The 227349-nt window shown below is 69.5% G+C and carries 222 protein-coding genes and 1 pseudogene (1 of these 223 cut by a window edge); 116 read left to right on the top strand and 107 right to left on the bottom strand.

The window, feature by feature from the left end; genetic code table 11:
• Positions 1 to 535 precede the first annotated feature (535 nt).
• From BLU81_RS15575 to BLU81_RS15600, 6 genes are all read left to right on the top strand, one after another.
• The gene (locus BLU81_RS15575) at positions 536 to 1039 is read left to right on the top strand and encodes a Panacea domain-containing protein (RefSeq protein WP_157751597.1); all 504 of its coding nucleotides are present in this window, start codon (positions 536 to 538) and stop codon (positions 1037 to 1039) included.
• Positions 1040 to 1047: 8 nt separating this feature from the next.
• Positions 1048 to 1401 carry a hypothetical protein gene (locus tag BLU81_RS15580; RefSeq protein ID WP_092545338.1) on the top strand — a complete coding sequence of 118 codons (354 nt, stop codon included), beginning with the start codon at positions 1048 to 1050 and terminating at the stop codon, positions 1399 to 1401.
• A gap of 35 nt (positions 1402 to 1436) precedes the next feature.
• Positions 1437 to 1622, top strand: coding sequence for a hypothetical protein (locus BLU81_RS15585; protein ID WP_092545339.1), 186 nt, complete (start codon positions 1437 to 1439; stop codon positions 1620 to 1622).
• A gap of 31 nt (positions 1623 to 1653) precedes the next feature.
• Positions 1654 to 1992, top strand: a complete 339-nt coding sequence (locus BLU81_RS15590; protein WP_157751598.1) for a hypothetical protein — start codon at positions 1654 to 1656, stop codon at positions 1990 to 1992.
• A gap of 102 nt (positions 1993 to 2094) precedes the next feature.
• Positions 2095 to 2598: a hypothetical protein gene (locus BLU81_RS15595; RefSeq protein ID WP_157751599.1), complete on the top strand. Its 504-nt coding sequence runs from the start codon at positions 2095 to 2097 to the stop codon at positions 2596 to 2598.
• A gap of 133 nt (positions 2599 to 2731) precedes the next feature.
• Complete coding sequence (locus BLU81_RS15600) at positions 2732 to 2953, top strand: hypothetical protein (protein WP_197686234.1); 222 nt, start codon at positions 2732 to 2734, stop codon at positions 2951 to 2953.
• A 22-nt stretch (positions 2954 to 2975) separates the two neighbouring features.
• On the opposite strand, the gene BLU81_RS48300 is transcribed toward BLU81_RS15600, so the two are convergent.
• Entirely contained in the window at positions 2976 to 3119 is a 144-nt protein-coding gene (locus BLU81_RS48300; RefSeq protein ID WP_157751600.1) for a hypothetical protein, read from the bottom strand.
• A 146-nt stretch (positions 3120 to 3265) separates the two neighbouring features.
• Here BLU81_RS48300 and BLU81_RS15605 point away from each other — a divergent pair, with 146 nt between their 5' ends.
• A complete protein-coding gene (locus tag BLU81_RS15605) occupies positions 3266 to 3538 on the top strand; it encodes a hypothetical protein (protein WP_157751601.1) in 273 nt (90 codons plus the stop codon).
• A gap of 51 nt (positions 3539 to 3589) precedes the next feature.
• On the opposite strand, the gene BLU81_RS49850 is transcribed toward BLU81_RS15605, so the two are convergent.
• The 4 genes and pseudogenes from BLU81_RS49850 to BLU81_RS15625 form a co-directional block, all read right to left on the bottom strand.
• Positions 3590 to 4354: an SMI1/KNR4 family protein gene (locus tag BLU81_RS49850; protein ID WP_197686235.1), complete on the bottom strand. Its 765-nt coding sequence runs from the start codon at positions 4352 to 4354 to the stop codon at positions 3590 to 3592.
• Between the two features lie 50 nt (positions 4355 to 4404).
• Complete coding sequence (locus BLU81_RS15615) at positions 4405 to 5400, bottom strand: alpha/beta fold hydrolase (protein WP_373873246.1); 996 nt, start codon at positions 5398 to 5400, stop codon at positions 4405 to 4407.
• Positions 5319 to 6062, bottom strand: a pseudogene (locus BLU81_RS15620) (alpha/beta hydrolase); the annotation flags it as partial. The pseudogene BLU81_RS15620 and the gene BLU81_RS15615, both read right to left, overlap by 82 nt.
• A gap of 19 nt (positions 6063 to 6081) precedes the next feature.
• Entirely contained in the window at positions 6082 to 7002 is a 921-nt protein-coding gene (locus tag BLU81_RS15625; RefSeq protein ID WP_197686236.1) for a Rossmann-fold NAD(P)-binding domain-containing protein, read from the bottom strand.
• On the opposite strand from BLU81_RS15625, the gene BLU81_RS48305 reads away from it, so the two are divergent.
• Genes BLU81_RS48305 through BLU81_RS15635 form a run of 3 tightly spaced genes read left to right on the top strand, consistent with a single transcriptional unit; the run spans position 7001 to position 8517 of the window.
• The gene (locus BLU81_RS48305) at positions 7001 to 7183 is read left to right on the top strand and encodes a hypothetical protein (RefSeq protein ID WP_172890469.1); all 183 of its coding nucleotides are present in this window, start codon (positions 7001 to 7003) and stop codon (positions 7181 to 7183) included. The genes BLU81_RS15625 and BLU81_RS48305 overlap by 2 nt on opposite strands.
• A gap of 33 nt (positions 7184 to 7216) precedes the next feature.
• A complete protein-coding gene (locus tag BLU81_RS15630; protein ID WP_092545346.1) occupies positions 7217 to 7879 on the top strand; it encodes a PKD domain-containing protein in 663 nt (220 codons plus the stop codon).
• A complete protein-coding gene (locus tag BLU81_RS15635; RefSeq protein ID WP_231954567.1) occupies positions 7876 to 8517 on the top strand; it encodes an HAD family hydrolase in 642 nt (213 codons plus the stop codon). The genes BLU81_RS15630 and BLU81_RS15635 overlap by 4 nt, the downstream gene beginning before the upstream one ends.
• On the opposite strand, the gene BLU81_RS15640 is transcribed toward BLU81_RS15635, so the two are convergent.
• Positions 8488 to 9702, bottom strand: coding sequence for an MFS transporter (locus BLU81_RS15640; protein ID WP_092545347.1), 1215 nt, complete (start codon positions 9700 to 9702; stop codon positions 8488 to 8490). The two genes, BLU81_RS15635 and BLU81_RS15640, sit on opposite strands and share 30 nt — an antisense overlap.
• 123 nt (positions 9703 to 9825) lie before the next feature.
• Entirely contained in the window at positions 9826 to 10470 is a 645-nt protein-coding gene (locus tag BLU81_RS15645) for a class I SAM-dependent methyltransferase (protein ID WP_231954568.1), read from the bottom strand.
• A gap of 97 nt (positions 10471 to 10567) precedes the next feature.
• On the opposite strand from BLU81_RS15645, the gene BLU81_RS15650 reads away from it, so the two are divergent.
• Positions 10568 to 11371 (top strand): TrmH family RNA methyltransferase, encoded by an 804-nt coding sequence (locus BLU81_RS15650; RefSeq protein ID WP_373873247.1) that lies wholly within the window; start codon positions 10568 to 10570, stop codon positions 11369 to 11371.
• 16 nt (positions 11372 to 11387) lie between these two features.
• Here BLU81_RS15650 and BLU81_RS15655 read toward each other — a convergent pair whose 3' ends face one another.
• Together BLU81_RS15655 and BLU81_RS15660 are read right to left on the bottom strand one after the other, a co-directional pair.
• On the bottom strand, positions 11388 to 12191 hold the full coding sequence (locus BLU81_RS15655) for an ArsR/SmtB family transcription factor (protein ID WP_231954569.1): 804 nt from the start codon (positions 12189 to 12191) through the stop codon (positions 11388 to 11390).
• 33 nt (positions 12192 to 12224) lie between these two features.
• Positions 12225 to 12683, bottom strand: coding sequence for a transposase (locus BLU81_RS15660; protein WP_092545350.1), 459 nt, complete (start codon positions 12681 to 12683; stop codon positions 12225 to 12227).
• A gap of 176 nt (positions 12684 to 12859) precedes the next feature.
• Between BLU81_RS15660 and BLU81_RS15665 the strand changes: the two genes are divergently transcribed.
• Positions 12860 to 13528, top strand: coding sequence for an HAD family hydrolase (locus BLU81_RS15665; RefSeq protein ID WP_092545351.1), 669 nt, complete (start codon positions 12860 to 12862; stop codon positions 13526 to 13528).
• Positions 13529 to 13568: 40 nt separating this feature from the next.
• Here the strand turns inward: BLU81_RS15665 and BLU81_RS15670 are convergent, their stop codons facing one another.
• From BLU81_RS15670 to BLU81_RS15680, 3 genes are all read right to left on the bottom strand, one after another.
• Complete coding sequence (locus BLU81_RS15670; protein WP_092545352.1) at positions 13569 to 14849, bottom strand: alpha/beta hydrolase; 1281 nt, start codon at positions 14847 to 14849, stop codon at positions 13569 to 13571.
• Between the two features lie 63 nt (positions 14850 to 14912).
• Positions 14913 to 15554: a DUF998 domain-containing protein gene (locus BLU81_RS15675; RefSeq protein WP_157751603.1), complete on the bottom strand. Its 642-nt coding sequence runs from the start codon at positions 15552 to 15554 to the stop codon at positions 14913 to 14915.
• Between the two features lie 41 nt (positions 15555 to 15595).
• Positions 15596 to 16468, bottom strand: a complete 873-nt coding sequence (locus tag BLU81_RS15680) for a hypothetical protein (protein ID WP_092545354.1) — start codon at positions 16466 to 16468, stop codon at positions 15596 to 15598.
• Between the two features lie 78 nt (positions 16469 to 16546).
• Here BLU81_RS15680 and BLU81_RS15685 point away from each other — a divergent pair, with 78 nt between their 5' ends.
• The gene (locus BLU81_RS15685; RefSeq protein WP_092545355.1) at positions 16547 to 17023 is read left to right on the top strand and encodes a DinB family protein; all 477 of its coding nucleotides are present in this window, start codon (positions 16547 to 16549) and stop codon (positions 17021 to 17023) included.
• 181 nt (positions 17024 to 17204) lie between these two features.
• Here the strand turns inward: BLU81_RS15685 and BLU81_RS15690 are convergent, their stop codons facing one another.
• Positions 17205 to 18206 (bottom strand): NAD(P)/FAD-dependent oxidoreductase, encoded by a 1002-nt coding sequence (locus BLU81_RS15690; protein ID WP_092545356.1) that lies wholly within the window; start codon positions 18204 to 18206, stop codon positions 17205 to 17207.
• Positions 18207 to 18321: 115 nt separating this feature from the next.
• Here BLU81_RS15690 and BLU81_RS15695 point away from each other — a divergent pair, with 115 nt between their 5' ends.
• Positions 18322 to 18918, top strand: a complete 597-nt coding sequence (locus BLU81_RS15695; protein WP_231954570.1) for a helix-turn-helix domain-containing protein — start codon at positions 18322 to 18324, stop codon at positions 18916 to 18918.
• Here the strand turns inward: BLU81_RS15695 and BLU81_RS15700 are convergent.
• The 5 genes from BLU81_RS15700 to BLU81_RS15720 all read right to left on the bottom strand — a co-directional run bounded on the left by BLU81_RS15700 (position 18915) and on the right by BLU81_RS15720 (position 24405).
• Positions 18915 to 20216, bottom strand: coding sequence for a M20/M25/M40 family metallo-hydrolase (locus tag BLU81_RS15700; protein WP_092545358.1), 1302 nt, complete (start codon positions 20214 to 20216; stop codon positions 18915 to 18917). The genes BLU81_RS15695 and BLU81_RS15700 overlap by 4 nt on opposite strands.
• A complete protein-coding gene (locus tag BLU81_RS15705; RefSeq protein WP_092545359.1) occupies positions 20213 to 21520 on the bottom strand; it encodes a radical SAM protein in 1308 nt (435 codons plus the stop codon). Before BLU81_RS15705 ends, BLU81_RS15700 begins: the two co-directional genes overlap by 4 nt.
• 208 nt (positions 21521 to 21728) lie before the next feature.
• Positions 21729 to 22445 carry a hypothetical protein gene (locus BLU81_RS15710; RefSeq protein WP_092545360.1) on the bottom strand — a complete coding sequence of 239 codons (717 nt, stop codon included), beginning with the start codon at positions 22443 to 22445 and terminating at the stop codon, positions 21729 to 21731.
• Between the two features lie 126 nt (positions 22446 to 22571).
• Entirely contained in the window at positions 22572 to 23432 is an 861-nt protein-coding gene (locus tag BLU81_RS15715; RefSeq protein ID WP_231954571.1) for a serine hydrolase, read from the bottom strand.
• The gene (locus BLU81_RS15720; RefSeq protein ID WP_092545362.1) at positions 23419 to 24405 is read right to left on the bottom strand and encodes a LysR family transcriptional regulator; all 987 of its coding nucleotides are present in this window, start codon (positions 24403 to 24405) and stop codon (positions 23419 to 23421) included. Before BLU81_RS15720 ends, BLU81_RS15715 begins: the two co-directional genes overlap by 14 nt.
• An 83-nt stretch (positions 24406 to 24488) precedes the next feature.
• Between BLU81_RS15720 and BLU81_RS15725 the strand changes: the two genes are divergently transcribed.
• Positions 24489 to 25757, top strand: coding sequence for an MFS transporter (locus tag BLU81_RS15725; protein ID WP_092545363.1), 1269 nt, complete (start codon positions 24489 to 24491; stop codon positions 25755 to 25757).
• 282 nt (positions 25758 to 26039) lie between these two features.
• Here BLU81_RS15725 and BLU81_RS48310 read toward each other — a convergent pair whose 3' ends face one another.
• Positions 26040 to 26177, bottom strand: coding sequence for a hypothetical protein (locus BLU81_RS48310; protein ID WP_157751604.1), 138 nt, complete (start codon positions 26175 to 26177; stop codon positions 26040 to 26042).
• A gap of 123 nt (positions 26178 to 26300) precedes the next feature.
• Positions 26301 to 26735 (bottom strand): NUDIX domain-containing protein, encoded by a 435-nt coding sequence (locus BLU81_RS15730; RefSeq protein WP_092545364.1) that lies wholly within the window; start codon positions 26733 to 26735, stop codon positions 26301 to 26303.
• Between the two features lie 68 nt (positions 26736 to 26803).
• Between BLU81_RS15730 and BLU81_RS15735 the strand changes: the two genes are divergently transcribed.
• On the top strand, positions 26804 to 29779 hold the full coding sequence (locus BLU81_RS15735) for a WD40 repeat domain-containing serine/threonine protein kinase (protein ID WP_157751605.1): 2976 nt from the start codon (positions 26804 to 26806) through the stop codon (positions 29777 to 29779).
• A 15-nt stretch (positions 29780 to 29794) separates the two neighbouring features.
• Here BLU81_RS15735 and BLU81_RS15740 read toward each other — a convergent pair whose 3' ends face one another.
• Complete coding sequence (locus BLU81_RS15740; RefSeq protein ID WP_092545365.1) at positions 29795 to 30520, bottom strand: SDR family NAD(P)-dependent oxidoreductase; 726 nt, start codon at positions 30518 to 30520, stop codon at positions 29795 to 29797.
• Between the two features lie 95 nt (positions 30521 to 30615).
• On the opposite strand from BLU81_RS15740, the gene BLU81_RS15745 reads away from it, so the two are divergent.
• Both BLU81_RS15745 and BLU81_RS15750 read left to right on the top strand, forming a co-directional pair.
• Positions 30616 to 31455 (top strand): LysR family transcriptional regulator, encoded by an 840-nt coding sequence (locus BLU81_RS15745; RefSeq protein WP_092545366.1) that lies wholly within the window; start codon positions 30616 to 30618, stop codon positions 31453 to 31455.
• 85 nt (positions 31456 to 31540) lie between these two features.
• Positions 31541 to 32524, top strand: coding sequence for a hypothetical protein (locus BLU81_RS15750; protein WP_092545367.1), 984 nt, complete (start codon positions 31541 to 31543; stop codon positions 32522 to 32524).
• 26 nt (positions 32525 to 32550) lie between these two features.
• On the opposite strand, the gene purU is transcribed toward BLU81_RS15750, so the two are convergent.
• From purU to BLU81_RS15770, 4 genes are all read right to left on the bottom strand, one after another.
• Positions 32551 to 33453, bottom strand: a complete 903-nt coding sequence (gene purU, locus BLU81_RS15755; RefSeq protein WP_092545368.1) for a formyltetrahydrofolate deformylase — start codon at positions 33451 to 33453, stop codon at positions 32551 to 32553.
• A 366-nt stretch (positions 33454 to 33819) separates the two neighbouring features.
• The gene (locus BLU81_RS15760; protein WP_092557134.1) at positions 33820 to 34347 is read right to left on the bottom strand and encodes an SUKH-4 family immunity protein; all 528 of its coding nucleotides are present in this window, start codon (positions 34345 to 34347) and stop codon (positions 33820 to 33822) included.
• 36 nt (positions 34348 to 34383) lie between these two features.
• Positions 34384 to 38625 carry a polymorphic toxin-type HINT domain-containing protein gene (locus BLU81_RS50665; RefSeq protein ID WP_092545369.1) on the bottom strand — a complete coding sequence of 1414 codons (4242 nt, stop codon included), beginning with the start codon at positions 38623 to 38625 and terminating at the stop codon, positions 34384 to 34386.
• A 151-nt stretch (positions 38626 to 38776) separates the two neighbouring features.
• On the bottom strand, positions 38777 to 38974 hold the full coding sequence (locus BLU81_RS15770) for a hypothetical protein (RefSeq protein WP_092545370.1): 198 nt from the start codon (positions 38972 to 38974) through the stop codon (positions 38777 to 38779).
• 621 nt (positions 38975 to 39595) lie between these two features.
• Between BLU81_RS15770 and BLU81_RS15775 the strand changes: the two genes are divergently transcribed.
• A complete protein-coding gene (locus BLU81_RS15775; RefSeq protein WP_157751606.1) occupies positions 39596 to 40243 on the top strand; it encodes a pentapeptide repeat-containing protein in 648 nt (215 codons plus the stop codon).
• 3 nt (positions 40244 to 40246) lie between these two features.
• On the opposite strand, the gene BLU81_RS15780 is transcribed toward BLU81_RS15775, so the two are convergent.
• Together BLU81_RS15780 and BLU81_RS15785 are read right to left on the bottom strand one after the other, a co-directional pair.
• Positions 40247 to 40885 carry a response regulator gene (locus BLU81_RS15780; RefSeq protein WP_092545371.1) on the bottom strand — a complete coding sequence of 213 codons (639 nt, stop codon included), beginning with the start codon at positions 40883 to 40885 and terminating at the stop codon, positions 40247 to 40249.
• Positions 40882 to 42036 carry a sensor histidine kinase gene (locus BLU81_RS15785; RefSeq protein WP_092545372.1) on the bottom strand — a complete coding sequence of 385 codons (1155 nt, stop codon included), beginning with the start codon at positions 42034 to 42036 and terminating at the stop codon, positions 40882 to 40884. The genes BLU81_RS15780 and BLU81_RS15785 overlap by 4 nt, the downstream gene beginning before the upstream one ends.
• A 118-nt stretch (positions 42037 to 42154) precedes the next feature.
• On the opposite strand from BLU81_RS15785, the gene BLU81_RS15790 reads away from it, so the two are divergent.
• The 3 genes from BLU81_RS15790 to BLU81_RS15800 all read left to right on the top strand — a co-directional run bounded on the left by BLU81_RS15790 (position 42155) and on the right by BLU81_RS15800 (position 44741).
• Positions 42155 to 42850 carry a GAP family protein gene (locus tag BLU81_RS15790; protein WP_092545373.1) on the top strand — a complete coding sequence of 232 codons (696 nt, stop codon included), beginning with the start codon at positions 42155 to 42157 and terminating at the stop codon, positions 42848 to 42850.
• A 209-nt stretch (positions 42851 to 43059) separates the two neighbouring features.
• A complete protein-coding gene (locus BLU81_RS52070; protein WP_157751607.1) occupies positions 43060 to 43971 on the top strand; it encodes a helix-hairpin-helix domain-containing protein in 912 nt (303 codons plus the stop codon).
• Positions 43968 to 44741 carry an OmpA family protein gene (locus BLU81_RS15800; RefSeq protein ID WP_092545375.1) on the top strand — a complete coding sequence of 258 codons (774 nt, stop codon included), beginning with the start codon at positions 43968 to 43970 and terminating at the stop codon, positions 44739 to 44741. The genes BLU81_RS52070 and BLU81_RS15800 overlap by 4 nt, the downstream gene beginning before the upstream one ends.
• 58 nt (positions 44742 to 44799) lie before the next feature.
• Here BLU81_RS15800 and BLU81_RS15805 read toward each other — a convergent pair whose 3' ends face one another.
• Positions 44800 to 46545, bottom strand: a complete 1746-nt coding sequence (locus BLU81_RS15805; RefSeq protein WP_231954572.1) for an ABC transporter ATP-binding protein — start codon at positions 46543 to 46545, stop codon at positions 44800 to 44802.
• A 69-nt stretch (positions 46546 to 46614) separates the two neighbouring features.
• Positions 46615 to 47415 carry an enoyl-CoA hydratase/isomerase family protein gene (locus BLU81_RS15810; RefSeq protein WP_231954574.1) on the bottom strand — a complete coding sequence of 267 codons (801 nt, stop codon included), beginning with the start codon at positions 47413 to 47415 and terminating at the stop codon, positions 46615 to 46617.
• Between the two features lie 121 nt (positions 47416 to 47536).
• Between BLU81_RS15810 and BLU81_RS51525 the strand changes: the two genes are divergently transcribed.
• Entirely contained in the window at positions 47537 to 48013 is a 477-nt protein-coding gene (locus BLU81_RS51525; RefSeq protein WP_092545376.1) for a sugar O-acetyltransferase, read from the top strand.
• Here BLU81_RS51525 and BLU81_RS15820 read toward each other — a convergent pair.
• From BLU81_RS15820 to BLU81_RS15830, 3 genes are read right to left on the bottom strand one after another with little or no spacing between them, the layout of a single operon-like run.
• Positions 48007 to 48603, bottom strand: coding sequence for a YdeI/OmpD-associated family protein (locus BLU81_RS15820; RefSeq protein ID WP_092545377.1), 597 nt, complete (start codon positions 48601 to 48603; stop codon positions 48007 to 48009). The genes BLU81_RS51525 and BLU81_RS15820 overlap by 7 nt on opposite strands.
• Before the next feature lie 6 nt (positions 48604 to 48609).
• Positions 48610 to 49866, bottom strand: coding sequence for an SUKH-3 domain-containing protein (locus BLU81_RS15825; protein ID WP_092545378.1), 1257 nt, complete (start codon positions 49864 to 49866; stop codon positions 48610 to 48612).
• On the bottom strand, positions 49863 to 51116 hold the full coding sequence (locus BLU81_RS15830) for an SUKH-3 domain-containing protein (protein ID WP_092545379.1): 1254 nt from the start codon (positions 51114 to 51116) through the stop codon (positions 49863 to 49865). Before BLU81_RS15830 ends, BLU81_RS15825 begins: the two co-directional genes overlap by 4 nt.
• 128 nt (positions 51117 to 51244) lie before the next feature.
• On the opposite strand from BLU81_RS15830, the gene BLU81_RS15835 reads away from it, so the two are divergent.
• The 6 genes from BLU81_RS15835 to BLU81_RS15860 all read left to right on the top strand — a co-directional run bounded on the left by BLU81_RS15835 (position 51245) and on the right by BLU81_RS15860 (position 59216).
• Positions 51245 to 51673, top strand: coding sequence for a YbaB/EbfC family nucleoid-associated protein (locus BLU81_RS15835; protein WP_092545380.1), 429 nt, complete (start codon positions 51245 to 51247; stop codon positions 51671 to 51673).
• Entirely contained in the window at positions 51663 to 52001 is a 339-nt protein-coding gene (locus BLU81_RS15840; RefSeq protein ID WP_092545381.1) for a hypothetical protein, read from the top strand. Before BLU81_RS15835 ends, BLU81_RS15840 begins: the two co-directional genes overlap by 11 nt.
• Complete coding sequence (locus tag BLU81_RS15845) at positions 51998 to 57433, top strand: toxin glutamine deamidase domain-containing protein (RefSeq protein WP_092545382.1); 5436 nt, start codon at positions 51998 to 52000, stop codon at positions 57431 to 57433. The genes BLU81_RS15840 and BLU81_RS15845 overlap by 4 nt, the downstream gene beginning before the upstream one ends.
• Positions 57430 to 58284, top strand: coding sequence for a hypothetical protein (locus BLU81_RS15850; protein WP_092545383.1), 855 nt, complete (start codon positions 57430 to 57432; stop codon positions 58282 to 58284). The genes BLU81_RS15845 and BLU81_RS15850 overlap by 4 nt, the downstream gene beginning before the upstream one ends.
• A 2-nt stretch (positions 58285 to 58286) precedes the next feature.
• A complete protein-coding gene (locus BLU81_RS15855; RefSeq protein WP_092545384.1) occupies positions 58287 to 58742 on the top strand; it encodes a hypothetical protein in 456 nt (151 codons plus the stop codon).
• A gap of 168 nt (positions 58743 to 58910) precedes the next feature.
• Positions 58911 to 59216 (top strand): hypothetical protein, encoded by a 306-nt coding sequence (locus BLU81_RS15860; RefSeq protein WP_157751608.1) that lies wholly within the window; start codon positions 58911 to 58913, stop codon positions 59214 to 59216.
• 85 nt (positions 59217 to 59301) lie between these two features.
• Here the strand turns inward: BLU81_RS15860 and BLU81_RS15865 are convergent, their stop codons facing one another.
• From BLU81_RS15865 to map, 7 genes are all read right to left on the bottom strand, one after another.
• Positions 59302 to 60360 (bottom strand): ABC transporter ATP-binding protein, encoded by a 1059-nt coding sequence (locus BLU81_RS15865; protein WP_092545386.1) that lies wholly within the window; start codon positions 60358 to 60360, stop codon positions 59302 to 59304.
• On the bottom strand, positions 60342 to 61130 hold the full coding sequence (locus BLU81_RS15870; protein ID WP_092545387.1) for an ABC transporter permease: 789 nt from the start codon (positions 61128 to 61130) through the stop codon (positions 60342 to 60344). Before BLU81_RS15870 ends, BLU81_RS15865 begins: the two co-directional genes overlap by 19 nt.
• 2 nt (positions 61131 to 61132) lie before the next feature.
• Positions 61133 to 61879, bottom strand: coding sequence for a molybdate ABC transporter substrate-binding protein (gene modA / locus BLU81_RS15875; protein WP_092557140.1), 747 nt, complete (start codon positions 61877 to 61879; stop codon positions 61133 to 61135).
• On the bottom strand, positions 61870 to 62292 hold the full coding sequence (locus BLU81_RS15880) for a TOBE domain-containing protein (protein WP_092545388.1): 423 nt from the start codon (positions 62290 to 62292) through the stop codon (positions 61870 to 61872). The genes modA and BLU81_RS15880 overlap by 10 nt, the downstream gene beginning before the upstream one ends.
• Before the next feature lie 138 nt (positions 62293 to 62430).
• Positions 62431 to 63789 (bottom strand): FAD/NAD(P)-binding protein, encoded by a 1359-nt coding sequence (locus BLU81_RS15885; RefSeq protein ID WP_231954575.1) that lies wholly within the window; start codon positions 63787 to 63789, stop codon positions 62431 to 62433.
• Positions 63790 to 63989: 200 nt separating this feature from the next.
• A complete protein-coding gene (locus BLU81_RS15890) occupies positions 63990 to 64643 on the bottom strand; it encodes a pyridoxine/pyridoxamine 5'-phosphate oxidase (RefSeq protein WP_092545390.1) in 654 nt (217 codons plus the stop codon).
• Between the two features lie 326 nt (positions 64644 to 64969).
• Positions 64970 to 65788, bottom strand: a complete 819-nt coding sequence (gene map / locus BLU81_RS15895; RefSeq protein WP_092545391.1) for a type I methionyl aminopeptidase — start codon at positions 65786 to 65788, stop codon at positions 64970 to 64972.
• Positions 65789 to 65854: 66 nt separating this feature from the next.
• Here map and BLU81_RS15900 point away from each other — a divergent pair, with 66 nt between their 5' ends.
• Positions 65855 to 66121, top strand: a complete 267-nt coding sequence (locus BLU81_RS15900) for a helix-turn-helix domain-containing protein (protein ID WP_092545392.1) — start codon at positions 65855 to 65857, stop codon at positions 66119 to 66121.
• A gap of 1 nt (position 66122) precedes the next feature.
• Here the strand turns inward: BLU81_RS15900 and BLU81_RS15905 are convergent, their stop codons facing one another.
• Positions 66123 to 67193: an alkene reductase gene (locus BLU81_RS15905; RefSeq protein ID WP_092545393.1), complete on the bottom strand. Its 1071-nt coding sequence runs from the start codon at positions 67191 to 67193 to the stop codon at positions 66123 to 66125.
• Between the two features lie 105 nt (positions 67194 to 67298).
• Here BLU81_RS15905 and BLU81_RS15910 point away from each other — a divergent pair, with 105 nt between their 5' ends.
• Positions 67299 to 67697, top strand: coding sequence for a MerR family transcriptional regulator (locus BLU81_RS15910; RefSeq protein ID WP_092545394.1), 399 nt, complete (start codon positions 67299 to 67301; stop codon positions 67695 to 67697).
• A gap of 272 nt (positions 67698 to 67969) precedes the next feature.
• Here BLU81_RS15910 and BLU81_RS15915 read toward each other — a convergent pair whose 3' ends face one another.
• The 3 genes from BLU81_RS15915 to BLU81_RS15925 all read right to left on the bottom strand — a co-directional run bounded on the left by BLU81_RS15915 (position 67970) and on the right by BLU81_RS15925 (position 74101).
• Complete coding sequence (locus BLU81_RS15915) at positions 67970 to 71911, bottom strand: PAS domain S-box protein (protein ID WP_092545395.1); 3942 nt, start codon at positions 71909 to 71911, stop codon at positions 67970 to 67972.
• Between the two features lie 35 nt (positions 71912 to 71946).
• The gene (locus BLU81_RS15920) at positions 71947 to 72333 is read right to left on the bottom strand and encodes a PLD nuclease N-terminal domain-containing protein (RefSeq protein WP_092545396.1); all 387 of its coding nucleotides are present in this window, start codon (positions 72331 to 72333) and stop codon (positions 71947 to 71949) included.
• A 148-nt stretch (positions 72334 to 72481) separates the two neighbouring features.
• On the bottom strand, positions 72482 to 74101 hold the full coding sequence (locus BLU81_RS15925) for an ATP-binding cassette domain-containing protein (RefSeq protein ID WP_092545397.1): 1620 nt from the start codon (positions 74099 to 74101) through the stop codon (positions 72482 to 72484).
• A gap of 233 nt (positions 74102 to 74334) precedes the next feature.
• On the opposite strand from BLU81_RS15925, the gene BLU81_RS15930 reads away from it, so the two are divergent.
• The 7 genes from BLU81_RS15930 to BLU81_RS15960 all read left to right on the top strand — a co-directional run bounded on the left by BLU81_RS15930 (position 74335) and on the right by BLU81_RS15960 (position 80222).
• Positions 74335 to 75375 carry a TetR/AcrR family transcriptional regulator gene (locus tag BLU81_RS15930; RefSeq protein WP_092545398.1) on the top strand — a complete coding sequence of 347 codons (1041 nt, stop codon included), beginning with the start codon at positions 74335 to 74337 and terminating at the stop codon, positions 75373 to 75375.
• Positions 75372 to 75971, top strand: a complete 600-nt coding sequence (locus BLU81_RS15935) for a transcriptional regulator (RefSeq protein ID WP_092545399.1) — start codon at positions 75372 to 75374, stop codon at positions 75969 to 75971. Before BLU81_RS15930 ends, BLU81_RS15935 begins: the two co-directional genes overlap by 4 nt.
• Before the next feature lie 218 nt (positions 75972 to 76189).
• Complete coding sequence (locus tag BLU81_RS15940) at positions 76190 to 77674, top strand: PEP/pyruvate-binding domain-containing protein (RefSeq protein WP_231954779.1); 1485 nt, start codon at positions 76190 to 76192, stop codon at positions 77672 to 77674.
• Between the two features lie 291 nt (positions 77675 to 77965).
• A complete protein-coding gene (locus BLU81_RS15945) occupies positions 77966 to 78355 on the top strand; it encodes a VOC family protein (RefSeq protein ID WP_092545401.1) in 390 nt (129 codons plus the stop codon).
• A gap of 79 nt (positions 78356 to 78434) precedes the next feature.
• Positions 78435 to 79154 carry a tRNA(His) guanylyltransferase Thg1 family protein gene (locus BLU81_RS15950; protein ID WP_092545402.1) on the top strand — a complete coding sequence of 240 codons (720 nt, stop codon included), beginning with the start codon at positions 78435 to 78437 and terminating at the stop codon, positions 79152 to 79154.
• Positions 79151 to 79525 carry a PH domain-containing protein gene (locus tag BLU81_RS15955; RefSeq protein ID WP_092545403.1) on the top strand — a complete coding sequence of 125 codons (375 nt, stop codon included), beginning with the start codon at positions 79151 to 79153 and terminating at the stop codon, positions 79523 to 79525. The genes BLU81_RS15950 and BLU81_RS15955 overlap by 4 nt, the downstream gene beginning before the upstream one ends.
• Positions 79526 to 79529: 4 nt before the next feature.
• Positions 79530 to 80222, top strand: coding sequence for an aspartate/glutamate racemase family protein (locus tag BLU81_RS15960; RefSeq protein ID WP_092545404.1), 693 nt, complete (start codon positions 79530 to 79532; stop codon positions 80220 to 80222).
• Here the strand turns inward: BLU81_RS15960 and BLU81_RS15965 are convergent.
• On the bottom strand, positions 80212 to 80958 hold the full coding sequence (locus BLU81_RS15965; protein ID WP_157751610.1) for a GGDEF domain-containing protein: 747 nt from the start codon (positions 80956 to 80958) through the stop codon (positions 80212 to 80214). The genes BLU81_RS15960 and BLU81_RS15965 overlap by 11 nt on opposite strands.
• Positions 80959 to 81457: 499 nt before the next feature.
• On the opposite strand from BLU81_RS15965, the gene BLU81_RS15970 reads away from it, so the two are divergent.
• Complete coding sequence (locus tag BLU81_RS15970) at positions 81458 to 82582, top strand: IPT/TIG domain-containing protein (protein ID WP_157751611.1); 1125 nt, start codon at positions 81458 to 81460, stop codon at positions 82580 to 82582.
• Positions 82583 to 82651: 69 nt separating this feature from the next.
• Here BLU81_RS15970 and BLU81_RS15975 read toward each other — a convergent pair whose 3' ends face one another.
• Positions 82652 to 85906 (bottom strand): PAS domain S-box protein, encoded by a 3255-nt coding sequence (locus BLU81_RS15975; protein WP_092545407.1) that lies wholly within the window; start codon positions 85904 to 85906, stop codon positions 82652 to 82654.
• A gap of 105 nt (positions 85907 to 86011) precedes the next feature.
• Here BLU81_RS15975 and BLU81_RS15980 point away from each other — a divergent pair, with 105 nt between their 5' ends.
• Both BLU81_RS15980 and BLU81_RS15985 read left to right on the top strand, forming a co-directional pair.
• Positions 86012 to 86506, top strand: coding sequence for a MarR family winged helix-turn-helix transcriptional regulator (locus BLU81_RS15980; protein ID WP_092545408.1), 495 nt, complete (start codon positions 86012 to 86014; stop codon positions 86504 to 86506).
• 96 nt (positions 86507 to 86602) lie between these two features.
• Positions 86603 to 87046: a DoxX family protein gene (locus tag BLU81_RS15985; protein ID WP_092545409.1), complete on the top strand. Its 444-nt coding sequence runs from the start codon at positions 86603 to 86605 to the stop codon at positions 87044 to 87046.
• Between the two features lie 160 nt (positions 87047 to 87206).
• Here the strand turns inward: BLU81_RS15985 and BLU81_RS15990 are convergent, their stop codons facing one another.
• From BLU81_RS15990 to BLU81_RS16000, 3 genes are all read right to left on the bottom strand, one after another.
• A complete protein-coding gene (locus BLU81_RS15990; protein WP_231954576.1) occupies positions 87207 to 87953 on the bottom strand; it encodes a polysaccharide deacetylase family protein in 747 nt (248 codons plus the stop codon).
• Positions 87954 to 88173: 220 nt separating this feature from the next.
• Complete coding sequence (locus BLU81_RS15995; protein WP_092545410.1) at positions 88174 to 89352, bottom strand: delta-60 repeat domain-containing protein; 1179 nt, start codon at positions 89350 to 89352, stop codon at positions 88174 to 88176.
• Between the two features lie 60 nt (positions 89353 to 89412).
• On the bottom strand, positions 89413 to 89916 hold the full coding sequence (locus tag BLU81_RS16000) for a MarR family winged helix-turn-helix transcriptional regulator (RefSeq protein WP_231954577.1): 504 nt from the start codon (positions 89914 to 89916) through the stop codon (positions 89413 to 89415).
• An 86-nt stretch (positions 89917 to 90002) separates the two neighbouring features.
• Here BLU81_RS16000 and BLU81_RS16005 point away from each other — a divergent pair, with 86 nt between their 5' ends.
• The 3 genes from BLU81_RS16005 (at position 90003) to BLU81_RS16015 (ending at position 94075) form a co-directional block, all read left to right on the top strand.
• The gene (locus tag BLU81_RS16005) at positions 90003 to 91520 is read left to right on the top strand and encodes an LLM class flavin-dependent oxidoreductase (protein ID WP_092545412.1); all 1518 of its coding nucleotides are present in this window, start codon (positions 90003 to 90005) and stop codon (positions 91518 to 91520) included.
• 135 nt (positions 91521 to 91655) lie between these two features.
• Positions 91656 to 92429, top strand: coding sequence for a cyclase family protein (locus BLU81_RS16010; RefSeq protein WP_092545413.1), 774 nt, complete (start codon positions 91656 to 91658; stop codon positions 92427 to 92429).
• A 5-nt stretch (positions 92430 to 92434) separates the two neighbouring features.
• Positions 92435 to 94075, top strand: a complete 1641-nt coding sequence (locus tag BLU81_RS16015; RefSeq protein WP_092545414.1) for a thiamine pyrophosphate-binding protein — start codon at positions 92435 to 92437, stop codon at positions 94073 to 94075.
• Here the strand turns inward: BLU81_RS16015 and BLU81_RS16020 are convergent.
• Complete coding sequence (locus BLU81_RS16020) at positions 94069 to 94629, bottom strand: TetR/AcrR family transcriptional regulator (RefSeq protein ID WP_092557144.1); 561 nt, start codon at positions 94627 to 94629, stop codon at positions 94069 to 94071. The genes BLU81_RS16015 and BLU81_RS16020 overlap by 7 nt on opposite strands.
• Before the next feature lie 82 nt (positions 94630 to 94711).
• On the opposite strand from BLU81_RS16020, the gene BLU81_RS16025 reads away from it, so the two are divergent.
• Positions 94712 to 95602 carry an SDR family oxidoreductase gene (locus tag BLU81_RS16025; RefSeq protein ID WP_092545415.1) on the top strand — a complete coding sequence of 297 codons (891 nt, stop codon included), beginning with the start codon at positions 94712 to 94714 and terminating at the stop codon, positions 95600 to 95602.
• Between the two features lie 7 nt (positions 95603 to 95609).
• Here the strand turns inward: BLU81_RS16025 and BLU81_RS16030 are convergent, their stop codons facing one another.
• Both BLU81_RS16030 and BLU81_RS48315 read right to left on the bottom strand, forming a co-directional pair.
• Entirely contained in the window at positions 95610 to 96215 is a 606-nt protein-coding gene (locus BLU81_RS16030; RefSeq protein WP_092545416.1) for a DJ-1/PfpI family protein, read from the bottom strand.
• Positions 96216 to 96288: 73 nt separating this feature from the next.
• Positions 96289 to 97008, bottom strand: coding sequence for a GNAT family N-acetyltransferase (locus BLU81_RS48315; protein WP_157751612.1), 720 nt, complete (start codon positions 97006 to 97008; stop codon positions 96289 to 96291).
• Between the two features lie 33 nt (positions 97009 to 97041).
• On the opposite strand from BLU81_RS48315, the gene BLU81_RS48320 reads away from it, so the two are divergent.
• From BLU81_RS48320 to BLU81_RS16045, 3 genes are read left to right on the top strand one after another with little or no spacing between them, the layout of a single operon-like run.
• Positions 97042 to 97713, top strand: a complete 672-nt coding sequence (locus tag BLU81_RS48320) for a hypothetical protein (protein ID WP_157751613.1) — start codon at positions 97042 to 97044, stop codon at positions 97711 to 97713.
• A 45-nt stretch (positions 97714 to 97758) separates the two neighbouring features.
• Positions 97759 to 99546 (top strand): substrate-binding and GGDEF domain-containing protein, encoded by a 1788-nt coding sequence (locus tag BLU81_RS16040; RefSeq protein ID WP_172890561.1) that lies wholly within the window; start codon positions 97759 to 97761, stop codon positions 99544 to 99546.
• 23 nt (positions 99547 to 99569) lie between these two features.
• Positions 99570 to 100238: a GTP pyrophosphokinase gene (locus tag BLU81_RS16045; RefSeq protein WP_231954578.1), complete on the top strand. Its 669-nt coding sequence runs from the start codon at positions 99570 to 99572 to the stop codon at positions 100236 to 100238.
• Here BLU81_RS16045 and BLU81_RS16050 read toward each other — a convergent pair.
• Both BLU81_RS16050 and BLU81_RS16055 read right to left on the bottom strand, forming a co-directional pair.
• Entirely contained in the window at positions 100155 to 101480 is a 1326-nt protein-coding gene (locus tag BLU81_RS16050; RefSeq protein WP_092545419.1) for a sensor domain-containing phosphodiesterase, read from the bottom strand. The two genes, BLU81_RS16045 and BLU81_RS16050, sit on opposite strands and share 84 nt — an antisense overlap.
• A 66-nt stretch (positions 101481 to 101546) precedes the next feature.
• Entirely contained in the window at positions 101547 to 102563 is a 1017-nt protein-coding gene (locus tag BLU81_RS16055; protein WP_092545420.1) for a DUF6183 family protein, read from the bottom strand.
• A 53-nt stretch (positions 102564 to 102616) separates the two neighbouring features.
• On the opposite strand from BLU81_RS16055, the gene BLU81_RS16060 reads away from it, so the two are divergent.
• From BLU81_RS16060 to BLU81_RS16100, 9 genes are all read left to right on the top strand, one after another.
• Positions 102617 to 103402: a GNAT family N-acetyltransferase gene (locus BLU81_RS16060; protein WP_092545421.1), complete on the top strand. Its 786-nt coding sequence runs from the start codon at positions 102617 to 102619 to the stop codon at positions 103400 to 103402.
• 157 nt (positions 103403 to 103559) lie between these two features.
• Complete coding sequence (locus tag BLU81_RS16065) at positions 103560 to 104381, top strand: HARBI1 family protein (RefSeq protein ID WP_092545422.1); 822 nt, start codon at positions 103560 to 103562, stop codon at positions 104379 to 104381.
• Positions 104382 to 104873: 492 nt separating this feature from the next.
• Positions 104874 to 106496 (top strand): hypothetical protein, encoded by a 1623-nt coding sequence (locus BLU81_RS16070; protein ID WP_092545423.1) that lies wholly within the window; start codon positions 104874 to 104876, stop codon positions 106494 to 106496.
• Positions 106496 to 107440 carry an endonuclease domain-containing protein gene (locus BLU81_RS16075; protein WP_092545424.1) on the top strand — a complete coding sequence of 315 codons (945 nt, stop codon included), beginning with the start codon at positions 106496 to 106498 and terminating at the stop codon, positions 107438 to 107440. The genes BLU81_RS16070 and BLU81_RS16075 overlap by 1 nt, the downstream gene beginning before the upstream one ends.
• Positions 107433 to 108083: a hypothetical protein gene (locus BLU81_RS16080; RefSeq protein ID WP_092545425.1), complete on the top strand. Its 651-nt coding sequence runs from the start codon at positions 107433 to 107435 to the stop codon at positions 108081 to 108083. Before BLU81_RS16075 ends, BLU81_RS16080 begins: the two co-directional genes overlap by 8 nt.
• Complete coding sequence (locus BLU81_RS16085; protein ID WP_092545426.1) at positions 108080 to 111256, top strand: ATP-binding protein; 3177 nt, start codon at positions 108080 to 108082, stop codon at positions 111254 to 111256. The genes BLU81_RS16080 and BLU81_RS16085 overlap by 4 nt, the downstream gene beginning before the upstream one ends.
• Positions 111257 to 111621: 365 nt before the next feature.
• Positions 111622 to 117030 (top strand): ATP-binding protein, encoded by a 5409-nt coding sequence (locus BLU81_RS16090; RefSeq protein ID WP_092545427.1) that lies wholly within the window; start codon positions 111622 to 111624, stop codon positions 117028 to 117030.
• A 22-nt stretch (positions 117031 to 117052) separates the two neighbouring features.
• Positions 117053 to 117472, top strand: coding sequence for a hypothetical protein (locus BLU81_RS16095; protein ID WP_157751615.1), 420 nt, complete (start codon positions 117053 to 117055; stop codon positions 117470 to 117472).
• Positions 117473 to 117528: 56 nt separating this feature from the next.
• Positions 117529 to 119286 carry a hypothetical protein gene (locus BLU81_RS16100; protein WP_092545429.1) on the top strand — a complete coding sequence of 586 codons (1758 nt, stop codon included), beginning with the start codon at positions 117529 to 117531 and terminating at the stop codon, positions 119284 to 119286.
• A gap of 30 nt (positions 119287 to 119316) precedes the next feature.
• On the opposite strand, the gene BLU81_RS16105 is transcribed toward BLU81_RS16100, so the two are convergent.
• On the bottom strand, positions 119317 to 119559 hold the full coding sequence (locus tag BLU81_RS16105; protein WP_092545430.1) for a hypothetical protein: 243 nt from the start codon (positions 119557 to 119559) through the stop codon (positions 119317 to 119319).
• A gap of 87 nt (positions 119560 to 119646) precedes the next feature.
• Entirely contained in the window at positions 119647 to 121629 is a 1983-nt protein-coding gene (gene ligA, locus BLU81_RS16110; protein ID WP_092545431.1) for an NAD-dependent DNA ligase LigA, read from the bottom strand.
• A 293-nt stretch (positions 121630 to 121922) separates the two neighbouring features.
• Here ligA and BLU81_RS16115 point away from each other — a divergent pair, with 293 nt between their 5' ends.
• From BLU81_RS16115 to BLU81_RS16145, 7 genes are all read left to right on the top strand, one after another.
• Positions 121923 to 124151, top strand: coding sequence for a rhamnogalacturonan lyase (locus BLU81_RS16115; RefSeq protein WP_092545432.1), 2229 nt, complete (start codon positions 121923 to 121925; stop codon positions 124149 to 124151).
• A gap of 29 nt (positions 124152 to 124180) precedes the next feature.
• Positions 124181 to 124327 (top strand): GXWXG domain-containing protein, encoded by a 147-nt coding sequence (locus BLU81_RS16120; protein WP_092545433.1) that lies wholly within the window; start codon positions 124181 to 124183, stop codon positions 124325 to 124327.
• A gap of 334 nt (positions 124328 to 124661) precedes the next feature.
• Complete coding sequence (locus BLU81_RS49855; RefSeq protein ID WP_197686237.1) at positions 124662 to 125099, top strand: zinc-binding dehydrogenase; 438 nt, start codon at positions 124662 to 124664, stop codon at positions 125097 to 125099.
• Between the two features lie 9 nt (positions 125100 to 125108).
• Entirely contained in the window at positions 125109 to 125588 is a 480-nt protein-coding gene (locus BLU81_RS16130; protein WP_092545434.1) for a cupin domain-containing protein, read from the top strand.
• Positions 125539 to 126051, top strand: a complete 513-nt coding sequence (locus BLU81_RS16135) for an NUDIX domain-containing protein (protein ID WP_307833783.1) — start codon at positions 125539 to 125541, stop codon at positions 126049 to 126051. The genes BLU81_RS16130 and BLU81_RS16135 overlap by 50 nt, the downstream gene beginning before the upstream one ends.
• 125 nt (positions 126052 to 126176) lie before the next feature.
• Positions 126177 to 126518, top strand: coding sequence for a YciI family protein (locus BLU81_RS16140; protein ID WP_092557148.1), 342 nt, complete (start codon positions 126177 to 126179; stop codon positions 126516 to 126518).
• 45 nt (positions 126519 to 126563) lie between these two features.
• Positions 126564 to 127853: an RNA polymerase sigma factor gene (locus tag BLU81_RS16145; RefSeq protein WP_331717481.1), complete on the top strand. Its 1290-nt coding sequence runs from the start codon at positions 126564 to 126566 to the stop codon at positions 127851 to 127853.
• Here the strand turns inward: BLU81_RS16145 and BLU81_RS16150 are convergent.
• The 5 genes from BLU81_RS16150 to BLU81_RS16165 form a co-directional block, all read right to left on the bottom strand.
• Positions 127765 to 128373, bottom strand: a complete 609-nt coding sequence (locus BLU81_RS16150; RefSeq protein WP_092545436.1) for a sensor domain-containing protein — start codon at positions 128371 to 128373, stop codon at positions 127765 to 127767. The two genes, BLU81_RS16145 and BLU81_RS16150, sit on opposite strands and share 89 nt — an antisense overlap.
• Positions 128374 to 128455: 82 nt before the next feature.
• The gene (locus tag BLU81_RS51530) at positions 128456 to 129898 is read right to left on the bottom strand and encodes an SMI1/KNR4 family protein (RefSeq protein WP_157751616.1); all 1443 of its coding nucleotides are present in this window, start codon (positions 129896 to 129898) and stop codon (positions 128456 to 128458) included.
• Between the two features lie 103 nt (positions 129899 to 130001).
• Positions 130002 to 130319, bottom strand: coding sequence for a helix-turn-helix domain-containing protein (locus BLU81_RS16160; RefSeq protein ID WP_092545438.1), 318 nt, complete (start codon positions 130317 to 130319; stop codon positions 130002 to 130004).
• Between the two features lie 136 nt (positions 130320 to 130455).
• Positions 130456 to 130653: a type II toxin-antitoxin system RelE/ParE family toxin gene (locus BLU81_RS48325; RefSeq protein ID WP_157751617.1), complete on the bottom strand. Its 198-nt coding sequence runs from the start codon at positions 130651 to 130653 to the stop codon at positions 130456 to 130458.
• Between the two features lie 95 nt (positions 130654 to 130748).
• The gene (locus BLU81_RS16165) at positions 130749 to 131705 is read right to left on the bottom strand and encodes an EamA family transporter (protein WP_092545439.1); all 957 of its coding nucleotides are present in this window, start codon (positions 131703 to 131705) and stop codon (positions 130749 to 130751) included.
• Positions 131706 to 131775: 70 nt separating this feature from the next.
• Between BLU81_RS16165 and BLU81_RS16170 the strand changes: the two genes are divergently transcribed.
• Genes BLU81_RS16170 through cpt form a run of 3 tightly spaced genes read left to right on the top strand, consistent with a single transcriptional unit; the run spans position 131776 to position 134276 of the window.
• On the top strand, positions 131776 to 132336 hold the full coding sequence (locus BLU81_RS16170) for a CGNR zinc finger domain-containing protein (RefSeq protein ID WP_092545440.1): 561 nt from the start codon (positions 131776 to 131778) through the stop codon (positions 132334 to 132336).
• 33 nt (positions 132337 to 132369) lie between these two features.
• Positions 132370 to 133743, top strand: a complete 1374-nt coding sequence (locus BLU81_RS16175) for an MFS transporter (RefSeq protein WP_092545441.1) — start codon at positions 132370 to 132372, stop codon at positions 133741 to 133743.
• A gap of 5 nt (positions 133744 to 133748) precedes the next feature.
• Complete coding sequence (gene cpt / locus BLU81_RS16180) at positions 133749 to 134276, top strand: chloramphenicol phosphotransferase CPT (protein WP_092557152.1); 528 nt, start codon at positions 133749 to 133751, stop codon at positions 134274 to 134276.
• Here cpt and BLU81_RS16185 read toward each other — a convergent pair.
• Positions 134263 to 135615 (bottom strand): serine/threonine-protein kinase, encoded by a 1353-nt coding sequence (locus BLU81_RS16185; protein ID WP_092545442.1) that lies wholly within the window; start codon positions 135613 to 135615, stop codon positions 134263 to 134265. The two genes, cpt and BLU81_RS16185, sit on opposite strands and share 14 nt — an antisense overlap.
• A gap of 95 nt (positions 135616 to 135710) precedes the next feature.
• Here BLU81_RS16185 and BLU81_RS16190 point away from each other — a divergent pair, with 95 nt between their 5' ends.
• Positions 135711 to 136100 carry a hypothetical protein gene (locus BLU81_RS16190; protein ID WP_092545443.1) on the top strand — a complete coding sequence of 130 codons (390 nt, stop codon included), beginning with the start codon at positions 135711 to 135713 and terminating at the stop codon, positions 136098 to 136100.
• Positions 136101 to 136174: 74 nt separating this feature from the next.
• Here BLU81_RS16190 and BLU81_RS16195 read toward each other — a convergent pair whose 3' ends face one another.
• Positions 136175 to 136972, bottom strand: a complete 798-nt coding sequence (locus BLU81_RS16195) for an isocitrate lyase/PEP mutase family protein (protein ID WP_092545444.1) — start codon at positions 136970 to 136972, stop codon at positions 136175 to 136177.
• A gap of 267 nt (positions 136973 to 137239) precedes the next feature.
• Between BLU81_RS16195 and BLU81_RS16200 the strand changes: the two genes are divergently transcribed.
• Entirely contained in the window at positions 137240 to 137866 is a 627-nt protein-coding gene (locus BLU81_RS16200; protein ID WP_092545445.1) for a hypothetical protein, read from the top strand.
• A gap of 105 nt (positions 137867 to 137971) precedes the next feature.
• Here BLU81_RS16200 and BLU81_RS16205 read toward each other — a convergent pair whose 3' ends face one another.
• From BLU81_RS16205 to BLU81_RS16215, 3 genes are read right to left on the bottom strand one after another with little or no spacing between them, the layout of a single operon-like run.
• Positions 137972 to 138841, bottom strand: a complete 870-nt coding sequence (locus BLU81_RS16205) for a hypothetical protein (protein WP_092545446.1) — start codon at positions 138839 to 138841, stop codon at positions 137972 to 137974.
• Positions 138838 to 140169: a hypothetical protein gene (locus tag BLU81_RS16210; protein ID WP_092557154.1), complete on the bottom strand. Its 1332-nt coding sequence runs from the start codon at positions 140167 to 140169 to the stop codon at positions 138838 to 138840. Before BLU81_RS16210 ends, BLU81_RS16205 begins: the two co-directional genes overlap by 4 nt.
• Positions 140166 to 140459, bottom strand: a complete 294-nt coding sequence (locus BLU81_RS16215; RefSeq protein WP_231954579.1) for a DUF6403 family protein — start codon at positions 140457 to 140459, stop codon at positions 140166 to 140168. The genes BLU81_RS16210 and BLU81_RS16215 overlap by 4 nt, the downstream gene beginning before the upstream one ends.
• Before the next feature lie 148 nt (positions 140460 to 140607).
• Between BLU81_RS16215 and BLU81_RS16220 the strand changes: the two genes are divergently transcribed.
• The gene (locus tag BLU81_RS16220) at positions 140608 to 141516 is read left to right on the top strand and encodes a polyprenyl synthetase family protein (RefSeq protein WP_157751618.1); all 909 of its coding nucleotides are present in this window, start codon (positions 140608 to 140610) and stop codon (positions 141514 to 141516) included.
• On the opposite strand, the gene BLU81_RS16225 is transcribed toward BLU81_RS16220, so the two are convergent.
• On the bottom strand, positions 141473 to 142210 hold the full coding sequence (locus BLU81_RS16225) for a phosphatidate cytidylyltransferase (protein ID WP_092545448.1): 738 nt from the start codon (positions 142208 to 142210) through the stop codon (positions 141473 to 141475). The two genes, BLU81_RS16220 and BLU81_RS16225, sit on opposite strands and share 44 nt — an antisense overlap.
• A 150-nt stretch (positions 142211 to 142360) precedes the next feature.
• On the opposite strand from BLU81_RS16225, the gene BLU81_RS48330 reads away from it, so the two are divergent.
• Positions 142361 to 143080: a transmembrane-type terpene cyclase gene (locus tag BLU81_RS48330; RefSeq protein ID WP_157751619.1), complete on the top strand. Its 720-nt coding sequence runs from the start codon at positions 142361 to 142363 to the stop codon at positions 143078 to 143080.
• Positions 143077 to 143808, top strand: a complete 732-nt coding sequence (locus BLU81_RS48335) for a glycosyltransferase (protein WP_157751620.1) — start codon at positions 143077 to 143079, stop codon at positions 143806 to 143808. The genes BLU81_RS48330 and BLU81_RS48335 overlap by 4 nt, the downstream gene beginning before the upstream one ends.
• On the opposite strand, the gene BLU81_RS16235 is transcribed toward BLU81_RS48335, so the two are convergent.
• From BLU81_RS16235 to BLU81_RS16245, 3 genes are all read right to left on the bottom strand, one after another.
• Positions 143770 to 144600 (bottom strand): hypothetical protein, encoded by an 831-nt coding sequence (locus tag BLU81_RS16235; RefSeq protein ID WP_092545449.1) that lies wholly within the window; start codon positions 144598 to 144600, stop codon positions 143770 to 143772. The genes BLU81_RS48335 and BLU81_RS16235 overlap by 39 nt on opposite strands.
• A 144-nt stretch (positions 144601 to 144744) precedes the next feature.
• Positions 144745 to 144966: a hypothetical protein gene (locus BLU81_RS16240; protein ID WP_092545450.1), complete on the bottom strand. Its 222-nt coding sequence runs from the start codon at positions 144964 to 144966 to the stop codon at positions 144745 to 144747.
• 90 nt (positions 144967 to 145056) lie between these two features.
• A complete protein-coding gene (locus BLU81_RS16245; protein ID WP_172890562.1) occupies positions 145057 to 146211 on the bottom strand; it encodes an NAD(P)/FAD-dependent oxidoreductase in 1155 nt (384 codons plus the stop codon).
• 74 nt (positions 146212 to 146285) lie between these two features.
• Here BLU81_RS16245 and BLU81_RS16250 point away from each other — a divergent pair, with 74 nt between their 5' ends.
• Positions 146286 to 146978: a hypothetical protein gene (locus tag BLU81_RS16250; protein ID WP_092545451.1), complete on the top strand. Its 693-nt coding sequence runs from the start codon at positions 146286 to 146288 to the stop codon at positions 146976 to 146978.
• On the opposite strand, the gene BLU81_RS16255 is transcribed toward BLU81_RS16250, so the two are convergent.
• The 10 genes from BLU81_RS16255 to BLU81_RS16300 form a co-directional block, all read right to left on the bottom strand.
• Positions 146968 to 147606, bottom strand: a complete 639-nt coding sequence (locus BLU81_RS16255; protein ID WP_231954581.1) for a lysophospholipid acyltransferase family protein — start codon at positions 147604 to 147606, stop codon at positions 146968 to 146970. The genes BLU81_RS16250 and BLU81_RS16255 overlap by 11 nt on opposite strands.
• A gap of 67 nt (positions 147607 to 147673) precedes the next feature.
• Positions 147674 to 148198, bottom strand: coding sequence for an AAA family ATPase (locus BLU81_RS16260; protein WP_157751621.1), 525 nt, complete (start codon positions 148196 to 148198; stop codon positions 147674 to 147676).
• A 40-nt stretch (positions 148199 to 148238) separates the two neighbouring features.
• Positions 148239 to 149516, bottom strand: coding sequence for a histidine decarboxylase (locus BLU81_RS16265; protein WP_231954582.1), 1278 nt, complete (start codon positions 149514 to 149516; stop codon positions 148239 to 148241).
• Positions 149517 to 149520: 4 nt separating this feature from the next.
• Complete coding sequence (locus BLU81_RS16270; protein WP_092545453.1) at positions 149521 to 150522, bottom strand: hypothetical protein; 1002 nt, start codon at positions 150520 to 150522, stop codon at positions 149521 to 149523.
• 28 nt (positions 150523 to 150550) lie between these two features.
• Positions 150551 to 152017 carry an APC family permease gene (locus BLU81_RS16275; protein ID WP_157751622.1) on the bottom strand — a complete coding sequence of 489 codons (1467 nt, stop codon included), beginning with the start codon at positions 152015 to 152017 and terminating at the stop codon, positions 150551 to 150553.
• Between the two features lie 583 nt (positions 152018 to 152600).
• On the bottom strand, positions 152601 to 153875 hold the full coding sequence (locus BLU81_RS16280; protein WP_092545455.1) for a hypothetical protein: 1275 nt from the start codon (positions 153873 to 153875) through the stop codon (positions 152601 to 152603).
• A 187-nt stretch (positions 153876 to 154062) separates the two neighbouring features.
• Positions 154063 to 156405, bottom strand: coding sequence for an ATP-binding cassette domain-containing protein (locus tag BLU81_RS16285; RefSeq protein WP_092545456.1), 2343 nt, complete (start codon positions 156403 to 156405; stop codon positions 154063 to 154065).
• Between the two features lie 11 nt (positions 156406 to 156416).
• On the bottom strand, positions 156417 to 156830 hold the full coding sequence (locus BLU81_RS16290) for a VOC family protein (protein ID WP_092545457.1): 414 nt from the start codon (positions 156828 to 156830) through the stop codon (positions 156417 to 156419).
• Positions 156827 to 157237, bottom strand: a complete 411-nt coding sequence (locus tag BLU81_RS16295) for a helix-turn-helix transcriptional regulator (RefSeq protein WP_092557164.1) — start codon at positions 157235 to 157237, stop codon at positions 156827 to 156829. The genes BLU81_RS16290 and BLU81_RS16295 overlap by 4 nt, the downstream gene beginning before the upstream one ends.
• Before the next feature lie 29 nt (positions 157238 to 157266).
• Positions 157267 to 157809: a GNAT family N-acetyltransferase gene (locus BLU81_RS16300; RefSeq protein ID WP_092545458.1), complete on the bottom strand. Its 543-nt coding sequence runs from the start codon at positions 157807 to 157809 to the stop codon at positions 157267 to 157269.
• A gap of 95 nt (positions 157810 to 157904) precedes the next feature.
• Here BLU81_RS16300 and BLU81_RS16305 point away from each other — a divergent pair, with 95 nt between their 5' ends.
• Positions 157905 to 158921, top strand: a complete 1017-nt coding sequence (locus tag BLU81_RS16305) for a hypothetical protein (protein ID WP_231954583.1) — start codon at positions 157905 to 157907, stop codon at positions 158919 to 158921.
• A 46-nt stretch (positions 158922 to 158967) separates the two neighbouring features.
• Here the strand turns inward: BLU81_RS16305 and BLU81_RS16310 are convergent, their stop codons facing one another.
• From BLU81_RS16310 to BLU81_RS16320, 3 genes are read right to left on the bottom strand one after another with little or no spacing between them, the layout of a single operon-like run.
• Positions 158968 to 162027 (bottom strand): DUF4132 domain-containing protein, encoded by a 3060-nt coding sequence (locus tag BLU81_RS16310; protein WP_157751623.1) that lies wholly within the window; start codon positions 162025 to 162027, stop codon positions 158968 to 158970.
• Between the two features lie 55 nt (positions 162028 to 162082).
• On the bottom strand, positions 162083 to 162388 hold the full coding sequence (locus tag BLU81_RS16315; RefSeq protein WP_092545460.1) for a winged helix-turn-helix domain-containing protein: 306 nt from the start codon (positions 162386 to 162388) through the stop codon (positions 162083 to 162085).
• Complete coding sequence (locus tag BLU81_RS16320; protein ID WP_231954584.1) at positions 162385 to 162855, bottom strand: hypothetical protein; 471 nt, start codon at positions 162853 to 162855, stop codon at positions 162385 to 162387. The genes BLU81_RS16315 and BLU81_RS16320 overlap by 4 nt, the downstream gene beginning before the upstream one ends.
• A gap of 190 nt (positions 162856 to 163045) precedes the next feature.
• On the opposite strand from BLU81_RS16320, the gene BLU81_RS16325 reads away from it, so the two are divergent.
• From BLU81_RS16325 to BLU81_RS16340, 4 genes are read left to right on the top strand one after another with little or no spacing between them, the layout of a single operon-like run.
• On the top strand, positions 163046 to 164365 hold the full coding sequence (locus BLU81_RS16325) for an aromatic ring-hydroxylating dioxygenase subunit alpha (RefSeq protein ID WP_092545461.1): 1320 nt from the start codon (positions 163046 to 163048) through the stop codon (positions 164363 to 164365).
• Positions 164352 to 165782: a glutamine synthetase family protein gene (locus tag BLU81_RS16330; protein WP_197686238.1), complete on the top strand. Its 1431-nt coding sequence runs from the start codon at positions 164352 to 164354 to the stop codon at positions 165780 to 165782. Before BLU81_RS16325 ends, BLU81_RS16330 begins: the two co-directional genes overlap by 14 nt.
• A gap of 15 nt (positions 165783 to 165797) precedes the next feature.
• The gene (locus BLU81_RS16335; RefSeq protein ID WP_092545462.1) at positions 165798 to 167222 is read left to right on the top strand and encodes an aldehyde dehydrogenase family protein; all 1425 of its coding nucleotides are present in this window, start codon (positions 165798 to 165800) and stop codon (positions 167220 to 167222) included.
• A gap of 56 nt (positions 167223 to 167278) precedes the next feature.
• On the top strand, positions 167279 to 169543 hold the full coding sequence (locus BLU81_RS16340; RefSeq protein WP_197686239.1) for an aminotransferase class V-fold PLP-dependent enzyme: 2265 nt from the start codon (positions 167279 to 167281) through the stop codon (positions 169541 to 169543).
• 22 nt (positions 169544 to 169565) lie between these two features.
• Here BLU81_RS16340 and BLU81_RS16345 read toward each other — a convergent pair whose 3' ends face one another.
• Positions 169566 to 170270: a GntR family transcriptional regulator gene (locus BLU81_RS16345; protein ID WP_092545464.1), complete on the bottom strand. Its 705-nt coding sequence runs from the start codon at positions 170268 to 170270 to the stop codon at positions 169566 to 169568.
• Positions 170271 to 170424: 154 nt separating this feature from the next.
• On the opposite strand from BLU81_RS16345, the gene BLU81_RS16350 reads away from it, so the two are divergent.
• The 15 genes from BLU81_RS16350 to BLU81_RS16420 all read left to right on the top strand — a co-directional run bounded on the left by BLU81_RS16350 (position 170425) and on the right by BLU81_RS16420 (position 186526).
• Positions 170425 to 172344 (top strand): primary-amine oxidase, encoded by a 1920-nt coding sequence (locus BLU81_RS16350; protein ID WP_092545465.1) that lies wholly within the window; start codon positions 170425 to 170427, stop codon positions 172342 to 172344.
• A 117-nt stretch (positions 172345 to 172461) separates the two neighbouring features.
• The gene (locus BLU81_RS16355) at positions 172462 to 174090 is read left to right on the top strand and encodes an ABC transporter substrate-binding protein (protein WP_092545466.1); all 1629 of its coding nucleotides are present in this window, start codon (positions 172462 to 172464) and stop codon (positions 174088 to 174090) included.
• Positions 174083 to 174946 carry an ABC transporter permease gene (locus tag BLU81_RS16360; protein ID WP_197686240.1) on the top strand — a complete coding sequence of 288 codons (864 nt, stop codon included), beginning with the start codon at positions 174083 to 174085 and terminating at the stop codon, positions 174944 to 174946. The genes BLU81_RS16355 and BLU81_RS16360 overlap by 8 nt, the downstream gene beginning before the upstream one ends.
• Positions 174943 to 176010 (top strand): ABC transporter permease, encoded by a 1068-nt coding sequence (locus BLU81_RS16365; RefSeq protein WP_172890563.1) that lies wholly within the window; start codon positions 174943 to 174945, stop codon positions 176008 to 176010. The genes BLU81_RS16360 and BLU81_RS16365 overlap by 4 nt, the downstream gene beginning before the upstream one ends.
• A 1-nt stretch (position 176011) precedes the next feature.
• Positions 176012 to 176683 (top strand): alpha/beta fold hydrolase, encoded by a 672-nt coding sequence (locus tag BLU81_RS16370; RefSeq protein ID WP_092545467.1) that lies wholly within the window; start codon positions 176012 to 176014, stop codon positions 176681 to 176683.
• Positions 176680 to 177696, top strand: coding sequence for an ABC transporter ATP-binding protein (locus tag BLU81_RS16375; RefSeq protein ID WP_092545468.1), 1017 nt, complete (start codon positions 176680 to 176682; stop codon positions 177694 to 177696). Before BLU81_RS16370 ends, BLU81_RS16375 begins: the two co-directional genes overlap by 4 nt.
• The gene (locus BLU81_RS16380; protein WP_231954586.1) at positions 177693 to 178670 is read left to right on the top strand and encodes an ABC transporter ATP-binding protein; all 978 of its coding nucleotides are present in this window, start codon (positions 177693 to 177695) and stop codon (positions 178668 to 178670) included. Before BLU81_RS16375 ends, BLU81_RS16380 begins: the two co-directional genes overlap by 4 nt.
• Positions 178667 to 179425 carry an amidohydrolase family protein gene (locus BLU81_RS16385; protein ID WP_092545470.1) on the top strand — a complete coding sequence of 253 codons (759 nt, stop codon included), beginning with the start codon at positions 178667 to 178669 and terminating at the stop codon, positions 179423 to 179425. Before BLU81_RS16380 ends, BLU81_RS16385 begins: the two co-directional genes overlap by 4 nt.
• The gene (locus BLU81_RS16390; RefSeq protein WP_197686241.1) at positions 179422 to 179880 is read left to right on the top strand and encodes a cytidine/deoxycytidylate deaminase family protein; all 459 of its coding nucleotides are present in this window, start codon (positions 179422 to 179424) and stop codon (positions 179878 to 179880) included. The genes BLU81_RS16385 and BLU81_RS16390 overlap by 4 nt, the downstream gene beginning before the upstream one ends.
• 17 nt (positions 179881 to 179897) lie before the next feature.
• The gene (locus BLU81_RS16395) at positions 179898 to 180653 is read left to right on the top strand and encodes a creatininase family protein (protein WP_092545471.1); all 756 of its coding nucleotides are present in this window, start codon (positions 179898 to 179900) and stop codon (positions 180651 to 180653) included.
• 15 nt (positions 180654 to 180668) lie between these two features.
• Positions 180669 to 181304 carry a cyclase family protein gene (locus BLU81_RS16400; protein WP_197686242.1) on the top strand — a complete coding sequence of 212 codons (636 nt, stop codon included), beginning with the start codon at positions 180669 to 180671 and terminating at the stop codon, positions 181302 to 181304.
• Positions 181304 to 182770, top strand: coding sequence for a gamma-glutamyltransferase (locus tag BLU81_RS16405; RefSeq protein ID WP_092545472.1), 1467 nt, complete (start codon positions 181304 to 181306; stop codon positions 182768 to 182770). Before BLU81_RS16400 ends, BLU81_RS16405 begins: the two co-directional genes overlap by 1 nt.
• 139 nt (positions 182771 to 182909) lie before the next feature.
• A complete protein-coding gene (locus BLU81_RS16410) occupies positions 182910 to 185036 on the top strand; it encodes an amidohydrolase (RefSeq protein ID WP_092545473.1) in 2127 nt (708 codons plus the stop codon).
• 63 nt (positions 185037 to 185099) lie between these two features.
• On the top strand, positions 185100 to 185867 hold the full coding sequence (locus BLU81_RS16415; protein WP_092557180.1) for a sulfite exporter TauE/SafE family protein: 768 nt from the start codon (positions 185100 to 185102) through the stop codon (positions 185865 to 185867).
• 287 nt (positions 185868 to 186154) lie between these two features.
• Positions 186155 to 186526: a YybH family protein gene (locus tag BLU81_RS16420; protein ID WP_197686243.1), complete on the top strand. Its 372-nt coding sequence runs from the start codon at positions 186155 to 186157 to the stop codon at positions 186524 to 186526.
• Between the two features lie 2 nt (positions 186527 to 186528).
• Here BLU81_RS16420 and BLU81_RS16425 read toward each other — a convergent pair whose 3' ends face one another.
• The 4 genes from BLU81_RS16425 to BLU81_RS16440 all read right to left on the bottom strand — a co-directional run bounded on the left by BLU81_RS16425 (position 186529) and on the right by BLU81_RS16440 (position 189581).
• Positions 186529 to 187083 (bottom strand): GNAT family N-acetyltransferase, encoded by a 555-nt coding sequence (locus BLU81_RS16425; RefSeq protein ID WP_092545474.1) that lies wholly within the window; start codon positions 187081 to 187083, stop codon positions 186529 to 186531.
• 317 nt (positions 187084 to 187400) lie between these two features.
• Positions 187401 to 188333: a PDR/VanB family oxidoreductase gene (locus BLU81_RS16430; RefSeq protein ID WP_092545475.1), complete on the bottom strand. Its 933-nt coding sequence runs from the start codon at positions 188331 to 188333 to the stop codon at positions 187401 to 187403.
• Positions 188334 to 188347: 14 nt separating this feature from the next.
• A complete protein-coding gene (locus BLU81_RS16435; RefSeq protein WP_092545476.1) occupies positions 188348 to 188704 on the bottom strand; it encodes a cupin domain-containing protein in 357 nt (118 codons plus the stop codon).
• Positions 188705 to 188783: 79 nt separating this feature from the next.
• Positions 188784 to 189581 carry an N-acyl homoserine lactonase family protein gene (locus tag BLU81_RS16440; RefSeq protein WP_197686244.1) on the bottom strand — a complete coding sequence of 266 codons (798 nt, stop codon included), beginning with the start codon at positions 189579 to 189581 and terminating at the stop codon, positions 188784 to 188786.
• A gap of 68 nt (positions 189582 to 189649) precedes the next feature.
• Between BLU81_RS16440 and BLU81_RS16445 the strand changes: the two genes are divergently transcribed.
• Positions 189650 to 189952 carry a hypothetical protein gene (locus BLU81_RS16445; RefSeq protein ID WP_157751624.1) on the top strand — a complete coding sequence of 101 codons (303 nt, stop codon included), beginning with the start codon at positions 189650 to 189652 and terminating at the stop codon, positions 189950 to 189952.
• Here the strand turns inward: BLU81_RS16445 and BLU81_RS16450 are convergent.
• Positions 189949 to 191292: an SMI1/KNR4 family protein gene (locus BLU81_RS16450; protein WP_092545477.1), complete on the bottom strand. Its 1344-nt coding sequence runs from the start codon at positions 191290 to 191292 to the stop codon at positions 189949 to 189951. The two genes, BLU81_RS16445 and BLU81_RS16450, sit on opposite strands and share 4 nt — an antisense overlap.
• A gap of 108 nt (positions 191293 to 191400) precedes the next feature.
• Between BLU81_RS16450 and BLU81_RS16455 the strand changes: the two genes are divergently transcribed.
• Both BLU81_RS16455 and BLU81_RS16460 read left to right on the top strand, forming a co-directional pair.
• A complete protein-coding gene (locus tag BLU81_RS16455) occupies positions 191401 to 192795 on the top strand; it encodes an FAD-binding oxidoreductase (RefSeq protein WP_157751625.1) in 1395 nt (464 codons plus the stop codon).
• Between the two features lie 8 nt (positions 192796 to 192803).
• Positions 192804 to 193220, top strand: a complete 417-nt coding sequence (locus BLU81_RS16460; protein ID WP_092557186.1) for a cupin domain-containing protein — start codon at positions 192804 to 192806, stop codon at positions 193218 to 193220.
• 147 nt (positions 193221 to 193367) lie between these two features.
• Here the strand turns inward: BLU81_RS16460 and BLU81_RS16465 are convergent, their stop codons facing one another.
• Positions 193368 to 193748, bottom strand: coding sequence for a PNPOx family protein (locus tag BLU81_RS16465; RefSeq protein ID WP_092545479.1), 381 nt, complete (start codon positions 193746 to 193748; stop codon positions 193368 to 193370).
• 7 nt (positions 193749 to 193755) lie between these two features.
• Positions 193756 to 194844 carry an alpha/beta fold hydrolase gene (locus BLU81_RS51535; RefSeq protein WP_269461053.1) on the bottom strand — a complete coding sequence of 363 codons (1089 nt, stop codon included), beginning with the start codon at positions 194842 to 194844 and terminating at the stop codon, positions 193756 to 193758.
• Positions 194845 to 194944: 100 nt separating this feature from the next.
• On the opposite strand from BLU81_RS51535, the gene BLU81_RS16475 reads away from it, so the two are divergent.
• The gene (locus BLU81_RS16475) at positions 194945 to 198211 is read left to right on the top strand and encodes an ATP-binding protein (protein WP_231954587.1); all 3267 of its coding nucleotides are present in this window, start codon (positions 194945 to 194947) and stop codon (positions 198209 to 198211) included.
• Positions 198198 to 198392 carry a hypothetical protein gene (locus BLU81_RS16480; protein ID WP_197686245.1) on the top strand — a complete coding sequence of 65 codons (195 nt, stop codon included), beginning with the start codon at positions 198198 to 198200 and terminating at the stop codon, positions 198390 to 198392. Before BLU81_RS16475 ends, BLU81_RS16480 begins: the two co-directional genes overlap by 14 nt.
• A gap of 60 nt (positions 198393 to 198452) precedes the next feature.
• Here the strand turns inward: BLU81_RS16480 and BLU81_RS16485 are convergent, their stop codons facing one another.
• The gene (locus BLU81_RS16485; protein ID WP_092545480.1) at positions 198453 to 199067 is read right to left on the bottom strand and encodes an FMN reductase; all 615 of its coding nucleotides are present in this window, start codon (positions 199065 to 199067) and stop codon (positions 198453 to 198455) included.
• Positions 199064 to 200170: an LLM class flavin-dependent oxidoreductase gene (locus BLU81_RS16490; RefSeq protein WP_092545481.1), complete on the bottom strand. Its 1107-nt coding sequence runs from the start codon at positions 200168 to 200170 to the stop codon at positions 199064 to 199066. Before BLU81_RS16490 ends, BLU81_RS16485 begins: the two co-directional genes overlap by 4 nt.
• A 186-nt stretch (positions 200171 to 200356) precedes the next feature.
• Between BLU81_RS16490 and BLU81_RS16495 the strand changes: the two genes are divergently transcribed.
• The gene (locus tag BLU81_RS16495) at positions 200357 to 201124 is read left to right on the top strand and encodes an RNA ligase family protein (protein WP_092557192.1); all 768 of its coding nucleotides are present in this window, start codon (positions 200357 to 200359) and stop codon (positions 201122 to 201124) included.
• 45 nt (positions 201125 to 201169) lie between these two features.
• Complete coding sequence (locus BLU81_RS16500) at positions 201170 to 201616, top strand: lamin tail domain-containing protein (RefSeq protein WP_092545482.1); 447 nt, start codon at positions 201170 to 201172, stop codon at positions 201614 to 201616.
• Positions 201617 to 201619: 3 nt separating this feature from the next.
• On the opposite strand, the gene BLU81_RS16505 is transcribed toward BLU81_RS16500, so the two are convergent.
• Both BLU81_RS16505 and BLU81_RS16510 read right to left on the bottom strand, forming a co-directional pair.
• Positions 201620 to 202111 (bottom strand): transcriptional regulator, encoded by a 492-nt coding sequence (locus BLU81_RS16505; RefSeq protein ID WP_157751626.1) that lies wholly within the window; start codon positions 202109 to 202111, stop codon positions 201620 to 201622.
• A gap of 102 nt (positions 202112 to 202213) precedes the next feature.
• On the bottom strand, positions 202214 to 202948 hold the full coding sequence (locus BLU81_RS16510) for a glycoside hydrolase family 16 protein (protein WP_092545484.1): 735 nt from the start codon (positions 202946 to 202948) through the stop codon (positions 202214 to 202216).
• Positions 202949 to 203076: 128 nt separating this feature from the next.
• Here BLU81_RS16510 and BLU81_RS16515 point away from each other — a divergent pair, with 128 nt between their 5' ends.
• Positions 203077 to 203529: a hypothetical protein gene (locus tag BLU81_RS16515; protein WP_092545485.1), complete on the top strand. Its 453-nt coding sequence runs from the start codon at positions 203077 to 203079 to the stop codon at positions 203527 to 203529.
• 137 nt (positions 203530 to 203666) lie between these two features.
• Positions 203667 to 203996: a hypothetical protein gene (locus tag BLU81_RS16520; RefSeq protein WP_092545486.1), complete on the top strand. Its 330-nt coding sequence runs from the start codon at positions 203667 to 203669 to the stop codon at positions 203994 to 203996.
• Between the two features lie 196 nt (positions 203997 to 204192).
• Here the strand turns inward: BLU81_RS16520 and BLU81_RS16525 are convergent, their stop codons facing one another.
• Positions 204193 to 204729 (bottom strand): DUF6529 family protein, encoded by a 537-nt coding sequence (locus BLU81_RS16525; protein ID WP_092545487.1) that lies wholly within the window; start codon positions 204727 to 204729, stop codon positions 204193 to 204195.
• A 1-nt stretch (position 204730) separates the two neighbouring features.
• Positions 204731 to 206584 carry a protein kinase domain-containing protein gene (locus BLU81_RS51540; RefSeq protein WP_092545488.1) on the bottom strand — a complete coding sequence of 618 codons (1854 nt, stop codon included), beginning with the start codon at positions 206582 to 206584 and terminating at the stop codon, positions 204731 to 204733.
• A gap of 189 nt (positions 206585 to 206773) precedes the next feature.
• Here BLU81_RS51540 and BLU81_RS16535 point away from each other — a divergent pair, with 189 nt between their 5' ends.
• Positions 206774 to 207286: a DUF1990 family protein gene (locus tag BLU81_RS16535; RefSeq protein WP_092545489.1), complete on the top strand. Its 513-nt coding sequence runs from the start codon at positions 206774 to 206776 to the stop codon at positions 207284 to 207286.
• A gap of 13 nt (positions 207287 to 207299) precedes the next feature.
• On the opposite strand, the gene BLU81_RS16540 is transcribed toward BLU81_RS16535, so the two are convergent.
• A complete protein-coding gene (locus tag BLU81_RS16540) occupies positions 207300 to 208244 on the bottom strand; it encodes a serine hydrolase domain-containing protein (protein WP_157751627.1) in 945 nt (314 codons plus the stop codon).
• Between the two features lie 103 nt (positions 208245 to 208347).
• Here BLU81_RS16540 and BLU81_RS16545 point away from each other — a divergent pair, with 103 nt between their 5' ends.
• From BLU81_RS16545 to BLU81_RS16575, 7 genes are all read left to right on the top strand, one after another.
• On the top strand, positions 208348 to 208788 hold the full coding sequence (locus tag BLU81_RS16545) for a deaminase (RefSeq protein WP_092545491.1): 441 nt from the start codon (positions 208348 to 208350) through the stop codon (positions 208786 to 208788).
• Between the two features lie 324 nt (positions 208789 to 209112).
• Positions 209113 to 209388 carry a hypothetical protein gene (locus BLU81_RS16550; RefSeq protein WP_092545492.1) on the top strand — a complete coding sequence of 92 codons (276 nt, stop codon included), beginning with the start codon at positions 209113 to 209115 and terminating at the stop codon, positions 209386 to 209388.
• Positions 209389 to 209476: 88 nt separating this feature from the next.
• Positions 209477 to 210028, top strand: coding sequence for an RNA polymerase sigma factor (locus BLU81_RS16555; protein ID WP_092545493.1), 552 nt, complete (start codon positions 209477 to 209479; stop codon positions 210026 to 210028).
• The gene (locus BLU81_RS16560) at positions 210025 to 210828 is read left to right on the top strand and encodes a zf-HC2 domain-containing protein (protein WP_092545494.1); all 804 of its coding nucleotides are present in this window, start codon (positions 210025 to 210027) and stop codon (positions 210826 to 210828) included. Before BLU81_RS16555 ends, BLU81_RS16560 begins: the two co-directional genes overlap by 4 nt.
• A 43-nt stretch (positions 210829 to 210871) precedes the next feature.
• A complete protein-coding gene (locus tag BLU81_RS16565) occupies positions 210872 to 211669 on the top strand; it encodes an ATP-binding cassette domain-containing protein (RefSeq protein ID WP_092545495.1) in 798 nt (265 codons plus the stop codon).
• Positions 211666 to 212991: a hypothetical protein gene (locus BLU81_RS16570; RefSeq protein WP_092545496.1), complete on the top strand. Its 1326-nt coding sequence runs from the start codon at positions 211666 to 211668 to the stop codon at positions 212989 to 212991. The genes BLU81_RS16565 and BLU81_RS16570 overlap by 4 nt, the downstream gene beginning before the upstream one ends.
• Positions 212988 to 213590, top strand: coding sequence for a hypothetical protein (locus tag BLU81_RS16575; protein WP_092545497.1), 603 nt, complete (start codon positions 212988 to 212990; stop codon positions 213588 to 213590). Before BLU81_RS16570 ends, BLU81_RS16575 begins: the two co-directional genes overlap by 4 nt.
• A gap of 106 nt (positions 213591 to 213696) precedes the next feature.
• Here BLU81_RS16575 and BLU81_RS16580 read toward each other — a convergent pair whose 3' ends face one another.
• Both BLU81_RS16580 and BLU81_RS16585 read right to left on the bottom strand, forming a co-directional pair.
• The gene (locus BLU81_RS16580) at positions 213697 to 214578 is read right to left on the bottom strand and encodes a S1C family serine protease (RefSeq protein ID WP_092545498.1); all 882 of its coding nucleotides are present in this window, start codon (positions 214576 to 214578) and stop codon (positions 213697 to 213699) included.
• A 415-nt stretch (positions 214579 to 214993) separates the two neighbouring features.
• Positions 214994 to 215176, bottom strand: coding sequence for a hypothetical protein (locus BLU81_RS16585; RefSeq protein ID WP_092545499.1), 183 nt, complete (start codon positions 215174 to 215176; stop codon positions 214994 to 214996).
• Positions 215177 to 215387: 211 nt separating this feature from the next.
• Here BLU81_RS16585 and BLU81_RS16590 point away from each other — a divergent pair, with 211 nt between their 5' ends.
• The 4 genes from BLU81_RS16590 (at position 215388) to BLU81_RS16605 (ending at position 217987) form a co-directional block, all read left to right on the top strand.
• Positions 215388 to 215861, top strand: coding sequence for a hypothetical protein (locus tag BLU81_RS16590; RefSeq protein WP_157751628.1), 474 nt, complete (start codon positions 215388 to 215390; stop codon positions 215859 to 215861).
• Positions 215862 to 216158: 297 nt separating this feature from the next.
• Positions 216159 to 216440, top strand: coding sequence for a peptidoglycan-binding protein (locus BLU81_RS16595; protein ID WP_092557194.1), 282 nt, complete (start codon positions 216159 to 216161; stop codon positions 216438 to 216440).
• 55 nt (positions 216441 to 216495) lie between these two features.
• Positions 216496 to 217200 carry a TIGR03089 family protein gene (locus tag BLU81_RS16600; protein WP_092545501.1) on the top strand — a complete coding sequence of 235 codons (705 nt, stop codon included), beginning with the start codon at positions 216496 to 216498 and terminating at the stop codon, positions 217198 to 217200.
• 295 nt (positions 217201 to 217495) lie between these two features.
• On the top strand, positions 217496 to 217987 hold the full coding sequence (locus BLU81_RS16605) for a hypothetical protein (protein ID WP_157751629.1): 492 nt from the start codon (positions 217496 to 217498) through the stop codon (positions 217985 to 217987).
• A 3-nt stretch (positions 217988 to 217990) separates the two neighbouring features.
• Here BLU81_RS16605 and BLU81_RS16610 read toward each other — a convergent pair whose 3' ends face one another.
• From BLU81_RS16610 to paaN, 8 genes are all read right to left on the bottom strand, one after another.
• Positions 217991 to 218863 (bottom strand): hypothetical protein, encoded by an 873-nt coding sequence (locus BLU81_RS16610; RefSeq protein WP_157751630.1) that lies wholly within the window; start codon positions 218861 to 218863, stop codon positions 217991 to 217993.
• Positions 218864 to 218962: 99 nt separating this feature from the next.
• On the bottom strand, positions 218963 to 219565 hold the full coding sequence (locus tag BLU81_RS16615; RefSeq protein WP_092557196.1) for a GNAT family N-acetyltransferase: 603 nt from the start codon (positions 219563 to 219565) through the stop codon (positions 218963 to 218965).
• A gap of 52 nt (positions 219566 to 219617) precedes the next feature.
• Positions 219618 to 220661 (bottom strand): 1,2-phenylacetyl-CoA epoxidase subunit PaaE, encoded by a 1044-nt coding sequence (gene paaE / locus BLU81_RS16620; protein ID WP_092545504.1) that lies wholly within the window; start codon positions 220659 to 220661, stop codon positions 219618 to 219620.
• Position 220662: 1 nt separating this feature from the next.
• Positions 220663 to 221154 carry a 1,2-phenylacetyl-CoA epoxidase subunit PaaD gene (gene paaD, locus BLU81_RS16625; RefSeq protein WP_092545505.1) on the bottom strand — a complete coding sequence of 164 codons (492 nt, stop codon included), beginning with the start codon at positions 221152 to 221154 and terminating at the stop codon, positions 220663 to 220665.
• The gene (paaC, locus tag BLU81_RS16630; RefSeq protein ID WP_092545506.1) at positions 221148 to 222032 is read right to left on the bottom strand and encodes a 1,2-phenylacetyl-CoA epoxidase subunit PaaC; all 885 of its coding nucleotides are present in this window, start codon (positions 222030 to 222032) and stop codon (positions 221148 to 221150) included. Before paaC ends, paaD begins: the two co-directional genes overlap by 7 nt.
• Positions 222033 to 222041: 9 nt before the next feature.
• Entirely contained in the window at positions 222042 to 222329 is a 288-nt protein-coding gene (gene paaB / locus BLU81_RS16635; protein WP_092545507.1) for a 1,2-phenylacetyl-CoA epoxidase subunit PaaB, read from the bottom strand.
• A complete protein-coding gene (gene paaA / locus BLU81_RS16640) occupies positions 222329 to 223240 on the bottom strand; it encodes a 1,2-phenylacetyl-CoA epoxidase subunit PaaA (RefSeq protein ID WP_092545508.1) in 912 nt (303 codons plus the stop codon). Before paaA ends, paaB begins: the two co-directional genes overlap by 1 nt.
• Positions 223237 to 224901 (bottom strand): phenylacetic acid degradation protein PaaN, encoded by a 1665-nt coding sequence (paaN, locus tag BLU81_RS16645; protein ID WP_092545509.1) that lies wholly within the window; start codon positions 224899 to 224901, stop codon positions 223237 to 223239. The genes paaA and paaN overlap by 4 nt, the downstream gene beginning before the upstream one ends.
• Positions 224902 to 224953: 52 nt before the next feature.
• Here paaN and BLU81_RS16650 point away from each other — a divergent pair, with 52 nt between their 5' ends.
• Both BLU81_RS16650 and BLU81_RS16655 read left to right on the top strand, forming a co-directional pair.
• Complete coding sequence (locus BLU81_RS16650) at positions 224954 to 225544, top strand: TetR/AcrR family transcriptional regulator (RefSeq protein WP_092545510.1); 591 nt, start codon at positions 224954 to 224956, stop codon at positions 225542 to 225544.
• Between the two features lie 57 nt (positions 225545 to 225601).
• Positions 225602 to 227349, top strand: partial view of a LysM peptidoglycan-binding domain-containing protein gene (locus BLU81_RS16655; RefSeq protein WP_157751631.1) — the 5' portion only. 268 nt of this gene lie beyond the right edge of the window; only the first 1748 of its 2016 coding nucleotides appear in the window; the start codon lies at positions 225602 to 225604; the stop codon falls past the right edge of the window.

The following is a 227349-nucleotide window of genomic DNA, read 5'->3' on the forward strand; positions in this document are numbered from 1 at the left end:
GCATCTCTAGACCCCGGAGGTGTCCCCAACGGGTGCCGGATGGTCCGGGTCGCCACTCGGGTAGGCGCCTCATGTCCCAGTGCAGCCGGGCCACGCGGGCACAACGCGTCGATGATCCCCGCGATGTCGAGCCGCCGGGAGAAGTCCGCGATCACCAGCAATGATCCCAGCCGTTCCTCAAGTGTTGTGACCTGCACCAACTCGGCACGAGGCCGCACCGCACCCGCTACCGCCATACCCGCAACCAAAACATCGATCATGCTGGAAGTAACGGACACTCGCTCCAAAGCATGTGCGAAACACGGGCCCGGACGACAGCGGCACCTTTGATCACAACCCCACCGAGTTCGCACATGGAGGAATGATGACCAACTCCGACAAGTCAGTGATCCGACACACGTTGAGTATGCCCATCGATACGTTCGGTGTAGCACCGATGCCGGGAGTGGAGGACTGTGTGACAACTACAGCCGTCACCACCCGGACGACGGATGATCAACACCTACGGGTCGGGCTCCGGCGCTACGGTGCTCCGATGACCGTCGACACCATCGCCGCTGCACTCCGCGAACAGGTCATGCAGCGGATCACATACCTGCCCGACCGGAAACTCCACGCCCTGCTGTACCTCACCCAAGGCCTCGCCTACGCCTCCGGTGACAAGCCGCTGTTCGATGCCGACATCACCGCCACACCTATCGGTGTTCACGTCTCCAGCATCACCCCCGGCGCTGTCCCTGAACCCGCCCCGGAGGCGCTCCTGGCTGTCTCTCGGTACGGGCAGCTCAGCGCCATGGACCTGGAGGCGCTCATCCGCGGCCAGCAACCGTGGCAGCAGACCGTCACCGGCCAGGTCATCGACCCTGAACTCATCCGCCACTGGTTCCGGGCGCAGGAAGAGATCCCCGAGGGCACCGTGAGCGGCTACCCCCGTTCCGTCCGCGCCGGACTCCACACGGCTGACAGCACATCCCCCGCCACGCCCGACTCCCCCGAAGAGATCGCGGCCTTCATCGCCGACACGAAGGCGAGAATGTGAGGCATTGAGTGGCCACCAACTGGCAGCTGCTGGGGTTCATGGACTCGATCCGGGCGTGGCTGCAACACGACCCGCCGCCTGGGCCGCTGTTGGTAAAAGTCGCCGAGTTCGGTGCCGTTCTCGAACATGACCCGTTCAGTGGTGATGCTGAGCAAGAGCATTCGAGCCAGTTCTTCCGAACCATTCCGGGCACGGAGCACGACAACCACATCGTCGCGATCTCTTACGAACTGGAGGGCCGGACGTCGTCGCCGAACGGCAGGGAGGTGCGGTGCCAACGCATCGGCTGCGTGCCACACCCCCAGCAGGTCCTGTTCTTTCACGAGTTCCTCAACGAGAAGACACCTGCGCACCACCGGTAGACGCTTCTGTACGGCATAGCGGTTATACGGTTGCCGTGGAAGGCCTGGAACAGGACACGAGCACCCGTCATGACGGCGTCTTTGATCCGTCGGTCGGCATGGTCGTCACCGAGTCCGGGAAAGCCCGCTGGCGTGAGCGTCTGCAACGGCAGCGTGAGCTGTTGACGCCGGAGAATCGCGCCGCGATGCGGGCCCAGGTCGGTTTCGCGCCGCCCGCGTGAGCTACAGGCAGATTTGCTGGACGCGTCGGCGGTGGTCGAGTTGACCCGAGGGCCAATGCATGACGGTGGGCCGATCGCCGAATTAGATGAGGATGACACCGTAGTCGGGATTCCGTTCCTGTGCCTGTCGGACGCCATGCGGGCTGTCGCGGAGCTGGACCGGTTGCATATGCTGGTGACCCATCGTGCGGTGCGAGTCCTGTCGGATGGGCCGTGGTCGTGGCGGGCACATGCGGCGACCCGCGATGTGGTCGGGCTGGCGTCTGCGGTGCTGGCGGCAATGAACGACGGTGTGCCGATGCTGACCTGCCATTCAGGCCTATACGAAGGCATCAACAACGGGAACCTGGCGATCGAGGTCCCGGATTGATCTGACTGTTCGTATCGACCGGCCCTGGTCAATCGGTTCGGATTGCTCACGGCTGGGTGAACAGGGAGTCACTGGCGTAGGCAGACTGCGTACGGTGCCCGAATGCGAACATTCGCCGTCCTCTGTGCTCTGATCCTTCTTGCCGGCTGCAGCAGCGAACCATCCTCATCGTCGCCCGCCCCTGTGACCGCCACATCAGTGGTTCAGGAAGCCGTCGAGAGTGTGGATGCCGGTGCCGTCGTCAAACGGCTGAAGGATGCCGACATCGGCATCACGGCCGTAGCGGTCCAGGATGAGAACACGGACCCGAACAATCTGATCGGCCGGCCCAGCGGCTACGTGTCGCGGGCATCAGCTGATCTGCCCGGCGGGAGCGAGCAGGGCGACAAGTACACCGTCGCCCGCGGCCTGGTTGTCGAGGTGTTCGCCACTGCCGGGCAGGCCAAGACCCGCAGCGACTACATCAACGCTGTTCAGCAGGGCGCCGCGGTCCTCGGCACGGAGTGGCACTATTTCACCGGCGGTGGCACTGCCCTGGTGCGGGTTTCAGGAACGTTGAAGCCGTCGCAGGCCAAGAAGGTTGAGGCCGCTGTGGCTGCGCTGTAGCGCAGTAGCTACAAAGGCGGCCCGCACCATCATCGGTGCGGGCGGGCGGCTCAGCGGACCGGTGACCAAACGGTGATGGGCAACCGTGGGCGGACGGCGTGCCGGAGACCGGGGCCGGACTGGTCGAGGCAGGGTGCTCGCCCGCGGCCGCGAGTACCGGGCCGCAGGGCTGGTCGAAAGGCGATTACACCTGATCGCGTACGCGATGGGCGCGAGCGCGACCGGCATGACCTTCCTCGACAGCGAGATCCCGGCCCTGCTCGGAGCACCGCTGGACGCGTTGATCCTCACGTGCGTAGGGGTGCCGGATACCGGGAGCGCGGCCGACGTACGGCCCATGCGGCACCGGAGCTGAGCGGCGCGGCATCCGCACGAGATCAGGGGCGGATGGTCGTGCCGATGCCGAGCCGGTCGAGGACCACGAAGAACTGGTCCTCGACGAAGACATCGGTCGCGGCCAGCGCCAGCTCCACTGCGGCGACCGGCGCCGGGTTCAGACCAGCCTCCCGCGCCCACTCCACGGCGGCAGTAGCGGGCGGCGGCCCCGCTCAGCGTCTCGGCCAGCATGTCCTGCTTGGTCGCGGCCGCTTTGGCTTCGTACTCCGGGTCGACCCAGCCGTCGCCCAGATAGTTGCCGTCCTCGTCGAAGGGCGAGGACGGCAATTCGGTGTACGCGACCGCGCTGTCGATGTTCAGCCAGGTGTCCCAGAACGGCGTCCGCACCCCGACCGCGTGCACGTACGCGGCGGAACTGTCGAGAATGTTGGCGGCCAGCACCGGAGCGCCGGTCGTGTCACGCACCTCGGTGATGAACGTGTCCGGCATGTCGCCGGACGACAACTTGATCCGGGTTACCAGCCATCCGCCGGAGAACTTCTCGTACTCCACGTCGCCGTCATACCGGTCCGAAAACGGTGACTCACCACGATGGACGACGTAACTCCCCCACAACCCCATGGCAGATGATCATGGCGCATCCGACCGGTGCCTGTCAGCCCGGGACGTCGTCGAAGCGGAATTCGAACTCGCCGCTCTCGATGCGGTCGATGAGTTGACCTACGTTGTCGGCCTGGAGTATCCCGCTGTCCCACCCGGCGCTGGCGATGTCGACGGTCAGCACCGGCGCGGGATCCCTGCGCAGATCCAGCACCAACTGCTCCCGCGAACCGTCACCCCCGATGATCGCGATGCCGGGATGCGCGCCGGTGGCCTCGTCCCACGCCTCGTGCAGACCGAGCATCTCGCGGGGCGTGTTGAGCCAGACGTACGCCCCGCTCGTCATCCATCCTCGCCGGAACCACGACCGGCCTTGCAAGTAGTTTCGCCACGCTTGCGGTAGTGGCGTACCCAGAGCCTCCTCGGTCTCAGCGAACTCCGCGTCATCGACCGGGCCGCCGTATTCTGACTCCTGTTCGATCGCGCCGATGATGTGCGCGTTGAGATCGGCGATAGCATTCGCCGGGATCCGGTATTCACGTTCGTCACGGCGAGTGCCCTGCCCCACCTCGAACCGGTCCAGGAACCGCCGGTCGACGTCGAACTGAATCACGTGACCGGCGCCTTCGGCGGGCACGGTCTGTTCCCGGCAGATCCGCACGGCGAGCTGACGATCAGCTACGGTAGCGACGACCGGCCGTGGTGGCCAGGCACGCCAGCCCGAGGACGCGACCGCGTCGAGTTCGTCCGGCCCGACGGAGCGCCACAGGGTGATCCGGTTCGGGTCGAGGGTGGCAGTGCTGCGATCGGAGTCGGTCATGACGCCATTCTGCGAGGTGGGAGCTGGAAGCTCCCACCTCCCGCCGGGCGTCAGGCGTCGTATTCCTGGAGGAAGGACAGCAGGTCGGTGCTCAGTTGGGCCTTGTGGGTGTCGGTGATGCCGTGCGGGGCTCCGGGGTAGACCAGCAGCCGGGCGTCCTTCACCAGTTCGGCGGAGGCCTTGCCGCCCACCTCGAACGGGACCACCTGGTCGTCGTCGCCGTGGATCACCAGGGTGGGGATGTCGAATCCGGCCAGGTCGTCACGGAAGTCGGTGGCCGAGAAGGCGGCGATCGACTCGTAGGCGTTGCGGTGGCCGGCGGCCATCGACTGGAGCCAGAACGCCTGGCGGATGCCGTCGGAGACGTCGGCGCCGGGACGGTTGTTGCCGAAGAACGGGCCGTCGGCGAGGGTTCGGTAGAGCTGGGAACGGTCGGCCAGCGAACCGGCGCGGATGCCGTCGAAGACTTCCAGGGGTACGCCGCCGGGGTTGTCGGGGCCCTGCACCATCAGTGGGGGCACCGCCGACACCAGGACCGCCTGGGCCACTCGGGCGCTACCGTGCCGCCCGATGTAGCGGGTGATCTCGCCGCCGCCGGTGGAGAAACCGACAAGGGTGACCTCGCGCAGGTCCAGGTGGTCGAGCAGCGCGGCGAGGTCGTCGGAGTAGGTGTCCATCTCGTTGCCGTGCCACGTCTGGCTGGACCGGCCGTGGCCGCGGCGGTCGTGGGCGATCACCCGGTAGCCGTTGTCCGCCAGGAACAGCTGCTGTGCCTCCCAGCTGTCGGAGTTCAGCGGCCAGCCGTGGCTGAGCACGACAGGGCGGCCGGTCCCCCAGTCCTTGTAGTAGATGCGGGTGCCGTCGGCGGTGTTCACGAAGCTCATCGGGCTGCCTTCTCGATCAGGTCGGCTACGGCCTTGGGCTGGGAGATGTGGACGACGTGCGAGGCCCGTACGGCAATCGTCGCTTTTGCTTGTGCTCTTGCCGCCATGAAGTGCTGGGCCTGCGCGGGGATCAGCTTGTCGTCGCGGGCCACCAGGAACCAGGACGGGATGGTCTTCCAGGCCGGCTCGCCGGACGGCGTCTGCAGGGTGCTGGCGTCGCCGGGGCGCTGGGTGGCCCACAGCAGGTCGGCGTCGGTGCGGGGCAGGTCGCCGGCGAAGACGCGGTGGAAGTACTCACGTTTGACGTAGCCGTCGACACCGCCGGGATGCGGGCGGAAGTCCAGGGCGTCCAGGGTCAACTCGGTGCCCTCGAAGCGGGTCTGCAGGTGGAAGACGTCGTCACCGGCGTCGGGGGCGAACGCGGCCACGTAGACGAGCGCTTTCACGTTCGGGTTGCCGAGTGCGGCGTTGGTGATGACGACGCCGCCGTAGGAGTGGGCGGCCAGCACGATCGGGCCGCTGACGGTGGCGAGGAGACTGGCCAGGTAGGCGGAGTCGGAGGCGACACCGCGCAGCGGATTGGCCGGGGCGATGACCGGATAGCCGGCCCGGATCAGGCGTTCGAGGACGCCGGACCAGCCGCCCGCGTCGGCGAACGCCCCGTGCACGAGCACGATGGTGGGTTTGACCCTGCTGCCACTCGCCGAGGCGGGTGAGCCGGTGACCGCGACGGCTGCGGCGGCTGCCGCGGTGCCGGCCAGTACGGTACGGCGGGAAACGGTTGACATGCGTTCATGCAACCGTCCCCGCAGCGTGCGGACCATGCAGGACGACCGGCAGAAGTCACTGTGGAGTCCAGGACGGATCACGGCGGACCTCGTCGAGCATCCAGTCGATCTCGGCGGCGACCGTGGTGGCGTAGTCCCCGACCGGGCGATAACCGAGCCTCTCCGCGGCGGTCATGTCCAGGATGATCGGCGGGATCCGGTGCCACGGATGCCAGCCGTCCTCGTCGTCGCCGGGCAGCAGGATCTCGTCCCAGGTGTGCCCGGCCCGCGCGGCTACGACCCGGGAGATGGTCAGGCCGTCGGGGGCGTCCGGGTCGGCGGCGTTCAGGATGCGCCGACCGGGCCGGTCGGCGGCACACGCGACCAGCGCCGCGATGTTGGCGGCCGCCGAGGTGTGATCAGTGCCGAGACCATCACCTGCGAGCTTGATGTACGGCTGTCGGGCCAGGCATCGTTGCAGGAACCACCATTCCCGGGGCGGCCGGGCACCGATCCCGTGGACTTTGGACGGCCGCAGCACCGTGACCGGAGCGCCGCTGTCCAGGAGGGTGTGCTCGGCGGCGATCTTGTTGGCCCCGTACCCCAGCGGTGAGTCGTAAGGCATGTCGCCCGGTGCCATCGTCGGCTGGTCCTCGCTGATCGGCCCGGTGAATCGCGGCGGCTCCGGCGAGTTGACGTGGTTGCCGTCGGCGTCGACGTAGACGGCCTTGCTGGAGATCAGCACCGCCGAACCGGCCGCGCGCATCAACGGCAGAACCTGCCGGGCGTGCTCGGCGGTGAAGCAGGCGGCGTCGACGACCAGGTCGAACTCCCCGCCGGGCAGATCGTCGTGGCCGGCCAGAATCAGGGTGGCCCCGGCCGGAGCCGGTCGTGGGGTGCGGCCGGTGACGGTGACCTGCCAGCCGTCCCGGAGCAGGTGCCGGGCGACGGCCCCGCCGATCATCCCGGTGCCTCCGATGACAAGAGCGGATCTCATGGTTCTCCTTCTGCGGACGCCGTGCATGATCTACGCCATGATGATCCCGCACCGGTGGAACCGGCCGGCGGCGATCGAGGTGTGCCTGGAGGCGCTGGCCACCGGGCGGGTGCACGGTTTCTCCCCGAACCACGATCCGGAGCTGGCCGCCTGGCGTCCCCTGCTGCGCGGCGTCGGCTGACCGATCCCGTACCCTGCTCTCCTTGCATCGATCTTGAGGGGACTCCGGTATGCGCCGCATCGTCATCGCCGTGACCAGTGCGGTCGCGCTCGGTGGAGTCGGAATCGCCCTGGCCGCCACCGCGAACGCCGCCGAAGGGCCGAACGTCGCCCCGACACCGTCAAGATCTGGTGGGGCGACGGCACGACCAGCACCGTCAAGGCGTACATCGCCGAGACGATCGCGACGCACGTCTACACCAAGGCGGGCACCTTCAAGGTGACGGCCGCTCCGGCCAACGAGTTCGGCACCGCCACCGCGCGCAGCGCCGGCAGCATCACCACGAAGGCCGACGCCACCAAACCGGCCGTCACCCTGACGAAGCCGTCGAGCCCCGCCCGCTCCGCGTCGTGGGCGACACTGCGCGGCAAGGCCACCGACGTCGGCATGGGCGTGCGCGGTGTCAGCGTGACGGCGATCGAGAAGCGCGGCACCGCCTGGTACTACTACAACGGCGTCAAGTGGGTGAAGGCCACCTCCGGCAGCGCGGCCGTCGCGAAGGCCAAGGTCCTCACCGTCACCCCCAGCACCTCCGGCGCCTGGATCTTGAAGATCAAAGGCTTGGCGAAAGGTACGGCTCGCTTCACATACTCCGCCGTCGACAAAGCCGGCAACCGCTCCGCCGCGAAGCTCCTGAACCAGAAACTGACCTCGTGACCCGCGGTGTGGTGTTCTTCGATGTGGACGGGACTCTGGTTCCGCGTACCTCCAGTGGGCAGCATCTGGCGGATCGGCTCGGGCACGCGGAGGTTCTGCGGGCAGCGGAGGCCGCCTATGACGACGGAACCATGACCAACCAAGAGGCGTCGGTCATCGACGCGCGCGGGTGGGCCGGATGGACGCCGGCTGAGGTGGGTGGCTTTCTGGAGTCGATGCCGCTGGTGGACGGGATCGCGGAGACCGTCTCCTGGTGCCGGTCCCGGGACGTTCAGCCGGTGCTGGCGACCCTGGCCTGGGATGTCGTCGGTGAGTATCTGTGTGAGCGGTTCGGGTTCGGGCAGACGTCCGGGCCTCGGCTCGAAGTGCTCGACGGCCGCTTCAGTGGGGCGGTCGCCGAGCACTTCGACGAGGTGGGGAAACGGGACTACGCGCGGGCGGTGGCCGCCGGCTTCGGCGTCGGGCTGCGGGACTGTGCGGCGGTCGGGGACAGCCGGTCGGACCTGCCGCTCTTCGCCGAAGCCGGGCTGGCCGTCGCCTTCAACGCGTCACCGGCGGCCGAGGCGGCCGCGCACGTGAGCGCCGGAGGCGACGACCTGCGCGTGGTGTTACCGCTGCTGGAGGCGTGGTTCCGGTAGGGCCGTGAGCGGGGTGGCGGCGTGCAGCAGCGCCGCCACGACAGCCAGTGCGGCGGCTCCGGCGAACAGCAGGCCCGGGTTGCCGTACGACAGCAATCCGCCGAAGGCGACGCCCGCCGTGACCGGGACGACCGCCTCGGCCATCGCACCGACTCCGGTCAGCGCGCCCTGCACGGTGCCCTGCTCGTCGGGGCCGGTGACACGCGAGATCCACGACTGGGCGGCCGCTCCGCCGAACGAGCCGAGCACCCCCACCGCCAGCGCCGTGTAGAGCATCCACGGGCTGGACGCGACAGCCGTCCCCAGGAACGACACGGCACCGAGCAGCCCACCGGCGACCGCGGCCCGTTTGTCACCGAGCCGGCGGGTGATCGGGCCGACCGCCAACGACTGGAACAGTGCCCCGGCCAGGGCACTCGCCGCCATCAGAACACCGACGTGCGCGGTGCTGAAGAGGAAGTGGACGGTCAGGAAGAACGACCACAACGACTGGTGGATCATGCGGGCCACGTCCGAGCAGAACCGCGCCCAGGTGAGCCGGCCGAGCACCGGGCGGCGCAGGACCACGGTGACGGCCGTGATCGGGTTCGCCATCCGCAGCGTGAGCGCGGTGGTGCGATCGCCGGGGCGGGATTCCGGCAGCACGAACCAGCCGTAGGCGACGTTGACGAAACAGAGCAGACCGGTCACCAGGAACGGCAGGCGCACGTCGACACCGCCGAGCAGGCCGCCGAGAACCGGGCCGGCCACGAAACCAAGACCGAAGGCGGCACCGATCCGGCCGTACGCCCGGGCCCGGTCCTCGGGTTCGACGACGTCGGCGACGTAGGCGTTGACCACGGTGTTCGTGCCGGCGCAGGCTCCGGCGAGCGCGTGGAACGCCAGCAGCACCCACATGCCGCCGGCCGAGGCGTGGGCCAGCCAGTCGACACCCAGGCAGGTCAGCGAGAGCAGCAGGACCGGACGGCGCCCGTAGCGGTCGGAGAGCCGCCCGAGCAGAGGTGACAGGGCGAATTGGAGTACGCCGTACGTGGAACCGAGAATCCCGGACCAGAGGACGGCGGTGGCGGGATCGTCGGTGACCGTCGTCAGCAGGGCGGGCAGGATCGGGACGATCAGACCCAGGCCGAGCATGTCGATGAAGACGGTGACCAGCAGGAAGTTGAGGGCGGGTGCCCGGTGCATCGGGAGCTCCTACGGTGTCGAGAAGGGCAGGTGCCCCCCTCGTTTCCGCAGGACTTCCGGCGACCGGCTGTCTACCGACCGGCTACCGTCCGGCTACCGACCGTCTTCCACAGGCACGGAGGATCAGATTATCGGTAGCGTCAACCCATTTTCGTAGTAGGAATTCACGGCCGGCTGACCGGTGTAGTTCGGGCCCGCCTTGTCGTCGGCGCCCAGATACCGGAACGGTAGACGGAGATCACGCGGCCCGGTGCAGGTGATCCGGCGCCGGCGGGTGTCGTAGCCGATGTCCGCAGCCCGCAGCAGAGCAGGCAGCCCTCTCGCGTTCTCCGCCCGCACCGATGCGAGATCCAGGTCGGCGACGAAGGTCCCGGTCGGCGTCAGCCATTTCAAGACCCGCGTGAGTACGCCCAACTTGTCGCCGATGTAGTGCAGCCCATGCACACAGGTGATCAGGTCGAACGCCCGGTCCGGCGTCCAGTCCCCGACCGGCGCCTCGACGAACCGCACCCCCGTCGTCGCCGGCGGGGCCACCAGATCCACTCCCACCAGAGTCACGTCGGCCCGTCGCGCCGCCGCCTGAGTCAGGGCCCGACCGCTGCCGCAGCACAGATCCAGCCAGGCGCTACCCGGCTCGGTGAGCCGTGTCAGCGGGTCGAATCCCAGCTCCTTGGCGTAGCTGTTCACCCCGGTGAGCTGGCGTTCCCGGTTCATCGCGTTGTTGGCGACCACGGACGACGCATGAAGTTTCCCATCATCGAGCAGCACCGTTGCATTCTTCCGCATGCCGGGTCGCCCGGCCGGGTTGTTAGGCTGCTGCGCACGTCAGCCCAGGTTCGTGAAAGAGGCCTCACCCATGTCCAAGATCAGAAACGAGTCTCGGGTGGAGCGGCGCAACGCCCGGTTCCAGCAGTGGGAGGCCCTGCTGACCAACCGGAACACCCGGCACCGTCTGGGCCAGTTCCTGGTGCAGGGTGTGCGCCCGATCAACGAGGCCATCGCGCACCACTGGCAGATCCGGGCGCTGCTGCACGCCGGGAACCTGAAGTCGCAGTGGGCCCGTGACCTGGTCGACGGCCACGTCGCTGACGAGGTGACCCGGCTCTCCCCCGAGTTGCTGCGTGACCTCTCCGACAAGGACGACGACACCGCCGAGCTGATCGCCGTCGTGGCGACCCCGGCCGACGACCTTACCCGGATCCGGTTGCGCCCCAACGGCGTCGTGGTCGTGCTCGACCGGCCGATCAGCCCCGGCAACGTGGGTTCGCTGCTGCGCTCGGCCGACGCGCTGGGTGTCGACGGGGTGGTCATCGCGGGCCGGGCCGCCGACCTTTACGACCCGAAGACCGTCCGGGCCAGCCGCGGATCCCTGTTCGCCGTTCCGACGGTCCGGGCCGAGACACCGTCGGCGGTGCTGGACTGGCTCCGCACGACCACTGCGATGACGCTGGTCGGGACGAGCGAGGACGCGGTCACCGACATCTGGTCCCACGGTTTCACCGGCCCGACCGCGGTGGTCGTAGGCAACGAGACCACCGGCATGAGCAGCTTCTGGTCCGACAACTGCGACACGACCATCCGCATCCCGATGGTCGGTTCGGCTAGCTCCTTCAACGCGACGGTCGCCGCCTCGATCACCCTGTACGAGATCACTCGCCAGCGCGCATGACCCCGGCTCCGCCTCGTCATCCGGGTAGGTCGGCGTGCATCTCCCAGGGCGCCTGTGGCAGGACCTGGCCGGTCTCCAGTAGGGACTTCAGGTTCGCCATCACCGCCGGCCAGCCGAACGAGATCGCCGTGACGTCGTCGTCGCTCTGCAGGTTGGCGTGGGTGACGGTGAGCCGGACGATATCCTGATACCGCTCGATGAGGAACGTCACCACCGATGACTCGGGCCCGGGCACCGCTCCCGGCTCGCCGAACGTCATCACCAGCCGGTCGGGCGGCTCGACCTCCAGAACGACCCCACCAGCATCGGCCACTCCGGACCCGTCGATGCGCACGTGCTCCCACGGCGATCCGGGTCGCCAGTCGGAGACGTTGCGGTGCCCCCAGAAGTCTCCGGTCAGATCGGCCGAGAGCAGCGTCTCCCAAACCCGCTCCGGAGTGGCATGGATGTAGGTCACGTACACATAGTCGGGTCTCATCGATGAATCCTCCTTCTGTCGCCGGGGCTGCTCCGCTTCGCGGCGGATCGTGTCGAGAACCCGCAGCCTGGGCTCCTCGAACGACGCGATCCACCTGTTGCGTACGTCTTGGAGCGGCACCGGGTTGAGGTAGTGCAACCTCTCCCGCCCGCGCCGCACCGAACTCACCAGGTTCGCCTCCTCCAGCACGCCGAGGTGCTGGGTGACGGACTGTCTGGTCATGGCCAGCCGGGCACAGAGCCGGCCCAACGTCTGCCCGGTCTCGGCACGCAGGTCGTCGAGCAGCCGCCGCCGGGTGGGGTCGGCAAGCGCCTTGAACACCTTGTCCATGTCACCGGCCATGACCACATTATGCAGGCATCCGACTGCATAATGTCAACGTTCAACGTTGCCGATCATCCGAAGCAGTACTTTCAAGGCGGCCACGTAGTCCGCATCGTCGATCCCCTCGTGAATCCGTGCTCTGATGTCCGGCGCGGCCCCCTTGAACTGGATCCGGGCCATCTCTCCGGCTGCGGTGATCCACCAGCGGTCCTCCGCATCCCGGGTGAGCCACTCCTTGGCCAGAAGCGTCTCCGCCGTTCGGGCCAGGTCGTCCTCGGCACGCAGATAGGTCCTCATCGCCTCCTTCAGCTCGGGAATCGTGCGTCCCCGCCCGTCCGGCGAGAGATCGTTCGCCGAGAGGTTGCGCAACATCCAGAACTGCGGCTGCGTGAACCCCGCCTCGGCCTGTCTCGCCCTGGTGAACCCGATCAACGCCTCGTAGGCCACCCCGGTCCAGTAGGCAGCCGGTTGCCCTGCCAATTCCGCATCGGTCATCTGCGCAGCGTCCATGGCGCCGACCGTAGAACCTCAAGTGCATTTGAGGTCAAGCACTCACCTCAGCCGAGACCGGGAACAACCGCCGTCAGGCAGCCTCACCGGGTGGCCGGACCGGGCATCGAGTGGACGTCTGGCCCGTCGACACGATCTCCACCGGGTTCGGAATCGGAGCCGGATAGCCTCACCGCATGATCAAGGCAGTCATTGTCGATGTGGATGACACGCTGTGCCTGACTGAGGCGACGTCGTTCGTGCTGGAGAACGAAGTGCTGGCGGCGATGGGGCGGCCGCCGATGTCGCGAGGTCTGCATCTGGCGAACTGGGGTGAGCCGCTGTTGGAGGCCATGCCGAAGCGATCACCCGGGATCGATCTGGAGCGGTTCGGGCCGCTGTTCCACGACTTCATGCGGCGGCACGTCGCCGACGGGCGGATCGACGTGATTCCGGCGGAGAACCTGGCCGCTCTGGACGAGCTGGTGCTGTCCGGGCGCACCGTGATGCTGTTGACGTCGCGGACCGGGCCGGAGATCCAGCACATGCTCGCACCCGATCATGTGCTGACCAGCCGGATCAGCGGGATCTACCACCGGGACAACACCCGGCACGGCAAACCCGACCCACGGGCCTTCGACGAACTGCTGGCGCACACCGGGCTGTCCCCGGCGCAGTGCGTCTACGTCGGGGACTCGCCCGGTGACGCGAACGCGGCCGGTGGAGCGGGGATGGCGTTCATCGCGTGCCTGCAGAGCGGGGTACGGCGCCTGGACGAGTTCGACGAGCGCTGGGTCACCGCGTCGATCAACACGTTCCCGGAGGTGGTCGCCACGGTCGACAAGATCGGCGGAGCCGCAGGGTGACCGGAGCAGCACGGTGACCAGGGCCGCACGGTGACCGGGGTCAGCCGAACTCCACGCTGATGCGATGGCTGCTCGACGGCCACGCCGGTACCGGGAGGGTGGTGCGGCCGCCTCCTCGCTCCCGGGCCACCACCGAGACCGGGGAACGGCCGGCGGGGATGAACAGGTCGACACCGGAGATGAACGTCTGGGCGATGAACTCCGGCAGGGGTGCGGTCAGATCGCTCACACCGTCGCTGGAATCGTCGAAGGCGAAGACGCCGATCACCCGGCGGGCGTGCGGGGCGGTGGCCGGGTTCAGGATGTCCCGACCGTTGATCCACAGATGGTCGCCCTCACCGCCCCACCATTCCTTCTGGCGCTGGAACGTCAGGGCGGTGTGCCGGTCGCTGGTGTCGACGAGACCGCCGAGACCCTCGCCCGGGCGGCTGGTCAGCAGTCGCACGAAGTTGTCCGAACGCCGGAACGGCTCGAAGTAGAAGTGGTGAGTGGACTGGCCGGTCCGGAGCAGGGCGAACTCGTACCGATCATGGGGTGTCAAGGGGATCGGGCCGAAGGCGCCGTCGGGGCCGACAGCCCGGCGCCAGACCGCCCGGCCGGAACGCAGTCCGGTCTTCGAGCGCACCCGGTAGACCTCGAGGACCGCGTCGGTCACGCCGGCGTTGCTCGGGAAGAGCACGGCACGGCCGGAGACGTACGCGGTGCGGGCCGGCCGGACACCGCAGTAGCGGGGCGGGTGGCCTCGCAGGAAGCGGTGGATCTCGCGGAAGGACTCCACCGACGAGACGGTCTGGGTGTGTGACTGGTCCGGGAAGTGGACGTTCGCCGCACCGGCCACGGTTCGGGCCGGATCGCCCTCGCCCCAGACGGCCAGGGTCTCGACACCGCCGGGCAGAGCCGTGGCGGGCCGGCCGTCCAGGTTGACGTAGTGGGCCACGCGCGCGGCCCGCTCGGCGGAACTGTTCAGGTAGGCCTGGGTGACGAAGGTGCCGAGCGAGTGGGCGAGCAGGTCGACCCGGTCGGCGCCGGTGGCGGCGAGGAGACGGGTGATACGGGCGTCGAGTTGGGCGAACACCTGCTGGATGATCGTGGCGATGTTGGGTGAGTCGTACTCGTGCGCTTCGATGACGGTGCTCGGATAGCCGTTGCCGGCCAGGCGTTTCGCCTGGACACGGAACTGCATCGCGGATCCGGCACTGCCGTGGATGAAGATCACCGGCCGCGGTGGGGCCGGACGCCCGGCACGGGCGGGTAGAGCCGGGAGGCCGGTGAACGCGGCGGCGGCCGGCAACACGATCACACTGCGGCGACTGATGCCCATCAACCCTCCAGATCGACAAGCATGATTTTGCACGGTCAGTGCGAGTATCACAACCGGGCGAGGTCAGGAGACCTCGGCAGCGGGGGCCAGTCGCCGGTCGACCTGCTCGGTGACCAGTGCCCATCGGGCCAGCAGCAGCACCGTCACCACCTCGGCCAGACCCAGCAGACGTTCGACGGTGCCCAGGGGGATCGCCTGCCACCAGCGCTCGCCGGTCCACGACGCGGACACCACCGCCCACAGGATGGGCATGAAGCAGAGCAGAGAAACCAGCCCGCCGATCATCACCCAGCGGGCCGGGCCGTCAGCTCGGCGGGCCGCGAGCAGGGCACCGATCGGCAGGCTGAGGAATGCCACCACGCTGGCCACCCGGTGGACGTCACCGCTGATCGACGGGCCGGCCTGCCAGTTGTGCTTCTCGAACCAGACCACCCCGACCAAGCCGACCACCCACAGACCGAGAGTCACCAGCGCGGCCCGGGACAGCAGACCGGCATGCTGCAGGGCGGCCAGGATCGCGGCGGAACCGAAGGCCAGCAACAGGGTCGCGGCGTCGAACATCCAGCCGTTGGACATCAGCGCGTACTGACTGATGGTGCGGCGGGACCAGTCCAACTCGGCGGACGGTGGCAGCAGGTGCAGGGCACCGTACAGGGAGAGTGAACCGATCACGCAAGCGACACCGAGGCCGGCAAGGGCTTTCATCCGACAAGGGTGCCCGGACATCCTGTGAGTCCTCTGGGCTCTCAGCCGTTGCGGTGGTGACGTTTCACGAACGTGTAGCCGGGCTCCAGGGTGAAGCCGTCTATCTGCTCCTTCTCCATGGCCTGCTGGTGGAGGCTCAGCTGTTTCCGCGAGGCGCTGGAACCCGCGGGCAAGCGGCGGACGAACCCGTTCACCCAATGGTCGCGGCGATCGGCGCCGTCCCCGTCTCCGGGCTCACCGGACTCGCCGGGCAGCGGGGCCTCCTCCAACAGCGGCGCGTAGAACAGCAGGTCCAGAGCTTCCTGGCCGTCGACCGCGGGATAGTTCAGCGCACCGTCCGGGCCGGTACTGCCGGGAACCCGGGTCACGTACCCTTCGCGGAGGAGCTGGTCCACCGCGTTGCGCAGCAGGAACGTCCCCTTCTTGCCCCGGCCGAGGCCGCAGTGCGCGGGCAACTCGGCCTCGGGGAACACCGCACTGCCGTCGTCGAAGACCCGGCCCAGCTGCCGGACCACCCTCAGCACCTGACCACGGTTGGACAGGCCGGGATCGAACTCGCGCGTGATCACCCGCGGGTCATAATCGTGGTAGTAGTCGACACCGTCGACCCGGATCGGCTCGTCGAGAGCCGTGGTGCGCACGTGGACGTAATCCTCAGCCGATTTCCAGACCACGCTGACCAGTGCGCCCGGCCGCAGGTCGACGGGCCAGGGCACGTCGGCGAGCCGCCAGCCGGGGTCCTGCACGGCTGCTGACTCGAACGACTCCTGCAGCGGCGTGACCCCGAAGAGCTTGTGATCGAACACGACCGTGACCGACTCGCGCTGCCGCAGACTCTCGACGAGATCCTCGGGCAGCGGGCACACAGACCCTTCGAGGTCCGCCCGGACCAGAGCGAACCGACGACTTCTCACGCCGGGAAGATTACCTCCCCGACCTGGGCACCATCCGTGGCCCGAAAACTGTCGTAGGGTCCTGTTAGCGTGCGGGGCATGACGGGGATCGACGCGGACAAGGCTGTGCTGCACGAGTTCCTGGGCTACCAACGGGCCAGCGTGCTAGCGATCATCGACGGCTTGAGTGAGGAAGGGCTCCGATCGGCCGCGCTGCCGTCCGGGTGGACGCCGCTCGGGCTGGTCGAGCACCTCGGGCATGCGGAGCGGCACTGGTTCCAGACGGTGCTGACCGGAGCGGCTGTCCCCATGCCCTGGCCGGAAGGTGACTGCCCGCCCCTGACCACGCCACGGCCGACCACGGTGGTGATCAGCTTCTACCGGGAGCAATGCGCCCTCGCCGACGAGCTGATCACGAGGACATCGCTGGACTCGGTACCGGCCGGAAGACACGAGCCGGCCACCGACCTACGTTGGATCATCCTGCACATGATCGAGGAGACGGCCCGGCACGCCGGGCATCTGGACGCGGCTCGCGAGCTGATCGACGGGCGCACCGGCCTGGGCCCGCGCTGACCTGAGCATCCGGCGGGTCGACGGGTCGATCTATCCGGCATGGAGATCGCTCCTGTTTGCTGGGCTTCTGGAGGTTTCGGCTCGGCACGGGTCGCGGGCAGCGACCGGGTCGCGCGCCGAGTCAAGGGCAGCGACCGGGTCGCGCGCCGGGTCAAGGGCAGCGACCGGGTCGCGGGCCGGGTCAGTGGATGGTGGCGCGAGATTTGGCCACCTGGCGTTCCTGGGCCGCCGAGAACGGGAGTGCCGCTCGGACGTCTTCCTCGACGAGATCGGCATGGAGGTCTACGGCGGCGATTGAGCCGGCACCGGCGGCGGTGATCATCTGGGCGTGGGCGGCGACGACGGCCCACACGCCGGGAACGCTGGTGCGGCCGGTGAGTGTGTCGGTCACCGCCGCGCCGAGAGCGGTGAGCAGCTGGTCGGCCGGGGCCGGGCCGGGGCCGACGTGACCGGCCGGGGCCGGGCCGGGGGCGACGAACAGGGCGTGCGGGGCCACCACGCTGGCCCGGTCCAGGGTGATGCCGGCCAGCCGGTCGTCGACCACGACCAGGCCCGTCACCGTGCCTTCGACGATGCGGACGCTCCGGGCGGTGAGGCGCTGCCGGTCGGTGCCGGTGAGGGACTGGGTGTGGGCGAAGTAGGCGATGTCGGCCGACCATTGCCGGATCAGCAGCGCGTACTGGACGGCTTCGGGACTGCCGCCGAGGACACCGAGGGGGCGATCGCGGACCTCGAAGCCCTGGCGGTACGGGCAATGCAGCACGTCCCGGCCCCAGCGATCGGCGAAGCCCGGGATTTCCGGGATCACGGCCTGCGGGCCGGTGGCCACGAGCACGCGCCGGGCGAAGAACACCTCCCCGGACCTGAGCCGCACCAGGAAACCGGCGTCCCGGGCACTCGCCGCATCCCCCGCCCGGCCAGGGCGGACCATAGGAGGAACGGACGGGACGGCAGAGGCCGGGACGGGAAAGGCCGGGACGACTGAGGTGACGGTGCCGGGAACGAGGTGGGCCCCGTAAGCGGTGACCTCGGACCGGGCCGTGGCCGGGAAACCCGTCGGGTGGGGGTCGTGCGGGGCACCGTCGTCGATGACCGCCACCCGGCGCAGCGCGCGGGCCAGGATGAGGGCCGCGCTCAGGCCGGCGGGGCCGCCGCCGATCACGATGACGTCGTATTCGTTCATGCGGACCAGATTCCGTGCCTGCGGGCGGTTCGGCGAGGTTCCTTGCCGTTTCCGGGAATCCCGGTTTCGGCAACAAAAGTTGCCGCCGACGGGCCGCGCGGAGTGTGATGACCAGGTGGAACCAGCGATCGCAGCGACACTCGCCGAGGTCGGGCCCCGGCTGAAGCGGCTGCGCGCCCAGCGCAACGTGACCCTGACCGCGCTCGCCGAGATGACCGGTATCTCCAAGAGCACCCTGTCCCGGCTGGAGAGCGGTCAGCGTAAACCCAGCCTGGAGTTGTTGCTGCCGATCGCCCTGGCGCACCGGGTTCCGATCGACGAGCTGATCGGGGCGCCACAGGGTGGTGATCCGCGGGTCCGGCTGGTTCCGCAGCGGGCGAACGGGCGGATCGTGCTGCCGCTGACACCGCATGCCGGGTCGCTGCAGGCCTGGAAGATGATCATCCCGGCTGATCAGAGCGAACCGGACCAGCGGACCCACGAGGGGTACGAGTGGCTCTACGTGCTGTCCGGGCGGTTACGGCTGGCGCTGGGTGAGCACGACTTCGTGATCGGCCCCGGCGAGGCGGTCGAGTTCGACACCCGGTTGCCGCACTGGTTCGGCAGCACCGGCGAACACCCGGTCGAGATCCTCAGCATTTTCGGGCGCCAGGGCGAACGCATGCACGTGCGAGCGCGACCCAAAACCGCCACCCGTGCGAGCACGTCTTAAAGCCGTGCGATGAGCGCCCCGTACCAGGCGACACCTTTCTCGTACGCCGCGATCGTGATGTTCTCGTCGTTGGCGTGGATCGACTCGCGCTGCGTTTTCGTCATCTCGAACGGCGTGAAACGGTAGACCCGTTCACAGATCCGGGTGAAGTGCCGGGCGTCGGTGGCGGCCATCATCACGTACGGTGAGGTCACCGCCTCGGGGAATTGCTCCTCCGTGACCGTGGCCAGCAGGGCGAAAGCGTCGTCCAGCGGGGACGACGGCGACGGCTCGGTCGTGCTGAGCACCCGGATCTGCACCTGTGGATCCTTGATCACTCGCCGGACGTGCCGGATCACCCCGTCGACGCTGTCCCCGACCAGGATGCGGACGTTGACTCCGGCGGTGGCGGTGCTGGCGATCACGTTCAGGGCCGGTGAGCCGCTGAGGGTGGTCACCGCGAACGTGGTCCGCACCATCGCCGCCGCTTCCGGGCCGGCCGCCAGCAGCAGGCGCGTGAGCAGGGCCCGGTTGCGGACGCCGACGCTCAGCGCGTACCGGATCGGGGGTTCGGCGTGGGGTGCCGCCCGCCGGAGGAGTTCGACGGTCGCGTCCGGGGCCGAGGCCCGCATCGGGGTCCTGTCCAGGCGGGTGATGGCCCGGGCCAGCCGCGCGGTCGGCCCGAGTGGCGCCGGGGTGGAGGCGTGCCCGCCGCTGCCGTCGACACGCAGTTCGAGGGACGTGACGCCTTTCTCGGTGACGCCGATGACCGCCATCGGTTTCGGCACGCCGGGGAACGCGTCGTAGGCGACCGCCCCGCCCTCGTCGAGCACGAACCACGGGGTGACGTCACGCTTCTGTAGTTCCTCGACGGCGAGCCGGGCCGCTTCCCCGGTGACCTCCTCGTCGCAGCCGAACGACAGCCACACGTCCTGAGCCGGGGTGAAACCGTCGGCGAGCAGGCCCTCGACGGCCTGGCAGATCGCGGTGAGGCTGCCTTTGCAGTCGAGGGTGCCCCGCCCCCAGATCACACCGTCCTCGACCACCGCGCCGAAGGGCGGATGCCTCCATTCGCCGTCGACGGGCACGACGTCGATGTGAGCCATCAGCACGACGGGTTTCTCCGCGGCGGAACCCGGCCAGCGGAACAACAGCCCATGACTGCCGATCCGCGTCAGTTCCAAAGCGTGCAGCAACGGGAAATGCCGCCTCAACGCGTCGTGAAAGGCGTCGAAGGCGGCATGATCCCACTCAGAGGCGTCCCGCGACGAAACCGTCGGAATACGCAACAGCTCGCGGAACGCCTCCAGTGATGTCACTCAGCGGCCGGCAGCGTGTCCATGAAGGAACTGACCGAGAACACCGCGTTACCGGGGCCGGGCAGGCCGTAACCGGGCGGCGTCTTGAGGTTGTTGGCCTCCATCGTCGCGCGATACGCCTCAAGCAGCCGGATGTGGTACTCCAGCGGAGCGCCCTCCGGATTGGTCTTGCCCAAGGGCGTGGTCGGCTCCGGGCACCAGGTCGTGAACCGCGGCAGAATGCCCCGCGACATGAAGTACTGCAGGCCCTCGGTGGTCGACTCGATCGCCGCGTCGACGGTGCGGAAACCGAACGGCTCGGCCATCTCGATACCGGCCACGAAGTTCGGGATCACGTTACGCGGCCCGAACACCTCGGCCGATTCGAGAATGCGGCGGTGCCATTCGGCGCGGCCGACGTAGCGTTCCTTACCGGGGCAGTGCAGTTCGAACAGCCGTTTGTCCCACACCTCGAAGTTCGGGTGGTAGATGCGGATGCCGTAGTCGTAGAACCGCTGCACGTCCTCTTTCGGAAGTGCCTGGGCGACGACCTTGCCGATCCACCGGCCGGGGAACCGCTCCTCGATCGCCTGTGCGTACCGCCCGTAGAAGTCGGCCTCGGCCAGCCCGTCGACCTTGCTGGTGATGCTGCCACCGGTGAGGGTGTAGGCCTGCGAGGTCTTGGCGGTGTCGTACTTGTCGATGATCTCGAGCGCTTCGAGCACCTCGTCGACCGGCTTCACGCCCGTGTAAGGACGCTTGGCCGCCTTGTGCTGACGCCAGTTGTGGTTGATGTCGCAGAACTGGCATTCCTCTTTGGCGCCGAAATACTGGCAGACCCGGAAAGCGGTGAGATAAATGAGATATCCCCACTGAATGGTGGGCGCGACCTCCATCACCGACTTGCCGTTGTCGAGCTTGTGCCGGTAGTAATCCGGCATCGGCGGCAGACCCACGTCCGCGATCGGGCGATCGTCGAGGTGAAGCATCAGCTTCCCGTCCTCGGTCGGCTTCACCACGTAAGGTGACGACGGGTTGATCCGCACGGACACCACGGTCCGTCGCAGGTCGTAAGGCCCGCCGGTGAGCACGATCTCCTCCGGCGGACGACGGAGCGCCGCCTCACCCAGCTCCGGAAGAGTGCGGTGGTCGAACGAGAAGATGAAGTAAGACTTCGGCTTCACGTCACCGTTCTCGTTGTCGGTGAGCGCCGAATCATCGAACGCCAGCCCGCCCCGCAGCAGGTCTTCCTTGATCACCGCTTCACGCGGGATATGCGGGAATCGTCCCATCAGATCTTCGATGAGATCCGTGCGCCTTTGCATGCGTCCTCCCCTACGGAACGTAGCACGCCAGGGTCTGCAGCTCCGGACCGAGGCTCCCGTGTCGATCGTCACCAAACCCCAGGTCAACCGCCTACTTTAGTACGCCCCACCGCTCCCCGACCGCAGCGAGACCTCCCGTTTCGTCCCCGCGAGCAGGGCGAACTCCAGGTCACCCCGCGACCGCCGGGCGGCGATCCCCACTCACCGGCTACCCGCCGCCGTCTCCGGCTCCGCTCTCGCCGGCGACCAAGCCGTCAGGGACCAGGCCGCCGGGAACCAGTTCGAGTAGTCCGGCGACCAGTAGGGTGCGGCGGACCGCGTCCTGCACCATCGCCGGGCGGATCGGGCGGCGCTCGCCGGTCACGGTGAACAGTTCCCGGTCGCGCACCGTCCACGGTGGGATCCGCTGCCCGAGATAGGCCTCCCGCAACGCGGGCCGGGTGAGCACCGGCGCGTCACCGACGAACTCGTACGGCATGTGCAGTGCCATCGACGGTGCCGCCCGTGGCAGCCGCAGCACCACGAAGATCCCCTTGCCCTCCGGCCGGCTGACCGCGCCGTGCAGCGCGCCGCCCCGCCAGCGGATCTCCCCGGCCGTGACCGGAAGCCCATCCGTCTCGAACTCCCAGGTCTGCCCGATCTGGACGGTCCCGCCCGCCGTCATCGCGGCCCACGGCCATTCCCGTCCGCCCGGATCGGCGCTGGCCCAGCCCGACCGGGTCACGTGCCGCCGCAGGGAGTGCGCGGCCGCGACCCGGTTGGCCAGATAGATCAGCAGGGGCAGCACCAGGAGCAGGAGCAGCCCGCCGGACCGCTGTCCCGGGTACTGCTCCCCGAGCCGCCGGAAACCGGCGTCCGCGACGAAGAACAGATAGCTCACCACGAGCGAGAAAGCCGCCCACGAGACGAAACCGGCCAGGCGCATCGGCGGTCCCCCGATCGAAGCCGTTGCATCCGCGAAAAGTCGGGGCCCGGCTAGGAGCGTCCCGATCTCCTCGACTATGCCTGGGCCCAGGCGTCCCGGTCGACCCCGTCGCCCGTCCGGGATCGGTCAGTACTTCAGGTGCTGCCGGGTCAGTTTGGCGATCTTCTCGACCAGGGTGATGCCGGCTTTCATCGACTTGTTGTTGTGCGACAGGACGGCCACCGAGACGTCGACCTTGCCGTTCTTCGTGGTGACCCGGCCGATCGAGTTGACCGCCCACAGACCGCCGTCGGCGGAACGCGTGTCCCAGCCGTTCTTGACCGTGAAGATCTCACCCTTCTTGACGACCGCCGGAACCCCCCAGTCCTGGGCTTTCGACACGGTGTTCATCAGGGTGAAGGCGGTCTTGCGGGAGGACGCCTTCAACGGCCCCTTGGTGTCGACGAGTTCCTCGAGGAGCCGGATCTGATCGGACGCGGTGGTCCGTGTCAGACCCCACCGGGTGTTGACGACGGTTTGTGTCAGGCCGAGCCGCTTGTTGCATCTGGTGACCGCGCTCTTGCCACCGATCCTCTGATAGAGCGTCGTGGTCGCGTTGTTGTCGCTGAGCCGGATCATCGGCCGGGCCAGTTTCATCTCGGCGGTGGTCGGGCCACGGCCGGCGTCCTGGGCTTTCAGCAGCATGCAGGCGAGGATCTGGGTCTTGACGATGCTGGCGGTGTCGAATTTGACCGAGCCCCGATAGACGTACCGCTGACCGGTTCTGCGATCGAAGACCCCGACCGAGAAATCAGGCGTCTTCCCGGCGAGTTTCTTCAGCGCCGCGTTCAGTGCTTTCACCTGAGCGGCCCGGTCGAGAACGGCGAGTTCCGCCGCGGTGGGGCCCAGCGGGGCGGCGAGAACGGACGCGGAATGGGACGCGGAGATCGACGACACCGGCCGCAACACGAAAGTGGCGGTGGCCGGATAGGAGTCACCGCTGCTCACCCGGGCCACGATCAGACCCCCGCCAGCCAGGCTGACCGCCACCGTCCCCGCCAGAATCGCCACCCGTAAGAACCTCATGACCGCCCACTCTAGTCATGAAATCCCCGGTCAGAGCGATCAGCGCGCGGGCGGCGGCACTCGGCGGCCGGTCGTCCGGCACCGCCAGCGAGAGCGGCCACCGCAGATCCGCGCCGGTGACCGGAATCGACACGATCCCGGAAAGACCGTCGAGCAGAAAACGCGGGAGAAGAGCAACACCGAGCCCATTGCGTACGTAATCCACGCTCGTTCCGATATCGGTCAGCTCGATCGTCACGTGCCGTCGCACACTCGCCGCGGTGAACGCTCGGTCCGCTACGTCCCGGTTGCCGAAACCGACCGGCAGGTCGATGAAGTCCAGCCCACCGAGCGCCTCGATCGAGATCGACGGCAGTCCGGCCAGCGGATGCCCGATCGGGACCGTCAGGTCCATCACCGACGTGGCCAGTTCGGTGAGCCGCAACCCGGCCGGCCGGGGCCCGGGAACCGAGACGAACGCCACGTCGAGCCGGTGCCCGACGAGCATGTCGACGAGCCCGCCGGAGCCGGTCGGTGACACCGCGGTCTGCAGGATCACCCCCGGATGGCGGCGGTGGAACTCGCCGAGCAACGCCGGCAGGTCGATGATCCGGATCGAGGTGAGCGTCCCGATCCGCAGGGTTCCGCGCAGGCCGCCGGTGACCTCGGCGACCGCGTCCCGGGCGTCGCGGGCCGCGTCCAGGGCGATCCGGGCCCGCGGCAACAGGGCCTCCCCGGCGTCGGTGAGCCGGACCCGTTTGGCGTTGCGGTCCAGCAGCGGGGTGCCGAACTCGCGTTCCAGGGTCTTGATCGCGGCGGAGACCGCGGACTGGACCACATGCAGGCGGGTGGCCGCCCGGCTGAAGTGCAGTTCCTCGGCGACGGCGACGAAATACTCGAGCTGGCGCAGTTCCACACTCCCGAGTATCAACGATCGCGATCGGTTCGAGCGGAAACTTTCGTTGGCGATGATGCTCGGATCGGCGCAGAGTCCCCGGTATGGCACTACTTCTGGAAGAACGCGTCCGCCCGGCAGCACGAACGAGCACCGGGTTCTGGTCGGTCGCGACGGCGTTCCTGATCGCGATGGCGTTCTCGACGGTGCCCGCGCCGCTGTTCCCGCTCTACGGGTTCACCACGTTCACCGTCACGATCGTCTTCGCCGCCTACGCCGTCGGGGTGGTGGTCAGCCTGGTCCTGGCCGGGCACGTCTCCGACCGGCTCGGCCGCAAACGCGTACTGGTCCCGGCACTGGCCCTGGAGGTCGTCGCCGCGGCACTGTTCCTGACCGGAACGTCACTGCCGGTGCTGATCGCGGCCCGGCTCATCACCGGCCTCGGCGTCGGCATGATCACCGCTACGGCCACCGCCCACCTGCACGAACTGCACGCCGCCCACCGGCCCGGCGCGCCCGGCACCCGGTTCGAGATCGTGTCCACGGCGGCCAACATCGGCGGGCTCGGGCTGGGCACCCTGGTCGCGGGTTTCCTGGCGGAGTTCTTCGGAGCCCCCTTGCGTACGCCGTACCTGGTATTCCTGGTCCTGCTCCTGGTCGCCATCGGCGCCGTGCTGATCGCCCCGGAGACGGTCCGGCCGGACAACGCCTACCGATACCGACCGCAGCGGATCACCACCACCCCCGGCCCGGCCTACCTGGCCGCCGCGACCGGCGCGTTCGCCGCCTTCTCGGTCTTCGGCTTCTTCACCTCGGTCGCCCCCGGGTTCGTCGCCGGCACCCTGCACCACCCGTCCCGGCTGCTGGCCGGCGTGATCGTCTTCGCGGTGTTCGGCGGTTCCGCCGTGGCGCAGACCCTGACCACCGGGCTGCCGGCCCGCACCAGGACCACCCCGGGCCTGGCCTTCCAGGCGACCGGCGTACTGACCCTGGTCACCGGCATGCACCTGACCAGCCTCCCGGTCTTCCTCACCGGCGGTCTGCTGGCCGGCATCGGCGCCGGCATTCTTTTCAAGGCCTCCATCGGTACGGTCGCCGCACTGGCCGCCCCCGCCGAACGAGGCGCCGCCCTGGCCGGACTCTTCCTGATCGCCTACGTGGCACTCGCGGCATCAGCCTTGTCGATCGGCGTGGCCACGCTGTTCACCGGCGTGATCACGGTGATGACCTGGTTCGCCGCAGCCCTGCTGCTGATGCTGGCCGCGGTCGCCGTCCTGGCCCACCGGCCGAATACCGTCCGACCGCCGGCCAGCCCCGCCGCTGGCTCAGGGCCGCCCCGCAGCAGACCGCTGACCCACCCCACGGGCGGCTGAGGCCCCGCAGAACCGCTGGCCCGGCCCATCGACAGGCCACCGATCTGACCCGGCGATAAACCGCCGTCAGACCAGTCGTCGGCCGTATTCTTCCACCATCTGCCGTAGTGTCGCCCGGTCGTCCAGATATGGGCGACCGGTTGCGGTCAGCACCGATTCGCCCGGGAGCACTCGCGCGCCCTCGGAGCGCCCCACGACCCGATGAACGTGGAATTCGCCAGACGTCATGCCCGGCTGCGGTCACGTGGTGGACCAGCATCGCCCGGCGCCCCTCGGCCGTGGTCACGGGGTGGCCGTCGAGTTCGGGACGGGCCGGGCCGGGCCCGGCCCGAGCAGGACGTCCCACGCCGTCGCCGGTTCGGCCAGCACCGCCTGCCACTGCCCGGCCGTGAGTCGTCGGCCGATCAGGCTCATTCCCATGTCCGGCCACCTGACTCTCCCCGGAGGGCCGCATTCGGCCCGGCGGTCGCGTTTCGGTCCGGAGCACCGCCGGGCTCGCGCGGACGCCACGGGGCTCTGCGGACTCGTACCAGGAAAAGGTCTTCAGAAGCCGCTCAGCCGTAACGGCTCACCGGACCGCCAGGCAGCGACCGACGCCGCGGACGAGGGGTAGGTCGTGGGTGGCAGGTCATCCCAGGGGAACCAGGCTATCTCGGCGCATTTGTGGGGTTCTGCGTTGAACGGGGTGCCGTGCCGTGCCGGGGCGAACGGAACGGCGAACGTCAACCCGATCCGGGTATGTCCGGACGGCGTCCGATGGTGGATGGTGGTGACCAGGCGGGGCTCGGACGGGCCGAGGCGCACCCCGATCTCCTCCAGGGTCTCCCGGCGCACGGCCGAGACGACGTCCTCTCCCGGCTCCAGTTTTCCACTCGGCAGGTTCCACTGGCCGTCGGCGAAACCGGTGCCGGACCGCAGCCCGAGCAGCACCTGATCACCGTCAGCGAGGATGAGCAGCACGTCGACCGGATGTGACATATGGGCATTCCAGCACAGGGGTATGACAAAAGCGCGTGCTGCGCCAGACTGGCCGGGGAGGTGCGAGCGTGCCCGTCACCCCGTTGCTGGCCGGCGATCCGGAACGGCTCGGTGCGCATGCCGTGGTCGGGCGGCTCGGCAGTGGTGGCATGGGCACCGTCTACCTGGCTGAAGGGCCGGACGGGCGGCAGGTCGCGATCAAAGTGGTCCGGCAGACCGATCCCACGTTTCTGGCCCGGTTCCGCAGTGAGGTGAAACGGGCCCGCCAGGTTCCGCCGTTCTGCACGGCCGCGGTGCTGCACGACGATCTGGAACATGATCCGCCGTACCTGATCGTCGAGTACGTCGACGGGCCGAGCCTCGCCGAGGTGGTACAGGAGCGCGGGCCGCTGCACCCTTCCGAGGCGTACGCGGTGGCCGTCGGTGTGGCCACCGCCCTGGTCGCCATCCACGGTGCGGGTGTGGTGCACCGTGACCTGAAACCGGCGAACGTGCTGCTGGCCGTCGGCCTACCCAAGGTGATCGACTTCGGGATCGCCCGTGGTGTCGACCTGAGTGCCGAGTTGACCGGTCCTGATCAGGTGATCGGCACCATCGGCTACCTGGCGCCGGAATGTCTGGATCCCGGCGACCGGGGCCGGGTGGGGCCGCCCGCGGACGTGTTCGCGTGGGGGGTGCTGGTCGGGTTCGCGGCGACCGGGCGAACCCCGTTCGGCGGTGACTCCCCGCTCGCGACGATCGGCCGGATCCTGACCCGGGCGCCCGATCTGGACGGTGTCCCGGAGCCGTTGCGCCGGCTGGCCGCCGCCGCCCTGCAGAAGGATCCGGCGAAACGCCCGTCCGCGCCGGAACTGCTGGACGCCCTGCTGTCGGCCGGGCGGCCGGGCCCGGAGCTGCGGCGGGTCGCCCTGGCGGCGCAGGCCAGCAGCCGGCCGCGGCGCCGGGCCGCCTGGGCGGTGGCCGGTGTGCTGGTGCTGGGGCTGCTGGCGGGGGCGATGGTCGCGCTGGACCGGGCCGGTGACACGGTGGCCCGGCAGGACCGGGCACTGGCCCAGCGGGACCTTCTCGACCGGTCGGCGCGGGTGCTGGACGGTGATCCGGGTCTGGCGTTGCGGCTGGCGGTGAGTGCCGAGCGGATCAGCCCGTCGGCACGCAGCCGGGCCGCCATCGACACCGCGCTGGCCACCGGTTATGACGGTGAGTTGAGCCCGGACGAGGCGGTCTACGCCGCCGAGTTCCGGCCGGACGGCCGGATGGTGGCGACGGCCGGTGCCGGTGACGTCGCCCTGTGGTCGATGGACGGCGGCCGATTCGAACGGGTGGGTGCCCTCGGGGTGGACGGGGAGACGGTCGATCTGTCGTTCAGCCCGGACGGCCGGACCGTCGCGACGGCCGGGGCCCGGCTGCAGCTGTGGGACACGTTCGGGGCCTATCCGCTGGCCGAGCTGACCGGGCAGGCGTGGGACGGAGTGCAGTTCAGTGCCGACCGGCGGCGGCTGTTGACGGTCTCGGACCGGATCGAACTGTGGGATGTCCGTGACCGGAAACGACCACGGTCGGTGTGGTCCGCGGCGGCCGGGACCGCGACTCGGGGCGGGGCCCGGCTCAGCCCGGACGGGCGGCTGCTCGCCGGAGTGGCCGAGGGTGAGCTGCTGACCGTGTGGGCGGCCGAAGGCGAGCCGCGGCGACTCTCCGTCATCACCGATGCGGACGCAGTGCTCAACCTGGCGTTCAGCCCGGACGGGACGTTACTCGCGGCAGCTACGGTCAGTGACGGGGTGCGGCTCTACGATCTGCGGGATCCGGCCCGGCCACGGCTGTTGTCGCGGTTCGCCGGGGACAGCGGGACCGTCACTTCGGTGGCGTTCGACCGGACCGGCGGGATCCTCGCGGTCGGCGGTGACCAGCGGACTGTGGGTCTGTGGAGTCTCGCCGAGCCGGCCGTCCCGCTCGCGTTGCGCACGTTGCGGCGCGACGGTGGCTGGATCTCCTCGATCGACTTCACCCCGGACGGGAACCGGCTGCTCACCGCGGGCTGGCAGGGTGCGGCCCGGTCGGCGGCGCTGTGGCGGGTGGCACCGTTCGCACCGCGGCTCGCGAGCCGGATCGACGGTCCGGTCGATCCGGCTCGCACAGTGGCCGTCGCCGGTGGGGTGCTGGCCGTGGCGTCGCCGGGCACCGAACGGATCGACTTCTGGGATCTGCGGGACCCGGACCGGCCGGTCCCGGCGCGCCCGCCACTGTCGGTGACCGGGATGGTGCGGGCGCGCCTCGCCGGTGACCTGTTGTACGCGACCGGTGCGGTCTATGACCTGTCCGCAGACGCGCCCCGCAAACTGCTGGAACGGGTGATCGCCGCCGACCCGGGACGCGGCCTGGCCACCGTCTTCGCGGATCAGTCCCGGATTCAGGTCTTCCGGCTGGCGGCCGGCACCGCACCGGTCCGGCTCGCCGAGATACCGGCGTCGTGGGTGGCGGCGGCCACGTTCGACGAGGTCACCGGGGATCTGGTGGTCGCCGGGGACAACGGTGGTTCGGAATCGTCGCTCACCGTCTGGTCCATGATCGACCCGGCCGTGCCGCGCCGGGCCACCACGCTGGCGACCCAGGGCGGATTCCAGACCTTGGAAGCGCGCGGCGGCACGATCGTCGCCGGGCAGCGGGACATCGTCGTCTGGACCGGCGGGACCGTCAGCGCCGTACCCCGCAGTGACAGCGGGTCGGTCACCGTCAGTCTCTCCGCCGACCGGACGATGATGGCCGTGACCGGCGACTCCGGCACCGGGCTGTGGCACCTCTCCCCCGGTGCCGCCCCACTGAAGGCCGCGGTGCTGCCGGGCCGGGCGGTCTCCGCCGGTTTCAGCCCGGACAGCCCGCTGCTCACCGTCGGTGATCCGCGGGGCACCACGGTCTGGGACGTCAGTGCCCTGCAGATGACCCTGCGTGACCCGCTGTCCGAGGCGTGCCTGCGGCAGGGCGGTCTCACCGAGCCCGAATGGCGGGCGTACACGCCGACGTTGCCCTTCCAGCAGGCCTGCCGCTGATCCCGTCCACCGGCCTCACCACTCGATGGGGCCCGAGTCGTCGAAGAAGGCGCCGGTCGGGCCGCCGTCGGGCAGGGTCGCCAGGGTGACGGCCGCCGCCGCGCCCTCGGCCGGGGTCCGGTGGCCGCGGTGGCCGTTCAGGTCGGTCTTCACAAAACCGGGGCAGGCCATGTTGATCAGGATGCCGGTGTCGCGCAGGGCCTTCGCGTACTGGACGGTGATCGCGTTCAGGAACGTCTTCGACGGGGCGTAGGCCATCGACAGCGGGCCGGTGTCGGCGTCCGGCACGCTCTGCCGGGTCAGCGAGCCGACGGTGCTGGACATGTTGACGATGCGCGGGGACGCCGACCGGCGCAACAGTGGCAGCAGGGCGTCGGTGACCCGCATGACGCCGAGCACGTTGGTCTCCACGACCGTGCGCACGATCGACAGGTCGGTCTCGGTGGGCGCCTGTTCCCAGCCGCCGGTGATGGCGGCGTTGTTGACGAGTACGTCGAGGCGCCCGTACCGGTTCTGGAGAAGTTCGGCCGCGGCGGTGACGCTGGTGTCGTCGGTGACGTCGAGGGGCACGCCGAACGCGTCGACGCCCGCGGCCCGCAGTTCCCGGACCGCGGTCTCGCGTCGTTCGGTGTCGCGGGCGCCGATGCCGACGGTCCAGCCGAGGGCGCCGAGTTCGGTGGCGATGGCGTACCCGATGCCCTTGTTGGCGCCGGTGACCAGTGCAATCGTGTTGTCGCTCATGGCACCGATCCTGGCCGGGGCAGATCCACGGACCAACACCGCTTGGGCACGAACCGATACCCGTCAGGTATGGATCCGGAGCTACGGTTGCGGATGTGGAGACCAGGGAGTTGCGCTACTTCGTGGCGGTCGCCGAGGAACTGCATTTCGGCCGGGCCGCGCTGCGCCTGGGGATCGCCCAGCCGCCGCTGTCCCGCGCGATCAGCCGCCTCGAACACCGGCTCGGGGTGCTGCTGCTGGAGCGCACCAGCCGGGCCGTGGCCCTGACCGGGGCCGGTGCGGTGCTGTTGCGGGAGGGCCGGGCGGCACTGGACGCGATGGCGGCGGCCGAGCGGCGTACCCAGCGGGCGTCGTTGAACGGACCGGCCGGTCTGGTGCTGGTGTCGAAGGCCGGCGCGTCCAGTGAGCTGCTGGCGAAACTGCTGGACGCCTACGCGGCCGAGCCGGGTTCGGTGCCGGTCGAGGTGATGCTGTGCGGGATCGGTGAGCAGGAGCCGGCGCTGCGGGACGGGCGGGCCGACGTGGCGTTGCTGCATCAGCCGTTCGACTCGGTGGCCGGTTTCGACACCGAGGAGATGAGCACCGAGCGGCAGGCGGTGATGCTGCCGGCCGGGCACCCGTTGAGCATCCGGGAGTCGATGACCATCGCCGAGGCGCTCACCATCCCGGGACTGCCACCGGCCCGGTGGCCGCTCGCCGAGGGCGGTTACCCGGACGGGCCGGGACCGGAGATCCGCGACCACGCCCAGCTGCTGCAACTGGTGGCGCTGGGCCGGACCGCGGTGATCCTGCCCGAGACGGTCCGCTCCCTGATCACCGGACTGGCCGCGGTGCCCGTGTCGGACGCACCGAAGGTCACGACGGTGATCGCCTGGCCGCCGCACAGTCGCTCCCGGGCGTTGGCTACCCTCGTGCGCACCGCCACGCGTCTTTAGCAGATGGTTGCTGATCTATCACTATGCGTGGAAAATTCCGGACAAGACGTGTCGCTGGATTCGTCCATTTGAGACACTGCCGGGCATGCCAACGACGGATCTTCATCTGGTCGTCGACATCGCCGCATGGTGGATCACCGCGGTGTACGAGTCCGGGAGTGTGCTGCAGCCCGTGCTCTTCGACGGCCGGGCAAGCCTACCCAGCGGGGTCTTCGACGATGCCGGTATCTGGACCGCCGGCCGGGACGCCCTGGCCGACGGGCTCCGGCGCCCCGAGTCGTACCGTCCCGACCCGATGACCCTGTTACGGCACGGCGGGCCGGTCGAGGCGGTCGCCGCGGTCCTGGCGCACGTCGCGGCGGCGGCCACCGGCCGGGTCGCGGCGCTGACCGTCGTCACCGCGCACGAGTGGGAGCAGCCGGCCCGGCACCGGCTCGAACGGGCCGCCGCCCTGGCCCGGCTGCCTCGCCCACGGGCGATCAGCACCGCCGCCGCTGCAGCCGCCCTGGCCGGCACCGACCTGGCAGTGGTGTGCGTGCCCGGCACCGCCTGGCCGGAGCTGACCCTGGTCGACACCCGGAACGGCTACCGGCACCTGGCCACGGCCGCGGTCCGGGCACCGGGGGTCCCGGCCGTCGACGAGGCTCTGCTGCGGGTCGCGGCGAACCGGGCCGGTACCGACGCCGACCCGGACAACTGGCAGGTCTGCCGGGAGGTCGAGCAGGCGCGGGCGGTCCTCGCGGTGCAACCCCGGGCGTCGATGCTGCTGCCCGAACCGCACGGGGCGGTCGAGTTGAACCGGGACGACCTGGCGGCGGCGACCGCCGTCCACCTGGAGCGCCTGCCGGACTCCGCGAAACAGCTCCTCGCCGACGCCGGCACCGATCCGGCGCAGGTCGGCGCGGTCGTGATGGTCGGCGAGGATCCGCAGCTCGGCAAGGCACTGGCCGGGGCCGCGCTGACCCCGACGGTCACCGTCCGCGACACACACGCCCTGTTACGGAGCGCGGCGGCCACCCGCCCGCCGGGCCGCCCGTCCTGGCGGCCCTGGCAGCGGCGGCGCTTCTGAAGCCGCTTACTGGCCTTTAACGCGGCCTATTGGAAGACGATGGTGTGGTTGCCGTGCCGGATGACCCGGTCCTCGGCGTGCCACAGGACGGCCCGGGACAGCACCGCCCGCTCCACGTCGGCACCCTGACGGCGCAACTCGGCGACGCTGTGGGCGTGGTTCACCCGGACCACGTCCTGCTCGATGATCGGCCCCTCGTCGAGGTCCTCGGTCACGTAGTGGGCGGTCGCCCCGACGAGCTTCACCCCCCGCTGCGCGGCTTTGGCGTACGGGTCGGCGCCGATGAACGCGGGCAGGAAACTGTGGTGGATGTTGATGATCGGCACCCCGACCCGCTCGATGAAGTCCCCGGAAAGGATCTGCATGTAGCGGGCCAGCACGACGAAGTCGACGTTGCCGGTCAGCAGCCGCAGGTGCTGGGCCTCGGCGGCGGTCTTGTCCGGGCCCTGCGACGGCACGTGGAAGAACGGGATGCCGAACGAGCGCACCTCGTCGGCGGTGGTCGCGTGGTTGGAGATCACCATCGCGATGTTGATCGGCAGTTCACCGCGCCGGTGCCGCCACAGCAGGTCGAGCAGGCAGTGGTCGGCCTTGGACGCGAAGATCGCCACCCGTTTCGGCACGGACAGGTCCCGTACCTGGTATTCGAGTTCGAAGTCGTCGGCGAGTTCGGCCCGCAAGTCGGCCTCGATCGCCGGCAGCGCCGCCTTCAGACCGGCCTGGCCGAAGACGGTGCGCTGGAAGAAGGCCCCGCCGACCGGATTGTCCGAGTACTGGTCGAGCGACACGATGTTGGCTCCGTGCCGCCCGAGCACCGCGCTGATGGCCGCGACGATCCCGGTCCGGTCCCGGCCGTGCACGATGAGCACCGCCTGGTCGGCGGACGGCTGCACCGAGTGCTGGTCTCGGGCGTTCTGGGTCAGGGTCACGGCGGTGCGTCCTTCCGAAACAACGATGGGTGAGCCACCGAAGTGTAGAAATCTAGCCGGACCCGATGGCCCGGTGGATCACCTCGTGAGAAAACCCTCGGCTTCGGTGACCGCGCCACCGGCCGCCCTGCGCAGCCGGAATTCCGGGCTCTCCGCGTTCGGAGCATCTCCTCGACCGGCAGGGCGGGGTTGGCCGCCGCGTACTCGTCAAGGCCCGGATCGGCGAGCGGCGCCCCGTGTGCGGACTCGTCGAGCCAGCACGGGAGCGCGGCCGTGTGGCGGCGCACCCGTGGATCCGGATGCGCCGCGGCCAGGCGGTACAGACGCCGGTCGTACTGCCTGGCCGGAATCAATTCAGCCTCGACCTCAGGGCCCGGGATAATCCCAGTCGGAGTAATAACCCTGTGCGGCGTCCTCGCAGAACAAGTCCCAGAACCCGTCCTCGGCGTATTTGCCCGGATCGTAACTCCTGACGATGTCACGCAGCTCCCCTGCGAGCCGCCAAAACTCTTCCTCGTCGCTGTCCTCTTCGTAAAAAGGAAAGCGGTCGATGACCGCCGCAACACACCGGGTGAAGCTGCCGACATCTCGATTGACTTCACTCACATACGTGGACCCCGGCTCGGGGACATACCGCACTGCCCCCGTGTGCACGTCCACACAAACGCGCCCGAAAGCCCCCGAGGATCCGAATGCAACCAGGTGTCCGCCAAGCGGTCCATCGAGGTGCACGGCCGCTGGAAGTGCCTGGTATTCGTACCCGATCAACCCAGCCGGGACGCCAGTCTCTGCGAGGGATTTCTTGACATGATCAGGAACGTCCACCGGAACGGCGATCCGAACCAGGGTGAAACGCGGCTTGGGAAGGACTGGGAACCGCTCGTTCTCATCCATCGAAAACTCATGCCTCGCTGCAAGGACGAACAATCATCAAAGGCCTCGCGATTTGAACATGGCCACAACCGCTTCCTTCAGGTCCGCTGTCGTCTTTTTCTGAATTTTCTCCCGATCACCCAGATCCGGATGATTCCAACTAAAAGTATAGTAGACCTTTACATTCTTGCCACGCAGCAAGCCGTCGCACTTCCTGGCGCACGGGGCGCGTTCAGTGTACAGCGCTTCGATGTTGTTGATCCCGCCGGCCTGAATGATCAGATCTTCCTCTGAATGAATTCCCGCCGCACCCTTACCGAGTGCCTTACCCGTAATGATCGTCTTGTTCTTCAGGAGAGCCGCGCCATAGTTCTTGGTCGTCTTGTTCTTGTCCTGGATTCGACGGTTATGGACCGCGAGGACCAGAGGATTGTTCGTATCCGTGTAAGAGATCTGAATGCCGAGGTCATGACAAGAATTGTTGTGGGTCAGAAGTGACGTGCCCTTGGCCGTCACATAGTAGGTGTGAACGTCGGCGACGGTGAGGTTGTGAACTCGCGTGTTCGCAGTACGGTGACCGATCGCGGATATCTGAGCGAGGGTGCCGCTACTGGTGCGTAGCCATTGCTGGGGCGACAGGTGTTCGGCGTCCACCCAGTCGGAGAGCGCCGGGACCCAGAAGGGATGGTTATGGGTCGCGGTGACCGTCGCGGTCTCGGTACCGCGGTCGCCGTCGGTGTCGATGGTGATGTCGACAAGTTTCTTGTCGCCGTCGCCGGTGATGGTCGCAGTGACGGGTTCGGCCGCGGTGACGCCGTTGATCGGATCCGTAGCGACGACCAGGTCGCCGATCTTCAGTTCTTCGATGGGCCGGGTGCTGCCGTCGGCGAGCAGGACGGGCGTGCCCGGCAGGAAGCTGTTCTCCTCGTCCTCGCAGGTATCCCGGTCCTTGGCTTCCTTCTTCAGCCGTCGGGCGAGTTCCAGGAGTAGATGGCGCCGATGGTTGGCGTCTTTGAGCTTCTTGATGAAGGCGACGATTTTGGGCAGTGCTTTGACGATCTTGTAGCCGGCGCGGACGGCTTTGATGCCGCCGAGCAGGCCCGCGAGGCTCCACAGGCAGGCTTCGATGTTGCCGTCCCGGAAGCAGCGGACGAGGTCACCGACACCGGACAGTTCGTAGAGCAGGTCGGCTGCCTCGACCTTGAGGAAGTCAAGGACGCTGAGCCCGGCGTCGCTGTTCGCCTGACGCAGTTCTGCCTGCTGTTCGGGAGTCAGGTACTGCAGCAGGTCCGGGTCGAGAGGATCGAGGGTGCCACCGGCCGCGGCGTCGGCGATGGCCTGCGCCTGGCGCTCGCGTTCAGCTTCTTCAGCCTGGTCGGCGGCCTTCTGTGCGTCGACGGCGTGCTGCAGCGCGTTGCTCGCTGCCTGGGTGGCGCCTTCGACATGTTGTTGTGCGCTGTCTGCGGCCCGGCGCGCTGCTGCGGCGTCGGCTTCGGCGCTGTCTGCTGCCTGGCGCGCTGCTGCGGCGTCGGCTTCGGCAGCGGTGGCGGCCTGGTCGGCGCGGTCGGCGTCGTTCTGGGCGTCCTGGGCGCTGCGTCCGGCGGCGTTGGCGTCGCTGGCTGCGGCGTTGGCTGCGGCGCGGGCCGCGGTGGCGTCGGCGCGGGCCTGGGCGTCGTGGCGGGCCGCGTTGGCGGCGGCGAGGCGGGCTGCTGCGCCCTCTGCGGCGGCTTCGGCGGCGGACTGCTTGGCCTCGGCTGCGGACCTCGCGGCGGATGCGGCCGACTGTGCTGCTTTGGCGGCCTCCTGGTAGGCGAATTTGACGTGGGTGGCGGCCCGGTCGGCGGCCTCGGTGGCCAGCCTGGCCGCTTCGGACGCCTCGGTCGCACGGGTGCTGGCCGCGGCGGCCTGCTCGGCGCCGATGACCTTGGCCTGCTCGGCGATGCGGACCACGAAGTCGGCGTCGATGTCGGTGCCGGTGAACGGGCGCACCATCGCGATGGCGGTGTTGGCGGGGTCGGCGATCCCGGCCGCCGACGTCGCCGCCGCCTGCGAGGCGGCCACCGCGTCATCGGCCTGCGAACTGGCGGCCACCGCCTCGGTGGTCGCGGCCTGTGCCGCGTCGCGGGTACGGTCGGCGGCCCGCAGCGACTTACCGGCCTCGTCGTTGGCCTGCGACGCCAGACGCTGCGCGGTGTCAGCGGCGGCAGCGGCCTTCACCTGCTGAGCGGTCGCCTGCGCGGCCTTGGAATCCGCCAGAACCCGGGCCGCGTGAGTGGCGCGGGCACCGGACTCGGCCTTGTCGGCCGCCGCGTCAGCGGCCCTCGCCGCGGAACGGGCCTTCTCGTGCGCGGCCCAGGCCATGTCAGCGGCATGCTGCGCCCTGGTCGCGGCAGCCCGGGAATCGGCCGCGGCACCGGTGGCGGTGTTCGCCGCCGCACGAGCCGAACGAGCGGCGTTACCGGCGGTGGCGGCCTCCCGGTCGGCGATGGCGGCCTGCTCGACGGCCTCGAGCCTCTCCGCTTCGGTGTCCGCCGACGCCGCAGCAGCACGGAAGGCCTGCGCCTTGGCCTTGGCAGTCTGTTCGTCGCGCTCAGCGCTGATGGCCGCATCGCGGGCCTGCCGGGCGTTGGCCTCCTGGTCCCACGCCCGGTCCTCGGCGTTCGCGGACGCCTGGTCAGCGTCTTCAGCCTTGGTACGCGCCTGCCCGGCGATCCCGGCTTGCCGATCGGCCTCACCGCGAGCGGTGGAAGCGATGGCTGCCTGGCGTTCGGCTTCGATGCGGTGACGTTCAGCGTTGGCGCGCTCGGCTTCGGCGTTCTGCCGTTGCCGGGCGGCCTCAGCGGCCTGATCCTCGGCGATCTTGCGTTGCTGGGCGACCTTCGCCGCCTCCGCCGCGGCCGTACGTTCGGCGGCCTCGGCCTGCTCACGGGCGGTCTTGGCACGGGCCGCAGCGGTCTTGGCAGCGGCGGCCTGCTTCTGCGCGGAGGCGGCCAGTCTCGCGGCGGCACGGGCGTGCTCTTCGGCGTGATGGTTCCAGGTGATCGCCTGCTGCTCACGGGCCACAGCCTGCGCCTGCGCGCCCTGAGCGTTGTTCGTGGCGATCGTCGCGTCGATGGCATGCGCGGCGGTCTGCGTCGCGCTGAGTGCGGCGCTGGCCGCCTCGTTCATCCCCTGGGTGATCCGGGCCCACTCGATGCCGTACTCCAGGCCCGTCTCCACCAGCACATCAGTGGCCAGGGTGGCCTTGGCCGCCGCGACCCGGGTCAACTCGGCGGCGTTGCGCACCCGCTGCAGTTCGGCGGCGGTCAGATCCTTGACCGTGGTCAGCCGGCTGTTCTTGACCGCGACCGTGTCGCTACCGGTGATGATCCGCTGGGCTTCCCGCGCGTTGTTGGACGCCCCACCCATGGCGTTGGCGACCAGCATCAACGCCTTCACACCCTCGCCGTGCGCGACCATCAACTGCCGGCGGGCCTCATTGGCCCGCGCCGACCGCTTGGCCAGATCGGTGAGTTCCTCCGCGGCCTTGTTACGTTCTTCCAGGTCCTTGAGGTGCTGCTCCCACTCGGCGGCATCCGCGTTCGCCGCGGTCAGGTAGCCGGTCTTCAGGAACGTGGCGATCGCCGTGTCCCCACCGGCCAGCGCCGCCTCGGCAGCCCGCTTGACCTGCGACGCCTCAGCCGCCCCGGCCGCGATGATCTGCACCCGCTGGCGTAGTTCCGCAGCCCGTTCCAGGGTCCGCTTCGCGGTCTGTTCGTCACGCTCACGAGCGATCCGAGCCCCATAAGCCAGGAACAACACCCGGTCGTACGCGGAACCGGCCAGCACCCGGGTGACCTCGGCGTTGAAGTAGCCGCCCGCCGCACCGGTGCCCTTCATCGCCTTGACCTTGGCCAGGTTGTCAGCGGCCTCCTTGTACTTACGGTCGCTGACCTGCTGGTCCAGGATCAGCATGTCCTCCATGACGAACTTCATGATCACCGCGTTGTCGCCGGTGGCCAGCGCCGCCAGCGCAGCGTCGCGGATCTCCGGCTCCTCGGCGGACTCGGCGGTGTCGGCGACCCACTGCCGCCACCGCTCGTCCATCTCGGGCACGCCCTCGCTGCCGTCCCACGGGTCGGTCACCAGCGGCGGGACCGGGATCTCCGGAAGCTGAGCCGCCTGCGGCACCGCGGAACGCGGCGACGCCGACACCGACGGCGGCACGTACCCCAACGTCACGACGAGCGTCACCGCCAGCGACAACAACGTCGCCGAACGGACCCGTCTCCAGAGACCGGGCATGCGGATGCTGTTCATGGCACCTGATTCCTTCTGCGCACAAAGGCTGACAAAGAATGTTTGGGACACCGTGGACGGTGCGGGCGGGCGGGTCAGAGCTGCATACGCAGCTCGCCGGCCAGCGCAGCCTTCTCCGCGTTACGGGCGCTGGACTCCAACTGCCTCAGGTTCACCCGGCCACCATGCCGGCGTCCGCACACCGCACCTTCAGAATTTCCAGATCCACCGCGGCGGCATGCTCCTCGGGTGCGAACTCCACGTTGTGCGTGGCCAGAATCCGCTCGGCGAAATCGGCGTCGGCGGCGTTGAGGCTCCGCGAATAGTCGACCGCGAACTTCAACTCCGATTTCAGAAACCGGGCCAACACCCGGATCAACCGCCACCGCCGCGGCGGTCATGACGGCTGAGGAGGCCGGGATCGCCCATACCGGCGCCGGCCCCGCGGCCAGCAGACCCGGAACCGTCATCAGGACAGCCAGAAAAACGGCCCGACGGGCCGTCGGTCGCGCATTCATTGAATTATCCCCCGTGTTTAACAGCATCCCGCCGAGAAGTAGCCTCCACCAGCACCGACTATGACCTCGGTGCTGGCATTCGCATAGTTCCCCACACCTGTGAAGGGCATCGCTTGACAGGTCGGACAGCAGGGATTCACGACAACGGGATCGACATCGACAAACCTGCTTCATTCACGTTCGCCGAATCCTGACTAGATCTAACACGACCGCGGACCGACCCGCCACCCCGCCCGCATCAACCTGAGAAACCTATTTCCTGGATTATTGCAACCATTACTTGGTGATTAACGCAGCTCGTCATGCCATTGACGGCCTTCCTCGGGTTCCCACCGAAGCCACCGGCGCCCGCGTGAAGACCGCTGCCACCACCGCCTACAACGGCAGAACGGCAGGGCCGAGTCGGCGGTCGGCCCGCGGCGGCTCAGGCCTTGTCGCCCATCCGCCAGAAGGCCGTCTCGTAGGGTGGCCGGGTGCGGCGATCAACCACTCCGACGGCACCGACGGTGCCGGATTCTGTTCAGACGGCCGAAGCCGGGCTCGACTCCGAAGAGTTCTACGAGAAGAAACTCTTCGACGGCACCGACCTGATCGGGCTGTTCGCCCAGGACGTCGAGTTCGCGCAGTGCCGGTTCCGGGCGGCGCGGCTGGCCGGGGCGGTGCTGCCGAAGGTCCGGCTCACCGACTGCCTGGTCGAACGTTCCGACTGGTCCAACGCGCGCGCCGAGACCGGCACGATGGAACGGCTCGCCTTCACCGACTGCCGGATGACCGGTCTCGCCTTCAACGGGGGCCTCCTGCGGAGCGTCACGTTCACCGACTGCAAGGTCGACCTGACCAACTGGCGGTTCGCCAAGTTCGACACCGTCGTCCTGACCGGCTGCAACCTGACCGGCGCCGACTTCACCAGCACCGACCTGCGCGGCGCCTCGTTCGTCGACTGCGACCTGACCGGCGCCCAGTTCCACAACGCGACCATGCGCGGCGCCCGTTTCCAGCGCTGCGAACTTTCCGGCATCGGCGGCATCACCAGCTGGGAGGGTGCGATAGTGCACCCCGACGATCTTCTCGGCCTGTCGTACGCCCTGGCCGGGGCCCTGGGCATCGTCGTCAAGGAGTAACGGTCAGGCCAGCCCCGCCTCCCGGGCCAGGATCGCGGCCTGGACCCGGGACGTACAGCCCAGTTTGGCCAGCACCCGGGACACGTGGGTCTTCGCGGTGGCCTCGGTGATGGACAGCGCGGCGGCCAGATCGGCGTTGGACAGTCCCCGGCCCAGGGCGGCCAGTACGTCACGTTCCCGCTGGGTGAGGCCGTTCAGGACGGGTGGTGCGGGCGGCCCGGCCGGTGTGGCGGCGAACGCGGTCAGCAGACGGCGGGTCACCTCCGGGGCCAGGAAACCGTCCCCGGCGGCGATCCGGCGGACCGCGTCGACCAGGGCGGCCGGTTCGACCGATTTGAGCAGGAAACCGGCCGCCCCGGCACGCAACGCCCCGAACAGGTATTCGTCCAGGTCGAAGGTGGTCAGGATCAGCACGTCGGCGAACCCGGCGGTGGTGATCTCGCGGGTGGCGGTGATGCCGTCGGTGCCGGGCATCCGGATGTCCATCAGCACCACGTCCGGGCGCAGTACCGCGGCCTGCCGGACCGCGATCGCCCCGTCGGCGGCCTCGCCGACCACCACGATGTCGGTGGCCTGCTCCAGCATCAGGCGCATCCCGGCCCGGATCGCGGCATGATCGTCGGCGAGCAGAACCCTGATCATCGGCTGATCAGAGGCAGACTCGCCTCGACCGTCCACGTGTCGCCGTCCGGTCCGGCGGTCAGGTCCCCGCCGAGCAGGGCCGCGCGTTCCCGGATCGACCACAGCCCGGTGCCCGTGCTCAGCACCTCGTGGTCCAGGCCGGCCGGGCCGGTCAGGGTGTTGGTGACGGTGACCAGCACCCGGTCGCCGGTAGCCCGCACGTGCAGGCGCACCTGAGAGCCGGGCGCGTGTTTGGCCGCGTTGGTCAGCGCCTCCCGCAAGATGCCGTAAACAGTGTGCTGAACTACCGCCGGGGCGCCCGGTACCTCGCGGATCCGGACGTCCATTCGCAGGCCGCCGGCGTCGGCGGCCTCGATCAGTTCGGGCAGCCGGTCCAGGCCGCCGGGCAGCGACGGTTCCTCGGCGGCCCGCAGCAGCAGGATCATCGAGCGCATCTCCTCCAGGGCGGCGAGGCTGCTGGTCCGGACGGCCTGGAGGGCGGCCCGGTCCCGCTGGGTGTCCGGTGGTGCGGCGAGCGCGGCGCCGGAGTGCATGGCCGTGGTGGCCAGGTGCGCGGCGATCACGTCGTGCAGGTCGCGGGCCATCGTGGCGCGTTCGGCGAGAACCGCCTCGCGGGCGGTGCGCTCGGCGTCGAGCAGGCCGAGTTGCTGTTGCTGGCGCAGGTTCGCGGCCCACCACAGCGGCACGAACAGCAGCGACGTCAGTTGCAGGCCGATGAAGACGGCGATCCGGAGCTGACCGGCGGCCAGCCCGCCGACGACGGTGGCGGTGCCGATCAGCACGAAGATCACGCCGGTCACCGCGGTCCGGGCCCGGGTCGAGGCGAACAGGCCGACCGCGAAGATCAGGTCGAACATCACCAGGACCACGGCGATGCTGCCGCCGAGCAGCACGTCGACGCCGAGGCACAGAGTGCCGGCGACGAGCGCGACCGTCGGATGCCGGCGTTTGGCCAGAGTGAGCAGACAGCCACCGGCCAGGGGGACGACGTGCCAGACGTCGGGCAGTCCGCCGAACTCATCGATCTTCGGTAGCGACCAGACCTCGATCAAGCCGACCACGTTCAGGAGGACGCCACCCACGAAGAGAGCCGCGGCGTTCGCGGCGTCCCGGAGAAAGACGCTGCTCCGCCACCGTTCCCGCAGATCCACCCCGTCATCTCACCATGCCCGCGCGGCCGGGTTCGTCCGTCGAAAGTTGTATGCCGCGACCGCGTGCACATCCTTCGGCCGACGCGCGGGACGGCCATCGGGACTCATCGTGACGGGCATGGATGTCGCTCTGCTCGCCTCATTGTCCGTGCTCGCACTGATCGACTCGACCAGCTTCGGCACCCTGCTCATCCCGATCTGGCTGATGATCCACCCCGGCCCGGTGCGTCCCGGGCGGATCACGATCTTTCTGGGTACGGTCGCCGCCTTCTACTTCGCGGTCGGCGTCGCCGTGGTTCTCGGCGCGGGTGCGCTGCTTCCCGAGATCAACCGGATCCTCGACACCCGCCCCGCACAGTGGACCATGCTGGTCATCGGGGTCGCGCTGTTCTTCGGGAGTTTCCGGATGGGCCGTAAGAAGAACCCCGGCACCGAGGGCCGTGCGGCCCGCTGGCGGCGCCGAGTCCTGGCCGAGGACGGCGGGACGCTCGCTCTGGCCGGCCTGGCGCTGGTGGCCGCGCTGATCGAGGTGTCCACCATGCTCCCCTACCTCGGGGCGATCGGCCTGATCACCACCGCGGACCTCGCCGTGCCACCGATCGTGCTGCTGATGGCCGGGTACTGCCTGGTCATGATCGTCCCGGCTCTGCTCCTGATGGTGCTGCGGCTGGCGGCCGGGCGGCGCCTGGTGCCCGCGCTGACCCGGATCAGCGACTGGATGACCAACAGCGACACTCTTTCGTGGATCGTCGGCATCGCCGGCTTCCTGCTGGCTCGCGAGGCCGCCGTCGGCCTGGCCCTCATCAACACCTGATTCGCCCCGAAATCGGCTTCTCGTTTTGATTCGTGCACCCCGGAAAGGCGTCACCGAATAGGCACCGAAAGTCACGTTTGATAACGTCCGTCCACCCTATATATTCTGATCTTGAAGTTGCGGGCCCCGGACGCGGGAGAACCGTTGCCGCGCCGCCTTTGCATGCAGGTGTTTCAGCGCGGTTTCCCCTTGCGTTTTCGGAGGTCACCGTGGGTTGGTTCATCAGTCAGTCACTAGTCTTCATCATCCTCGCATTCATTTTGGGGGTGATTGCCGGAAGACTGTGGAAAAAGGCGCCGGAGAAGCCCACGGAACCACCGGTCACCGACGATGAATTGGAACGGATCGAAGGCGTCGGCCCCGCCATGGCCAATGCCCTGCGCGCCGCCGGAATCCGCACGTTCGGCCAGCTCGCGGAAAGTGACGACGACGCCAAGCGCAACGCCCTCAAGGCGGCCGGCCTGAAATTCGCCCCCAGCCTGGTCACCTGGAGCCGGCAGGCCCGCCTGCTGGCCGATGGCGACGAGGCCGCCTTCGCGGTGCTGACCGCCCGCCTGATCGCCGGCCGGGACACCGAGCAGCCGACGTCCCGTCCCACCCCGAAACCCACCAGCCGCTCCACCGGCAGGCCCACCAGCCCATCCCCGACAGCGGCGTCCGCCGTCCCGGCCACGTCGTCCGCGTCGCCGGCGGCGTCTCCGGTCCCGGCCCCCGCCGACCCGTCGTCGTGGTCCGCCATCCCGTCCGCACCCGCACCCGGCAAGCCGGACACCCCCTCCGCCGTGACCGGCACCCCGGAATCGGGAGAGCGGGGAACGGTCGCCGTGCTGGAACGGACCGAGGTCACCGCTCCCCCCGCAGGTCTCGAAAGCGTCACCACCACCGAAAACGCCGCCACGCCGAAGAGCAGCGGCACTGCAAACAGCGCTGACATCTCAGACAGCACCGACGCTTCAGATGGCCCCGGCGCCTTGGAAAGCGCCGACAGCGGCACCATTGGCGCGCCGAAGAAGGCGGCTCAGCACAAGAGCGAGAGCAAAAAGAGCGAAAGCAAGAAGAACGAAGGCAAGAAGGGCGACCGCAAGAAGTCCGGCCGCGATTCCGAGGCGACCGCCCGATGACGACGACAGTCTCCCGGCGCCCGATCACGACGCCGCTCTCCCGCCGCTGGATCGCCGTGCTGGCCGCCGTTCTCGGACTGGCCGCGATCATCGCCGGCCAGCTCGGGCCGAACCGTTACCGCCTGGAGGACGACCTGGCCCAGCGGGCCGGCGCAGCCCTGTCAGCAGCCGGTCAGCCGCACGCGAGCGTGTCGTTCGCCGGCCGGGACGCCCTGGTGGCGGCCCCCTCGCAGGTCGAAGCCGACCAGGCCCGCAACGTGGTGGCCACAGTGTCCGGTGTCCGGGCCGTCGGCACGCGGGTGACCGCTCCGGCGAAGACCGCTCCGGTGGTGGACCATGCGGCCGAGGCGACCCGGCAGCGCTTGACCGAGGCTGCCGAGCGGGCCCGGGTGAGGCTGGCCGAACGGCAGAGCGCGTTGGCCGTACAACAGCAATTGGATGATCTTTCGGCGTTGACCTTCCACACCGGAGGCGCGAACCTGACCGCCGAATCGCGGAAGGCGCTGCGGAAGGTCGCGGCGCTGTTGACGGCCAATCCGGGGATGGGGCTCCGGGTCGGCGGGCACACCGATTCGCGGGGGTCGACGGCGACGAACCTGGCGTTGAGCCGGGACCGGGCCGACGCCGTCAAGGACGCCCTGGTCGAGAACGGGGTGGCTGCTGACCGGCTGACCGCGAAGGGGTACGGCGAAGCCCGCCCGGCGGTGTCCAACGACACCGCCGAGCACCGGGCCACGAACCGTCGGGTGGAACTCGCGATCGTCAGCTGACCACTGGTGACCCGGACCGCCCGGTCCGGGTCACCGGTGCCGGTGGCCGGAGCCTGCCTCAGCTGCTGGCCCGATGCAGAACCGGCTGGATCCGCAGCGCCTCGACCAGACTCCGGTAGAGATCGTCGGACGCATACAGCGACGTGTGGGTGCCCTGGGCCCGGATCCGCCCGGCCTCCACGACCACGATCCGGTCGGCGTCGAGCACGGTCGACAGCCGGTGCGCGATCGTCACCACCGCCCCGTGCGCGGCGTGCGCGCGGATGCAGTCCTGCACGGCGGCCTCGGTCAGCCCGTCGACCTGCGCGGTCGCCTCGTCCAGCAGCAGCACCTCAGGAGTGCGCAGCAGTGCCCGGGCCAGGGCGATCCGCTGGCGCTGGCCGCCGGAGACATCGGTGGCGTGCAGAGCCGGCTCCAACTCGTCGAGGCGTACGGACCGCAGCACCGCCCGTACCTCGGCGTCGGTCGCGTCGGGATGGGTGAACCGCACGTTGTCGCCGACCGTGCCCGGGACCACCGGGGTCTCCTGCTCGACGTAGGCCAGCCGGCCCCGCACCTCCCGGTGACTCCACTCGGAGTAGGGGCGCCCGTCCAGCAGGATCCGGCCCTCCTCCGGCTCTAGGAACCGCAGGAGCAGCGAGAACAGGGTGGTCTTGCCCGCGCCGGACGGGCCGACGATCGCGGTGTGACCACGCCGGGGGATCTCCAGATCGAGACCGTGCAGCACCGGCGGGGCGTCCGCACCGTACCGAGCGGTCACGCCCTGCAACCACAGCACCGGACCGTCCGGTGTCGTCGCGGTCTCGGAGGAACCGGCCGAGACCGGTTCGAGGGCGATCGACTCCAGCTCGTTGATCCGGCCGGACGCGGCGATGCCGGCCTGGAGCGCGGTCAGGTTCCGGGTCAGTTCGCCGATCGGGCCCATCAACTGGAAGACGTAGAGCAGGAACGCCACCAGACTGGACACCTCGAGCAGCCCCGCGTCGGCCCGCCAGGCACCGACCGCGAGGATCAGGATCACCGCGAAGTTGATGCCGGACCAGGCGATGGTCCACACCGAGGCGGCGATCCGGGCGGCCCGGACGCTGTACCTGGCGGCGTCCTGCGCGTTGCCGACGATCTGGTCACCCTGGCGGGCCTCGGCCCGGGAGGCCTTGACGGTGCGGATGGCCCGCAACGCTCCTTCGAGGTTCGCGCCCAGCTTGCCAACCGACTCCTGAGCGGCGGTCTGCGCCACCCCGATCTTCGGCAACAGCAGGGACATCAGCACCGTGACCACGACGACGGCGCCCAGCGTGCAGGCGAACAGCGTGAGGTCGAGCACCGCCATCAGCACCAGCGTGCCGATCAGGCCGATGCCCGCGTTGATCAGCCCGATGATGCTGCTCGACGCCTCGTGCAGCAGACCGGTGTCGGAGGTGACCCGGGTGACCAGCTCACCGGTCGCGCGGGCCTGCAGGTCGAGGACCCGGGCCCGGAAATAGCGCCGGATGATCGAGGTGCGGGCGTCGAGGACGATCCGCTCGGCAAGTGTCCCCAACAGGATCGACTGCCAGAGGTTGATCACGGACCCGACCACGACCAGCCCGGCCAGCACCGCGATCGGCCCGGTCAGGTCGACGCCGCCGCTGAAGCTGTCGAGCACCCACTTGGTGACCATCGGGGTGGCCAGCCCGGCCGCGTTGCCGATCAGGCCGAGCACCAGCCCGAGCGCCATCGTGCGACGATGCGGGCGGAGCACGGCGAGCAGAGTGCCCAGTCTCGTGGTGTCTGACATGCCCGCTGTCGAAGTGGTGTCTGGCATGCCCGCTATCGAACACCATCTCTTCCAGCGGCTACGCCAACGGTACCGGCATCTCCCACGGCGAGTCGGTCACTCCCCGGTGAAGACCGGCACGCGGCGGGCCAGGCTGGCGGCGATGCCTTCGGCGCTGTCCTTCGTCGCCCAGTGGATCCGCTGCTCGGCCAGTTCGTGGTCCAGCGCCGCCCGCACCCGCTCGGCCAGGCCCTGCCGCAGCGTGGCCCGGATCGACCGGACCGCCAACGGCGCCGACCCGGCGATCTCGGCGGCCAGCGCGCGAGCCGTCACCCGCAGCAGGCCCGGCTCGGCGAGACGGTCGGCCAGCCGCAGACGCAACGCCTCGTCGCCGCCGACCCGCCGCCCGGTCAGCAGCATGTCCGCGGCGGCCTGCCGCCCGACGATCTCCGGCAGTGTCACGCTCACCCCGAACCCCTGGTGGAAGCCGAGCCGCGCGAAGTTGGCCACGAATCGGGTCGACGCCTCCGCGACCCGGAAATCGGCGGCGCACGCCAGGCCGAGCCCGCCGCCCACGGCGGTCCCCTGCACGGCGGCGATCATCGGCGTACGAACATCGAACAGCTCCGCGGCCCGCCGGTACAGCCGCTCGGCCGCCGCCACGTGATCCACGGCGAAATCGCCACCGCCGAAGTCGGCGCCCGCACAGAAGTGCTTCCCCTGTGACGCCAGGATGATCACCCGGCAGGCGGGGTCGTCGTCGAGCCCTTTGGCCGCTTCCACGACCCGCCCGATCAGCGCCTCGTCGAAATGGTTGGCCGGCGGCCGCCGCATCTCCAGCAGCGCCACCCCGTCCTCGACCTCGACCTCGACCTCGACCTCGACCTCGACCTCGACGGGCAGATCGTCACTCAGCACAGTCGCACCGTACCGGATCGTCTTCCGGCGACCATGCGAACATCGGGTCGTGCGTAACGAGCAGCGAATCCCGACCCGGACACCGGAATCCCGAGACTTTGCGGTACGCGTACAAACAGTGATGAATTTGACCGCGAAACTCAACGCGCTGCCGTTCGACGATCTCGCGGCCCGCCGGAGGTTGCTCACCGAGATCTTCGGCGGGCCGATCCCGGAGTCACTGTCGATCCTGCCGCCGTTCCACTGCGACTACGGGCTGGGCGCGTCGTTCGGCGAACGCGTGTTCATCAACCAGGGCTGCTACTTCCTCGACCTGGGCGGCATCACCATCGGTGACCGGGTCCTGATCGGCCCCCGGGTCACGCTGACCACCGCCGGTCATCCCGTCGAACCCGCCGAACGCTACGACTACCTGACCCACGCCCCCATCGTCATCGAGGACGACGTGTGGATCGGCGCCGCCGCCACCATCACCCCCGGAGTGACGATCGGCCACGGCTCGGTCGTCGGCGCGGGCGCGGTGGTCGCCAAGGACGTGCCCCCACTGAGCGTGGTGACCGGCACCAGCATCGTGGAACGCAGACGCCTATCTCACTGAGGCCGGGCCTTCTGCGGGTGAGGCGTCTCGTGGCGGGACAGCATCGCGACGAACTCGACGATCTTGCGGGCTCGGGTCTCGGCACGCTTGACGGAGTTGACCCGCACGATCAACGCGAACCGGTTGCTCTTGGTGAGCACGTCGAACATGGCCTGCGCTGCCGGATCGGCGGCGATCGCGGCCGCCAAGTCGTCGGGCACCACGGCTTCGGACGGCGGGGCGTAAGCGGCCGCCCACCGGCCGTCCGCCCTCGCGGACTCCACCGCCGCCCGGCCCGCCGGGAACATCAGCCCCGCCGCCTCCAGTCGGGCGACGTGCTCGACGTTCCGCTTCGACCAGGAACTACGCGCCCGGCGCGGGGTGTACCGGATCCACGAGGACTCCTCGTCCCGCTTACGGGCCTGCCCGTCGATCCAGCCGAAACACAACCCCTCGTCGACCGCCTGCTGCCAGGTCAGCGTGGTGACGGTGCCACCCTTCCTGGTCAGGGCGAGCCACACGCCGGGCGCTGACGTGTGGTTCGCCAGCAGCCACGCCCGCAGCGCCCCGGAGTCGGCGACGATCAGTTCCGGCAGTTCAGCGGCAGCCACGGCCGATCAGCTCCAGGTGCCGTCGTCGCGGACCCGGTAGGTCCGGCGACCCGAGGTCAGCGTCTCCAGAGCCTCCAGGTAGGTGTCGGCCACAAACCACTCACCGGCCTGATCCAGATCGAAGACCCGCCCATGCTCGTCGATGGCCAGGACCGATTCGCTGTTCACCCGGCCCAGCGGAAGCAGACGGGCCCCGATCACCTGACCGAATTCGTGCAGCAGGTCGGCGGTATGAGCCGCGGTCCCCGGATGGATCTCGAAGAGGCGGGAACGCTGGGACACACCCGGCGCACGACGGCTGGCCCCGACCAGTCCGGTGTAGCCCATCGCCTCGGCGAACGCCGCAAACGACTCGTGCCGGAACTCCTGACCGGCGACCGGGAGGATGTCCTCCTCCAGCGTGCCCTGCATCATCTCGGCGACCAGCTCCCGCGGTGCATCCGGCCACCATCCGCCGTTGAGCAGTTCAGAGGCAGCCGTGTCGGAGAAGACGGCCGGGACGGGGTTAGGCCGGGGCTCCGCCCTGAACTCGTGCAAAGCCCCGGAACTGGCCCACGGCAGCAACGCCAACTGGGTGAGCACGTAGACGCAGGTCTCGCACGGGTCGTTGGCCTTGCCGCCCAACGGGTCACCGGGGGCATGGATCTGGAACGTCTGGAACTGTGATCCCCGCAGTGAGGCCCGTGCCTCGTCGAGGGTGACCGGGGGAAGGCCGTCCAACGCCCGGCGCCGGTCCACGTCGTGCAGCGCGTCGGAGCAGGCGATCAGTTCGGCATGCCGCTCGTGACCGCGAACCTGCTCGTGGGGTGTCTGCTCGGCCAGCCGTTCCAGCACCAGCCGGTGATGGTTGAGTTTCTGGTCGCCTTTGGCTCCACGGCTGATGTAGACACGCCCGCCGACCGTCGCGTGTGCGGCGATACTCGGCGCTACCCGGCGGTGGATGTCGCGGCGTAGCTGCACCTCCGGGTCGGCGGTGCGAGGCGGGCCGACGATGTCGTCGCGGTTGTTCCGGTACATCTGCTGCACCGTGTCGAACGGCAGGTTCGGCCACGTCGACAGTCGCCCGGTCTCCCGGTCGATGATCTGGGCACCGCCGCCGATCTCGACCGGCGGTGAGCCCGGCCCGACCGGTGGAGGCGCGGTCAAGGTGACGAGGAACCCCAGGTCGAACTCCTGGACCAGAGCTCTGCGCTCCTGGCCGGTCAACGTGTGGAAACGGGCCCAGGTCGCCGCGATGGCGTCGGCCTCCGCACGAGTGATCACTGTTCGTTCCTCCAGGTGCCGTCATCACGGATACGGGCATTCGGTAAGCCCATGACCAGCGCGATGATCGCCTCGTCGAGCGTCTCCCCGATGAACCACTCGCCGCCCTGATCGAGCGAGAAGACCCGGCCGCGCTCGTCGATCGCCAGGATCGCCTCGTCGAAGCCCTCGGAGCCGAGCGGGAACATCCTGGCCCCGGTGACCTGGCCCAGTTCGTACAGCGGATCGGCCAGATAGCGGCCGCCACCGCCGGAGTTGATCTGGAAGGAGCGGACGCGCTGCCCCAGGCCGGGCCCGTTGCGGCGGGTCATCACGTCATGGAACTGGAGGTACGCCTCGCGAGCCGCCGGAAACACCCGGATATGGTGCTCGGTGTCCAGGTCCCGGTCGTCTTCGGTGTTCGCCAGGTCCGACTCGGCCCGGCGTGATCGTCCCCATCCCGCCGCGGTCAGCTCCCACGCCACCTCTGGCGGGAAGCGGCCGGGCTGCGGGTCGTCGCCCGAGGTGGCCCGTCGGATCAGCTGGTTGACCCGGTGGATGTCCTCCGAGGCCGCGAGCATCCCCAGCTCCACCAGAATCTCCCAGCAGGTGGCGCACAGATCGGTGGGCCGGCCGCCGCGGAAGTCGTTCTCCTCGCGGATGTAGAACGTCTCGAATCCGCCGTGGCCCAGCAGCACCCGGGCCTCGTCGAGGCTGAGCGGTGTCTGGCCGGCTCCGGCACGGGTCTGATCGGCGTCGGCGAACACGTCCGACAGCACCAGCAGTTCGGCGTGCCGCTCAGCGCCGCGGATCCGGGCCTGTCGCGGGATCGCTTCGAGCAGTCCCGCGACCAGCGGATGATGGCGCAGCTCCTGGTCGCCCTTGGCGCCACGGGCCCGGAACAGCCGGCCACCCAGGGTGATGTGTGCCGCCACCGACGGGCTGACCCGGCGGTGGGCCTCCCGGCGCAGTTCGGCGATCGGGTCGGCGGTCCGGTGCGGGCCGTTCACGGTGTCCCGGCGCTCGGTGTAGATCCGGTCGAGTTCCTCGGAGGGTGCCGGCGGCCAGTACGACAGTCGGCCGGTCTCACGGTCGACGACGGTGGTCAGGTCGGCGCCCGGCTGAGTGCGGATCTCCGGCGGCAACCGCATCCAGACCGCGAACCCGTGGGTCAGTTCGTCAACCTCCGGCATGCACTGGTAGCCACGCCGGAACGACTGCCTGCGAGCCCACCCGCCGGCAATGTCCTGCACCTCGGCCAGCGTGATCATCCAGCCCGCCCCCTTCGGTCCGTCCGTGCGAGCTTAGAGCCCTCGGCCAACGCCGCTCGGTGGAGGCCCGGGGTTGATTCCTGCTGGTAGGTTCTGTCAGTCAAATCGCGAGTCCGGGGGAGACAGCCGTGAGCAGACAGGCCGACCGCGACGCGAATCATGCACTTCGCGCGCGTTTCGATGACGTGGTGTCGCAGTACCAGCGCCTCCGCCTGGGCCTTGACGACCTGCAGGAACGCCTATCGGCCATGACGGTGACGGCCGAGTCGCCGGACCGGATGGTCAAAGCCACCGTCGGCCCGCGCGGGCAGCTCGTCGATCTGAAATTCGACCCCGAGGCCTACCGCCGCCTGACTCCCGAACAGCTCTCCCGGACCGTTCTGCGGACCGTCGAGCAGGCTGTCGCGCAGACCACAGACCAGGTGCAAGAGATCGTCGGCGAGTACCTTCCGGCCGATTCCGGCGCGTCCCGGTTCATGCGGGACGGCCAGTTCAGCAGCTTCCTCGCCCGCCAGGACCGGGTGATGCGGGAAGCCGGTGACGACGATGGCCGGTGAGCAGCTCTATCTCGACGCGCCGCGAGCCACCGCGGGCGGGCGCGACCTGACGCTGGCCGGCAACGAGATGGTCAGCATCAACAACAGCACCGTCGCCGCCATCGCCGCGGCCAGTGAGAACAAGCCGTGGGGCAACGACGACATCGGCGCCGCGTTCCAGAAGAACTACGCGCCGCTGCTCCAGAAGTTCACCGAGGCGTTCGGTAACGTCGCCCAATTCGTCGAGGGTCTCGGCGAGGCGGCGGTCGCGAGCGTCGAGGACAACATGAACGCCGACGCGCGCTCCGGCGAGACCGTCCAGAACGCGTACCGGACGCCCCTGACATGACGATGCTGCCCAGCCCCATCCCCCACCCGCTCGACTTCTCCCCCTGGGATCTGCCCGGCTGGGCGTACGAAGCCCTGGAATGGGTCGTCGGTTTCGACTGGCCCGAGGGCAACGAGGCGCTGACCTGGGACATCGCCGACCAGTGGTATGCCCTGGCCGACGCGATGGTCGGCCCGCGCGAGGACTCCGTCCTGGCCGCGCAGCAGATCATCGACGCCTACGGCGGTAGCGGCACCACGATCGACGCGTTTGTCGCCGCGTGGAATCAGATCGCCGCCGGTGGCGACGAGGCGCCACTCAACTCACTGATCACTTTCGCCGACGCGATGGCCCAGATGGTGTGGGAGTGCGGTGGCGACATCGAGGCCGCCAAACTCGAGGCGTGGATCGAGCTCGGCCTCTTCGTCATCGAGCTGATCGCCCTGGCCGTCACGGTCGCGCTCACCCTCGGCGCCGCCTCGCCCGCGGCCGGTGGACTCATCGCTGCCACCCGCTTCACCATCCAGCAGATCTTCAAGAAGCTCGTCGCCCAGCTCGCCAAGAAGACGATCAAGCAGGCGCTCAAGGATGCCGGAAAGCGCGCCGCCAAAGACGTACTCACCAAGAAGGGTTTGAAGAATCTCGGCAAGAACGCCTGGCGTTCAGCCAAGGACGAAGCCCGGGAAGAAGCCTTCACCAACACCCTCGTCCAGGGCTATCAGGACGCGGCCGGGCACGGCAACTTCTCGGTCAGTGAACTGGGGATGTCCGCGCTCGGCGGAGCGGCCGGGGGTGCGGCGGCGACCGGCGGCGGCATCGGCGGCAACGGCAAGGGCGGCGTCTTCCGCGGAGCCGCGTCTGATGTCCTCGGTGAGATCGGTGGATCGGCCGTCAGCGGCGACTTCCCCAGCTTCGAAGACCTGGCCAAGGCGGGCACGTCCGGCGCCGCCGGCACCTCGGTCTCCAACACCGGTGACGCCTTCAAGGACGTCCGTTCCGACCTCAACGGCGGCGACCTCAAACTCAACGGCTCGCTGCCGGCGTCTTCCGGACCTTCGAACACTTCTTCCGGTACGGGTGGGAGCAGCCCGAGTCTCGACTTGTCGGGTGGGGGAGATTCTGGATCGTCGTCGGGCTCGTCCTCCGGCGGCGGATCGTCCTCCTACTCAGGTGACGGATCATCCTCGAGCGCGGATTCGTCCTCGTCGTCTTCAGGCTCGTCGTATTCAGGCTCATCCTCTTCGGCCTCGTCATACACCACCGCTTCGCACTACTCCCCGTCTACGTCTACCGCGTCCTCCTCCGACGGCGGGTCGTACTCGGCTTCCTCGTCCTCGTCCTCTTCTTTCACTCCCTCCTCGTCTTCGTCCTCCTCCGATCACGGGTCTGCCCCGTCCGTTTCGGCACAGGGGGACGGGGGCTCCTCGGCCGCTTCGTCCAATCAGGCCTCGTCCGGTCCTGCCGCGTCTACACCGGCTGGTTACAGCCACTCGTCGTCGTCGGACAACGACGTGCGGCTGTCGTCGTTCGCGCCCCCGGCGGAGTCCCCGGCACAGACCTCCGGAAACACTGGTATGTCGTCGCCGGCTTCGAGCCCGGTCAACACGGCGCCCTCGGGCGGCAACCCTTCGACGAACGCGCCGATGGCTTTCGCGCCCGGCACTGTCAACAGCGGGCCGCTGGGCGGAGCTCCCAACCCGAACGTGTCCCTCGCGACCGGCGGGCCCACGCCGAGCAGCTTCTCGCCGTCGACCACCCCACCTTCAACCGTCCCACAGTCGGTCACTTCACCGTCGACGCCGAACATCAGCCCGGCGACCACCTCGCCAGGCTCCCCCACGCTGCCGAACGTCAACACCTCGCCGAGCAATCCCCCGCCCACCGGCACTTCACCGCAGGGCCCGTCACCGGCGACGACAACACCCGGTCCCAGTACACCGGCGACCGCCAACCCGGCAACGAACGCCCCCACGTCGACGAACCCCAGCACCCCATCGGCGGCCACCCCGAACACCCCGAACACGACCGGTCCGGCGAATCCGAGCACGCCCAGCCCGAAAGGCCCGGGCCCGGCCGGTTCGCCGCCGGTCCCGGACGCCGGGCGTGGCAACGACGCAATCGCACCTGCGGGTATGCACGGCTCCCCGAACCTGACCTCGCGGACCCCGGACGAGGCGAGATTCGAGCAGGCCTACCTAGATCAGGGCGCACGCAACAAGAAGACCGTCGAGAACACCATCAGGGACCGCGCGCTCCAGGCGTTCGACAAAGAGATCACGCGAACCAGGGACGCGCAAAATTTCGCCAGACGCGAGGCGCAGAAGGCGTTCCGACTGAACTTCTCGAAGCGCGCCCACTACCAGAACATGGAAGCGCACTACCAGCAGCAGGAGCAGGATGCTCTGCACCGGCGTGCGCTGGCCATGCACTTCTTGAGCCAGCCGTACAAAGTCCATCTCGACCCCGACAGCGGGCCGAATCACCAGGTGGCCAACGACGAGTCGGCCTTCCACGTCGATGACAGTCCGATCTGGCACAACGACCAGTCGGCGCTGACCGGAAACGACAATCCGCCCAACGTCAGGACGACCCGGCCGTACGGCGAGCGCGGCGGTCTTCGTCCACCGCTGCCGATGCACCAGGCGGACCTGGAGCGTGTCTTCCCACTGGACTCGAATGGCCGGCCGGAGCGGGCCGCGGATCCCCGTTCGACCTACCTGAAGCTCATGAACGACGGCGGGCCCGGCGCCGACCCGCAGCGCGGTGTCAACTGCTTGGACTGCGCCCTGTCGTTCCTGGAGACCTACGTGCATGGACGCCCGACGGTGTCCGCCGCCCGTACTGCTGATTCCTATGGTTTCGGCCAGCCCGACACCCTCGACGGCGAGAAAGACGGCCACTACCGGGCCGAGCAGGCGACCGGCAGCGGTTTCACCAGCCTCACGCAGCGGTGGCTGGAGGGCAACACCCGGCCGGCCGCCGACGTCAAGGCCGAGGTCGACGCCGGTTTCCAAATGATCATCGATACGCTGAAAACGGGCGGTCACGGTTCCGCCGCGATCATCATCAACGTATGGGAGGGCAACTCCGCGCACGCGTGGAACGCCGTCAACCACAACGGTGAGATCGTCTTCGTCGACCCGCAGACCGGCGAGTACACCGACTTCTCCAACATGGTCAGCACGGCTGCCAACCCGCAATTCGGTACCCACTACGGTCACACCGGGCTTCCGAACCGCAACAACGTCGTCGAGCTGAACGCCCTGATGATCGACGGCCAGGGCAACCCGATGTCGGTACCGAACACCCATCAGTCTCCGCACTACAGTCGCCAGCCCACCCCGCCTCCGCCGCTGGCCTGGCAGCAACAGCAGGCGCAACTCCAGCAACAGACGAACCCGCTGCCCCCACCGCCGCCTGTGCCGGGACCGCCGCCCCCTCCCTCTCCCGTCAACACTCAGCCGGACCCCGGTCCGGCCGTCGAAACGCGGGTCGACACCACGCCGCCTGGACCGCCTGCGGTGGACACTCAGCCGACACCCGACGTGCAGGAGCCGACCGATTCGGATCCTTTGCGGGAAAGCTCCACTGCGGACCCGAGCCCCCAGCCGGAGCAGGACACCACCCCGGAACCGGAGGACAGCAAGCCGCAGCCGCACGACTTCGATCCGCTGTCGGTGCTGGACCCGCACTCGATGGACCGGCCACCCACGGACGATCCGTTCGCGGTGCTGGATCTCTCGCCGAAGCCGGCGCCCACGCCGGAACCCACCGTCGACACCGAGCCGGACAACGCTCGGCCGGATGAGGTCAAGACCGAGAACGACCTCACGCTCGCCGACACTTCGGACACGCCAGTCCCGCAACCGGCACCACCGGTCGATCGGGAGGCCGAGCAGCGGACGAAGGACGCCTACCACTTCGAACTCGACAGCAAACGCCGCGGTTTCGACACCGAACACCGCGACAATCTGGCCCATGACCTGCGTAGGCAAGCACGGGCGAGGGACGACGAGGCGGACGAGCACGCCCGGCGGAACCGGGTAGCCGACACCCTGGGCGACCCGGCGGATGCCGCCCGTCGTGAGCAGGAGCGCGAGCAGATGCGCGCCGAAGCGGACAGCCTGCGGGAGCAGGCGAACCAGGTGGAGCGCGGCGGTCCGATCGGGGACGTCGAACTGAGTGGTTCGGACTGGGAGCGGGCCAACGAGACCTGGGCCGATACCAGCCCCGGCCCGGTGGAGACGGATGACCGGTCGGCGTTGACCGGCGACGGGGAGCCGCGACCGATCGACACGACCCGGCGTTACAACGAGCGGGGCGGTCTGCGGCCGCCGTTGCAGATTCACCAGACCGACCTGGAACGGGCGATGCCCCGCGACCAGGACGGCAACGTGGTTCGTTTGGCGGATCCGCGTGAGGGTGCCTGGTTCGGCCTGCAGAACGACGGCGGTCCCGAGGCGGATCCGACCCGCTCGAACAACTGTGGCGACAACGCCTTGTCGTTCTACGAGTCGTACATGCACGCCCGCCCGCGCGTTTCCGCTCCGCGCACGTTCGACGGCTACCACCGCGGCGACGTGAACAGCCCGATCGACCCGGAGACCGGTGTCATCGACCGGATCGAACAGACCACGAACTCGACGTTCGAGGGCCTGACCGATGTCGGCGATCTGTCGCCCGAGGACGCTCGCAACCAGATCCGGATGGCCGAGAGCCGCCTGCACCACCACCTGCTGGGCACCGGCCACGGTTCGTTCGCGTTCATCACGACCCAGGACCAGGCCGGCCGCACCCACATTTACGAGGCGGTCAACCAGAACGGCACGATTCTCTACGTCGACCCCCAGACGAGGGCCGTCCGCGAGAACTCCCCGCTCTACACCAACACGGGCCGAGGCGTGGGCCCCGACGTGGTCCGCATGGACGCCCTGACGCTGGACGGCCAGAACCGCCCCCGACCCCTCCACACCGGCGACGCCCCGAACATCGCCACCGACCCCTCCGGGACGTCCTGGCAGGTCGCAGACTCGGTTGTCGGCCCCGCCAAGGGCGCGAGGATCACTGCGCCACATCCCCGGCATACCGTGAGCGGCGCCCGCGGTGCACGGTCGAAAGACAACAACACCGTGTACCTGCGAGGGTACGAGTCCTACCGATTGTCAGATACGCAGGCGATCGCGGAGGGGCGTGCCCCGTGGAACTCAGAATTGAAAGCATATGTAATCGAAGGACGCAGATACAACGTAAAGGACAAGAAGACCGTTTATCCGCTTGATGGGCCCGGTATGGTGAAACTCGAACGCGCCGAATACTCCGCCCTTGTAGCGATCGCCGATGCTTACGGCGATGTTTCAGCCGCCACCGCATTGACCCGAAACCCGTTCATCGCCAACTTCCCGGGCGCGGCAGAGAAGGCCAAAGCGATCTACGATGGGACATATGAGCCGTGACCTACGCTCTCTTGCTCCAGGATTCCCCCGACAGACAGCGTTTGGCATCTGCCATCGCGGCCGTTCTGTCAGTGCCGATCGAGTCGGTGGATGTCGCGGAAGACGGCGATGACAACCGGAATTGGAAGGCGCCGGTCATTTGCACCGTCACCTCCATCGGTGGTGACCTGCGTCAGAGTATTCTCATCTACGTTGCCGACACTTCTGGCGAGAATATTTCCCAGGAAATCGCGGCGGCAAGGCTCGCCGAGCGGTTGAAGACTCCTGTCGCCTATGAGGCGATGCCGATTCCTCCGGATATGTATTGGCTTGTCGGCGCAGACGGCAGGCGAAGTCGAGCGCGGATCAACGATGACGAAGACGACGGTGAACTCGTCGCTTTCCGGGTTGAGGCCGTGGAACAGCCAGTCGCCGGCGCACCTGACCTGCCCGTGGGCCCGGTCCCCGAGGTCATCCACAGCCACCGGATCCCGACGCCTCTCACCGATCAGTTTCGGGGCTCCCCAGCCTCTGACGGCACTGGATGGGTGGTAGTAAGCCGGCTCGCCTCGTGGGAAATCATGATCACTCGCCTGATCGAAGGCTGGCCACCGGACGGCTGGTACCCGGCCGAGTACTACCGGGACGACCTCGGTTACCGCGACGACCTAGTCACCGGTGTCGGTGAACTTCCGGACGAGGTAAGAGGCGATTTCGCCGAAGTGCTGGCCACTCTGGATCGTCGCTTCGCCCAGGCGACTGTCGACGACGCCGGCCGGGCATTGGCGGCCGCCACCGGACCGGTGCCGGATCGCTGGTGGTGGCACCGGATCACGGATCCCCTTCCGTGGCACGACATGCCTGGAGGTTGATCATGGGGTGGGATGGCCTGCGTCAGCATCGGCATCCGAACTGGGACTTTGCGCTCGCGATTCTGGCCGCGGTCCTTCCGGGGTCCACCAGGTTCAACCCGGATCGGATCACCGGGCATGGACGCGCTGACTGGCATCCCTTCGACCTCAAGAAACGCGACATGGACGATATCGAGGACGACCTACTGAGCCGCTGCGCCGACATGACCGGCATGCTGGTCGTCGTCAATGACCCCAGCTTCAGCGTCGACGGATTCCAGCCCGGCCCGTTTTTCGTCGACGCCTCCGAGCTCCGGAACTTGGTGAAGGACTTCGGCGAGCGCGTCGGCTCCTACATGACGGACGGCCACGTCATCATCGTGTCCCCGGCCACCGGCATCGTCGTGATGGTGGTGGATGACGGACTGATCGCCAAGATCCGCGGACGCACCGTCAAACGGGTTCTCGGACGAGAATGATCAGACCCGGCTACATACTTGAGCTCGTCTCACCTTAGGGGATCCGAAGCATCGTGGACATATCGAGACTGCCGGAACCATTTCGCTCCCGGGCGGAAGATGACGGCCCGGCCTGCCATCGAGAAAGTCCGCTCGCTTTTCCAGATTTGTGTCGAGGATTCTCAGTCGTTGGACGAGGTGATGGAGGAGTTTCGGGACTCCGCTCAGCGGGACACGTTCTTTCTCCGGCAGAACCTCACCGCGTTGGAGACCATTCTCGACGAACCACAGCCTCCGGGGACACTGCTGCAGCTCGCCGAATGGGATGCCAACTGGTCGATGGACCATGACCCGACCAACGATGGCGCGGCGGTTTTCCTGCGCCGGCTCGCCGAGATGCTCCGTTCTGCCATCGAAGAGGAAGAATCCGGCCGATGGCGGACTTCGTCGGCGATTGGTACTGCGAGCACCGAAGAAGGCGATGACTCCGCTTGAGAAGAAGCTGTTGTGGCTCGGCTACGAGGACTACACTAGGCCTGATGAAAAACGGGTCTCGGTATGGTGCGGGACTACCGACCGCCTACTGAGCCGGGTAAGCCCTGGTCTCGGTCGCTTTGACGGCTACCCACAAGGGACGGCCCGGCGACAGGTCGAGTTGGGCCGCGGCGGCCGGGGTGATGTCGGCGGATACCGAGACGGGGCCTTCCAGACGTACCCGCAAGTTGTCGCCGTGATGTTGGATGTCGGCCAGCGTGGCCGGCCACGTGTTGCGGGGGCTACCGGACGGCTGGTCGGGGTGCAGAGCCACAGCGGACGGCGGGAAAGCCAAAAAAACGTCCCCCGAGACCGTGTCGGTGCTGGTCAGGGTGAACCCGTCGGCGACCGTGACGGTGTGGCCGTCGCCGACGCCGCGGTACAGGTTCAGCCCCACGAGACGGGCCACGTAGTCGGTGCGAGGGCGGGCCGTGATCGTCGCCGCGTCGCCCTCCTGGACCACCCGGCCCTGTTCGACGATGACCAGGCGGTCGGCCAGTACCAGGGCGTCCAGCGGATCATGAGTGACCAGCAGCGTCGCGCCGGGGTGGTCGGACAGGTGGCGCCGCAGCTCACCACGCGTCTCCAAGCGGGTGCGGGCGTCCAGCGCCGCCAACGGCTCGTCGAGCAACAGCAGCACTGGATCGACCGCGAGGGCACGAGCCAACGCGACCCGCTGCGCCTGACCGCCCGACAACTGCCGGGGCTTGCGACTGCCGAACGAGCTGAGGCCGACACGCTCCAGCCATTCGTCGGCCACGGCATGCGCCGATTTTCGGTCCATGCCGTGGCGGCGCGGGCCGAATGCGACGTTGTCCCGGGCAGTGAGGTGCGGGAACAGTAGATAGTCCTGGAAGACGACGCCGATCGGGCGCTGTTCCGGCGGCAGCGGGGCCAGGTCTCGCCCGCCGAGGCGCAGATGGCCGCCCGACAATGACGTGAGGCCGGCCAGCGTACGCAAGGCGGTGGTTTTGCCTGCGCCGTTGGGGCCTAGAAGGGCGACCGTCTCACCCGGCGCGATCCTCAGGGAGATATCCAAGGTGAAAGCGCCGCGCGAGGCGACCAGATGTGCGTCCAGCAGACTACTCACGGCGTGGTCAGCCAACGGTCGCGGAGGCCGGCGAGAATGGCGACCGAGACGACCAACAGGACGAGGCTGAGCACGACCGCTCCTTCCAGGTCGCCGCTCTCCATCGTCTGGTAGACGGCCAGCGGCATGGTCTGGGTGATGCCGGGATAGTTTCCGGCGAACGTGATGGTGGCGCCGAATTCGCCCAGTGCCCGCGCCCAGCACAACACCGAACCGGCGGCGATTCCGGGCGCCACCAATGGCAATGTCACGTGGGTGAAAGTGGTCCAGCGGGTCGAGCCGAGAGTGGCGGCGGCCTCTTCGAAACGGCTGTCGGCGCCGCGTAACGCGCCTTCGACGGCGATCACCAGGAATGGCAGGGCCACGAAGGATTCGGCGATCACCACGCCGGCTGTCGTGAACGGCAGGGTGATGCCGAATGTGCTGTCGAGCCATTGGCCGACGATGCCGCGGCGGCCGAGGGCCAGTAGTAGGGCGATGCCGCCGACCACCGGTGGCAGCACCAGCGGAACGGTGATCAGGGCGCGGACCAGGCGCCGGCCCGGGAACTCGACCCGGGCCAGCAGCCAGGCCAGCGGCACTCCGAAGAACAGGCACAACACGGTGGCCAGGGTCGAGGTGAGCAGGGAGAGCCGGAGGGCTTCGACGACTCCGGGTTCGGCCAGGCGGTCGAACAGGGTCGCCCACGGCGTGCGCACCAGCAGCCCGGCCAAGGGCAGGATCAGAAAGATCAAACCCAGCACGGCAGGGATCAGCAGCGGTACGGGTACGCGAGCCGTCTTCATGGTCAGGGTGCCTGGAATCCCGCTTCGGTGAGGACCTTGATCCCGTCAGCCGACAGCACGTAGTCGATGAAGGACTGGGCGCCCGTGGGGTTGGCGGCGTTCTTCAGCACCACGATCGGGTAGTCGTTGATCGCCTTCGCCGACTCGGGGAACTCGACCGCGTCCACATCGGTCGCGGACGCCTTGGCGTCGGTGCGGTAGACCACTGCCGCGTCGACCTCACCGAGTTTCACCTTGGACAGTGCCGCTTTCACGTCCTGCTCCAGGGTGACCGGGGTGAGCTTGACGCCGGACGCCCCCAGGGCCGTCTTGGCGGCCGCCCCGCACGGCACGGCCTCGGCGCAGAGTGCCAGCTTCAGGTCGGGCTTGGTCAGGTCGGCGAGGGCGGCGATGCCTTTCGGGTTGCCTTTGGTGACCGCGATGACCAGCTGGTTCTTGACGAAAGTGGTGGGTGTGCCTGCCTCGGTGACGACGGCCATGTTCTTCGGTGAGGCCGAGGCGAACACGTCGGCCGGGGCGCCCTCGTTGATCTGGGTGGCCAGGGCCGAGCTGCCGGCGAAGTTGAAGGTGACCTTCATACCCGGATTGGCGGTCTCGAAGTTCTTGCCGATGGTGGTGAACGACTCGGTGAGCGAGGCGGCGGCGAAGACGGTGACCGGCTCCGAAGCCGAAGTGTCGTCACCGCAGGCGGTGAGCGCGAGAAGGGCCACGAGCCCCGCTGCCGCGAGGCGAATCGTCCTCAACTGGATCTCCCCTTGTTTGCCGCGGAGGGCGTGGACCGCTCCACGACGACCGTGGTCGACTTGATCACTGCCACGGCGACCGAGCCGACCCGCAGGTCCAGCTCGTCGACGGCTTCCCGGCTCATCAGCGACACCACCCGGAACGGTCCGCACTGGATGTCCACCTGAGCCATCACGGTGTCCTTGACGACCGCGGTGACGATGCCCCGCAGCCGGTTGCGGGCCGACGACTCGTCCGCCCGCTCGTCGGGGTCGTTGCCTTTGGCCCGCACGAACGCGGCCAGCTCGGGCCCGTCGATCACCCGGTGGCCGCCCTCGTCGCGGTCGGCCGGAAGGCGACCGGCGTCGATCCACCGGCGCACCGTGTCCGCACTGACACCGAGCAGTTCCGCAGCCTCACCGATCCGAAACACCGTCACGCGGCGAACTCTATCGGTCTCGCAGATGCGATGGTAAGGGCCTCGATCGTGCGCGGATTCGGCTGTCAGCAGAAGTTTGATACCGCACATGCGAACGCCGAGCCGGTGGACCGGCTCGGCGTTCGCTGCGGGTACGGGTTACCGCAGGTGGTGCTCGGCGGGCAGGGGCAGGGCCGCGGCTAGGCGTTCGGCCTGGGAGCGGATCTCCGGTACGGCGGTCGACTCCCACAGGTGCCCGCGGCGCAGCGGGCCGACGAGCCAGAGACCGGGGCGGGCCTGGCCGTTCTCGTCGGTGTCGATGCCGAGTCCGTGCGGGCCGGTCCGGAGCAGGCCGTCGTCGAGCAGGTCGGCGAGCAGCGGGCCGGCCGAGCAGGGCAGCGGGCCGGGGCCGGTGCAGGTGATGACCCCGCCGTACCGCTTCGGCTGTTCCCCTTCGACGTGCACGAGCAGGCCGCCGCGCGGGTCGGGTTCGATCGACGTGATCCGGCCGGAGCGGGGCTGGAAGGCGCCGGTGGCGTGCAGTTCGGCGATCCGGGCCGCGATCGGCGGGGCCATCCGGTGCCGGTGCACCTCCCAGTAGCGTTGCGCGTGCCGCAGGAACCGCTCCCGCGCGGCGGCGTCGAGGCCGGCCCAGAGGCGGTCGGCCTTGGTGCGCACGTGGTCGATGACGGCGCTCCAGTGGGCACCGTCGGCGACCGCCCGGCGCAGCCGCCGGATCAGCGGTGCCAGCGACTCCGTCGCCTCAATTTCAAGATCAACAGCGGGCGCCGGTACGTGGGGGTGCGCCCGTGGCAGCAGACCGCGCCGGGACAGCGCCTCGATCGGGACGCCCCACGGGTCCCGGGTCAGCGTCAGCGCCACGTCGATCGCGGTCAGGCCGGTGCCGAGCAGCAGGACCGGCTGGTCCGCGGGCACCGCGTCGAGCGCGCCGGGCGCCCACGGGTCGGCCACGAACGCGACGTCGCTGCGAGCCTCGGCACTGACCGCCGACGGCACGCACGGGGGCGGATTGCCGAGGGCCAGAACCAGGTGCTCGGCGCGGATCTCGGAATCCGTGTCGTCGGTGACGACATAGCCGGGACCGTCCGGTCGTACGCCGATGGCCGTGGCCCGGTGATGGGACAACCGGGAGCCGGCCGCGGAAGCGAACTGGTCGGCGAGATAATCGCCGTAGACCGGCCGGGGCAGGAAGCTCGCCGCGTCGGCCGTCATGCCGCGTTCGCGGCACCATCGCAGCAGGTGCTGCGGATCCGTGGAATCGGCGCTCATCGCTGCCGCACGGGAGTTGAGCAGGTGCCATTCCTCGGCGGGGCCATAGGCGACACCACGGCCGGGACGGCTCTCGGGGGAGATCAGGACGGTCCGCCATGCGGAATTTCGCGCGATCGCACGGGCGGTGAGCGCACCGCTGGCGCCACCGCCGATGATCGCGATGGTTCCGGGCTCACGTCCGGTCCGGGCGGCGGCGACCGAATCACGGACAACGGTGCTGGTCACCGCAGCGCATCCATGATCAGGGGCCGCTTGGTACAGCAGGTTGGCATCGCACACTCCTTGGGGCCGGGACCAGCTCACAGCAAACCACATATCCCGTCGGCTTTATAGGCTATCCGACCGTGGAATTTTACTGTTAACCGACCGGACTCCGCCACGCCGTCGAATGGGAAACGGTCAAACAGCCGTATTGTCCATTCGGATCAGGGCCACAGTTCGTGCCGCTGCCACGTTTCGCCGTCGCGCAGATACTGCAACCGGATGTGCCGGCGATCCTTGTCGGCCTGCCAGAATTCGACCTGCTGAGCGCGTACCGTGTACAGCGTCCACTCGTCGACCACCAGCTCCGGCTCCACGGCGAACCGTTCCGCCGCCTCCTCGGCCGCGATGACCAACTGCCGCCGGTCGTGCAACGGCTGCGACTGCCGACCCGCAAGGGCCTCGGCACGGGCCGCCTGCGATCTGGCCAGGAAGTCGGCGGCACTGTCCTCGGCCGGAGCCATCACCACCCGGCCGCGCACCCGGATCTGCCGCCCCTGCTCCCGCCACAGGAAAGTCAGTGCCGCCGCCGACAGCAGATCCAGCTCCCGGCCCTTCGGGCTGTTCCGATGGCTGGCGAACTGCCAGCCGTCGGCGTCCACGTTCTTCAGCAACAGCACCCGGGCGTCCGGGATGTCGTCGACCCCCAGCGTCGACACCGTCATCGCGTGCGGTTCCCGGACCCGCGCCGCCACCGCCTCGGTCAGCCAATCCACGAACAGTTCCTCCGGCCGATCCGGCGCCGTCATCGGGTCGAAGATCGGCATGTCCCCCGCGAACACCGGTAGGCAGCGGAGAAACTGGCGCAAGTCGGTCATGTTCTGATGATCGCACCGGAATTCCCGCCCGTGGGCAACCTCCCGGCGGCACCGGCACCAGCGCGGCAACTCAAGCTCCGCCCCACACCCCAAGTCACCACACCCGAGAGCACCGCGACAAGCGTGGACACTTGCGGTTCGAATCGCACCCCAACTCACCACGCCCAGGAAGGCACCCGCCGCAACCGGCTCCACCGCCGCCACCACCAGCGTGGTGACTTGCGGTTCGATCCGCACCACAACTCACCACACCCGAAAGCACCGCGACAAGCGTGGACACTTGCGGTTCGGATCGGACCGTAAGTCACCACGCTCGTTAGGGGCGGTCAGGCGGCTACGGCCGGGTCCTCGTGGGGTGGGGCGGGGTTCGGGGCCTGGCCGGGACGGTAGGTCAGCACCTGGGGGCCGGCGTCGGTGACGGCGATGGTGTGCTCGGAATGGGCGGTCCGGCAGCCGTTGGCGGAGCGGATCGTCCAGCCGTCCGCGTCGAACTTGATCTTGTCGGTGTCGGCGCAGAACCACGGCTCGATGGCCACGGTCAGGCCGGCCTGCATTTTCATGCCCCGGTTCGGCCGGCCGTCGTTGGCGATGTGCGGGCCCTCGTGCATGGTCCGGCCCAGGCCGTGCCCGCCGAACTCGCCGTTGATGCCGTACCCGTAGCGGCGGGCGACGTCCCCGATCGCGGCCGAGATGTCACCGATCTTGCCGCCGACGACGGCCGCGGCGATGCCGGCTTCCAGCGCGACCTCGGTGCATTCGATCAGCACCAGGTCGGCGGGGTCGGGGGTGCCGACGACCACCGAGAACGCCGAGTCGGCGACCCAGCCGTCGATCCCGACCGCCATGTCGACACTGAGCAGATCACCGTCGCGCAGCACGTAGTCGGTCGGCAGGCCGTGCAGGACAGCGTCGTTGACCGACAGGCACAGCACGTTGCGGAACGGTCCCCGGCCGAACGAGGGCGCGTAGTCCCAGTAGCAGGATTCGGCACCACGCTCCTTGATGCGGCGGCGGGCGTAGTGTTCCAGGTCCATCAGGTTGACGCCGACGTCGGCGACTCCCTTCAGTTCGGCGAGCAGCTCGCCGACGAAACGACCGGTCACGGCCATCCGCCCGATCTCCTCCGGGGACTTCAACTCGATCACGCCGGTTCCTTCCTCTCCAGACCGGTATAGTTATACCACCCCCTCGATCGGGCTATCCTGCACACTATGGTTCGCCCTCCCCTGACTCCCGAACAGATCGCCGCCGGCCAGCGCCTCGGCGCCGCGCTCCGGGTCGCACGGGGCGCCCGCGGCCTCGCCGAGGTGGCTCTGGCGGCCGGCATCTCCCCGGAGACCCTTCGCAAGATCGAGGGCGGCCGCCTCCCGTCACCGGCGTTCGGCACGGTGGTGTGCCTGGCCGAGGTGCTCGGCACCCCGGTCACCGAGCTGGCCGAGGTGTGGCTGACCGACACGGCGATGCTCCAGGCGTCCTGAATCAGGCGTAGTGATGCGTGGGGTAAGTCAGATAGCCCTGGTCACCGCCCTGATAGAACGTCGCCGCGTCCACCGGCGCCAGCGGCAGACCAGCCCGCATCCGCTCCACCAGGTCCGGGTTGGCGATGAAGCCGCGCCCGAAACTGATCAGCTCCGCGCCCAGCCCGAGCCAGTGGTCCGCTTCCGCCTGGCCGGCCTGTTTCGGTCCCATCGGCAGAACCGGGTTCACGATCAGCACGCCCGGCCACGCCTTGCGCAGCCCGAGCAGCACGTCCTGTTCCGCGGTCGCCTCCACGTGCACGTAGGCGATGTCGAGACGGGCGAGTTCGGTCAGCAGGGCCTCGTACAGCTCCGGGATCTCGGTCTCCTCGACACCCCAGAACACGCCGCCAGGCGACAGCCGGATGCCGGTGCGGGCCGCGCCGACCGCGTCCACGGTCGCCGTCACCGCCTCGACCGCGAACCGGATCCGGTTGGCGACCGAACCCCCGTAACCGTCGGTGCGCAGGTTGGCGTTGGTGGAGAGGAACTGCGAGATCAGGTAACCGTTGGCGCCGTGCAGTTCCACGCCGTCGAACCCGGCCTCGATCGCACGGCGGGCCGCGTCGGCGTAGGACCACGCCTGCTCCGGCACCTCGGCCGTCTCCAGAGCGCGGGGAACCGGCGCCGGCCGCGGCCCGTTCGGCGTGAAGACGTCACCGGTCGCGGCGACCGCCGACGGCCCGACCGGGACCAGTCCGGTGGTCTCCGGGTGCGAGACCCGGCCGCCGTGCATCAGCTGGGCGAAGATCCGCCCGCCGTTGACGTGTACCGCATCGGTCACCGGACGCCACGACGCGACCTGCTCGGCGGTGTGCAGACCGGGCGTTCCCGGGTTGGACTGTCCGAGAAGGCTCGGCTGCACACCCTCCGAGACGATCAGCCCGGCGCTCGCCCGCTGCGCGTAGTAGGCCGCCATCGAAGCCGTCGCCAGCCCGTCGGCACCGGCCCGGACGCGGGTCATCGGGGCCATCACCATCCGGTTGGGCAGTGCCAGGTCACCGAGCTGGAAACCAGTGAAAAGCTGTGACATATCAGGATCCTCCGCGATCCGCCGGGTCAGGTGCGGCTACGCTAAAACCTGACGTCGACGTGAGAGGCAAGGCCTGAGCGCCAGGTCACAGCCGGGGGAGGAAATGTGCGCATCGGAGATCTCGCGGCCCGGACCGGGGTCAGTGTCCGCGCCATCCGCTACTACGAGGAGCAGGGCCTGCTCACCAGCGTGCGCAGCCCCAGCGGCCAGCGGCACTACGCGGGCGAGCAGGTCGAGCGGATCGCGTTCATCCAGCGGCTCTACAACGCCGGCATCTCCAGCCGGACGATCGCCGAACTGCTCCCCTGCGTCGAGTCGCCGAGCACCGAGAACTCCGACGCCGCGATGGAACGGATGCGCCAGGAACGCGACCGCCTCACCGACCACATCGCCGAGCTGCAGCGCACCCGCGACGCCCTCGACCGGCTGATGACGGTCGCCGCCGACTTCCGTGAGACCCTCCCCAGCAGCGGCTTCCGCGAGGCGTTGCCCGCCGCTGGTTGACCGCGGCGCTCCCCGCCGCCGGTTGAGACCGAGACGCTGCCCGCCGCTGGTGGGGACCGAGACGCTGCCCGCCGCTAGCTAGGACCGACGGCGCTGCCTACTGCTGACTGAAAACGATCAACTGCAAACTCATTGGGTACGACACCAGAAGGCACCGTGGGGACCGCGCACTGGCCACCGCATTCGGCCCGGCGGTCGCGGAACGGCCGTAAGTCCCGCCGGCCTCGCGGGGTGGCCACGGGACTCTGCTAGCCGTACCGGAGAAAGGTTATTCAGTCCGGGGTCGCCTGCAGTTCGAGGATGAAGTGGGAGCCGCCTCCGGGGCGGGGTTCGTAGTCGATCTCGCCGTGATTGGCGTGGGCCAGCCCGCGGACGATGTAAAGCCCCAGGCCAGTGCCGGTGACGTGGCGGGCGTCCCGGTCGGCGCGGGTGAGCCGGTCGAAGAGCCGGCCGCGGAACTCGTCCGGCACGCCCGGTCCGTGGTCCTCGACGGTGATCCGGACCCGTCGTTCCGCCTCGGCGATCCGGATCGCGGTGGCGCCGCCGCCGTATTTGGCCGCGTTGGTGATCAGGTTGACCAGGATCTGCTGCAGGTGCCCGGGGTGCACGACGACCCGGCCGTCGTCGCCGAGCACCGGGACGATCTCGTCGAGGACCGAAAGTGCACGGCCGATCTCGGTACGCACCGACAGCGCCTGCCGATCGGCGTGGATCGTGCCGGACTCGATGGTCACCATCGCCAGCACCTCCTGGACGATGTCGTCGAGTCGCCCGGCCTGCCGGTAGATCGCGTCGATGGCCTTGGCCCGGCGCTCGTCGGTTAGGCGCGACCAGTCGTCGACGAGCACTTCGGCGTGGCCACGGATCGCGGTCAGCGGGTTGCCGATCTCGTGGCCGAGCATCCCGATGATGTCGAGTTTGAGCTGGTTGGCGGCTTCGAGTTCGGTGGCCCGGCCGGCCAGGGCGGCGGACGCGTCGTCGCGGGCGCGTTCGGCGGCACGGCGGACGGACACATCGGTGACCACGGCGATGAGGTGTTTGGGGCGGCCGAAGTTGTCGCGGACCAGGGACACCGTCGCCTCGGCGTCGATCCAGTGCCCTTCGGCATGTCGCAGCCGGCTCTGATGGGTGTAGGCGACGGCCTCACCGGCGAACAGCCCGGCCGTGAGCCTGGTGTGTTCGACCAGGTCATCGGGGTCGAGCAGGTCGTCGTTGTCGAACGTGACCACCTCCTCGACGGTGCGGCCGAGCATCGCGGCGTAGGCGGCGTTGGCGGCCAGCAGATGCCCGTCGAGAGCCTGGATGACCTGGCCGACGGCCGAGTTCGCGAACTGTCCACGGAACCGCTGTTCGCTTTCGGCCAGGGCGAGTTCGGCGGCGCGGGCCGCGGTCACATCGGTGTTGATCTCCAGGATCTGTGGTGCGGACTCGCCGTCACCGTCGGCGTCGGGCTGGTGCAGGACCTGACGGCTGAGCACGGTGACGGTACTCCCGTCCGCGGTCAGATGATCGAGCGGTCCGTCCCAGCGCCCGTCGCGCAGCATCAGCCGGGCATGCTCGTCACCGCCGACGCCACCGGGGAACACGGTGGCCAGGAGCTGATGGGTGATCTTGCCCTGGACCGCGGTGAGCGGCCATCCGTACAGGTCGGAGGCTCCCGCGTTCCACCACCGGATGGTGCCGTCCATCTCCCGGACGATGACCGCGTCCGGGATCAGCTCCAGCGCCCGGGCATGCCGGCGCAGTTCGGCGTCAGCGGCCCGGCGGGCGGTCACGTCCTCGACCTGGTTGACCACGTAGCGCGGGGTGCCGTCCGGCCCGCGCACCACCGCGGTGCGCACCGCCACCCAGATGGTGTGCCCGTCCCGGTGCCGGTAGCGGCGCTCGGCGAGCCCGGCGTCCTGCGGCCGCTGCAGATCAGAATCGGTCATCGTGATCAGCTCGGCGGCGGAGTACCCGGTGATCACCGTCATCGCCGGGTTGACCTGCACGTACCGGCCCACCTCGCCGGGTTGCAGGCTGCACAGGGCCACCCCGAGCGGCGAATTGTCGAAGGTGAGCCGGAACCGGTTCTCACTGACCTCCAACTCGCCGACCGCCCGGGTGCGCTGCACGGTGTCGTCGGCGTGCCGCAGCGCGGCGCTGAGACTCTCGGCGAGCAGGGCGAGCTGCTGTTCGTCGGCGTCGTCGAAGGCCCCGGCCCGTCCCGAGGTGACCTGGAGAGCGCCGGTCCCGGCGTGCAGCGGGGCGACAAGCGTCGACCTGATGCCCGCGGTGACGCCGTGGACCACGGTGGTGCCGTCGGCGAGTTCGATCGCGGCGCCGTCGGCAGCCGGGAACAGTTCGACCGCCCGTTGCGCGACCACCCGGATGGTGGCGTCCCGGTCGGCGGCCACCGTCAGGATCTCCCGCTGCACGGCGAGAGTGTGCCGCAGTCTCCGTAGTTCCCGGACGGCGGCGGCCTGGGCCTCCCGCTCGGCGGTCATGTCGAGAAGCTGGATGACTGCCCCGGTGACCCCCTCGTCGTCGACGATGGCTGAGGTCGCCGACATCACGGCCAGGTGGGAGCCGTCCCGGCGGACGAGCACCGACTCTCGTACGCCCCGGTTCCGGGTTCCGCTCGCCAGGATTGTCAGCTCCTGTTCGACTTCCTCGATCGGCCAGGTGGTGACGTCCCACCACCGCAGGCCCAGCGCTTCGGACGGGTGGTAGCCGAGCAACCGGCAGAAGGCCGGGTTGGCCAGCACGATCCGGCCCCGGTCGGCGCCGTGCACCCCGATCACGATCTTGGCGATCGGGCTGTGGTCGAACACCTCGGCGAACTGCCGCTCACTACGGGCCAGCTGATGCAAGGCGGTCATCACGGCGGCGCGTTCCTGCTCCAGCGAACGCAGCGCGGCCGTCGACCGTTCCAGCGATTCATCGCGGGCCGCGATGTCCTCGGCATGCCGCAGAGCCGCACCGAGCGCGTCGGCCAACAGTGTGAGCTGCTGTTCATCACCCTCGGTGAACGCCGCCACCCGGGAACTGCCGACCATCAGCACCCCGAACGGCTCACTACCCGGAGCCCGCAATGGGGCCAACAGCAGCGACCGCGTCCCGGCGCTCACCGCGACCGACCGGTTCACCCGCGGATCGGTTCCGGTGTCGTCGCAGCGCACCGGCCCACCCGACGACATCGCCAGCCCCGCCAGTGCCTCACCCGGCCGCATCGGCGGCACCTCACGCCCGGCGAGGCGCCCGATCCCGGCGACCGACCGCAACATCCCGCTCGCCGGATCGAGAACCTGCACCCCCGCACCGTCCCCGGCCGGCAGCACACTCAAGGCACGTTCGGTCATCAGCCGCAGCACGGCCTCCCGGTCGTTGGCGACCTCGGCGATCTCCCGCTGCACCGCGATCGTGCTGCGCAGCCGTACGGTCTCCCGGCTGCTGGCCCGCTCCGCGGCGGCCGTCTCGGTGACGTCGACGATCTGCGCGAGAATCTGCACCGCGATACCCGGCCCACCCCGCAACGCGGTGACGCTGAGCAGGCAGATCAGCTCCTGGCCGTCCTTGTGCTGGAAACGCCGCCGCCCCCGGAACCCGTCACGCTCACCCGACACCAGCTCGGCGAACACAGCCCGCACCTCGTCCCGGTCGTCCGGGTGCACCGTCGCCGGCAGCGGCACCCGCGCCAGCTCCAGCCCCGTGTAACCGAACAGCTCCGGCACCGCCGGATTCGTGCGCAGCCAGTCACCGTCCGGCCCGAGCACCGCCATCGCGATCGGTGATGAATCGATCATCGTGCGAAAGCGCGCCTCACTCTGGGCGAGCGCCTTCCGGCCGCTGCTGTCCAAGATCTCACCGACGGCGTACGCCCGACCACTCCCGTCGTTGACCACGACGGTCTGCGCCCGCACCCACACCGGGGTTCCGTCACTGCGCAGCAGCACCCGTTCGATCGCGGCATACCTGGCCTTGCCGAGAGTCATCGACGAGAGGACCGCGTTGACACCGTTGACGTCCTCGTCGGCCACCAGCCCTCGCCAGGACCGGCCGATCAGCTGGTCACGGCGATACCCGAGCAGCTCACAGAAGGCCTCGTTGACCTCGGAGAGGGTGCCCACCTCGCCGGGGGCGAGACTCGTGACGACCTTCGGCACGGGACTGCGCGCGAAAGCCTCCGCCAGGACCGGCCGGTCGACCAGCGGCTCGAGGTATCCGACACCCACCTACCCCTGATCGGCCGACCGCTGATTATCGTGAGTCAGCTCTCGCCGCCTTCTTTACGGCGCAACTCCTCCTCACGGCGACGCAGGTCGGCTTCCCACTTCTTCATCAGGTCGTCGTCGTCCTTCTTGTTGATGGTCTTCAGGAAATCCGGGTCGTCGTCAGGCGCCCGAGGACGTTCCTTCTCCGGAAAGCCACTGCCCGGCCGCCAGGTGGTGCCGTTGCTGAGCTTCACCGGACGCGCCGGACGACCGGCCACGAACCAGGCGATACCACCGATCGGCGAGAACAACAGAATCAGGAACACCCAGACGACCCGGGGCAGAGCCCGGACCTCATGCTCCTCGGCAGAAAGACAGGAGATCAGCGCGCAGACGATCAACACCAGGTCGACCAGCACGAACAGGGAGTAGAGACGAATCACGCGACGATGATGCCAAATGATCTTCAACGGGGTGACCCCGTTCCCCTCAATCACCCCGTTCCCTTCCTCGGGCCAGCCCGGTCCCCTCTCCCTCGGGCCAGCCCGGTCCGGATCGATCTGGCTTTGCGCGGCACGGGTCGGGCCCCGGTCAGGACTGACCGTGCTGGTCCGCTGTCGGGTCGCCCAGGTTCAGGCGTGGCCAGATGGACAGGTCGCTGAGCAGGCGGCGGTCGTGCGTGGCGATCACGACAGCAGCCGAGGTGGCGAACAAAGCCGCGGTCAGCTCGTCGACCAAGGCGGACGACAGATGGTTGGTCGGTTCGTCGAAGATCAGCAGGTTCGGCCGTTCCGCCAGCCGCAGGGCCAGGTCCAGCCGTCGCTGCTGGCCTTGCGACAGCAAACGCACCGGGGTACGCAACGCCTCAGCATCAAGCAACCCCATCGTCCCCCGCCCCTGAAGAAGCTGGTGGGCGGTGGTGTCGGCCGGCCACTCCGGCACTTCTTGACCGACCAGGCCCACCCGGGTCTCCGCCGACCGGTGCACAGCGCCGGAACCCGGTGCCAGCCGCTCCGCCAGCACTGACAACAGCGTGGACTTGCCGGTCCCGTTGCCACCGGTGACGAGCAGCCGATCACCACCGGACAGAGCGACGGAAACCGGTCCGTCCATCCGGCCCGGAACCGACACTCCCTCAGCCCTCAGCAACGGAACCCCTTTGCGGATGTCCAGATCGGGCCACCGCAGTGTCGGCGGCGGCGCCGGAACCGTGATCCGATGCGCTTCCAGAGCCTCCCGTTCCCGATTGAGCGCCTGCACCACTCCGGGTGTGTGGGACTGGCGTTTGTGCTTGTCGACGCCCTTGTCCGGCCGCCAACCGGTGGTGAGCCGGCTCCGCGCCCGGTCCACGGCCGCGGTCAGTCGACCATGCTCGGCCTGCTGTTCGGCATAGTCCTGCTCCCAGGACACCCGGTCCCGCCGCCGCCCTTCCTGCCACTCGTCATACCCGCCGGTGTAGACGTGACCCATTCCGTCCGCACTGGGGTCGAGGTCGAGGAACTGCCGGCTGACGTCCCGCAGCAACTGCCGGTCGTGGCTCACCACTGCCAGACCACCCGGGTGAGCTCGTAGTCGGCCGGTCAGGAAGTCCAGCCCGGCCGCATCCAGGTGGTTGGTGGGCTCGTCCAGCAACAGGATGTCGTGCTGCGCCCCGAGCAGACACGCCAGCCGAACCCGATACCGCTGCCCCACCGACAGGGTCCGCAGCTCCCGACCCCGGTCGGTGCACGCACTCAACGCCTCCAGCGCCACGTCCACCCGACGCTCGGCATCCCAAGCGTCGAGCCGGGTGGCACTCTCCAGCGCCGCCGAATACCGCTCCCCCACCGCAGTGCCGGTTCTCGCCTCACCTTTCGAAGGGGTGCCGTCGGTGTCGTAGTTCGCCGCCAGGGCGGCCGCGGCTTCGTCCAACTCCGCCAGGGCCGTACGCGAATCGGCCAGGGCGGCATTCGTCAGCGTGCCCACGGTGTCACCCGGGGCGGCTTGCAGGGCCTGGGCCGCGAGGCCGATGGTTCCGGACCGGTGCACCGCCCCCTCGTCAGGGGTCAGCAGCCCGGCCAGGACGTGCAGAAGTGTGGTCTTGCCCCGGCCGTTCTCGCCTACGACAGCGAGTCGGGTGCCGGATGAGACGGTGATGGAAACGCGGTCGAGGACCTGACGCGCTCCGAGTCGGACAGTGACGTTATCGGCACGCAGGTGCGCGAGAGACATGATCGGGAAGCTCCGCAGCTCAGGAATGAGCCGGGTAGCCGTGTGGGGCCGCCCGGCAGGACACCGAGACGGCGGGGCAAATCCGTAGGTCGCGCCGCCGTCAGCGGCTGCTGCGGATCCTCATGAATGCGATTCCCTCGTACATGGCAGCAACGCTAGCGGTCCCCGCACTCCCCGGACAACCCATTTTCAGATGTTCTCATCATCCAGATGTCGGGTGTATCTTTCCTGGCATGGCCCGGTTGACACGAGCACAACAGCAGGCACGCACTCGGACCGCCGTGCTCGGCGCGGCGATCGAGGAGTTCGCCGAGCACGGCTATGCCGACGCCAAGATCGACCGGATCGCCTCCCGCGTCGATCTGACCCGTGGCGCCGTCTATTCGAACTTCCCGAGCAAGCGATCCCTCTACCTGGCAGTCCTGCTGGACTCGTGGCCACATGCCTCCCTCGGGGCCACGGAAACACTCGTCACCGACGTCACCGGCGCGGCTGAGGCATTCGCGCGAGCCTGGCTTGAGCGGCTGCCGCTCGCCACCGACAACGTGGCCGTCGCCCGGCTGCGCTCCCGATCGGTGACCGGCGTGTTCGACGACGATCCGGGCCGCGCCGTCCTGGGTGAGCTGACCCGCCTCGAGGCGCTGCTGCTGGCACTCTCGCTGGAGTCCTGCCCACCCGTGGCGACCCGCCGGGTGCGCCTCGCCGAGCTGATCCTCACCCTGCTGCACGGCGCTGACCACCTCGCCGGGGCTGCGCCCGGCTTCGGCGACCCCTTCGACGTGGCGAGAGCTTGCGGTCACCTGACCAGCCTCGACCTGGCCGATGTCTGGGCTCCCCCACACCTTGATTTCGTACGGGACGCCGAGCTCTGCGACGACCCCTGGCCCGAACCCGAGGACGGTGTGGTCGTCGTGCTCGGCGCAGCCCGCCTCAGTGCCGCCGAGGAGGCGGTCCGCGCCGCGCGCCCCGGGGAACGGGTGACGATCGCGGTGGTGACCGGCAGTCCCACCGAGACCGGCGCGCTGGTTCGACTGCGCATCGGCGGGCTGGCGACCTGTCTGCGGCAGACGTTCCCGGCCGCTGCCGCTCCCCCGGTGCACATCGACCTCGACGACGGCCCCGCTCTCGCCGCCGCCATCGGTGCCGAGGTCTCCGACGACACCGAGACAGCCGTCCGTGTCCGAGCCGGCCGGATCGTCGCCCGCGCTCACGGCCGGGGCGCAGGTCACGCCGTCGCGATGGCCCTGCCTCCGACCGAAACGGCGCGATCATGACGGACCTACTGGTGTTGCACGCGTTGCGGTGCATGGGCTTCACCGACCTGGAGCGGGTCGCCGACACCACCGGCCTGTCCACACCCGAGGCGGAGTCCCGCCTGATCGACCTGGCGGTGGCCGGCCTGGTGACGAGGATTGCCGGCCCTTTCGGCGGCTGGGGCGTGACCCAGGCGGGCAAGGCCGAAGACGCCCGGCTGATCGCCGAGGAACTGGCCACCGCCGGTTCACGCCCTGCGGTGGCCAGTGCTTACGAGGCCTTCCTGCTGCTCAATCCCGAACTGCTGGACCTCTGCTCGGCCTGGCACATGCGCACGGTCAGCGGCGTGGCCGAGGTGAACGACCACAGCGACGCCGCCTACGACGGCCGGGTCCTGATCCGTTTCACCGATTTGGACAGCCGGGCCGCCCCGGTCTGCGTGTCCTTGACCACCGCATTGCCACGCTTCAGCGGTTACCGTGCCCGGCTGGCAACAGCACTGGCCCGCGCCGAGTCAGGCGAGCGGGAGCATTTGACCGACACCACCACGTCGTATCACGCCGTATGGTTCCAGCTCCACGAAGACCTACTGGTCACCTTGGGCATCCCGCGATGACGTTCATCCACACGCTCACGCCCAACAACGATCCTTCCAAGACCGGTCCGAACGACCTCGATCTGCCCACCCTCAACTCACCCGACCCCGATTCGCCCGGGCTTGAGCCGCCCGGCCTTCACCTGATCGGCCCCGAACTGCCCGAGCTTGATCCGAGAGGGCTTGATCTACCCGGCCTTGAACTGCTTGGCGCCAAGGCCCAGGGCTTGATCATCCTGATGAGTCTGGGCCTGCCGGTGCCACCCGGCTTCGTGATCACCACCGAGGCATGCCGCGCCTTCCTCCGCGACGGCTGTCTTCCGGAGTGCCTGGAGGTCGAGCTGGCCGAGGCCCTATCCGCCTTGGAGTCGTCCGTCGACCGGCTCCCGTTGCTGGTGTCGGTCCGATCAGGCGCAGCGGTCTCCATGCCCGGCATGATGAACACCTTTCTTCAGGTGGGTCGCGAAGGTCCCACCGATCCACCGCCGCAACCCTCGGCGAATCCGCCGTTCACTCAAGATCCGGCAGTTCCTGTGGGCTTCCCTTCGCTGGCTCCACCCACGGTGGGTTCATCCACGGCGACTTCGCCCGTCCGGTCCTCAACCGCGATGGCCCCACCCACAGTGGGTTCGTCCCCCGCAGGTTCACGCGCGACGGGTTCGACCGCAACGGGTTCGCTCGGGATGGCGAAAGCACGAGACGCCGATGGTCCGTCGCTGGGGGTTCAGGTTCGACGGGCCGTCGAGGAAGTGTTCGCCTCGTGGAATACGCCGAGGGCCGTCACCTACCGGGAGTTGCATGATGTTCCGCATGACCTGGGGACGGCTGTTGTCGTGCAGGCCATGGTCTTCGGGGACCGTGACTCCCACAGTGGCAGCGGCGTGGCTTTCAGTCGTAACCCGAGCACCGGCGAGAAGTCCGTCCACGGTGACGTCCTCTTCGGTCATCAGGGCGAGGATGTGGTCTCCGGCCGCTTCCCCACTCACCCGCTGACGGATCTGGCGGCGAGGGAGCCTTCCGTCTGGGCGGCTCTGGTCGAAGCCCTGGCCCTTCTGGAGCGCCGTTTCCGGGACGTGTGCCACGTCGAGTTCACCTACGAGTCGGGGCGGCTGTGGTTTCTGCAGGTACGCCCGGGTGGGCTGTCCGGCCGGGCTGCCGTGCGGGCGACGGTCGAGCTGACCGACGAGGGCATACTCGATCGCCGCACCGCCCTGACCCGGGTGACTCCGCAGCAGCTGAAAGCCGCCCGCACTCCGCGTATCCGTCTGGACGGCGCTCTCGAAGTCATCGCCCGGGGTGTGGCCGCGAGTCCGGGGGTAGCCACCGGACGGATCGCGGTCACCGCCGATCAAGCCGCCCGGATGGCCGTGACCGGCCCGGTGATCCTCGTCCGCCCGCACACCTCCCCGCTGGACATGCACGGTCTGGCCGCCGCCGCGGGCATCGTCACCACGGTCGGTGGCCCTACCAGCCATGCCGCAGTGGTCGCCCGTTCCCTGGGCAAACCATCGGTGGTCTCGGCCACCGCCCTCAAGGTCGACCCCACCACCGGATGTGTCCACACTCCCACCGGCCTTCTCCGAGAGGGCACTTTGATCACCATCGACGGACTCGGCGGCGAAGTGGTCCTCGGCAGCCCTCCGATCACCGCCGGTGACACCGATCCCCACCTAGCCCGCCTGCTCTCATGGGCCGACGAGGCAATCACCGAAGGGACTACATGACCAGGCCCAGAGAGGTTCACCGCGCCAGAGCGATCGCGGTTTAGACCTCGTTGACCTTCGGCAGCGCGCGAGCAAAGGAGCATCCGGTGCCCCCGGACCGGGCAGTGACCCAGGACTTGAAGAGTGGTGGGCCGCGGTGATCCGGCCCCAACCGGGCGGTACCGCGGGCCGGGCCGTGACCTCTGGCCGGACGACGCCCCCGGGCCGGACGGGCCTCGGGCCAGGCGGCGGCCTTGGGAACGGGGTGGGTTCGGGAGCGGGCGGTGGGCTGGTGATCGATAGCGTTGGGGCATGTCGGAGGAGAGTGGGCGTTGGTCACGGTCGGACTGGTGGGGTGTTGTGCTGGATGCGCCGGATCCTGGGGTTTTGGCGCGGTTCTATGCGGAGCTTCGTGGGTGGACGATCTGGCGGGAAGTGCCGGGCAATGTGGTTCTCGACGCCGGTGAGGGGGTGGCCTATCTGACCGTGCAGCACAATCCGGACTATGTGCGGCCGGTCTGGCCGGGTGAGCCTGGGCGGCAGCAGATGATGCTTCACCTGGACTTCGAGGTTCCGGATCTGGCGGTGGCTGTGGCCCGGGCCGTTGAACTCGGTGCGGAGCTGACTGAGTCGCAGCCGCAGGAGAACGTTCGGGTTCTGCTCGATCCCGCGGGTCATCCGTTCTGCCTGTACACCTCCTGACAGAGCGCGCTTCGGGCGACGAGCTGACGAGCTGACGAGCGAAAGCCTATGGCTTAAGAGCAGAACCGGAAGGCTAGCAATGGATGTCGATGTCTTGGGGAACGCGCAGCGGGAGCGGGAATGGTTTCATTCGCTGACCGTTCCGCCGGGGCTCTGGACCGTGTTGCGTCTGGACGGGCGGGGGTTCTCCCGGCTCACTGCGTCGCACTATGAGAAGCCGTTCGACCGGCGGTTCGCTGATGTCATGGCGGATACTTCCCGGCTGCTTTTTGAGGAGTTCGGGGCTCGGTACGCGTACACGGTCAGTGATGAGATCTCCTTGCTCCTTGAACCTGGGTTTCGGCTTTTTGGGCGGGTCGTCGAGAAACTTGTCTCGGTTTCTGCGGGGATGGCCAGTGCTGGGTTCACCGGCGGGTCCGGGGTCATGGGGCACTTCGACTCGCGGGTCTGGACGGGGGGCTCGATCGCGGAGGTCGTCGAATATTTCTCCTGGCGGCAAGCTGACGCGGCGCGGTCGGCTTTGCATGGCTGGTGCTATTGGACGCTGCGGCAGGAAGGGCTGTCCGGTAAGCAGGCGACCGGGGCTCTGGCGGGGCGGAGTACGGCCGATAAGAACGAGCTGCTGTTTCAGCACGGGGTCAACTTCAACGAGGTTCCGGACTGGCAGCGCCGCGGCGTGGGGATCTGGCGGGAGGACGGCGGGGTGCGGGTGGAATGGGAGTTGCCGATGCGGGCTGAGTACCGGGATCTTGTTGTGCGGGCGAGTGGCTGGCAGGGTGAAACTACGATCAACCGGTGATTGATTTTTCGAGTCCTTCGGTTTTCAAGCTCACGCAGGTCGACCCGGGGTCGGTGTATTCGCAGGTGGCACCGCTGCTGATCAACGGGGAGCAGTTGGTGGCGGCGTTCAAGACGGCGCGGGATTTCGTGGCGTTCACGAACAAGCGGCTGATCGCGGCGAACGTGCAGGGTATGACCGGTAAGAAGGTGGACTTCACGTCCCTGCCGTACAACAAGATTCAAGCCTTCTCGATCGAGACGGCCGGTAACTTCGATCGGGATGCCGAGCTGGAACTGTGGTTCAGCGGGCTGGGGAAGGTGCGGCTGGAGTTCAAGGCCAGTGCTGACATCCGTCAGCTCGGCCAGATCATCGGCACGTACGTCCTGTAAGCGGATGCGTCTGATCGGGCTTCTCGGCGGCATGAGCTGGCAGTCGACCGCTGAGTACTACCGCATTCTCAACGAACTGGTCCGGGACCGGCTGGGTGGTCTGCATTCGGCGCGCTGCGTGCTGTATTCGGTGGATTTCGCGGGTGTCGAGGCGTTGCAGGCCGCCGGGCGGTGGGATGAGGCGGGCGCGCTGCTGGGTGAGGCGGCGAAAGGGCTGGAGGCGGCCGGCGCCGATTTTGTGGTCCTCTGCACCAACACGATGCACAAGGTGGCCGGGGACATCGAGAGCGCGGTCGGGATTCCGCTGCTGCATCTGGGGGACGCCACCGCAGAGGCGGTCAAACGTCACGACATCGGGACCGTCGGTCTGCTCGGCACCCGGTTCACCATGGCGGAGGAGTTCTATCGGGGCCGGATGGCCGAGCACGGTCTGACGGTGCTCGTTCCGGATGCCGAGGATCAGCGGATCGTCAACGATGTCATCTACGGCGAACTGTGCCTGGGTGTGGTGCGGCCGGAGTCGCGGACGGCTTATCGCCGGATCATTCAGCGGCTGATCGACGACGGCGCCGAGGGGATCGTTTTCGGTTGCACCGAGATCGAGCTCCTGGTCGATCAGAGTGACAGCGGTGTGCCGGTCTTCCCGACGACGCGGCTGCATTGTGAGGCTGCGGTGGAAGCGGCGTTCAAGCCGTGATCCGGTCGAATTCCGGGCCGGCCACCACCCGGTCACGGCCCTGTTCCTTGGCGGTGTAAAGACAGCGGTCGGCTTGCAGCATCAGCTGGGCGCTGTTGTCCGGCACACCCGGTACCGCGCCCGCCGCCACCCCGATCGAGACGGTGATCGTCAGCGGTGGGCCGTCGTCGGTGGGGATGGGTTCGGCGGCGATGGTGCCGCGCAGACGTTCGGCGACCTGGCGGGTCTCGGCCGGTCCGGCGTGGGCGAGCAGCACGGCGAACTCCTCGCCGCCGTAGCGGGCGACCACGTCACCGGCGCGGACCACGGTGAGCAGCCGGCGGGCGAGTTCCTGCAGGACCCGGTCGCCGGCGCCGTGCCCGCGGGTGTCGTTGACCTTCTTGAAGAAGTCGACGTCGAGCAGCAGTACCCCGAACGGTTCCCGGGCCCGGGCGTTGCGGGCGATCGCGGTGGCCAGGGTCTCCTCGAAGTAACGCCGGGTTCGCAGGCCGGTCAGCCCGTCGGTGACCGCCAGCCAGCGCTGCCGCTGGATGAGCAGCCACATCCGGGTCATCACCAGCGCGGACAGCACCACTCCGGCGGCCGCGTAGACCGGGACGTAACTGTCGTCGCCGAAGGTGTGACCGATCGACAGGGCGATCGGCCCGACTCCGAGGGCCGCGGCGAGCAGCGGAAGTCCGGGCAGGAACAGGGCGGTCAGCCAGCCTTGCGCCACCGTGTCGTTCAGGTAGATCACCGCGGCGCCGATCAGGACGTCCCCTGGGCAGCCGGTAGGCGGGCCGATATCGCCGGATGCCGGTGAACACACCGATGGCGCCGACCACCCCGGAGAGCAGGATCGGCACCGTTTCCAGCCCCGACGGCGCATCCGTGAACTGGAGTCCCAGATACAACAGTGCGTTCAGGACTCCCAGAACCACCATTCGACCGGTGGTGAGCACCCCCACGGACGAAGCCTAGAGACAGGCGCCCTGGGTACGACGTACGAAATCATCGTTTTGATGTTTTGCGTGGTGGCGGGCTGAACGCCGGCCTGCTGGTGGCGAACGCGGTGACGGCGTGGCTGACGGCGGTGACACTATAAAACCGCCGTTTTAGATAACCCACGGTCACGAGATCATTACGCTCGCAAGCATGAAATCGCTGCCCGTACCTGCCTGGCGTGTGCCGCCTCCACCGCCCTGGCCCTCGTCGGTGTTACCGGCCCGGCCAGCGCCGCACCGCAGACCTTGACGTTGAACAGCCCGTTCGGAGTGAGCGGTGGTGGTAACACCCTCGTCGGCACGGTTCCGGTCGCGGCGGCGGGGACGTTCCCCACGGCGCCGACGGTCCAGTTCCAGTCCGGCACCTGTGCCAACCAGTCGAAGGTGGTCTCCTCGATCGTGGTCGGTTCGGGCGGGAACCTGACCTCCGGCACGGTGACCGTGCCACCGACCGACGTGACCCGCATCTCTGGTACGAAGGTCGCGTTCAAGGTGCCGACGAAGGCGTATCCGGAACTCGACGCCGACGCCAACCCCAGCCAGATCAACACGGCCGGCCTGGTGCTGGACAGCGGGCAGTCGTCGGCGAAGTGGGCGGTCTGCCTGTACGACAACGACACCGCGTCGGGCACCCTGCTGGCGTCGACCAGTTACACCCTGATCCAGAAGCCGACAATCACCGGAGTCACCCCGTCGGCCAGCCAGGCGAGCGGCGGCACGCCGATCACCGTGACCGGAACCGGCTTCATGCCGTTCACCACACCGAACATCCCGCTCACCGCCTCGATCGGCGGGTCGCCGCTGACCAACATCAAGGTCGCGGCGAACGGTGCCAGCTTCACCGCGCTCACCGGGTCGCGCGGTCCGGGCTCCGGTCTGTACCTGACCGTCTACGCCCCCGGCGGGAAGGTGGTCAGTTCCGACCCGGACAACAACCCCGCCACGTTCGAGTCGCCGTTCCTGTTCGAGTACAGCAACGGCATCACCGTCACGCCCAATCTGGCCTCGGCCGGCAGCGCGACCACGCTCGACATCACCGGTGGTGGCTTCTCCGACCTCACCTTCGACTCCAACGGCAGCCCGACCAGTGCCAACGCGCACGTCTTCCTGGTCCGGGGCACCTACACGCCGGCCGGTAACCGGGGCATGGCCGAATGCACGAACGTCGTGGTGGTGGCCGACACCGAACTGATCTGCAACCTGGATCTGTCGGCCGGCTCGCTGAACCCGGTGACCGGCGCGGCGACGCCGAACGTTCCGGTGCCGGACGGCGCGTACACGGTCACGGTGGTGGCCAACGGCGCGACCACCGCGGGCCCGGACGCCGAACCGACGATCGTCAGCAGTGGTTCGACCTTCACGGTGGGCCCGTACTGACGCACACTACGACCGCCGCTCTCCTTACCGGAGGGCGGCGGTCGCCGTTTGAACAGCGGTCGCCGTTTATCAGGCGGTCGGCAGAGCGAGGGTGAAGGTGCTGCCGCCGTTCGCGCCGGGGCGGAAACCGGCGCTGCCGTGGTTGGCTTCGGCCAGCCCGCGCACGATGTACAACCCCAGCCCGGTCCCCTTGATCGTCATGCTGGTGTCCGGGTTGCGGGTGTAGCGGTCGAACAGTTGCGGGCGCAACTCCTCCGGAATGCCCGGCCCGTCGTCGTGCACCGCGACGGTCGCGATGTCACCCTGGCGTTCCACGGTGATCGCGGTGGCCCCGCCGGCGTACTTGGCGGCGTTGGTGCAGAAGTTCGTGACGATCTGCTGCAGGTGACTGGGGTGAACCAGCACGGTCAGGCCGGGCGGGCAGTCGATCGGCATGGACATGTCGAGGCCGGCGACCGCGTCGGCGAGCGCCTGGGCGACGTCGACCGGTTCGGGTTCGACACTGAGCTGACCGGCGTCGAGGATGCACATGGTGAGGATCTCGGCGCGCAGCAGTTCCAGTTTGCGGGCCGACCGGGCGATCACGTCGACCGCTTTGCGTTGCGGGCCGGCGAAACCGTCGGCGTCTTCGAGCAGCAGGTCGGCGTACCCGGTGATGGTGTTCAGGGGTGTCCCGATCTCGTGGGACAGCATGCCCATCAGGTCCATCTTCATGGCGTTGGCGGCCGCGAGCTGGATGTTGCTGTCCTGGAGTTCGGTGGCGCGCAGGGCGAGCTGGGAGGCGACAGCGTCGCGGTCCCGTTCGGCCGCGAGGCGAGCGGTGACGTCCTGGATCACGGCGATGAACCCGACCGGCTGGCCGTCGCTGTCCCGGACCAGGGACATGCCGACCTCGGCGTCCACGGTGCCACCGCCGGCGTGCAGCATCCGCAGGCTGCGGTCCATCGGCAGGTCCTGGGTGAAGAGCAGCGCCGCGGCCCGCTGGTTGGCGGCCCGCTCGTCCGGGTGGGTGATCTCGTCGAAGGTCATCGTCTCCAGCTCGCCGACCTGCCGGCCGAGCATGTTGGCCAGGGCCGGGTTGACCTCCTGGAACACCCCGCTCATGGCGATCGTGGCCTGCCCGACGGTAGCCAGGGCGAACTGGGTGCGCAGCCGCTGCTCGCTGTCGGCCTGCTGCCGTTCGGCCTGTTTACGGGCGGTGACGTCGACGTTGACTTCGAGGATCGCCATCGGGGCGCCGTCCTCGCCGTACTGCATCGCCTGATGCGACAGCACGGTGATGCGGCTGCCGTCGCTGCACAGGTGGCTGACCTCGCCGCGCCACTCCCCATCGTCGGTCAGGGACCGGTCGACGAGGGTGCGCAGGACCGGGAACCGGGTGTCCAGCAGCCGGTGAGTGGGGCAGCCGACGGCGGCCTCGGCACTCCAGCCGTAGGTGGCCTCGGCTCCCCGGTTCCACCAGGTGATCCGGTCGTCGAGGTCGCGGACGATCACCGCGGTCGGCGCCAGGTCCAGCAGTTCGGCCTGCTGACGTAGCCGGGCGTGGTCGTGGTGGCGCTGGGTGACGTCACTGACGACACCGTCGATGTGCAGGAAGCCGTCCTCACGGCGCGGGTACGCGCGGCACCACAGCCAGCGGGTCACCCCGTCGAAACCGAGGAACCGGGCTTCCACCTGGGCCGGCTGTTCGGACAGCAGCGTGCCGAAGAACGTCTGGAAGTGCTCCTGGTCGTCGGGATGGACCATGCCGACCATGAACATCAGGTCGCCGCTCTCCGGAACGGGTCCGCCGAAGACCTCGGCGTTGGGGCTGTCGTACAGCCGGTGCACCTCGCCCTCGGCGGTCACGCGCGCGGTGAACAGGTAGTCGCTCAGGTTCGACACGATCCGGTCGAACTCGCGGCGGGCCCGGCTCAGTTCGAGTTCCAGCTCTTCGGCGTGCCGGCGGTGCACGTACTGGCCGATGTATGCGGCCACCGTGTCGAGGGTGGCCAGCAGGTCGGGGTCGTGTTCGGTGTCGCGGCGGTCGAAGACGGCCAGGACGCCGACGACGTCGGTGCCGTTGCGAACCGGGACGGCGGCGGCGGTTCGCAACCCGGCCTGCCGGGCGGCCTCGGCCCGGGGACCGCCGTGGCCCGGCACGTCGGAGATCCAGCGGCCGGTTCCGGCATCCCATTCCTCGCCGACCACGCCCTGGCCCCGGACGATGGCGCTGAACTCGGCCATCCGCGCGGTGGTCTGCGGGTCGCGGGACCAGACGGCGAGTCGTTCCAGGTCGGCGCCGTCGGCGTCGAGGTGCCAATATTCGGCGTACGGCCATTGCAGGGTCTCGCCGACCGCCGCCACCACCGCGGTGGTCGCCTGCTCGACACTCTGCGCGGCGGCCAGCACACCGGCCACCGAGTACTCCAGGCTGCGCAGCCGCTCGCTGTGCCGGGCGGCGGTCAGGTCCCGCACGAACAGGTAGGCGGCCGGCCCGTCCGGTCGGCTGAGCACGGTGAGCGAGAACTCGACCGGGAAACGCCGGCCACCCCGCTGCAACGCTTGAAAGGCGACCCGCCGTCCGGCCGCCGCCGTCTGCGCCCCGGTCTGCGAGAGCCAGAGGGAGTACGCCGCCCGGTCCTCGGGCGCGATGACCAGTTCGCTGAAGTCCTGGCCGACGGCTTCCGCCTCGGACCAGCCGAACATCCGCTCGGCCTCGCGGTTCCAGGAGACGACCAGTCCGGCCGGGCCGGTGGCGAGGAACGCGTCGAGGGTGCTGTCGAGGATCTGCTGCACCAGGTCGGCGGCGAGGGCCGCGTCGTAGGCGCTGATCCGGGCGGCGATCTCGGCGGTGGCGGCGACGGCCAGGTCCTCCATGGCCGCCACGTCGTCGTCGGACCAGGACTGCGGTTCGTCCCCGGCGGCGCACAGCGTACCGAGAATGTGCCCGCCAGGTGATCGCAACGGGACTCCCAGGTAGGAGATCGCCTGATAGTCCGCGATCGCCGGGCTCTCGCGCAGCAGCGGATGCTCCCGCGCGTCCGGCACGATCAGGGGTTGACCGCTCTCCACCACATATTTGCAGTACGAGTGGGTCAGCGGCGTCTCGACGACCTCGGCCGTGGCGCCCGGGCCGCCGCTGCTGATGAAACACTGCCGGTCCTGTTCGACGAGCGACACCAGCGTCACCTTGCCACCGACGAGGCGGGCGGCCAGTGCCGTGATCCGGTCCAGCACCGGGGAGTGCGGCAGGTCGATCAGCCCTGTCGCGGCCACGGCGGCGAGCCGGGCCGGATCCGAAACGGCCGCGGCCACGGCGCGGGACGGGACGGCGATCTTCATCGACTCCCAGTTCGGCCGGGAACGCCCCGATCTGAGAACCGGGCCGGGTCCCGGACCGGGACCCGGCGGCCCGCTGCGGGATCGGCGTGCTGCGAGAATCGCCGCGTGGACACTCCGTGGCTGACCTCCGAGCAGCTGGCGGCATGGGTGCGCTTCATCGGTGTCGTCGAACTGCTCCCGGGCGTGCTCGACAGCCAACTGCGCCGCGACGCTCAGCTCACACACTTCGACTACTACGTGCTGGCGCAGCTCTCCGAGGCGCCGCAGCACACGCTGCGGATGACGGCGCTCGCCTCCCGGACCGCCGCGACGCTGGCCCGGCTCTCGCACGTGGTGCAGCGGCTGGAGGCGCGCGGGCTGGTCGAGCGGTTCCCGTGCCCGCAGGATCGGCGGGCGACGAACGCCCGGCTCACCGAACAGGGCTGGCGCAAGGTCCAGGAGAGCGCGCCCGGCCACGTCGACACCGTCCGCGAATACGTGGTGGACGCGCTGACCCCGGAACAGCTGACGCAGCTGGCGTCGATCAGTGCTGCTCTGTTGCGCAAGCTCGACCCCGGTAACGACCGGGCCGAGATCTACCGCCGCTACGACCCGTTGTGACATCCCCCATAAAGTTGAATCTTCAATACTTGTTGCTTCAATCAATCGCCACGGTAATAGTTGTCGGGACAACTAGCCCCTCCGGAAAGGCACCTCGTGAACACCACGATCCCCCGTGACGTCGCCCTGCTGATCGCCCGCGTCATCGTCGGCATCGTCTTCATCGCCCACGGATGGCAGAAGTTCAACGAGTGGGGCCTGGACGGCACCAGCGCCGCCTTCGGCCAGATGGGCGTCCCGCTACCGACGGTGAGCGCCTGGTTCGCCGCCATCATCGAACTGGCCGGCGGCGTGGCCCTGGTGGCCGGCCTGGCCGTCCCGCTGGTCTCGCTGCTGCTGGCGGTCAACATGATCGGCGCGTTCCTGATCGTGCACATCACCAACGGCGTCTTCGTAGCCGACGGCGGCTTCGAACTGGTGGCGGTCCTGGCCGCCGCCGCCCTGCTCTTCACCGTCCTCGGCGCCGGCCGCTACAGCATCGACCGCCTCCTGGCCCCGCACCTGCCCCACAACCTGACCCGCCAGACCATCAACGTCTGACCCTTCTCTGGTACGCCCCCGGGGCCGGACAACCACAACGGCCGGTCCCGTAGCCCCCGCGCGAGGCGATCGCGCCCCGAGACCCCGGCGCGGCCGCCGGGCCGGATGCGATGCTCCGGGTCCCGGCAGACGCCGGGACCCGGCTTGCTACGACGAAGAGTCAGGACAGCAGTTCGGAGAGGGACACCGGCTCGAGATTCCTCCGCCGCAGGCCGGCCAGGATCGCGGGAAGTGCGTCATCGGTGTACTGGGCGTTCGCCTCGGTCACGTGCAGGATCACGATGGAACCCGGTTCGACCTGGGTCAACACCGCGTTCACCACCGGCGACGGGCCCTTGGCGAACGGGTCTCCGCTGATCACGTCGCCGTCGATGACCGTGACACCCAGTGGGGCCAGAGCTCGCAGCGCGGCCGCGTCATGGCACAGGCCGGGGAACCGGAAGTAACGGGTCTGCCGACCGCCGAACGGTTCCAGACTCCGGAAGGTCTTGGCGACGCCCTCGGTCATCGCGGCCGGCGCCACCCGGGGCAGGTGGTAACAGTCACCGGTGAAGGCCGCGTGTTCGTAACTGTGGTTGGCGATCTCGAACAGCGGGTTACCGGCGATGCGCCGGGTGACCTTCGGGTACTGCTCGGCCCACTGGCCGGTGACGAAGAACGTGGCCGGGATCCGGCGTTTCTCCAGGATGTTCAGCAGGCGCAGGTTGGCGTAGGAGGCGACCTCGCCGCGCCGCAGCCGGGCGGCCATCGCGTCGGTCATGTCCGCGTCGAAGGTCAGCGCCACCCGCTTGGCGGCGCGCGGACCGTGCTGAACCACGATCGGCAGCACCCCCGGCCGGCTCGCTCCCGGCGTGCTCGACGGTCCGGGCACGCCGGATGCCGTCGGTGACTCGGGGGTGTTCTCCACGAGCGGGACCGGCGCGGACGCAGACGGCACAGGAGCCGGTCCGGGCGCGGGCGAGGAGAACCCGCACCCGGACAGCGTCAGAACAAGGAGAAAGCCGAGACCACGCCGCCCATCGATCGCCACGCCCGCGAGAATGACATCGATGCCGACGACAGCGCTACACCGGCTCGACGTGCGGCCGCTCGACGTGCGGCCGATCCGACAGGGCCGAACGACCGGTTCAGCCGGAGCGACGCTTGCAGCCGTAGCCGCACGGGCGGAACTGGGCGAATCGGGGCCGCTCGGCACTGCCGAAGGCGGTGAAGTCGCCGCCGACGGTGAGGGTGCCCAGTTTCGGGTTGGACTTGAGGGTGAGCACACCCCATTTGCCGTTGCTGCGCGGGTTCCAGTCACGTAGTGCGCCGGTGGCCGAGTCCCAGGCGGCGATCTTCGGCTGCGGTTTGAGTTTCTTGCCGGGGCACCACGAGGTGGCGCTGGCGGACGGTTTCGGGCAGGCGACGGTGAAGTGGCCGCCGCCGTAGACGGTGCCGTTCAGGAAGGTGATCGCCTGCACGTCACCGTCGGTGACGCTGCTCCAGGCGAGGCTGCCGTCCGGGCGGTACGCCTGGACCCGGCCACCGACTCCGGACAGCCCGGCGAACACCCGGTCGCCGCTGACGGTGAGGGCGAACGCGGCGTACGGGGTGACCGGCTTGAACCCGGTGTCGAGCCGCCCGTCGGCCAGTTTGAGGGCGCCCAGCCGTGCCGTACCCGCCGCGCCGTTGATCTGCTTGAAGGCCCCGCCCACGTAGAGTCGCGACCCGGCCGTGGCCAGCGCCCACACCTTGCCGTCGGTGCCACCGGCGAACCCGGTGTCGAGGCTGCCGTCGGAGAGTTTGAACGCGGCCAGGTTCTCCGCGGTCCTCCCGTCGACCGCGGAGAAGTCGCCGCCCAGGTAGAGGCGCCCGTCGGCTACCGCGAGGGTCTGCCCGAGGCCCTTGACGGTGTGTTTCAGCGCGCCGACGGCGGCGGTCTTGCGGTCGATCGCGGCGAGTCCGACTCGGGGCTGCCCGCCGGCCTTGGTGAACTTGCCGGTCACGTAGAGCGACGATCCGGTGCCGGTGAGGCCCATCACGGTGCCGTCCAAAACGGGCGCCCAGGGCAGCAGCCGCCCGGTGCGGGAGTCCACGGCGGCGAGGCGTTTGCGGGTGACGGATTTCCCGTCGACGATCGCGTGGGTGAAGCTGCCGCCGAGGTAGACGGTGTCACCGACGTGGACGCTGGTGTAGACGAGGCCGTCGAAGCCGACCGTGCGGTCCGGAGCGACCGAGGTCGGCGGGACGGCACCGGCGTGGGCGGGCACGCCCGGGAGAGCCAGCGCACCGGTGAGCAGCGTCGCCAGCCAGGGTGAATATGACATAAGAGCGACAATATGGGTCTTTTGCCATGCTAGGGGACAATTGCCGGGGAACCCGCGAGTTCAGCTTCGCGGTCTGCGGCGCCGGGCCGCGGGCACGGCCTCGGCCGCGATCTCGCACAGGTCCTTGAGCGGGTCCCGGGTCTGCGCCTCACAGGCGACCCGCTGCAGCAGCGCCCGGAAGGCAACGGAATCCTCGGCGGGCAGCGTGCCGAGGACATGCGTCTCCACGTGCCGAAGCGCTTCCCGATGGGCCGCCTGGATCTCGCGGCCCTTCTCGGTGGCGACGACGAGCCGGCTGCGACGGTCGGCCGGGTCGGGCCGGCGCGCGACGAGGTCCTGTTTCTCCAGGTCGTCGATGAGATAGGTGAGGATCGTCCGGTCGATGCCCAGCTCCTGCCCGATGGCGACCTGGTTGCGGGGCGGGTCGCCGACGGCCGAGGTGAGCACCTGATAACCGCGGGGACCGCCGGGCAGATCACTGAGCACGTGGTCGGCGGCCTTGGCGTAGGCACGGAACACCACTCCCAGCATCCAGCCGAGATCACCTTCGAGGGGCGTCGTCACGCGACAACCATAGCTCAGCGCGACAGAAGTTCTGCATCACAGATGTTCTGTTTGACAGAACATCTGAATCGAGTCACAGTTGCGTCATGTCCGACTACGGCCACCCGCTCCAGTTCGGGTCCTTCATCACCCCGGCCGCCAGCGACCCCGACCGGGTCGTGGCGCTCACCGTGCTAGCCGAGCAGGCCGGCTTGGACCTGGTCACCTTCCAGGACCATCCTTACCAGCCCGGCTTCCTCGACACCTGGACTCTGCTGAGTTACGCCGCCGCCCGCACCCAGCGCGTGCACCTCGCGGCCAACGTCACCAACCTGCCACTGCGCCCACCCGCGGTCCTGGCCCGCAGCGTCGCCAGCCTCGACCTGCTCAGCGACGGCCGGATCGAGCTGGGCCTCGGCGCGGGCGCGTTCTGGGACGCCATCGAGGCGATGGGCGGGCCACGGCTCAACCCAGGCCAGGCTGTGCAGGCCCTGGAGGAGGGCATCGAGATCATCCGGGAGTTGTGGGACACCGGGGCCCAGCGCGCGGTCCGGGTCGACGGCACGTATCACCGGGCCGTCGGTGCCAAACGCGGTCCGGCACCCGCTCACGACGTCGGCATCTGGCTCGGCGCCTACAAGCCGCGGATGCTGGCCCTCACCGGGCGGCGCGCCGACGGTTGGCTGCCGTCACTGGCCTACCTCAAGCCGGGCGACCTGGCCGCCGGCCACAAGATCATCGACGAGGCGGCGCTGGAGGCCGGGCGGCAGCCGTCCGACATCCGGCGGCTGCTCAACATCGGCCCCGGCCAGCGCCCGCAGGAACTGGCGGACCTGGCCCTGGCCGACGGGATCAGCACCTTCATCCTGGCCACCGACGACCCCACTGAGCTGCGCCGATTCGCCGCCGAGGTGGCACCCGCGGTGCGCGAGCTGGTAGCGACCGGCCGCACCACCCCGACAGCCCCCACTCCCACACCCGAGCCCGCGACGATCGCCGCCACCGCGGATCCGGCCTCCAGCCGGGCCTCGTTCGCCGTCATTCCCACCCCCGACAGCGGGGTACGCCGGAGCAGCACCGTGGTCTGGGACGAGCAGGCCCGCCCGACCGGCCCGGAGCTGGACCCGGCCCGCACGTACACCGCAAGGGAACTGGCCAACGGACAGCACCTGATCCAGGTCCACGACAGCCTGCGCGCCGAGCTGGAACAGATCCACGACCTGATCGACCAGGTCGAAGCCGGAACCATGGACGTCGGCACCGCCCGCTCCCACATCAACACGATGACGATGCGGCAGAACAACTGGACGCTCGGCACGTACTGCGAGTCCTACTGCCGCATCGTCACCACCCACCACACCCTGGAGGACCGTTCCCTCTTCCCGCACCTGCGCCGCAGCGACCCCCGCCTGGCGAAGGTCGTCGACCGCCTGGAAGCCGAACACCACGTCATCCACGAGGTCCTCGAAGGCGTCGACAAAGCCCTGGTCACGCTGGTCTCCGCCCCCGACGGCCTGCCCGCCCTCCGAGCCGCCGTCGACCTGCTCTCCGACACCCTGCTGTCCCACCTGTCCTACGAGGAACGCGAACTGGTCGAGCCCCTGGCCCGCCTCGGCATCCAGTAACCCTCGCCGAACCCGGCGCATCCTGATCTCGGTTTTCGGCGTTGAGACCGGCGGAGTGTCGATGTTCACCGGAACGTTCGGGGTGGCCGTAGTCTTCAGGCCTTCGCCGACGGCCTCGCCCCCCTGGAGATCTCGATGAGCGTTCTCAAAGCCCTGTTGTCCGGACTCGGCGGTGGCACGATCGAGGTGGTCGACCTCACCGCGCCGCTCTCGCCGAGCACTCCGATTCTGCAGCTGCCACCGCCGTTCGCGAACACGACCCCGTTCGGGCTGACCGAGATCAGCCGGTACGACGACCGGGGGCCGGCCTGGTACTGGAACGACATCCACACCGGTGAGCACACCGGCACCCACTTCGACGCGCCGATCCACTGGGTGACCGGGCGTGACGGTGCGGACGTGTCGCAGGTGCCGCCGGGCCGGCTGGTCGCCCCGGCGGTCGTGATCGACGTGGCCGACCGGGCCGCGAAGGACCCGGACTTCCTGCTGGAGGTCGAGCACATCCGGGAGTGGGAGGCGGTCAACGGGCCGCTGCCTGCAGGCGGGTGGCTGCTGCTTCGTACCGGATGGGATGCCCGGTCCGGTGATCAGGAGGCGTTCCTGAACGCGAACGAGACCGGCCCGCACACCCCGGGAGTCTCGGTGGCGGCGGCGAAATGGCTGGCCGAACAGTCCCCGGTGATCGGCCTCGGGGTGGAGACGGTCGGCACCGACGCGGGGGCCGCGCACTCGTTCGACCCGCCGTTCCCGTGTCACTCGTACCTGCTGGGCGCCGGGAAGTACGGCCTCACCCAGCTTCGTAACCTGGACCGTCTGCCGGCGACGGGGGCGGTGGTGATCGCCCCGCCGCTGCCGATCGTCGGCGGGTCCGGCAGCCCGGTCCGGGTGCTGGCCCTGGTCGAGAAGTAGGGGTCATGTCCGATCTCACGGTCGCCGCGGTCGTCGGCGAGACCCTGGCCCGACTCGGCGCCGACCTGGTCTTCGGGGTCGTCGGCAGCGGCAACTTCCACGTCACGAACGCCCTGGTGGCGAACGGGGCCCGGTTCGTCGCCACCCGGCACGAGGGTGGCGCGGCGACGGCGGCGGACGCGTACGCGCGGGTCAGCGGGAGGCCCGGGATCGTCTCGGTGCATCAGGGCTGTGGGCTGACGAACGCGATGACCGGGATCGCGGAGGCGGCGAAGAGCCGTACCCCGATGCTGGTGCTGGCGGCCGAACCGGCGTCGTCGGCGCTGCGGTCGAACTTCCGGGTCGACCAGGACGCCCTCGCGCACGCCGTCGGCGCGGTCAGTGAACGGGTGCACGGGCCGGCCAGTGCGGTCGCCGACACCACCCGGGCGTGGCGGATCGCGGTGCACGAGCGGCGCACGGTCGTCCTCAACCTGCCCCTCGACGTGCAGGCCGCCCCGGCCGAACCGGCGACCGTCCCACCCGCTCCGGCGGTGCAGGCGCCGCGGGCCTCCGACGACGCGGTGACCGCTCTGGCCCATCTGTTGCGGGGTGCGCGACGGCCGGTTTTCATCGCCGGGCGGGGCGCTCTCGCGGCCCGCGCCGAACTGGAGGCGCTCGCCGGGGCGTGCGGGGCGCTGCTGGCCACCTCAGCGGCGGCGAAAGCCCTGTTCCAGGGCAACGAGTGGAACCTGGACGTGTCCGGCGGGTTCGCCACCCCGGTGGCCGCCGAACTGATCGCGGACTCGGACGTGGTGGTCGCGTGGGGCGCGTCGCTGACCATGTGGACCACCCGGCACGGGGCTCTGATCAGCCCGGACGCGATGGTCGTGCAGGTGGACACGGATGCTTCGGCGCTCGGCGGGCATCACCGGATCGACCTGGGGGTGATCGGGGACGCGGCGTTCAGCGCGGTCGCGGTCCGCGCCGCGCTCCCCGGTGAGCGGGAGGGGTACCGGACCGACGCGGTACGGGGGAAGTTGCGTGACCAGGGGCGATGGCGGGACGTCGCGTTCGACGACGACGGCGACGACACTCACGTCGACCCGCGGGCTCTCACCATCGCCCTCGACGATCTGTTGCCCCCGGAACGGGTGGTGGCCGTCGACTCGGGCAACTTCATGGGCTATCCGTCGATGTTTCTGACCGTTCCGGATCATCGGGGCTTCTGTTTCACCCAATCGTTCCAGTCGATCGGGCTGGGCCTGGCCAGTACGCTCGGGGCCGCTCTCGCCTCGCCGGGGCGGCTGCCCGTCGCGGCCTGTGGGGACGGCGGTTTCCTGATGGGCATCGCCGAACTGGACACGGTCCGGCGGCTCGGTATCGGGATGCTGGTGGTGGTCTACAACGACGAGGCGTACGGGGCCGAGGTCCACCACTTCGGGCCGGACGGTCACCCCTTGGACACGGTGCGGTTCCCGGAGACGGACATCGCGGCCATCGCCCGTGGGTACGGGTGCGCTGCTGTCACCGTACGCAAGCCGGAAGATCTTGATCTTGTGGGTGAATGGCTGGCGGGGCCACGGGACGTCCCGATGGTCGTCGACGCCAAGGTGGCCGCGGGTAAGCCCGCGTGGTGGCTGGAGGAGGCCTTCCGGGGTCACTGACCGATCAGGGCGTGCAGGCGGGCCAGGACCGTCTGCTGGATCACCGGGAACGTGCGGTCCTCGGCCGGGTCGACCCAGACCGTGAACGCGGTGCGGAAGACGGTCACCCCGGACTCGGCGGCCAGCGCGGCGCTCGTCGGGTCGATGCCGCGGGCGGTCAGTGCCCTGGTCAGGGCCGCCGCCAGGGCGGACATCTTGAGGAGTTCGCGCTCCTGCAGGGCGACGGTCGTGGTGATCACTGTCTGGCGGGCGCGGGACCAGGTGCGGCGCTGTTCGGGGAAGAGGGTGGCCGCGCTGTCCAGGACCGCCGCGATCAGGCGCATCGGGTCGGCGCCGGTCTCCGGCAGGCCGGTCAGGAACGCCCGCTCGAACTCGCCCTGATCGACGAACAGCACCTCACGTTTGTCCGCGTAGTGGCGGAAGAAGGTGCGCTCGGTGACTCCGGCCGCGGCGGCGATCTCGGCGACCGTGGTGCCGTCGTACCCCTGGGTGCGGAAGAGGCTCAGCGCCGCCTCCTTGAGCCGGTCGCCCGCGCCGCCCTGCCATCTCCCCATGATCCCGATCATAGTGATGTCAGAGTCTGACATCAGGGTGTACGGTCATGTCAGTCACTGACATCACCTGTGGAGGCACCTCATGCACGTGTTCCTGACCGGCGCCGGCGGCTGGATCGGCTCGCACACCGTCGACGAACTGCTGGCCAACGGCCACCGCGTCACCGGCCTCGCCCGCACCGGCGCCTCGGCGGCGGCCCTGCAGGCGAAAGGCGCCGCCGCGCTGCCCGGCGACCTCGACGACCTGGCCGCCCTGCAGCGTGGCGCGTCCGGCGCCGACGCCGTCGTGCACCTGGCCAACAAACACGACTGGGCGAACCCGGCCGAGTCCAACCGCGCCGAACGAGCCGCCGTCCAGGCCATCGCCGAAGCCCTGACCGGCACCGGCCGCCCGTTCGTCTTCGCCTCCGGCCTGGCCTCGCTGGCCCACGGCCGACCGTCGAACGAGAACGACCCGTCGCCGTCGCACGGACCCGACAGTCCGCGCGGCGGCGCCGAGAACCTGGCCTTCGAGCACGTCGCCCAGGGTGTCCGGTCCGTCGCGGCCCGGTTCGCCCCCACCGTGCACGGCACCGGCGACCACGGTTTCATCAGCTACCTGGTGGCGACGGCCCGCCGCACCGGCGTCTCCGGTTACGTCGGCGACGGCGGGACCGCCTGGTCCGCCGTGCACGTCCACGACGCGGCCCGATTGGTCCGGCTCGCCCTCGAACAGGCTCCCGCCGGCACCCGCCTGCACGCCGTCGCCGAGACGTCGGTCCTCAGCCGGGACATCGCGGCGGCCATCGGCCGGTTCCTGAACGTCCCGGTGAAACCGATCGAGGAGTCCGAGGCGGTCGCCCACTTCGGTTTCCTGGGCCGCTTCTTCGGCATGGACATGACCTCCACCAGCGACCTCACCCAGGCCGCGTTCGGCTGGACGCCGACCGGCCCGACCCTGCTGGAGGACATCGCCGCCGGCGCCTACGCCTGATCCGGGGCTAACGCCAGACGATGCCCCGGCGTTCGTACTGGATCAGTTGTTCCACCTCGTGCGCCACCCGCGGGCCGAACGAACGTTCGACCAGATGCAGGGCCAGGTCGAGGCCGGAGGTCACGCCGGCGCCGGAGATCAGATCACCGTCGTCGACCACCCGGGCGTCGACGACGGTGACGCCGGTGGATCGGAGAGCGTCCAGGCCACCGGCGTGGGTCACCGCGGTCCGGCCGGTCAGGAGTCCGGCCAGACCCAGGAGCAGGGAGCCACCGCAGACCGTGGCGACGGTGATCTCCGGGTTGGCCAGGGCCTTCGCCGCCAGCGGGGCCAGTTCGGTCCGGGCGGCCTGCGCCAGCAGCCCGGGGATGTCGTCGAGCGGGCCGGACGCTCCGGGGATCAGGACGTAGCCGGGGAGATCCGGGTCCAAGGCCGCGGTCGCGTCCAAGGCCAGGCCCGCGGTGCCGCTCACCACTCGGCGTGGGCCCTGGGCGGACACCAGGCGCACGTCGCAGGCGTTGCCGGCCAGGGCACTGCCCGCTACCAGGACTTCGAGTGGGGCCACCACGTCGAGGGGGTCGAAACCGTCGAACAGAACGATCTGGGCGTACATCAATCGGTCCTTCCGCGTTGTTGACGTGAACGCTAAGGAACCGTGACGGGCGGCAGAAGTGGCTGGAATGCCACTATGCGACGGGTTCTGGCCAGCTGTCGCGGACGCGGTAGTGGTAGCCGTGGGAGAACGTGAAACCGACTCCCTCGTACAAGCGGCGGGCGGGGAAGTTGTCCTCCTCGACCTGGAGATAGAGCAGGTCGGAGCCCTGGGCGGCGGACCAGGCCGCGCCGGCGCGCAGGATCGCGGCGGCGTGACCCCGGCGGCGGTAGCGCGGGGACGTGGCCATGCAGAAGACGCCGGCCAGACCGTCGCCGACCACGAACAGGCCCAGCGCGGCGATCCGGTCGTCGACCGTGATCGAGGCGAACCCGGCCGGGCGTTCGATCCGGTCCAGGACGTGGGTGCTCACGGCGGCGTTGCCGTACGCCTCACGCCAGTCCGGCGTGAGACCGGTGATCTCCACCTCGGGGGCGGGCCCGCTGACCGTGGCGGTGGGGGCGGTCAGCACAAGCGTCGGCGCGTCGTGGCGATAACCCAGCCCGGCCAGCGTCTCGTCCAGGGCGGTGTGGTCCTCGGCGGGACTGATCTGGACCACGACCGGCAGGTCACGGGACCGGTAGTACTGCTCGGCCGTGTCGATCGCCGGCGTGCCGGCGACCGGCAGCGCCGAGTTGTTGCGCCGCTTGCCGACTCCGGGACTGTGCCGCAGCAGCCAGCCCTCGTCACGGGTGCTGTGGACGGCGGGCCACGCGGAGGCGGCGTGTTCTTCGATCAAGGCGGCACGTGTCACCGGAGAATGGTAAGCGTCGGATACCTTGAGCCGGTGCCGAGCGCTGACGATACCCGTGATCCCCTGCCGACCTGGCTGATGTGGCCGATCCGGGCGGTCGCGGTCGCGGTGGTTCTGCCGTTCCGGCTCCTCGGCGAATTGTTCCTGATCATCGGGCGGTTTCTCAGACGGTTCGTGATCGCCCCGCTGCTCTGGGTCTGGGACCACCTGATCGTCGCGCCGCTGGGCTGGGCGTGGCGGACCCTGATCGAGGCGCCGGCGGTCTGGGTGTGGCGGCGGGTGCTGCGGACGCCGGTCACCTGGCTCGGCCGGGGGCTGGTCAAGCTGGGCGGCTGGATCCTGATGATTCCGGTGCTGCTCATCGGCGTACCGCTGATGTGGTTGTGGGAGAAAGTAGCCGTCAACCTCTATCGATGGGTGCTGCGCCCGGTAGTCGGATGGCTCTGGACGTGGGTTCTCGAGCCGCTGGGGCAGATGGTCGTGTGGATGCTGGTCACCGGCTGGCAGGGCACCGAGTGGCTGTTCCGGCAGCTCTACCGGTTCCTGATCCGGCCGGTCGGGCTGGCGATCGCGTTCGTCTGGCGGTGGACGCTCCGGCCGGTGATGCTGGCGATCGGCTGGGCCGGGCGCTGGGTGTGGGACGCGATCCTGCGGCCCGTGGGTGCCGCGATCCGGGTGGTGCTGGACGTCGTCGGGCTGGGCTGAGCGTCCCGGCCCATCGAGGTGCGGATTTGAGCGATCATGGGACGTGTGAGTGGGCGTACCTTCGGGATCCTGTCCCCGTTCGTCGGCGGGGACTACTACGGGGCGATCATCGAGGGGATCAACGCCGCCGCGGTCGCCGCCGGTGATCGGGTGATGGCTGTCCAGACGCTGGAGCCGGGGGCGCACAGCGCGGACCGGGCCGGCCTGCCCGACTTCGACAAACCGGTCGCGTGGCGGCATCTCGACGGCCTGGTGGTGCTGCCGGGCGCGGTGTCGCCCGCCTTTCCGGCGGCCGCTCTGCGGGCCGGCCTGCCGGTGGTGCTGGTCGCGGAGGAGACGGCCGGTCCGGGCATGTCGGTGGTGGCGGCCGACAACCGCAGTGGGGTACGGGACGCCGTCGCTCACCTGATCGGTCACGGACATGAACGGATCGCGTTCGCCGGTTACATGGCCCACTTCGACCTGCGGGAACGGCTCGCCGGCTACTGCGCGGGCCTGGCCGAACACGAGTTGACGCCGCTGGTCTACGACAGCGGTGACAATCACGAGTCCGGTGGTGAGCAGGTCGCCGAGGCGCTGATCCAGGCCGGGATGCCGGTGACCGCGATCGTGCTGGGCACCGACCGGAACGCGATCGGCCTGATCGGGCGGCTGACCGCTGCCGGTTACGACCTGCCCCGGGAGCTGGCGGTGGTCGGGTTCGACGACATCGCCGACGCCGCCTACCTGCGGCCGGCCCTGTCGAGTGTGCGGCAGCCGCTGGACGCGCTGGGTGCCGCCGTCCATTCGCTGTTCGATCAGCCGCCGCGGAAGCTGGAGGTTCCGACGATCTTCGAGTCGCGGGAGTCGTGTGGCTGCCCGTCCCACGGCCTGCCGGTCTCCGAGCGCCAGACCCGTGAACTGTTCCGGCAGGTCCGCTACCTGCAGGACACCTTGAACATCCAGTACGACCTGGGCATCGCGCTGCTGGCCGAGAAAGGTGGCGACCCGGGGAAGCTGGAGTGGCTGGACCGGACCACGGCGGTGGCCGGCAGTTTCGGGCAGTGGAGCCCGGACGAACCGGAGACGCTGGAGCTGACCGGGGCGTACCAGTTCCCGGCGGGCGCCCCGGGCCGCGTACTCCCGGTGGACGAGTTCCCGCCCCGGGAGCTCTTCGACCTGGCGCACGGTGCGAGCGGTGACATCGTCTTCGTGGTGCCGGTGCGCAGTTCGGTGACGAACTGGGGGCTGCTGGCCGCGGTCGGCCGGATCCAGTCGACGACGCCACCGGGGCGGGAGATGATGAACCACTCCGGGTCGTTGCTGGCGAAAGCCCTGGACTACCGGGTGATGGAGGAGCGGCTGCGGACCGCCGCCATGCGTGATCATCTGACCGGTCTGCCCAATCGGCTGCTGCTGGAGGACCGGCTGGCGCAGGCCGGACTACGGGCTGCCAGGGAACCCGGCTACCGTTTCGGTGTGCTTCTGCTGGATCTGGACGGTTTCAAGGCGGTGAACGACTCGCTCGGGCACGCGGCCGGTGACCAGCTGCTGGTACAGGTGGCGAGGCGGTTGACGGCGCAGTTGCGGCGCACCGATACGGTGGCCCGGCTCGGTGGGGACGAGTTCGTCGTGCTGATCGACAACGTGTCCCGGCCGGGTGCGGAGGAGGTGGTCCGTGCCTCGATCCGGACGGCGGTGACCGAGCCGTACCTGATCGACGGCAAACGGGTCGAGGTCGGAGTGAGCATCGGATCGGCGATCTCCGGGGGCGGGGCCTCGGACCCCGACCTGCTGCTGCGTGAGGCTGACGCCGCCATGTACGAGGCGAAGTCGGCGTCACGACGACGATGACGGATTCCGTGGAGAGACGAGAAGTGACGACCGATCAGCCCGGCCAGCTCGCCCGCCGGGGGCACCCCGAGGCCTGGCACGAGCAGTACGCCGATCTGAACCACTTCCTGATGGTCTACAAGTTCGGGCTCGCCGAGATCAACACGAAGATCACCATCCTGGCCGAGGAACTCACCCACCGCGGCTCCGGCAACCCGATCGAACACGTCAGCCCGCGCTTGAAGTCACCGGCGAGCATCACCGCGAAAGCCCGCCGGCTGGACTGCCCGCTGCACTTCGACGACCTGCGGGCGCGGATACGGGACATCGCCGGGATACGGATCGTGTGCAGTTTCGTCTCCGACGTCTACACCGTCGCCAACATGCTGACCCGCCAGCCCGACGTCAACCTGGTGGTGACGAAGGACTACATCGCCAAGCCGAAGATCAACGGTTACCGCAGCCTGCACCTGATCGTCGAGATCCCGGTCTTCATGTCCGACCGGGTGGTGGCGGTCCCGGTCGAGGTGCAGCTGCGCACGGTGGCGATGGACTTCTGGGCCAGCCTGGAACACAAGATCTACTACAAGCACGACCCGGATGTGGTCCCGCCGCGGCTGCGCGACGAGCTAACGGCCGCCGCTGAGGACGCCGCCCGCCTCGACCTCCGCATGGAGCGCCTGCACCGAGAGATCCACGGCCCACGCCGCTGACGGGTCCGGGACGCGGACCGGGGCGATGTGCCGCAGCAGCGACCGGGCCGCCCGCACGACCAGAGCACGGTCGTGGGTGATGGCGAACTCGAAACCGCGATGCGACTCCCCGGCGTCGTCGGCCTCGTTGCCGAGGTCGCGCGCCACCAGGGCGGCAGCCCGGTGCGGGCCGAGAACGATCACGTTCCACTCGCCGTTGAGCCGGTCGCCGCTCAGGCAGGCACCCCGTACGCCGGTGGCCGGCTCGTCGTCGAGGCCGGCACCGAGCGCGGCGACCAGCGGGCTGTAGGCGGCGACCCGGCGGAACCGCTCGGCCGTCGCCGGGGTGAAATGCCGGGCGTGCTGGAAACACGCGAGAAGGACGGGCGGCTCCGGCCCGTCCCCGGCGAGGGCTTCCAGGTGGCGGCTCATCGGCATGAGACGCGCTTTTGTCGTACGGGTTACCGGCCGCACCGCGCTGACGATCTCGAACGGGGTCCGGTCGTCCTGCACCGGCGCCGCCAGCAGGGGCAGGGCGGTCACCGGCGTGGCCTGGCCGGGCAGCGGGGCGGGCCGTCCGTAGTGCCAGCCCTGCCCGACGGTCGCGCCCATCGTCCGGGCCGTCGACAGCTGCGCGGCCGTCTCGATGCCTTCGGCGAGCACGGTGGCCCCGGTCGACTCGGCGTACGCGTAAACCGCCGCCACCACCCGGGCGGTGTGCGGATCGTCCGGCGCCCGCAGCAGGCCCATGTCGAGTTTCACCACGTCCGGCTGGATGAACGGCATCAGCGCCAGCGACATCGGGTCGGCGCCCACGTCGTCGAGGGCCACACCCCAGCCGGCCTCCCGGCAGTTCGCCGCCGCCGACAGCACCGCGGCCGGGTCGTCGGCCAGGGCCCGCTCGGTCATCTCGGTGACCACCCGCAACCGCTTCCGGGCCTGCTCGACGACCGGCGCGAGATCGGCCGGGCAGGCGATCCGCCAAGCGGTCGGCTCCATGTTGACGAACAGGGTCAGCCGCCGGTCGAGGCCGGCGTCGAGGGCGATCCGGTAGGCGGCGGCCCGGCAGATCCAGTCGAGTTCGGCTTCCCGCCCGACGGCGCGAGCCGCGGCGAACAGCGCCACCGGCGACTCCCACGAGCTGCCGGCCGGGCCACGGGTCAGCGCTTCGTAACCGGCGAGCATGCCGCTCTCGATGTCGATCAGCGGCTGGAAGACGGTGGCGACGGCACGCCGGTCCAGAAGGTCATGGATGTCGGGCACGATAGTAAGGATCGGCTGCCGCCACGCCGGGGTGAGGGGATCCGGCCGCCGGATCGTCGCCCCCGCTCAATCGGTGTCGGTCGCCGCCAGAACGGCGAGGCGGCGGCCGTCGGCGGACAGTACCGCCAGCCCGATGTCCCACATGACCCCGCCGAACCAGCCGGTGGCCCCGCCGAACCAGACCCACGTGCAGGTTTCGGCCAGGGTCGCCACCTCGCCGGCGCTGGCGCCGGGCGGGGCACCGGTCAGCGCGGCGACCGAGCGCCAGGCGGCGAGCCGGCCGTACGCGCCGAACTCGCCCCAGCCGTAGGCGCCGCCCATCGAGGCCGCGGCGAACAGTTGGTGCCAGCCGTCGGCGGCGGAGCACACCCCGAACCCCTCGGTCAGGCCCTCGGTGCTCGCCAGCCCGAGACCGGCGAACGCGTGCGGTGTCACCGCCTCCGCGAAGGTGACGATCCGGGCCTCCACCTGCCAGCCGTTCACCGCCGCCGCGATCTGTCCGGCGTCCGTCTCCCGCCACGACGGCAGAGGCCCACCGCCATCCGGTACGGGTGACACCCGCACGCCCGGACGACTCAGCGAGGTTCCCCGCAGCGAGTGCCGGGGCAGGTCCGGCCACTTCTCCATCGGTGTCAGCGCCAGCGGCAGCCAGGAGAGCGGATGCGGCGGCCGGGCCCACAACCGCCCCGGTGGGAGAGCGCGCAGTGGAAGCTCCTGGGACAGGCAGGCACTCAACTCGGCGTTTCCGGTCAGCGCCCGCATCTCGGAGGCGGTGTGCTCGGTGGCCAGCAAGGATGCGACGTACCGGGCCCGGCGCCCCACGGCGACGGTGGTGAAGAACTCGGCGGTCTCGGTCACCATCCCCGGGCGCAGGGCCAGCCGGCGCAGGATGTCGTCGAAGACGCTGCCGAACTGCCACGGCGGGTTCGGCTCGGATCCGTACCGCCGCCACAGCTCGGTCCCGAGATCCACGGCGAACCGGACGTCACCGTCCGTCAACCGGCGCTCGACCAGCGTCCCGAGGCTGGAAGTGTCGTCGAGGGAGGTCAGGGCGACGGCGATCTCGGTGGGGTCTTCGGTCACCAGAGCACGATAATGCGTTGCCCGAAAGGCGCGTGGCGTGCTGGGGTTCGGGTGTGGATCATCAAGAGGTACTGGCACTTTTCGACCGGCAGATGCGACGTGACTCCCGTTCGGAGACCCCGTCCACACACATGGAGTGGGACGGCCCGGTGTTGCGGCACGTGGGCGGCCGGAAGGACTGGAACGCGGTCGTCTGGTCGGAGCTGGACGAGGACGGCGCGGACGCGGCGATCGCCGCTCAGGTGCGGTTCTTCGCCGGACTCGGGGTGGAGTTCGAGTGGAAGCTCTACGGGCACGACCGGCCCGCCGACCTGGGTGAGCGGCTCCTCGCCGCGGGCTTCGCCGCCGAGGAGCGGGAGACGCTGATGGTCGGGGCGGTCGGCGACATGCGGTTGTCGACCGAACTTCCCGATGGCGTACGTCTGGAGAGGGTCACCGACGCCGCCGGGGTCGAGTTGATGGCGCGGGCCAGTGAGCGTGCGTTCGGGGAGAACGCCGACTGGCTGCGGCACCGGGTGCTCAAACAGCTGGCCGAGGAACCGGAGAACGCCCACCCGTTCGTGGTGCTGGCCGGTGACGAACCGGTGTCCAGTGCCCGGATGGACGTCTACCCGGGCACTGATTTCGTCGGCCTGTGGGGTGGCGGCACCGCACCCGAGTGGCGGGGTAAGGGCATCTATCGGGCGCTGGTGGCCGAGCGGGCCCGGATCGCCGCCGATCTGGGCTACCGGTACCTCCAGGTGGACGCAACGGATCAGAGCCGCCCGATTCTGTCGCGACTCGGGTTCGCCGCGCTCAGTACCACCACGCCGTACCTCATGGCGGCGCCCGGTAATTGAGCTATTCCGCGCAACGTCGCAGTTGCTGTCCGTAGCTGGCGAGATGCGTAGAAAGTCGGAGACGCGCCGGATGATCACGGCTACGTAGAAACGGCGCAGAACCTCGATAAGAAGGTGGCCTCCTACAGCTCAACTTCATAGAGGTCCTGCGCCGACGATGAGTGTCACATACACCGCGGTCCTGCCGGTACGCGAACACACCGTGGACGTACTCGCCGGACTGCTCACCAACGAACGCGCCCGCCGCGGCACCCGCGCCGGAACCCGTTCTCTGCCATGCCGTGACCAGGCGATCCTGGTACTGCGCTGGTTCCTCGACAGCACCCGGATGCGGCAGCTCGCCCGAGACAACGCGATCAGCCTCTCCACCGGCTACGACTACCTGCACGAAGGCATCGACGTCCTCGCCGCCCGGTCACCGAGCCTGCACGGCGCGCTGCTCGCGGCGAAAGCCGCCGGCCACGACTACGTGAACATCGACGGGATCCTGGTCGAGACCGACCGGTGCCGCACCCCGGGACCCACGACGGGCGTGGATCTGTGGTGGTCCGGAAAACACGACAACCACGGCGGCAACGTCCAGGTCGTCACCGTGCCCGACGGCTGGCCGATCTGGACCTCCGAGGTCCGACCCGGCCGCGAACACGACACCACCGCCATCCGCACCCACCCCGAGATCCTGCCCGCCCTCACCGCCGCCGACTCCGACCTTCGCACCCTCGGCGACCTGGGCTACGAAGGCGAATCCGGCACCATCACCGTCGCGTTCAAGAAACCGAAGAACGGCAAGCTCAACCCCATCCAGCAACAGCTCAACAAGGCCCACAACAGCCTGCGAGCCATCGGCGAACGCGGCAACTCGCTGCTCAAGATGACCTTCAAGGCGCTGCGCAACGTCAGCCTCAACCCCTGGCGGATCGGCAAGATCGTCGCCGCCGCGCTGGCCATCCTCCACATCGAGCACGACCGCACCACATGACAACCGTCAGTAGTCAGAACCTTGCGCGGAATTGCTCATTGATCTTCCATTCCGCTCGTGAGCTGCCGGAAAAGCCGTCCGGATGAATCGGATCATCCATTCGGACGAGCCATTCCGGCATTAGCGCGAACGGGCGTAGGTATGGATTTCCGGCGGGGCGGTTCGTAGGCTGATCGCGAATATCCGGCCGCCGCTGTACCGGGCGGCCCACGAGCGTTCGCGAGGGGGTCGGCCGACCTGACAATCGTCAGCACATCGGATCTTGCGGCCGCCCTGCTCCCACGCTTCGAAGAGGTTCCACCGCACCGGCTCGGCATTCACCCGGCGATCACCACGGACGACAGTTCCGACGAACTACCCGAATACGTAAATCGGGACATCGACGAAGGCCTTCGCGATCACCTTTCTGCCGGAACCGATCAAGGCTGCTTCGTCATACTTGCCGGACAGTCATCGGCGGGCAAGACAAGATCACTCTATGAGGCCGTCCGAGTGGTCGCGCCGAATTGGCCGATCATTCAGCCAGCGAGTACCGGCGAGATCATCGAATTGTCCCGGGGCCCTCGGCAGCGGATCATCGTCTGGCTCGACGAGATCGAACAGTTCTTCGACACCGAGCCGCAGTTGACCAGAGAACACGTGCTACGGCTGCTACCCTCTCCCGCGATCGTCGTCGCCACCATGTGGCCCACCGACTTCACCACTTGGAAGCCGTCCCGCCACCCGGCCGATTTCCGGGGCAACAGCCGTCTCCTGGGCTTGGCTACCAAAATCGTGGTGCCGGACGAGCTGTCCCCCGGGGAACAGGCCAATGCTGACAAGGTCGCGAAGACGGACAGCCGAATCCGCCTCGCGCTGGAGATCAAGGACGCTGGACTCACCCAGGCACTGGCTGCCGGCCCCGACCTGCTCTATCGGTGGCAGCTAGCCCCAGCCTACGCACGATCCGTGATCAACTTCGCAGCCGATGCGCGGCGGCTCGGCATACGGACACCGATCCCGCGCGACTGTTTTGTGGAAGCTGTCGGCGGCTATCTGACCCCGACTCAACGTGTCAACCGGCCATCCTGGTGGCTAGACGAGGCCTTGGCGTTCGGCGAGGAGGAGGTGCGCGGTGGAGTATCGACCCTAGCCCCGGCCGACGAGGGCGGCGCTGGCCATCGGACCGGTCATGTAGTGGCCGATTACGTCGCCCAACACATCAGGCGCGATAAATGCCCTCCCCAAAGCGCATGGAACGCCCTGATCGCCACCGCGGGGAACCCGGACGACCTCCGTCGGCTCGCTCTGGCGGCGAACACCCGTATGCGGTACTGCCACGAGGAGCATGCGCTGCGGCGTCTATACGACCGACATGGGGAAGGCGTTGCCGAACTCGCGGACCTGCTGTTTCGCAGTGGGCGCGATCAGGAGGCAATCATGTTGCTGAGCCAGCATGTCCTGGACGATCCAGAGGATGGCTCTGCTACCGCACTCTTGGAGGACATCACCGCGTTGGCGCCCCGGATCGGTGCGTTACGGGCGGCATCGGCAGTTGGCGACCGTCGTGCCGCCCGACATCTGGCCGAGTTGTTCGCTGACAACGGCGAGGCCGATTGGCTGCGGACCAGGGCCAACGGCGGCAACAAGCAGTCCGAGAAGTACCTCGCTGAACTTCTCGCCGATCGCGGGGCAGTCGCTGAGCTGCGGGAACGGGCCGACCTCGGCAAGAAGCCGGCTGCCTGCGCCCTGGCCGAGCTACTAGCCGCCCACGCCCAGGAGGCCCAGCTGCGGAAGCGTGCCAACGCCGGGGACCGGGCCGCCCACCGCCAGCTAAAGAAGCTACTCGCGTCGGGCGCGGCAACGGACGGCACGGCTATCCAAGCCCAGGTGTCCGACTTACGCCGCCGGATCGCCGACGGCGACGAGGACGCCGGCCGCCAGCTGACCACCCTGCTGTTCGAGTTGCGGAACGAGGACGAACTCCGGCGCGAGGTCGACGCCGGGACGTTCCAGGCGGCAGAACGGCTGGTGGCGCTGCTCAACGCCAGGGAAAACGATCCGGTCGGCGTGGACCGGCTCCGGGCTCACGGCCTGACCGCGGACGGCAGCCCGTACCAGCCGTGGGAGACCTGATGGGAGCCGTTCTCACGCTCCAGGGCATTCCGACCGACCGGGTGGTACGCCTTCCCCAACTGTCCGCCGCCGACGTCGCCGAGGTGGCCGCCCACCGCGCGGAACTGCCCGCGCCGGTCGTGGTGACCCCGTTGTCCGACCGGACGGTGGCGGTGTTCGTGGCCGAGGTGATCGAGTTCCTGGACTCGCTCGCCCGCCGGCTCCTGCCCGGCTGGCTGCCCGAGGCCGACGGGCTGGACGGGGCACGCGGCTCCGCCCTGGCGGCGATCCGGGCGCTGGCGATCGAGCGGGCCCGGGCCACCGGCCAGTCCAGCGCGTTCCTGGCCGATCTGGCCGAACGTTCCCTGACCGGCCGTCGTCCCCGGACCCGGCAGCGGCCGGAGACCCGGATCGCCGGGCTCGCCGGTGTCCTCGCGACGGCCTTCCACCGCAAGCGGCTACTGCTGCTCGTACCCGCCTCCGGGACCTGTTCCGACGTCGTGCTGGCCGGTTCGGCGTGGCTCGCCCAGCACGGCCGCCTCGGTGTCTGGATCACCGGCCCCGACCGGGTCCCGGCCGCCGTCTCGTCGGTGGCGATCGGCTCCCCGCATCCCCGCAGTGCTGTCGAAGCGCTGCTGGAGACGGTGCTGGCACGGCAGGCGTGGGCACACGGCCGGATCTGGAACGGCACCTATCAGCCGGTGCCCTCGCGCAGCCCGATCCGGCCCGACCTGCAGTGGCCGGCCGAGCGGGTGATGGTCGAGCTGGACGGGCTGGAGCACTGCCGGCCGGAACAGTACGACACCGATCGGGTCCGCGACGTCCGGTTGCAGTTGGACGGGTTCGCGGTTCTCCGGTTCACCAACGCCCGGGTGCGACACGACGTGCAGGCCGTAGCGGCTCAGATCGAACAGCTCATCAGTGCCCGCAGAAACACCATGACGAAAGGACAGCAGGGTGGCTGACAACCTCACCCCGTCGGAGAGCGCGTGGCTCATCGTGCTGATGTCGGAGGCACGCGAACTCTCCAACTCGGAGCTTGCCGAGCGCTTCAATATCACTTTGACCGGTAAGGAGCGAACCAAGCTCAACAGTCTCGGATATGTCCAGTCCAGGAAAGTCGGCCGTGCGTTCGCGCATGTTCTGGACGAAAAGGGCTGGGAACGCGTCAACCAGGAGCTGAACATCGTCGCCCCGGGGGCGAAGGTGATCAGCGTGGCGTTGAGTCTGATGCACGAAAACCTCCGGAACCGGGTGCTCCAGCGGGAGGCGTACCGGAAATTCTCGGAGATCTTCTCGCACGCCGTCGACGCGGTTGTTCCCGTCTCGCCGGAAACGACGGACGACGACCTCGAGTCGCGGATCCGGCAGGTCTACCACTCGCTGGCGCCGGAACCCGGCGAATGGGTCCGGCACACCGCTGTCCGTCAGAAACTCGGTGACGTGCCCGGCGAGGCGCTCGACGAGGTGTTCCGGTTGCTGAGCCGGGCGGAGGACGTGGAGATGATGCCCGAGATCAACCAGAAGACCCTGACCGCGGAGGACCGGCGCACCGCGGTCCGCGTCGGCGGGCAGGACACCCATCTGATCTCCATCGGTACGCGATGAACGAAGGAGAGCGCAACGCGCTGGAGGCACTCCGATTCGACTGGGCGCAGGTCCCCGACGACGTCTGGCAGCCGCCGCTCTATCACATCGACGGCCTGCACCGGGGCGTCGTCGAAGACGTCGTGGCGGGTATGGCCGACGCACGCGCGAGCACCGGGGGCAGCCCGCTCGGGCTGGTGCTGAGAGGCCGCAACGGTTCGGGCAAGACCCACCTGCTCGGCTGGGTCCGTCAGCAGATCCAGGAGCAGGGCGGCTACTTCTTCCTGGTCAGCCTGTTCGACGCCAAGATGTTCTGGGACAGCGTGCTGGCCTCGATGATGGACGGCCTGTTCCGGATGGTGCCCGGCAGTGACACCCAGCTGAAGTTGTTCATGCGGCGGCTGTCCGCCGTGGTCGGGGCGCCCCGGGCGGCGCGGCGGGCCGTCATGGGCGAGACCATGCTGACGCCGGAGGCGCTGGACGCCTTCACCGTCGGGCTGAGCGGCCACGACCGGCTGGTGGCACGGGAGTGTGACAGCACCTTCCGCGCGCTCGCCCTGTCCGCCTCGGAGGACATCACGCACCGTGACATCGGCGAGAGCTACCTGGCCTCGGAGCCGGAAGTGGTTCCGGGAGAACGTGCTCCCTGGCGGTTGAAACGCGGCGAACGCAGCTCAGAGCAGATCGTCCGGGAGCTGTCCCGGCTGCTCGCGATCACCGGCCCTTCAGTGATCGCCGTCGACCAAATCGACACGCTGATCTCCCAATCGGGGATGGCACCGAACGCCGGCGGCCAATCCGGGCAGATGGACACCGGCGAGTGGTCCCAGCTCCTCATCGTTGAGAAGCTGGCGCACGGGCTGATGGCGCTACGCCAGAACACTCGCCGGACGCTGAATCTGGTGGCGTGCATCCCGCCGTCCTGGATCTTGATCAAGGAAAAGGCGACCAGCACGGTGGGCGACCGTTTCCGAGTGGCCGAGGAGATGAAGACCATCCGGAACCCCGTTCTCGCCCGGGACCTCATCGAGAAGCGTTTCGCCTACAACTTCGGGAAGGTCTCGTACACCCCTTCTTATCCGTCATGGCCGGTCCGGCCCGAGGCGTTCGCCGAGGCCGCCAAATTCACTCCCCGCCAACTGCTCATCGAGATCGACAGGCACGTCCGGCACTGCCTGAGAACCGGCGTGGTGTCCGAGATGACGAGCCTCGATAGCTCTGGAGATCAGGCGAACGCGGTGCCGATGGTTCCGACCGAGATCACCGACGGACTCCGCGAGAAGCTGGACATCCGGTTCAGTGAACTGCGGGACGAAGCGGATGTGCTGGCCCCGCTGTCTCCGGCGGAGGAGGACAAGCTGATCCCAGGGCTGATCTCGGCCGGGCTGACTGCCTGGATCATCGAACGGGGCGTCGCCGACGAGAAGTTCAACCAGGACGGCCTGCCAAGTGCCAGCCCTCCGCTGCACGCCCGTCTCCGCGAGACCATCGATCAAGAGACCGAGGATCAGGCGCACTGGTCGTTCCGAGCGATCAGTACCGGGCATCGCACCCGGGCGCCACTCAGCCGGATCAACCGGGCGGTCACGGCGGCGGGTGTCGAGCACGGGGTACCCAAACGCAAGCTCTTCTTTCTGCGTAACGGCGCCTGGACCGGTGCCGGAACGATCGCGCGTATCCAGGCGCTGGCCGCCAAGAACGTAGCCACGCTCCCGCTTCCGGAATCGGATCTGCGGACCCTGTCGGCCCTGCGGGTTCTTCTGGACGAGGCCTCGGCCGATCTACCCGCGTGGCTGGTGCTGCGGAAGCCGGCCAGTGGGCTGGAGATCTTCCGCACGGCCCTCGGGCTCGGGCCCGCATCTACCACCGCTTCCACCTCCACTGCCGCCGCTTCCACCGCCGCCTCTGCCGCAGCTTCCTCCACCGCCGATTCCACTGGTGGCCCTGCTGCCGGTGAGTCGGGCGTGCCGATGCTGACGGTCGGGCACGACCATGCCGGTGGGGAGCCGGTTCGGCTGGCGCTGGAGTCGCTGCGCAAGCACGTCACGATCTTCGCCGGGTCGGGGTCCGGGAAGACCGTTCTGATTCGGCGGCTGGTCGAGGAGTGTGCGCTTCAAGGGGTGTCGGCGATCGTGCTGGACCCCAACAACGACCTGGCCCGGCTCGGGGAACAGTGGCCGGAGCCGCCGGCGGCCTGGGGTGCCGGGGACGCGGACAAGGCCGCCGACTACCTCGCCGGGACCGAGGTGGTGGTGTGGACGCCGCGGCGGGAGACCGGGCGGCCGCTGAGTTTTCAGCCGCTGCCGGACTTCCGGAGTGTGCTCGACGATCCGGACGAGTTCAACGAGGCGGTGGACTCGGCGGTGGCCGCGCTGATCCCGCGGGCGCAGCTGGACGGCCGGGCCGCGAAGGCACACCTGGGGCGGGCGGTGCTGCGGCGGGCCGTGGACCACTACGGGCGGCGCGGCGGCGGGTCACTGCGCGGGTTGATCGCGACACTCACCGACCTGCCGGACGGGGTCAGTGAGCTGGAGGGCGCCGACAAGATCGCCGGTGGGCTGGCGCAGACGTTGACCGCGTCGATCGACAACGACCCGATGTTCGGCGGTGGCAGCACACCCCTGGATCCGGCGGTGCTGCTCACGCCGTCGGCCGGGAGACGTGCCCGGATCTCGGTGATCAGCATGATCGGGCTGCCCTCCGACGACATGCGCCAGAGTTTCGTCAACCAGCTGGAGATGGCGCTGTTCGCCTACATCAAACGGAATCCGGCCGGGGATCGTCCGCTGCTGGGCCTGTTCGTGATGGACGAGGCGCAGACCCTGGCCCCGTCCGGGACGATGACCGCCTGCACGCAGAGCACTCTCGCGCTGGCGTCCCAGGCCCGTAAGTACGGACTGGGCCTGGTGTTCGCCACCCAGTCACCGAAGGGCCTGCACAACCGGATCCCGGGCAACGCGGCCACCCAGTTCTACGGTCTGCTCAACAGCCCGATCCAGATCGAGGCCGCCCGGGAGATGGCGAAGGCGAAGGGCGGCGACGTGCCGGACGTGTCCCGTCTGCGGTCCGGCGAGTTCTACTTCGCCGCCGAAGGTGAGGCCCCGCAGAAGATCCGCACGCCGCTGTGCCTGAGTCACCACCCGAAGAGCCCGCTGACGACCGAGGAGGTCATCGACCGGGCCCGGATCGGCTGAGATCCGGCGGCTTCTACGCACGGGCGCCCGGGGATCACGTTTGGTAGTCGAGGCGGTGCGGGGGTCGCTTCGGCCCGGTGGGCGCGGGTCGGTCTTGACCCGCGCCCACGTCGCGGGGTGGCGGCGGGACGGATAACTGCAGTTGGGGAGGTGATTGGCGTACGAAAAAGTGGTTTGGACCTTGAAGTTGATCTTTGGGCGGTAGTAGCTGACAAGATCGGTCTGGCCATCCGGGACAACGGCGTTTGTGGGATTCCTACAACTTACGGTGCACGACATGCATGATCCGGCTTATGGCTCGACCGGGCGGTAGCCGAGAGGGTGGAGGAGTAGAAAGCTCACAGGGCTACCGGGAGGCTCGGCAAGTGTTCAGGCGTGTCGCGATCATCAACCGTGGGGAAGCCGCCATGCGGCTCATCCACGCCGTGCGGGATCTGTCCGCGGAGACCGGGACCCGGATCGAGACGGTCGCGCTCTACACCGATGAGGACCGGACCTCGACGTTCGTCCGGGAAGCGGATCTGACCTATCCGCTCGGTGCGGCGGCAGCTCGGCCCTATCTCAACCATGAGCTGCTGGAACGCGCGCTCGTCGAGTCGGGTGCCGACGCGGCCTGGGTGGGCTGGGGCTTCGTCGCGGAGGACCCGCTGTTCGCGGAGCTGTGCGACCGGATCGGGGTCACCTTCGTCGGGCCGAGCGCGGACGCCATGCGCAAGCTCGGTGACAAGATCGGTTCGAAGCTGATCGCCGAGGAGGTCGGCGTCCCGGTCGCGCCGTGGAGCCGCGGCGAGGTCGCGACGCTCGAGGACGCGCTGCGGGCCGGCGACGAGATCGGCTATCCGCTGATGCTGAAGGCGACCGCCGGTGGTGGCGGGCGCGGCATCCGGCGGGTCGACTCGGCGGCGGATCTGACCGACGCGTACGAGCGGACCAGTCAGGAAGCGCTGCGGGCGTTCGGCTCGGGCGTGGTGTTCCTGGAGCGCCTGGTCACCGGCGCGCGCCACGTCGAGGTGCAGATGATCGCCGACGGCCAGGGCGGCGCGTGGGCGCTCGGGGTCCGGGACTGCTCGGTCCAGCGGCGTAACCAGAAGATCATCGAGGAGTCGTCGTCGGTCGTGATGGCCCCGGCCGAGGCGGCCGAGCTGAAGGCGGCGGCGGTCCGGCTGGCCCTCGCGGTGGGTTACCGCGGTGCGGGCACTGTCGAGTTCCTCTTCCACCCGGGCGAGAAGCTGTTCGCGTTCCTCGAGGTGAACACCCGGCTTCAGGTCGAGCACCCGATCACCGAGATCACCACCGGCACTGACCTCGTCAAACTTCAGCTGCACGTGGCCGGTGGCGGCCGGCTGGAGGGTGAGCAACCGGCCGAGCAGGGGCACGCGATCGAGGCCCGGCTCAACGCCGAGGACCCGGACCGCGACTTCGCTCCGTCGCCGGGCCGCATCGCCCGGCTCGCACTGCCGGCCGGCCCGGGTATCCGGGTGGACACCGGGGTCAGCGAGGGCGACAGCATTCCGGCCGCGTTCGACTCGATGATCGCGAAGATCATCGCGTACGGCCGGAACCGCGACGAGGCCCTCGGGCGCCTGCGGCGGGCCATGGCCGAGACCACCGTCATCATCGAGGGCGGCTCCACCAACAAGAGCTTCGTACTGGACCTGCTCGACCAGCCCGAGGTCATCGACGGTTCCGCCGACACCGGCTGGATCGACCGGGTCCGCGCCGAAGGCCGCCTGGTCACCCACCGCCACTCGGCGATCGCCCTGGCCGCCGCCGGGATCGAGGCCTACCAGGACGAGGAGGAGATCAGCCGGCAGCGGCTGCTCACCACCGCGCACGGTGGCCGCCCGCAGGCCCAGCACGAGACCGGCCGCCCGCTCGACCTGAAACTGCGCGGCGTCGGCTATCGCGTGCAGGTCTCGCGACTGGGCCGCAAGCGTTTCCGGGTCGGCATCTTCTCCGGCGCCAGCTACGGTCACGCCGACGTCGTCAGCGAGCGCTTCGACGAGCACAGCAGCCAGATGTACGTGAACGGTCACCGCTTCCGCCTGGTCACCGCCACCCACGGCCCGATCCACACGATCGAGGTCGACGGCATCACCCACCGGGTCAGCCGCGACGAGGGCGGTGTCGTCCGCTCCCCCGCGCCCGCCCTGGTCGTCGCCACCCCGCTCGCCGTCGGCGACGAGGTCGAAGCCGGCGCGCCCATCCTCGTGCTGGAGAGCATGAAGATGGAGAACGTGCTGCGGGCGCCGTTCAAGGCCCGGGTGCGGGAGTGCCCGGTCGCGGTCGGCAGCCAGGTCGAGACCGGTGCCCCGCTGATGCGCCTCGAACCGATCGGCAACGCCGACGAGGAGGCCGCCGCCGCGGGCGAGGCCGTCGAGATCGAACTGCCCGGCTCGGCGCTCGACGGGCACGGACTGGACAACCTGCGCGCCCTGCTGCTCGGTTACGACGTCGACCCGGGTGAGATCAAGACTTACCTGGCCGGCCGCGGCAGCCGCCCGGCAGCCGGTGAGATCGACCTGCTGACGATCCTGGCCGACCTGCTGGAACTGTCCCGCAACAAGCCGGGCAACGACTGGAAGACCGAGCCGGGCAACGCCGTACACAGCCCGCGTGAGTACTTCCACAGTTACCTGCAGAGCCTCGACGTGGACCGGGCCGGGGTCACCGCCGATTTCCAGACGCGGCTCACCCAGGTCCTCGGGCACTACGGGGTGTCGTCTCTGGACCGCACTCCGGAGCTGGAGGACGCGCTCTTCCGGATCTTCCTCGCTCTGCAGCGGTCGGCGGCCAACGTCGGCGTGGTGTCCGAGATCCTGCGGCAGTGGATCGCCGGGAACCCGCCCCAGGAGACGGAAACCGAACGGGCCGGCATCGCCCTCGAGCACCTGATCGAGGCGACCCAGGTGCGGTTCCCGACGGTGTCCGATCTGGCCCGGGGCATCGTGTTCCGGTGGTACGCGCAGCCGCTGCTGCGGCGCACCCGGGCTGAGGTCTACGCCTCGGTCCGTGCCGACCTGCGGCATCTCGACCATCACCCGGCGGCGCTGGACCGGGACGCCCGGATCCAGAGCATGGTGGCCTGTTCGGAACCGCTGGTCCGGCTGCTGGGGCAGCGGATCGGGCGGTCCGGGCGCGACCATGTTCCGCTGCTCGAAGTGCTGACCCGGCGCTACTACGACAACCGTGGGCTGGCACCGGTCTCCGTCCGGGCGGTGGGTGACGTCCGATTCATGGTCACCTCGCATGCCGGTGAGCGGGTCACCCGGATCGCGGCCGTCGCCGTCGACATCTCGGACCTGCCGGCCTCGCTCGCGGCGCTGGGCCCGCTGGACGTGGATGTCGCTGACGTCTACATCGCCTGGGACGATCAGCCGTCGTCGGCCGACGACGTGGCCGCCGCCCTGAGTGCGCATTTCGCCGGGCTGACCCTGCCCGGGGTCCGGCGGATCACCGCGACGATCGCCGGCACCAGCGGCGCGGTCATGCACCACCACTTCACCTTCCGTTCGGACAAGGCCGGCCACTTCGGCGAGGACCGGCTGATCCGTGGCCTGCACCCGCAGATCGCCCGGCGGCTCCAGATCTCCCGGCTGCGCGAGTTCGACCTGACCCGGCTGCCCTCCACCGACGAGGAGATGTACCTCTTCAAGGCGGTCGCCAAGAACAACCCGGCCGACGAGCGGCTCATCGCGATGTACCAGGTCCGGGACCTGACCGCGCTACGCGAGACCGACGGCCGCCTGGTCGCCCTGCCCGCCTTGGAACAGGCGGTGACGCTCACCCTGGACGCGATCCGCAACATCCAGGCGCAGCGGCCGCAGAACAAGAGGTTCGACACCAACCGGATCATGATGTACGTCTGGCCGGTCACCGAACTGTCGCTGGACGAACTGAACGCGCTGGTCCAGCGGATCCTGCCGACCGCCTCCGGGGCCGGTCTGGAGGAGGTGCAGTTCATCGCCCGCCAGCGCCGGTCCAGCGGGGAACTGACCGAGGTCGCGGTGACGATCACCCTGGAACCGGGCAGCGGCGCGCACCTGCACGTGGGCGAACCGTCGACCGCACTGGTGCAGCCGCTCGACGACTACCGCCAGAAGGTGCTGCGCGCGGCCCGGCGCGGGACGGTCTACCCGTACGAACTGACCGGTCTTCTCGGCAGTTTCGTGGAATACGACCTGACCGCCGCCGGCACGCTGGAGCCCGTCGACCGGCCGAAGGGCCGTAACTCGGCCGCGATCGTCGCCGGTGTCGTCAACACGCCGACCGACCGTTACCCGGAGGGCATCAAGCGGGTCGTGCTGCTCGGCGACCCGACCAAGTCGCTGGGCGCCCTCTCCGAGCCGGAGTGCGCGCGGATCATCGCGGCTCTCGACCTGGCCTCTTCGCTCGGCGTCCCGCTGGAGTGGTTCGCCCTCTCCGCAGGCGCCCGCATCTCGATGACCTCCGGCACCGAGAACATGGACTGGGTGGCCGCCGCCCTCAAGCGGATCGTCACGTTCACCCAGGCCGGCGGCGAGATCAACATCGTGGTCGCGGGTATCAACGTGGGTGCGCAGCCGTACTGGAACGCCGAAGCCACGATGCTCATGCACACCAAGGGCATCCTGGTCATGACGCCCGACTCGGCGATGGTGCTCACCGGCAAGCAGTCGCTCGACTTCTCCGGTGGCGTGTCGGCCGAGGACAACTTCGGCATCGGCGGGTACGACCGGGTGATGGGCCCCAACGGCCAGGCGCAGTACTGGGCGCCCAGCCTGCCGGCCGCCCGGGACGTGCTGATGGCCCACTACGACCACACCTATGTGGTGCCGGGCGAGTCCGGGCCACGTCCCGCGCTCACCACCGACCCAGCTGACCGGGACGTCTCGCCGTACCCGCACACGCTGGCCGACAGCGACTTCACCACCGTCGGGCAGATCTTCTCGGCCAGCCACAACCCGGACCGCAAGAAGGCCTTCGACATCCGTACGGTGATGCGTGCCGTCTCCGACCAGGACCACCCGGTTCTGGAGCGGTGGGCGGGCATGGCCGACGCGGACACCTCGGTCGTGCAGGACGCGCACATCGGCGGCCGTCCGGTCTGTCTGCTCGGCATCGAATCGCGGCCGGTCACCCGGCGTGGTTTCCCGCCCACCGACGGCCCGGACACCTACACCGCGGGCACGCTGTTCCCGCGGTCGTCGGCGAAGACCGCCCGGGCGATCAACGCCGCCTCCGGCAACCGTCCGCTGGTCGTGCTGGCCAACCTGTCCGGCTTCGACGGTTCGCCGGAGTCGATGCGCAACCTGCAGCTGGAGTACGGCGCGGAGATCGGCCGGGCCATCGTCAACTTCCAGGGCCCGATCATCTTCACGGTGATCTCCCGCTACCACGGTGGCGCGTTCGTGGTCTTCTCCAAGGCCCTCAACCCGAACATGACCGTTCTGGCCCTGGAAGGATCCTTCGCCTCGGTTCTCGGCGGTGCCCCCGCAGCCGCCGTCGTCTTCGCCGGCGAGGTCAACAACCGGACCGCCAACGACCCGCGGGTCGCCGAACTCCAGGCCCAGGTCGCCGCCGCGTCCGGAGCCGAGCGGGCCGCCCTCAACACCCGGCTGGCCGAGACCCATTCTTCGGTACGGGCGGAGAAGCTCGGTGAGGTGGCGTCCGAATTCGACCGGGTGCACAGCATCCAGCGTGCCGTCGAAGTCGGTTCGGTGGACGCCATCGTCAGCACTGCCGAACTGCGCCCTCGCATCATCGAGGCGATCGAGCACGGTCTGAAAAGCTGATCGTGGGCAGCGGACATGCCCGGTGATCACTATGATCACCGGGCATGTCCGCTGTGCCGAACTGGCCATGGCCGCCAACCGCCTGCGCCTGACCATGCTGACCGCCAAATGGCACGGCAGCCGCGAGGAATGCTTCGTGTTCACCCGGGTTCGGGCGGCGCTGCGCTACTTCAACCGCCGCGAGGTCCGCCAGGAGATCGACACGGCGTCGGACAACCTGATGGCAGGCGCCGACACCTACGCCACCCACCCCGCCTCACCGGCCGCGCACCAGGCGTTCGGCTTCGTCTTCGACGACCGCGGCGACCTCAAGCTGGCCCGCCGGCACCTGGAACGCAGCGGCGACGAGGCGATCTGGCCGTGGGCCTACTTCGGTGACAGCGGGGAACTGTTCGAGAAGGCCCGCATGAACGCCCTTCTGCCGCCGTTGCCCCGCCGGTGACCGGTGGCACGTGCCAGATAGCCTCTTGCCTACCTGTACCTGGGGAAGGGATTGGGTTGGCGATCGGCGACGACCTGCGGCTGCTGCGTGCCTACGAGCCGGTGGCCAGGTTCACTGAAGGTGAGTACTTCTTCCCGGTCTCGGTCGAGCAGTATGTGAGCCAGGCCAGCCTGTGGCGCGTCGAACCCCGCGGCAGCAGCCCCGTCCAGGTCGTCGCGCCCGGCGAGCTGACCCTCGACACGCTCGCCACGGCCGGCGGCGCCGAACAGGGCCTCGGGTACTCGCTGTCCGGCATCGGCAACGGGGAGAAACACCTCGCCCACATCCCGCTCCGGGACCGCCCACCGCACCTGTCCCGGTCGAGCCGGCTCGCGTCGGTGGGCCTGACCGGACGGCTCGTCGACACGCTCAACCGGTTCTCGCTGCTGTTCCGCGGCAGTGTCCCCGGTGGCAGCGCGACACGCTCCTTCCTGCTGCAACGCGACCACCTCGACACGTTGCGACCCACCTACTACGCGCGGGTGCTGCGCGACGGCCCGTGGATCGTCTGCCAGTACTGGTTCTTCTACAGCTTCAACAACTGGCGTTCGGCGTTCGGCGGGGTCAACGAGCACGAGGCCGATTGGGAACAGGTCACCGTCTACATCGACGCGAACGGTGAACCCGGCCCCGACGGTCTGCCGGAGCCGTCGTGGGTGGTGTTCTCGGCTCACGACGAGACCGGCGACGACCTGCGGCGACGCTGGGACGACCCGGACCTGACCGTGGTCGACGGGCGGCATCCGGTGGTCTTCGTCGGAGCGGGTTCGCACTCCGGCGCCTACCTGCCCGGCGACTACCTGATCACGGTGCGGCCGCCGCGCCTGCGTGGCCTGGTCAACGCCCTGCGCTGGTCCGCCCGGCTGCTGGCGCCGTGGTCTCCCGAGGACCAGAGCAACGTCGGCATCCCGTACGTCGACTACGCCCGCGGTGACGGCCGCTCGGTCGGCCCCGGACAGAACGAAGCCTGGCGGGCGATCAACATCGGCGACGACACGCCGTGGGTGCGCGACTTCCGCGGCCTCTGGGGCCGTGACACCCTCGACCGGCTCGGCGGCGAACGCGGCCCGGCCGGCCCCCGTTACCAGCGGGACGGCACCGTCCGGCAGGCCTGGGCCGACCCGGTCGGCTGGGCCGGCCTGGCCAAGGTGGTGCCCGACCCGGCCGCCGAACTGCAGCTCGTCGAAGAACGCAACCAGCGTGACATCGACCGCCTCATCGAACTCGACACCGAGATCACCAAGATGCGCCACGAACTCACCCTGGCCGCCGCCGGACTGCCCGCCGCAGCCCCCGAAGTCCGCGCACTCGCCGGCCAGGAGCAGAAGCTGCTCGGCATGCGGATGGAACACACCCGCCTAGCCGACGAGCTGCATCGGGCCGCCATCGCCACGCCAGTAAACCAGCACCCACACGCCCATCTGCTGCATCGTCGCCTCCCTCTGGAGCAGTCCACCGGTTTCCTGGGCCGGGCCAGGTCGTGGTGGTCGGTGATCAGCACCCCGCTGATCCTGTGGGCCATCGGCGCCGTCGTCTCCCCCTTGGACATCTCGGGTGAGCAGACGGCCCTGGCGCTGCTCCTGGTCCTGCTGTTGGTGGAGGGTTTCGTCCGCGGCAAGTTCCTGGCCGTGATCCTCCGCATCCTGCTGGCCGCCGCCCTGATCCTCGTGCTGGTGGTCCTCTGGTTCGACGGCCGCTACGTGCTCACGTTCACCTTCTTCGGCGCCGCCGTACTGGTCCTGCTGGTGAACACCCGCGAAGCCACCCGCCGCTGACCCCGGCCATCACCCCGCGAGCGGGATTGATCAGCCCGCGCTGACGACCGCGGCGGCCAGAACCAGGCCGAGGATGGCGCCGCCGACGCCGGCCGCGGCCGCGTACCAGCCGAGAGGGCGGTCTCCGAGGAAGCCGGCGACCACGCCGAGGACAACAGCGATGAGGCCGAAGAGCACCGGGACGAAGAGGACGGCGATCACGGCACAGACGAAGGCGATGATCGTGCAGACACGGGCGCCTGAGTTCGGGCGGCCGCTGGAGGGGTGGGACATGTCGGTACCTCCCGAGGTCCGGGTCGCTGGCACCATCTGTCTACCCAGGACGGTCCTGCGCCATGCCTCGTCCGGTGACCGGCGGGATCACGTGAGCATCTGGGCGAACTCGTCCGGTGTGATCACGGGGATGCCCAGCTGGGCCGCCTTCTTGGCTTTGGCTGTGGTGGTCTCGGCGGTCACCAAGGCTGTCGTCTTGGCGGACACGCTGCTGCTGGCGGAGCCGCCCAGGGCTTCGATTCGTTCGCTGACCGTGGTCCGGGTGTAGCCGGGGACCGAGCCGGACACCACGTAGGTCTGGCCGGCCAGCGGTTTGGCGCCGCCGTCGTCCAGGACCTCCATCGTCAGGCCGGCCGCGGTCAGGCGGTCGATCACCTCGCCCATGGTGACCAGGCCGTCGACCACGTGCTGGGCCTTGATCAGGCCCATCTTGTCGATCTCGGCGATCTCCTCGACCGTGGCCGCTCGCAAGGCCGGCATCGACTTGAACCGGGCCGCCAGCCAGCGGCCGACGCTGCGGCCGGTCATCCGGATGCCGAGACCGGTGACCACCCGGTTGAAGGGCTGTTTCCTGCTGGCTGCCAGGCCGGTGATGATGCGGTCGGCGTTGGCGCGGCCCAGCATCACGGTGCCGCCGGACGTGGTCTTGCCGACCGGCAGGTCGGCGATCGTGTCGGCGGTCAGGTCGTAGAGGTCGGCGACGGTGCGGGCCAGGCCGGCTTCGATGATCGCGTCGCAGAACGAGTCGCCGGCGCCGTCGACGTCGAGGGCTTCGCGGCTGCACCAGTAGGCCAGGGCGTTCGCCGCGGCGCACGAGGCGGTGTGGCAGCGCCACAGGAGGCTCGACTTGTCCCACGGCTCGCCGCACTGGGGGCACACCTCGGGCGCCACCCACGGGGTCAGGCCGTGTGGCTGGTCACCGATCGGGGCGGTCACCCGCGGGATGACGTCACCGGCCCGCCACACCGCGACGGTCTGGCCGAGGGCGAGGCCCTGCTCGGCGACCCACTGCGGGTTGTGCAGGGTGGCCTTGGTGACGGTGGTGCCGCTGACGTGGACCGGGTCGATGATGGCGCGCAGGCTGATCCGCCCGGTGCGGCCGACCCGCACTTCGATGTCGCGCAGCACGGTGGACGCGGTGTCGGGCGGGTATTTGAAGGCGACCGCCCAGTACGGCGTGCGGCTCGCCAGGCCCAGCCGTCGCCGGGTGGACTCGGCGTCGGCTTTGATGACCGCACCGTCGATGGGGAACCCGAGGGTCGCGCGCCGGGCACCGATCAGCTCGATCGCGGCGGTCACCTGCTCGGTGGTGAAACACTGCCCGGCGGCTTCCGGAATGAGTCGGCAGGCGGCGGGAAAGCCCAGCTCCTGCGCCCGGTCCATCCGCTCGAGATGACTGCCGGCGGGGTCGGTGATCTCGTAGGTCGCGAACGTCATGGGAGCGTCGTACGCCCGGTCGATGCTCCGGATCGCCCCGGCCACCGCACCGCGCGAGTTGACGAACGCCTTGCCACCGGCGGTGACCCGGTTGGCGCTGGCGGCCTCGAAGTCACCGACGGTCATGTAGACCTCGCCGCGCACCTCACCACTCCACGGGGTGGCCAGCTCAGCGGGCAGCCCGGCGACACCCCGGCGCACCTGGGCGGTCACCTCCTCACCGGTGGCACCGTCGCCCCGGAGTGCGGCCAGGGTCAGTCTGCCGTCGACATATTCGGCGCGGAGCGCGAGGCCGTCGAGTTTCACCTCCACCAGGCAGCCGTCGCCGGCCAGGGTGGTGACGAAGGCCTCGACCTCCTCCGGCGTCTTGATCTTGTCGAGGGAGAGCATCGCGGTGGGGTGCCGCACGTCGCCACCGGCAGAGGCCCCCGCGGCCACTGCGGTGGTGATGCCCTGGTCATCCCACTCGGGGCGCTCGGCGATGGCCGCCGCGATCCGGTCGGCGAGCGTGTCGTAGTCGGCGTCGGTCATCACGGCGTCGCCGGTGTCGTAGTAGGCCCGGGCGGCACGCCGCGCCGTCTCGACCGCCTCGTCGAACTCGGAGCGGTCGGAAAAGGTTGAACGAGTGACCATGCCCGAAGGTTACGGCTGGGGTCCGACAAAAAAGTGGGACCGCCGAGAACCACCGGGAACAGCAATCGATGCGCACCTCTGCCACCCGAGCCGTGAAACGATCCAGAATTTACCGGCCGGAAACCGTTGACGACCTCGTTACATCGATGCAGACTCCCTTGGAAAGCGCATTCCTACTGCTGAAACCGGCCCGAGCCACTGATCACCATCGGCTCGGTGGCGCCGGGCAGTACAAGATCAAGAGCTTTTCCCCGCTGCGGTACGCCCACCGAACGCCACTCGGAGGAACGCGCATGCCCACCCGTACCAGCAAATGGTTGAGAACCTGCACCACGGCGATCGTCCTCGTCGCCGCCATCCCCACCCCCGCCGTGGCGTCCGCGCCGCGCGGGCCCCGGTTGGAACGTCTCGATCGCGGCCTGGTCGCCGCCCCCACCAGCGAGGGCGTCTTCCTGAGCTGGCGGCTGCTCGGCCAGGAGGCGACCGGGCACTCGGCGACCGGGCTGACCGGGGTGAACTTCCACGTCTACCGCGACGGCCGGCGGATCGCGACCGTCTCGGACAGCACGAACTACCTGGACAAGGCCGGTTCGGGCACCGCGAAGTACCGGGTCGTCCCGGTCAAGGGCGGGCCGTCCGGCAGCGCGACAGCGTGGCAGAACGGCTTCTACGAGATGCCGCTGAGCAAACCGGCCGACGGTGTGACCCCGGCCGGTGAGGCCTACACGTACTCGGCGAACGACATGAGCGTCGGCGACGTGGACGGCGACGGCAAGTACGAGTACGTCGTCAAGTGGGATCCGTCGAACTCCAAGGACGTGTCGCAGATCGGCTGGACCGGGCCGGTCTACATCGACACCTATCGCGCCGACGGGAAGCTGCTGCACCGCATCGACCTGGGGGTCAACATTCGGGCCGGGGCGCATTACACCCAGTTCCTGGTGTACGACTTCGACGGTGACGGCCGCTCGGAGATGATGTTGAAGACGGCGCCCGGCACGAGGACGATCCGAGACGGGAAGTCGCGCTACATCACGACGCCGGGTCACGCTCCGACCGAGGACTACCGGTTGAGCGCGGCCGGATACTACGAGCACGTCGTGGACATGTTCCTCGGCTGGCACCAGCATCCGGAAGTGGTGGCCGGGCGCTGGCCGGCGACGCTGGAGCAGGCGTTCGGCATCGCGCCGCGGTATCAGTACCCGCTCAGCCGGGCGGACGCCGAAGCGCTCACGGACTACTTCATGGACGTGTACGCACCGGCCCGCAGCACTCGCAACAATCTGCGCGCGTTCGAGGGGTTCATCGTCGACGGCCCCGAGTACCTGACCGTTTTCGACGGTGCCACCGGGCGTGAGTTGCAGTCCATCGAGTACAAGCCGGGGCGGCACGACGACGGCCTGATGTGGGGCGACTACGCGATGGCGCGCATCGAGCCGGGCAACCGGGTCGACCGGTTCCTGTCCGGGGTGGCCTACCTGGACGGCAGGCATCCGTCGGCGGTCTTCGCCCGGGGCTACTACACCCGCACGACACTTGTCGCCTACCGGTGGAACGGGCGCAAGCTGGTCGAGGACTGGTTCGTGGATTCGGGCTGGACACCGATGACGAACCCGTTCAACGACTCGCCGCACGGCCGGGACGGGACGTCGCCCGTCTACGGGACGCTCACCACGCAGGGCTTCCACTCACTGAGCGTCGCGGACGTGGACGGCGACCGGAAGCAGGAGATCATCTACGGGTCGGCCACCATCGACGACGACGGTGACCTGCTGTACTCGTCGTTCGCCACGATGCCCGAGGGCAGCGCGACACCCGGGATCCAAGCCCGGCTCGGGCACGGTGACGCCATGCACGTGACCGATATCGATCCGGACCGTCCCGGGTTGGAGATCTTCACCGTGCACGAGGGCGGGACCTATGCGCCGTACGGGATGGCGATGCGCGACGCCCGTACCGGCGAAGTGTTGTTCGGCACCTACTCCGGTCGCGACACCGGCCGCGGCATGGTCGGGGACGTGCTGCCCGGCACCCGGGGCATCGAGTCGTGGGCGAGCATGCCCGGTGGATCCGAGGCGCTCGGGCTGCACAGCGCCAAGGGCGAGATCCTGACGAACACCATTCCCGGTACGAATCAGAGCATCCGTTGGTCCGCCGACCTCACCACGCAGATCCTCAACGGCGCGCAGGACGTCACGCCCAGCATCGACGACTGGAACCATGGCCGGTTGCTCACCGCCGAGGGCACCCGCACCAACAACGGCACCAAGGGCACCGCGAGCCTGATCGCGGACGTCTTCGGCGACTGGCGGGAGGAGTTGCTGGTACGCACCACCGACAGCTCGGCCATCCGGATCCACCTGAGCACCGAACTGACCGGCCACAAGCTCTACACGCTGATGCACGATCCGCAGTACCGGGTCGAGGTGGCTCGCCAGCAGACCACTTACAACCAGCCGTCGTATCCCGGCTTCCACCTCGCCTCGGACACCGACTGGTCGAAGGTTCCGATCCCCCACTGAGCCCGGATATATTTTATATTGGCGCCATCATGGACAGCAGTCAGGAGATTCGCGCCAACGAGAACCGGACGACGACCGACGAGCTGGACCGGCTCTGGGACTCGCTGCCCGCCGTGCGGCCCGAGGAGATCCTCGGGCCGTGGCGGGGCAGCGAGTTCGTCACCGGGTGGCGCTGAGTTACCGCAGTTGCCGTGAGTGCGCGGAATGCCGGGCCGGGCATCCGGCCTACTGCCTGCTCAGCGACCTGAACATGCGCGGCACACCCACGTTTCGGCTACCCGATGGCTCGCCCGTCCACGGGGGCTTCTTCGGGCAGTCCAGTTTCGCGAGCCATGCGGTGGCGTACCAGAGCAATGTCGTGAAGATCTCGCCCACCCTGTCCCCGTCCTCGCCGCGCCGCTCGGCTGCAGCGTCCAGACCGGCGCCGGGACCGTCCTCAACGTCCTGCGGCCCTCCCCCGGCGACACCGTCGCGGTCTACGGCACCGGCAGTGTCGGCCTGAGCGCGGTGATGGCCGCGGTCGCCCTGGGCTGCACGGTGATCCCCGTCGACGTCCATCCGGGGCGGCGCGACCTGGCCCTCGCGCTGGGCGCGACGGACCTCGCCCCGGACAAGGTGCACCACGCCGTCGACACCACCGGGCGCCCCGACGTGATCGCCCGCGCCATCGGCGCCCTGCACCGCCGGGGAACCCTCGCCCTGGTCGGCATCGGCGGGGAAGCCACGTTCGACATCATGACCGTGATGCGCAACGGCATCCGGATCCGCGGCGTCATCGAAGGCGACGCCGATCCCGCCACCTTCCTGCCCCAGCTCATCGACCTGCACGGCCGGGGACTGCTGCCGATCGAAAAGCTGATCACCGAGTACCCGTTCGAGGAGATCGAGACCGCCGCCCGGGACGCCGCCGCCGGAAAGGTGGTCAAGCCGGTACTCACCTTCGGGTAGACATAGGACATGTCTTATCCACCGCCGCAGTACTTCGGGGAATCCGGGGAGAAGAGCGCGCTGTACCGGCCTGCCGCCGCCGCGCCCGAACTCGTCGACCACAACGGGACTCGTGTCCACTACCTCGCCACCGGGGAGTCGACGGGTGGGCTGTTCGGGATCTACCGGTGGGAGTGCGGGCCGGCCGAGGTCGGGCCCGCTCCGCACTTCCACCGTTCGATCAGCGAATCGTTCTACATCCTGTCCGGGGTGATGAGCATCTACAACGGTACGGAATGGATCGACGCCGAACCGCATGACTGGGTGCACGTGCCGATCGGCGGGGTGCACGGGTTCAAGAACCGGTCCGGGGCGCCCGTTTCGATGCTGCTGCACTTCTCGCCCGGAGCGTCCCGGGAAGGCTACTTCGAAGGACTCGCGGACCTCGGGGAGATGACTGATGACGAACGTGCCGCCTTCTTCCTCGAACACGACAACTACTGGCTCTGAGTACATCGCCGGTCTGCCCCGGAAACGGATGGGGGCCGGGGTGCTGCTCACCGACTCACTCGGGCGGGTGCTGCTCGTCGAACCGACCTACAAGCCGTACTGGGAGGTGCCGGGCGGGGCGGTCGAGGCCGGCGAGTCGCCGTACTCCGCGGCGGGACGCGAAGTCACCGAGGAACTCGGGCTGTCCGTCGAGGTGGGGCGGCTGCTGGTCACCGACTGGGTGCCGCCGCGTGAGGATCGTACCGACGGATTGATGTTGATCTTTGAGGGTGGCCTGTTGTCCTCCGCGGCCGCCGAACGGATCACGCTGCCCGCCGACGAACTACGGTCCTGGGCGTGGTGCACCCCGGCCGAGGCCACCGAACGGCTGATCCCGCTGCTGGCCAGGCGAGTCACCGCCGCACTACGGGCCAGCGCCGACGGCACCTCCGTCTACCTGGAGGACGGTCACCTCATCGTGTGAACAAATTCCGTCACGCCGGTAGTAGCGGGCCGGGCCCGTTCGTCAACAGGGTGAAGGACGCGCTCGGGGATGGTCTCCGGGACAGAATCGACGAGATGGGCAGCGATGACCATGGGAGCGACACGATGAGATACCTGATGCTGGTCTGTATCGACCCGGACTTCACACCGGGAGCGGACGACGGGGCGCCGGACGTGGACGACTGGGCCGGGGAGATGGACGGCAAAGGGATCCGGCTGATGGGTGACCGGACCCGGCCGGCCAGTGCGGCCACCACGGTGCGGGTCCGCAACCGGGAAGTGCTCATCACCGACGGCCCCTACATCGAGACCAAGGACGTGATCGCCGGCTTCGACGTGCTCGAATGCGACGACCTGGATCAAGCGATCGAGGTGGCGTCGAAACACCCGATGGCCTGGTCCGGAGTGATCGAACTGCGCCCGGTCTGGCCATGGGACGAGGACTGAGCCACACTCACCGGCCCGGCATTCGCGGTGGGGCGGGGCGGCGTCTTGGTTGAGCGGATCGCGGAGATCTATACCGACGGGTGGGGCCGGATCGTCGCGGCGATGATCCGGTTCACCGGTGGGGACTGGAGCCTGGCGGAGGAGTGTGCGCAGGACGCCTTCGCCCAGGCTCTGCGGACCTGGCCCGAGTCGGGGGTGCCGGAACAGCCGATCGCCTGGCTCACCACGACGGCCCGGCGGCGGGCGATCGACGTCATCCGGCGGGCCGGGGTGGAGCGGGCGAAACTGCGGGAGGTGGCGATCGACGCCAGCCGTCGGGCGGCCGGACAGCCGGAAGAGCCACGCGACTTTCCGGGCGACTTTCCGGGTTCGATGGAGGATGCGTCGGACGAGCGACTGGAACTGATCTTCACCTGTTGTCACCCGGCGCTGAGTAACGAGGCGCAGGTGGCACTCACGCTGCGGAGTGTGGCGGGGTTGAGCACCGCCGAGATCGCCCGGGCCTTTCTCGTCTCGGAGAAGACCATGGGACAGCGGATCTTCCGGGCCAAGCAGCGGATCAGGCACGCCGGGATCCCCTTCCGGGTGCCGCCGCCGCATCTGCTGCCGGACCGGTTGTCGGCGGTGCTGCAGGTGCTGTATCTGCTGTTCAACGAGGGCTACTCGGGCGATCCGCGGCTGTGCCGGGAGGCGGTACGGCTCGGGCGGGTGCTGGTCGCCCTCATGCCGGACGAGCCGGAGGTGATGGGCGCGCTCGCGCTGATGCTCCTGCAGGAGGCCCGCCGTGCGGCCCGGCTCGACGCCGACGGTGACCTCGTCGAGCTCGCCGACCAGGACCGGTCGCTGTGGAACGCCGGGCAGATCACCGAAGGTGCGCAGTGGTGTGAGCGGGCACTGCGGCACGGGCGGGCGGGACCATACCAACTGCAGGCGGCGATCGTGGCCTGCCACGCGACCGCGACCGGCCTGGACGACACCGACTGGGCGCAGATCGCCGGGCTCTACACCGCACTGCGGAAGGTCGCGCCGAGCCCGGTCGTGGAGTTGAACCGGGCCGTCGCGGTGAGCATGACCGAAACCGGGCCCACCGAGGCGCTCCGGCTGGTCGACGACATCGATGGGCTGCACGACTATCACCTTTTCCATGCTGTTCGTGCCGATCTGCTGTTCCGGGCCGGGCACGATCCCGACGACGCTTACCGGTCCGCGATCCGTCTCGCCCCGACCGAAGCGGAGCGGCGGCTGCTCACCGCACGGCTGGCCGACCGGTCAGCAACCTCACCGCGAAGCGAGCCTCGAACCGGGCCGCCCACCCGGCCACCGGCGGCAAGGTGAGAGCGAACCCGAGGGTGACCGTGGCGTAGAAGCCGGCGGCCATCAGGTAGGAGCCGTCGTCACTCGGCCGGGACCAGCCCCACAGTGCCCAGCTCAGGCCGCCGAGGATCGCCGCCCACCAGGTGGCTACCAGCGTGAACGAGACGACACTCGGGATCCAGCGGAACGCGGCATGCCCCAGATCGCGCCACGTCTGCCGGTCGAGGAGCACCGACAGCAGCTTTCCGGGGAGGGTGGCGGCTCCCACCGTACGATAAACGGGGTGTGGGATCTCCCGGCCGAGGACCACCGCGACCCTCTCGCGCTCGGCGGCGGCGAAGCCGCGAGCCTGCATCAACGCGAACATCATCAGCGGCAGCCCCACCCCGGCCACCGCCAGCCCGGCGCCGATCACCAGCACGGTGACCGGAACCAGCAGAGCCCCGGCGGCCAGCGGAAGTCCGGTGAGGACATAACGGGAGTCGGACGCGGCCCGTGCCACCGGAGCGGGCGTCAGAGCCGGTTCGAACCGCGTCGTCATGCTGAGAACGCTAGTGAACCGGGCCTGGTTTGCCGATGATGCCAGCCCACCGTTCCCTGGTAGTGCTAGCACTACCTCCGCGCTAGAGGATCTCCCAGTCGAGGATCTTGTCCTCGTCGATACGGGGACGGTAGGCACCGGCGAACGGCTCACCCGTCTCCAGCGCGGCCGCCGTCTGATCCAGCAGGTCAGCGACCGAATCCGGCCAGCGCTCGAACCGGGTGCCGCTCTCCGCGTCGAACTCGCCCACCCGGCCGTGGCCGCCCGGCCGCTGATCGGTGAGCAGACTGCCACCGGCACCGTCCGCGGCGAACGGGACGAAACGCGGATGCCACCACACCTCGGCCCAGGTGGTGTCGGCCCCGGCCAGGACCTGACAGCTGGTCTGCCAGTCCTGAAAGATCCCCTCCAGCGATGACGGATGGAAGAAGGGCGGCAGCGAGAAACGGTGCGCCCCGTCGTGGCGCAGCAACGAGACCGTCAGATCGGGTGGGAACTCCACCGACATCCGCCGCTGAAGTTCGTCGATCTTCTCCGGTGTCGCCGGGGGACCCAGCGATGCCAAGGTCTCCGGCGTGTTGGCGGCCAGCCACATCTCGATGCGTTTCCAGGCCGCGTTCACCCGGATGGTCGTCGCGGTGTCCGGTTTTGCGGGCGTGACCCGGCGACGGCCTTCCCAACACGGGTCGGGGCGCTTCGACGGTGTCAGATCGGCACTCAGGCTCGGAACCGTCGCAACCCGAGGACCCGTCGGATCCTCGAACTGGGACGTCGCCAGGGTGGTCGGGGTGGCGCATCGACCCAGGACACAGGCGACGAGCACGCAGACCGCGAAGACTCCGAGCAGCGCGGTCACGACCCGCCGGCCGCTGAAGCCCTCCACCGGGGGCGGCGGCACGGGCGTACCGGTCGCTCGCAGCATCGGATCGAAGCTGTCGCCGGTCACGTCGGCGGCGATCCGGCCCGCCACCGGAACGGGCAGTTCGACATCACCGACGGTGACGACCGCGCCGTGCAGCCCCCGCCCTTCGAGGGCGTCCAGGGCGAGCGTGGTGAGATTGGCCGCGTCCTCGTCCGGCCCGGTGACCAGCACCACCGGCGCTTTCAGCACCACCGCGAGATCAGCGAGAGCCCAGCCCTCCGGCCCCAAGGCCAGAAGAAGACCGGCTTCGCCGCTGACGATCACCAGCGGGTACGCCCGGGTAAGCGCCTCGATCAACTCCATGGCGCGCCGCAGGTCCAGCCGCTCCACTCCCTCGAGCAGCCCCGCCGCGTGCTCACGCACGAGCTCCCCCGAGCCCACCGGCCCACCGGAACCCACCTCATCGGCGGCCACCGAACTGTCGACCGCCGCCGGGCTTTCAACGGCCACCGGGCTTTCGACGGTCACCGGCGCTCCGAGGGCCACGACCGCCACCGGCACCTCGGCCGCCGCGGCGAGCCCCGCCACCGCCCGCCGCCAGTCGACCTCCGCCGAGGTCGCCGCCACGATCCAGGCCCCCGAGCCGGGCCAATTCCGCTCCACCGAGCCACAGTAGACGGCGCTGCTCACCACGCGCTGCCCGCTGTTCACAGCCAATGATGCCAGCCAATCGGTCCCTGGTAGTGCCACCGCTACCAGGGAACCGTCAGACGGCGACCAGCACCGCGCCGCCGTTGGCGATGTCGACGCGGAAGGTCAAGCCGGTCGCTCTGGTCAGCTTCGCCAGGGTCGCCAGTGCGGGAGCTTCGCCACCGCTCTCCAGACGGGCGATCGCTGGTTGGTGCAGTCCGGTCAGGCCGGCCAGGTCACGTTGGGACAGTCCGTGCTCGGTCCGGTACTTCACCACGGCGACGCCCACCTCACGAGCGAAAGCCGTCTTGTCCCATTCCACACGGAACTGGACATCCGCTTCCAGCCGTTCGGCACGAACCTCGTCGGCGGTCCTCAGGTCGGACAGCTCCATATCAGTCCTCCCGCAGCTCACTCAGTCGCTGCTCGGCAAGCTTCACTGCCTGCGCGAATCCTCTGCGATCGCTTTTCGCCTCCGGGCTGATGGCGGCGACCACGAACACGTCACCGATCCGTCGGCACAAAGCCCGTCAGGGGCTGTTGCCAGCCCGTGGTCGCAACTCACGGATCTTCTCGGCAGCGTTGACATTACTGCTGTGCGGGTCCGGCAACGCAGGTCCGAGAGCCTCGAGTTTCTCGAACGCGTGGAAGATCGCTACAGCCTCGGCACTCGGAATTTTGGCTAGTTCAAGCTCGGCTTCCGGGTGGACGACGACCTCCCAATCCATTCCCCCACGATAACGATCCTGTTATCGCTCTGACGATACCCCTTTCGGGGTCGACGGACCACTGACCCCGAAAGAGTCACGGTTGATCACGCTTTTCACAGCGCGTTAGCGGCGGGTTCGCGGGCCGGCACGCTGGCGGGTGGCGGGGCAGGGGTGTCGTCCGGGGGTGGGATCACGGCGATGCCTACCAGGATCAGGGCTCCGCCGGCCATCTGGAGTGGGGTCAGGGACTCGCCGACCACAATCCAGGCGAGGATCGAGGCGAAGACCACCTCGAGGAGGCCGACGAACGACGCGAGGCGGGAGCCCAGTTTGTTGGAGCCGTAGATGCCGGTGGCGTACGCGACGGCCGTGCCGAGGAACGCGACCACCATCAGTGGCACCCACCACGCCACCGGGGAGCCGAGCAGCAGCACCTCACCGAACGTCATGCTGACCGGCACCAGGCCCACCAGCCCGGCCAGGCCCAGGGTCACGCCGCCCAGCAGAAGACCGAAACCGGCCAGCGCCACCGGCGGCAGCCCGTCGGCGGGGCGGGCGGCGACCACGAAGTAGACGGCGCATCCGATCGCTGCGGCGAAGGCCAGCAGAATGCCGACCGGGTCGACGGCGTTCAGTGCTCCGGGGCCGATGACCAGCACCAGGCCGCCGATGGCGAGCACCGAGCCGATCAGGACGGCCGGGCGGGGCAGCCGCCGGGTGGCGACGGCGACCCACACGACCAGTAGCAGCGGCGCCAGATATTCCACCAGCAGCGCGGTCGACACCGGGATCCGGCGGAGTGCCGCGAAGTAGGTGAGCTGGGTGAACGCCACCGCGATGACGCCCATGCCGACGACACGCCAGCGGCCCCGCCACAGCGCGTCCCAGCGGCCGCGCAGGGAGAAGACGACGATCGGCAGCAGCAGGACGCCGGCGATGAGCGCTCGGGCGGTGACCGCGGCGGCCGGTGACCACCCGGCTTCCAGCAACGGCTTGATGAACGCGCCCGACGTGGCGAACGTCGCGGCGGAGGTGACGGCGGCGGCCAACCCGGTGTAGAGCGGCTTCACAACACCCTCCAGTCAGGGTCTAAAATCTGTACGGCCCTGACGCTAGGCTGTTCCCGGATAAGGAGTCAACTTGCTTTTTGCCCCTGACACCGAGGAGGCGCTGGAATTCGTCGTCGCCCTCGCCAACACCGCCGAGGGCGCCTCCCGCACCGGCGACGACGAGCTGGTCACGGTGGCGGAGCTGGCCGAACTGCTGGCCCGTTATCCGTACTCGGGCCGCATCGACCACGACGCCACCGAACTGGCCGCGGTGCGTGAGGCCCGGGACCAGCTGCGGGCACTCTGGACACTCGGCCGCGACGACGCGGTCACCGTCGTCAACCGGATGCTGCGTGAGGCCCGGGCGCTGCCGTTCCTGACCCGGCACGACTCGCTGGACTGGCACATCCACGCCACCGAGCCGGACGCCCCGCTGGCCGAGCGGATCCGGGTCGAGGCGGCCCTGGCCCTGATCGACGTGATCCGGATGGACGAGAGCGGCCGCCTGCGGGTCTGTGCCGCCGACGACTGCACCGGCATCTTCATCGATCTGTCCCGCAACGGTTCCCGGCGTTTCTGCTCGGTCCGCTGCGGCAACCGGATCAACATGGTCGCGTTCCGGGCCCGCGGCCGGAGTGGTAAGGACCACTGACTGCGACAGGGCCGTACTCGATAGGGTCGGTGGGTGCCCCGCCGGAACGCCGTAGCTCTTGCCGTCTGTCTCGCTGCCGCGTTCACCACCCTGCTTGACCAGGCCAGTCTCAACAGCGCGATCCCGGCTCTGCGCAGTGAGCTGGGTGCCGGCCCGGCCACCCTGCAGTGGATCATCGCGGGTTATTCGCTGACGTTCGGGCTGGCGATGATCCCGGCCGGGCGGCTCGGGGACGCGCACGGGCGCAAGTGGCTGTTCGTCGGCGGGGTGGCCCTGTTCACCCTGGCCGGCATCGTGGCGGCCACCGCCGACGAGGCGTGGGTGGTGGCGGTGGCCCGGCTGACCCAGGGCGCCGGGGCCGGCATCGTGAACCCGCAGGTCTACGGCATCTTCCAGGATCTGTTCACCGGACGGGAGCGGGCTCGGGCACTGGGTGCCTATGCGACCGTCGGCGGGGTCACGGCGGTGCTCGGGCCGCTGGTCGGCGGGGCCGTGCTCGGTACGGTCGGTGCGGATCTGGGCTGGCGGATCGTACTGCTGCTGAATGTGCCCTTCGGTCTGATCACCGTGCCACTGGCGATCAAGTACCTGCCGAGCGGAACGACGAGGACCCCGCGCCGGACCGCCCTGGATCTGCCGGGTCTCGCCCTGCTGGCGACGGTGACACTGTGCCTGTTGCTGCCGTTCGTGCTGCCGGGCACCCGGATGATCCTGCTGATCGCGGTGGCGGCGCTGGGGGCGCTGATCTGGTGGGAGCGGCGGTACGCCCGGTCGGGCCGGACCCCGGTGCTGATGCCGGAACTGTTGCGCTCCCGCGGGTTCACCCTGGGGACGCTGTCGGCGATGTTCCAGTTCGGGGCGACCCTGTCGGCGAACCTGGTGCTGATCCTCTACCTGCAGGACGGGCTCGGCTGGACCCCGTTGCGGGCCGCGCTGCCGATGATCCCGGGGGCGCTCGGGTTCGCCGTGGCCTCGTCGCTGAGCTGGCGGGTGCTGGCCCGGTTCGGGCGGGCCGGAGTGGTCGGGGCGCTGCTGGGTTCGGTGACGGCGTTCGGGGCGGCCCTGCTGGTGGTGCTGACGGTGCCGGAGTCCCGGCTCGTGGTGGCGCTCGGGCTGACCCAGCTCGCGTCCGGGATCGCCGGTGGTCTGATGCTGTCGCCGAACCAGGCGCTGACCCTGGCGCACGCGCCCGCCGGAGCGGCCGGCCTGGCCGGAGCGTTCCTGCAGGTGTCGCAGCGGATCTCGGCGACGCTGGCGACGGCCGCGGTCACCGGGATCATGGTCGTCAGCTCGGGGGTCACCGCCGGGCTGACACTGTGCGTGGCGATGATGGCGGCCTCGGCCGTCTGTTCGGCGCTGGACCTGCGCACACGGCAGCCGGCCGGCGAACCCCTGGCCGTACCGTGACCCGGATGACGACTCGGGTGATCGTGATCAACGGCGGGTCCAGTTCGGGGAAATCCGGGATCATCCGCTGCCTGCAGGCGATCCTGCCGGATCCGTGGCTGGCCCTCGGGACGGACACGTTCGTCGACGCGCTGCCGAGGACGAGTGACGTCATCGCGTTCGGTCCGGACGGCGGAGTGGAGGTCGGCCCGGCGTTCCGCGACCTGGAGGCGGCCTGGATCGACGGGGTCGCCGCGATCGCCCGGTCCGGCGCCCGGGTGATCGTCGACGAGGTCTTCCTAGGCGGCGCCTATTCGCGGCAGCGCTGGCAGAAGGCCCTCGGTGACCTGCCGGTGCTGTGGGTCGGGGTCCGGTGTGACGCGACGGTGGCCGCGGGCCGGGAGATCGCGCGCGGTGACCGCACCCCCGGAATGGCCGCGAAACAGGCGGACCTGGTCCATCAGGGCCTGACCTACGACCTGGAAGTGGACACCACGCACACGGAGGCGGTCGTATGCGCCCGGATCATCGCGGCGCGGCTCACTCCGGCTTGAAGAAGCTGCCCGCCGACTCGCCGCCGGGTGCGCTCGCGATGCAGTGCAGCATCGTGGTCGACCCGACCGGCACCGGCCACGCGTCGACCTGCCACTTGCGGGTCTTGTCGGGTTGACGGCTGCGGGTGGCCATGAATTCGGCGGAGCACACCGCCCCCACCTCCGGGCGGGCGGTGAGGGGATCCTCGCCGATCACCACACCACCGGCCGGCAGGGGCACCGCCGCGAACGTCTCCCAGTAGTGGTCCTCCGCACAGTCCTTGCGGCGCGGCGGTGACGCCACACCCGAGTTCGCGACCAGGCCGCCCCAGCACATCGGCTCGGTCGGGCACCAGCCGTCGTCACATTCGGTGAAAAGATCCGGCATCGTCACGACCCGGTCGGAAGTCGCGATCGGGTCGTCCTGCCGGACCACTCCCCAGGCCACCACGCCGCCGACCACGATCAGCAGCCCGGCCAGGGCGGCCAGCAGGACCGGAGTCCGGGAGGCCGGACGCGGGCCGGACAGCGAGACCGACTGCGGCGTCTTCAGGGCGAGAGCGTCCCGGGCTGCGCCCGCCAACTCCCGGGCCGACGGCCAGCGGTCCAACGGGTCGACGGCGAGAGCCCGCTCGACCACCGCCTGCACCGGCAACGGCAGGTCCACCTTGATCGTGCGCGGACCGCCCTGGAGCCGCTGCAACGCGACCGCGTACGGGTTGTCGCCCACGAACGGTTTCTCGCCCGCCAGACATTCGTAGGCCACGAGTCCCAGCGAGTAGACGTCGCTGAGTGGCCCGGCCGGTTCGCCGCGGACCTGCTCCGGCGAGAGGTAGGTGGGCGTACCGAGAATGGCCCCGGAAGCGGTCAACTGGCTGGCGGACTCGTGACGGGCGATGCCGAAGTCGGTGATGACGACGGTTCCGTCCCGGCGTACCAGCAGATTGGCGGGTTTGATGTCGCGGTGGACCAGACCCTGATCGTGCACCGCCTGCAGACCGGCGGCGGCCTGCTCGATCAGCCGCATCGTCTCGTCCGGCGCGAGCCGCCCGCGAGCCAGCCGCTGCGCGAGAGACTCGCCGTCGACGAACTCCATCACCAGGAACAACACACCCTGGTCCCGCCCGAAGTCGTGGATCGCGGCGACGGCCGGGTGATTGATCCGGGCCATCGAGGTGGCCTCGGCCTCGAACCGTTTCGCGAAATCCGGATCGCCGGCGACGGCGGAGAGCATGACCTTCACCGCGACGGTACGCCGGAGCACCTCGTCGACCGCAAGCCACACCTCACCCATGCCGCCCGCGCCGACGCGCTTCTGCAGCAGGTAACGGTTCCCGATTCGCACTCCGGCCTGTAGCACCGCGACATCCTAATGGCCCGGCACATCAGCAGGTAAATACGTTGCCGCCGGTCCGGATCAGGGCGATCATGGCGGCATGTCAATCTCTTGGAGCCATGCCGCGTAACCCCGGCATCCCCGGCCTGTCCCCGGCCACCGAACGCGCGATCGGCAGACTGGAACGCGACCGTTTCCAGCCCGGCGACACCAGTGCCGCCTACCGCCTCTGGCGACGGACGGCCACCGGTTCGTTCACCTCCTGGGAACGATCCGTGTTGGAGGTCAACGGCATCGATTTCACCGACACCGACGACTACCAGTGCTCCTACACCCAGGGCCGCGGCCGCTCGACACTCGCCCAGGTCATCCGGCTGCTACCGGCCGGCCCGGCCGCCGAACTGCGCCGCCAGGTCCAACGGCTCGACACCCAGATGTGGAACAAGGCCCGCCACGCCGGAGCCACCTACCGCTTGACCGCCTGGTTCGACTGGCAGGGCATATGGTGACGGGCACGAATCCCCGCGGGCTGGGGCCCCACCCGATCGGGGCCGGGGTGCGTCCCGCTGGTGGCCATGCCGGCTCAGTGCGGCCAGAAGAGGGAATCGATCTCGGAGTAGCCGGGCGCCCGCTCCAGAGACCGGTAGGTGCCCTCGGTCAACAGTTCCCGGGTGGACCGCTCGGCCAGACCATAAGCGGCCTGGGCGATCGCCGTGCCCACACTGACCCGGCGGACCCCGGCGGCGGCCAACTCGGCAATCGACGGGCCACCCGGGCCGGCCATCACATTGACCGGCAACGGCGAGACGGCAACCAGGTCACGCAGCGCCGCGAGGTCCAGCAGACCCGGAACGAACAGGCAGTCCACACCGGCCGCGGCATAGGCGGTGGCACGTTCCAGAACGTCACCGGTGCCGAGTAGGTAGACGTCGGTGCGAGCGTTGATCACCAGCTCGGGGAGCCCGGCACTCGCCGCCGCCTCGCGGGCCGCCGTCAACCGCTCGGCCTGCTCACCGACCGGCACCAGCATGCCGCTGCGGGAATCCTCGATGTTGACGCCGGCCGCGCCGGCTTCGACCACCGCCCGGACGATGGCCGCCACGTCGCCGTAGCCGCCCTCCACGTCAGCGGTCACCGGGACGGCCACGGCCGCCGCGATCCGGCGTACCGCCGCGATCATGTCCTTTGATGTCAGCCCCTCCCCGTCGGAACGGCCCAGCGACCAGGACACACCGCCGCTGGTCGTCGCCACCGCCTCGGCACCGGCCCGGACGGCGACGGCGGCACTCCCCGGATCCCAGATGTTCGGCAGCACCAGCAGGGGCCGCTCGTGCAGTGCCCGCAGCGTGCGGGCCTTCCCGGCAACAGATGAATCGATCACGAGTCGAGTCTTCCCGCGACCCACCGTCCGTGGCTGGCGGTTATCGGCCCTCACCGTCCGTCCGGCGGCCCGGCGCACCTTTCGAGCGCCGGACTCCGGGAACCGGCCCACTCGGCGATCGATGCGCCGTTTTGCACGCCGAAAGAGGAGTACGTCACCACTGACGACTGCGGACGGCGACTCGGAAGGCGGTCAACGCCCGGGCAGGCTCCCCGGCGGCCGGGAGCGCATTCATGGGTGTCGCCGTCCGTCGGGGAGGATGGGGGCATGCGGGTGGCGGCGGAGCGGATGATGGCGGCGATCGAGGCGTGTGTTCCGGAGGCCGCCGGTGGGGAGACGATCGTCCGGGCGGACGGGTCGGTTCGGGTGATCACCGATGGGGCCACGATCAGTGCGGCTGCCGCTGACTGGTGGATCGGTGACACGCCGGGGGTGGAGGCGGCGATCCGGATCCGGCGGGACACGTGGACCTACAACGCCAATCCGGTGTACGGGGTGCTGCTCGTCGACGGCGGGATGTGGCTGCTCAACGAGCGGGTCACGATGGACGATCTGGGGCGGCGGCTCGGCGATGACGTGGACCCGTTCGCGTACGCCGAAGTGCTCGCCGAATTCTGGTCCGGGGAGACCGCCGACGGGCCGGTGTCCAGCGCGTGTGCCGCCGATTTCGCCTGGCCGGCCGGTGAGCTCTTCCTCGACTCCGGCGTCTACCCGGATCCGGTCGTCGACCGGGACGGCGACCAGCTGGTGATCGACTTCTTCTCCGGGCGTGGTTTCATCCCCCGGCACACGGCGGCCGGTTACCACGTCTACCGCTGGCGGATCACCGCCCGCCCCGGACGGCGCCCGAAGTGGGAGCGTGAGCATCTGGGGTTCGACGGCCCCGGATCTTGACCCCGCCGCGACGTCATGGCGTCGCCGGCTACCACGCGGCGCTGGGTCACCCGGGCGACGAACGGTTCGGCGAGGTCCAGGTACGGACCTGGGCCACCGCCGTGATCATCGACGGCGGGACAGGTGCCGGGCCCGGTCGAGGAGCTTCTCCACCCGCTGGGCGGCCCGTCCGTCGTCGACCGTCTCCAGGTCGCCGAGCAGGTCCGCGTAGTCGCCGGCCAGCGTGACGTAGCGGCGCCGGAAGTTGTCGTCGCCGTGCCGGTACCGCGAGTCCAGGTCGATGATCTGCTGGGCGACGACGGCCGCGGCGGCACTCACCGCGACCCGGCCGTCGGTGGCCGAGTCCCGGCGCTCCCGCCGGTCCATCGCGACCCGTCCGGCGCGGCGCCCGCCGAGCCAGATCAGCAGCGAACCGAACAGCACGGCCAGCACTGCCGCGCCGGCCATCAGATAGCGCGGCAGGTACGGGCTGATCGTGCGCGGCCCGTCGGACAGGTATCCGGCCCGGACGATCCGGTCGTAGTTGACCACGACCACCTTGATCGTCGCGAGCGGGTCGTCGCCGAACTGCTGGATGCCAACGCCGAGGGTGCCCTCCATCGCCATCAGCTCACCGCCGCCGTCGAACATGGCGCAGCCGTACCGTTTCCAGCCGTCCGGTTGACTGCGCAGCACCATGACCATCGTGCCGTCGGCGGCCCGGTCGAGCGCGTCGCAGATCAGGCCGGGATCGGGGGTGTCCGGTTCCGCGAAGACCACGATCAGCCGGCGGTTGCCGATGATCCGCTCGGCCGCGGCGACGTCCAGGCCGACGCTGGGTACGGCGTAGACCGAGGACGTACGGACCTGCCGGGCGATCGGGCCCTCGAACACCCCACCGGTCCACAGTGACCAGCCGGCCAGGATCAGACAGGCCACCGAGGCCCAGGTGAAAGGTGCCGTCAGCACCCGGCGCCACCATGCTGTCCGGGTCATGCGAGCCGTCCCGTCAGGTACTCGGCCGGCCGGTAACCGCGGTACGGCAGCAGGCGGGCGGCCTGGTCCAGCTCTGCCTCGGCGGTCCGCAACAGCGCGCGGATGTGCTGGTCCGGAAGGCCGCCGTCGAGTGCCTCCCGGGCGGCGGTGAGGGTGATCAGTGCCCGGGCCAGCGGGGCCTCGCTGCGCTGGTCGGTGAGCGCGGAGATCTCCACCGCCAGGGCGGTCAGCGCGGCCAACTGGGCCGGAGTCCCGGACACGAAGTCACCGATCCGGGGCTTCGCCGGGCCGACGATCGGGCGCATCGACAGCGTGACGAACAGCAGCACACAGGCCACGAAGATCCACGGCAGAGCCGGCCGGGCGACCCGCCACGGATCGACCGGCTGATAGGGCAACGGCCGGTCGAACAGGCCCGCGAACCGTACGTCGGTGACCTGTTTCAGGTAGGCGGCGAGCACCTGCTGCTGGGTGACGGCGTCACGTTCCAACCGGTTGGCGGCCCGCGAGTAGAAGGTGACGGCGGCGATCTCGGCGAAGTCGGCGGCGTGCGGGCCGGCGTACTCGATCCAGTCGTCGTACATCACCACGATCGGTGTGCCCGGGAACAGTTCCGCCAGTGCCGGGCCGTACTCCGGAACCGGCTCGCCGGACCGTTGCCGCGGCAGGGCCACGTAGAGCGCGCGCCCGTCCGGGAAGGCCGGTGAGTCACCCGGCGCGGCGTCGAGGGTCGCCCCGCCGGCCCGGTGGAAACCGCCGGACCGCAGATCGGCGGCGACCACCGCGGTCTCGGCGGCGGTCGGCTCCCGCCACCGGAAGCGGTCCACGGTCTGCGGAGTCGGCTGGTCACGCAGACGCGCGACCAGCAGGAGCAGCCCGTTGGTCACGTCACCGGACGAGAACTGGTCACGCCAGTCGACCAGGTGCGTGCCGCCGACGGTGTAGTCCCCGCCGCTGAGGTAGGTTCCGATGATCCGCAGGTCGGCGTCCTCGACCTGTTTGAGCCGCTCCTCGGAGGCCTTGTCCACACCGGGCGGCGCGACCAGGATCCGCAGCCCGCTGTCCCCGATCGCCGCGTCGACCGCCGCGGTGTCCCACTGCGCGATCGCACCCGGCAGCCGGACCACCGGCGATGCCCGGATCAGCCGGGTCATCTCGGCCACCGGCGGCACGGTCGCCGTCGCGGAGCCGAGGGTGGCCGCCGCGGTGTCGTCACCGGGCGACCCGGCGTAGCTGACGTCGACGCCGACCCGCTGGCTAGCCAGGAACAGGATCATGGAGAACGCCGCGACCGCTAGCGCGATCCAGCGCAGAGCTTGATTGATCATCGGGAACGCCACATCCGGTCGGCGGACCGGGCCAGTTCCGCGGCCTCGCCGGCGGCGTCCGGGCCACCCCGCGCCGCGGCGATGCTCTCGGCCCGGCGCAGCAGCTCAGCGGCCTCGTCGTCGCCGGGCCGGGCCGCGTCCCGGCTTACCTGCGCCGCCGCGATCGCCGTGTGCGTGGCGGACCAGGCGACCCGCCGGGCCATCGCCCGTGCCCGCAGCCGAGGAACCGCGATCATCGCATATCCCGCGCCGAACAACACCACCATCCCGGACACCCAGATCCACCACACGCGGCCAGGATAACTTGTTGATCAAACAACGACCGTCCACGTGGAACTGATCAGAGTGTTCCCTCGATGTTACCCTCCGCTAAATATCCGGGGTCGGGGAGAGCGGATTCCGCGTATGTCAGGCGAAAATTGGTCACAGTATGTCGAAGTGATTCGCGATCGTGTCCGCGCCGCCATGCGGGCCGACCTGGCGAACACCGTGATCCCCGGGCGGATGCTGTCCCGGCTCGTCGACGCCGGCCAGGTGAACCGGGCCGTGCTCACCATGCTGGTCGCGGAAGCGCACGCCGCGGCCGAGTCGCCGATGCTCGACCGGCTCGCGGTGATGGTCGAGCTGATCCATCGGGCGTCGGTGATCCACGACGACATCCAGGACGACGATCGTCTGCGCCGGGGCCGGCCGACGTTACACATCGCCGAAGGGCTGCCGGTGGCGATCGGCGTAGCGGACGTCCTGCTGTCCCGGGCGTTCGTCCTGGCGCGGGAGACCGGATCACCGGCGGTCGTGGCGGACACCCTGAAGACCTATGCGGACATGGCGCACGGGCAGCTGATGGACTTCGTCGGCCTGGACGCGGCGTCGGCAGCGGACTGGACACTTCCGTCCCGGCTGAAGACAGGCGCGCTGGCCGAACTCGCGTTCCGGTACGGGGCGCACGCGGGTGGCGCCGGACCCGGATCAGTGCGCGCCTGGGGTCTGGTCGGTCAGCTCTGCGGCTCCGCATTCCAGCTGTTCAACGACCTTCGTAACGCCCGGGCCGAGGAGAACCGAGGTGACGTCGCCTCGGACCTGGACAGCGGCCGCTTCAGCGCGGTGCGCCTGTACGCGCGGCACGCTTTCGGCGCGGATCCCCACGGCGATCAGGAACGCTTGACCGCAGCGTGCGAAGCGGTCGAGGCGGAGGCCCATCGCCGTCTGGCCGAGGCACACGAACTCCTCGACGGAATCGCGCCCGAGGGTTTCGGCGCGCGGGTCCTGTCGGTGCTGACCACCCCGGCGCCGGGATCGGAGTTCACCCTGCGCGACCCGGACGGCGGCGGACGATCCGCCACATGACGAGGTTGACGAGCGCGCTGTCCATCCGGTCCAGCACCCCGCCGTAACCGGGAAGTACGGTGCCGGAGTCTTTGCTGCCGGCACGTCGTTTCGCCGCGGACTCCACGATGTCACCGGCCGCGGCGAGCACCCCGATCGCCGCTCCGGTGACCGGTGAGGTGGGCGCGTACCACTGAAGCACTCCGCGAGTCAGCGCGGCCGCGGCGACGCCCATCCCGTACGCGGAGTAGACCTTCCGTTCGTTGACCCAGCTGGGCAGACGGGGACCGCCGAGCCGGGGCCCGGTGACGTCCGCGGCCGCGTCCGCGGCCCAGGTGCTGATCAGGATGCTGAGGAAGTCGCGGCGTACGGCGGGATCGGCGTCACTGTCCGCGACCCAGTCGGCCAGTGTCTTGCCCGCTAGAAGGGAACTGCCGACGGCAGCGGCGGTACCCGAACCGGGACAGGCGACCCCGGCGAGCACCGCCCATCGCCAGGCCGGGCGGACATTCAGCAGGACACCGAGGCCGGTGGCCAGACCGACCCGGATGGACGCCGCCGGGTTGTCTCCTCTGGTGAGCAGATGGTGCAGCTCGCCGGACGCCGCGCCGGCGACCGCCGCGGACAACACCCGGAACGGTGTGCCGCCTCGGTGCACCAGAAGAACAACGGGCGGGCCGATGAGGACGAACGTGCGGATGCGCTGGAGATCCATCGATGGCCCTTCACCCGGAATCGCCGTACCCAGTGGTGTGGTCTTCGCTTTGCTCAGTGGTGTGGTCCGAGGCTACCCAACCCGTGGGCGTGTCCCGGTTCGCCCGGCCGGGACCTGCCGATCACGGGGCACTCGTGAGAGGGTTGTCGCGTGGAGGCGGCCCTGAAGGTGCTCAGTGGCGTGTGCTGGACGTGCGTCTACGTGGCGGCCATCCGCGCCGGACTGAGGGACCGGACCTACGCCCTCCCGCTCTTCGCGATCGCTCTCAACCTCGCCTGGGAACTGCTGTACTTCTCCGGTGGAGTGATCTACTGGGACGACTATCCCGCCGGCATTCATGCCCAGACCGTGATCAATGGACTCTGGCTGATCGTGGACGTCGGAATCATCGTCACGTTCGTCCGGTTCGGTCCGGCGCAATGGCCGGGACTCACGCGCGAGGGCTTCGCCGTGATGTCGGCGATGGCGCTGATCGCCGCCGCCGGGGTCCAAGCCGCGTTCCTCGCGCAGTTCGGAGCCGAGGACGGCGCGCGGTACTCGGCGTTCACGCAGAACCTGGTGATGTCCGTCCTGTTCGTGGCGATGCTCCATCGGCGGCGGGACACATCGGGCCAGTCCAACTTCATCGCGGTCAGCAAACTTCTCGGCACCCTGGCGCCGACGATTGCGTCGGGCTTCATGGGTCAGTTCCGGCCGTTCGTCGCGATCATCGGATCGGTCTGCTTGGCGGTGGACATCCTGTACCTGCTCTATTTCAACGCTGTGGCGTACCCGGACAGCGGTCCAGGGCGCGCCCTGGACCGCTTCGTCGTGCCCGTCGCCCGAGCGGAACGAGTGCCAGCCGGCACGACCGCGATGGGCTCCGCATGACCGGGATCTCGATAGTCGTCCCGACGCTCAACGAGCAGCGGTACATCGGTCAGCTGCTCGCATCGCTCGAAGGACAGGCTCATCCGCCGCCGTTCGAGGTGATCGTCGTGGACAGCAGCGACGACGAGCTGACCCGGCACGCCGTCGTGGAGAGCAAGGGCTCCCTTGATGTCGCCTATGAGCGGAGCCTGGTGAAGGACATCGGCGCTCAGCGCAATCACGGCGCCGGCCAGGCGCGATACGACCTTCTGCTGTTCTCGGACGCGGACGTCGTGCTGGCTCCCGGAGTGCTGCGCGAATGCGCCACCGCGCCGGTCGACGAGATGTTCGTCGGAGCGATCATGCACAAGGCCGATGTCGACACCCGTGCGTCCCGCGCCGGGCTGGCAGTCATCTATGCGCTGATCCGCACGGCGAGCGCCGTCGGTGTCGGCGTCACGAACGGCGACTTCCTCCTGACGAACCGGCTCACCTTCGACCGCGCGCACGGCTTCCAGGAGGGCTTCCTGCTCGGTGAGGACACCGACTTCGGGGTGCGGAGCTGCCGGCTCGGTGCGCGATTCATCCTGTTCTCGAAGGAACATGTGGTGGCGTCCAGCCGCCGCCTGAGCCAGATGTCGGTGCCGAAACTCGTCGCGATCTGGTCGCGGGCCTTTCTCCGGGCCGTGTTCCGCGGGCCGACTCCCCGGTCAAGCCGGATCGACTACCCGTTCGGAACCTGGACCTGACCCCGCGCCGGACGAGGCGATGACCCGCTGGAATCGCCCTTCCCACGGGCCGATGAAGAGCAGCTGGAGAAGCAGAAGGGTGAAGAGCGCCGCCGCCCACCAGACACTCGCCAGTTGATCGTCGCGCAGCCTGATGAAGAGGATCGCCACGAACATCAGCTCGGCGGCGCTGCGAAGTGCCCAGAGCACGCGTGCCCTCCGCCGCGCCACTCCGACCAGGCTGAGCGGGAAGATCATGTCGGTCAGGATGATGGCGGCGATAAGCGCGAGCTGAAGCCGCCCCGGCTTGCCGATGGTGGCACCGAAGAAATAGAAGAGCGCGAACCCCACCGTCATGATGCCGTGCGCGAGAAGGCGCCGCCGGGCGGGCTGCGGCCGGAGCCGGAAGTAGAGCCGGCCGTTGTGCAGGAAGTAGACGCTGACCCAGATGACGAACGCGCCCAGCTGGAGCACAGTCGTCCACTGCGCGGAGGTGACGGAGGCCGGTGAGCGGGGATCGGAGAGGTCCACCGGGCCGGCTTGGAACGCGACGATGACGGTGTCGAACGCCTTCTGGAGGCAGAGCGCGTAGAACGCCCCGATGGCGATCTTGTAGGGCTCCCAGTCCGCGCCGAGCCAGTCGCTCCCGGCATGCGCCGGGAGACGAGCCGGGCTGTCGTTGGGTGGCGGCGGGGTCACGGCTCCGGTCGGGGCCGGTGACGGGGCGCGGCGCAGCATCACGAGGCCGGCACCCAGGATCGCGCCGGCCGCTATGTAGGAGATCGTCGCGGACGGCTTCGAACCCTGCCTCATGGTCGACCCTCCAGGCATCCGTCGCACTGGATTCCATTAAAGGTGACCGTGTCTTGCCGGTTGCCGATCGGAGTGCCTGGTCTGCAGGAACACGCCTGCTGTGGGGACACCGAGTCCCCACAGCAGGCGACGCCGAACAGTCCGCTACTTGGCGTCCTTCAGGGCGGCGAGGGCCTGGGCGGCAATGAAGTACTTGTTGCGGCCCAGCTCACCGATGGTCTTGACGCCGAGGGCGTCGCGGATCAGCTTGCCGCCGCCCGCGCTGACACCGGCCAGCGCCTCCACCGGCGCGTCCAGGATCTCCTCCAGGGACTTGTCCTGGTAAGCCTTGTCCAGAACCTTCTCCAGGTTGGCAGAGATAGCCACGTTTCCTCCGATGTCGACATTGGGACTTACGGGCGCGGAGCTTAACGGATCTTGCTCGGCGGTCCCCGAGAGGCCTCCCCCGGCTGAACGTCAGCTCAGCAGGCGGCCGATGTTCTCCGGGGCGAAGAACTCGGCCGGGGACGTGACGCCCGAGTTGAGACGCATGAAGGCGTCCATCTTGTCGGGCTTACCGGCGATCGCGGTGACCAGCGCGACCATCTGTTCGTCCGGCGGCTGGAGCGCGGCGATGCCCAAGGTCATCTGGTAGTGCGGCATCGCCCGGGTGTCCCGCCGGGACTGGTAGCCGGACAGGTCGTCGGCGACGATGGCGTCGGCCAGTAGTTCGGCGTCCAGGAACGCGTCGGTGATGCCCTGCGCGGTGATGTAGTCGCGGCTGTAACCGGCGTCGCCGACCAGGGCCCAGCCCGGCCCGTACGGCACCTTGAAGTAGTTGTGCACCGCCGCGCCCACCCAGCGGGTGTCCTGCTTGGCCTCGGCGAAGCGAGCAGCCCACCCGGGGGAGGTCGCGAACATCGCGGCCATCGTGGCGTCGATGTCGTTGCGGTGTTCAGCCAGCTCGTCGTGCGGCCAGCCGCCGATCACCATGGTCAGGTCGTCGTTGGTGGGGCAGACCGCCCAGCCGCGGCCCGGCCGGCTGTACGCCTCGAACGTGTCGGTCGGCAGGTTGCTGAAGTAGGCGTAGTAGCCGACGGTCAGCGGCGGCTGATCCTCGTAGGCGGCGGCGCCGACGGATTTCGCGACCACCGAGTTCCGGCCGTCCGCGCCGACCACGATCGTGGCGTGCTCGACGGTGCCGTCCTTGCCCCGGATCCCGGTCACCCGGCCGTCGTCGCCGGTGAGGATCTCCTCCACCGAGTAGCCCTCCCGGACCTCGGCACCAGCGGCGGCGGCCGCGTCCAGCAGGATCTTGTCGAGCAGCTGGCGGCGGGGTGCGTAGGCGTACGGCTGCTCGGGTGTGCCCGGCGCCCCGGCGAGGGTGACCGGGCCGAAGTCGAAGGAGTAACGCCCCACCGGGGGTACGCCGGTGGCCACCACCTGGTCGAGCAGGCCCCAGCGCTGCAGCGCGGACACGCCCGGCGGGTGCAGGACGTGGGTGGACACGGTGTCGCTGGGGAAGGTGTCCCGGTCCACCAGCAGCGTCCGAAGCCCTTGCCGGGCCAGCAACATCGCCAGCGGCGACCCGGCACAGCGGGCCCCCACCACGATCACATCAAAAGTCGTCATCAGGTCTCCTCGCCGATCTTCAGGCCATAGTGGAGGCTCGAACTTCGGCTGTCGATGGTCCTTGAGGGGGAGATGTGCCGAAACGCCGGTGGATCGTGGCGGGTGTGGTGGCCGGGCTGCTGGGGCTCGGGATCGGCGGGACCGCTGTCGCGGCGCCGGCGATCGCGGCCATGGCCTGCCCGCAGTGTCACGGCCTGAGTGGCCTGGGCGGCGGGGTCTACGCGGATCGCGACGATCCCGGGTACCGGCTGATGGTCGAGACCGCACAACAGCGGATCGCGGCGTTCTACGGGGAGCGGACCTCCGACGCGCGGGTGCTGATCTGTGCCACCGAGGACTGCTACCGGGGAATCGGCGGCGGTGGGGAGAAAGGCCGGGCGTTCGGGCGCTGGGCGCTGATGCTGTCGCCGGCCGGGGCGAACGAGACGATCGCGACCCACGAACTGGCACACATCGAGATGCACAAGAGACTGGGTTCGTCGTACGACCGGGTGCCTCGCTGGTTCGACGAGGGTCTGGCCGTGGTGATCTCCGACGACGCCCGGTACCTGCGACCGGCTTCGGAGCCGGACCGGTGCCGCCTGCCGTACGCCGACGCGGCACCGGTGGTGGACATGGACTGGGCGGTCGCCACGAAAGACGGCAGCGACCGCGGCTACCTGCAGTCGGCGTGTGTGGTGAGCCGCTGGCTGAACGACCGCGGCGGCGCACCGGCGGTACTGGCCGCGATCGGCGATCTGCGGGCCGGGCGGTCCGTCACGCCGTGACACGGGGGGCGTAGCGGGGCACGTAGTCCTGGCCGGAGAGGTCGGCGATCGCGGCGACGATGGCGTCGGTGGCGGCCCGGCGGTCGCGGGCGCTGTCCGGGTCGGTGGCGATCGCCGAGAGCTGCACCGGCTTGCCGAAGACCACCCGGACCCGGGCCGGGCGGGGCACGATCGTGCCGGGCGGCAGGACCCGGTCGGTGCCGAACATCGCCACCGGCACCACCGGGGCCTTCGACTTCAGGGCCAGCCACGCCACCCCGGTCCGGCCGCGGTAGAGCCGGCCGTCGGGTGACCGGGTGCCTTCCGGGTAGATGCCGAACGGGTCGCCGCGTTCCAGCACCTCCAGGCAGGAGTCCAGGGAGCGGACCGCGGCCCGGGTGTCGTCGCGGTCCACCGCCACCTGCCCGTCGCGGGACATGAACCAGGACACGAAACGGCCCCACGGCCCGCGGCCGGTGAAGTACTCCGCCTTCGCCATGAAGGTGACCTTTCGGCCGAGTGCCATCGGCAGGAACGTCGAATCCGTGACCGACAGGTGGTTGGAGGCCAGCAGCAACGGCCCGTTCGCCGGTACGTTCTCGGCCCCCTCCACCCGCATGCGGGCCACCTTCTTGACCAGTTCGTACACGTGCCGCCCTCTCCCTCGAACACTCGTTGTCTGAGCCTGCTCTGAGTCTGCTCTGAGTCTGCAACGATCAGACGCCGCCGATGCTCTGGCTGATCGCCTCGATCAACGGTGACGCCAGCACCGGACGGTCGGTCTCGACGGTGATCACCGGGCCGATCGCGAGTGGCGCCGCCTCGGTCAGCCAGCGGGGCCAGTCGTCCCGGAGCCGGCGGCTGTCCTCGTGGACGGCGTCACGCCGGCGGGCCCGATAACGTTCGCGGGCCAGTTCCGGCGGCACCGAGCACCAGATCTCGACGACCGTGCGGGCACCGGACCGGGCCACACCTTCGGTGACGAAACCCAGGTCACGGGGCCGGAACCACCAGCTCTCCAGGATCACCACGCCGGGGGTGGCGGCGGCGAGTTCCCACATCACCCGGGCCGCGGCGAGCCCGACCGCGCTCGGTGGCACCCCGGGAGCGGCGCCGGACATGGCCTCTTTCAAGGCGTCCTTGGAGATCAGCGGAACCCGCAGGGCAGGTGCCAGCCGTCCGGCGAGAGTGCTCTTGCCGGACCCGGGAAGACCGTTGACGAGAATCAGCCGGTGGGCCACGGGGAGAATGCTGCCAAACACATGCTCCCCGCGGCACCGTTCAGCCGGACACCAGTTGGTCGTCCCCGGCGGCGGCGGTACGCCACGCCGACTCGGAGCGGGTGTTGCGGCGACGGTGCGGGACGAGGACCGGGCGGCCGATCACCTTGCCGAGATCGCTGACGAAGTCGTCGATCACGTCGCGTTCGATGCCGGGCATGCAGATGATGTGGCAGAGGTCGCCGTCGACCGACAGTACCCAGCCGAAGTCCGACACCAGGACCGGCGGGGGTGTCTGCATCACCACGGTGAACGCGGCCGGATGCCGGTAGACCGGCCAGCCGAGGGAGCTGATGCGTTCCACCGCGTACGCGGCGATCTGGCGCGCGTGTTCGGCCCGCGAGTGGTGGCCGTTACGGCCGTACATCGCGATCGCGGCCCAGAGCAGGGCGGACGCCTGTCCGCAGCGCGAGCCGGAGATGGTGCTGTCCACGGTCGCGACGTAGTTGACGTGTTCACCCTTGGACACCCGCACGCTGTCGCGCATCACGACGACACCGCACGGGATGGGCGTACCCAGGAATTTGTGCCCGGAGATGGAGACGCTGTCGACCGGGCTGCCCGCGCCGAGGCCGAGCATCCCGTCCAGGGCCAGCGGTATCCCGGACAGTGCCGCGTCGACGTGGACGTGCCGCCGGTCCACTCCGTAACCGTGCAGGATCGCCTCGATCTGGTCGGTCTGGTCGACCGCCTCCCAGAGCGTGGTGCCGGCGGTGGCGACGACGATCGCGGGCCGGTCGCGCCGCTGGGACACCAGGTATTCGAAGTGTTCGTAGTCCATCTCGCCGTACCGGCCGTCCTCGACCAGCACCACGTCGGACGGGTGCAGGCCGAGGAGACTCGCGGTCTTCGGGATGGAGTAGTGACTGGCGTGGGTCAGGTAGAGCACCGCGTCGGGGTAGCGGTCACGCGCTACCCGCAACGCGGCGATGTTGCTCTCCGTCCCGCCCGAAGTGACGTACCCCCAGCGGTCGTTCTGTGGCAGGCCGACCACGTCGGCGAACCACTGGACGACTTCGACCTCCAGCGAGTTGGTGTGTGCCTCGCCGCCGGGCGCGGTGGACGGATCGCCGACGTTGTTGAAGAGCCGGCTGAACAGTCCCCGTGTCCGGCTCCAGTCGATGTCCGTCGCCGCGGGGAATCCGATGGTCCGGCGTTGTGCCCGGTTCGCTCGGATCACCAGGGTGTCGATGACGGCCTCGATGTCGATCAGCGCCGGGGTGCGCCCCAGCCTGATCGCCTCGGACCAGTCCTCCGGCGGTATGACAGAGGGTGTCACATCGTCACCACACCTGGCCGTCGGGATTGAGATGGCTGCTCAACGTCGTGGCCAGGTCCAGGAACGCCGGCCAGGCCTGCCTCAGCTGAACGCCCATCTTCTCGGGGACGTTCTGGGTGACGCTGTATATCTGGGTGGCGTCCAGCGGCTGGTTGCAGATCAGGTCGTTGCCGCGGCCACTGCGGGTGTCGTCGCGGACCACCCGGATCTCCGAACCGTCGACGAGACGGATCGCCGCCTCGCCCGGCACGTAACTCATCGCCTGGAGGCTGCTGATGCCGGAGCTCTGCAGGACCGGCACCACCTCGTACCACTGCCGGCTGTCGGTGTTGAGCGTCTCCATGCCGAGCCCGACGTACCGGGCCGGGGTGTCCGAACGCTCTATGTCGCCGACGTTCACCATGAGGAAGTCGGGGTCCCGGGGGTCCCAGACACGCTTTATCTTCTGGTGCTGGGCGATGAAGGTCTCAGCGGTGGCCCGCATCCCGGTCAGGAACGCGACGAGGTTGTCGTACTCCGGGCCGGAGTAGCCCCATCGGGACGCCGACAGGATCTGGTAACCCAGATGCTGGCTCGGCGCCTCGACGACGAAGAACAGGGTGATGCCGTGCGGTGCCAGCGGCTGCTGCCGCGAGCTGAGCCGTTCCAGCGCCCGGGTGACGTGTATGGCGTTCGTCCCCCGGAGGCTGGTGCCGGCGCTGTGCCGGAGGTAGGCCCACCGCCGGTCGTCGGTGCTCGGGCCGGCGTTGTTGCGCTGCCACTGAGCGGTCGCCGGGACGGTCGGCTGCCACTGCCCGGACGGCGCGGGAGCCTGCTGCCACGGCGGCTGCTGCTGTTGCTGCGGGTACTGCTGTTGTGGGTACTGCGAGGGGTACTCCTGCTGCTGGTACCCCTCCGGCGGCTGGTACTGGCGTTGCTGTGGTGCGGGGTTGGGTCCTCGGGGTGGGGTTTGAGGACTACCGTCCCAGGGCGGCTGGGCATGTCGGCCGGACGGGTTGTACGACATGGGGCGGGGGGATTCCCTTCTCAGGGGTTCAGAGGTCGATCCGGTCGGGTACCGCGTAGACGCTGGGAACGCCGTGGCTGATGCCGTCGAAGATCTGTGGCTTCGAGCGCTTGAGAGCGCTCGCTCGTCCAGCCCCCGCCAGGGCCGCGACGATCAGGAGTGCCGGCACCCCGTAGGGCAGCAGCGAACTCGACGAGGTACCGAGCAGTTCGTCGAGCTTGAGCAGCATCGTCACCAGGATGGCGATGCCGAACGCCACTCCGAACAACGGAGCAGCGGTGGTGACCAGGCCCTTCTCCCCGGAACCGGGGTTGCGGGCGAAGTAGCGCAGTGCGGCGGCCCCGGCGATGATCAGCAGGGTCAGCAGGCCCATGGCGCCGAGGGTGGAGGCCCAGCCGAAGAGGACGGCCTGCGGGTCGGCTCCGGCCAGGGCGAAGCCCAGGACGACGACGGCGGCCAGGGCGTTCTGGGCCCGGCTGGCGCCGACCGGGGCGTCCGCGGCGGTGCCGCTGCCGGTCTTGTAGAGGAACTGCGGCAGAACCTGCTCGCGGCTCATCGCGAAGGCGTACCGGTTGATGATGTTGTGGAAGCTGATCACCGAGGTGAGGATCGCCAGGACCAGGACGACCGTGCCGAGGATGCCGACCGCCGGGTGGATCTTGTCGGACAGGATGGTCAGCGGCAGGTTCGGGTCGTTGCCGGCGGCGGCGGCCACCTCGGCCGCACCGGTGACGGCTTCGAGGGCCCAGGCGGCGGCGGTGTAGACCACGATCAGGGTCAGCGCGCACCACATCATGCCGCGGCTGATCGCCTGGCCGTGCCGGCCGGTGCCGCTGTCCTCCTCCTCGATGAAGGCGGCCATGCCTTCCGGGCCGGTGTAGGCGGCCAGGGTCAGGGCGACGGCGAGGCCGAGGCCGGGCACGCTCAGACCGGCCGGGTCGAAGGCCGCGGTCGGGATGCCGTCGGCGGACGGGGCGAGGAAGCCGACCACGACGAAGAGGCCGACGACGACGAACGACAGGATCAGAACGCCCATGACGATCTGGGTGGAGAGCACGATGCGGCGGGTGCCGAGCACGGTGACGACCGCGATCGCGACGGCGGCCCAGAACCACCAGGCGCCGAAGCCGGTGATGCCGGACATGATCGCGCCGAAGAGGCCGTAGAGACTGATCTGGAGCGCGTTGTAGGCGAGCAGCGCGACGAAGCCAGCCGCCACACCGGACTTGGGGCCGATGCCGCGGGCGGTGATCGCGTAGTAGGGCGCGGAGTGGGGCACCGCGCGGACCATGGCGGCGTAGCCGACCAGAAGCAGGGTTACCACCGCGCCGACCAGGACGAACAGCAGGGGAAGCGCGGTGGCCTCGGATCCTGCGTAGGTCGCGACGATACCGCCGACGAGCACGACCATGGGCGCCGAGGTGGTGGCGCCGAGAGCCCACGCGGCACCCGTCGTCACCGTCCGGCGGGCCATAGCCGCCGCTACTGTAGCCATGATTTTTCTGTCTCCTGAAGGGGGGATCGGAGCGAACAGTCCGTCCTAAGTGGACGAACGGCAAGCAGGATAGAACGCGCTTTCCGATCTCCTCCGAAGGGGGCGTGGCGCCGCCTAGATCAACAAGCCCGGTGCACCTTACGTGGAGATCCCCCGGTATGGCTATCAGTGGGGTTCAATGCGCCCGCTGGGCGGTAAGGACTGTTGTTCACGTTCCGTCACCAACCTCCCCGATAGGCGATCGGTGTGCAGTACAGACAGTGCACACGGGCGCTGGAGAGAACTTGAAACGAAAAGCATTCGACGACCCCAAGGTGCCCTTCCACCTGGAATCCGTCGTCACTCATCTATTTACTTGCGAGTGGCGGTGACAAACAGTCAACAGCGCACGGCGGCACGGCCAATACTCACGGTGACAACTGTCGGATAGATACAGAAGATCACTTTTGAATGTGACCAAGAAAGTGACGTACAAAGTTGCGGGTTCGTGATCTCAACGGTTGCGGACTTCCGACAACGAGACCGGCCCATCGCTCAAGGTGAGCGATGGGCCGGTCTATTCGGATTCAGTCGTACGGGTACCTCAGCAGGCGCCCTCGGCGACCTTCGACTTGCCGGACGTGGTGGCCGGAACGGTCAGGCAGACGACGCTGCTGCCGGAGGTCACCTGCGCCTTGCCACCACCCACGACCTTGACCGTGACACCCGGGATGGTCATGTCGGCGGCGGCGTCCTTCAGGTGCGCGGCCGGCTTGCCGCCCTCGCTCAGTGCCTTCAGGGTGGCCTGCGAACCGATCAGCTCGGCCCAGGTCTTGGCGTCGCCGCCACCGAGCCCGGTGGGGGCGCCCGCACCGGCGGCACCGTTGATCGCCTCGAAGATCTTGGTCACGTCGAGCTTGGTGACGTTGTCCGGGACGGCGATGTCAGCACCGTCGGCGATCTCGACCCGCAAGGTCGCGCGGCCGGTGTTGCCCTCGACGAACTGCAGGAAGTTGACCTCGAACGCTTTGAACTTCCCGTTGTCGACCCAGAGGTCCAGGACGATCGGCTTGTCGGCCGGCGGCTTCTCCAGCTCCGAGCCGAGGCTCTCGTTCAGCAGGTCGCCGGTACCCTCGCCGGCCAGTTTCGCGGCGGCCTCGACGAAACGCTTGGCCTCGGTGAACGCCTTGACCGTCGTGGTGGTGGCGACCAGGTGGGTCTTGTCCTTCTCGTCCCGGACGATCGTGGCGCCCTCGAGCAGGTTCTCCGCGCTGGTCTTCAACTCGGCGGCGATCGCGTCGTTCTGCGCGGGGTCGGCGCTCGGCGCCACCCCGGTGGTGCCCTGGGCGAGCTTCGTCAGGTCCTTGGAGTCGACCGAGACCCAGGAACCCGCGATCAGGGCGTCGATCCCCGGGATCGCGTTGCCCATCTCCGTGCTCAGCTCGTCGACGTCGGACTGCTTGCCGCCGAACTTGGTGACCAACTCGTTGACCGGCACCTTGACGTAGGCGACCTGGTCGACGACCCGGACCTCGGCACCGGTGACGCCGTCGATGGTCGCGTTGATCAGGGCCTTGTCGTCGGCCACACCCTCGCCCGCCTTGTCCCAGGCGACGGTGAACGACGAGTTGTAGAGCTTGCGGAGGATGTCGGCGTCCTCCTCCTTGAAGGTGCTGTCGTCCTTCTTCGCCAGCGCGATCAGGTCATCGACGTTGCCACCCGCCTTGATGGTGAAACCGGACTTGCCGGTCGCACCCAGCTCCTGCGCAGCCTGGCGCAGTTCGAGTTTCGGCTCGAGCTGCTGGAACTGGTTGGCGCACCCCGCGGTGACGGCGAGGGCGGTGACACCGGCGAGGCTGCCGGCCAGAAAGCGCTTCATGCGCGGACTTCTCCATTCGAGGGGCAACGCGACACTCCCCCGGCGTCGCGAACCGGAAGTGTAGGACCATCGATCAACGGCCCGCGCTCCCATTTCCCCCTATTGAGTCGTCCGTCTCCTCCCCGGCCTTCGACGACCAGCACCGATACCACTGTTCGACGGCACATTCCGGCCGATCGTCCAGCCGTCACCGTTTCACGTACTCCGCCAGATGTTCGCCGGTGAGCGTCGAACGACTCGCCACCAGTTCCGCGGGGGTTCCCTCGAAGACCACCCGGCCGCCCTCATGACCGGCGCCCGGGCCGAGGTCGACGATCCAGTCGGCGTGCGCCATCACCGCCTGATGGTGTTCGATGACGATCACCGATTTGCCGGAGTCGACGAGCCGGTCCAGCAGGCCCAGCAACTGCTCGACGTCGGCCAGGTGCAGGCCGGTGGTGGGTTCGTCGAGGACGTAGAGGCCGCCCTTCTCCCCCATGTGGGTGGCCAGCTTGATGCGCTGCCGCTCACCGCCGGACAGGGTGGTCAGCGGCTGGCCCAGAGTGAGATAGCCGAGACCGACGTCGGCGAGCCGTTTCAGGATCGCGTGCGCGGCCGGGAGCTTGGCGTCGCCCGCGGCGAAGAACCCCTCGGCCTCGGCCACCGGCATGCCGAGGACCTCACTGATGTCCTTACCGCCGAACTTGTAGTCGAGCACCGAGGCCTCGAACCGCTTGCCCTCGCACTGTTCGCACGGCGAGGCGACCCCGGCCATCATCCCCAGGTCGGTGTAGATCACTCCGGCGCCCTTGCAGGTCGGGCAGGCGCCCTCCGAGTTCGCGCTGAACAGGGCCGGCTTCACCCCGTTGACCTTGGCGAAGGCTTTACGGATCGGTTCGAGCAGGCCGGTGTAGGTGGCCGGGTTGCTGCGCCGGGAACCCTTGATGCCCGCCTGGTCGATCGCCACCACCCCGTCGCGCTTGGCGACCGAGCCGCGGATCAGCGAACTCTTGCCGGACCCGGCGACCCCGGTCACCACGACCAGCACACCGAGCGGGATGTCGACGTCCACGTCCCGCAGGTTGTGGGTTCCGGCACCACGGATCTCCAGCGCACCGGACGGTGTGCGGACCGAGTCCTTGAGCTGCGAGCGGTCGTCGAGGTGGCGGCCGGTGACGGTGTCGCTGGCGCGCAGGCCCTCGACCGTGCCCTCGAAGCAGATCTCGCCACCGGCGGTGCCCGCGCCCGGGCCGATGTCTACGACCCGGTCCGCGATGGCGATGGCCTCCGGTTTGTGCTCCACCACCAGGACCGTGTTGCCCTTGTCGCGCAGGCGCAGGAGCAGTTCGTTCATCTTCTGGATGTCGTGCGGGTGCAGGCCGATGGTGGGCTCGTCGAAGACGTAGGTGACGTCGGTCAGCGCCGACCCGAGGTGCCGGATCATCTTGGTGCGCTGGGCCTCGCCACCGGAAAGGGTGCCGGCCTGGCGCTCCAGCGACAGGTAGCCCAGGCCGATCTCGACGAACGAGTCCAGGGTGTGCCGCAGTTTCTCCAGCAGCGGGGCGACCGACGGCTCTGCCAGGTCGCGCACCCAGACGGCCAGGTCGCTGATCTGCATCGCGCACGCGTCGGCGATGCTGATGCCGTTGATCTTCGAGGAGCGGGCCGCCTCGGACAGCCGGGTGCCGTCGCACTCCGGGCAGCGGTTGAAGGTGATCACCCGTTCGACGAAGGCCCGGATGTGCGGCTGCATCGCGTCGACGTCCTTGGTCAGGAATGACTTCTGGATCGACGGGATCAGTCCGGCGTACGTCAGGTTGATGCCGTCGACCTTGATCTTGGTGGGCTCTTTGTGGAGCAGGTCGCTCAGCTCACGCTTGTTGTACTTCCCGATCGGCTTGTCCGGATCGAAGAAGCCGCAGCCCCGGAAGATCCGGCCGTACCAGCCGTCCATGCTGTAACCCGGGATGCTGATGGCGCCCTCGTTCAGGGACTTCGAGGCGTCGTACAGCTGGGTCAGGTCGAAGTCGTTGACGTTGCCCCGGCCCTCGCATCGCGGGCACATGCCGCCGGTGATGCTGAATTCACGCCGTTCCTTGACGGTGCCGCCGTTCTTCTGCACGGTCACCGCGCCCGCGCCGGAGATCGAGGCGACATTGAAGCTGTACGCCTGGGGCGAGCCGATGTGCGGGTCACCGAGCCGGCTGAACAGGATCCGCAGCATCGCGTTGGCGTCGGTGGCCGTGCCGACGGTCGACCGCGGGTCGGAGCCCATCCGCTCCTGGTCGACGATGATCGCGGTGGTCAGGCCCTCCAGCACGTCCACGTCCGGGCGGGCCAGCGACGGCATGAAACCCTGCACGAACGCGCTGTAGGTCTCGTTGATCAGCCGCTGCGACTCGGCCGCGATGGTGCCGAAGACCAGCGAACTCTTGCCCGAGCCGGAGACCCCGGTGAACACCGTGAGCTGGTGTTTCGGGATCTCGACGCTGATGTCCTTGAGGTTGTTGACCCGGGCGCCGTGCACGCGGATCGAGCGGTGGGCGGTCATCGGTGTCCTTGTCAGCTCAGTTGGTTGATACGCACCAGGTTGCCCGCGGGGTCACGGAACGCGCAGTCACGGACACCGTACGGCTGATCGGCCGGCTCCTGGACCACGTCCGCCCCGGTCGCCTGCAGCTTGTCGAACGTCTCCGCCAGGTCGGAGGCACCCAGGATGATCGCCGCGTAACTGCCCTTGGCCATCAACTCGGCGATGGTGCGGCGCTCGTCGTCGGTGATGCCCGGGTCGGAGACCGGCGGGTGCAGGACGATCGAGGTCTGCGGCTGGCCGGGCGGGCCGACCGTGATCCAGCGCATGTCGCCGTAACCGACGTCGTTGCGCACTTCGAAGCCGAGGCCGTCGCGGTAGAACCCGAGCGACTTCTCCGGGTCGTCGGCGGGCAGGAACGCGGAGTGGATTACCAGGCTGCTCATGCCTTCGATGCTAGAGACGCGGCGTCGACGGTGGCTTCTCGATTCCTGACCGGCCGGGTCACCTGTTTGGTCACACATCCGGGCAGGCCCTGCAGCTCGTCGGCGCCGAGTCTGCGATAGGCGCCCGGCGAGATGCCGACCAGCTCGGTGAACCGGGTGGTGAAGGTGCCCAGCGACGAGCAGCCGACCGTGAAGCACACGTCGGTGACGGACAGGTCGCCGCGGCGCAGCAGGGTCATCGCGCGCTCGATCCGGCGAGTCATCAGATAGCTGTACGGCGACTCACCGAACGCGGCCTTGAACTGCCTGCTCAGGTGCCCCGCGGACAGGTGCACGTGACTCGCGAGCGCCTCCACGTCGAGCGGCTGCGCGTAGTCACGGTCGATCCGGTCCCGGACACGGCGCATCAGCACGAGCTCCCGCAGGCGTGGATCGGTCACTGTGCCAGGATAGGGGGCTGGTCGCTGAGGATCCGCTCGTAGAGATGGCTGTCCTGCCAGGCGCCGTTCAGGTAGAGGTGGCTGTGTGCGGTGCCGTAGTGCGCGAAACCGTTCCTGAGCAGCACCTTCTGGGATGCCACGTTGGCCGGAGCGGTGCCGGCCTCGACCCGGTGCAGGCCGCGCTCCCCGGCCGTCCGCAGCAGGGCGCCGACGGCAGTCCCGGCCAGCCCTCGACCCTGTTCGGCGGCGTCGACCCAGTAGCCGAGGTTCGCGCCGCACAGTGGGGCGGGCGTGATGGCGGAGAGCGAGGCGTAGCCGACGACTGTCGCGCCCCGGGTCAGCAGCAGGCTGATCAGTTTGCCGTCCTGGTTCTGGCGGACCAGCGACCGGACCCGCTCGCGCTGGCCGTCGAGGGTGAAGAACGATGCGGGGCGCGGGGGTTCGTGCGGGGCCAGGTGCTCCCGGTTGCGCAGGTGGGCGTCGAGAAGGACAGCCGTGTCGTCCTCGGTGACGGCACGCAGAACGATCGAGTCGGACATCGACGCATCCTATTGGTCGCCTGGGGTTCACGTGATCCCTACCGGGAATAGGCAACCTTCCTTTATATTCACGCGCACCGATACAAGGAGGATGCGTGCGGAAGGTCGCGGCCGTCATGGCCGGAACACTGCTGGCAGCCGGATTCACCACACCGGCCCAGGCCGCCCCGAGCCGGGCGGAGATCGCCCTGCGCTGGGCACCGATCCACTACCAGGACGTCGACACCACCGGCGCGCACGCGCTGGGCGGCAAGAGTGACTACATCACCCGGTACGACTTCGACGACAACCTCAACGGCCGCGACAACTGGGACAACGCCGGTACCAACGCCGACGCCGCGGCCTACTACTCGGTGCTGGAGACGAGCACCCACTACTACCTGACGTACCTGTTCTTCCATCCGCGTGACTGGATCGACCACCCGTTCTTCGAGAGCGAACACGAGAACGACGCCGAAGGAGTGCTGGAGATCGTCGAGAAGGACGGTTCCGAGTACGGCAGCCTCAAAGGCGCCGTGACCGTGGCGCACAGCGACTTCTTCTCCTACAAGCCGGCGAGTAGCGGCTGGTCCAACGGCACCGAGACGATCGACGGCACGCTGCAACTCCAGTCGTCGCCGCACGACTCGTTCCAGCACCCGGTCACCGCCCAGGAGCGGGGCGGGCACGGACTGAAAGCCTGGCCGCAGTACGACATCAACGGCGACGGCATCGTCTACTACCCGTCGCTGACCGTCTCCGAGGCGCCCGCCAGCGCCGACGACCGGGACGTCCGCTACCAGCTGATCGACCTGTTCGCGGGCGGCGGGATGTGGGCGCAGCGCGACAACGCCACGCTCTTCGCCTCGCTCGGCACGTTCGCCGGGGACACCAGCGGCGGGTGTGGAGTCGGCACCTACTCGTGCGGCACCAACTCCGCCAACGCGCCGTGGGGCTGGGACGACGGCAACGACGCGGTCAGCCGAGGTGAGCTAGCCACCGATCCCGCCAAGCTCACCGCCTCCTACTTCACCGTCAACGGAACGCTGTCCCGCGCCTACACCTACAACCCGTATTCGTCGGCGGCCGCCGCCCTCAAGGCCGCCCGGACCCTCCCGCCCACGATCGACTGACTCCAGCAATTCGGCACCTCTGGTCCGCCGGGGACGATGTGGCTGCTCAGTCTCCGGCGGACAGGCGGTGCAGGTCGCGCAGGGTCTCCGAGGCCGCGATCGGGCCGAGCCGGCCGAACTCCGGGACGGCGACGGCGTTGCCGAGGACGCGGGGCTCCGCCATGTCGTACATCATCGGGTCGTAAGCCGGCGCGAACGCGACCGTCACGGTATGGCCGCCGGGCCAGTCCCGGACCAGACAGCCGTGCCCGTCGCCGAAGCGCCAGCCGCGGGTCGCCATCGCGTAGAGCAGCCCGGCACTGACCTTGGCACCGGCGAACTCGCTGATCTCGGTGGCCGCCGCCTGCCCCGGACCGAACCGGTGAACCGCCCGGCTGAGCTGTGGAAACGGCTGGGTCACCTCGTAGTCCTCCAGAATCCCGGCCCACGTCGCGGTGAGCTCCGGGTCGCCGGTGGCCGGGTGATACAACTGGACCGCCATGCCGTCGTCCAGGGTCAGCGCCGCGTCGTCGTGTCCGGAGAGGGTGCGGTCCTCGGCGATCCGGAAGCTCGGGCCGTCCACGATCCGCCAGATCAGTGCCCCGGCGATGTGCCGGACCAGCGGATGGTCCCGGAGCAAGGCGGTGAAGTCCGGGCCGCGCCAGGTCCGCTCGGTCAGCATCGCTTCCTCGAGGGCGCGCAACCGCTCGGCGGCCACGTCCTTCAGCTCGCGTTTGAGCGTCGTGTAAGCCGCCTGTGCCTCGGCGGCCCGGTCGGTGTCGTCGGAGGCAGCCGGTTTCGGCAACCGTTTCAGGACCCGCCCGGCCTGTTCACCGGTCTGCGGCGTCAGCTCACGGATCTGCGGTGTCAGCCACTGGTCGAAGGTGACCACGAACCGGCGCGAACCGTAGTCGAGGAGCAGCCGCCCGTCCGCGCCCACGTCGAGGTCGGGCACGATCCGGTCGGCCAGCTGTGCGGGGCTGAGGCCACGGACCTCGGCGATCCGGTCGAGTTTCTCCTCGGCCAGTTTCCGGAAACCCTTCTGTTTCGCCTTGCGCGCCACCCGCCGCAGGTGGGTGAGGGCCACGTCGGAGCCGATCGCGCCGAGCACTTCGATCCCGGTGCGGACCCGGGCTGCGGCGCCGAACGCCCACTCGCCGAACAGCGCGGACACCGCGGGCACGGTGGTGTCGTCGCCGAGCAGCCCGAGGGCGAGCATCGCGTGTTTGTCGCCGCTCGGATGATCGGCGGCCCGCCACTGGGTGAACAGCCCCCAGGCGAACGCGGCCAGCCCGGCCCGGTCACACGTGGTGCGCACCTCGCCGAGACCGGGGCGCGGCGCGGCGAAGGTGGACCGGGCGATCAGGTCGATCAGCTCCCGGACGGCTGGTTCGGGCAGCACGGCCCCGGTCCGCAACGGCACTCCGGGAAGCGCCCCGACGACCAGCCAGCCGGGCAGCCGCTTGGCCTTCGCGCCGGTCCGCAGCGCCGCGGGCACGTCCGTCCCGGCGGCGACCGGAACAGCCGGCGTGGCACCGATCTCCTCGATCCGGGCGCGGGCGGCTACACCGAGCGAGGAGGGGCCGGACACGGCGGCTGCGGCCACCTCGGGGTAGGCGAGCACGTGGTTCCGCAGCACGTCGGCGACGACCGACCGGTGGCGCTCGTCCACTGTCTCCCAGTCGGCCAGCACTCGCAGAGCGCGCGCCGGATCCCTCTTTGTGACCTTGAGGAGGGCCGGGGTGACGTACTTCAGGTCGGCGCGTTCGGCCAGCAGACCCAAGGCCTCGTCGGTGGGGATCGCGGCCAGCCAGGTGATCGCCTGTCTACGGTCGGCGGCACGCTCGAACACCGTCGTGTACTTCTCGCCCATGTCGAGCCGGACCGCCAGGCCCCGGCCGAGACCGGCACCGAGGACCTCGTCGACCAGCACCCTGTCCTGCGCCGGAAGCTCGTCCAGGACGGCGGCGGGAACCGTGGCGATGACGTCCCGGTAGATCGACGGCAACCACTGCTGGTTACGCGGCCGTTCACCCAGCTCGCTCCGGGCCAGCACACGCAGCGCCCGAGCCGGATCGCGGGTCAGGGCGCCACACTCGTGGAAGTCGGCGAGGTGGGTGTCGAGCGTCGTGTCGATGACGCGTTGCAGGGCGTCGTCAGCCGGGATCGCCATCAACGTGCTGAGGGCCTGCTCGGTGAGCCCGTAGGTGTGGCTCGACCTGATCCCGGCCACGTCCCCGAACCGCCGCTGGTTGAGCACCTGCATCAGGTCGAGGCCGAGGACGTCGGCCAAAGTGCCGAGCATACGGTCATGGGAGATCCAGGCGTCCTCGATCCCCACCGGGCTCCGGTCCATCGCCTCGTCCAGCGCGCGGAACTGGGCGGGTGTCCCGGCGGCGAGGACGAGCAGGGTGTGCAACCGCCCTTCCAGGCCCAGGCGGCGGTGGTCGATCTCGAACTGCCCGTACCACTCGGCCATCCCGGCTATGTCCGCGTCGATCCACTCCGGCCGCGTCGGCGTCAGGAACGACGTGATCATCCGCTGCGGGAGAGGACCGGCTCGGTAGCCACCAAGGGTGGTCAGCGCTGCCGCGTAGTCGTCGTCTCCGGCGACCGCGAGCCGGGCCCGGACCACCGTCGCGGCCTTGAACAGCGCTTGTTCGTCGGCGTACATCCGGTCCTGCTCTGGATCGTTCCGGTTCCACCAGTCCTGAAGGCCGCCGCTGCCGAGAGATCGGGCATAAACCGTCTCGTCGCGCCGGAACGGATGGAAGATCAGCGTGACCATCTCGGCGACCGCCCGGGCCGCGAACACCACACCGCACCGCTGGACCCACGCCTCGGCCGGGAGTGTGGCGTCGTCACCACCGAGCAGCAGAGCAGCCGCGGCGGCACCACGCGGAGTGAGGGTGCCACCGGCGGCCCAGGCGGCCGCGAACTCCAGCGCCTCAGCGCGCGGGACGTCGTTGAACACCACACCCTCGACGATGCCCAGCGCGGGGTCGGCGAGCAGTCGGCCCCACTCGTCGGCGGCGTCTGCGGACGGCTCCGGCCAGGGCACCGTCATCCCACCGCGGCGCGGAACGACCTGTGCCCGCCATTGTTCGGGGATGACCCAGCCCGACATCCGTACCTCCGTTGGTCTCGATGTCGAGCGAGTCTAGAAGGGGGGTCCGACAGAATCAGTCCGGGAGCACCGCCAGGCCGGCTCGCGCGACGATCTCCTGGAGGGCGGCCACGTGACCGGCGAAGGCCTCGTGCCCTTGCGGGGTCAGCCGGGCCGACGTCCGGGGGCGTTTGGCCACGAAGGACTTGCGGATCTCCAGGTAGCCGGCCTCCTCCAGGGTGGTGAGCTGCTTGGAGAGTGCCGAGTCGGACATCGCCAGGCTGTCGCGGAGGAACTTGAAGTCGGCCCAGTCGGTGGCGGCCAGCATGCTGACCAGCGACAGCCGGGTGGGGGCGTGGATCAGGTCGTCGAAGCGGCTCACCGGGTGCCGGCCAGCGGGCGGGACAGCATGAGTCCGCGCAGGTGGGACATCAGTCGCGGGCCACCGAGAGCCATGCCCACAGCGACCGGGACGATGGCCACCGTGGCGGCGAACGGCACGTCGCGCGCGTCGAGGGTGAACCCGAGAGCAAGACCGAGAGCGATCAGTACGGCGGCGAAGCCCAGGATGGTGAGGATGCCACGGGGGCCGATCAACTCGTACCGCACCTGGACCTTCGCCTTGCGGACCACCGCGATGATCACCGCGCCCAGCCCGAGGGCGTAGGTCATCGAGCCGACCGCGATCAGCCAGGGGATCTCGCTCTCGATCGCGGCGACGAAGAGGATCATCAGGACGCCGACGGCGGACCAGAACCAGTTCGGCACGAGGTTGGTGTCGACGACCTGCTCGCGGCGGGCCTGCATCTCGGCGAGGGCGAGTGCGGCGTCGTTCGGCGGGATACTCATTTACTTCCTCCTCCGGAACTAACTTTCCTATCAGGAAAGTACACCTCCACTTTCCCGCCGGGCAAGTACTTTCCTAGAGCAGGTCAGGCCATCAGATGGAAACACGTGCGCCCTTCCGCCGAGATCCAGGTCGTGGCAAGATTGGATCCAATCTTGGTGAGATCGTATGCCAATGTTGATGGGAGGGCCTGTGCTCAAACGCGAGGAGAACGAACGCGTCACCCGCAGCGGGCCGGGCACGCCGCTCGGCAGCCTGATGCGCGCCTACTGGCAACCCGCCGCCCTGGTCTCCGAAATGAGCCCGGAGCGGCAGGTCAAGCCGGTGCGGCTGCTCGGTGAGGACCTGGTGCTGTTCCGCAAGCCGGACAAGACATGGGGCCTGGTCGGCCGGTTCTGCGCGCACCGTGGCGTCGACCTGGCCTTCGCCCGGCACGAGGAGGGCGGCCTGCGCTGCCTCTATCACGGCTGGCTCTACGGTGCCGACGGCCGCTGCAAGGAGCAGCCGGCCGAGCCCGCGCACAGCCGGTTCGCCGAGAAGGTGCGCATCCCCAGCTACCCCTGCGTGGAGCGCAACGGCATCGTCTTCGCCTACCTCGGTGAGGGCGACCCGCCCCCGCTGCCGGGTTACGACGCCCTGGAGGCCCCCGAGGAGTTCACCTTCGCCTTCAAGGGCCTCTGGGAGTGCAACTGGCTGCAGGGCCTGGAGGGCGGCATCGACCCGAGCCACGTGTCGTTCCTGCACCGGTTCATCGATGAGGACCCCCGCGAGGTGTACGGGCAGCAGTTCAGCGAGATCGTCGAGGGCACCGGGCAGAAACTGTCGAAGCTGGTCGGCGACGCGTACCGTCCGGACATCGAGGTCGAGGAAGCCGAGCACGGCCTCCGGGTGTATGCGTTGCGCCAGCTCACCGAAGAGGTGAAGCACGTCCGCATCACGAACCTGGTGTTCCCCAACGCGTTCGTCGTCCCGTTCGGCAACAGCAAGGTCTTCATCCAGTGGCACGTGCCCGTGGACGATTTCAATCACTACTGGTACATGATCTTCTACGACTTCGCCGAGCAGACCGACAAACAGACGCTGCTGCAACAGCGGCTCACCGAGGTGTCACTGCCGGACTACCGGCCGCTGCGCAACCGGGAGAACAACTGGGGGTACGACCCCGCCGAGCAGCGTGACCTCACCTACACCGGGATGGGCCTGGACATCAACGTCCACGACCAGTGGGCGGTGGAGAGCATGGGCCGCATCCAGGACCGGACGGTCGAGCGCCTCGGCATCTCCGATCGCGCGGTGACCGCGAACCGCCGGATGCTGCTGCGCGCCATCGACGCGTTCGCCGACGGCGGCACCGTCCCGGCCCGGACCGGCGATCTGGACGGCCCCCTCGCCGTGGACACGATCGCGCCGACCGCCGACTGGGAGGCCACCTGGCGCCGTCGCGAGCAGGAGCGCCGCGACGCGTCCCCGTGGGCCGGGGAGAAGGAAAGGCAGAACGTTGCGCAGCGTTGACGAGCGCCCGATGGCCGAAGGTGGCGGCGGCTGGGACGCCCGGCCGATGCTGGCGGCCGAGCGCGGCGGGTTCATCGACCGGCACGGGCTGTGGGACAACCAGCAGTGGGCGGCGGCCGGCCAGATCCGCCGGGTGATCGACGAGCTGGGCCTGGAGCTGATCCGGTTCTCCTTCGCCGACCAGCACGGGATCCTGCACGGCAAGACGCTGACCAGGTCCTCGATCCCGGGGGCGCTGCGCGACGGGGTGACCGCGCCGAGTTCGCTGCTGTTGAAGGACTCGTCGGGCCGCTCGGTGATGCCGGTGTTCACGCCGGACGCCGAGCCGGGTTTCGCCGGAGCCGGTGACGTGGTGCTGGTGCCGGACCCGACGACGTTCCGGGTGCTGCCGTGGGCGGAGAAGACCGGCTGGGTGCTGTGTGACCTGCGGTTCCCCACCGGCGCCCCGGTCCCCTACTGCACCCGGAGCATCCTGCGGGAGCAGCTCGGGCGCCTGGAGCGCAGCGGCTACGACATGACGGTCGGCGTGGAGCTGGAGTTCCACGTCTTCAAGGACGGCAGACAGAACCGGGGCGGCCAGCTCCTGCTCGAAGAGGGGCTGGACGAGTACGACGAGGTGGTGCAGCTCCTGCAGCGCGGCCTGCGCAGCCTCGACCTGCCGTTGCGCTCGATCGAGCTGGAGTTCGGCGCCGGGCAACTGGAGATCACGCTTCAGGCCGCGCCGGCCGCCGAGGCCGCCGACCACGTCACGCTGCTGCGTTCGGCGATCCGGCAGATGTGCCGGCGGCAGGGTCACCACGCCACGTTCATGTCCCGGCCCGCCGGAACGGCGAGCGCGTCCACCGGCTGGCACCTGCACCAGTCGTTGCGGGAGCGGGCGACCGGCCGGGCCGCGTTCGAGCCGGGTGCCGACGAGACGCTGATGTCCAGCACCGCACGGCACTGGCTCGGCGGCCTGCTGAAACACGCCCCGGCCGCCGCCGCGTTCGCCACGCCGACAGTCAACGGCTACAAGCGCTACCTGCCGTTCTCGCTGGCTCCGGACCGGGTGCTGTGGGGCGCCGACAACAAGGGCGCGATGGTCCGAGCGGTGAGCGGCCGCCTGGAGAACCGGTCCGGCGAGCCGGCTGCCAACCCGTACCTCTACGTCGCCTCGCAAGTGATCAGCGGCCTGGACGGGCTGATCAAGGCCCTGGACCCGGGACCGCCCACCGAGAGCCCGTACGCCACCGACGCCGTCCTGCTCCCGCAGTCGCTCGGCGAGGCGATCACCGCTCTCGAAGCCGATCCGGTGTTCGCCGAGGCCCTGGGCCAGAAGACGATCGACTGGTACGGCCGGATCAAACGCGACGAGTTCGCCCGCTACCTGGCGCATGTCTCCGATTGGGAGCAACGCGAATACTTCGACCTCTTCTGAGAGGATATTTCAGACATGCGCAGCCTACTGATCGACGGCGAATGGATCGAACCCGGCGAGCGGGAGACCATCGAGGTCCTCGACCCGTCCACCGGCCAGTCGATCGCCACCATCGCCCAAGCCACCGACGACGACGTGGACCTGGCCGTGCAAGCGGCGAACCGGGCCCACGCCGACCGCCGCTGGTCGGGTCTCGCCCCCATCGAGCGCACCCGGGTCCTGACCCGGATCGCCGACCTGATCGAGGAGAACCTCGAGGAACTCGCCGTCCTGGAGACCCGGGACAACGGCAAGCCGATCGAGCGGTCCCGCGCCGACACCGCGTTCTCGGCCAAGGACTTCCGGCACTTCGCCGGCGCTCCGGGCCGCCTGACCGGCACGGTCGTCCCGATCGACGGTGGCGCGCACCACGTCTACACGGTTCTGGAACCGGTCGGGGTGGCCGCGCTGATCCTGCCGTGGAACTTCCCGATCATGACGGCCGCCCACAAACTGGCACCGGCCCTGGCGGCCGGCTGCACGGTGGTGGTGAAACCGGCCGAACAGACCCCGTTGACCATGCTGCGGATGGCCGAGCTGTGCGAGCAGGCCGGGCTGCCGCCGGGCGTGCTGAACGTGCTGACCGGCGACGGCCGGACCGGTGCGGCCCTGGTGGCGCACCCGGGCGTGGCGAAGGTGTCGTTCACCGGCTCCACCGAGGTCGGCCGCAAGGTGATGGTCTCGGCGGCGGCGACCACCAAACGGCTGACCCTGGAACTCGGCGGCAAGAGCCCGAACATCATCTTCGCCGACGCCGATCTGGACGCGGCGACGGCAACGGCGATGCGGGCGAGTTTCGGTCACTCCGGGCAGATGTGTACGGCCGGCAGCCGCATCCTGGTGCAGCGGTCGATCCTGGACGAGATGGTCGAGCGGCTGACCGCGGCGACCCGCAAGGTGCCGGTCGGCAACGGGCTGGACGGCGGGATCTCGGTCGGGCCACTGGTCTCCGAGGAGCAGCGGGGCATCGTCCTGTCGTACATCGAGAAGGGTGTCGCCGAAGGCGCGACGGTCGCCACCGGTGGCGGCGTTCCGGAGCGGCCGGGCTACTTCGTCGAGCCGACGCTGTTCACCGGGGTCACGAACACGATGACGATCGCCCGGGAGGAGATCTTCGGGCCGGTCGCCGGGGTGATCGCGTTCGAGGACGAGGCGGAGGCGATCGCGATCGCCAACGACACCTGTTTCGGCCTGGCCGCCGGGGTCTGGACCAAGGATCTGTCCCGCGCGCACCGGATGGCGTCCGCTCTGCACGCCGGCACGGTGTGGGTGAACACGTACAACATCTTCGACCCGGCGCTCTCGTTCGGCGGCGTCGGCGACTCCGGCCTCGGCCGCGATCTCGGCGACGAGGCCCTGCACTCGTTCTGCGAGCGCAAGGGCGTCGTGATCGCGCTATGAGCACCTCTTCGTACGATGGGATCCAATTACGTGACTTTGACATCCAAGGCCGCGCGATGAACACCGCAGCACTGCGGGCCGCCACCCCCGGCGCCCGGCACGCCCGGCACTTCAACGCCGCCGGATCGGCCCTGCCCAGCGAGGCCGTTCTCGCGACGGTCATCGAGCATCTGCGACTGGAGTCGCGGATCGGTGGTTACGAGGCCGCGGCGACGGCCAAGGACCAGTCCGAGCAGGTGTACTCCCTGGCCGCGCGGCTGCTCGGTGCCGACCCGGCGGACATCGCCCTCACCGAGAGCGCCACCGTCGCCTGGCACCGGGCTCTCGACGCGCTGCCACTGAAGCCAGGTGACCGGATCCTGGCCGCCGCCTCCAGCTATGTCAGTTCCGCCCTGCACCTGCTGGAGCTACGCCGGTCCAAGGGCATCGAGGTCGAGGTGCTGCCCTGCGCCGACGACGGCACGGTCGACCGGCAGGCTCTCGCCGACGCGCTGCGCCGGCCGGCCGCCCTGGTCACGGTCGCGCACGTGCCGACCTCGTCCGGCCTGATCGAACCGGCTGCCGAGATCGCCGCCCAGTGCCGTGCCGCCGGGGTTCCGCTGCTGCTGGACGCCACGCAGTCCCTCGGTCAGATTCCCCTCGACGTGACCAGCGGTGACATCATCGTCGGCACCGGCCGCAAGTTCCTGCGCGGCCCGCGCGGCACCGGCCTGCTCTACGTCTCCCCCGCGATGCGCGAGATCATGCGGCCGTCGCACCCGGACGTGCGCGGCGCGGTCTGGCAGAGCGACGACGCCTACGAGCTGGCCGCCGGGGCCCGGCGCTTCGAGACCTGGGAGACGGCGCACGCACTGCGGCTCGGTCTCGGCACCGCGCTGCGCGAGGCCCTCGATCTGACGATCGAGGAGATCAACCGGCGCACCACGACCCTGGCGGACCGGTTGCGGTCCGCGTTGTCGGCAACCGCGGGGGTACGCCTGACCGACCCGTCCGCGGGCGGCGGCGCGATCGTCACGTTCGTGCTCGACGGCGAGCAGCCGGTCGACACGGTCCGCCGGCTGCGGGCCGCCGGGGTGCACGTGGTGTCGGTCCCGGCCAGCCACGGTCGCTGGGACCTGGAACGCCGCGGCCTGGACGCGGTGGTCCGCGCGTCGGTGCACGTCTACAACGACGACTCCGACGTCGACGCTCTGACCGAGGCGCTCAAGGTCCGCAAGAACGCTCCGGCGCTGATCTCCTCGGGCGCCCGGGCCGACACCATCGTGATCGGCGCGGGTGTGCACGGCGCGTCGGCGGCCTGGCACCTGGCCCAGCGCGGGGTGAGCGTGGTGCAGCTGGACCGCTTCCCGGACGGGCACACCGAGGGTTCGTCGCACGGGCACACCCGGATGATCCGGCGCGCCTACCCGAACCCGATCTGGGACGACCTCGTCGACCGGGCCTATCTGGCCTGGGCCGAGCTGTCCGAGGCGGCCGGGGTGCCGTTGCTGACCACGACCGGTGGCCTCTACGCACGGCCCGCCGCTGACGGCTCCCCCGGGCTGCGGGGCCCAGGTGTGCAGACCGTTCCGGTGTCCCGGTTCGCCGGGCTGCGGCTGGGCAGCGAGTTCACCGCCGTCTTCGACCCCGCCGCCGGAGTCCTCGACGCGGCGGCCACCATGCGGTCGCTGCGGGAGCTGGGCCTGGCGCACGGGGTGGACCGGCGGGCCGGCTGCACGGTGGAGAGCTGGAGTGCCGACGGGGACGGCGTCACCGTCCGGACCGCGGACGGTCTGCTGCGAGCCGATCGCCTGGTCATCGCGGCCGGACCGTGGACCGGGACGCTCGTACCATCACTGAAGGATCTTCTGCAGGTCGTCCGGATCGTCAACATCTTCATCGGTTCGTCCGATCCGGCCAAGCTGGCGCCGCCGGCGCTCGGGCCGTTCTCGGTCGAGGTGCCCGGGGTGGGGCTGCTCTACGGGCTGCCCGCGTTCGACGGCAGCGCGGTGAAGATCGGCCTCGACCACGGCCCGGCCGACGACCTCGGCCCGCAGACACCGGTGACCGCGGCCGAGGCGGGTGAACTGCTCGCGCTGGCCCGCCGATTCCTGCCCGCGGCCGACGGTGACGTGGTCGACTCGGTGTCGTGCCGGTACACCATGGCGCCGCGGAACCGGTTCGCGGTCGGAGCGCTGCCCGACACACCGCAGGTGCTGGTCGCGGCGGCGTGCTCAGGTCACGGGTTCAAGTTCGGCCCGGCGATCGGGGCCGCACTGGCCGACCTGGCTCTCGGCAAGCATCGCCCGGACCTGGACTTCCTGGCACCGGGCGAACTCTGATGACTGCCGCCGCGCTCGCCGGTCAGGCGAAACCGTGGTCGGGCCCGTGGAAGACGGTGCCGGACCGGCGCTCGTACCATCGGGCCAGCTGCTCGCCGGCCTCGATCACGTGTGCCTGCATCTCGCGGCGGGCGGTGTCGGCGTCCTCGGCGTCGAGCGCGGCCAGGATCCGCTCGTGCTCGGCGAAGTTGTCGGCGCGGTGCCGGGGGTGCTCGTGCAGCACCAGCGCGGAGACGTTACGCGGGAACGCCTCGTTGATCTCTTTGATCACCCGGGCCAGGCGCTCGTTGCCGGCGATGTGGTGGATCATCGTGTGGAACCGGTCGTTGGCGGCGTGCGACGCCGCGTCGGGTGGGGCGTCGCCGGGGCGCAGCAGCTCGTTGGTGAGCCGCAGCTCGGCCAGGCTGTCCCGGGTGATCCGGCGGACGGCGCGGGCGCAGGACAGGCCCTCCAGCTCGGCACGCACCTCATACGCCTCCCGCACCTCCCAGGGCGCCGGGACGCGGACCACCGCGCCACGGTTGGGCACCACCACGATGAGGCCACCGGTCTGGAGCTGGCGCAACGCCTCGCGGACCGGGGTGCGGCTCACGCCGAGAGTCTTGGCCAGCTCCGCCTGCCGTAGCTGGGCTCCGATCGGGATCTCACCGGACATGATCCGGGCGCGGATGGCGGCGGCGGTGTCGTCGACGAGCGCGCTCGACGCGTGGAAGGAAACAGGGTCCATGGCGGCCTCAACGAAAGCAGAGTCGGGGGATGCGGGCGTCACCCTAGCAATGTCGTCAACCTAGCAAGGTCATCGATGGCCCGCTTTATGGATCCAATCACTCTATCTTCGTATCCCGAAATCACCTATGGTCATACCACGAAAGGAGCCTCCGATGAGCGTGTGCCACACCACAGCCTCACCGGTCCTGCGCTCGCACCCGCTGGACCCGCCGACCACCATCGAGATCAACCTGGCGGTCGACGCGGCTCGCACGGACGGCCGGCTCGGTGACCGGCCCCGATTCTGGGGCGCCACTCTCGGCGAGACGCATGCCCGCAAGGTCGTCGCCGGCTCCGCCACCGGTGTGCTGCTGACCCTGGTCGCCATCGCGACCGGCGGGTCGGCCGCCTGGGAGATCGACGCCGTGGTCACCGGCGACAAGGCGGAGGCCGTCGACTGGCGTGCGATCGATCCGCGCCGGCCCGGCATCACCTCCGACGAGGCCCGCGCGGCCGCCCAGGCCTGCCGGGAGAGCGAGTTGTTCCGCGAGGTGATGGCCCGGCGCGGCATCCACGACGTCTCGCTCGTGATGATCGACGCCGAGTCGATGGGCGGTTTCGAGGGGAAATACGCCGGCCGCCGGGTCACCTGGGGCACCGTCTGGCACCGGACCGAGGAGGCGGACAACGGTTACGCCCGCCCGGTGCAGGGTGTCGTCCCGATCATCGACATGACCACGATGGAGGTCCTGGAGGTCGAGGACCACGGGGTCATCCCGGTCTCCGAGGAGGCCGGCCTGCTGACCACCGGCGCGTTCGGCCCCGACCGCGAGGGTCTCAAGCCGCTCGACGTGGTGCAGCCGGAGGGCCCGAGCTTCTCGGTCGACGGCTGGAAGGTCGACTGGCAGGGCTGGACGTTCCGGATCGGCTTCACCCACCGCGAGGGCCTGGTCCTCTACGACCTGGAGTTCCAGGGCCGGTCGGTGCTCAAGCGTGCGGCCTGCAACGAGATGTATGTGCCCTACCTCGACTCCAACTCCACCCAGTTCCGGAAGAACTTCTTCGACTGGGGCGAGTACGGTGCCGGCCCGCTGACCAACTCGCTGTCGCTGGGCTGCGACTGTCTCGGCGAGATCTACTACTTCAACGGCATCCACCTCGGCGGTTACGGCGAACCGGTCTCGATCGAGAACGCCGTCTGCATGCACGAGGAGGACGCCAGCATCCTCTGGAAGCACAACGACCTGCGCCGCGGGGTGTCCGAGGTGCGCCGCAGCCGCCGGCTGATCGTCTCGAACTTCCAGACGGTGGCGAACTACGACTACGGCTTCTACTGGTCGCTGCACCAGGACGGCCGGATCGAGCTGGAGGTCAAGCTCACCGGGATCCTGTCGGCGTCCGGTATCAACGAGGGCGAAGAGGCTCCGTACGGCCGGATCGTCGCCAAGAACGTCCAGACCCCGATCCACCAGCACTATTTCGGCGTCCGCCTGGACACCGCGATCGACGGCGACCTGAACCGCCTGGTCGAGGAGCACGCCGAGGCCGAGCCGGACGACACGCTCAACCCGTACGGCAACGCGGTCCGCTACGTCCGTGAGCCGCTGACCGTCGAGACGGCCCAGCGCAACGACCCGAGCATCGCCCGGCACTGGCGGATCGAGAGCGCCGACAAGACGAACCGGTACGGCGAGCCGACCGCGTACCGCCTGGCGATCCCGAACACCACCCGCAGCTTCGGCCGGCCCGAGTCGGTGATGTCGCGCCGCGCCCCGTTCATCCACCAGCACCTGTGGGCCACCCCGTTCGACGAGTCCGAGCAGTTCATCGGCGGCCAGTACCCGAACCACGCCGAGCCCGGCGAGGACGGCGTACACGTGTGGCAGGAGCAGCAGCGTTCGATCGACGGCGTGCCGCTGGTGGTCTGGCCGGTCCTCGGTGTGCATCACCTGCCGCGCCCCGAGCAGTGGCCGGTCATGCCGGTCGAGGCGATTCACCTGGTCCTGGAGCCGGACGGCTTCTTCGACCGCAACCCAGCACTGGACATTCCGGACCCCGCGGCATCCCGCGGCGACAGTTCCTGCTGCTCGTAAACATCGCGTTCATATAAGGGACACACGCCTGCGATGAGCGGGCCGCAGAATTGGATCCAATCTCCTCCGAATGACATCCCAAATCGGCAGACTTTAATACACCCCCCGGAGTGCCACATGGAACTAGGCAACCAGGCAGTCTCCCGCCGCACACTGCTGCGCGGCGCTTCGATACTCGGCATGGGCGCCGGCCTCACCGGCCTCCTCGCCGCCTGCGGTATCGCCGCCGAGGAGGGTGACGCCGGCGGCGCCGCCAAGACCGGCGGCACCCTCACCCTGGCCATCGACGGCACCAGCGCCGTCAACGACCCGGCCTTCTACACCACCCTCGGCGACTGGATGGTCGTCGACTGCATCTGCCGCGGCCTGACCTTCATCTCGTACGACACCACCGAGCCCACCCCCGACCTGGCCGAGAGTTGGACCATGTCGGACGACGGCCTGGTCTACACCTTCAAGTTGCGTCAGGGCGTCACCTTCCACGACGGCACCACCTTCTCCTCGGCCGACGTGGTCGCCAGCTTCAAGCGGCAGTTCGACGAGAAGGACCCCACCCTGCCCGAGGGCGCGTCCCGCCCGTTCAACTCGGTCGGCAAGAACCTGAAGGAGATGACCGCCCCGGACGCGAACACCTTCGTGATGACCCTGCTGAAGCCGGACCGCACGCTGCTCGGCCGGCTCTCCGACATCGGCGCCCGGATCATCTCCAAGGCCGCCCTGGAGAAGTACGGCAAGGACATCGGCAAGAACCTGGTCGGCACCGGCCCGTTCAAGTTCGCGTCGGCCACCTCCGGGCAGAACGTCACGCTCACCGCGTTCGACGCCTTCCGCCTCGGCAAGCCGCCCATCGACCGCCTGGTGCTCCAGCAGGTCACCGACCCGTCCACGATCGTCAGCTCGCTGCTGTCCGGGGACGTGTCGGCCACCCAGTTCACGCCGTACTCGGCGCTCTCACAGCTCAAGAGCGACAAATCGGTGACCGTCTACGACACCCCGAAGAGCTTCGACGCGTTCATCATGATGGACGTCCGGCGCATCCCCGAGCTGGAGGTGCGCCAGGCCATCAACCTGGCGATCGACCGGCAGGCCCTGATCGCGCAGGCGTTCTTCGGCGCGGCGGTGCTGCCCGACGGCTACACCATCCCGTCGGGGCAGGACGCGTACGACGCCTCTCTCGCCGATCTGTCGAAGACCGACGTCGCGGAGGCCAAGCGGCTGATCCAGGCCGCCGGCGCCACCGGCCGCACGGTCCGGCTGATGGCCGCCAGTGACTCCTGGCACCCGAAGGCCGCGCAGATCATCGCGCAGAACCTCACCGACATCGGCCTCAAGGTGGAGACCGACTCGGTGGACCCGGCCGCCTACTTCAACCGGCTGCTCGCCCCGGACGACAAGTTCCACGACCTGATGATCTGGGAGCGCAACGGCTACTACCCGGACGCCGACGACATGATCGGTTCCCTGGCCCGGCCGTCCGGCGTCTACGGCGACTTCATCTCCGGCTTCAACACCCTCGACGGTTCGGCGGCGTACGCCGACAAGCTCTTCGAGGCCAAGAACATCGCCGACACCGCGGCCCGCAAGGCCCGGTACTCGGAGATCCAGCGCGAGTGGGCCGAGAAGTACATGACCCTCTCGATGCTGGTCTGTGCCGCGAACCCGGTGGTCAGCGGCGCGAAGGTGAAGAACATGAACTGGAAGGCGCTCGGGTCCCACCGCACCTACATGGAAAACGCGAGTGTCTGAAACGACCACCACGTCCGGCCTCCGCTCCGCGTTCGCGGGGCGGAGGCTGGGCCGCGGCCCCCTTGCTGCAGGGTCGTGGATCGTGGTGGGGTTCTTCGTGCTCGCCGCGATCGTCGGGCCGCTGCTGGTGTCGGGCGACCCGACCCGCAACACCAACGACACGCTGCTGCCGATGGGTGCTGCCGGGCATCTGCTCGGCACCGACGACCTGGGCCGTGACGAGCTGGCCCGCCTGTTGTACGGCGCCCGGCCGCTGCTGATGGTGGCGTTCCTGTCCACCGCCCTGGCCGCGGTGCTCGGCATCGGTGCCGGGCTGATGGCCGGTTACCTGGGCGGCAAGGTCGAGTGGCTGATCATGCGGCTGATGGACCTGGCGCTGGCCTTCCCGTCGATGCTGCTGATCATCCTGATCGTGTCGGCGTGGCAGCCCGGCGTCAGCAGCCTGGTCGCCGGGATCGGTGTGGCCCTGGCCCCCGGACTCGCCCGGCTGGCGAGAGCCCTGGCCGCCCGTGAGGCCGGCCGGGACTACGTGCTCGCCGCCAAACTGGGCGGCACCCGCGGGCCGCGCATCCTCGTGCAGGAGATGCTGCCCAACCTCGCCGGGCCGATGCTCGCCCAGGTGGTGATGACCCTGTCGGTCGCCGCCGGGTTCGCCGCCGGCCTCTCCTACCTCGGGCTGGGCATCCAGCCCCCGACACCGGACTGGGGATACATGGTGCAGGCCGGACAGGAGTTCCTCTACACCGCGCCACGCCTCGTGGTGCTGCCCGCCGCCGCCACTCTGCTCTTCGTGGTGGCCTGTAACTTCGTCGGCGACGACCTGCGCGACGCCCTCGACCCGCGGGCCAACCGATGACGGCCGCGACGAGCACCCTGACCCGGCTGCGCGGCACCCCGTGGCTGGTGCTCAAGCGCCTGGCCGCCGTGCCTCTGGTGCTCCTGGGCCTGAGCACGATGGTCTTCATCGCGATGCGGCTGCTGCCCGGTTCGCCGGCCACCAGCCTGGCCGCCGGCGGCACCGGCGGGAACCAGAGCGCCGCCGAGATCACCGAGAACGCCGAGAAGATCAACGCAGCGCTGGGCCTCGACAAGTCGCTGCCCGATCAGTACTTCTCCTTCCTGGGTGACCTGTTCACCCTGAATCTGGGCTCCTCGTTCTACGGCGGCAACTCGATCACCGGGCTGCTCGGCGACTCGCTGCCGGCCACGATCGAACTGACCGTCGCGGCCATGCTGATCGCGGTCCTGCTCGGCATGGTCACCGGCATCGTCGCCGCGCTTCGCAAGGACACCTGGATCGACACCACGACCCGGGCCATCGGTACGGTCAGCTTCTCCCTGCCCTGGTTCGCCCTCGGCGTCCTGTCGATCGTCGTCTTCGGTGTGTGGCTGCGCTGGCTGCCGGTGATCGGGCGGCTCCCCAACGAGCTGGACTATCAGCCGTTCACCAACTTCGTCCTGCTCGACGCGGTCCTGCAGGACCGGCCCGAGCTGATCCTGCCGTGGCTGGAACACCTGCTGCTGCCGGCCGTCACCCTGGCGCTGTCGATGGCCGGGTTCATCACCCGCATCGTCCGGGCGTCGGTGCTGGAGGTGCTCGGCGACGACTTCGTCCGGACCGCACGGATGAAGGGCCTGTCCAGCGGGGCCATCCTGCGGCGGCACGTCCTGCGCAACTCGTCGCTGCCGATCGTCACCGTGCTGGGCCTGCAGTTCGGCTCACTGCTCGGCGGGTCGGTGATCACCGAGACGGTGTTCAGCTATCCCGGCGTCGGCAACCTGCTCGTCAACGGGATCCTCCAGCGCGACTATCCGATCGTGCAGGGCGCGGCCCTCGCCATCGCTCTGCTCTTCACCCTGGTCAACGTGGCGGTCGACCTGCTCTACCTGGCACTCGACCCACGCCTGAGGAAGGCCTGACATGCACATCGTCCTCGTCCACGGCGCCGGCGGAACTCCCACCACCTGGTCCGAACTCGTTCCGCTGCTCGGCGACCGCGCACACACCCTGGTCACCAACCCGATGTCCTCGCTCACCGACGACGTGGCGCACACCCTCGGCGTCGTCGAGTCGATCGGCGGGCCGGTGCTGCTGGTCGGGCACTCCTACGGCGGCGCGGTCATCACCAACGTGGGCCGCTCCGAGCAGGTCAAAGGCCTGGTCTACGTGGCGGCGTTCGCCCCGGACGAGGGCGAGAGCGTGAACGGCATCGTCGAGCGTTATCCCCCGGCCGAGGTGTCGAAGTACATGCGGCGCGGACCGAACGGCGAGTGGAAGTCCGAGCACACCGACGAGTACTGGGACGAGATCGGCTGGGACGTGCCCGTCGACCAGCGGCACATCTGGGACAGCGAGTCCCGGCAGAGCGACAACCGGATCTTCTCCGAGGCGACCGGCGAGCCCGCGTGGCGTACCAAGAAGGCCTGGTATCTGGTCGCCGCCGAGGACAAGACCCTGCCTCCGGGCATCCAGCGGGACATGGCCGCCCGGGCCGGCGCGATCACCAGCGAGGTGCCGGGCAGCCACTTCACCCCGCGGGTCCGCCCGGCCGATGTCCTCACCGTGATCGACCGGGCCCTGGACGCGCTGTGAGCGAGGCCCTTCTGGAGATCCGCGGCCTGACCGTCGGGTTCGACGTACCGGGTGGCCGGCTGCCGGCCGTCGCGGGCATCGACCTGACCCTCGGCAAGGGCGAGATCCTGGCCCTGGTCGGCGAGTCCGGCTCCGGCAAGTCGGCGCTGTCGATGAGCCTGGTCGGGCTCAACCGCGGGCCACGCACCCACATCGGCGGCGAGGTGCTGTTCGGCGGCCGCAATCTGGTCACCACCGGGGAGAAGGAGCTGCGCGAGGTGCGCGGCAAGGACATCGCCGTGGTGTTCCAGGACGCGCTCGCCGCCCTCAACCCGACCCAGCGTGTCGGTGACCAGGTCGCCGAGATGATCCGCACCCACCGCAAGATCAGCCGCGGGGACGCGTCGAAACGAGCCGTGGAGCTGCTCGGCGAGGTCGGCATCGCCAACCCGGCACAGACCGCCCGCTCCTACCCGCACCAGCTCTCCGGCGGCATGCGCCAGCGCGTAATGATCGCTATCGGACTCGCCAACGACCCGGCCGTGCTGATCGCCGACGAGCCGACCACCGCGCTCGACGTCACCATCCAGGCCCAGGTGTTACGGCTGCTCAAGAAGCTCCAGACCGAACACGGCACCACGATCGTGCTGATCACCCACGACCTGGGAGTGGTCGCCGAGGTCGCCGACCGGGTCGCCGTCATGTACGCGGGCCGGATCATCGAACAGGGCACCCGTGACGAGGTGCTGTTCGACCCGCAACACCCGTACACCATGGGTCTGCTCTCGTCGGTCCCGCGTGTCGACGGCCCGGCCGTCGCGCGTCTCCCGGCCATCGCCGGAAGCCCGCTCACCGGTGTCACCCGCCCCGAGGGCTGCGCGTTCGCGCCCCGCTGCACGTTCGTCCATGACGCCTGCCTCTCCCCTCCGGTTCTGAAGAAGCGGTACGGCGGGCCGGCGCACCTGGACGCCTGTGTGCTCGACGAGACGGAGCGGGCCCGCGCGCGGGGCGCCCTGGAGGAGGTGGCGCCGTGAAGCCGACGCCGTTGATGGAGATCGAATCGCTGCGGGTGGAGTTCGCCGGTTCGGCCGGGCGCCGGGTGCGCGCGGTCCGCGACGTCGACCTGACCATCTACGAGGGCGAGACTCTCGGGCTGGTCGGCGAGTCCGGCTGTGGCAAGTCGACGCTCGGGCGGGCCATGGTCCGGGTCACCGAGCCGACCGGCGGGGCGATCCGCTACCTCGGCAAGGACATCACCAAGCTGCGCGGGACGGTGTTCCGCAAGATCCGGGCCGACCTGCAGATGGTGTTCCAGGACCCGTTCGGCTCGCTCAACCCGCGGCGCAGCATCGCCGACATCGTGGCCGAGCCGCTGCTGCGGGCCCGTGGCACCGGCAAGGACGAGGCCCGCAAGATCGTCGACGATCTGCTCGACCAGGTCGGGCTCGGGCGCGAGGCCGGCACCCGTAAGCCGCACGAGTTCTCCGGCGGCCAGCGGCAGCGCATCGGCATCGCCCGCGCGCTCGCCCCGTCGCCGCGGTTCGTGGTCGCCGACGAACCGGTCTCCGCACTCGACGTGTCGATCCAGGCCCAGGTCATCAACCTGCTCTCGGACCTGATCCGGGAACGCGGGCTGACCATGCTGTTCATCTCGCACGACCTGGGCGTGGTCCGGCACATCGCGGACCGGATCGCCGTGATGTACCTGGGACAGATCATCGAGGTCGCGTCCCGGGACGACTTCTTCGCCGGCCCCGCCCACCCGTACGGCGAAGCTCTTCTCTCCAGTGTCCCGGCCCTGTCCAAACAACCGCGCCGGGACCGCATCGAACTCACCGGCGAACTGCCCGACCCGGCCGATCCTCCGGCCGGTTGCACGTTCCACACCCGGTGCCGGTACGCGACCGACGTGTGCCGGACCGATGCTCCCGTCCTCCGGGAGGTGCAGCCGGGCCGGGAGGTCCGCTGTCACCTGCCGTTGATCCCTGTGAAAGGCAGCACTTCATGATCATCGACGCGTACAACACCACCCAGGACGTGCGAGGCCGCTCCGACTACCTCACCGGAGCCAAGCCGGGGCAGCCGGCGCCGCCGTACACCCCGTTCGACCCCAAGCGCATCCTGGACCGGATGGACGCCGCCGGTGTCGACATGGCGATGGTCTGCTCGCTCGCCCAGCGCATCGAGAACGACTTCATCGCCGGCCTGGTCAAGGCCCACCCGGACCGGTTCATCGGCTTCGGCCAGGTGATGCCGCAGGCCGACGACGCCCTCGACGAGATCGCCCGGATGAAGGACCTCGGCATCTCCGGCCTGAAACTGCACCCGTCGATGCACGGCTACCACGTCGCCGACCACGGTCTGCTCGACCCGGTGTTCGAGAAGTGCGCCGAACTCGGCATGCCGATCCTGATCAACGCCCTGGACGACGCGTTCTGCGCGCCGCTCGCGATCGAGGAGATCGCCAAGGGCCATCCGACCGTGCCGACGATCATCGCGCACATGGGCGCCGTCTGGAACGTGCCCGAGGCGATCATCGTGGCCGAGCGGAACCCGCACATCTACCTGGAGACGTCGGCGACCCTGATCGCGGACGTCCGGCGGGCGTACGCACGGCTCGGCCCGAGCCAGATCCTGTTCGGCAGCGAGTGGCCGGGATCCGACTTCGACCTGGAGCGCATGAAGATCGCCAAGGCGATTCCGGACGACGCCGACCGGGCGCTGGTCGAGGGCGGCAACATGGCGCGGATCCTGGGCCTGTGATCACCCCGGTAACCGCGCCCGCCCCGGTAACCGCGCCCGCCGGTTTCTCCCCGGAGGACGTCGAACTGCTGCGCCGGGCCGAGGACATCCTCGGCCGGGTGTGGGTGCACGGCCGGCACGAGGTCGCCACCGCCCTGCGCGCCGCCGACGGCTCGATCCACACCGGCGTCCACGTCGAAGGATCCTGCCGGCGCAGCTCGATCTGCGCCGAAGGGGTCGCCCTCGGCACCGCCCGCGCCGCCGGCATCGCGCTCGGAGACGTGGTCAGCGTGGTGTCGGTGCAGATCAAACCGGCCGACACGTTCCGGATCATCGCACCGTGCGGCGTCTGCCGCGAACTGATCAGCGACTACAGCCCGGACGCCACCGTCTGGCTGACCGCACCCGACACCGACGAGGTCATCGCCGTCCGGGCCCTGGACCTGCTGCCCGAGAAGTCACGGCGGCTCTGGTGACTGTTGAAGGAGACGAAATGAGCAATCCGCAACGCTGGGAAGAGATGACCTGGCAGGAGGCCGGGGAGGCCACCGAACGCACCGACGCGGTGATCATCCCGGTCGGCGCGATCGAACAGCACGGCCCGCACCTGCCGCTCAACGTCGACACCGTGATCTGCCAGGCCGTCGCCGAAGAGGTCTCCCGGATCACCGGTGTGCCGACGATCCCGCCGCTGAGCTACGGCGTCTCCGGCTCGCACGGCGACTTCGCCGGCACCATCGCGCTGCGGCCGGAAACCCTGATCGCCATGGTCGAAGACGTGATCGACTCGCTGCATGCCAGCGGCATCCGCCAGTTCGTGCTGCTCAACGGGCACATCTGGAACAACGGGGCACTAGACGTGTCGGCCGAGAAGCTGCGGGTACGGCACAAGGACTCCCGCATCCGCGCGATCGGTTACGTCACCATGTACCCCGGTCCCGAAGTCGACGGCCACGTGCAGTACGGCCGCGGCCTGATGCACGCCAACTTCTTCGAGACCTCGGTCATGCTGCACCTGCGGCCCGACCTGGTCCGGATGGACCGGGCCACCTCGCACGTCGACGTCGACTCGTTCTGGGACTACCGGATGGACCAGGTCAGCGAGACCGGCGTGTGGGGCCGCGACGTCGCCACCGCCAACCCCGAACACGGCAAGTCCGAATTCGAACGCTGCGTCCGCACCACCGCGAACGCCGTCGCCACCGCCGTCCGCGAACCCTGGCCGTCCTCCGCCCACCGGCCTCTTTAAGGAAAGGACCTCCCCGTGGAGATCTTCGACATCACCCTCCCGATCCACCCGGAGATGCTGCACTGGGGCCGCAAACCCGAGGTGGAGATCGTCGAGTCCCTCGCCAACGGTGACGCGTCCAACGTGACCCGCTGGCGGCTCGGCGCCCACACCGGCACCCACGTGGACGCCCCCGCCCACTTCGTCGACGGCGCCACCCCCGTCGACAAACTCGACCTGCACTCCCTGGTCGGCCCGGCCATCGTCGCCGACCTGACCGCCGTCACCGGTGACATCACCGTCGACGACCTCACGGCCGCCGGGGTGGCCGGGCACAAGCGTGTCCTGCTCAAGACCTCGAACTCGGCGGGACCGTTGAAAGAGGTCGACCGGGCGCCGTCCTGGGTCGGGCTGTCACCCGAGGCCGCGCAGTGGCTGATCGCCGAAGGTGTCGAGCTGATCGGCATCGACTACCTGACGATCGAGAGCCACACCCGGACCGAGACCTGGGACGCCCACCACGTGCTGCTCGGCGCCGGCCTGATCATCCTGGAGAACGCCGACCTGGACGGGGTGCCGCCCGGCTTCTACGAACTGGTCTGCCTGCCGGCGAAACTGGTCGACTCGGACGGCTCGTTCGCCCGGGCCATCCTGATCAAGCGAGACGCCTGATGGCCGTCGCGGTCGCGGCGCCGCACCCGGCAGCGGTCGAGGCCGCACACGCCGTGATCGAGAGCGGCGGGAACGCACTCGACGCGGCGCTGGCGGCCGCGGCGGCGCTCACGGTGGCGTACCCCCATCAATGCTCTGTCGGGGGTGACCTGGTCGCCGTCGTCCGCCCGGCCGGCGGCGAACCGCAAGCCGTGCTCTCCATCGGCGCCGCCGCGGCAGCCGTCGACGTGGACGCGCTGCGTGCTGCCGGGCCGCGCATGCCGTTCGGCGGGGCGCAGACCGTCACCGTGCCCGGAGTGGTCGCCGGCTGGGCCGCGCTGCACGCCCTCGGCGCCAGCCTGCCGCTCGCCGACCTGCTCGCGCCGGCCCGGTCCCTGGCCACCGGCGGTGTGGCGGTCAGTCCCGGCCTGCACCGGGCGATCCTGGGCCGGATCGACGGTGTCCGCGCCGACCCCGGCCTGTCCGCGCTGCTGCTCGACGACGCCGGCGAACCGGTGACGACGCTGTACCAGCCGGCGCTGGCCGAAACCCTCGACAGCATCGGCCGCAACTGGCGGTCCTTCTACCGCGGTCACCTCGGTCATCGCCTGGTCGCCGGCCTCAACCGGCTGGGCAGCCCGCTCACGGTCGGCGATTTCGCCGCCCACCAGGCCGAGATCACGTCACCGTTGGCGTCGGTTGCGGAGGGTGTTTCCTGGTACGCCGCCCCGCCGCCCGTCCAGGGAGCCACCTTCCTCGCCATCGCGGGTTCATCAGCGCTGCTGGCCGACGCGCGCCGGGCTCAACTGGCCCGCGACGCCCTGCTCGGCGACCCCCGCACCGGCCCGATCGACCTGGACGGCCTGCTGCTCCGGACCACCGCCGACTTCACACCCGCCGACCTCGTCAAACCGGCCGGCGACACGGTGGCGGTCACCACGGTCGACTCGTCCGGCACCGCGGTCACCCTGATCCAGAGCGTCTTCCAGAGCTTCGGCTCCGGCCTGCTCGAACCCGACACCGGCGTCGTCCTGCACAACCGTGGCTCGTCGTTCAGCCTCGACCCGGCACACCCCGGAAGAATCGCCCCCGGTGTACGGCCACCGCACACCCTCTGCCCCACGGTCGCCGTCTCCGGTGACACGGTGGTGGCCCTGGGCTGTCAGGGTGGCCGCTCCCAGGCGTGGATCCTCGCCCAGGTGGCCGGCGACGTCCTGAGCACTGACGATCTGTCCGGGGTGCTGGCCCGGCCGCGGTGGATCATCGGTGCCCGCGAGATCGACCGGGACGTCCCCACCCTGCTCCTGGAACCCGGCACCCCCGATGCGGCGACGCTGACCAGCACCGCTTCGGCGCTGGACCTGGCCGTCGAGACCACGGCCGGCCCACACGACGACGCCGGCCACATCCAGGTGGCCCGGCTGGCAGCGGGCATCCTGTCCGCGGCCAGTGATCCCCGGGCCGACGGGCTGGCCGCCGTCTACTGAGCAACACCCCCTGACGTCCGGATCTGGTCCGGCGCACTGGCCTCATGCCCCTCGAGGCCAGCGGCCGGGCCGGATCCGGGCCTCGTTCTCCCGCTCCCGTCAGCACTTCCCCGATCGCGATCCCCCCGGAGGCCCGGCAATGAGTGGTGAGCTGGTAATCATCGGCGACGTGATCACCCTGGACCCGGTCCGGCCCCGCGTCACCGCGGTCGCGATCGTGAACGGCCGGATAGCCGCCACCGGCAGCCCCGCAGACGCGCGCGCGGCGGTTCCGGCCGGAACACCCGAGGTCACCGTGTCCGGCACGATCATCCCCGGTTTCGTCGACAGCCACGTGCATCTGCTCTGGGCCGGACGACGGGCATCCCGGGTGTCCCTGACCGGCGCCACCTCGATCGCCGAAGTGCAGCAGCGTATCCGCGCGCACGCCCTCGCGAACCCCGGCGACGGCTGGATCGAAGCCGACGACGACCTGGACCCGTGGGACCTGGCCGAGAACCGCCTGCCCACCGCCGCCGAACTGGAGACAGCCGCCCCCGGCCGCGGCGTCCTGCTGGACCGGCGCGGCCATGACGCCCTGGTCAACACGACCGCACTGCACCGGGCCGGTATCACCTCGGCCACTCCCGACCCGCCGGGCGGGCGCATCGACCGCGACCCGAACGGCGAACCGACCGGCCTGCTCGTCGAACATCCGGCGGTCGCACTGGCCCGGGCCGTCATCCCACCGCCGTCCGGCGCCGACCACCACCGCTGGATCGAAAACGGCCAGCGGGAACTCCTCGCCCACGGCATCACCACCGCGATGGACCCGGCGGTGTCCACGGCCGAACTGTCCGCCTACGCGGACGCGGCCCGCGCCGGCACCCTCCAGCTCCGGGTGACGGCGATGCCGCTCGGTTCGGAGACCACCACGTTCGCGGACCTGGACCGGGCCGCCGAGACGTGCGGCCTGGAAACCGCAGACCCCCATCTGCTGGTACGAGGCCCCACCAAACTCTTCCTGGACGGCGGCGGCTCCCTCGGCACAGCTCTGCTCTCCACACCGTGGCCCACTCACCCCACCCCACCGGCGTCTCCCGAGCCGACCCCGGCCGCAGGCCCGTCACCAGCCGAACCGGCGCCGCTGCCCACATCGACGCTTACCCCTTCCTCCGCTACCCCTTCCTCCGGTGTCGTGGAGCCCTTGGGTGTCGGCCCTTCCCAACCCTCAGCCGCAGAACCTGGCCCGGTGGACCCTGCCTACAGCGAGCCGGTTTCCTGCGGGGTCGTCGAGCATTCCGACTACCACGGGAATCAGACGCTGAGCAGGGAAGTCGTGCTCGCGCATTGCCGGGAAGCGGCGCTGGCCGGGCGTGGAGCAGGGGTGCACGCGGTCGGGGACGCCGCGATCGACCTGGTGCTGGACGTGCTCGGTGAAGTCGACGCGGTGACACCTGTCGCGGGACTGGGATTCCACCTGATCCACGCCTATCTGGGGCCGAGTCCGGACGCGATGCGCCGTGCCCGGGATCTGGGCGTGCGGGTGTCGGCGCATCCGGCGCTCCAATGGGACTTCGGGCTCGGGCTGATCGACCGGCTCGGTGAGGACCGTGCGGCCGCCGCCAATCCACTGCGGTCCTGGCTGGACGCCGGAGTCGAGGTGGGCGGCGGCTCGGACGGTCCCGGACCGCCGATGGCACCGCTGCACGGCATGTGGCAGGCCCGAACCCGGCACGTCCGCGGGCGCGAGACACCACTCGGCCCGGAGCAGGCGATCACCGCGCCCGAAGCCCTGGAACTGTTCACCACCGGCGCGGCCCGGATCACCGGCGGCCCCGGCACCGGTCGGCTCCGCCCCGGCGACCCCGCCGACCTGGCGTTCCTGACCGGCGACCCGCTCACGCCCGACCCGGACACCCTGCGTTCCCTGACCGTGACGGCAACCATGGTCAACGGCCGCCTGGTCTTCGAACGGCCCGACTTCCAGCAGACCACCACCACCCAGCCCACCACCCAGCCAGCCGATCCCGAGCCAGCCGATCCCGAGCGGGCGGGTCCCGAGCGAGTCGATCGCGCGGCGGTAGATCCCGCGGCGGCCGATTCCATGTTGGTCGATGTCGGGTCTGTCGTTCCTGAGCAGGTTGCCTCTCAGGGCGCCGCGACGGGGATGAGTGGCGCTGGGACGGTTGCTGGTGGGTGGGTTTCGCCGGGGCGGCGGGTTTGGGGATGGGCTGTCAGTGGGCGGGCTGTTCTGGGGACGGTGGGTGACGTGGCGGGTGGGTGACGTGGGAGTGGGCGTTGGACGTACCGTCGCTGGGGTTTGGAATGGGAATGGGAAGTGGGAATGATGGGCTGGGGTGAAGCGGCTCTGCTGCTGATTGCCGGGCTGGCTGCGGGAATGGTGAACGCTATCGCCGGCGGCGGGTCGCTGATCACGTTTCCGAGCATGCTGGCCATCGGGATGCCGCCGGTGGCCGCCAATGTGAGCAACGCGTTGTCGGTGGCACCCGGATATGCCGCGAGTGTCGTCGGCAGCCGGGCTGACCTGGCCGGTCAAGGCCGGCGGGTGTTGCGGGTGCTGCCGACCGCACTGTTCGGGGCATTGTGCGGATGTGTGCTGCTGCTGAACACGCCCCGGCGGGTATTCGATTTCGTGGTGCCGTTCCTGGTTGTCGGGGCGGCGTTGACGCTCGCTTTTCAGAAACGGTTGCGCGGGCTCGTCGGGCATCCGCAGGAGGTCTCCCCGAAACGGGCGACGCTGATGTTGCACACGGCGGTGTTCTTGTGCGCGCTGTACGGCGGCTATTTCAACGCGGCCCTCGGGGTGCTGCTGGTGGCCGGTCTGGCGCTGGTACTGGACGAGACGCTGGCCAGGGTCAGCGCCCTCAAGAACCTGCTGTCCGCATTGATCGGTGTGGTGACGATTCTGGTGTACAGCGTTTTCGGCCCGGTGAACTGGGCCGCGGTAGCGGTGATCGCCCCGGCCACCGTGGTCGGCGGCTATCTGGGCGCCCGAGTGGCCCGTAAACTCCCGGCGAACGCGTTGCGCGCGGTGATCGTGACGTTCGGCGTAGCTGTCGGGGTCTACCTGTTCATCCGCGCGACTACCAACTGATAGCACCGCCACCCGGCCCGCGACCGCAAACGTCTGGCACAAATGTCTGGCACCAGCGCTTAGCACCAATGTCTGACACGGGCGTCTGGCACGAACGTCTGGCACCAGCGCTTAGCACCAATGTCTGACACGGGCGTCTGGCACGAACGTCTGGCACCAGCGCTTGGCACGAACGTCTGGCACAATGCGGCGGGCGGAGACCGCGGCCACGACGCAGCGGGCGGAGACGGCGGGCACGACGCGGTGAGTAGGCAGGACAGGGCAGGCATGCCGGAGGGGCGGTCGCGATGGACCTGGTCACGAGACTCGCGGCGTTCATGTCGTGGTATGAGCAGGCGACCAATCGGCATGACTTCGGCGAGCTGGCACCGTTGATCGCCGAGGACGGGACCTACTGGTTCAGCGACGGCTCACACCAAGGCATCGACGCGATCAGAGCTGCCGTCGAGAAGACCTTCGCCACCATCCTCGACGAGGTCTACACGATCGAAGGGCTGGAGTGGGTCGCGGTCGCCGATGAGCTGGCCGTGTGTCGCTACCGCTTCCGCTGGAGCGGCACCGTAGGCGGTGAGCCGGCTTCCGGAGCGGGTCGCGGCACCAACGTCATCGTCAAGCGCGACGGCACCTGGAAGATGCTGCACGAGCACTTGAGCCGGTAGAACTACCTGAGCGAACGCTGGTACCAGGTGCCCGGCTGACCTCCGAGTTCGGCCGGGTCGGCCGGGCCGACAGCAATGAACCCGGCTTTGGTCAGCACTTTCTGAGACGCGACATTGCGGTGCGCAGTGGCGGCCCGCAGCGTGTGCAAGCCGTGCCGGGTCTCCGCCGACTCGCACAACTCCAGGACTGCCGCGGTCGCCACACCACGTCCGGCGGCATGTTCCGCGACCCGGTAGCCGAGGTCAGCGCGACGCTCAACGATGTCGGCACGGCGACCGACGATGTCAGCACCCTCGCCGGCGATGTCGGTGCGGTGATCAGCGATGTCGTACAGATTGAACCGGCCGAGCACCTGGCCGTCGCCGTCGATGAGCACGTAGAAGGCACAGATGCCGGCCTCCTGCTCGGCCAGCAGGGCGTGATACCGGTCGGTGAACCGGTCGAAATAGTCGTCGCCGCGGTCGGAAACCGAAGCCGCGAAGTAGGCCCGGTTCGCCAGCTCGAAAGCCAGGACCGCCGGGGCGTGATCGGCATGCAGCAGCTTCAGCTCGGGCATCGCCCGACCATAGTCACACCGGCCCTCGAAGCCGACCGACTTTAGTGAGCACCGGTCCCCCAAAGCCGACCGACCCTTGTGAGCACCGGCTACCGAAACCGACCGGGTTCCGGGAGCATCAGCCCTCTGTAGCCGCCCGGCTCTCGGAAACACCGCCCCCAAGCCGACCCGTTTCCGGGAGCACCAGGCTCCCGAAACCGACCGACTTCGCGAGCACCCACTCCTGAAGATCAAAAACGGGCCGATCCGCCGTTCAAAGGCGACGGAAAAGCTTCGAACGGCCGTTCAGAGGCAACGGGAAGCCGCAAACGACTCCGTCACAGATCGATCACCAGGCGTGGCCCGGCGGCCCGTGAGACGCAGAGCATCATGCAATTGTTGGCGGCCTTCTCCGAGCGGGTCAGCACGTGGTCGCGATGGTCGACCTCGCCCGCGAGCACCCGGGTGTCGCACGTGCCGCAGATGCCTTCCTCGCAGTCGCTGAGCACGTCGATGCCGGCCTCGGTGACCACTTCGAGGGCACTGCGCCCGGCGGGCACCGCCAGCTCCAGGCCTGATTTCTCCAGTCGCAGCGTGAACGAGCCGGGCTCTGCCACCTCCAGCTCGGGAGCCTCGAAATACTCGGCGCGCAGGCAGTCGCCCCGGCCCTCGGCTTCCAGGGTCTTCTCGACGGCTTCGATCAGTGAGGCGGGGCCGCAGACATAAACCAGCGTCTCCGATGTCACGCCGGCCAGAAGGTCGCCCATCGACGGGCGGCCGGACACCGCCGTCTCGTGGATCGCCGCGGGCGAACCGAGCGCCCGCACCCGCCCCACGAACGGCATCGTGGCAGCCTTACGCCCGACATAGGCCAGCCGCCACGCCCGAGAGCCCCGCGCCAGTTCCTCGGCCATCGGCAGCAGTGGGGTGATGCCGACACCCCCGGCGATCAGGACGACCTCCGGCGCGTCCTCCAGCGCGAAATGGTTCTTGACGCCGCGCATGGTGACCCGGTCGCCCGGCCGCACCGTGCGGTGCACCCAGCCGGAGCCGCCCTTGCCCGCCGGATCGTGCCGCACCGCGATCGTCAGGGACTCACCGCCGGGAACGCCGCACAGCGAATACTGACGAACCGAGCCGTCGCTCACCACCAGGTCGACGTGCGCACCGGGGGCCCAGTCGGGCAGAACCGCACCGGCCGGGTCGACCAGGTCGACAGTCAGCACGTCGTCGGCCTCCAGGACCAGGCCGCGCACCATCAGCTCTCGCATGTCCCGCTCCCCCGTCAAGGCTTGTAGACCACGAAGACCTTGCGGAGCCGTTCGATGACGGTCCACTCGCCCTGCCAGCCGATCGGGAAATACGCGGTCGTGCCGGCGGTCACCTCGACGGGCTCGCCGCCGTCCTCGGTGACGGTCATGCGACCGGCGACGACGTGGATGATCTCGCCGCGGGTCAGGAACTCCCAGCGTGAGGTGCCCGGCTCGGACTCCCAGACACCGGAGACGACACGCCGGTCCTCGGTGGCGAAGTCGAGCCGGCTGCGCACCGGGATCTCGCCACTGAGCGGCTCGGCGCTCGGCTGCCCCAGCAGCGACTCCTTGAGGTCGGTCGCCTCCACCGGTCGGTTGACAGCAGTCATGACCCCGCTCCTATCGTGTCCGAAGTTGAATGGATTGGATCCAAGAAGTTTATGTCTGGATCCGGTCGAGCGCCATAGGTCAGGCCTTGAAGCGATCCGCCAGTTCCGCCGTCAAGGCCGGCCAGGCGATCGGGTCGTGCCCGGGGATCACCGGATAACCGCGACGGGCCCCGATGTCCTTCAGACGGCGGATCTGGGCGACGGTCCGCTCCGGAGTCACCTGGAGGAACGAGCCGATCGCCTGCTCATCGGTGATGTTCTCGGTCAGGTCGGCGGCGTCGCAGGCGAAGACGTAACCGCCGCCACCCTCCAGATCGACCACGAAACTCTGGTGACCCGGGGTGTGCCCGGCCGTCAGCAGAGCCGTCACGCCGGGGGCGATCTCCACGTCCCCCTCGGCCAGCCGCCAGTCGATGCGGGGGTCGTCGTAGTCGATCCGGGCCATCGAGTAGCGCTCCGGCTCGGGATGGCTGGACAGGCCGTAGTCCAGCTCGGCTCTCTGGACGTGCACCGGCACCCGGCCGGCGAAATGCTTGAGCCCACCGGCATGGTCGACGTGCAGGTGACTGAGGGCGACTGCGGTGATATCGGTCAGGGCGACCCCCACCGCATCCAGCGCCTCCTCCAGTGGCTCACCCGGACCGGGCAGCTCCGGCTGATAGTTGGGGCTGGGGTAGAAGCGCCGCCGCAGCGCCGGGTCGCGGAGCAGCGCCGTGTTGAACCCGGTGTCCAGAAGGAGCCAGCCCTCGCCGGTCTCCAGGAGCAGGCCGGGGACGGGCTCGCGGACCCGCTCGGTGCGGGAGGCTCCGTGCACGGATGCGGATTTCGGCAGGTCTTCCCAGCCCAGAGTGAGAGCGATGATGCGACTGACGGCCACACGACCTCCAAGATTGGATCCCAGCTTACTTCATATGGATCCCTCTGGAAGCCGTGTAAATTCATGGCATGCGTGTACCGACTGCGGTGATCACCGCTGGATCTCTGATCGGTGGATGGCAGGTCGCCCGCCGCACCGGTGTCCGCCCCCTCGGTGGGGCCGTCCTGGTCGCGGGTGGGATCGCCGCCGGCCGGGAGTGGCATCGGACGGTCGGGCCCGCCACCACCGGCGCGCTGGTCGCCACCTACGTGGGGGCGTTCGCCCTGTCACACCCGCTCGCCAAGCGCATCGGCGCCTGGCCGTCGGTGCTGGCCGTCGCGGCACTCACCGCGGCCGCCGCCTACGCGGCCTCCGACCGCCACACCGTCTAGAGGAAACCCTCGATGATGTGACGGGTGATCAGCGGGCGGTTCCACAGCGCCAGAATCCGGTTGGCGACGTCGATGATCGGCAACGGATTCGGCCGCCCCGCCACCTCGATCCCCGCGGCCAGCAGACCGGCGGGGACGGCTCCGGCGTCGAGGAGGATCCGCCAGTCGGCGGCGGACAGTTCCAGGAACTCCAGGCCGGTGAGAGCCGCCAGTGATCGCGGGTCGGCGAGCGAGCCGGGGTGAGCGGTCAGGGTCCGCAGCCGCGGCGAGGCGGTGACCGGGATCAGGTTAAAGGGTTCGCCGTCCCAGAACCCGAGGTGCAGCACCTCGAGGCGGGAGCTGGCCACGGATTCGGCACCGGCAACACTGCCGACGGTGGCGACCAGCGGCGGGTCTTCCGGCGTCGAGTCGGCACGGACCGGCTGGAAACCGCGGATGATCAACTCGGTCAGGGAGTCGGCGAGCAGGGTGGCCCCGGCGTACTCCTCGTGGCTGAGCAGGATGATCTGACCGAGGTGACCGGCCGGGCCGGGGGTGAGGTCGAGGACGATCCGGTCGCCGCCGCCGTTCTCGCCGATGACGAGCCAGCCGGGTGAGCCGATGAGGCCCTGCACGGCCGCGCCGGGTGGGGTGGAGACCGCTTCCCAGGCGCCGAACCGCCATTCGCAGGGGCGGGACGCCGCGTCCCCGAGGTAGAGCTCGTCGAGACAGGCCAGGTTGAACCGGATGGCGCGATCGTAGAGGTCGGAGGACTCCCAGTCGGACCAGATCGCGCGGGTCACCCGGTAGACGGCTTTCAGCTCCTCGGGCAGGGTGATCCCGAGCCGGGTCTCGGTCTCGGCGATCGCCGTCTCGGTGGCGGGAACCGCGTCCGGAAGCTTCGCCCGCAGCGTGCGCCCGAGCAGCCCGGGATCCGCCGACGCCGACGGCCCGACGCCCGGGTAGGTCTCCGGCAGCCGTCGCCACGGTTCCGGCACCGCCCCGTCGACGAGCAGCAGCGACGCCGGGTAGGGCCGCAGCCCGCCCTCCACGGCGGGGTTCGGCGCGATCAGGTGCAGCACCACCCGTCCGGGTGACGGCATCTCGGCCACGAACGTGACACTGTCGCCGTCGAGCGCACTCGTCACCCGGGCGATCGCCGCGAACTCGGCGCGCATGTCCTCGACCTGCACGGCCCGGCGGGGTTCCCGGACGACCGGCGGGGGCAGGGACAGACTCCGGGAACCGTCTCGCCCGATCCGGCCGGACAGGTGACCGCCCGGCGTGTCGAAGGCGGCCGGGTTCGCCGCGTGCAGGAGCTCCAGCAGCGGTTTCCAGGTCGCGAAGTCGTGCAGGGACATGCCGGGGATTATGGACTCCGGTACGGCCGGGCGTCTGCCCCGTGCACCGGACGGGGCTTTCCTGATCGATAGCGGACTCACCCCGTACCGGGCATGTCAGGGTTTTGTATGGTCTTGTCCCGTCGTGCCCTGCTCAGTGCCGGTCTGATCGGGGTGCTGCCACCCCGGTCCCCGCGCTCCTACGATCCGGCGGACGCCGACTGGCAGGCTCTCGCCGCCGGTCTCGCCGGAACCGTGGAGCGGCCCGGCACTTCCGGCTACGACCAGGCACGACAGCTGTTCTCGCCGAGGTTCGATCCGATCCGGCCGCCCGCAGTCGTGCGCTGCGCGAACCAGGCCGACGTGGTCGCGGCGGTGGCCTTCGCGAACCGGTTCGGGCTGCCGATCGTGCCGCGCGGCGGCGGGCACTCGTACGTCGGCGCGTCCACCTCGTCCACCGGCCTGGTCCTCGACCTGCGCCCACTGAGGACCGTCGGTTTCGACGCGGCCACCGCAACCGCCACGATCGGCGGCGGTGCGACCCTGCTCGATGTCGGCTCCGGCCTGGCCGCACACGGTGTCTCGGTGCCGGCCGGGTCGTGCGGTTCGGTCGGGATCTCCGGGCTGACCTGCGGCGGCGGCATCGGGGTGGCGTCCGCGGCCTACGGCCTGACCAGCGACAACGTGGTCTCCGCCGAGGTGGTGACCGCGGACGGTAAGTCCCGGACCGTGGACGCGCAACGGGACACCGACCTGTTCTGGGCGCTGCGCGGCGGTGGCGGCGGCCGGTTCGGGGTGGTCACGTCGTGGCGGCTGCGGACTCACCCGGCGGCGACGGCCGGAACGTTCACCCTGGTCTACCCGTGGGCGGACGCGGCGCTGGTGGTGGCGGGCTGGCTGGCCCGGATCTCGGCGGCACCGGACAACGCGTGGTCGGCCTGTCTGCTGGAGTCGGACCGTACCGGCGCTCTGTCCGTGCGTCTGCACGGGTCCGTCCTCGACGGCGACGCCCACGCCGAGGTCACCGCTCTGACCAGGAGTGTCGGCCGGGATCCGGTCTCCGCGACGATCGGTCACCCATCGCCGGCCGGCACGCCGAAGGCCCGCGCGACCCACCTGACCGGCAGTGAGATCTTCGCCCGGCCGTTGCCGTCCACCGCGGTCACCGCGTTGCTGGCCGTGCTGCAACGCCGGGCCGCCGCGAAGCTTCCGGGCCTGGCGAAGCTGAAACGGCTGACCGGGGCGCCGGCGCGGGTCACACCGGGTTCGACCGCATTCGGGTGGCACGGCGCGCACTCCATGTTGCAGTGGCTGGTCGAACCGGCCACCGCCGGCGCCGTGCCGGTCGCCGACGCCTACACCTGGATCGACGCCGGCCATCACGCGATGTTGCCGTGGTCGGCCGGCCGCTACGTCAACTACCGGGAGCCCGGCCCGGTGGACCCGGTCCGCTACCACGGCCGCAACGCCGCCCGCCTGGAACGGATCCGCGCCACTGTCGACCCGGCCGGCCGGTTCCTATGATCGGGACCATGCCGCAGCGACCCGAGCTAGCCGAACGCCACGACCTGCAACCGCACCCGGAAGGCGGCTGGTACCGGGAGACCTGGCGCTCCCCGATCATGTTCCAGCCCGACGGCTACCCCGGCCCGCGCCACTCCGCCACCGCGATCCTGTTCCTGCTGCAACCGGGCGAGGAGTCGGCGTGGCACGTGGTCCGCAGCGCCGAGCTGTGGTTCTGGCATTCCGGCGGCCCGCTGCTGCTGCGCCGCGGCGGCAGCGGCGACACTCCCGGCCCCGGCGACGAGGTACTGCTCGGCCCGGACCAGCCGCAGGCGCTGATCCCGGCCGGCGTCTGGCAGGCCGCCGAACCCGCCGCCGACCAGCCGGTCCTGGTCAGCTGCGTGGTCTCCCCCGGCTTCGAGTTCACCGACTTCACCATGATCTAGACCCAAAAACCCCGGGCCAAACGACTTCGCGGATACGCCGATCACCTCCCCCACACGCGAGGAAGCCCCGTCTCGTCCCCGCGAGGCCGGCGATCCACCGGGCCGACTCGCGGCCGCCGGGCCGAATGCGAACACCGGGCGGATCACTCAACGCCCGGCATGGTGGAGCAGCAGCCAGGCGTCGGCCGGGAAGAACCGCTGCGCGAACTTCCACGCGGTGCTGCCGTAGTAGGGCCGGGCGGCCGCCGCGTCGAGGATCCGTGGCTGATCGAGCCGGTAGTCGAGCCCTTTCCAGCGCAGCACACAAACACCAGCGGCCAGCACGTTGCGCACCCAGTTGGTGCCTGCGCCCCACGGCAGGTTGATCACGAAGCCGTCCGGGGCGACCGTCACCGCGATCGGAACGGCCAGGTCACGACCGGTCTTCCGGCCGCGATGGTGGATCACTCCCCAGATCGGCAGGCCACGGCGCCCGGCGAGGAACCGGACGGCGGGCGTGGTGGCACGAACGAACGGTGACGAGGTCATGCCCCGATCATCCGGTACCGGCGGCCGGGAAACGTCCCGGTGATCCGTCACGCGCGATGACGGAAATCCGGATCGCGTCGCTGCGGCTCCGGGCACCGATCTTGCGGTAGATCGCGGAGAGATGACGTTCCACCGTGTGTACGGTGATGCCGAGCTCGCGCCCGATCTCCGCATTGGAGTCCCCGGTCGCGAGCAGCCGCAAGACCTCACCCTCCCGGGCGGTGAGCCCGGTTCTCGGCGCGGACCGTCCCATGCGCCCGGTTCCCGGCTCGGGCTGGCCCACGCGCCCGCTGGTGACGAACCCGGTGACCAGTGCGATGTCGGCCGCCGGATCCTCGATGAACAGCGTCGGCGTGGCACCGGGCAGTTCGACGAGCCGCCCGTCCGGCAACCCGGCGGTGAGCCGCTGGAACACCTCCACCGGAATCCGCTGCTCACCCTGCCGGTGCAGGACGAGCGCCGGAGCCCGCACCCGGGACAGTTCGCCGGTGACGTCGATGTGCCCGGCCGCCTCGAACCACGCTTTCGCCGCCGCCGGGCTGGTCGCGGTCCGGAACGCCTCCGCCGTCCACCGCCCGGACGCCGCCGAGTCCCAGCCCAGCCAGGCCGTCGCGGCGGCATCCGCGAACAGGTCCCAGTCCTGCTCGACCAGGGACAACAGTGCCTGGGTCTGCGCCGGCAGCATCGCCTCCCGCAGCTGCGGTGACCCGCCGAACAGGACCAGCCGCCGCACCCGCTCCGGTTCCCGGGCCGCGAACGCGATCGCCGTCGCCACCGAGTGGTAGTACCCGAGCAGCGACGGCCGTTGCACACCCACGTGGTCCAGGACCGCCCGCAGATCCCGCAGGTGCGCGTCGACACCCAGGTCACCGAGGTCGATCCGGCGGTCGGAGATGCCGGTGCCGCGACCGTCGTACAGGATCAGCGTCACCTTCCGGGCCAGCCCGGTGTAGGCGGCCCGCAGTGCCGGAATCCGCCACTGAGCAGTGATGTTGCTCAGCGACGGCATCCACACCAGTGGCGGCCCCTGCCCGAGGATCTGATAACCGATCGAAACCCCGTCCTCGGTACGGGCGAACCGCGGCTCTACCGTCACCGGACCATTGTCGCCGGGCCGCCGGAGCGCCGCGGTCCGGGCGGCTATAGTCCGTTGCGGATGGTTGTTGTGGAATCGCCGGGTCGGACGAGGGTGGTGCGTGGCGACCTCGGACTCTCCCGCACGGGGCCTGGGCGACGCCCTGCACCTGCGGATCCTCGGCCCGCTGGAGATCCGGCACGGCAGCGGCGGAGCAGTCGCCCTCACCGGGCAACAGGCGTGTCTGCTGGCTCTGCTGCTCGCCCGGGAGGGCCGGCCGGTCGGCGTTCACGAGTTGATCGATCTGATCTGGTTCGACGGCGGTGTCCCGGCCAGCGCCATGAACATCCTGCACAAATACGTCGGCGTGCTCAGGCGGGTGCTGGAGCCGGCACTCCCGGCCCGCCACACCGGGTCGTACCTGCGGCGCCGGGGCAACGGTTACCTGATCACGGCGGACGCGCGGACCCTGGACCTCGCCGCGTTCCGCGCCGGTGTCAGTACCGCCACCAACATTCTCGCGGCCGGTAGTCCGGGGGCTGCTCTGGACGCGTACGCCCAAGCGCTTGATCTTTGGAACGGCCCGGCGGCCGACGGGCTGATCTGCGGTCCGGCCGCGGCGTCGGTGTTCGCCGCGTTGAACGACGAACTGTTCGACACGTGTGTGGCCGCGACCCAGGTCGCGCTCCTGATGGACCAGCCGCAACGGGTGCTCCGGCCGCTGCGCCTGGCCGCCGCAGCAGCCCCGCTGCACGAGGCGGTGCAGGCGAGTCTCGTCGTCACGCTGGCCGCCGCCGGTAGGCAGGCCGAGGCGCTGTCGGTGTTCGGCACCGTCCGGGCTCGGCTGGCCGAGGAACTCGGCATCGACCCCGGACCGGCCCTGATGGCCGCGCACCAGCGGATCGTGACCGCCGCCCCGGCACCGGTCGCCGGGCCCGGCACGGACACGACCATCCGGGCGCCGGGGGGTCACCGGCTCGTCGGCCGGGCCGGTGAACTCGCGACACTGCGCCGGGCGGTGGGTGCGGCAAACGCCGGGCGCACCGGGTTCGTCCTGCTGGAAGGGGCGGCGGGAAGCGGAAAGACCCGGCTGCTCGAGGAGGCCGTCGCCGACGCCGAGCGGTCCGGGGCCCTGGTGGCCTGGGGACGCAGTCTCGACGGTGCCGGATCACCGTCGATGTGGCCCTGGGCGCAGATCGCCGGTGCGCTGCTCGAGACACTGCCGGACCGGACCCGCGCCGAACGGCTCGGCGGGGAGATCGGCCGCATCGTCACTCCGGGCGACAGCGACCCCGACGTGCTGCGGATGCCCGACGAGGGCACCCGGTTCCGCCTCGGTGAACAGATCGTCGCGCTGGCCGGCGAGGTCGCCGCGATCCGCCCGGTGGTCCTCGTCCTGGACGATCTGCAGTGGGCCGACACCGGGTCGCTGCGCCTGTTCGGTCATCTGGCGACCCGTCTGCCGGACCGCACGGCTCTTGTCGGTGCGCTCCGCGACCGCGCCCCGGAACCCGGTTCCGAACTGGTCCGGTTGCTGGCCATGGCGAGCCGGGTGCCCGGACATCGCCGGATCCGGCTCGGCCCGTGGAGTCCCGGCGAGGTGGCCGACTTCGTCCGTCACGAGGCCGGCCAGGACATCACGGCCGCCGCCGCACAGAGCATTCACACGCGGACGTCCGGAAATCCGTTCTTCGTCCGCGAACTGACCCGGCTGCTGGCCGACGGCGGCGAACTGACCGCCGAAGCCGCCTCGCGGGCGGGTGTGCCGGCCACCGTCCGGGACATCGTCCGCGACCGGATGGCCGACCTGGACAAGGAGGCCGGCCGCCTGCTGCACATCGCCGCACTCCTAGGCCGCGACGTCAGCCTCGGCCTGCTGGCCGCCGCGGCGGACCTCGACCCCGAGACCTGCCTCGCGCGCCTCGACGAACTGGTCGCTCCAGGACTGCTCGAACCCGGCGTCGCTCCGTCGCTGTCCGAACCCGGCGCCGGTGATCCGTTCTCGTTCCGGTTCGTGCACGACCTGGTCCGCGAATCGGTCGTCGAGACGACGACCCCGCTCCTGGCGACCCGGCTGCACCTGACGATCGCCGACGCGCTGGACCGGGTCGTCCCGAGCGACGGCGCCGTGGCCGAACGGCTCGCGCACCACCTGCGGTCCGCCGGTCCCCTGGCAGATCCGGCCCGCACCACGAACGCGCTGATCCGCGCCGGACGCCACGCGGCGACCGCGTCCGCTCTCGAATCCGCCGAGCGGCACCTGCGTACCGCCGCCGCGGTGGCCCGGGCAGCAGGCTTGGCCGCGCCGGAACTGGCCGCGCTCGCCCAGCTCACCGCGGTCGCCGGGATGCGTTCGGGCTACCACGGCCCGGAACCGGAGATGCTGCGGCGAGCCGAACATCTGGCCCGCGGCCTGGGCCTGGAACGGCAGGCCACCGAGTTCCTCTTCGCCCGCCGGGCCGCCCACTCACAGGCCGCGCAACTCCACCACAGCGGACGGCTCGCCCGCCGGCTGCTCGATCAGGGTCGGCAATCAAGCGATCCGGTGGTACGCGCCTACGGACTGCGGGCCTGGGGCATCCACCAGTGGGACATCGGCCACATCGGCGAGGCGTTCCGGCACCTCAGCCAGGCGAACCAGCCACTGGACGACGGCCTCCCCGGGCGCACCGAACAACCGCTGCGTCACGACCTCGGGCTGCTGTCGGCCGGCATGCTCGCCGAGACGACCGCCCTGCACGGTGACCTCGAAGCCGCCCGGACCCTGCTCGACCGGCTGGAGGCCACGGCCGGCGACGATCCGTACGCGGTCACCGTCCGGTCTGGTTTCGCCGCCCGGATCGCGGCGATGGCCGGCGACCCCCGGTGGGCCCGGCAGGCCGCCGACCAGGGCATAGCCGAAGACCCCGGGTTCTCCTACACCTTCTTCGGCGCCTACCTGCGCCTGGCCCGGTACTGGGCGGACGCCGTCACCGGCCGGAACCCGTCCGCAGCCGCGGCCGGAGCGCAAGCGGTCATCACCAGGGTGCTGCTCGACCCGCCACGCTCGAACCTGCCCACCTGGTACGGCCTGCTCGCCGAGATGTGGCTGGCCGCCGCCCGGCCGGTGGAGGCCGCCGCCGCCCTCGACCGGGCCGACGAGTTCCTGGAACAACACGGCCAGCGGTACGCCGAAGGGCTGCTCCTGCTGCTCCGGGCCCGGCTGTCACAGGCCCGCGGCGCCGACGACGTCACGGTCCGGGCCGAGGCCGAACACGCCCGGACCGTCGCCCTCCGGCAGGAGGCCCACCTGTTCGCCCAGCGAGCCAGCCGATTCCTCGCCGACCTGGACGGGGTTCCGGCGCCCGGGACTCCGCCCTGCGAGGATGCCGGCCATGGATCCGCTTGAGTTCGCCGCGCCTACGTCACCGCCATCCCCGACGCCCGCGCCGAAGCGCCGCTACCTCTACACCGCCGACCAGGTCGCGGCTCATCTCGATGCTGTCGGGTTGCGCGAGGTGAGCCGCATGGTCCGGCGTCCGCGTGCCGGTGAACGCGACGATCAGGCGACGGTGCTGGCCCAGGCGTAGCCGAGCACACCACGGCGGCCCGGTGAAGAACCGGGCCGCCGTGGTGAGTCGTACCGGCGATCAGAGGTTTTTGAACATGTCCTCGAAGTCGGCGGTGAGCGCGAACGGGTCGGCGACCACCGCGGCCTCGCGGCGTTCGACCTCGCGGGCCAGTTCGGCGGCGGCCCGGTCGATGCGGCCGCGCAGCGGGCCTTCGACCGAGTTGGCGCCCCAGTCGTCGCTGGCGGCGAAGACCGACGTCGGCAGGATCGCCGCCCGCAGGTAGGAGAAGAGCGGGCGCAGCGCGTGTTCCAGGACCAGCGAGTGGCGGGCGGTGCCGGCGGTCGCGGCGAGCAGGACCGGCTTGTCGATCAGGGCGTCCTTGTCGAGGACGTCGAAGAACGATTTGAACAGTCCGCTGTAGCTGGCCGAGAACACCGGGGTCACGGTGATCAGTGCATCGGCGGCGGTGACCGCTTCCTGCGCCTGCTTCAAGGAAGTGGGAGCGAACCCGGTCAGCATGTTGTCGGTGATCTCGTGGGCCAGGTCGCGCAACTCCACGACCTGGACGTCGAGGGTGACGCCGAGCAGTCCGGCGGACTTCACCGCCGCCGCGGACAGCTGGTCCGCGAGCAGGCGGGTCGACGACGGCTGGCTCAGGCCCGCGCTGATCACGACGAGCTTGCGCTGCTTCATGCCTTCACTTCTTCTTTCTTCGCGTCCTTGGCCGCCTTCGCGGCGATCAGGGAGGCGTGCGTCGGGGCGTCCGGCACGTGCGCCGGTTTGAGGGCCGCGAACTCCTTGCGCAGCACCGGGACCACCTCGGACCCGAGCAGGTCGAGCTGCTCGAGGACCATCTTGGTCGGCAGGCCGGCGTGGTCGAGCAGGAACAGCTGGCGCTGGTAGTCGCCGACGTACTCGCGGAAGCCGAGCGTCTTGTCGATGACCTGCTGCGGGCTGCCGACGGTCAGCGGCGTCTGCGAGGTGAAGTCCTCCAGCGACGGGCCGTGGCCGTAGACGGGGGCGTTGTCGAAGTAGGGCCGGAACTGCTTGACCGCCTGCTGACTGTTCTTGTTCAGGAACACCTGCCCACCGAGGCCGACGATCGCCTGGTCGGCGGTGCCGTGGCCGTAGTGCTCGAAACGCTGCCGGTAGAGCTGGACCATCTGCTGGGTGTGCGACGCCGGCCAGAAGATGTGGTTGGCGAAGAACCCGTCACCGTAGTAGGCGGCTTGCTCCGCGATCTCCGGGCTGCGGATCGAGCCGTGCCACACGAACGGCGGGACCTCGTCCAGCGGCCGCGGCGTGGAGGTGAAGCCCTGCAGCGGCGTGCGGTACTTGCCCTGCCAGTCGACGGTGTGCTCGCGCCACAGCTTGTTCAGCAGGGCGTAGTTCTCGATCGCCAGGGGGATGCCGGCGCGGATGTCCTTGCCGAACCACGGGTAGACCGGGCCGGTGTTGCCGCGGCCCAGGGTCAGGTCGACGCGGCCGTCGGCGAGGTGCTGCAGCATCGCGAAGTCCTCGGCGATCTTCACCGGGTCGTTCGTGGTGATCAGCGTGGTCGCGGTGCTGAGCTGCAGGGTCGAGGTCTGCGCGGCGATGTAGGCCAGGGTGGTCGTCGGCGAGGACGAGAAGAACGGCTCGTTGTGGTGCTCACCGAGCGCGAAGACGTCGAGGCCGACCTCCTCCGCGTGTTTCGCGATGGTGACGATGTCCTTGATGCGCTGCGCCTCGGTGGGGGTCCGGCCGGTGGTCGGGTCCGTCGTGATGTCGCTGACGCTGAAGATTCCGAACTGCATGACCCGCTCCTGCTGTCTCCGCCGGGTTTCTTGCTTCCCGGACGCCCCGTACAACCTCGTTGACGGCGCAACTATTTCAGATTCAAAGAACTTGCGCTGCGGCGGGCGTCACACCCACGACGGGCACCACGATCGCGGATCAAAACCGTTATGGGGTACCGGACGGGCTCTGCGATCATCGGCGGCATGTCCGATTTTGATGTCCGTGCGGTGGACCTGAACGCGCTGAACTCGCTCACCAAATACCCGTCGATCCCCACGTACCACGAACTCGACCCGCGCAACGGCGGCCTCCTGCCGCAGGCGGTGCCGTTCAGCGGTCCGGTGGTCGGGAGCGAGAAGGTCGACGGCACGAATTCGAGGGTTGTCGTGCTGCCGGACGGTTCCTACCTGCTCGGGTCGCGGGAGGAACTGCTCTACGCGCAGGGGGATCTGATCGGGAATCCGGCTCTCGGCATCGTGGCGAATCTGCGGGCGCTCGCCGAGACCCTGGCCGGGACACCCGGTGACGCGATCCGGGTCTACTACCTGGAGTTGTACGGCGGGAAGATCGGTGGCCAGGCCAAGCAGTACTCGACCCGGGGCGCGACCGGCTGGCGGCTGTTCGACGTGGCCGTGGTCGACGACCTCGACGAGCGTCTGAGCTGGCCGTTGCAGCAGATCTCGGCGTGGCGTGAGGGCGGCGGGCAGAGCTGGCTCACCGAACAGCAGTTGCAGGCGGTCGGGCTGGAGCTGGCGCCCCGGCTGTTCACCCTGGACGCCGCCGATCTGCCGCCGGACATCGAGGGCATGCACGCCTTCCTCGGCGAGCATCTGCCGCGGACTCTGGTGGCTCTCGACGAGTCGGGGCTCGGCGGGCCGGAAGGCATCGTGCTGCGGTCCACCGATCGGGCGGTGATCGCGAAGGCCCGCTTCCAGGACTACGCGCGGACTTTGAAGCGGAAGGCACGGTGAGCCGGAGGGCGTACCGAAAAGCGGCCTTTTCTGGTTGATCCGGGCATGCGACATGCCATCGGTGCTTTCATCGCCGGCGCGGCGGTTCTGGCCGGTTCACCGGCCCTGGCCGCCGCCGAGCCGGATCTGCGTTTCCACGTCAGTCAGTACGACTCGCCGGGCAGTGACAAGCGGTCCCCGGAGAGTCTCAACGCCGAGTGGATCTCCCTGATCAACACCGGCCGAGACCCGGTCAAGCTGGAGGGCTGGTCGGTTCAGGAGGCCCAGGGCCGCACCTACACCTTCGGGGCGGTCAAGATCCCCGGCAAGGGCGGCAAGGTTCGGCTGCACACCGGGCACGGCGTCGACACCGCGACCGACGTGTACTGGAACAGCGGCAACTACATCTGGAACAACACCGGCGACCAGGCCACCCTGCGCGACCCGGACGGGAAGACCCGCGACCTGTGCGGATGGGGATATCGGAACGGGCGCACCAGCGTCGGCTGCTGACCTTCACACCGGCGGGCCGGCGATCACCAGTGCGGAGACGGCCAGCCAGCCGATGTGCCACGCCTGGTCGAGTTCGAACAGGCCGGTGCCCGGCCCGCTGGTCGCCGCCCCGCCGGGCCGGACCACCCCGACGTGGTCCATGTAGCCGCCGCGGCCCAGCAGCCGGCCCAGCCGGATCAGCGGGGTACGCAGGTCGGCGATGAAGTGAGTGACCGCGTTCAGCGCGATACCGGCCACCAGCCAGCCCGGTTCGAACGGCAGCCGCAGCCACCACCCGGCCGCGAGCAGGAAGATCGTGGTCGTCGCCGTCCAGGACGCGACGTGCATCGCGCAGTGCCGCAATGCCGAGTTCCGGTCGCAGTCCTTGACGTCCAGGCCCTTGCCGAAGGCCTGACCGCTGGTCTGCACCCAGTGGTCACCGATGTAGTGCCCGGCGAGCATCACGCCGAACGAGACCGCGGCGATCACCGCCCTGACCAGATCCTCGTCCTGCATGCCGCAGTCCACCTTCTGCCGAGAGTGCCGTCTCCATACCCACTCCAGCACTCTGACGCGGCCGGCACCCGCAAACGTGGCCGCGCACACGAGTCACGTCCGTCACGGTTTGGCGTCCTGAGCGTGAACGCGGTGAATCCGGGCGGTCTTCGGGTAGGCCGAAGGCTCCGGTGTCGGCGGGCCGATCTCGAACAGGTCGAGCATCAGGATCAGCGGATAGTCCGGCGCCTGGTCGAACCGGCCGACCGTGGCACCTTCGCAGGCGATGACGGTGCCGTCCGGGCCCCAGGTCACGCTCCAGGTGTGCGGGCGAGAGGCATCGATGGATACGGCCACCTCGGTCATGTCGGTCCGCAGCCGGTCGTCGTGGTGGGCTTTGATGCCGATCCGGGCGGTGGTCCCGTCGTCGTGCACGGCTGACGCGTCGATTTCGAAGACGCAGATCTCGCCGCTGTCCCGCGGGTCCTCGTTCTCCACGCCGACCAGCCAGGCGGCCAGCATGCAGCCGTCGTCCCGGCTGGCGCTGACGGTCACGTCGAGGTTTCCGGCGCTCGGTGTCCACAGCAGCCGGGTGCCGGTCGGGGTGCGCACCGTCAGGCCGTCGGGGCGGTGCCGGTGGGTGCCGTCGTGGTTGCCGGTCTGGATGTTGGAGACGCGCAGCGGGGCGTCTTCGGGGCGCCAGTCGGGCTGGTCGGCGTCGATGCGCAGCCGCAGGCCCTGTTCGTCCAGGTCGTAGCGGGCCCGGGAGCGGTCCGGGGTGGTCCAGTGCGGCAGGTAGTGGTCGATCCAGCGGGCCGGGTCGAGGGACGTGCCGGAGAAGTCGTCGAGAAAGGACACGAGACCGATCCTACGTACGGTGATCAACGTCTGTCACTCAACGTAATGTTTCGCATTGATCATAATGTGCGTCACATGCCGGTGGTACCAGGCTGCCGGAGTGGGCGGCGTGTCGTAGCCTTCCGGCCATGCGAGGAACCACCACCGCAGCCATCGTCGCAGGTACCCTGCTGGCGATCTCGGGCTGTGCAAGCACTGGACAGACCGTCGAGCCGGCCGCCACCGCGGTCCCGGCGGTAACCGTCAGCGGTCTCGACGAGGCCACCGCGACCGTCTGCGGCATGGCCAGCCACGCCACCCTGGGTGAGGACGGATACGATCTGGACGTCGCCACGGCCAACAAGATCATAACTGTTGGTAACGACTCGAAGAGCACGGTCATCACCTCCGCGGTGAACGTCCTGAAACTGACAGTCCGCAACGCGGAGAGCGTCGCCGGCGAGCCGGGTGAGGCCTCCTACATCGCGGAGGTCCGCACCCAGCTCCTGAAGCTCCAGACCACCTGTCAGAACGTGGACGCGCTCGTCACGAGCATTCAGCAGAGCCAGAGCGCTCTGGACGACGAAGCCGACAAGGGCTGAGTCGTCACCTGCCCCGGGTCGACGTACCACGAATTCGGCCCGGGGGTGATCGGCTGTCCGGCCCATGTGTGTTCACGTGTCCGGACGGTAGGTTCACCAGCCACACGTCCACTGGGCCATGGGGGAGCCGTTCACACGTGAGCGAGATAGTCCGGGACGCTCTGCACCAGGTGGAGAGTGCGGCCCGCCTGTACGGGGTCGGCGAGGAGAACATCGCCGGTGTCCGTGAGTTCCTGTCCAGCCAGCACCCCAACGACCGTGGAACCTACGCCTGCGCGGTCCTGGACCGGGTGGTCACCGAGATCGCCTACAACCACCGCACCGAGTGCGACGGCAACGAGTGCCGCACCTGTGACGGCCTGCAGGAGGCGCTGACCGTCGCCGTCGCCAGCGTCCGGTCGATGATCGCCGACGAGATGACGTGGCGCAAACGCCGCCGTAACCGCCGCTGGTTCTGGAACCGCTGACGCCCGCCCCGGTCTTCGGGGGTTCCGGGCCCTGTTGTTCGCATTCGGCCCGGCGGCCGCGAGACGGCCTGGTGGATCGCCGACCTCGCGGGGACGAAGCGGGGCGTCCTCGCGGTGTGGGGAGATGTTCGGCGTACCCGCGAAGTTGCTGTCTCCCGGGGTTTTCGGTTCAGACCAGCCGTCAGGTGTTCCCTGGTCACCACGAGGTGCCGATGGTGGTGAAGAACCACAGCGCCGACGTCGCCCACAGCCCGGCCACCGCGACCAGCACCACTCCCCCGGCCAGCGGGACACCCCAGCCGCGGCCCTGACCCGGGCGGCTGAGCAGCAGCATCTTGGTGACGAAGACGCCGTACACCAGACAGCCGAGCAGCGAGTGCGCCAGCACCCGTGGGGTGTCCGAGCGCAGACCGAACGTGTAGAGGCAGTGCACCGCGACCGGCACCGACAGCAGCACCGCGATCCGGCCGCTCCAGCGGTGCATGCCGGACACCCAGGCGCCGCCCGGAAGGACGCCGTAGACGCCCAGGGCGGTCAGCAACTGGACGAAGAGCAGGCCGGCGATCGCGGTGGCCAGCCACACCTTCAGGGTCTGCAGTTTCAGGAAGGCGGCCACGTCGGCGGTCACCACCGGCTCGTGCAGGCGGCCGTAGACGCCGAGGATCACCGCGACGCCGACTCCGGCGGCCACCGGCAGCCAGACCCGTGGCCGGATCAGTGTCGCGGACTCCACCTCAGAATCCCTCCCCGGTGTCCACGTCGATGGTGGTCGCGCCGGTCAGCACCTGGCCGTCGACGGTGACGCTGCGACCGGCGACGTCCAGGGCCGGAGCCGGGCCGGGCTGCTCGTCGCGGAGCAGGACACCGACCTGACGGCCGTCGGGCAGCACGATCCAGGAACCGTTGACCTTGGCCTTGCCCACCCGGCTGGCCAGCCGGTAGAGGCCGGACGGTTTACGGACCACCCCGATCTCGAACCGGTGTGACTTCCCCTCGACGGTGATCTCACCGGCGGCCCGGGTGGCGTCGAACAAGCCGGTGATCTTGGTGTTGTTCTTGCCGGTCAGGTTGAGCAGGCCGTTCTTGGCGGTGCCCTTGAGCCAGGCTTCCAGCCGGTCGCCGTCGCAGACGTATGCCACCGCCTGTCCGTCCCGAATCGAGATGGCCAGGGTTCCGGCGTCGTCGTCCACCTTGCCGGCCATCGTGACTCGCAGCCGTTCGGCGCTCGGAGTGTTCAACGGCGGCAACGCGACCTCGCTGGTCGGCGGCAGGGTGGCCGGGGCCTGCGCTGCGCCCGACGCGCCCGCCTCCACCGGGGACACCGGCGGCGGCATGCTCACCTGAGTGACCAGGCTGTCGGTGCGCTCACCGGCCAGCGCGGTCACGTTGAGCCCGGCGACGACCGCCGCGGCCACCGCGGCAAGGCCGAGAGTGATCAGTGGGCCGCGGCGCCAGCGCGCTTTCTCCCGCGGACGGGCCGGCTGGTGCGGGCCGGTGTTCGGCATCTGCCCGGCCCAGCTGCCGATGGTGTCCCGCCGCACTTCCGGCTGCCCCGGATCCGACGACACGAAGGCGGCCCGCGGCGAGGACGCCCCCGGAGGCACGAACCCGGACCGCGGCACACCCGAACCGGGCGCCACCGCACCAGGCGCCGGCGGGAAGCCGGGTGCCGCGGCTGGGGGCCGGAACGCCGGGCGGGGCGGCTGCGGGGGCGCCGGTGGCGGGAACGTCGGCTCGGGCAACCGCGGCGGCGGGAACCCGAGGGGCAGCGTCGCCGGCTCCACCTCCTGGCCGGGGTGACCGGCGGTGAGCGGCGGTGCGCTGGACGGCCGGACCGCCGCGGCGAACTGGTGCAGGTAGGCCGCGACCCGGCGGGCCGGCGGGCGCCGCCGGGGGTCGGCGGCGAGGCAGTCACGGGCGACCGGCCCGAGCGGCCCGGGCAGAGCCGCCGGATCGCCGGACGCCCGGCCGGTGGTCATCTCCAGCAGCAGCACGCCCAGCGACCAGACGTCCGCGGCGGGGGTGGGCGGGCCGCCCTGGAAGATCTCCGGTGCGGTGTAGCCGGGGGTGCCGCCGGCCGGGACGTGGTCGGTGTCGTTGAGCAGGACCGCCACACCGAAGTCGGAGACCCGGATGTCCGGAGGGGTGGATCCGTGCCGGACGAGGATGTTCTCCGGTTTGAGGTCGAGGTGGACGATGCCACGCTCGTGGGCGGCGGCCAGGGCGGCGGCGGTCTGCGCGGCGATCGTGACGACCTCGCCGGGGGTGAGCCGGCCACCGCGCATGCCCAGGTAACGGCGCAGGTTGGGCCCGTCGACGAACTCCATCACCAGGGCGAGGGTGCCGCCTTCGACGATGAGGTCACGGAGCCGGACGACAGCCGGGTGGTCGAGGGCACGGAGGGCGGCTTCCTCGCGGAGGAAGAGTTCGCGGACGCGGCGGTCGCCGGCCAGCTCGGGCCGTAGTAGTTTCGCGGCGAGCGGCGGTCCGCCGTGCCGGCTGGTCGCCCGCCGGACGACCGCCATCGCACCGCGCCCGATCTCCTCGTGCAACAGGTATTCCCTGCCGAGCGGTTCCTGTGCGGCCATCCCCGAACCCCTTGCGTCAGATCAGCGTTACGCCACCGACTGCCATGGCTGTCTTGACTTAGAACCTCCTCGGCCTCGCTTCGGTTCACCGTGCCCGTCATTCTTTCCGGGCGCATCCGCCGCCGCAATGTCCCGATGAAGTCGATCAATGTCCGAAAGCACTGGAAGATCTGGTCTAACCTGAGGTCGATGCTGCTCAACGCTCCTTTCACGTATGCCGAAGTCGGCGCGACCCAGGAGGCCTCCCTGCCACCTGGGTATAAGCACGTGCGCCGGGACATCCGGATCGGTGACGGACCGGAGACGTTCGATCGGGCCGCCACGGCGCTGTTCGGCTGGCGGATGCACCGCGGGGCCGGGTTCGGCGTGGTCGCGGACCGGCCGGCCGTCCCCGGCCTGCCGGTGGTGATCCGGATCGGGCTGGGCCGGGTAGCGCTGAACGCACCGTGCCGAGTGGTCTACCGGGTGGACCAGCCGGACCGGCGCGGTTTCGCGTACGGCACGCTGCCCGGGCATCCGGAGTCCGGCGAGGAGGCATTCGTCCTGCATCTCACGGCGAGCGGCACGGTCCGGTTCCGGATCACCGCCTTCTCCCGGCCCGCCACCACGATCGCCCGGCTGGGCGGCCCGCTGACGTCGCTGGCTCAGGAGTTGGCGACGAACCGCTACATCAGCTCGATGCTCCACCTGTCCCGCCCTTGACCATTCGGCCCTGTCACGCCTCGGATTGCAAGTCCTTGAGCAGCTCGAAGGCGACCGTGTCGACGGACCGGGCAGTCGCGCTGAGCACGACCACACCGACCTGCTTGTCCGGGTCGAATCCGGCGAACGAGGCGAAGCCGCCGGTCTGCCCGTTGTGGTAGATCTGCGCATGGCCGCCCACGCGCTCGTGCAACTGCCGGGCCATCCAGCCGAGTCGCTGCGACATGAACGGGTTGATCCGGAACTCGGTCTCCAGTGACAGCGTCACCCCCGGGCTGGACGGGTCGAAGTGGGTGCGGACGAAGGCGGCGACATCGGTGACGGTGGACCGTAGACCGCCGGCGCCCGCGAGGTCGGCGAGGTTCCACGGTGCGGCCGGGTGTCCGTCGGCACGGTGACCGGGCACGGTGGTGAGCTCGGTACCCGTACTCACCAAGCAGTTGATCTGGGTGTTGATCAATCGCTCGAACGGGAGGCCGGTGTGGCGGGCCAGCGCCAGGCCGAGCAGGCCGACGCCGAGGTTGGAGTAGTGGTAGCGACGACCGGGCCGGCCGGGCCGGATGCGGGCCAGGTTGGTGATGAGGAAGTCGGCGGTGCAGTCGCGGTAAGGGTCGGGGGCGTGCGGTCTGAGCAGGGCCGGCAGCAGCATCCCTTTCGGCAGCCGCGGCAAGCCTGACGTGTGTGTGGCCAGGTGGCGCAACGTGATCCCGGCGGGCGCCGGGAAGAAGTCACCGAGCGGCTGATCGAGTCCGAGATCACCGGACTCCACCAGCCTGGCCAGGGCTAATGTGGTGAACACCTTGCTGACCGAGCCTATCTCGAACCGGGTCCCGGCATCGAGTCCGGCGCTACCCGCAATCGTGGTGACGTCGCGTACAAGCGCGGCGACCACCACCCCGCGGCGGCGCGGTTCCAGCTTCTGGACGGCCCGGCGGACGAGTTCGTCGAGGTCGCTCATGGACTCCATTCTGACCTCGGCAAACCGGTGTTCACGATCCGGCGATAGGGTGCTTGGCCGGACACCGAAACGACGGGGAGCACCGGGGACGACGGGGAGCACGATGGACGACCAACGGTGGATGAGCCGGGCGATCGCGCTGGCGCATCGATGCCCGCCGTCGGAGTCCGCGTTCTCGGTCGGCGCGGTCGTCGCCGACGGTTCCGGGAACGAGCTGGCCAGCGGCTGGTCCCGCGACACCGACCCACACGTGCACGCCGAGGAGTCAGCCCTGCACCGGGCCGCCGGTCACGCCGGGCTGCGCACCGCGACGATCTACAGCACCCTGGAACCCTGCTCGAAACGCGCCAGTCGCCCGCACGCCACCTGCACCGGCCTGATCATCGCGGCCGGCATCCCGCGCGTCGTCATCGCCTGGCGCGAACCGGACCTCTTCGTGACCTGCGAGGGTGTCGCCCTGCTGATCGCCGCCGGCATCGAGGTGGTCGAGATGCCCGCTTTCGCCCCGGCCGCGCGGTCTGCCAACGGCCACCTCTCTTTTTGACCCTTTCTGGTACGAGTGGGCGAAGTCCCGAGTCCGTCCCGGCGATCTCGGCGGCCCCTCACGACCGACGGGGCCGGTTCCGGGCTTGAGCGGTCCGTCACCGAAAGAGCCCCGTCCCCGGAAGCGGTCCATCACTGGCAACTGTTCGTCACCGGCAAACCGTTCGTCACCCGCAGTGCCGGAAAACGTCCTCGGAATTCCTCCGAAGTACTGAACGTCCGAACCGGCCGACGCGTACACACTGTTACGAGGCTCACGGCACGATCGGGCACTTTCCGACCCGGATCGTGTTTCAGTCATGTTTCGTTCGGCAAGGAGAAGGTCATGACGGTCCAGGAACTTCAGCCCCGGGAAGCCCGCCACCACACCGGCGCGATCGTGCGCAGCAAGCGTTTCGCCACCCAGTTCGAGGTGGACGGGCATGTCCTGACCCTCGGCGTGGATCCGGGGGTGCGCGGCGGCCTCTACTATCTGCCGAGCGCGCCGCGCTGGGACGACGGCACACCGGTACCGCGTGAGGTCGCCGCCCGGCTGCAGACCGTGATCGAAGAGGTCGAGCGTTTCTGGGGCCACTGGCCGGAGTTCCGCGCCGTCCTCTGATCCACACCGTCACCCCATGTGACCATGCTGTGGTGCGGGTCACAGTAAAGTGGAATCTGATCGCCGTGGCGCGGTCGTCTAGCCGGGTGTGAGAGAGAGCCTGGACGCGGTCGACGAGGAAGAACTCGTGCGCCGCACCGCCGCCGGTGACCGGCGCGCCTTCGACGAGCTGTATCGGCGTACGTCGCCGTGGCTCGCCGTCCGGCTGCGCCGCCGGTGTTCGGACGCCGACGTGGTCGCCGACGTGCTGCAGGAGACCTACCTCTCGGTGTGGCGGGCGGCGGGCACCTTCGCCGACTCCACCGCCCGGGGCAGCGCCGTCGGCTGGCTGTGGACGATCGCCGCCAACCGGATGGTCGACGCGTTCCGCCGGCGCGCCCGGCTGGCCCAGGTGCCGCCGGTGCCGATCACCGAGACGGTGGCCCCGGCCGCCGAGGACGAGGTGATGGCCGGCCGGGTCGGCCAGGACCTGGAACAGGCGCTACTACGACTACCGCCGGAGGTCCGGCAGGTACTGCGGGCGATGGTGCTCGACGGGCTCTCCGCCCGCGACACCGCAGTCCTTCTCAACGTGCCCGAGGGCACCGTGAAATCCCGCGCGCGGCGGGCCCGGATCGCGCTGCGGGAGGCGCTGTCATGACCAAGCACCCGGAATCCACCGTCATCACCCGCTACGCCGAAGGCGACCCGAGCCTGGACGAGGCCAGCGTTTGGTCGGTGGAGGCCCACCTGGAGACCTGCCCGGACTGCCGGGCGCGGCTGGCCAGCCGGACCACCGACGACACCCGCGCCCTGCTCGACCTGGTGGCGACCGGTATCGATCAGGGCATCGGCGCCGGGCCGGCCCCGGTGCGCCGCCGCCGGGCCTGGTCGGTGACCGGCCGCCGCTGGTTCACCGTGACGGTCGTGCCGTGGCTGATCATGACGGCCGCCGTGCTCGGCTGCGCCGTCCTGATGCAGATGGCCCAACCTCGGCTGCCGTCACTGGTGCTGCTGCTCGCACCGGTCGCGCCGCTGCCCGGAGTGGCCGTCGCGTGGAGCCGGCGCAGCGACCCGGCCTGGGAACTGATCGCCGGCACTCCGGCCGCCGGGCTCGCCATGCTGCTGCGCCGGACCGCGGTCGTGCTGGCCGTCGTCATGCCGCTGCTGGCGCTGGCCGGTACCCGTACCGGAATCCCGCTCGCCGCCCTGCTCGCACCGTGCCTGGCCTTCACCGCCGCGACCATCGCCCTCGGCAGCCTGATCGGCGTCAGCCGGGCCGCCGCCGCACTGGCCACGCTGTGGGCCGCGGCCGTCGTCCTGCCCAGTTTGGTCACCGCGGAACTGCCCGCGGTGCTCACTCCCGGCGGCACCGGCGGGTGGGCTCTCGTCACCGTCGCGATGGCCGCTTTCATCGTCGCCCGCGCCGATCTGTTCCGCCGCCTGCCCAGCGGCCACTGACCTTTTCCGATCAGCCGAATGCCCGCGAGACTTCAGGAGTGACATGCGAACGATAAGCGCTGCCGAGACGGCGCCGGCCACCTACGCCTGGGCCGTCCACGCCGAGCAGCTGCAGGTGAAGGCCGGACGCCACCTGGCCGTCGACCGGCTCGACCTGCGGCTGCAGACCGGGGTGCACGGCCTGCTCGGCCCGAACGGGGCCGGCAAGACGACCCTGATGCGGGCGCTGGCCACCGTGCTGAAACCGGCCGGCGGCGAGCTGACCCTGCTCGGCGAGACGGTGAGCGGCCGGGGCGATCTACGGCGGGCCCGCCGTGGGCTCGGCTACCTCCCGCAGGAGTTCGGCTTCTACCCGCGGTTCACCGTGCGCGAGTTCGTCGAGTACATGGCCTGGCTCAAGGAGATGCCGAAGTCCGCCATCCCCGGAGCGGCCCAGCGGGCCATCGAACGTGTCCGGCTCACCGCCAAGGCGGACGCCCGGATGAAGACGCTGTCCGGTGGCATGCTGCGCCGGGCCGGCATCGCCCAGGCCATCGTGAACGACCCGCAGATCCTGCTGCTCGACGAACCGACCGTGGGCCTCGACCCGGAGCAGCGTCTCGACTTCCGTGAGCTGCTGCGGGACATCGGCGTCGACAGTTGTGTGCTGGTCTCCACCCACCTGGTCGAGGACGTGGTCGCGGCCTGCACCGACGTCATCCTGGTGAATGAGGGCAAGCTGGTGTTCCAGGGCGACCCGAACGCGCTGATCACCTACGGCGGCCCGCACGACGCCGGGGACAGCCCGGCCGAACGCGGTTACTCCGCCCTGCTGCGCCGCCACCGTGGGGGTGCCGCGTGAGCCGCGTCCTCCTGGTCCAGTTGCGCCGTTTCGGTGCGCCCGGCGCTCTGCTGATCCTGCTGGCCGGCACAGTCTCGCTGTTCCTCGCCCGCGGGGAGTGGTCGGGCGGCTGGATGTCGCTCGCCATGAGCCAGCGCGACTACCTGATGCTGCTGTCTCCGCTGGCCCTCGCGATCGGTGCCTGGCTGGCCCGCCGCGAACACCGGGCGAAGACGGCGGAACTGTTCGCCGGCACGCCCCGCCCGCACCACCAGCGGATCCTGCTGACCCTGACCGCCGTCGGTCTCGCGGTGACGGCCGCCTACCTGGCGGTTCTCGCGGTGTCCGTGCCATGGATCGTGACGACCGCCTCCTACCTGCCCGGCGCTGTGTTCGGTGTCGTCGCGGTCGGTGTCCTGGTCATGCTCGCCTCGGCCTGGATCGGCCTGGCCATGGGACGCCTGCTCCCCAGTCCCGCCACCGCACCCGCCCTGGCCGTGGCCGGTTTCGTGGTCATCCTCGCCGCGCCGATGGGGTTCAAGCAGGACTGGCTGGCCGTCCTCGCCTCCCCGACATGGGGCATGAACCCGTTCAGTGAGTTCCAGACCGTGCCCCTGCTGGTCAGCGCGGCCCAGGCGATCCTGGCGCTGTCCCTGATCGTGGCGGCGGCGGTGGCGATCACCGCGAGCCGATGGCAGACCCGTGCGGCGGCGGTGCTGCCCGTCGTGCTCGGCCTGGCGGTCAGCCTCGCCGTCGTGCCCCGCGACTACAACCGCATCATGATCGACCCGGTGGCCCAGGAACTGGTGTGCACCGACGACGCGCCCCGCGTCTGCGTCGGCCGGGTGCACAGCCGGCTGCTGCCCGAGATCACCCCGAAGGCGCGGGAGGCCCTGGCGCTGCTCGCGAAACTCCCGAACGCACCGACGACGGTTCAGGAGGACACCACCAACTACCTGGACGAAAACGCCGTGAAAGCATTCGACAGCGAGGCCGTCGGCTTCCAGGTGGACGTCGACCGCAACGGTCACCTCGCGGATGCCGACCACCTGGTGAACCGGCTGCTGTGGGCCGGCGGGGCGAATTTCACCGGCTGCCCGCAGGGTAATGTCAGCGCGGTGGCCCGAGCCTCGGGTGCCTGGCTCGCCGGCCGGCCGCCGGTCGACGACCCGTTCGATGCCGGAGTCTTCGACGAGACGGGCAAGCCCTACACCGTCACCCCCGAAGCGACCGTGCTGTGGGAGAACCTGCGCAAGCTGCCCGAAGCAGAAGCGCTGGCCAAGGTGGCGGCCGTCCGCAAAGCCGGCGTGGAGTGCACCGACATGAGCGGTCTGCTGGAATGAGGTACCTGACGCTGTACGTCCGGGCGCGGCGCGTCCCGGCGGCGGTGGCCGCGGCAGCCGGTGGCACCCTGCTGATGTGGTCGGTGGTGGCGCTCTTCTCCGAGGTGCCGGACGCCGACATCAGTATGGTCGTGCTGCTGGTGCTGCTGCTGGCTGCCTCGGTGGCGCCCACTCTCGGCGGTCACGACGACGCGCTGGAACGCACCAGTGCGCTGCACTGGCTGCCCCGCCGTACCGGGCATCTGCTCGTCGCGCTTGTGGTGATCCTCGCCCTGGTGCTGGTCACCCTGGCGACCAGCACCCGGTTCGGCCCGGCCGCGCTGGTGCTCCGGGACGCGACCGGGCTGCTCGGCCTGACCGCTCTCGGAGCCGCGCTGCTCGGGCCGGCCCGCTCGTGGTTCCTGCCGCTGGGCTGGACGCTGCCCGCGGTGATGTTCCCGTTCGAAGGGCCGTCGGTGCTGCGCCAGGCCCTCGCCTGGCAGACACAGCCGTACGACAACCGGTCGGCCGCGGTCACGGCGGGTGTCATCGCCGTCATCGGGCTGCTGGCCTTCGCACTGAAGGGGCCGGCGTTGCGGGACGCCCGGTCGGCGGCCTGAGTCTCTTCGCCGGCGGCCTTTCCATCGGGCTTCTCGCCAGGGGCCGTTGAGAACACGGCCGTGGGCTCTTTCTTCGCCGAGCCGGGGTCGCGGGTTGTGGGCCGGGTCAGAGCTGGGCCTGAAGCTGGCGGACGACGCTGGTGACGGTGTCGGCGGGGATGGCGAAACCGAGGCCGACACTGCCGGTGCTGTCGCCGGTCGTGGCGATGGCGACATTGATGCCGATCACCCGTCCGGACATGTCGACCAAGGCGCCGCCCGAGTTGCCCTGGTTGATCGCGGCGTCGGTCTGGAGCAAGCCGCTCAACTTCTCGTCGCCGGTGTCCAGGGAGCGGCCCTGCGCCGAGACGATGCCGGAGGTCACCGTGCCCTCCAGGCCCAGCGGGGCACCGAAGGCCAGCACCGTGTCGCCGACCGCGACACTGTCGTCCGAGGCGAACGTGACCGGGGTCAGCCCGGACAGCCCGGTGGCCTGCACCAGCGCCAGATCGTGAGTCGTGTCGGTCGCGACGACCGAGGCGGGCACGGTCTGGCCGGTGGACAGCCGGACACTGACCGTGCCGTCCGACTCGATCACGTGATTGTTGGTGAGGATCAGACCGTCGGCGCTGAGCACCACGCCGGAGCCGAGCGACGACGCCTGGTTACTGTCGACGAGCACGGTCACGACGCTGGGCTGCACCTTCGCCACGATCGGCGCCAGGTCGCTGGTCTCACTGACGGTGGTCCCGGCGACCGAGGCCTGGACGGGCTGACCGTTCACATAGTTCTCGACCAGGAACGCGCCCGCGCTGCCACCACCGGCGATCAGCGCCAGCACCGCCGCGCCACCGGCGACCCGCTTCTTCCAGCGCGGGTCACGGGGCTCCGTCAGCATCGGCGGCGGGATGTAGTGCACCGGCGGCAGATCGAAGGTGACCCGGCTGCCCCGGTGGTACGGGTCGTGGCTGTGCTCGTTCACGCCGGGGCGCGTCATCAGGTCGGTCATGTGAACGAGATTGCGCCTTCAGCTTGTTCGGCAGCGGTGAGACGTCTGTGACTTCGCTGTGCCCGCGGTAGCCCGTCCGGGTACCTACGGCGCGGCAACCCCCATCCGCCGTACGGGTGTCTAAGGTCGTCCGGGTGCTTCTCCCCGAGCTGCCCACGGCCTTCCCCGACGCTCCACCCGACCGCTGCCCAGCTCCCCCGGCAGCGGCCCGCGCAACCGACCGGACCCCGTCCACCACCGCACTTCGCACAGCGATCACCACGCGACTTCCCAGCCGGCTCCCAGCCCCGGCCTTCCCCACCGCCCCGAACACCCCCACGGCACTCATCACCCCTGGAACCGCCAACGTCACCCCTGGAACCGCCAGATCGAACCTCGCCGCCCGCACGGCCGCCAGACCGACCGCTCCTGCCGACTACACCGCTCCAGCGGCCGCCGACTCCGGCAGCACTACCGCCTCCGCCACCCGCAGGGCCGCCGCATCGGGCACCGCGGCAGGCGGGGCCGGTGCCACCGGCACTGCACCGACAGCTGCGGGTACACGGATCGGCAGGCCTCGGCCGACGGTGGAGCGGCGCCCGTTCGGGCCGACGATCACCGAGCCCGCGGTGGCTCTGCGCAGCGGGCGACCGGCGGATCTACGCGGCCGACGCTGATTTCCGGCGACGAGCGCGCCGCGCCATGACTGACCGCGATGACTGACATTGCACACCCCCACCGAAACGCGGGAGATCGTTCCCGTCGAAGAGTCGAAGACCAGTGCACCGGTGGCAGTGAACGTGCGGGCCACCGAACCTCAGGAGGTTTCGTTGAACAGGCTCGGACTTGCCGTGTTGACCGGGGCGATGGCCGTGACGTTCCTGGGTGGATGCGGGGGTGCCGCACCCGTACCGCAATGGAATGATCCGATGCCGTCGCCGACGGTGACCGGACCGCCTGCCGAACCTCTTGTCGCGGACAGCGCGGACAGCGCGGACAGCGCGGAACCACCGATCGCCGCCGGACCCTTCGCATCATCGGAACCGTCGCCGTCGGGATCGGTCACGCCGTCCGAGACGGTGTCGGGTGCCCGATTCGTGGAAGCGGTTCGCGGGGAGATGCCGGAGGCCACGATGGACCTGCGCAATGAGGAGATCACCGAGATGGGCGGCCGGGCATGTGATTCTCTCGAAGCCGGGAACCCGCGCCGATCGGTAGTCGAGGCGCTGGGCGAATTCGGTCTCGCCAAACCCGACGCCCGCGATTTGATCACGCTGGCCCGTTCCACGCTCTGCACTCCGTGAAGCGGCACGGCGCGCCACCGCAATCACTGCGTACTCTCCAGCGGCACTTCCCCACGTACCCAAAGCGCCGTTTTTTGTCCGATTTGTTCTAGTTTGTCGATCTCGTAAGTAGGATTGACAGCCGCCATAGCGCCCCATCCACCCCGATCGCCGTTGAATGCGAGACGGCCGGCTCCGCTTGCGCACGGGGTCGGCCGAAAGTCGCAGAGGCGCACAGGAATTGGAGACGGTGGGCAGATGTACGGCACAGGTCTGACCGAGATGCTGGGTTCACCCACAACAAATCGGGAGGTCAGGATGTCCGCACGAGGAATGCTCAACCTGGTCGGGAACGCGGTCGGTGGGCTGATCGGATGGTCGGAGCAGGTGCCACCGGCCGACCCGGAAGTGCTGCGCGACCTGTTCGCCGACCTCGGGGTCCGGGTCGGTCCCGACAACACCGAACTCACCGAGACGGTCCGCTACTTCCAGGCCCGGACCGGCTTGCCGTCGGACGGCGAGGCCGGACCGCGCACGGTTCATCTGCTGGCCCGGTACGCCACCGAGGCCCGCGAACTCAATCGGATCCGAGCCGCCTGATTTACCCCGGAAGAGTGATGCCGTCGCGCTCAGCACACCGTTAGGGTGAGGCGCGATGAGCGACCAGTTGATCACTTACATCGACGACAGCACCGGCGAGCGGACCAGCCTCACCGCCTCCGAGCTGGGCGATTGGGTCGCCGCGACGGCATCCCTGCTGTCCGGGGAGTGCGGGCTCCCCCGCGGCAGCCGGGCCGGGGTGCTGCTGCCGCCACACTGGCAGACGGCGGCGGTGCTGCTGGGCGCATGGGCGGCAGGCATCAAGGTGTCATTCCGTGCCTGGAGTACGGCTGGCCTCTCCTCAGACACGGAATCGGACCTGGACGTCACATTCGTCGAACGGCGTCGCGTCGGCAGCTGGCTGGAGGACGTACCCCCGGCCGGATTCCAGTTCGTGCTGGGCTTGGCACCGGGCGGTCGCGACTCCCCCGACGTACCGCCCGGTTATCGTGATTTCCCACCCTCCGCCCGCGCTCATCTCGGTGCGGCACCACCGCACACCGGGGTCACGGTGAGTGAGACGGCCACGGTCGACGGCACGACCTTCGGGGAGTACGGGGCCGCAGCCGCCACCCTGGCCTCAGCCCGCGGAATCACCGCCGGTGACCGGGTACTGGTGGACGTGACAGCCTACGAGGAACCGATGATCTGGCTGATGGCCCCGTTGACGGCCGGCGCATCGATAGTGCTCTGCGCCAACCTCGACCACACCCGCCTGGCCGACCGAATCGCCGCCGAGGGAATCACCCGCCTCCTCTGAGTCCCTCTTCCGAGCCCGGCACCCTCCCGCACTCTCCGTCACCCACAATCCGCCACGCTCCGCAGCCACCTTCCGGAGCTGCCGTCCCTCCGCCGCCCGCCATCCGCACCCTTCCACCCTTCCGCGCCCCGCCGCCGCCCGCCTCCCGCGCCCTGTCGCCACCACCTGCGGCCCGCGCCTCGCACTCCCGCAGCGACCACCTTCCACCGCCCGATCCCCACTACATTCCCGCAGCCGCCAGCTTCCGCCGTCGGCCCCTTACCGCGCTCCCACAGCCGCACGGATGATGGTGGCCATGGGTCACAGCATCACGGCGTTGATCGTGGCGGAGCAGTTCGACGAGGCAGCCGCCACGGAATGGGACGTCGCCGGAACTCCGATCGGCCAAGGCCTGCGTTTGATCCACATAAATGCCGCTTACGCGGCCTACCAGCAACACCAGAGAGGCGCCGGTACGATCCTCGGAGCCCCCGACGACTTCGACAGCCGTTTTCCCCGCGAGGGTGTGCTGGCCGACCTGGCAGCGGCGGTCACGACCCGAACCCCGCCGACATTCGCCCTGATCATGACGGACTACTTCGGCGGCGAGGGCAGACAGTGGGCGACCGCCTGGATCGACGGCGGCCGAGTTCCCGAGGTGCGCGACATCAACGGCGCACTACAAGTTCTGGGAGTCCACGCCACCAAGGGCATGGACGAGTTCGACACGGTGGGCCTGTCCCGGCATCGAAGCACCCCCGATGCCTTGGAACGCTACTGGGATCTCTGCGACGACCTGGGCATCTGAAGCTCAGGACCCCCGAGGCGGCTCGAAGTCGTCACAGTCGTCCCCCTCCGCCAGAGCCGGACTCAGCCCGTTGCAGATCCGCACGGACGGCAGGGTCCCGGAACTCCAGGGCAGCCGCGTCGCCTCGGTCCGGAAGGTGGCCGTCCCCGGCTTGCACAGCACAGCGAACGTGTACCACTCGATCCCGTCCGCAGGCCCGTTGGTAGTCATCTGCAGCACGCCGCAGCGGGTCCGCCCGGTGACCTTGAGGCTGACACTGAGCGCCGGACTGCCCTTGCCTTTGACTCCCCGCCGGGTCTCCGCCGGAGCGGTGCTGATCGCGTAGACCCCGCTGGCAGTAGCCCCCGGCACCGAAACCCGAAACGCCAGATCCGCACCCCGCCGTTCCTTCCGGCTCCCTTCCCCGGCCGCCTCGACAACACGCGGCCTGGCCTCGCCCACACCAACCGACTCCCGCACAGCCCCAGCCGCCGCCTCACGCACGGCCCCGGCCGCTACCTCACGAGCAACCCCACCCGCCGCCTCGCGCTCAGTCCCGTCCGCCGCCTCGTGCTCAGTCCCGTCCGCCGCCTCGTGCTCAGTCCCGTCCGCCGCCTCGTCAGCCAGCTCGCCCGGGATCGACTCCGCCGACCTACCGGTCGGCTTGTCCACCGTGGACCGCACCGGTTTGCTCCGCTTCTTGCGTACCGTGGACAGTGCCGGGTTACTGCCCATACCAGCGTTGACCAGTGGTTTCCCGGCCACGCCGTGCCCTGCGCCGGGAAGCGGCCACGGCGGGGCAGGCGCCCGAACCGCAGCAGTCGCTGTCCCGGGCAGCGTGAACAGAATCGACCCGGCGATCACTCCGCTGACCGCACGAAATGTCAGAGACTTCATCGCCCTACTCCTGTCGCCGAGTGCCTTGTCGGCATTCATCCTGCTGGCGACAGAAGACCATCAGCCCTCAAGCCACCCTCATTTCCGATATTTCACCCTTTAAGGTTCCACCATCGGACGCGCACCACCAAGCGTCCGGCCCATACACACCCGGGCCCAACGCTCCAGTCCGGCCGCGGCTTCATGGGCCCGTACAGCCCGCAACCCACTCCCGACCGCCTCATCCGCCAGCACTACGAACCCGCACCGCCGGTAGTAAGGCGCATTCCAGGCGACCTCGGCAAACGTGGTGAGAGTGAGCCCGGCCGCCCCCACCCGCTCCGCATAGGCGGCAGTCTCATCGATCAGCCGCCGCCCCACCCCACGCCGCGAGAACCGAGGATGAACCGACACCTGCTCGATATGAACGTTCCCGTCCACCAGATCAGCGATCAGATACCCCGCCACCCACTCCCGATGATCTCCCACTGCGAGCGGACCCACCCGGCCAGCGCCGCGACCGGTGCCGTCATCAAGGTCAGGATCAGTGACCACCGCGACCCAGGCCCGCCCGGCACTCACATACTCCGCAAGCACCTCGACCGGCAACGGCTCGTCGTCAGCGATCGCCGCCATCCCGATATCGCGGAACAGTTCTCCCGCAGCCCGTTCGATCTCCTGGAGCTCCACCAACTCGTCGTCACGCGCCGCCCGGATCCGCACGAGCCCGATTCTGCACCCCGACACCCGCCCACGAAACGCGTTTCCCACCGGCTCACTGGTCGAAGTCGATCACTACCTTGGGTGAGGTCGGCAGACTCTGGCAGGTCAGGACGAACCCCGCCGTGACCTCACCGTCCTCCAGCGCGAAGTTCCGCCGCATGACCACGGTCCCGTCGGTGACCCGGGCCCGGCACGTGCCGCACACTCCGCCCTTGCAGGCGAAGGGCAGGTCCGGCCGTGCCCGCTGAGCCCCGTCCAACAGGGTGACCCCGTCGGGTACGGCGACACTCGTCTTCCGCCCGTCGAGCACCACGGTGACGTCACAACTGGGCCCGAGCGATTCGGCGGGCCGCACCGGTGGGGGTGGCGCCTCGTCCACCCAGAACAGTTCCCGGTGCACCCGCGATCCCGGCACCCCGAACTCGGTCAGCACCGCGGTCGCGTCGACGACCATCCCGTACGGTCCGCACAACCACCAGTGCCCGACCGCAGGTACGTCGATCAGCAGCCGCAACATCTGGCGCAGCCGGCCGGCGTCGAGGCGCCCGCTGAACAGTTCGGACTCGCGGGGTTCCCGGGAGAGCACGTGCACGAGTTCGAGCCGCCCGGGATAGGTGTCCTTCAGATCGGCGAGTTCTTCGGCGAACATGACGGTGTCGGCTCGCCGGTTGCCGTACAGCAGGGTGACCTCGGTGCCCGCCTGCCGCAACAGGGACGCGGCGATCGACAGCACCGGGGTGATCCCGGATCCGGCGGCGATGAGCACGTGCCGCCCGCCGGTCGCGGGTTCGGGTGTGAACGTGCCGGCTGGCGGCGCTACTTCGACCAGGTCACCGGCTCGCAGCCGGTGGACGATCCATGGGGAGACGAGCCCGCCGGGAACCTCCCGCACCCCGATGCGCGGGGCACCACCGGCCGGAGCGCAGATCGAGTAGGTGCGCCGTTCTCCGTCCCGGTGCACGGTGACCGACTGCCCCGGCCGGAACCGGTAGCGCTCGGCCAGTTCCGGCGGCACGTCGAAGGTCACCGCGACCGCGTCGGCGCACAGCCGGTCGACGGTGGCGACCCGCAGTGGATGAAACCCCCGTGGTGTCATCTCAGATCTCCCGCATGTGCTCGAACGGTTCCCGGCAGGAGTGGCATCGGCGCAGTTCGCGGCAGGCGGTGGCTCCGAACGCGGCGAGCGCCTCGGTGTCGGCCGCACCGCAGCGCGGGCAGACGACCGTGGCCGGCCGGGTGCCGAGGGTGAGGGGAATGGGCCCGGCCCGGCGGACGGGTGCCGGCCCCGGCGGGGCGATGCCCGCGGCGGCGAGTTTGCGCTTTCCGGTCTCGCTGATCCAGTCGGTGGTCCAGGCCGGTGCCAGCACGGTACGCACCTCGACGACCCCGAATCCGGCCCGCCCGAGTGCCACCCGGATGTCGGCCCTGATCGACTCCATCGCGGGACAGCCCGAGTAGGTCGGGGTGATCGTCACGACCACCGCGCCGTCGTCCTGCCGAACCTCCCGAACGATCCCCAGCTCAGCAAGGGTGATCATGGGCAGTTCCGGGTCGGCGACGGTCCCCACCACGTCGGCTGCGTTCACCAGACGCCTCCGGGTACCGTCCGGGCGATCGCCTGCATCTCCGCCAGGATCTCGGCGAACGCCGCCGTGTGCTCCCCGTCCCGCCCGGCGTCCGAGCCACCGAGCCGTTCGTCGCCCGAGCGGGAACCGGCCAGCCGCCCGGTGGTCAGAACTAACTCCCAGACCTGCTCGAAGTCGGCTCGAAGCTCCCCCGGATCAACCGCGACATCTGCCGCGGCCAGGCGTTTCTCGACCGGGTGTGCCTGGAACAGGCTTCCGAGCAGTGGCTCCAGCGCGACCACGGCGGCGGTCATCCGGGTGTGTGACAGTGCGGTCCCGTCACCGAGCCGGACCATCCACTGCGCCGCGTAGTCCCGATGGTAGGTGACCTCTTTGACGCCTTTGGCAGCGATGCCGGCGAGCATCGGATCACGGGAGCCGGCGAGCCGGTCGAGCAGGGCCAGCCGCCACACCGAGAAGGCGCACAGCCGGGCCACCAGGTGCGCGAAGTCGTCGTCGGCTCGTTCCACCAGATGGACGTTGCGGAACTCGCCCGGTCCACGGTGCATGGCCAGCTCGTCCTCGTCACGGCCCCGGCCTTCTGCGGCACCGGCCCGGGTCAGCAGCAACCGGGCCTGCCCGAGCAGGTCTAGGCCGATGTTGGCGAGCGCCAGTTCGTCCTCAAGCTCGGGTGCCCGGGTCACCCACTGCTGAAGCCGGTGCGACATGATCAGCGCGTCGTCGCCGAGCATCAGGCAGTAGGTGGCCAGGTCAGACCGGTCGACTCCGTCCGGGAAGTCGCCGGAGACACCGGCGAGAGGATCGGTGAAGCCGGTCCCGTACGCCCACCGAGCATCGTCCTGATGATCGGTGAGCGCGTCGTACGCGTCGTCGAAAGCCATGCTCCACCCTCAGATGTGCGGAACCGAGTCGGGAATGGCGTAGTGCGTCGGATGCCGGTAGACCTTGTCCTCACTGGGCGCGAAGAAGGACTCCTTGACCGCCGGGTCACTGGCCGTGACGGCGTCCGACCGCACCACCCAGATGCTGACGCCCTCGTTGCGCCGGGTGTAGAGGTCACGAGCGTGATGCAACGCCATCTCCGGGTCGGCGGCCCGCAGCGACCCCACATGCACGTGGTTGAGCCCTCGCTTGGCTCGCACGAACACCTCGAACAACGGCCACTCGTGCTGCGTCATCACGCCACCCCTGCCAGCCGGGCCCCGTGGGCCGCGGCCGCTTCCCGCACCCAGGCGCCGTCGGTGTCCGCGGCACGCCGGCGCCGGATCCGCTCCTCGTTCATCGGCCCATCACCGGTGATGACCCGTTTCAGTTCGGCCCAGTCGGGCTGGCCGAAGTCGTAGTGGCCACGCTCCTCGTTCCATCGCAGCTCGGCATCGGGCAGGGTGACCCCGAGCGAGACGGCTTGCGGAACACTCATGTCGACGAATCGCTGCCGCAGCTCGTCGTTGGTGTGCCGCTTGATCTTCCAGGCCATCGACTGCGCGGTGTTGGGTGACGCGGCGTCCGGCGGCCCGAACATCATCAGCGACGGCCACCACCACCGGTCCACCGCGTCCTGCACCATCGACCGCTGCTCCGGAGTCCCCCGCATCATGGTGATCAGCAGCTCGTAGCCCTGCCGCTGATGGAAGGACTCCTCCTTGCAGATGCGGATCATGGCTCGCGCGTAGGGCCCGTAAGAGCTGCGGCAGAGTGGCACCTGATTGCAGATGGCCGCGCCGTCGACGAGCCAGCCGATCACACCGACGTCAGCGAACGACCGGGTCGGATAGTTGAAGATCGACGAATACTTCTGCTGTCCCTCGATGAGTCGCCGGGTGAGGTCGCCCCGGTCGGCCCCGAGCGTCTCGGCCGCCGAGTAGAGGTAGAGCCCGTGCCCGGCCTCGTCCTGCACCTTGGCGAGCAGGATCGCCTTACGCCGCAGCGTCGGGGCTCGGGTGATCCAGTCCCCCTCCGGCTGCATCCCGATGATCTCCGAATGCGCATGTTGCGCGATCTGCCGGACCATCGTGCGCCGGTACCCCTCCGGCATATCGTCGGCCGGCTCGATCCGCTGGTCCCGGGCGATCGACTCGTCGAACGTCATGACGGATCCACGTGGCGGCGCGACTGCAGGGTGAAGAAGCGGCCCGCCACGAACCAGTCGTCGGTCAGGGCTGCGGTCGCCGCCGGGTTGGCGCCGGTCCCGTGCAGGTCGCTGAAGGCTGCCGTCTGGTTGACGAAGACTCCACCGGTCAGGTTCTCCGAGAGGTGCACGCCGGCGTCGAGTGCCGCTGAGCGGGCGGCGTCGAGCACCGACGGCGAGGTCGAGTGCACCAGCGCCGACAGCGCGCCGTGGGCCCGCACGGTCTCGCTGAACACCTGCAGGCTGTGCGCGGTCGAATCGGTGGTGATCAGGAATGACACCGGCCCGAACCACTCGCGCGTGTAGGTCTTCTCGTCGGCGGCGTCGAGCTGCACCACCAGTGGCGTCCGGATGGTCGCGCCGGGGAACTGCTCGTCGGCGACGGCGGTCGACGGGTGCACGATCGCGGGCGCCGTCCCGGCCTCGGTGAGCCGGCTGAACACGCCGTCGTTGACGATCGCACCGAGAGTGCCGGCGGCCCGCCGCGGGTCGCCGAGCAGTTTGTCGAGCGCGGCCGCCAGATCGGCGCCGAACTCGGCGGCGCTGCGATGCCCGGCGTCGGTGCTGATGCCGTCGCGGGGCACCAGGATGTTCTGCGGGGTGGTGCACATCTGCCCGCTGTAGAGCGACAGCGAGAACGCCAGATTGCCGAGCAGCCCCTGGTAGTCGGCGGTGGAGTCGACGACGACGGTGTTGAGCCCGGCTTTCTCGGTGTAGACCACGGCCTGCCGCGCGTTGGCTTCGAGCCAGTCGCCGAACTCGCTGGAGCCGGTGAAGTCGACGATCCGCACCTCGGGGTGGGTGGCGAGGGTGGCCGCGATGCCGTCGCCGGGGTCCTCGGCGGCGAGCGTGACGATGTCGGGGTTGAGCCCGGCGGAGGTGAGCACCGCCCGGCAGACCTGGACGGTGACGGCGAGCGGCAGCACCGCGCCGGGGTGTGGTTTGACGATCACCGGGTTGCCGGTGACGAGGCTGGCGAACAGGCCCGGATATCCGTTCCAGGTGGGGAAGGTGGTGCAGCCGATGACCAGGCCGACGCCGCGGCCGACGACAGTCGCCGTCTTCTCCAGGTGCAGCGGGCCTTTGCTCCAGGAAGCGCGGGCGGGCATCCGGGTGGTCGCGGCGAGAGCGTAGGCGACGGCTTCCAGACCACGGTCGAGCGCGTGGGTGCCGCCGGCCTGGAACGCCATCACGAAGGCCTGACCGGTGGTGTGCTGGACGGTGTGGGCCAGCTCGAAGACTCGGGCGTGCAGTTGCTGGAGGATCTCCACGGCGACGCCGGCCCGGCCCTCGGGGCCGATGTCTCGCCAGCCCGGGGTGGCCGCGCGGGCGGCGGCGACCAGCGCCTGCGGGTCGCCTTTGGGATAGCTGATGCCCAGCTCCAGGCCGTAGGGCGAGCGCTCGGTGGAGACGGTGCCCACGGCGCCCGGCACGTCGACGGCGAAGGTCTGCCCGAGCAGGGCGGTGAAGGCGCGGTCGCCGGCGGGGGCGGCCTGATCGCCGTAGACCTTCTTGCTGGGCGACTCGGGGAAGGCCGACCAGTAGTCACGGGCCGAGGCCGCCGAGATCGCGCGGTCCAGCAGCTCGCGATGGGCTTGGTAGAGCTCATCGGGACTCGTCATGCCTCCATTAACCGCCCGATCGGTCGGTAAATCAAGGGGCTAGATTTCACCTGTGGACAACAGCCGGCGCCGCGGCCGCCCGGGGCATGATCAGGGTGCGGTGCTGGCCGCCGCGGTCCGGCTCTTCAACACTCACGGCTACGACGCGACGAGCATGTTCGACATCGCCGAGTCGCTCGGCATCACCAAGTCGACGCTCTACCACCACGTCAGCAGCAAGGAGCAGTTGCTGACGATGGCGGTGGACCGGGCGCTCGGCGCACTGGAGGAGGCCGCACAGGCGGCGATCAAGAGCGACGAGCCTGCTGTCGTACGACTGCGGAATTTGATCCGTCGCAGTGTCCTCGTCCTGGCCGACCGTCTGGAGTTCGTCACCCTGCTCCTGCGGGTGCGCGGCAACACCGTGGCCGAGCAGCAGGCCGTGGCGCGCCGCCGGACCTTCGACCGGATCGTCACCGACCTGGTGCGGCAGGCGCAGGCCGAGGGCGGCCTGCGTGCCGACGTGGACCCGGCGACCGCGGCCCGCCTGATCTTCGGAATGGTCAATTCACTCGTCGGGTGGTATCGCCCGGATAAGGGATCCCCGGATTCCATTGCCGACGCGGTGGCCGATCTAGCTTTCGGCGGCCTGCAGAGAAGGTGATACGCACCATCTGCCAACAACCGCGTCGGGATCTGTCAACAAGCTGTCTTCACCGGGGTGCGCCGCTGCCTATGGTGGCCGCTGAGAGTTATTCGGCCCACCATGAAAAAGGGGACAATAATGCCTCGTCTCGGACATGGCCGCCCCGTTTCCGATCACGACATCGACAAGGCGAAAAAGGATCTCGCCGAATACACGGCTGGCGCCCCGCTGGCGTTCGCCCTCGCGCCACCGGTCAGCACCCAGCCGTTCGATCTGCTCTTCCCGACGTTGCAGGACGACGAAGCGAACCTGCTGCCACGGTTACCGGACACGCCGGCGAAACTGAAGCGGCTCGGTGCGGCGATGACCGACAACGAACAGGGCGACGACGCCGGCAAGGACGGCCCGATCCCTGCGGCCTACACCTATCTCGGTCAGTTCATCGACCACGACGTCACCCTGGAGATCCAGGATTCGACGCTGGGGTCCGGCGGGCCGAAGGTGCTTCTCGATCCGGCGATGGCCCCGCTGAGTCTGGCGGACATCCGGCGGGTGATGCGTAATCAGCGCACCGCGACCCTGGACCTGGACAGCGTTTACGGAACGCCGGCTCCGCGTGATCCGAAGAACGAGGACCGGCTCAAACTGGGCGTGGTCCAGAAACTCGGCCAGACTGATCCTCCTTTTGTCCGCCCGAAGGGCAAAGGCGACGACAACGACCTGCCGCGCAAACCGCGGAACAGTGATCCGGACATCGACCGTGAGGCTCTGATCGGTGATCCGCGCAATGACGAGAACACCATCATCTCCCAGTTGCACGTGGCGTTCCTGAAAGCGCACAACGTGCTGATCGACCAGGGGCTGCCGTTCCGGGAGGCGCGCCGGGTGCTGCGCCAGCACTACCAGCACATCGTCGTGCACGATTTCCTGAAGCGGATCGCGGATCCGGCGATCGTCGACGACGTCGTGGTGCACGGCAACAAGTGGTACAACCCGCACGCCGAGCCGTTTTTCATGCCCCTCGAATTCGCGGTCGCCGCCTACCGTTTCGGGCACTCGATGGTGCGCGGCCTGTACGACTTCAACGTGAATTTCCGGGCCAGCCGCAATCCGGCGCCGGGCTCGCTGGATCTGCTGTTCACCTTCACCGCGCTGAGTGGGCAGCTCGGTGACTTCGACACGCTCCCGGAGAACTGGATCATCGAATGGGAGAACATCGTCGGTCCCGGCGCCGTCATGAAGGCCCGGAAGATCGACACCAATCTGGCCTCCACCGGTGGCGGGGCGCTGTTCGGGCTCAAGGACAAAGAAGGTAAGCCGGAGCAGCCCGCGCCGGACGCCGGGCGGCTGGCCGTCCGTAACCTGCTGCGTGGTTACCGGCTGCGTATTCCCACTGGTCAGGCGGTCGCCGATCTGCTCGGGACGCCGGTGCTCACCAAGGACCAGATCCTTGCCGCGGCCGGGAACGCCGACCAGCGGAACGCGCTGGAACAGAGCGAATTCCTGACTCGTACACCGCTCTGGTATTACATCCTGGCCGAGGCCAAGGCCCTGCACGACGGCGCGCACCTGGGCCCGGTGGGCAGCACGATCGTCGCCGAGGTGCTGGTCGGGCTGGTCCGCCGCAGTGAGGACTCGGTGCTCAAGCAGCCGGGCTGGAAGCCGACGCTGCCGGCGGAGAAGCCCGGCCGGTTCGAGCTGGCCGACCTGTTGCGCCTGGCCAAGGTGCTGCCGGGGCATCAGCAGCCGCTGACGTATCAGGTGCGCCAGGGCGACAGCCTCACCAAGATCGCGCGGGAACAGCTCGGTGGGGAGAACCGCTG

The sequence above is a fragment of the Actinoplanes derwentensis genome, from assembly GCF_900104725.1.
Taxonomy (GTDB): Bacteria; Actinomycetota; Actinomycetes; order Mycobacteriales; family Micromonosporaceae; genus Actinoplanes; species Actinoplanes derwentensis.

What these genes read in the sequence shown, in the direction of transcription:
- BLU81_RS16495 (WP_092557192.1), top strand. Translation starts at nt 200,357, where the DNA reads ATGTCCGATTTTGATGTCCGTGCGGTGGACCTGAACGCGCTGAACTCG.
- BLU81_RS15790 (WP_092545373.1), top strand. Translation starts at nt 42,155, where the DNA reads ATGGATGTCGCTCTGCTCGCCTCATTGTCCGTGCTCGCACTGATCGAC.
- BLU81_RS15705 (WP_092545359.1), bottom strand. Translation starts at nt 21,520, where the DNA reads ATGCAAAGGCGCACGGATCTCATCGAAGATCTGATGGGACGATTCCCG.
- BLU81_RS16270 (WP_092545453.1), bottom strand. Translation starts at nt 150,522, where the DNA reads ATGTCGTACAACCCGTCCGGCCGACATGCCCAGCCGCCCTGGGACGGT.
- BLU81_RS15995 (WP_092545410.1), bottom strand. Translation starts at nt 89,352, where the DNA reads ATGTCATATTCACCCTGGCTGGCGACGCTGCTCACCGGTGCGCTGGCT.
- BLU81_RS16595 (WP_092557194.1), top strand. Translation starts at nt 216,159, where the DNA reads ATGTCCGCACGAGGAATGCTCAACCTGGTCGGGAACGCGGTCGGTGGG.
- BLU81_RS16340 (WP_197686239.1), top strand. Translation starts at nt 167,279, where the DNA reads ATGAACACCGCAGCACTGCGGGCCGCCACCCCCGGCGCCCGGCACGCC.
- BLU81_RS15935 (WP_092545399.1), top strand. Translation starts at nt 75,372, where the DNA reads ATGACGGACCTACTGGTGTTGCACGCGTTGCGGTGCATGGGCTTCACC.
- BLU81_RS16445 (WP_157751624.1), top strand. Translation starts at nt 189,650, where the DNA reads ATGCGTGTACCGACTGCGGTGATCACCGCTGGATCTCTGATCGGTGGA.
- BLU81_RS15740 (WP_092545365.1), bottom strand. Translation starts at nt 30,520, where the DNA reads ATGAGCGACAACACGATTGCACTGGTCACCGGCGCCAACAAGGGCATC.
- BLU81_RS16085 (WP_092545426.1), top strand. Translation starts at nt 108,080, where the DNA reads ATGAACGAAGGAGAGCGCAACGCGCTGGAGGCACTCCGATTCGACTGG.
- BLU81_RS15685 (WP_092545355.1), top strand. Translation starts at nt 16,547, where the DNA reads ATGACGGGGATCGACGCGGACAAGGCTGTGCTGCACGAGTTCCTGGGC.
- BLU81_RS51525 (WP_092545376.1), top strand. Translation starts at nt 47,537, where the DNA reads ATGAATTTGACCGCGAAACTCAACGCGCTGCCGTTCGACGATCTCGCG.
- BLU81_RS16415 (WP_092557180.1), top strand. Translation starts at nt 185,100, where the DNA reads ATGGGCTGGGGTGAAGCGGCTCTGCTGCTGATTGCCGGGCTGGCTGCG.
- BLU81_RS15730 (WP_092545364.1), bottom strand. Translation starts at nt 26,735, where the DNA reads ATGTCACATCCGGTCGACGTGCTGCTCATCCTCGCTGACGGTGATCAG.
- BLU81_RS15690 (WP_092545356.1), bottom strand. Translation starts at nt 18,206, where the DNA reads ATGAACGAATACGACGTCATCGTGATCGGCGGCGGCCCCGCCGGCCTG.
- BLU81_RS16370 (WP_092545467.1), top strand. Translation starts at nt 176,012, where the DNA reads ATGCACATCGTCCTCGTCCACGGCGCCGGCGGAACTCCCACCACCTGG.
- BLU81_RS16320 (WP_231954584.1), bottom strand. Translation starts at nt 162,855, where the DNA reads ATGAGTATCCCGCCGAACGACGCCGCACTCGCCCTCGCCGAGATGCAG.
- BLU81_RS16515 (WP_092545485.1), top strand. Translation starts at nt 203,077, where the DNA reads ATGCGAGGAACCACCACCGCAGCCATCGTCGCAGGTACCCTGCTGGCG.
- BLU81_RS16120 (WP_092545433.1), top strand. Translation starts at nt 124,181, where the DNA reads ATGGACAGCAGTCAGGAGATTCGCGCCAACGAGAACCGGACGACGACC.
- BLU81_RS16490 (WP_092545481.1), bottom strand. Translation starts at nt 200,170, where the DNA reads ATGCAGTTCGGAATCTTCAGCGTCAGCGACATCACGACGGACCCGACC.
- BLU81_RS15660 (WP_092545350.1), bottom strand. Translation starts at nt 12,683, where the DNA reads ATGGACGCTGCGCAGATGACCGATGCGGAATTGGCAGGGCAACCGGCT.
- BLU81_RS15840 (WP_092545381.1), top strand. Translation starts at nt 51,663, where the DNA reads ATGGCCGGTGAGCAGCTCTATCTCGACGCGCCGCGAGCCACCGCGGGC.
- BLU81_RS15855 (WP_092545384.1), top strand. Translation starts at nt 58,287, where the DNA reads ATGGGGTGGGATGGCCTGCGTCAGCATCGGCATCCGAACTGGGACTTT.
- ligA (WP_092545431.1), bottom strand. Translation starts at nt 121,629, where the DNA reads ATGGTCACTCGTTCAACCTTTTCCGACCGCTCCGAGTTCGACGAGGCG.
- BLU81_RS48305 (WP_172890469.1), top strand. Translation starts at nt 7,001, where the DNA reads ATGGTTCTCCTTCTGCGGACGCCGTGCATGATCTACGCCATGATGATC.
- BLU81_RS16205 (WP_092545446.1), bottom strand. Translation starts at nt 138,841, where the DNA reads ATGACCCGGACAGCATGGTGGCGCCGGGTGCTGACGGCACCTTTCACC.
- BLU81_RS16160 (WP_092545438.1), bottom strand. Translation starts at nt 130,319, where the DNA reads ATGGAGCTGTCCGACCTGAGGACCGCCGACGAGGTTCGTGCCGAACGG.
- BLU81_RS16150 (WP_092545436.1), bottom strand. Translation starts at nt 128,373, where the DNA reads ATGACGACGCGGTTCGAACCGGCTCTGACGCCCGCTCCGGTGGCACGG.
- BLU81_RS51540 (WP_092545488.1), bottom strand. Translation starts at nt 206,584, where the DNA reads ATGGCCGCACAGGAACCGCTCGGCAGGGAATACCTGTTGCACGAGGAG.
- BLU81_RS16420 (WP_197686243.1), top strand. Translation starts at nt 186,155, where the DNA reads ATGGACCTGGTCACGAGACTCGCGGCGTTCATGTCGTGGTATGAGCAG.
- BLU81_RS16410 (WP_092545473.1), top strand. Translation starts at nt 182,910, where the DNA reads ATGAGTGGTGAGCTGGTAATCATCGGCGACGTGATCACCCTGGACCCG.
- BLU81_RS15925 (WP_092545397.1), bottom strand. Translation starts at nt 74,101, where the DNA reads ATGTCTCTCGCGCACCTGCGTGCCGATAACGTCACTGTCCGACTCGGA.
- BLU81_RS15725 (WP_092545363.1), top strand. Translation starts at nt 24,489, where the DNA reads ATGGCACTACTTCTGGAAGAACGCGTCCGCCCGGCAGCACGAACGAGC.
- BLU81_RS16385 (WP_092545470.1), top strand. Translation starts at nt 178,667, where the DNA reads ATGATCATCGACGCGTACAACACCACCCAGGACGTGCGAGGCCGCTCC.
- BLU81_RS16545 (WP_092545491.1), top strand. Translation starts at nt 208,348, where the DNA reads ATGGACGACCAACGGTGGATGAGCCGGGCGATCGCGCTGGCGCATCGA.
- BLU81_RS16355 (WP_092545466.1), top strand. Translation starts at nt 172,462, where the DNA reads ATGGAACTAGGCAACCAGGCAGTCTCCCGCCGCACACTGCTGCGCGGC.
- BLU81_RS15845 (WP_092545382.1), top strand. Translation starts at nt 51,998, where the DNA reads ATGACGATGCTGCCCAGCCCCATCCCCCACCCGCTCGACTTCTCCCCC.
- BLU81_RS16365 (WP_172890563.1), top strand. Translation starts at nt 174,943, where the DNA reads ATGACGGCCGCGACGAGCACCCTGACCCGGCTGCGCGGCACCCCGTGG.
- BLU81_RS16225 (WP_092545448.1), bottom strand. Translation starts at nt 142,210, where the DNA reads ATGGATCTCCAGCGCATCCGCACGTTCGTCCTCATCGGCCCGCCCGTT.
- BLU81_RS16190 (WP_092545443.1), top strand. Translation starts at nt 135,711, where the DNA reads ATGCCGCGTAACCCCGGCATCCCCGGCCTGTCCCCGGCCACCGAACGC.
- BLU81_RS15905 (WP_092545393.1), bottom strand. Translation starts at nt 67,193, where the DNA reads ATGTCACAGCTTTTCACTGGTTTCCAGCTCGGTGACCTGGCACTGCCC.
- cpt (WP_092557152.1), top strand. Translation starts at nt 133,749, where the DNA reads ATGACGACTCGGGTGATCGTGATCAACGGCGGGTCCAGTTCGGGGAAA.
- BLU81_RS16500 (WP_092545482.1), top strand. Translation starts at nt 201,170, where the DNA reads ATGCGACATGCCATCGGTGCTTTCATCGCCGGCGCGGCGGTTCTGGCC.
- BLU81_RS15595 (WP_157751599.1), top strand. Translation starts at nt 2,095, where the DNA reads ATGCGAACATTCGCCGTCCTCTGTGCTCTGATCCTTCTTGCCGGCTGC.
- BLU81_RS16350 (WP_092545465.1), top strand. Translation starts at nt 170,425, where the DNA reads ATGAGCGTGTGCCACACCACAGCCTCACCGGTCCTGCGCTCGCACCCG.
- BLU81_RS15655 (WP_231954569.1), bottom strand. Translation starts at nt 12,191, where the DNA reads ATGGCCGGTGACATGGACAAGGTGTTCAAGGCGCTTGCCGACCCCACC.
- BLU81_RS15930 (WP_092545398.1), top strand. Translation starts at nt 74,335, where the DNA reads ATGGCCCGGTTGACACGAGCACAACAGCAGGCACGCACTCGGACCGCC.
- BLU81_RS16540 (WP_157751627.1), bottom strand. Translation starts at nt 208,244, where the DNA reads ATGAGCGACCTCGACGAACTCGTCCGCCGGGCCGTCCAGAAGCTGGAA.
- paaE (WP_092545504.1), bottom strand. Translation starts at nt 220,661, where the DNA reads ATGACACCACGGGGGTTTCATCCACTGCGGGTCGCCACCGTCGACCGG.
- BLU81_RS16345 (WP_092545464.1), bottom strand. Translation starts at nt 170,270, where the DNA reads ATGGACCCTGTTTCCTTCCACGCGTCGAGCGCGCTCGTCGACGACACC.
- BLU81_RS16020 (WP_092557144.1), bottom strand. Translation starts at nt 94,629, where the DNA reads ATGGGGAGATGGCAGGGCGGCGCGGGCGACCGGCTCAAGGAGGCGGCG.
- BLU81_RS15950 (WP_092545402.1), top strand. Translation starts at nt 78,435, where the DNA reads ATGGATGTCGATGTCTTGGGGAACGCGCAGCGGGAGCGGGAATGGTTT.
- BLU81_RS16275 (WP_157751622.1), bottom strand. Translation starts at nt 152,017, where the DNA reads ATGGCTACAGTAGCGGCGGCTATGGCCCGCCGGACGGTGACGACGGGT.
- BLU81_RS16575 (WP_092545497.1), top strand. Translation starts at nt 212,988, where the DNA reads ATGAGGTACCTGACGCTGTACGTCCGGGCGCGGCGCGTCCCGGCGGCG.
- BLU81_RS16395 (WP_092545471.1), top strand. Translation starts at nt 179,898, where the DNA reads ATGAGCAATCCGCAACGCTGGGAAGAGATGACCTGGCAGGAGGCCGGG.
- BLU81_RS16550 (WP_092545492.1), top strand. Translation starts at nt 209,113, where the DNA reads ATGACGGTCCAGGAACTTCAGCCCCGGGAAGCCCGCCACCACACCGGC.
- BLU81_RS16245 (WP_172890562.1), bottom strand. Translation starts at nt 146,211, where the DNA reads ATGACGACTTTTGATGTGATCGTGGTGGGGGCCCGCTGTGCCGGGTCG.
- BLU81_RS15975 (WP_092545407.1), bottom strand. Translation starts at nt 85,906, where the DNA reads ATGAAGATCGCCGTCCCGTCCCGCGCCGTGGCCGCGGCCGTTTCGGAT.
- BLU81_RS16605 (WP_157751629.1), top strand. Translation starts at nt 217,496, where the DNA reads ATGGGTCACAGCATCACGGCGTTGATCGTGGCGGAGCAGTTCGACGAG.
- BLU81_RS15800 (WP_092545375.1), top strand. Translation starts at nt 43,968, where the DNA reads ATGACGACGACAGTCTCCCGGCGCCCGATCACGACGCCGCTCTCCCGC.
- BLU81_RS16465 (WP_092545479.1), bottom strand. Translation starts at nt 193,748, where the DNA reads ATGACCTCGTCACCGTTCGTTCGTGCCACCACGCCCGCCGTCCGGTTC.
- BLU81_RS16015 (WP_092545414.1), top strand. Translation starts at nt 92,435, where the DNA reads ATGTCCGATCTCACGGTCGCCGCGGTCGTCGGCGAGACCCTGGCCCGA.
- BLU81_RS48335 (WP_157751620.1), top strand. Translation starts at nt 143,077, where the DNA reads ATGACCGGGATCTCGATAGTCGTCCCGACGCTCAACGAGCAGCGGTAC.
- BLU81_RS15870 (WP_092545387.1), bottom strand. Translation starts at nt 61,130, where the DNA reads ATGAAGACGGCTCGCGTACCCGTACCGCTGCTGATCCCTGCCGTGCTG.
- BLU81_RS15625 (WP_197686236.1), bottom strand. Translation starts at nt 7,002, where the DNA reads ATGAGATCCGCTCTTGTCATCGGAGGCACCGGGATGATCGGCGGGGCC.
- BLU81_RS15960 (WP_092545404.1), top strand. Translation starts at nt 79,530, where the DNA reads ATGCGTCTGATCGGGCTTCTCGGCGGCATGAGCTGGCAGTCGACCGCT.
- BLU81_RS49850 (WP_197686235.1), bottom strand. Translation starts at nt 4,354, where the DNA reads ATGACCGACTCCGATCGCAGCACTGCCACCCTCGACCCGAACCGGATC.
- paaC (WP_092545506.1), bottom strand. Translation starts at nt 222,032, where the DNA reads ATGGCTTTCGACGACGCGTACGACGCGCTCACCGATCATCAGGACGAT.
- BLU81_RS16290 (WP_092545457.1), bottom strand. Translation starts at nt 156,830, where the DNA reads ATGAGCAGCCTGGTAATCCACTCCGCGTTCCTGCCCGCCGACGACCCG.
- BLU81_RS16025 (WP_092545415.1), top strand. Translation starts at nt 94,712, where the DNA reads ATGCACGTGTTCCTGACCGGCGCCGGCGGCTGGATCGGCTCGCACACC.
- BLU81_RS16105 (WP_092545430.1), bottom strand. Translation starts at nt 119,559, where the DNA reads ATGTCCCACCCCTCCAGCGGCCGCCCGAACTCAGGCGCCCGTGTCTGC.
- BLU81_RS48310 (WP_157751604.1), bottom strand. Translation starts at nt 26,177, where the DNA reads ATGGGAATGAGCCTGATCGGCCGACGACTCACGGCCGGGCAGTGGCAG.
- BLU81_RS16135 (WP_307833783.1), top strand. Translation starts at nt 125,539, where the DNA reads ATGACGAACGTGCCGCCTTCTTCCTCGAACACGACAACTACTGGCTCT.
- BLU81_RS15575 (WP_157751597.1), top strand. Translation starts at nt 536, where the DNA reads ATGACCGTCGACACCATCGCCGCTGCACTCCGCGAACAGGTCATGCAG.
- BLU81_RS16300 (WP_092545458.1), bottom strand. Translation starts at nt 157,809, where the DNA reads ATGTCCGACTCGATCGTTCTGCGTGCCGTCACCGAGGACGACACGGCT.
- paaN (WP_092545509.1), bottom strand. Translation starts at nt 224,901, where the DNA reads ATGACGAGTCCCGATGAGCTCTACCAAGCCCATCGCGAGCTGCTGGAC.
- BLU81_RS15640 (WP_092545347.1), bottom strand. Translation starts at nt 9,702, where the DNA reads ATGCACCGGGCACCCGCCCTCAACTTCCTGCTGGTCACCGTCTTCATC.
- BLU81_RS49855 (WP_197686237.1), top strand. Translation starts at nt 124,662, where the DNA reads ATGGCCGCGGTCGCCCTGGGCTGCACGGTGATCCCCGTCGACGTCCAT.
- BLU81_RS15830 (WP_092545379.1), bottom strand. Translation starts at nt 51,116, where the DNA reads ATGATCACGCTGGCCGAGGTGCAGGACATTGCCGGCGGGTGGGCTCGC.
- BLU81_RS16405 (WP_092545472.1), top strand. Translation starts at nt 181,304, where the DNA reads ATGGCCGTCGCGGTCGCGGCGCCGCACCCGGCAGCGGTCGAGGCCGCA.
- paaB (WP_092545507.1), bottom strand. Translation starts at nt 222,329, where the DNA reads ATGACGCAGCACGAGTGGCCGTTGTTCGAGGTGTTCGTGCGAGCCAAG.
- BLU81_RS16280 (WP_092545455.1), bottom strand. Translation starts at nt 153,875, where the DNA reads ATGAAGCGCTTTCTGGCCGGCAGCCTCGCCGGTGTCACCGCCCTCGCC.
- paaA (WP_092545508.1), bottom strand. Translation starts at nt 223,240, where the DNA reads ATGACGTTCGACGAGTCGATCGCCCGGGACCAGCGGATCGAGCCGGCC.
- BLU81_RS16335 (WP_092545462.1), top strand. Translation starts at nt 165,798, where the DNA reads ATGCGCAGCCTACTGATCGACGGCGAATGGATCGAACCCGGCGAGCGG.
- BLU81_RS15675 (WP_157751603.1), bottom strand. Translation starts at nt 15,554, where the DNA reads ATGAAAGCCCTTGCCGGCCTCGGTGTCGCTTGCGTGATCGGTTCACTC.
- BLU81_RS15890 (WP_092545390.1), bottom strand. Translation starts at nt 64,643, where the DNA reads ATGACCGACTTGCGCCAGTTTCTCCGCTGCCTACCGGTGTTCGCGGGG.
- BLU81_RS16505 (WP_157751626.1), bottom strand. Translation starts at nt 202,111, where the DNA reads ATGCAGGACGAGGATCTGGTCAGGGCGGTGATCGCCGCGGTCTCGTTC.
- BLU81_RS16030 (WP_092545416.1), bottom strand. Translation starts at nt 96,215, where the DNA reads ATGTACGCCCAGATCGTTCTGTTCGACGGTTTCGACCCCCTCGACGTG.
- BLU81_RS50665 (WP_092545369.1), bottom strand. Translation starts at nt 38,625, where the DNA reads ATGAACAGCATCCGCATGCCCGGTCTCTGGAGACGGGTCCGTTCGGCG.
- BLU81_RS15665 (WP_092545351.1), top strand. Translation starts at nt 12,860, where the DNA reads ATGATCAAGGCAGTCATTGTCGATGTGGATGACACGCTGTGCCTGACT.
- BLU81_RS16480 (WP_197686245.1), top strand. Translation starts at nt 198,198, where the DNA reads ATGGATCCGCTTGAGTTCGCCGCGCCTACGTCACCGCCATCCCCGACG.
- BLU81_RS16560 (WP_092545494.1), top strand. Translation starts at nt 210,025, where the DNA reads ATGACCAAGCACCCGGAATCCACCGTCATCACCCGCTACGCCGAAGGC.
- BLU81_RS16460 (WP_092557186.1), top strand. Translation starts at nt 192,804, where the DNA reads ATGCCGCAGCGACCCGAGCTAGCCGAACGCCACGACCTGCAACCGCAC.
- BLU81_RS16295 (WP_092557164.1), bottom strand. Translation starts at nt 157,237, where the DNA reads ATGCGCCGTGTCCGGGACCGGATCGACCGTGACTACGCGCAGCCGCTC.
- BLU81_RS15760 (WP_092557134.1), bottom strand. Translation starts at nt 34,347, where the DNA reads ATGGATGAGAACGAGCGGTTCCCAGTCCTTCCCAAGCCGCGTTTCACC.
- BLU81_RS16610 (WP_157751630.1), bottom strand. Translation starts at nt 218,863, where the DNA reads ATGAAGTCTCTGACATTTCGTGCGGTCAGCGGAGTGATCGCCGGGTCG.
- BLU81_RS16005 (WP_092545412.1), top strand. Translation starts at nt 90,003, where the DNA reads ATGTCCGACTACGGCCACCCGCTCCAGTTCGGGTCCTTCATCACCCCG.
- BLU81_RS16535 (WP_092545489.1), top strand. Translation starts at nt 206,774, where the DNA reads ATGCTGCTCAACGCTCCTTTCACGTATGCCGAAGTCGGCGCGACCCAG.
- BLU81_RS16485 (WP_092545480.1), bottom strand. Translation starts at nt 199,067, where the DNA reads ATGAAGCAGCGCAAGCTCGTCGTGATCAGCGCGGGCCTGAGCCAGCCG.
- BLU81_RS16065 (WP_092545422.1), top strand. Translation starts at nt 103,560, where the DNA reads ATGAGTGTCACATACACCGCGGTCCTGCCGGTACGCGAACACACCGTG.
- BLU81_RS16435 (WP_092545476.1), bottom strand. Translation starts at nt 188,704, where the DNA reads ATGACTGCTGTCAACCGACCGGTGGAGGCGACCGACCTCAAGGAGTCG.
- BLU81_RS16450 (WP_092545477.1), bottom strand. Translation starts at nt 191,292, where the DNA reads ATGTCCCTGCACGACTTCGCGACCTGGAAACCGCTGCTGGAGCTCCTG.
- BLU81_RS15805 (WP_231954572.1), bottom strand. Translation starts at nt 46,545, where the DNA reads ATGCCAGACACCACTTCGACAGCGGGCATGTCAGACACCACGAGACTG.
- BLU81_RS15670 (WP_092545352.1), bottom strand. Translation starts at nt 14,849, where the DNA reads ATGGGCATCAGTCGCCGCAGTGTGATCGTGTTGCCGGCCGCCGCCGCG.
- BLU81_RS48325 (WP_157751617.1), bottom strand. Translation starts at nt 130,653, where the DNA reads ATGGATTGGGAGGTCGTCGTCCACCCGGAAGCCGAGCTTGAACTAGCC.
- BLU81_RS16430 (WP_092545475.1), bottom strand. Translation starts at nt 188,333, where the DNA reads ATGCGAGAGCTGATGGTGCGCGGCCTGGTCCTGGAGGCCGACGACGTG.
- BLU81_RS16455 (WP_157751625.1), top strand. Translation starts at nt 191,401, where the DNA reads ATGGTCTTGTCCCGTCGTGCCCTGCTCAGTGCCGGTCTGATCGGGGTG.
- BLU81_RS16115 (WP_092545432.1), top strand. Translation starts at nt 121,923, where the DNA reads ATGCCCACCCGTACCAGCAAATGGTTGAGAACCTGCACCACGGCGATC.
- BLU81_RS16600 (WP_092545501.1), top strand. Translation starts at nt 216,496, where the DNA reads ATGAGCGACCAGTTGATCACTTACATCGACGACAGCACCGGCGAGCGG.
- BLU81_RS16075 (WP_092545424.1), top strand. Translation starts at nt 106,496, where the DNA reads ATGGGAGCCGTTCTCACGCTCCAGGGCATTCCGACCGACCGGGTGGTA.
- BLU81_RS16140 (WP_092557148.1), top strand. Translation starts at nt 126,177, where the DNA reads ATGAGATACCTGATGCTGGTCTGTATCGACCCGGACTTCACACCGGGA.
- BLU81_RS16010 (WP_092545413.1), top strand. Translation starts at nt 91,656, where the DNA reads ATGAGCGTTCTCAAAGCCCTGTTGTCCGGACTCGGCGGTGGCACGATC.
- BLU81_RS16285 (WP_092545456.1), bottom strand. Translation starts at nt 156,405, where the DNA reads ATGACCGCCCACCGCTCGATCCGCGTGCACGGCGCCCGGGTCAACAAC.
- BLU81_RS16210 (WP_092557154.1), bottom strand. Translation starts at nt 140,169, where the DNA reads ATGATCAATCAAGCTCTGCGCTGGATCGCGCTAGCGGTCGCGGCGTTC.
- BLU81_RS16580 (WP_092545498.1), bottom strand. Translation starts at nt 214,578, where the DNA reads ATGACCGACCTGATGACGCGCCCCGGCGTGAACGAGCACAGCCACGAC.
- BLU81_RS15940 (WP_231954779.1), top strand. Translation starts at nt 76,190, where the DNA reads ATGAGTCTGGGCCTGCCGGTGCCACCCGGCTTCGTGATCACCACCGAG.
- BLU81_RS15780 (WP_092545371.1), bottom strand. Translation starts at nt 40,885, where the DNA reads ATGATCAGGGTTCTGCTCGCCGACGATCATGCCGCGATCCGGGCCGGG.
- BLU81_RS16200 (WP_092545445.1), top strand. Translation starts at nt 137,240, where the DNA reads ATGCGGGTGGCGGCGGAGCGGATGATGGCGGCGATCGAGGCGTGTGTT.
- BLU81_RS16310 (WP_157751623.1), bottom strand. Translation starts at nt 162,027, where the DNA reads ATGTCGGGCTGGGTCATCCCCGAACAATGGCGGGCACAGGTCGTTCCG.
- BLU81_RS16130 (WP_092545434.1), top strand. Translation starts at nt 125,109, where the DNA reads ATGTCTTATCCACCGCCGCAGTACTTCGGGGAATCCGGGGAGAAGAGC.
- BLU81_RS15945 (WP_092545401.1), top strand. Translation starts at nt 77,966, where the DNA reads ATGTCGGAGGAGAGTGGGCGTTGGTCACGGTCGGACTGGTGGGGTGTT.
- BLU81_RS15900 (WP_092545392.1), top strand. Translation starts at nt 65,855, where the DNA reads ATGGTTCGCCCTCCCCTGACTCCCGAACAGATCGCCGCCGGCCAGCGC.
- BLU81_RS16565 (WP_092545495.1), top strand. Translation starts at nt 210,872, where the DNA reads ATGCGAACGATAAGCGCTGCCGAGACGGCGCCGGCCACCTACGCCTGG.
- BLU81_RS16235 (WP_092545449.1), bottom strand. Translation starts at nt 144,600, where the DNA reads ATGAGGCAGGGTTCGAAGCCGTCCGCGACGATCTCCTACATAGCGGCC.
- BLU81_RS15710 (WP_092545360.1), bottom strand. Translation starts at nt 22,445, where the DNA reads ATGCGCCTGGCCGGTTTCGTCTCGTGGGCGGCTTTCTCGCTCGTGGTG.
- BLU81_RS15750 (WP_092545367.1), top strand. Translation starts at nt 31,541, where the DNA reads ATGCCAACGACGGATCTTCATCTGGTCGTCGACATCGCCGCATGGTGG.
- BLU81_RS16425 (WP_092545474.1), bottom strand. Translation starts at nt 187,083, where the DNA reads ATGCCCGAGCTGAAGCTGCTGCATGCCGATCACGCCCCGGCGGTCCTG.